Raw genomic sequence first — 228,582 nt, forward strand, 5'->3', positions numbered from 1 at the left:
TGCCCCAGGGGTAGCACACCCGCTCCGGACAGAAAGTCGATGAACACATTGCCGTCCATATCCTCTATGAACGGCCCTTGTGCCCGACGAACGGCTATGGGCAGACGCCGAGGGTAGGAACGGGCGTTGGACTCCCGCGCCTCCTGCCGTTCGAGCAACGCCCGCCCCTTCGGCCCGGGGACCGGCGTGGCTCTGACCACCTCAGTGAGCGGGCGCATGAGCAGTCTCCGTCCGCCACTCCGCGGACCGCTTCCGGAGACTCTCGGCGAGCGTGGTGGCCCTCACGGACAGCAGGCTGAAGGAACCCGCGTCGCCCATGCCGTGCGAAGACTCGCACAGCCCGTTGAGGTACAGCGGCGGCTCGTCGGGGTCGGTGAACGCGAGGGAGTAGTCCTCCTGTACGAACACCGAACCCTGATCGTCGTAGACGAAGCGGTCGGCAAGGTCGTGAAGCAAGGAGGGATACGGCTCCCGGGCTGGGCCCCTGCCCAGATTCTTGAACCCGGTGGCGACGACGACGAAGTCGAAGGTCTCTGCAACGCTCTGCCCCTGGTGAACTTCGCGGACCGTGAGCGTGACCGAGTCCTCGTCGGAGGCCACGGCATCGACGGCCCGGTTCCCCAGGACATGGACCCGCTGTCGTCCGTCCAGCCGCTGTTCGTAGATCAGGCGGTACAGCTCGTGCAAGACGTCGGCGTCCGTCGAGGAGTAGTTGGTCAGGTACAGGTACTCGTTGAGGTACTTCCGGGCCTCGGCCGAGGAGTTGTAGAAGTACTGGGTGAAGTCAGGGAAGAAGACCTCTTCACTGAAGGGGCTCGTGTCCTTGAGCCGGAAGCTGGGCGACCGCAGGTAGGTGACAACTTCGGTCTCGCTGAACCGGCCGGCCAGGTCGAGCGAGATCTCGACCGCGCTCTGGCTCCCGCCGATTACGGCGACTCTGCGCGGTTCACCCTGGCCTGTCAGTCGGTCGAGGGCGAACAGGTAGTCCGATGCGTGGAAGATTCGCGGGGAGAGCTCGCCGGCAAAGGGCTCGGGAATGTACGGGGTACGGCCCGTCCCCAGGATCAGGGTTCGTCCGTGGTATTCCTCTCCCAATTGGCTGGCCACCCGGTAGCGGCGGTCCGGGCCGGTTCCTACGAGACTGACGGACGTGACCTGCTCACCGAGGCCGGCGACATGGCCGAACTGCTGCGTCACCCACGAGATGTACTTCGCGTACTCCTTGCGCAGCGGGAAGGCCGCAGGGACGTTGAGATGCTCCACCAACCTTGCCGACTCATGGAGGTAGTTGAGGAAGCTGTACCTGCTGCGGGGATTGCGCAGGGTGACGAGGTCGCGGGAAGGGTGATTCTGGATGTCCGACCGGTCCAGCAGCATCCCGGCCTGCCACAGCGGATTCGCACGGGCGTCGAGGAACCGCATTGTCAGATCTGGTGCCGTCTCCTCGAGCGCGATGGCCAGGGCCAGGTTTGCCGGCCCAAATCCCACGCCCAGTACGTCATAGGTTTCACTCACGAGCGCCTCCTGAGTAGTCCGAATGGGAGCAGAGGGAACTAGCGTCCTTCTGCGACTCAAGGCATTCCGCTGAATGGAAAGCAGATGAATCGGCCCGACGACGTGGGCCAGGGAGCGAATCCAGCGGTTGCCCGTCATTCACCTGCGGACCGAGTGAAGCATGGGGGCAACCAGCTGAGAAGTGGCTTCCGCCGATGCGCTCATCAGTTCGGCCGATAGCCTCGACAGGTACGTACTTTTGCGTCCGCTATACCTTGGATGGACGACCAGGCTACTGTGCGGTAACGAGGAGACAGGGAGAGCCTCGAGTCGACGAGGCGTGGAGTTCCATCTCCCGGGCGTGGCGCATACAACTCAAGTCGACGCAAATGTACCGAAGTGAATTAGATGATATTGGCGAACTTCACCTCAGGCCACCCAAAACGGGCAGATCGTTTAATTAGATCCCAAGGTGGGGTTCGCGCACTCGTCAAAACCTACCAAGTGATTCCGACATTACATAAAGGTAAACGAATGGGTAACTACTGGCAGCGATCCGCTGCGCCCACTTGCGCTCTCGAAGAATTACTCCAGGTGTGTATATTGAGCTTGAAAGCAGGGATGTGTAGACACCGCAAGCGGTCGCAGTGAGTGACTGGATGCACCCGTTGGATTGGGTCGAATAAATCCCGTCAGGACGCACTCTCGCCGACGGGCTCACTCGTCGACTGCTATCGGTTGTGTACGTGTTGTGTGCGTTCCATGTCCCCAGGAGTCGCGGCCATGCCTGAAAAGTCCACGCTCAGGAATCTCGACCTCAACTTGCTCCAAGTACTGGACGTGCTGCTGAGGGAGGTGAACGTCACGCGGGCCGCGGAACGGCTCGGACTCAGCCAGCCGGCGGTCAGCGGTGCACTGGGGCGGTTGCGGCGGCACTTCAACGACGACCTGCTGATCCGGCTCGGCAACCAATATCACCTCTCCCCTCTGGCGATGGAGCTCTCCAAACGTACGAGCGTCGCTCTCAGGTCCGTAGCGGATGTGTTTTCCCTCTCGTCGGCTTTCGACCCCCTCACGTCAGAACGTGAGTTCGATATCGTGCTGTCTGACTACGCCTCAGCGGTACTCGGGCAGGCCATTTCGATGGAACTCGCGGGGCGAGCGCCGAGAGCGCGCCTACGCTTGAGACAGGTGCCCACGCGGGAAGTGAAAAGCGCGACCGCCTTCTTGCGTACGCTCCATGGTGTGGTTCTTCCGCATGGCCCCGTCACCGGCCTGCCCCACATCAACCTCTACAAGGACACGTGGGTGTGTATGGTCGCCGCGAAGAACAACGAGGTCGGCGACACATTGACCACAGCTCAACTTTCCCGGATGCCGTGGGTGACCGTGCGGGAATGCCCCAAGGCCACCGACATGCTCCCCCGATTGCTGGCGTCACTCGGCGTCGTTGTCCGGGAGCAAGTGCGGGTGGGTTGCTACCGGGAGATGCCACATTTCGTCGCTTCGACGGATCGTGTCGCCTTGTTCCCGGCCCGTTTGGCCGCCAGGACCTCGCCAACGGCCGGAGTGCGTTTTCTGCCCTGCCCGCTGAACGTCGTCCCACTCGTGGAAGCGCTGTGGTGGCACCCCATGTACGAGCAGGATCCGGCCCATCATTGGTTGCGTTCGCTGGTCCACGACGCGGCCCGAACGGTCGTGGAAGATTCGGCAGCGCCGTCGGAGACACCGCCGTGTGCGCAGGCCGGCCCGACTCCGGATGGCGGGAGGTGACAGATGCTTTGGGGGCTGCTCACCGCCACGATCGCAATGAGTTGATACACGGGCTGCGACTGCAGCCCGCCTGGTGCAGACGTCCGCCAGGACCGCCGCCCGTTCACGGTCTCCGTCCGCTTGGGCCCCGCTGCGGACGATGCGCGGGTGGTGACGACGGATCGGAACAGCCCTGGGCGACCTGTGCGGTTCCCCATGCACTCCCTGCGGTCTCGCCACTACTCTTGGCCACACACGTGACGCGTCCGTATTGACCCGAGACACGCCGGGGCACTCCGCTTCCGCACAGGGCGCCGCAGAACGGGACCAAGGATGACGACCCGCGACAAGACGTTGGACGAACTTCCCTATGCGTTCGACGAAAGCGGCAGCGCGCGAGTCGTCATCGACGGCAGGGGTGCCTTCGTTCAGTGGAACGATGGCGCCCAGCGCCTGCTGGGATACCGGCCGGCCGAGGTCCGGGGTCGGTCCGCCACCGAACTGCTGACCGTCGACTGCCACGTCTCGCCCCCCGGACCGGCGGAGAATCGTTGGAGCGGCACACTTCAGCTGCGTCATCGTGACGGGCGGACGCTCTCGATCTGGGCGCTCGCGCATCGGAGGCAGCCTGAGCTCGGCGGCCGCAGCGAGTGGTTCGTGGTGTCCCCGCTCCAGTCGACGCCCCCGCCGCAAGTGGAGGACCCACTGACAGCGGCCGAGCTGCAGCAGGCTCCCTGCGCCACGGCGGTCTACGACGAGAGGCTGCGGCTGCACCGCGTCAACGACGCCATGGCCCGCGTGATCGGTCTCCCGGAGGAACGCATCCGCGGCCTTCGCATCACCGAGATCGGGGGCGGGCCCAGGAGTCTCGATCTCGAACGGCACATGTACCGCGTGCTCGCCACCGGTGAGGGACACGACGTCGAGACCTACCTCCGCACCGGCGGGGAGGTCCGCGAGCATGCCTGGCTGGCGCGGATGGCCCCGCTGACAGACACCGCGGGCCGGATCCGCGGTGTCTGTCTGATGGCCCACGACATCACCAAGCAGTACCTGGCACGTCAGCGCCTCCAGCTGGTCAACGAGGCGAGCGTGAGTATCGGCACCACCCTCGACATCGCGCGAACGGCGCAGGAACTGACCGATGTCTGTGTTCCGGTCCTCGCCGATTTCGTCAGCGTCGATCTGATGGACCCTCCAGAACAAGGTGGCGAGCCGCGCCCGGGCACGCCGTCGCCCCCGCTCACTCTCCGCCGGGCAGCCCATCAGTCCATCACCGCCGGGTGTCCCGAGGCCCTGGTCGAGCCGGACCACACAGACGTCTACCCCGCGTCGTCACCTCAGGCGGCTTCCCTGGTGGCCGGCCGGACGATCGTGGCGGCGGACCCGGCCCGCACTCTCGGCGACTGGCTCGCCTGGGACGCTGCCCGCAGCTCGCGCGTGAAGGAGTTCGGTTTCCACTCCATCATGTCGGTGCCGATCCGGGCCCGGGGAGTCACGCTCGGAGTAGCCGTCTTCACCCGCTACCGGCGTCCCGACCCGTTCACATCGGAGGACGTGCTCCTCGCCGAAGAGGTGACGGCGCGGGCCGCGGTGTGTATCGACAACGCCCGCCGGTTCACCCGCGAACGCGCCACCGCGCTGGCCCTGCAGCGCAGCATGCTGCCGAGAACACTGCCGCGGACGTCCGCGCTGGAGGCGGCCTCACGCTATCTGCCCGCAGCCCGTGCGGGGATCGGCGGCGACTGGTTCGACGTGATTCCGCTGTCCGGAGGGAGGGTGGCCATGGTCGTCGGGGACGTGGTCGGTCATGGGCTCCAGGCATCGGCGACGATGGGCCGGCTCCGCACTGCCGTGCACACCCTCGCCGACGTCGACCTGAGCCCCGACGAACTGCTGACGCACCTCGACGACCTGGTCGTACGGCTGTCCACGGAGACCGACAACGACGGGACCACCGGTGATGTCGGGGCCACCTGTCTGTACGCCGTGTACGACCCGGTGTCCCGCCGCTGCACGCTCGCCCGCGCCGGCCATCCGCCGCCGATCATGGTCCTGCCCGGCGGTACGGCACAACAGATCGACATGCCGTCCGGGCCGCCGCTGGGCCTTGGAGGACTGCCTTTCGAGTCGACGGAGCTGGAACTGCCCGAAGGCACCGTGCTCGCGCTGTACACCGACGGCCTGGTGGACGGCCGCAGCCGAGACCCCGTCGCCGCGCACCGAACGCTGTGCCGGATCCTGACGGAATCCGCAGGTGCCCTCGACAAGGTGTGCGACGACGTTCTCAGCAACCTGCTGCCGTCGCCGGAGGCGCCGGAGGACGACGTGGCCCTGCTCCTCGCCCGTACACACGCACTGCCCGCCTCGCAGGTCGCGGTCTGGGACGTGCCTGCCGACCCGGCACAAGTCAGCGGCGTCCGCAGGGACGTACTGGCGCAACTCGACGCATGGGGCCTCGGTGACATGGCGTTCGTCATGGAGCTGGTCGTGAGCGAACTGGTCACCAACGCGATCCGCTACGGCGCCCCGCCCATCCGACTCCGTCTCCTCCGCAACGCAACGGCGCTGATCTGCGAGGTGTCCGACGCCAACCACACGGCGCCGCATCTGCGGCGGGCACGGACCTTCGACGAGGGCGGACGAGGCCTGCTGCTCGTCGCGCAACTCACCCAGCGGTGGGGTACCCGACACACTGCGGACGGCAAGACGATCTGGGCCGAGTCGACGTTGGTGCAATGAGCTTGGTCGCCCAGGGCGAACTTCTGTCGAGCCCGCCTGTGTGCGTACGCATGGGGCGTACGGCTCACTCGGACGGCCGACGTGGGAGTCGCCCCGGAGTCCGCCCTGGCGAGTGCCGGTTCGGCCCCGGCGTCGGATAGGAACCCGGCGCAGGAGTTGTCATGGGCGCGCGCCAGACGATCGATGCAGTGGGTACGGATCGTCCGTGCGTCGGCAGACAAGAACACCATGGTGGAGTCGTCACTCACGCGCGAAGGCGAAGTACAGGGTTCGGCCGTCGTCGCCCGTCGCGGTGTTCGAACCGCCGCTCAGGCCGAGCGCTGCGGGCGGATCGAACCTGGTGCCGATCGCGGGGACGGCGTCGAGGACTTTGCCTGTCACGGACCGCGTGCACGCCCCTTGCCAACGTCCAGCGAACCGGTTCCGGCTCAGGGGCGTGAGGGCACCCGGACGGCAACTGCGGTCACACTCATTGACGGCTATGCATGCCCATGACACTCTCAGAATGGGAGCGCTCCCACACCCCTGGGACCACAACATCCGGAGCCGCTCATGCCCACGTCAGACTTGTTACGTCACCACAGCAGGCCCCTCGCAGCCGTTCTGCTGACGAGTTCCCTCCTTCTCGGCGGCGTGCTTGCCGCGCCCGCCGCCGAGGCGGCGGGAACGAGCGCCGTGCGCGTCAACCAGGTCGGCTACGTGCCGGACGGCCCCAAGCGCGCCACGGTCGTCACCACGTCGACGCAGTCCCTCACCTGGCAGCTGCGCAACGTCTCCGGCACGGTGGTCGCCTCCGGCTCAACGGTCCCGCGAGGCGCGGACACGTCCTCCGGCCAGTCCGTCCAGGTGGCGGACTTCTCGTCGTACCAGGCAACGGGCTCGGGGTACGTCCTGGCGGTGGACGGCAGCACCAGCGACCCGTTCGACATCCGGGCGAACCTCTATGACGGGCTGCGCTCCGACGCGATGGCCTTCTTCTACCACCAGCGCAGCGGCACGGCCATCGATTCCTCTCTGGTGGGCCCCGCCTATGCCCGCCCCGCCGGACACCTCGGCGTCGCCCCGAACAAGGGCGACACCTCCGTCCCCTGCCAGTCCGGTGTGTGCGACTACACGCGGGACGTCAGGGGCGGTTGGTACGACGCGGGCGACCAGGGCAAGTACGTGGTCAACGGAGGCATCTCCGCGTGGCTGGTCGTCAACTCCTTCGAGCGGGCCAAACGTGCGGGCACGGACGCGGCGCTGGGCGACTCGACCTTGCGCGTCCCTGAGCGAGGCAACGGTGTTCCTGATGTCCTGGACGAGGCACGCTGGGAGCTCGACTTCCTGATGCGCATGCAGGTGCCCGAAGGCAGGCCATACGCCGGGACGGCTTTCCACAAGATCCACGACGCGGCCTGGACCGGCATCCCGACCCGCCCGGAGCAGGACTCCCAGCCACGCGAGTTGCACCGCCCGTCGACGGCGGCGACCCTCAACCTCGCGGCGACCGCCGCCCAGTGCGCCCGTGTCTTCAGGCCGTACGACGCCGCGTTCGCCGACCGCTGTCTGGTCTCCGCACGCCGGGCCTGGACCGCGGGGCAGGCCAACCCGGCCCTCTACGCACCGGACTCGGACAGCACGGGCGGCGGGGCCTACGGCGACACCCAGGTGAGCGACGAGTTCTACTGGGCGGCAGCCGAGCTCTACGCGACGACCGGCGAGAACGCCTACCTCAACGCGGTCACCTCCTCGTCGTGGCACACGTCAGCGACCGCCTTCACCGCCTACGGCTTCGGCTGGGCCGATACTGCCGCGCTCGGCCGGCTCACCCTGGCCACTGTGCCCAACGGGCTGCCCGCCTCCGATCTCGCGCGTGTCCGCTCCTCGGTGATCTCGGCCGCCGACGGTCACCTGTCCAGAATGGCCGGACAGGGTTATGCGGTGCCCATCCCCGCAGACGGGTACTTCTGGGGCTCCAGCAGCGAGGCCGCCGACAACGCGATAGTCATGGCCGTCGCCGGGGAGCTGACCGGTGAGCGGCGCTACCGCACCGGAGCGCTGGAGGCGATGGACTACCTGCTCGGCCGCAACGCCATCGGCCAGTCCTACGTCACCGGCTACGGCGAGCGGTCCTCGCACAACCAGCACCACCGATTCTGGGCACACCAGGCTGACGCCTCGCTGCCCAACCCCCCGGCGGGTTCACTCGCGGGCGGACCCAACAGCGCCCTGCAGGACCCGGTGGCCCAGGAGAGACTGGCCGGGTGCGCGCCCGCCGCGTGCTACATCGACGACATCGGCTCGTACTCCACCAACGAGGTGGCGGTCAACTGGAACGCTCCGCTGGCCTGGCTGGCCGCCTACGCCGCCGAGCGGACCTCCACCGGTGAGCAGCCCACCGCCGCCTGCACGGTGACGTACCAGGTGGACAACGTCTGGAGCGGCGGATTCACCGCGACCGTAAGCGTCAAGAACACCGGCCCGGCAGCCGTCAACGGGTGGCAGCTCACCTGGAGCTACCCGGGCGGCCAGCGCGTCACCAGCGCCTGGAACGCCACCGTCACCCAGAGCGGCGCCGACGTCTCCGCCCTCAACACCGACTGGAACCGTTCGATCGCGCCCGGCTCGACGGCGAGTTTCGGAGTCCAGGGGTCGCTCAGCGGGAGCAATCCCTCCCCGACGGCTTTCGCCCTCAACGGGAGCGCCTGCGACTGACCCGCTGAGGGTGTCTCGGGCAGCGAGGAGGGCGCGCTGCCCAGGACACGGCCCGATGCCGACGTCCCGTACTGCGAACGTCGCTGGTGGACCAGCGAAGGAAATCTCCGCACAGCGGTTCGAGTTGCCCGGCGTCGCGGTTCCGTGGAACAACCAGGAGCGCCGCGAGGTGTGGGCACCTGCTGTGGGGAGGCGACAGGCGAAAGGGAAGTCGTGATCCCGTACCGTCCTTGACTCCCGAGTGCGTTAGGTCTGGGACGCGGGTTGAACGGCCCACGGGCGATCGGCAATCCAAGTCCGCGAGTGATTCCGACAGCGGGTCTCCCTGGGGCAATCTGCGTATCGCCGTTGCCCGCCCGGTACAGCCGTTCACACGGGCGGACACCGATCAGCCCCGCGGGCTACGACGTCCTCATCCGGCGGCCGAAGCCTCCGGGACTGACTGCGACGGCGAGATGACGGAGGAGGTCACCTCGTTGGTGCTCCAGCGCTGCAACCTGCGAGCCCTGTCCTGCGGGACGGGCTCCAGGAGAATGATCGACCCCTCGGTCCGGCGATCCGGCGTCACTGCGACTCCGGGCTCATCGATGAGCGTGAGGAGACCGTCGGTCGCCAGGTCGTACCGCGTATCACTGGAGTTCTCGCCGTCCGGGCCCGCCGAGGTGTCGCACGGGCGCAGTGCGAGGCTGCCCTCCGGCTCGGCGTTCAGGCAGAGCCCTGGATTCGCCTGGCTCCGCAGCGGCTCTCTGTCCGCCAGCCGCCACACCTGGGTCGGCGATCCCCCGCACTTCGCCGTGACCGCCGGCGCGCCCACCACCGCCGTGGGAGCGTCCACGTCGAGGCACAGCCCGGTTCTGACGTTCCGCAGCTGCGTGACCAGACCATCGCCCGCGCCGGGCGCCGGGGCGGTACCCGGCGACAGGCTGGGAGCGGCGGACGATCCGGCAGCGGGGGCGGACGGGTTCCGCGTCGGCCCGGATGCCGGGCCACCTGCCCGCCCTCCGTCGTCACCGGTTCCGCTCAGGACCATCGGGGTTGCCGCGATCACTCCGAGCAGCACCGCACCCAGGGCGACGGGCACCGGCCACCGGCGGCGCGGCCGTAGTGCTCGACCGCCTGCGACTGCCGGCTCGGCCACGACGCTCGCGTGCTCCGGGACGGTCAGCGACTCCGCACGAGCCAAGGCGAAGGCCTGACGGCCGGGCCGGGTCGCGAGGTAGTCCGCCGCACGGAATCCCAGGACGGCCTCGGCCAGGAGTACAGGCAGCCGGTCCGAGCACTGGTCGAGCTGGTCCGCCGCAGCCCCGCAGTAGGCACAGACACCGAGGTGTTGGAGCACCTCCGTCGGCGTCTCACCGGCCCGGGGCCGGGTGTGGACATCGATGAGGCGGTTGTAACGGCGGCAGCGCTCGTCGGGCACAAGGTCGAGGTGGGCCTGCACGCACTCGTCGCGCAGCAGAGTGCGGGCGCGCTCCGGGTTGAGCAGAGAGGCCTCGGTGCCGAGAACCGCCGCCACCGTCTCGATGTCCTCCGTCTCGACCTCGGTGTGCCACAGCAGTGCCTGGGCGCGATCCGGCAGGTTCAGATAGGCGCGCAGGAGCAGATTCTTTTCGTCGGCCTTGCTGGTCGTAGCGGACGTCGGCTGGACCGCGGCACGGGTTGCGCCGTCGGGCAGATCCGGATGGAGGAGGGATCGTCTGTCGTCGGCACTCCATTCACGGGCGGCGTCGAGGACCGCCGTGAGCAGCCGAGGGCGCCACGGAAAGCCGACGCCGCCGTGCGTTGCCGCGCTGCCGTGGGTGTGCCGGAACGCCTGCCCGGCGAGCCGCTTCGCGGCGCCCGGACTCGTCGCGGTGCACAGCGCCGCGTAGTCCAGGACGGCTCTGCCGTGCAGCGCCAGCAGTTCACCGACCGAGGGCGCGGCATCTCCCGCCTCCCGTTCGCCCGGCTTGTTCTGCTCGGAGACGAATTTTTCTCCGGGCTCGGGGGCAAAGTCCTCGCCATTCACCGAGGTGAAGTCCTCTCCCGATGGCATGTGCTCTCCTCCGACCAACAAGGGCTCCGCCGCGGGAGCACCATCCATGAAACCGGTTCCCCTCCCTGATCCGTACCGTCGGCCTATCGGTCCAACAGTCCGTACGTCCCGCGCGCTGACTCGGTTCACCACGACCGGGAAGCATGGTCGAGGATCCTCGGCTACTCGGTCCTGAGGGCGATCAGGACGTTTGGGCCCAGGACCCGGCAGGAGAGCCAGATCACGGCGAGCGCTCTGCCGTCGCCGGCCGTTACCAGGAACAGGGCAATCCACTCCCCGGGCACAGCCATCTCTGGTAAATCCCGCGCGGCAATTCGGCATCACCGCCGCAGGCACCGTTGCGGGGCCGCGCCGTACCGGACGGCGTGGTCTGGCAGCACGCTGCTGAAGGCCGTCAGCAGCCATCAGAGTGGAGGGCCGCCCTCGAGTCCGACGTGGTGCGTACGACGTCGAACATCCCTGGGAGACAACGAGTCCCGGCCCAGCCGCCCGGAGAGCTTGCAGAGGTACTCCCTGTAGTCGCTCACCTCGACGTAGGCCGTGTGACGGCCGGAGCCGACGAACTTGACCCCGCTCGACAGATCGCGCCGATCCTCGTGAGTAAGGCGCTCGAACAGCGCGGCATGTGCCGGCTGGTGGATCTGGTGGTCGAGCCCGACCAGACCTCGCTGCTCGCGGCTGAACGTGTCGAGGTACAGCTGAGGCCGGCCGCCCTTCCAGTGGCAGTAGCCGGCGGTTACATGCACGCGATGTTCGTGCGGTAGCCGGTGGCGAACACGACGAGGTTGCGCTGCGAACGCTGCGCGGAACGCGGTTCGTCATGCCCTCACCTTGCCCTGTCGCGGTGCCGTACCGGAATCCAGCCAGGGCGAGGGACTGCCGACAGCAGGCGGCGGGTGTATTCGTGCCGGGGAGCATCCAGCACCTGAGCGGTGGGACCGGACTCGACGATCCGGCCGTTGTGCATGACGACGCAGTCGTCGCTGATCTGCCGTACGACGCCCAGGTCGTGAGAGACGAACAGATAGGCCACCCCTGTGGCCTCGCGCAGATCACCCAGCAGGTTGAGTACCTGGGCCTGCACGCTGACGTCGAGGGCTGCGACGGCCTCGTCGAGAATGAGCAGCCGGGGTCGGGCGGCCAACGCGCGGGCGATGGCGACGCGCTGCCGCTGGCCGCCGGACAGGGCCCGGGGGAAAGATCGCCCGACGCGGTCGTCGAGGCCGACCTGTTCCAGCAGCTCGCCGACCTTGGTGGCGCCGTCGCCGTGTTGGCCGAGGACTTCCGCGATCGCGGCGGAAGCGGTCTGACGCGGGTCGAGGGAAGAGTTGGGGTCCTGGAAGACCATCTGCACTTCGCGGGCGCGGCGCAGGCGTTCGGCGCGGCCCACGCGGCCTGTGGACCGGCTGGCTCCACAGATCTCGATGGTGCCGTCGGTGGCTTGTTCCAGACCGGCGATGATGCGGGCGCAGGTGGTCTTGCCGGAGCCCGACTGGCCGACGACGGCCAGGGACCCTCCAGGAGAGACGGCGAAGGAGACGTCGTCGACGGCGGTGAGGAGTTCCTCGGTTCCGTTCGCGCCCTTGACGGTGAAGCTCTTGCTCAGGCCGGTGACGGTGAGCAGGTCAGTCATGGTCGGCCATCTCCTTGCGATTCAGGTGGCCACGGAGTTCCTCCGCGCGGTGGCAGGCGACCTGATGACCGTCGAGCGGCCGTGGGGCCGGGGCCTGTTCCTGGCAGAGGGGTTGCGCGTGCGGGCAGCGGGGCGCGAATACGCAGCCGTGTTCGATCTCGTACGCGGTGCTGGGGCGTCCGGGAACGGCGGCGAGGCGGACCCGTGCCGAGGTGCTGGGGCGGGAGGCGAGCAGGGCCGCGGTGTAGGGGTGCAGCGGGTGCTCGCGGAGTGCGGCCGCGATGCCGGTCTCGGCGATGGCTCCGGCGTACATGACCGCGAGCCGGTCGCACACCGCGGCGGCGAGGTCGAGGTCGTGGGTGATGAGGATCATGGCCAGGCCGCGTTCGCGGCGTTGTTCGTCGAGGATGGCCATGACCTCCTCCTGGGTGGTGACGTCGAGTGCGGTCGTGGGTTCGTCGGCGATGATCAGCCGTGGTTCCGCCAGGAGTGCGGCGGCGATCATGACGCGTTGCAGCAGCCCGCCGGAGAGCTGGTGCGGGTACTGGGCGAGGCGTCGCTCCCCGTCGGGGATGCCCACCTCGGCCAGCCGGCTGACCGCCCGGGCCGCGGCTACGCGGCGGCTGGTTCCCTTGCGCAGGCGCAGCCCTTCGGTGAGGAAGTCTCCTACGGTGCGGACGGGGTTGATGTGGGCACGGGGGTCCTGGTGGATCATGGCGATCTCGGAAGCCCGCCAGTCCCGCAGTGCGCGCGGCGACATGCCGTACACGTCCCGGCCGTCGAAGGTGACGGTGCCCCTCGCACGGACGCCCCGCGCGAGGAGCCGCTGCACGGCGCGCACGGTCATGGACTTGCCCGACCCGGACTCGCCGACGATACCGAGTGCCTCTCCCGCACGGACTCGGAAGCCGACGTCGGTGACGATCGGACACACCTCGTGGTCCGTGAGCACATCGACGCTCAGGTGCGCCACTTCGAGCAGTGCCTCGTCGGTTGTCGTGTTCGAAGTGGTCATGTCCGCGCCTCCGCTCGCTGGGCGAGTCGTTCGCCGAGCACATTGACGGCCACCACGGTCAGGACGATCAGGCTGCCGGCGATGAGGGTCTGCTGCGGGGACCCGTTCAGCAGTGAGGCCCGACCCTCGGAGATCATCAGGCCCCACTCGGAGGCGGGAGCCTGGACGCCGAGGCCGATGAAGGAGATGGCGGCGAGATCGACCAGGGCCGAGCCGAAGGCGACGGTCGCCTGGGCCCGGATGATCGGAAGAAGCGACGGCAGCAGATGCCGCACATTGATCCGCCAGGTGGAGAACCCGGCTATCAGACACGCCTCCACATACGGCAGGTGTCGCTGGCGGACCGCTGCCGAGCGCACGACTCTGGCGAGGAACGGGACATACGCCAGACTCAGCGCGGCGACGGGCGCGGCCCAGCCGGTGCCGAACACACCGACCGCGAGCACGGCGAACAGCAGGCTGGGAAAGGCGAGCAGGATGTCGAGCATTCTGCTGACCACGGTGTCCACCCGTCCTCCGTACCAGGCCATGGCCAGAGCGAGCGCGGTTCCGCCGACGGTCGCGACCAGGACGACGAGGGCCGGGCCGAGCAGACTCAGGGCGGCTCCGGACATGGCCCGGCTCAGCAGGTCCCGGCCCAGGGCATCGGTGCCGAGCAGATGGTCGGCGGAGGGGCCCTGGTCGGCGGCCAGGACGTCGGTCTGCCGGGGATCGTGGGGAGCGAGGAGCGGCCCGAGCACGGCGAGCAGCGCCAGAAGGACGCAGAGCGTCAGGGCGATGGTGAGGACGGGGTCGAAACGGCGGCGTGCGGAGCGTGCCGCGGCGGGCGGAGCGGTGAGCGGCGGTGCGGTGACGGTCATCAGCTGGTCCTCCGGTCGCGGATCCTGGGATCGAGGACCCGGTGCAGACTGTCGATCGCCGTGGTGATCAGGACGAACAGCACGACGAGCAGGAGGCTGATGGCGAGCACGACGTTGTAGTCCTTGGTTGCGACGCTGCTGACCAGGAAGGACCCGATGCCGTCGATCCCGAACGCGGTCTCGACGATCACCGAGCCGGCGACCAGTCCGGCGATCAGCGTGCCGGTGACGGTGATGATGGGGAGGGCTGCGTTGCGCAACACGTGTCGGCGGAAGACGACGGCAGGCGGCACGCCCCGCCCCAGTGCGGTTTCCACATGTTCCCGTGACTGCTCCTCGCGCAGTGCGGTCCGGGTGATCTGGGCGACGTAGGCGCTCCAGCCCACCGCGAGTGACACGGCCGGGAGCGTCAGATGCCACGCTCTGTCGCCGAATCCGCTGCCCGCGCCGATCGTGGGGAACCACTCCAGGCGCAGCGCGAAGACGGTGACCAGCGCGGAGGCCGCGACGTAGCTGGGGATCGCGATGCCGAGGCCGCTCAGCCCCGCGGTGACAGGGCCGAGCGGACGGAACACCGCGCCGAGAATGCCCAGGGCAAGGCCGATGATCACGACCAGCAGGCTCGCGTAGCCGACAAGGAAGAGTGTGGTGCCGAGCCGCGCACCGATGAGTTCGGAGACCGGGGACCGGTGCGCGATCGAGAGGCCGAAGTCTCCGTGGAGGCAGTCGGTCAGCCAGTGGACGTAGCGGAGCGGCAGGGGTTCGTCCAGGCCGAGTTCATGGCGCAACGCCGTGCGCTGGGCGTCGGTGGCTCGGGCGCCCAGGACCCGGCCGACCGGGTCGCCGGGCGCCAGGGACAGCGTGGTGAAGACGGCGAAGGACGCGACGAGGACGGTTGCGGCCGGGCCCAGGACCCAGCGCCACAGTCGGCGCCGGGCCCTGGCCGCCCTCGCAGACCTGGGCGGGGATGTGCTCATGGTGGTACCTCCGTGCCGACGGCCGGGGTGGCCGAATCGGTCACTTCCTGCCGATCAGGGCGAGCGACGGCGTGAACAGGTAGGGGAACGAGGTCGTGGCGCCGGTCAGGTCCTTGCCGAGGTAGCTCACCTCGTAGGTGTTGACCAGTGACGTACCGGTGGCGGCCTTCTCCCAAGCGCTCTGGGAGTCGGTCAGCAGCTTGACGCGCTCGGCGGTGTCGAAGGTCTGCCGGGCCTCGGCAACCGCGTCGAAGACCTTCTGGTCCTCGTAGCCGGCCCAGTTGTAGGGCCCGCCGGGTGTGAAGACGAAGCCGAGGTACTCCAGCGGGTCGGGAGCGCCGTTGAAGTTGGCGCTGAGCAGCAGGTCGGTGCCCTTGCGTGCCTCGGAGTCGTAGAGCATCGTCGAGTACTCCAGGGGCTGGGCCTGGTTGATGGCGATCTTGACGCCGATCTGTTCGGCCTGCTGCTGGATGAGCTGGGCGATGCGGGAGAACGTGTCGTCACCGGCCTGGACGGACAGGGTGAGCTTCTGTCCTGTGTACCCGCTGGACTTCACGAGTTCCTTGGCCTTGTCGAGGTCGTAGGCGTTCTCGGTGGTGTAGCGGTCGGACGCCTTCTTCCAGAGTTCCCTGCCGTCGGGGTCCCAGGTCGAGGATGCGAGCAGGGTGTAGTTGGGCTCGGCTGCGCCGTGGTACACGGCCTCGGCCAGAGCCTCACGGTCGATGGCGATCATCAGTGCCCGGCGTAGATCGGTGTTCTTGAGGGGCCCGTCCGCGGTCGCGACGGCGAACTCGAGCGACTGGGGCGACTGCCCGAAGTACACGGAGCCGGCGGAACCGTTCTGGAGGCTGGGAATGACAGAGGCAGGGACCTCGTAGGCGCCGTCGATCTCACCGGACTTCAGGCCCTGGACGAGAGCTGCGGAATCGGTGACGAAGGACAGGATGACCTCGGCCGCGTGGGAGCGGTATTCCTTGTCCCAGTAGTCGTCGTTGCGGGTGAGCCGGATCTCGGAGCCCGGCTTCCAGGAGTCGAGCTTCAGCGGACCGCTGCACATGATCCCGCCGGACGCGGTCCCGAAGGACTTGCCCGCCTTTTTGGTGTAGGACTCCTGGACGACGAGGCCGGCGACCGTGGACAGTTCCTTGAGGAACAGCTCGTCCGGCTCCTTGAACTTCACGGTGACCATGGAGGAGCCGGCGGCGGTGATCGAGGAGACGTTGGCGAAGACGAAGCCGACGACCGCCGTCGGGGCCATGCCGCGGTTGAGGCTGAAGGCGACGTCCTCGGCCGTCACAGGTGTGCCGTCCCAGAAGGTCGCGCCGTCGCGGACGGTGAGGACCACGGTCCTGTCGTCCTTCTGGACCGCGGTGGCCAGGCCGGGCGAGGTGGTGAAGTCGGGGTTGTAGCGCAGCAGGGTGTCGCAGAGGTTGGAGGCGACGAGGGCGGAGCTGTAGTCGACGGCGTTGACCGGGTCGATGGTGGTGGGCTCCCCCTTGGGGAGCGCCCAGGTGAGCTTGTCGATGTCGCCGGTGGCCGCGGCGAGCTGGGCCTGGACCTTGGTCTTCCCGGTGTCTGCCGTGTTCTTGCCGCCGGAGCCGCCGCAGGCGGACAGGGTCAGCAAGGCACAACAGCCTGCCACGAGCACGGTGGTGCGGGGATGGCGCTTCACGTCGTACCTCCGGAGGTGCTTCTCTGAGTCTGAACCTCTTGTGTTTCTTGGCGTGCTCGGACTCTCTGTGTCTCTCGCGCTTCCACGTCGTCGGTGGGCAGCCACAGGACCCACTGATCGGCGGTGAATCCCGGGCGCTCAGCTCCCCTGACTTCCACGGCGATGCGCAGCAGGAGGAGGTGACCTTTCCCCTTGGGCCTGACCTCGGCGACGGAGCCGTGCACCCGGATGGGGACACCGGCCTGGACCGGAGTGACGAAACGAACGCGGTCCAGGCCGTAGTTGACCGCGTACCAGCGGTCGCCCTCGGCGGCGACGAGGTCGTTGGTCAGATGGTCGAGCAGAGCCAGCAGGTGGAAGCCCTCGACGAGGTTCTCCGCGTAGTTGTCGTCGTCGAAGGCGTGGGCGTTCTGGTCGGCGTAGGTGGCGTCGTCGAAGACCGGAAGTTTCTCCCTGCCGACGGTGAACCACGGGCCCTGGAACTCCCGGTCGATGAGGGCGGCGACGTTGTCGAGGGGGACGCAGAGCCGGACGGAGGTGTCGGCCTCGGCGGGTGTCTGTACGGTCGTCACGGACGGGCCTTTCGGTCGGTGTCGAGGACGGGTTCGCCGACGAGCAGGGCATCGACGATGCGAACGCGGCCGGTGCCGTACTCGACGAGGGCCGGGTTGAGGTCGGCCTCGGCGATCAGGCCGGTGAAGTCGTCGGCGAACCAGGACAGTCGGTGCAGCGCGTCGGCGAGCGCGTACGTGTCCGTGGTCGGATGCAGGTTGCGGTAGCCGTTCAGGAGCCGTGCCATCCGGGTTCGGGCGATGCGGTCGTGGGCCTCGGCCGGGGTGAGTGGTGCGAGACCGGAGGCGGTGTCGGCCTCCAGCTCCACCAGCACGCCACCGGAGCCCACGGTGACGACCGCACCGAAGACGGGGTCGCCGACGAAACCGAGCATCGCCTCGTGAGCCCCGCCGACCTGCTCCTGGATCTCGAAGCCTCCGAGGACCGCGTCGGGGCGGGCAGCGGTGACGGAGGCGGTGATGCGCTCCAGTGCGGCACTCAGTTGCCCCGGGCCGGCGATGTCGATGACGACGCCCCCGATGTCGGAGCGGTGCGGGATGTCGGGTGAGGACACCTTGGCGACGACCGGGTAGCGTCCCTCGGCCCACTGCAGGGCCTGCTCGGCACCGGTGACCAGGGCAGCTGCCGCCATTGGCAGCCCGTACGCGGTGAGCAGCCGCCGGCACAGCGCGTCCGGCAGCGGTCCGGCAGCGGAGGCGGTGTGGGAGGCGACCTCGGAACGCAGCTCGGCCAGCGCGTCGGGCCCCGGCAGGCCGTCGGGCCGGCGGGGACGGCGGGGGACGGGCCGGGTGTTGGCGGCGGAGGCGGCCAGGGCGGTGAAGGCGTTACCGATGCCGCGCAGCACGGCCACGCCCGGCCCTGTGAACTCCCTGAATCTCTGGTGCGTGTTGACCGAGGAACTGGCGGCGATGACGACCGGCTTGCCGGCGCGGCTGGCGGCCTTCACGCCCTCGCACAGGTCGGCGGCGTAGTCGAGTTCGGGATCCGTCATGGTGGCGTGGGCTTCCATGACGACCATGACCGCGTCGACGTTCTCGTCCCGGGCAGCGAGTTCGTAGGAAAGGTTGTAGGCGTCGTCGTCCGCGGTCGGGCTGCCCCCGGCGTCGAAGGGGTTGTTGATCGATGCGTCCGGCATCAGTTCGGAGAGCCGGGCCACGGTGGCCGGGGTGAAGGGCTCCAACCGGACGGGATAACGTGCGGCGAGATCGGCGGCCAGGCCCGCCTCGCCTCCGGAGTCCGTGATGACGGCGACGCGGTTGCCCCTGGTGGCGGGCCTTGCGGGAGTGGCCAGGAACTGAAGGGTCACGGCCATTTCGTCGTAGTCGTCGACCAACGGCACGTCCAGCCGCTCGAACAGCGCGGAATACGCGGCGTCCTGCCCGATCAGGGCCCCTGTGTGAGCCATGCTCGCCCGGGAGCCCAGAGCTGTCCGGCCCACCTTGAGGGCGACGACCGGCTTGCCGGCCTCACGCAGGGCTCGTACGCCCTCGGAGAATGCGGCCACATCCTTGATCGACTCCAGCACCACACCGACCACCTCGGTCGCGGAGTCGTACGCGAGCCAGGCCAGGAAGTCGGCCGTGGTCAGTCCGACCTCGTTGCCCGTGGAAATGATCTTCGCGAAGCCGACGTCCTCGGTCGCCCGTGCCAGGAAGGTCGCCGAGCCCGACTGCGAGACGAGGGAGACGCTGCCCCGGCGCTGATCGGTGAGCACACCGTCGTAGAACCACAGCGGGATGCCGTCGGTGACATTGATGACCCCCATGCAGTTGTTTCCGTGCACCGCCATCGAGGAGACGGCGGCGAAGGCGGCGATCTCACTGCTCTGCAGTGCGTCGAGTCCGGCGCTGGGCACCAGGGCGGAGCGGCACCCCGCGGTTTCCAGGGCCTTGAGGGTCTCCAGCACCGCGGCCCCCGGCAGTGACACAAGAGCGGTGTCCGTCCCCGGCGGCAGGGCCGCTATGTCGGGGACGACGGGCAACCCGTCGATCGTGGAGGCCGAGGGATGGACGATGTACAGCCGGTCCTCGGGGAAGCCATGGCGACGCAGGTTCGCGATCGCCTGGTTGCCGCTGGCGGGACGACGGGCGGAGGCGCCGACGACGGCGACGGTCCGAGGCCGCAATAGCGAGCCGATGCCGGTCGAGCTCGTGGGCCGTGCGCTCATACGAAGAGCTCCTGTCACTGCGTCATTCGTTGTATGACGGGCAATGTATAAAGGTCGCTATGCATTAACAAGAGGTTGCGGCCGATAAAAGAACACCCTTTACACAACGGAAACCCGGCAGCCCTCCAGCAGGGCGACCTTCCCGAGGAGGCCTCCATGCCCCGTGTCGTCGACCGCGAGGAGCGGCAACTGCGGATAGCGGAAGCCACCCTGCGGCTCCTGGGCGACAACGGACCGGGAGGCCTGACCCTGCGCCGCCTGGCCGAGGAACTGGGTGGGTCCATCACCCTGATCACGCACTTCTACCGCAACCGCGACGAGTTGCTGGAAGGCGTCCTGACCACGGTCCTGGCAGGCTACGAGGCCGAGCTGGAGCGGCTGGAGCGCGGTGCCGACGCCCACGGCCGCCTGCGGATCCTGCTGGAGTGGCTGCTACCGCTGGACGAGCCGTCCAGGCTGCAGGAGAAAGGACGGATAGTGATGCTCGGGCACCTGGGACCGGATCCCGCCGTCCGCCGATTCGTGGACGCCATGGAGGAACGCATGACCGGCCTGCTGCGGCGCCATCTGGAACCGCTCACACCGGCCCCCGATCTCGCCGGAGCCGTCGATGCCTTGCGGGTCGTCACGAACGGCGTGATCCTGTCGGCGGTGGAGCATCCCGGCGAGTGGCCTGTCGGACGGCAGCTGAAGGTGCTCGATTCCGCTCTGGGCGCTCTCGGGTTGGCGCGTGTCGCAGTTAGAGGCTGAACGCGGTCAGCAGCCGCCGGAGCACCGCGAGCTGGCGCTCCGCGGGCCACTCGTCACGGTGCTCCACCGCGCAGAGCACGATGCCGTTCAGTGTCACGCGCAGCATGTCGACCATCTCCCCCAACTGGTCCGCCTCGACCAGCGGCGCCAGATGTTCACGCAGGTACTCCCGCATCCGGGCGTCCATCGTGTCGAAGAAGGGGTCGATGCTCGGATCATCCTCGCGCTGACCCAGCAGGGCGATACGGCCGCACTCGGAGATCCAGGCCTCCTCGTCGAGCGGCAGCATCCACTCCAGCAGGATGCGCAGCCTGGTGCTGTCGTCGGCGCCCTCCTCCAGGCCCGCGAGTTCGACGTCGTACTCCTCCAGCACTCGCCCGGTTATCGCCTGGAGCAGTTCCGCGCGGGTGGAGTAGAAGTGCGTGACCAGGGTGATCGATCCACCGAGAGCCTTCGCGAGCGATTTGAGGGTCAGGGCTCCCAGGCCGCGTTCCGCGAGGATACGCATCGCCGCGGCGGTGATGTCCCGCCGGCGCTGTTCGTGATCGACATAGCGGGGCAACGCCGCCTCCTTCCCCCCCGGCCCGTCAACCGAGGCTACGGGCGTTCGATGTGCAGCGAATGCTACACAAAGACGCGTACGCACCGCTCGACCGCCCCCGATGTGGACGTGCACCCCTTGGCGTAGTGCATCAAGCGTTGTATTTTGCTCGCTACACAAAGGCTGAGGTACCCGACCCCTCTGGAGATCTCCGGTGAACGACGACGAGCTGTGCTTCACCCCGGCGACCGAGTTGGCCGCCCTGATCAGAGCCCGCCGACTCTCACCGGTCGAGGCAGTCCAGGCCGTACTGGCGCGCATCGAGCGTGTCGGCTCCCCCGTCAACGCCTTCGTCACCATCCTTCCCGAGCAAGCACTGGCCGCGGCTCATCGCGCCGAGCAGCAGATCATGGAACTCCCGGCGGACGAACTCGGCGCTCTGCACGGCGTACCGGTCACGGTGAAGGACCTCACCGACACCGCCGGTGTGCGCACGACCTACGGTTCGGTCCACTACAAGGACCATGTCCCCGACCGCGACGGCATCGGCTGGGCCCGGCTCAAGGCCGCGGGCGCCGTGCTGATCGGCAAGACCACCACCCCCGAGTTCGGCATGGGCGCGGTCACCGACAGCCCACTCACCGGCGTGACCAACAACCCCTGGGACCTCACCCGCACGGTCGGCGGGTCCAGCGGCGGCGCCGGGGCCGCTGTCGCGGCCGGGCTGGGGCCGATCGCCTGGGGCAGCGACGGCGGCGGTTCCATCCGCGTGCCCGCCTCCTGTTGTGGCACCGTGGGGTTGAAGGCGTCCCTGGGCCGCATCCCCGTCACCGGCGAATGGGACGTGTACGGCACCGTCGACATCTCCGGCCCGCTCACCCGTACCGTCGCCGATGCCGCGCTCGCCCTCCAGGTCACCGCGGGCCACGACCAGGACGACCCGCTGTCCCTGCCCGCCTCGACGGTGGACTTCACCCGGTGCTTGGACAGTGCGTCCGTGCGCGGGCTGCGTGTCGCCTACAGCCCGGACCTCGGCCACGGACCGGTCGACCCCGAGGTCCGAACCATCGTGGAAGCGGCGGCACACACCTTCGCCACCACCCTGGGGGCACTCGTGGAAGAGGTCACCGTCGACCTGCCCGATCCGATCCAATACTTCTCCGACTTCTGGTCCCCGCAAGCCCTGGCAGCCCTGGAAGACATGGTCGTCGGCCAGGGCTTCGACCCGGAGCTGTCCAACCCGATCTTCGCCGAGTTCGCCCAGCGAGGACACCGCATGTCGGCCGTGGACTACTACCGCGTCGCCGTGCTCACCCGCGCCCGCATCGCCGCCGGCTTCGCCGCCGTATTCCGCGATCACGACCTGCTGCTCACCCCCACGATGCCCGTCGCAGCGTTCCCTCACCCCGGCCCCGAGGGTGGCCCGGTCGAGATCGACGGCCACCCTGTACGGGAGCCCGTGTACGACTTCCACCGCTTCACAGAGCCTCCCAGCCACGCCGGACTCCCCGCCATCACGCTCCCCTGCGGTTTCACCTCCGACGGCCTGCCTGTCGGTCTGCAGATCATCGGCCCTCATCACGCCGATGACGCTGTCCTGCGGGCGGCGGCCGTCTACGAACAAGCCACTGAATGGCACACTCGACGGCCACCCCTCGGTGCAGTTGCCCCGGGGCACAGCAGCCGCGCCCTGTAAGCCGTCTCCGTACACCCGAGTGTTCCTTCGGGCCATTCCCTGACGGCCTGCTCCTCCCGCCCGACCGGGCGGCAAAGCCGCGTTCCACACAGCGCGGTGTCCTTCGCCTTTCTCGTAGAGCCCGGTTCGGGCTCGTGGCCTCCGGGGCCGGTATGACTCGCTGCCCCTGTCCTTGCCCTCATCGTGGAGGTCACCGAGGAACTGCGACAGAGTGCGGCAGCCTCGGTGTCCCAGCCCGGCCGTGGGCTGAGAGCCGGGGTGGCCGACCGGCTGCGAGCCGCCTTCGCAGTAGCACGGCGCGACCAGGAGGAGCAGCCTGGCCGCCAGTTGGCGTTCTACGAGCTGACCGCGCTGGCCCTTCGTACGCCCGCGCTGCGGGACCTGGCCCGTCGGCAGTACGTGGCGTACCGCGAGACGTCCACCGAGGCTGCTGCGGCCTGGATGGCTGAGGAAGGCGTTTGCCTCCCCGGTGGAAGCCAGGCATTGGGAGAACTCCTCGCTGTGACGATGGACGGAATGATGCTGGCCTGGCTCGCCGACCCCGAGGGCAGCAACCCCGAGCAGGTGTTCGCTCTGCTGGAAACGTTGCTCACGCGAGCGTGCGACGTGCGGCGCCCAGCGGAGGGCGGGGCGACTTCTGCCCATACCTGCTCATCAGAAGACACACCACCCCATCCAGGTCCATTGGACCAGGCTTTCTGAACCGTCGACTTGTTGCTCAGGGAGGCGCTGAGGGAAGAAGTGGTCCGTTGTGGCCGGTGGCCCGGGCTGCGGGGGCGGTTGAGACTGTCAAGCCCTGGGTTTTGTGGAGAGTGAGTTAGCTGGTTTTCTGGAGTGACGCAGGGGGTTCGGCCGCGTAGTAGGCGGTCTCGTGCTCGGCGGGTGTGACATGTCCGAGCTCGCCGTGCAGTCGGCGCTGGTTGAACCAGTCGACGTACTCGGCGACCGCGATCTCGACGTCGTTGATGGACGTCCACGGTCCCTTGTTGCGGATCAGCTCGGCCTTGAACAGGCTGTTGAACGCCTCGGCGAGAGCGTTGTCGTAACTGTCGCCTTGTGAGCCGACGGAGGCCACGGCCGCCTCATCGGCAAGGCGTTCGGTGTAGCGAATGGCACGATATTGAACTCCGCGATCCGAGTGGTGTGTGAGTCCGGCCAGGTCGGCGCCGGTGTGCCGGCGGCGCCAGATCGCCATCTCCAGCGCGTCCAGGGCGAGGTCGGTGTAGAGGCTGGTGGCGACCTGCCGGCCGACGACCATGCGGGAGAACACGTCGATGACGAAGGCGGCGTAGACCCAGCCGGAGAAGGTGCGGATGTAGGTGATATCCGCAACCCACAGCTGGTTGGGGGCAGTTGCGGTGAACTGCCGCTCGACCAGGTCGGCGGGCCGGTCGGTCTCCGGGGCGGGCCGGGTGATGCGCGGGCTCTTGGCCCGGATCACCCCGCGAAGTCCCGCCTGGCGCATGAGGCGTTCGACCGTGCAGCGGGCCACCTCGTGCCCTTCGCGGACCAGGGCGGCATGGACCTTGCGGGCCCCGTAGACGCCGTAGTTGTCGGCGTGGATCTGGCGTATCTCCTCGGTGAGTTTGGCGTCGCGCCGACTTCGGGCCGACGGCGGGCGGGTATGGGCGGCGTAGTAGGTGCTCGGCGCGATCGGCGCGTCCGTCTCGGCGAGGACGTCACAGATCGGCTGGACGCCGAACGTCTCCTTGTACTGGTCGATGTAGGCGACCTTCATCGCAGTGGACGGTCCAGCTCCGCGGCGAAGAAAGCCGAGGCGGACTTCAATATCGCGTTCGCCCGCCGCAGTTCCTTCACCTCCCGCTCCAGCTCCGCGATCCTGGCGGCCTCCGCACTGGTAGTCCCGGGCACGCTGCCGTCGTCGATCTCGGCCCGCTTCACCCACCCGCGCAGGGCCTCAGGGTGCACGTCGAGCTGGTCGGCGATGCGCTTGATCGCACCGGCCCGGCCGACCGGGTCCTTGCGGGCCTCGACAGCCAGACGCGTCGCGCGCTCACGCAGTTCGTCGGGGTACTTACGGGGAGCAGCCATGATCGGCATCCTTCCGAGCCTTGATGATCTCCATCAAACCCGGGGCGGTTCACTGGGAGCCGCGCCGACTACGGCTCCGCCTGTTCACCGCGGCCGGACAGCTCGTGACCACCGGCCGCCGGCGAATCCTCCGCCTGGCCCGGCACTGGCCCTGGACCGGTCACATCACCGCAGCCCTCGACCGGCTCACTCAACTGCCCAGCCCTGGCTGACCAACAGATTCCCCGTCCCTTCGACAGCACCTCAACACCCGGAGCAGTGGAATCCGGCGCCACCCCGCTGGTGAGCTATTGGAGTCGCGCGGCCGACTGCCGAGCAGGTCGAAGACTCTTAGTGGATCTTTTGCTGCTCCAGCCATTTGAAGACCTCGGCCCTCTTGTACAGGACCTTGGCGTTCCTGCCTCGGCCGAGCTTGTAGCCCCTCAAGCCCAGTTTCGATGCCTCCCTATAGACCCAGCTCGTGGACATACTGAGCATCGCGGCGACCTCGGAAGTGTCGATGAGGACAGGCTCGACGGGCTGGCGCCTCCGCGATCGGCTGATCTCGGTGCGGCGTTCGTTGGGGTGCGGCTGCGGTTCCATGGGCAAGGAGGGCTCCTTGAGGCTGGCCGGGGCTGATCGCTGCGGTGGGCCGCGTTCTGCTCTGGCTGGGTTTCGAAGATTCTTGGCACCCGCCCCGTGTCTCCGAAGGGTCACCGGTCGGGCCGTGGCCATGGTCATGAGAATCGTCGGCTTTGCCGACCCGCGATTCGCTGCTAGGTTGCCGCGCTGCGTCGAGCCCTCCGCGATGCCCAGGAGGACCTTCCGCGTGGTCATGGACAGCCATGGAACCGCTGTCAGCTCGTCGGGGTGATCGCGATCACGGATACCCGAGGGGGAGCGCTGCGTGGGCTTGGGAAGTCGTCGCGGTGGGGTCCGGGAGGGCGAGTGGAATCCTCCCGCCACAACCTGATGATGCGTCAGGAAAGTCAGCAAGTGGTCAGCATGAGTCCTGAAAAACCTAGGGAATGCTGCCCGAACATGCGACTCGTTGTAGGGTGAGGAAACGGACCTTGACCTGCAAAAACGCAGGCAGGGAGCCTATGTCCAGGAGTGCCTCCATGATGCGTACAATATTCAAGTCCAAGATCCACCGCGCCACCGTCACCCAGGCCGACCTGCACTACGTCGGCTCCGTGACCATCGACGCCGACCTCCTCGACGCCGCCGATCTGTTGCCCGGTGAGCTCGTGCACATTGTCGACATCACGAACGGTGCCCGGCTGGAGACGTACGTCATCGAGGGCGAGCGGGGGTCCGGTGTCGTCGGGATCAACGGGGCCGCGGCCCACCTCGTCCGTCCCGGAGATCTGGTGATCATCATCAGTTACGCTCAGGTGACCGACGCCGAGGCGCGGGCGCTGCGGCCGAAGGTGGTCCACGTGGACCACGGCAACCGCGTCGTGGCCCTGGGCGCCGATCCGTCCGAGCCGGTGCCGGGCTCGGACCAGGAGCGCAGCCCGCAGGCGGTCACTGTCTGACCGTTCGGTGAGCCGGCGTGTCCGACGATGCGACGACCCGACGAGGAGTGTGGCCATGAGCGACATCGAGATCCGCGACGACCGGACGGCAGGGCGCCTGGAGGCGGTGGCGGCGGGGGAGGTCGTGGGCCACATCGCGTACTTCGTGCTGGCCGCGCGGGGACGCGCGCTGGTCCCGGTCCACACGATCGTCGAGCCGGCGCACGAGGGAAAGGGCATCGCGGGCTCACTGGCCCGCGAGCTGTACCTCATGGCCGCCCGGGAGGGCATCGTCGTGGCCCCCCTCTGCCCGTACGTCGTGAAGTGGGCCGAGCGCCACCCCGACGAGGCCCCGGCGGCGGACCCCCAGCTGATCCGCGCCGCCAAGGAGTGGCTCGCGGCGAACCCCGACCGCTTCTGACGTCCGACAGTCCGACAGTCCGCAGGTTCGACGAGGGGGTCCTCCGCACCGTGCTCGCCCTTCTGCACACCTCCCCCCTGCACGTCCCGGTGTTCGACGCCCTGTGCGACGAGGACCATCAGGGCCTGGAACTCGCCCACTTCGTCCACGAGGACCTGCTGACCAGAGCCCGGGCCGATGGGCCCGACGCCGTGGCCGACGACGTCCGGGCCGTCCTGGAGCGGGCCGTCGCCGACGGCGCCGTCGCCGTGCTCTGCACCTGTTCCTCCATCGGCGGTGTCGCGGAGGCGGCCGCCGCGCGGGTGGGGGTGCCCGTGCTGCGGGTCGACCGTCCGATGGCCGCCGCCGCGGTGGCCGTCGGACCGAGGGTGGTCGTCGTCGCGACCTCGGAGAGCACGTTCGGACCCACGGTGGCCCTCGTCGAGGAGGAGGCGCGCCGCGCCGGACTCCCCGCCGAGGTGCGGAAGCTGTTCGTGGACGGCGCCTGGGCCCTCTTCCAGGCGGGCGACACGGAGGGGTACGTCCGTTCGGTGGCCGCAGCCGTGGACTCGGTCCCCGGCGACAGTACCGACGTGATCATCCTCGCCCAGGCCTCCATGACCCCGGCGCAGCGGCTGACGACGACCGCGGTGCCGGTACTGTCCAGCCCCCGGCCGGGACTGGCGGCGGGCGCGGCGGCGGCACGGGCCGCCGCGGCCGGGTGACGGGCGCCCACCTGGCCGCGCGTGAGTAACGCGGGGGAGTGAGTGGGGGCGCGGGTGCCGGGGTACGCGGGGGAGAAGTCCAGAGCCGACGTACCGACTGGCTGGAGGAGACCGTGACGCACCCGGACCCGCACCCCGTCCCGCCGGGCCCCACCCCCGGCCCCTTCCCGGACCCGATCCCGCCTTCACCGGGCCCCGACCCGAAGCCGACACCCGGTCCGGTACCGGGCCCACCGCCCCCGGCCCCCGACCCCGTACCGCAGCCCCCGGGCCCCGAGCCGGCACCCGCCCCCGAACCGGGCCCGCCACTGTCCTGAACCGGGGGACGGCGGAAACACCAGGTGGGCGGCCGGGAAACCCCGACCGCCCACCGTCATGCCGGGTGCGGGACCGCGCCTCTAAGGGGCGCGGGGAACTGCGCGACCAGCCCTCACGCCCCCGCGGCCAAAGAACCGCCGATCCAAAGAACTGCCGATCCAAAGAGCCGCCGATCCCGCGGAGCGACCCTCAGCCGGTCACCTCGGACCGATCCCCACCCCACAGCGTGTGGAACGAGCCCTCACGGTCCGTACGCCGATAGGTGTGCGCACCGAAGAAGTCCCGCTGCCCCTGCGTGAGCGCCGCAGGCAACCGCTCCGCGCGCAGGGCGTCGTAGTACGCGAGGGCCGCGGCGAAGCCCGGCGTCGGGACACCCTGGCGGGTCGCCGCGACCAGCACCTCGCGCCAGTCGTCCTGCGCCGCCGCGATCTCCTGCGCGAACGTGTCGTCGGACAGCAGGCTCGGCAGGTCCGCCCGAGCGTCGTACGCGGCGCGGATACGGTCCAGGAAGGCCGCCCGGATGATGCAGCCGCCGCGCCAGAGGGCGGAGACGGCACCGAGGTCGATGTCCCAGTCGTACTCCGCGCCGCCCGCCGCGATCTCGTGGAAGCCCTGCGTGTACGACACGATCTTCGACGCGTACAGCGCCTGCTCGACACGGTCGGCGAAGGCCGCAGCCTCCGACTCGCTCAGCGGGGTGGCTGTCGGGCCGGCCAGCCCGCGCGACGCCTCGCGCAGTGCCGCGTGGCCGGAGAGGGAGCGGGCGAAGACGGCCTCGGCGATGCCCGACACGGGGACGCCCAGGTCGAGGGCGATCTGCACGGTCCAGCGGCCGGTGCCCTTCTGCTCGGCCTGGTCCACCACCACGTCCACGAACGGCTTGCCCGTCGCCGCGTCCACGTGCGACAGCACCTCGGCGGTGATCTCGATCAGGTAGGAGTCGAGACGGCCCGTGTTCCAGGTGCGGAAGATGTCGGCGATCTGCGCGGGGGAGTACCCGGCGACATCGCGCAGCAGCTGGTACGCCTCACCGATCAGCTGCATGTCGGCGTACTCGATGCCGTTGTGGACCATCTTCACGAAGTGCCCGGCACCGTCCGGACCCACGTGCGACACACAGGGGGTGCCGTCCTCCGCCTTCGCGGAGATCTTCTCCAGCATCGGACCGAGCGAGTCGTACGACTCGACAGGGCCGCCCGGCATGATGCTCGGGCCGAGCAGCGCGCCCTCCTCGCCGCCCGAGACGCCCATGCCGACGAAGTGGATGCCCTGCTCGCGCAGGTCGCGCTCCCGGCGCCGGGTGTCCGCGAAGTGCGCGTTGCCGCCGTCGATGATCATGTCACCGGGCTCCAGGAGCGGGGCGAACTCCTGGATCACCGCGTCGGTCGGCTCACCGGCCTTCACCATGACGACCAGGCGGCGCGGCCGTTCCAGCGCGGCCACGAACTCCTTGGCGGTGTCGGCCGCGACGAAGTCGCCCTCGGTCCCGAACTCCTCGACCAGAGCGTGCGTACGCGCCGCCGTCCGGTTGTGCAGCGCGACCGTGTAGCCGTTGCGCGCGAAGTTGCGGGCGAGGTTGCGGCCCATCACCGCGAGTCCCGTGACGCCGATCTGGGCTGAGTTGCTCATGCGGATGGCTCCTAGTGGGTCCTGGAAAACGGTGGTGCCGGTAGGTCCTGGAATCGGTGGTGCCGTACGTGCTCGCCAGTATTGCCCTTCGGGCCATCCTGACGTGCCGGTACGCCGACCGCACATCCGGGCTGCCGTTCCTGCGTACGCACATACGCACCAGAACCCCCACCTGCCTCAGCGTTCGCGCAACCGACCCGTATTCCCGGCGACTTCGGTATCCCCTCGGATGTACTTCGGCCGCAAGGAGGCTGATTTGCCGTCTTGTCATGGCCTGTTCGCGGCGCTTACTTTTGCGGCTCCTGGCAACGGTAAGGGGGCTCTTCCATGGCCGTGCGCGGCAAGCATCGCCGGTACCAGCCGAACCGGATCAACCGGGCCTCTCTCACCGTCACCGCCGGCAGCGCGGGCATCGCGCTCCCGCTGGTGGGCGCCGGGGTGGCGGACGCGGCGGATGTGGCGACCTGGAACAAGGTCGCCGCCTGCGAGTCCACGAACGACTGGAACATCAACACCGGCAACGGGTATTACGGCGGGCTCCAGTTCAGCCAGTCCACCTGGGAGGCGTACGGCGGCACGGTCTACGCCGGGCGGGCGGATCTGGCCACCAAGGACCAGCAGATAGCGGTGGCCGAGAAGGTGCTCAAGGCGCAGGGCCCCGGCGCCTGGCCCACCTGCTCGGTCCGCGCCGGCCTCACCCGCGGCGGCGACACCCCCGACATCAACCCCTCGGGCAACTCAGGTAGACCGGCCGACTCGGAACGGAAGTCCCAGCGGACCGTCCGTGACGTGAAGCCGCAGACCACGCCCCAGTCCCAGGCGGGCACCGCCGAGATGTACACCGTCGTGCACGGCGACACCCTCTCCGCCATCGCCGACGACCGCGACGTCCGGGGCGGCTGGCAGCGTCTCTACGCGTCCAACCGCACGACGATCGGCGCCGATCCCGACCTGATCGTCCCCGGCCAGCGGCTGAACCTCCGTACCAAGGCCGCACCCGGTGCCCCCACCACGGACGAGCCCGCCCGCAGGTCCCGGACGGAGAAGGCACCCTCGCGCACCGCGGAGAAGGTCGCCACCAAGGCCCCCCGCACCGCGACCACCACGCTCACCGCACCCGTGGGCGCCGCGACCGGTACGCCGTACCACAAGGCGGGTTCCTCCTGGTCGAAGGGCTATCACACGGGCGTCGACTTCCCGGTGCCCACCGGCACCTCCGTGAAGGCGATCGGCGTGGGCGAGGTCGTCGACGCGGGCTGGGGCGGGTCCTTCGGGTACCAGGTGGTGATCCGGCACGCAGACGGGCGCTACTCGCAGTACGCGCATCTGTCCGCGATCTCCGTACGGGCGGGACAGTCGGTGTCCGTCGGGCAGCGCATCGGGCGCTCCGGTTCCACGGGCAACAGCACGGGCCCGCATCTGCACTTCGAGGTGCGGACGGGGCCCGGCTTCGGCAGCGACATCGACCCGCTGGCCTATCTCAGAGCGGGCGGCGTCAGGATTTGACCCGCATCCGGTGCCGGTCGCGGGCGGATATCGGGATCGGCACGTAGGGGATGCCGTAGAAGGCCCCGTACGGAATGGGCTCCTCGTCCAGCACGTCCAGCACGTCCTGCGCTGTCAGCGGTGCCGGTGTCGGTGCCGCCGCACCTGCCAGGGCGGGCCGGGCGGGCTTCCCGCTCACCGCCGGCGTCTCCGCGTGCTCCTCGTGCCCGGATCCGGCCTGTTCCGGTACCTCGGGTGCCGAACCGACGGGAACAGGGGAAACAGGTGAAGCAGCGGCAGGAAAGGCGGAGGGCGGCGCGTCGGTGTGCGTGGCGTGCTGCAGCCGTTCCGTGGTGAGCAGGATCAGGCCGCCGGCCGCGACCACACCGCAGCTCAGCGCGAGGATGGTGCCCGTGGTGCCGTAGCGGAAGGTTTCGCCGAACATCGTGATGCCGACCGCCGCCGCCACCACGGGGTTCACGACCGTCAGCGTCGCGAGCGGTGCCGTGAGGCCGCCGCCCCGGTAGGCCGCCTGGGAGAGCAGGAGACCGGAGGTGCCGAGCACCGCGATCAACGCCAGTGACGGCACGTCCGCGGTCGTGAGGCCGCCGGACCAGTCCACGGCGACCACCTTCGTGAAGACCGACGACATGCCGAAGGCGATACCGGACGCGATGGCGAGCAGGGTGCTGCGCACCGCCGGGTGCCGGTGGGCCGCGCGGCCCGCGACCATCAGCGCCACCACGGCGGAGCCGGTGACCACGGCCAGCAGCACCCGCTCGGTGGTGCCCAGGGACTGCGCCTCGGACGTGCCGACCAGGGACAGCAGACCCGCGAGTCCCAGCGTGGCCATGATCGCGCCGCGCCAGGCCGCCGCCCCGGCCTTGCGGCGCACGAACAGGGCCGCCATCGGCAGCGCGAACACGATGGTCAGGGCGCCCATCGGCTGGACGACACTCAGCGGCCCGAACGCCAGCGCCACCACGTGCAGCACTCCGCCCAGGCCGTTCAGCGCCACGGCGGCCCACCAGACCGGCCTGCGCATCGGCGCGTAGGACGGGCCGTTTCCACCGGAGTCCGCGACCCGCTCCTGCACGATCGCCCCGCCCGCGTAGGCGACAGCGGAGACGAGCGACAGCAGAATGGACAACGCGAGGGCGCTCATGAGCAACTCCTCTGCGTGCAGCGGGGGCGCGGGGCCCGGCGCGGCGAACGATCGGCTTCCATGGTGACTACCATCCCCCCTCTCGGGCGCCTTCGCGTCGTACCAGAGCATCCATTGGGTCCTACTGCCGATGGAGTACGCCGGGCTCCACGTCCTCCCCAGGGTGGGTGACGCGGGGACGGAGCTGCTGCTCTCGGCTACTGCCCGACCTGGTACTACTGCTTTTCGTGGACCTCGACCCCGATCTTGCGGCGCTCCGACGGCTCGGCGGCTTCTTCGTACTACGCACGGCCGGAGCCCCCGCCGATCCACCGCCGACACTCGCGCAGGCGTACGCACACCGAGGCGAGGAGGTTTACGCGGATTCGACAACTTTTCGCGTTCATATGGTCGCGGACCGTATTCACAGCTCTGAGCTGCGGGTTTCCGCGTCGATCGCCCAACAGGCGCTCGCGGCCCGTCTGTGGTCCATCGCCCTCGGCTGTGCCGTCCTGTACGGCAGCGTCCCCGACCTCGACCCCCGCCTGCTCCACTGGGACCCCGCCGCGAGCACCCCCGACGACCTGTGGCTGGCGGAGTTGCGCCCCCGGGCGGCCGACGCCGCGACGGTCCTGGACCTCGTCGTGCACGGGCATCTGGAGCCCCTCACGGCCGCCCTGCACGCCCGGTACGGCGTCGCCGAGGGCCTGCTGTGGGGGAACGCGGGATCGGCGCTGGCCGGCGCGGCCCGCGAGCTCGACCGCTGGGCGCGCGGGGCCGACGCCGACGCCGGTGCGCGCGCCCGCACCCTCGCCGCCGAACTGTTCACCCACCCCCGCCTCGCCCCGACCGGCACCCTCACCGGCAGCGCCTTCCGGCGGCGCAGTTGCTGCCTCTACTACCGGGTTCCGGGCGGCGGGATCTGCGGTGACTGTTGCTTCACCAGGACCCCATGGTCTTCCCCGGACGCCGCATCTGGGTGACCATGTGGGAACCAACCGCCGAGACAGGGAGTTTTGGGTGCGTGTGGGCCTGCTGACCCGGGAGTACCCGCCGGATGTGTACGGCGGCGCGGGAGTCCATGTCGAGTTTCTGGCCCGGGAGTTGGGCGCCCTCACCGACCTGGAGGTGCACTGCTGGGGCGAGGGCCGCGGAATCGGCGTCATCCGGCACCGGTCCTGGCCGGCGCTGGACGGGAGCAACGACGCGCTGCGCACCTTCTCCACGGACCTCTCCATCGCCGCCGCTCTCGAAGGCCGCGAACTGGTCCATTCCCACACCTGGTACGCGAATCTCGCCGGCCACTTCGCCAAGCTCCTGTACGGCGTCCCGCATGTGATGACCGCGCACTCCCTGGAGCCCCTGCGCCCCTGGAAGGCCGAGCAGCTCGGTGGCGGATACGCCCTGTCGAGCTGGGCGGAGCGCACCGCCATCGAGGCCGCCGACGCCGTGATCGCCGTGTCCGGGGCCATGCGCGAGGACATACTCGCCTGCTACCCGGCTCTCGACCCGTCGACCGTCCATGTCGTCCACAACGGCATCGACACCAGCCTCTACCGCCCGGACCACGGCACGGACGCCCTCACCCGGATCGGCGTCGACCCCGACCGGCCGTACGTCCTGTTCGTCGGCCGCATCACCCGGCAGAAGGGCGTGCCCCATCTGCTGCGCGCGGTACGGGACATCGACCCGGCGGCCCAGGTGGTGCTGTGCGCGGGTGCCCCCGACACGCCGGAGATCGACCGGGAGTTCCGCGAACTCTTCCAGGAGCTGAGTGCCGTACGCGAGGGCGTCTTCTGGATCCCGCAGATGCTGCCGCGCCCGGACGTCATCCAACTCCTCACCCATGCCACCGTGTTCGTCTGCCCTTCGGTGTACGAGCCGCTGGGTATCGTCAACCTGGAGGCGATGGCCTGCGGAACTCCCGTCGTGGCCTCGCGCGTCGGGGGCATCCCGGAGGTGGTGGAGGACGGGACAACCGGGGTACTGGTGTCCCTGGACGACGATCCGGGGATCTTCGAGGCGGACCTCGCGCGAGCCCTGGACTCCGTGATCGGTGATCCGGAGGCCGCGCGGCGGATGGGGGACGCCGGACGGGAGCGCGCGGTGGGGGAGTTCGGCTGGGACGCCGTGGCCAGACGGACGGTAGGACTCTATGAAGAGATCATCAAACAAGGTCAACAGGCTTAGCCCGACCGGCGTGCGGGAAAGCATCGTGCACAACCACGGTGAGGGGAGCGGCGATGCGTCGTGGTGGGCCTTCTGTGCTCGGGATCGTGCTGGCGGGCGGCGAGGGCAAACGTCTGATGCCCTTGACCGCGGACCGCGCGAAACCGGCGGTGACCTTCGGCGGAACGTATCGCCTGGTCGACTTCGTCCTGTCCAACCTGGTCAACGGTGACATCATGCGCATCTGCGTGCTCACGCAGTACAAGTCGCACTCGCTGGACCGGCACATCACCACCACCTGGCGGATGTCCAGTCTGCTCGGCAACTACGTCACCCCCGTCCCCGCCCAGCAGCGGCTGGGCCCGCGCTGGTACCTGGGCAGCGCCGACGCGATCCTCCAGTCCCTCAACCTCGTGCACGACGAGCAACCCGACTACGTCGCGGTGTTCGGCGCCGACCACGTGTACCGCATGGACCCCCGGCAGATGCTCAACCAGCACATCGAGAGCGGTGCCGGGGTCACCGTCGCGGGCATACGGGTGCCGCGCGCCGAGTCGTCGTCCTTCGGTGTGATCAGTCCCGGCTCGGACGGCCAGACCGTGCAGGGCTTCCTGGAGAAGCCCGCCGACCCGCCGGGCCTGCCCGACGACCCCGGATGCGTCTTCGCCTCGATGGGCAACTACATCTTCACCACCAAGGCCCTCATCGAGGCCCTGCAGCGGGATGCGGAGGACGGCGACTCCGTGCACGACATGGGCGGTTCGATACTGCCCGCGCTGACCGACCGGGGCGAGGCCCAGCTGTACGACTTCAGCGAGAACCACGTGCCCGGTGAGACCACCCGCGACCAGGGCTACTGGCGGGACGTCGGCACGCTCGACGCGTACTACGACGCCCACATGGACCTGATCGCCGAGCGGCCCGCCTTCAACCTCTACAACCGCAGCTGGCCCGTCTACACCCACTCCGGCCAGCTGTCGCCCGCCCGCTTCAACGCCGGCGGCATCGCCAGCGAGTCGATCATCAGCGCCGGGTGCCTGATCCGGGGCCAGGTCACGCGCTCCGTGCTCTCGCCCGGCGTCCGGGTCGATCCGGGTGCCGTCGTACAGGGGTCGATCCTGCACGACAACGTGCGCATCGGGCGGGGCGCGATCGTGCGCGGGGCCGTCCTGGACAAGAACGTCGAGGTCCCGCCGGGCGCGACGATCGGCGTCAATCCGGAGCGGGACGCCGACCTGTACACCGTTTCCAAGGGCGGCGTGATCGGCCTCGGGAAGGGCCAGCACGTGTCGTAGGCAGGTACACCCACGCCCGACGGCCCCGGTGAGCCCGTGCTCACCGGGGCCGTCGGCGTGTCCGGGCTCAGGCGAGTGCGCCGAACGGGGTGTTGCCGTACGGCTGCGAGGTGACCGTGCCGGGCGCGGCGCGGATCGGGACGTCCGGCGAGGAACGGATCCGGGACACGGACCCGGGGCCGCGTTCTCCCGGGGGACCACCCCCGGACCCCCGGCCCGCTCCGACACCTGTACCGAGCCGACGGAGGTTCTCCCTGTGAGATGGACGCTGCGCACCGCGGGGGCGGTGACGGCCGCCGCCCTGCTGGCCGGCGCGCTCGCCGCCCCGGCCGCCCACGCACGTGACGAGCGGCTCACCGACCTGGTCAACCCGTTCATCGGCACGGAGAACGAGGGCAACACCTTCCCCGGCGCGACCGTGCCCTTCGGCATGGTGCAGCTGTCGCCCGACACCGGGCACAAGACCGGCTACCGCTACTCCCACACCCGTATCCGGGGCTTCTCCCTCGTCCATCTCTCCGGCGTCGGCTGCCGGATCGGCGGCGACCTGCCGGTCCTGCCCACGACCGGCGACATCACGAGCACCGACTACGCGTCCTACGCCGCCGAGTTCACCCACGACAGCGAGAGCGCGAACCCCGGCCACTACAGGGTGGGCCTGAAGACGGGCATCGACGCCGAACTGACGGCGACCGCCCGTACCGGCGTGCAGCGCTACACCTTCCCGGCGACCACCAAGGCCAACGTGCTGCTCAACGCCGGCCAGTCGCTGCACACCAAGGTGTCGAACCGGGTCGAGATCCTCGACGACCGGACCGTACGCACGACGATCACCGGCTCCGGCTTCTGCCGGGGCACCAAGCCGTACACCGTCCACACGATCACCCGCTTCGACCGGCCCTTCACGGCGTACGGCACCTGGGACGGCACCACGGTCACCGGCGGCTCCCGGACCGGGGGCGACGGCGCCTACGTCCGCTTCGACACGACGGACGGGGACCGGACCGTCGAGGCCACCACGGCCCTGTCGTACGTCGACGCGGAGGGAGCGGCGGGCAACCTGCGCGCCGAGGGCGGGCGTACGTTCGACGAGGTCCGGGAGGCGGCCCGGGCCGCCTGGGAGGCGCGCCTCGACGACGTGGGCGTGACCGGCGGATCGGACACGCTGCGCCGGACCTTCTACTCGTCCCTCTACCGCAGCTTCCTCGCCCCCAACATCGGCAGCGACGCCGACGGCCGCTACACCGGCTGGGACCTGAAGATCCACCGCGCGCAGGACTTCACGTACTACCAGAACTGGTCCCTCTGGGACACCTATCGCACCCAGGCACAGCTTCTGTCGCTGCTGGCGCCCCGTGAGGCCAGGGACATGGCGCTGTCGGTGCTCAGGATCGACGAGGAGGGCGGCTGGCTGCCCAAGTGGGGGTACGGCACGGTCGAGACCAACATCATGACCGGCGACCCGGTCACCCCGTTCCTCACCCACGCCTACCAGCAGGGCCTGCTCCACGGCCACGAGGAGCGGGCCTACCGCGCCCTGCGGAAGAACGCCGACGGCGTGCCGCCCGCCGCCCTGCCGATGCTGGGGCGCGAGGCCAACCGGGAGTACATCGAGAACGGCTTCGCGCCCTATCTCAAGGGCCGTGCCCGCACCAAGCCGGGCGACTCGGACTACCACTGGGGCGCGTCCGTCACCCTCGAATACGCCCTGTCCGACGCGATGCTGGCCCAGATGGCACGCGAGCTGGGCCACGAGGCCGACGCCGCCCGTTACGCGGCCAGGTCGCAGAGCTACCGCGCCGTCCTCGACCCCTCGACCGGCTTCTTCCGGCCACGGGACGGCTCGGGAGCCTTCACCGGCGACCCCGATCCGGCCATCGGCGAGGGCTTCCACGAGGGCACGGCCTGGCAGTACCAATGGCTGGTACCGCAGGACCTGCCCGGCCTGGTGGATCTGCTCGGCGGCAGGCAGGCGGCCAACAACCGGCTCGATGCCTTCTTCGCGTACGACGCGATGAAGGCGGACCCGGCCCGGACGGCCCGCGAGGTGTGGGTGAACGGCCCGTACGCCTACTACAACGCGGACAAGTACAACCCGCAGAACGAGGTCGACCTCACCGCCCCGTACACCTACCTCTCCACCGGGCAGCCCTGGAAGACGACCGAGGTCGTGCACGCGGCGCTGACCCTCTACACGGACGGCCCGACCGGGATGACCGGCAACGACGACATGGGCACCATGTCCGCCTGGCACGTCCTGTCCGCGATCGGGATCTTCCCGGTGCAGCCCGGCTACGACACCTGGGGCCTGTCCACGCCGGTCTTCGACCGGGTCGACCTCACCCTCGACACCCGCTACTACCCGCTCGGCGCGCTCACGGTCACGGCACCGGGTACGTCGGACAGCCGACGGTACGTCCAGTCGGTGACCGTCGACGGGTCGTCGTACAGCCGTACGTATGTGACGAGTGGGATGTTGCGGGGTGCCCGCTCGCTCGACTTCACGGTCGGCCCGGAGCCGTCCGGGTGGGGTACGGGCGCGGATGAGGCGCCGCCCGCCCTGAAATAGCCGTCTCCTGCCTGACGTAAGCTCATAAAACAGTTAAGTCCCACCGCTCCCGCAGCGGTGGGACTTAATCCGTTGTTAACTGAGCGTAGCTTGATCGTACTTGACCGTAATCGCGCACTAGCGATTGACTGCTGGTTCACCCGTCGTCGACGCGAGAGCGATCCCTTGACCTCTGAGACCTCGGACCTGCTCGCCCCCCTCGACCTTGCGTTCTGGCACATCGACTCCGATCTGCACCCCATGCACCTGGGCGCCCTCGGTGTCTTCTCGGCCCACTCACCCACCGCCGGAGCCCACGCGGCCGACCTGCTCGCCGCCCGCGCCGCCGCCGTACCCGGACTGCGCATGCGCATCCGGGACGTCTGGCAGCCCCTGCTCCCGCTGGCCTTCGGGGGCGCCACCCGCGAGACCGCGCCGGACTTCGACCCGCTCGACCACGTCAGGCTGCACGCCCCGACCGCCGACTTCCACGCCGAGGCCGGACGCCTCATGGAACGCTCGCTGGAGCGCGGCCGGCCGCCCTGGGAGGCACACGTCCTGCCCGGCGATGACGGCACCTCCTTCGCCGTGCTGTTCAAGTTCCACCACGCCCTGGCCGACGGCCTGCGCGCACTGACCCTCGCCGCCGGCGTCATGGACCCCCTCGACCTGCCCAAACCGCGCCCGCGCCCCGAACAGCCGGCCACCGGCCTCTTCCCGGACGTGCGCAGGCTGCCCGGACTGGTACGCGGCGCCCTCTCCGACGTGGGCCGCGCCCTGGACATCGGCGCGTCCGTCGCCCGCTCCGGTCTGGACAACCTCAACAACCGCTCGTCGGCCGCGCTCGTCGCCGAACCGACCGGTACCCGCCGCACCGCCGGTGTCGCCGTCGACCTCGACGAGGTCCACGTCGTGCGCAAGTCCGTCGGCGGCACCGTGAACGACGTGCTCATCGCCGTGGTCGCGGGGGCCCTGCGGCGCTGGCTCGACGAGCGCGGCGACGGGAGCGAGGGTGTCGCCCCGCGCGCGCTCATCCCCGTCTCCAAACGGCGTCCGCGCACCGCGCATCCTCAGGGCAACCGGCTCTCCGGGTACCTGATGCGGCTGCCCGTCGACGACCCGGACCCGCTCCGGCGCCTGGCCCGCGTACGGACGGCCATGGACCGCAACAAGGACGCCGGCCCCGGGCGGGGCGCCGGCGCGGTCGCACTGCTCGCCGACCATGTGCCGCCGCTCGGGCACCGGCTCGGCGGACCGCTGGTCAAGCAGGCCGCCCGCCTCTGGTTCGACATCCTCGTCACCAGCGTGCCGCTGCCCAGCCTCGGCCTCCGGCTCGGCGGCAACCCGCTCACCGAGGTCTACCCCTTCGCCCCGCTCGCCCAGGGCCAGTCACTGGCGGTCGCCATCTCGACCTACCGGGGGCAGGTCCACTTCGGGCTCGTCGCGGACGCGGAAGCCGTCCCGGACCTCGACCGGTTCGCCGCCGCGCTGTCCGCGGAGGTGGAGACGCTCGTCGCCGCCTGCGCCCTGTGACCTGCGTCATGATCGTCGCGGGTTTGGTGACTGGGCCCGGGCTTCCGTAAAATCGCCTGTTCGAGAGCGGGCGCGGTCTGAGCGCCGCGACGGCGACCCAGGGAACGGCAGCGCGATGACGGTGACAGAGGACGGCCCGACGGCCGTGGACGGCTCGGGCGACGTGGGCGACGTCTCCTACGGCCCCGGCATCGACCCCGAGCGCATGGCCGTCTGCCTCGCCGTGCTCGAAGAGCTCGACAAACTGGACGTCGACCACCCCGACGCAATCGCCGTGCGCCGCGCCACCGCCGGCGTCTACCGCACGGTCAAGCAGCGCCGCCGGCAGGAGCGCCGGGCCTCCAAGACCGCCCACGACAAGGCGGTCACCGAGTCCACGGCGACCGGCTCCGCCCAGCGCATCGACGACGAGACCGAGGGCATCCTGCCGTCGTCGGTGACCGAGGAGGGGCAGATCGCCGGGATACTCCAGCGCCCGCGCTCCTGCTACACCTGCAAGACCCGCTACGTCGAGGTCGACTACTTCTACCACCAGCTCTGCCAGAACTGCGCCGCCGAGAACCGCTCCCGCCGCGACGCCCGCACCGACCTCACCGGCAAGCGCGCGCTGCTCACCGGCGGCCGGGCCAAGATCGGCATGTACATCGCGCTGCGGCTGCTGCGCGACGGCGCGCACACCACGATCACCACGCGCTTCCCCAAGGACGCCATCCGCCGCTTCAAGGCCATGGACGACTCGGCGGACTGGCTCCACCGCCTGGAGGTCGTCGGCACCGACCTGCGCGACCCCGCACAGGTCGTGGCCCTGGCCGACCGGGTCGCCGAGCAGGGTCCGCTCGACATCCTCATCAACAACGCGACGCAGACCGTACGCCGGCTGCCCTCCGCGTACGCCGCGCTGGTCGAGGCCGAGAGCGCCCCGCTGCCGGCCGGTGAGCTGCCCGCCCACCACGTCATCGGCGCCTTCAACTCCGGTGCGGTCGACGGACTGGCCGCGCTGCCCGTCGGTATCAGCGGCATCGACGCCCAGAAGGTCGCCGACCTCGCCCTGGTCGCGGGCAACGCCAGCATCGCCCGGCACCTCGACGGCACCGCCATCGACGCGGGCGGTCTCGTCCCCGACGTCGTCGACACCAACACCTGGGTGCAGACCATCGAGCAGATCTCCCCGGTGGAGCTCCTCGAAACCCAGCTGTGCAACTACACGGCACCGTTCATCCTGATCAGCAAGCTGCGGCCGGCGATGGCCGGGGCGGCGCGCGCCGCGGTCAGCAAGCGGGCGTATGTCGTCAACGTCTCGGCGATGGAGGGTGTGTTCGGGCGCGGGTACAAGGGTGCGGGCCATCCGAACACGAACGCCGCGAAGGCCGCGATGAACATGGTGACGCGGACCAGCGCGCAGGAGATGTTCCAGGCCGACGGGATCCTGATGACCTCGGTCGACACGGGCTGGATCACCGACGAACGTCCTCACTACGACAAGCTGCGCCTGGCCGACGAGGGGTTCCACGCGCCGCTTGATCTTGTCGACGGGGCGGCTCGTGTGTACGACCCGATCGTGCGGGGCGAGGCGGGGGAGGACCTGTACGGGGTCTTCATGAAGGACTACGCGCCCGGTAAGTGGTAAGCGGGTGGTGGTAGGGCGGCTGCGGGTCGGTGGGGGCTGGTCGCGCCCACGCGGCGGAGCCGCAAATTGACACAGCCCCGCGCCCCTAGGTGGGTCTGTGTTGCCGCATCTGTTCATGGACCGTGTATGTCGTGTTCGTTCGCGCCGGGCGTACCCGGGTTCCGCCGTCCACCAACAAGTCTGTCCCTGTTACCCACTCCGCCGCGTCCGACGCCAGCCACAGCACCGCCCGCGCCACGTCCTCCGGCTCGCCGATCCTGCCTAGGGGCAGCCCGGCGGCTACGGCGTCCTCGCCCTGCTCCCACACGAAGCGGGCCATCTCCGTCCGTACGAGGCCCGGGGAGACCGAGTTGACCCGTACTCTCGGGGCCAGTTCGCCCGCGAGTTGCCGCGTGAGGTGGAGCAGGGCCGCCTTGCTGGTGCCGTAGGCGCCGATGTTGGGGCCGACATGGGTGGCGCCCTCCGTGCAGATGTTGACCACGGTGCCGCCGTGGTCGCGCATCCACGCCTGCCACGCGCACCGCGTCAGCCGCAGCGGAGCCTCGACGTTGACCGTGAACGCCTCGCGCCACGCGTCCGGGTCGGCGTCCATGAGCGGGCCGTAGGGCTGGTTGGTCGCCGCGTTGTTCACAAGGATGTCGAGCCGCCCGAACGTGTCGAGTGTGAACTCGGTCAACGCCGACAGATGTGCGGGGTCGGCGACGCTGCCCGCCAGCCCGACCCCGCCGAGCGTCTCGGCGGCCCGCCGTACCCCCTCCGGGTCACGGGCCGTCACACACACCCTCGCCCCCGCCCGTACGAGCGCCCCGGCGACGGCCAGCCCGATCCCGCGCGTGCCCCCGGTGACCAGGGCGACCCGCCCGTCGAGTCCGTACGGCGACGTCATCCGCGTACCGTCTCATGACGAACCGTCAGTCAACAGCCCCTGTACGTAAGGGGATTCAGTCGACGGCACCCAGCCTTGAGTGCTGCTGCGCGACCAGTTCGAGCAGTGTGCGCCAGTCCTCCAGGACGCCCGCGTCGAACCCCGGGACCCGGCCGGCCTCGTCCGCCTGCCGCAGGGCGAGCGCGTCGGGGTCCATGGACGGGTCCAGGTCCATGGCGTACGGGCTGTCGCGCACGAGGCGGGCGACCCGTTCGCCGAGCAGGTGCCGGACGGCGTCCGCCGCGACCCGGGCGTGCCGGGTCGGGGCACCGGGCACCAGGAGCCGGCCGATGACATGGACCAGACCCGCCACCTGGAGTTCCTTGTCCGCGGGGCGACTTCGGCGCAGCAGGGCGGCCGTCTGGAGGGCGTGCTGGTGCAGATCGACCGGGCCGACCGGGCCGACCGGGCCGACCGGGCCGCCGCCGTGCTCCGGGGTGCCCCGGCAGGCGTGCAGCAGGTCCATCAGTTCCTCGACGCCGCGCAGCTCCATACGTCAGTCCTCCCGAGTCCTGCCGCGGGACCAGCCGTTGCTGTCGGCCAGCAGATCAGGGCCGACTTGCGCGCGGACCAACGGGAGCTGAACTGCCGGACGTGTTCCGGCAATGGCGTACGTGGGTGCGTCCACTGAGCCGTACGGGTGATGCGCAAACAGCGCTCAAGGGCACAAAGAACCGCAGATCATGGCTGAATGAACACTGAGCGACTTGAGTTCTTTACTCCTTGTTTTCACCCCATCGAGCGGGAGCCCGCTCATTTGGTTAATACTGGAGCGGACGGGCAGCACGACCGGGTTCCACCCACACCCATGGTCCGTCACCGGCGCCACCGCGTCCTGACTGCTCTTGACCCAGACCCGAGTGGACGTGGAGCGACCGGCATCGGACCGGTCCCGAATGTCCTGAGGGTTACCCGACACATAAGGAGTGCGCGGTGACACCGGAGAAGACGAATCTCGAACAGGGCCCCGAAGAACGAACGGCGGCCCCCGGCGACCGAAGCGACCGGCTCGGCAGCCTCGACGTGTGGGCCAGGTCGGCCCCGATCCGCCTGGCGGGCTACGAGGACGACCTCGCCGAGCCCCACATCCTGCCCAGCGTCGACTGACGCCACGACAGGACCTGTCGAGAACGCCGTCGGCATGGGCGCGGGACTCACGCCCATGCCGACCGAAGAGACCCGGCACATCGCGGTCAGGCGAGCGGAGCCGTCCGCTGCCAGGGGTGCAGTTCCTCCAACTGCTGGGCCACGTCGAGGAGTACGGCCTCCGAGCCCGGCCGGCCCACCAGTTGCACGGCGCAGGGCGCGCCCGAGGGCAGGGTGCCGAACGGCACCGCCATCGCCGGCCAGCCCGTCAGGTTCCACGGGGGCGTCATCGGCGAGTAGTTCGTGTTGGCGAGGACATTGCGCAGCCAGCCCCGCTCGTGCCAGGCCGCGGCGGCGGGTGAGCGCCGGGCGAGTGCCGGGGTGAGCAGCACGTCGTGCTCGGCGAAGAACGGTTCGAGGCGCCGGCGCAGCTGTTCCTTGTGCCGGCCCCGCTCGACGTAGCCGATGAACCGGCGCCCGACGGCCGCGTGGACCCGGGTGCGCCGGGTCAGCCCGCTCCGGTCGAAGCCCTCCGCGTCCCGTGCCGTGCCCGCCGTCCAGTGGGTGAACGAGGTGACGCCGATCGACAGCGGGTACGGCGGATCGGCGGGCCGCACCTCGTGACCGGCGCCGTCCAGCAGGGCGGCGGCCTCGCGCGCGGCGGAGGTGTACGGCCTGCTGATGACGACGCCGGCGATGGGGCTGCGGACGGAGAGGGCGATCCTGCGACCGGCGTGCGCGTCGGACCGTACGAACGGGGTGTCCGCGAGGACCGACAGCACCAGACGGGCGTCCTCGACCGTCGTCGCCAGCGGACCGTTCTCCGACATGCCGAACCAGTCGCCGTTGCCGATGCCCGCCGGGACGACCCCGAGGCCCGGTTTGATCGTGACGACACCGCAGTTGGCGGCGGGGATGCGCAGTGAGCCCATACCGTCGTTCCCCAGTGCGACGGGCACCATCCCGGCGCCGACGGCCGCCGCGCTGCCGCCCGAGGAACCACCCGCGGTGCGGGTGGTGTCCCACGGGTTGCGGGCCGTGCCGAGAGGGCCCTCCGTGGTGCCCCAGATGCACAGCTCGGGCACATTGGTGACCCCGACCACGATCGCGCCCGCCGCGCGGAGCCGGGCCACGGTGACATGGTCGTGGTCGGCGGGGGTGTCCGGCGTCGCCGTGGAACCGTGCCGGGTCGACTCGCCGCGCACGCCCAGGTTGTCCTTCACCGCGATGGGTACGCCCGCGAGCGGAAGGTCCGCCAGGTCTGCGCGGCCGGCCACCTCGTCCGCCTCGGCCAGCGCCTCCTGGGCCCGCAGCCGGCGGAACGCGCCGACCCTCACGTCCAGCAGTTCGATGCGCGCGAGATGCTCGGCCACGACTTCGCGCGGGGTGACGCGCTTCTCGCGTACGGCGGCGGCGATCTCTGCGGCGGTACGGCCGGCCCAGCTGGTCACGGGGGCTCCTCGGGGTGGATGCAACACATCGTGCAACGCGTGAGGCGATGAGGCTACTCGCGAGTACAGAGGGGAGTCGAGTGTCGTCGAGCTTGGACATTCGGCCCGTGTCTCTTGGACTTTTCTGGCGCCGGGGCGTCTCGTTGCCGTGGCAGAGTCGCTGGTCATCCGATCACTGGCTGAACCGGCCTGGTCCTGGACCCCATTGACAGTCCCTGGGGCGCGCTCAATCATCACACCTCCGATGAATGGGAGCTTCCAGATGAGCAGGTATCCAAGACGTCGGCTTCTGGGTGCGCTGGTGACCCTTCTGCTGCTTGCCGCCCCGGTCCCGGCCGTCGCGCGCACAGCGGCGGCGAGCGTCCCGGTCACCGTGCCGGCCCTCACCGACTGGACCCCGGAGCAGGGGAGTTATCGGTACGGCGGCGCCGCCCGGCTGGTCGCCGACTCCGCGCCCGAGCGCAGGGTCGCGGACACCCTCGCCGACGATCTGCGCGACGCGGGCCACGGCGTCGTCCCCGTGGTGAGCGGTGGTGCACGGGCCGGTGACATCGTTATCGACGTGGCCCCCGGACGGGCCGCACTCGGCGCGGAGGGGTACGAACTCCGGTCGGGCGCCCGGCTGTCGGTGACCGGCGCGACCGAGGCGGGCGCCTTCTACGGCACCCGCACCCTCCTCCAGCTCCTCGCCCAGGGCGACCGGATCCCCGCCGGACGCACGGTCGACGTGCCCCGGTACGCGGAACGGGGCGTCGGCGTGTGCGCCTGCTACATCCACATCTCGACGCCGTGGCTGGAGAACCTCGTACGCGAGATGGCATACCACAAGCTCAACCAGCTGCTCCTGGAACTCAAGGTGAAGAGCGACGCCCACCCGGAGGCCAACACCTGGGGCTACTACACCAAGGACGAGATACGGCGGCTCGTCGCGCTCGGCGACAAGTACCACGTGGAGATCGTCCCGGAGATCAACTCCCCGGGCCACATGGACCCCTGGATCGAGAACCGCCCCGATCTCCAGCTCACCGACTCCGACGGCAACAGGCAGCCCAGCAGGCTCGACATCACGCAGCCCGCCGCCTTCGACTACTACACGAGCCTGATCGACGAGTACGCGCAGGTGTTCACCGGCGGCTCCTGGCACATGGGTGCCGACGAGTACATGCTCGGCTCCGACTTCGCCAAGTACCCGCAGATGCTCCGGTACGCCCGGGAGAAGTACGGGGCGGACGCCACACCCCAGGACGCCTTCATCGACTTCGTCAACCGGATCCGGACCCACCTGGCCGCCAGGGGGAAGCAGCTGCGGATCTGGAACGACGGGCTCACCGGGGCCAACACCGTGCCGGTGGCCGCGGGTACGACGGTCGAGCACTGGCTGAACGTGGCCGTGAAACCGAGCCGACTCCGCGCCCAGGGCTACTCGTTGATGAACGCGGCTTACGCGCTGTACCTCGTCAGGGGCGGTTTCCACAGCGACACCAAGGGCCTGTACGACCAGAGTTGGGATCCGCGCAGCTTCGAGGGCGAGAAACTCGCCTCCAGCCAGGGCATCACCGGCGCGAAGATCAGCCTCTGGCCGGACAACGGGCGCGGCGAGACCGAGAACGAGGTCGCCGTCGACACCGACCCGGCGCTGCGCCATCTCGCCCAGGCCACCTGGGGCGATCCGCATCCCGACGCCACCTACGACCGGTTCACCGCGCGGGCGACCGCCGTCGGGCACGCACCCGGCAGGCGGGACCTGACGCGGGTGCCGGTCGCGGACGGGACGTACACCTTGCGGGCGGGCGCCGCCTCCCTCACCGCCGACGTACGGCGCACACCCGACGGATACGTCACCCTGCGCACCGCGGACGGCTGCCTGGAGGTGCGCGGCGGAAAGCTCACGCTCAACACCCCGCTGCAGCCCGGTGTCGAGATCACCGCACAGACCTGCGATGCCGGAAACACCTTGCAGCGCTGGGAGTTGGAGCAGGTCGCGGGGGGCCTCGCGCTCGTCAACGCGATCACGCGGATGACGGTGCACGTGACCGGCGACGGTCGGCTCACGCAGTACCCGCCGGACCGGCAGCCGCCCGCTGTCTGGCACTTGAACACCCTCCACTGACCACGCTCCGTCGACCGCCATCCACTGACCCGAGGAGCCCGTTCCCCCATGACAGTCTCCAGACGTCTCTTCGTCACGGCAGCCGCCGCGATCGTCGCCTCCAGGGGCACCTCACTCGCCCTGGCCGCTCCGGGCCGGGCCACGGCTCCAGTCGCGGAGGAACCGGCCTTCCGTATCCCTGTCGCCCCCACCGACTCCGCCGAGGTCCTCGTCCGCAAGGCCTCCCAGGTCCGGCCCACCGCACGGCAGATCGCCTGGCAGCGGCTGGAACGGACCGCCTTCCTGCACTTCGGCGTCAACACCTTCACGGGCCTCGAATGGGGCACCGGTGACGAGGACCCGGACGTCTTCCAGCCGACCGGCCTCGACACCGACCAGTGGGCGCGGGCCCTGCGCGACGGCGGCTTCAGGCTCGCCATCCTCACCGTCAAGCACCACGACGGCTTCGTCCTCTACCCCTCCCGGTACACCGACCACTCGGTGGCGTCGAGCAGTTGGCGCGGCGGGCAGGGTGACGTACTGCGTTCCTTCGCCGACTCCATGCGGCGGTACGGGCTGAAGGTCGGTGTGTACATCTCCCCGGCCGACGAGAACCAGTACCTCCACGGCGTCTACGCCAACGGCAGCGCGCGCACCGAACACACCATCCCGAGCCCGGTCGCGAACGACGACCGTCCGGACGGCCCGACGTTCACCCTCCCCGCCACCGACTACGGCGCCCATATGCTCGACCAGCTCCACGAGGTCCTCACCGAGTACGGACCCGTCGACGAGGTCTGGTTCGACGGCGCCCAGGGGCGGATCCCGCCGGACAAGGTCGAGAAGTACGACTGGGACAGCTGGTACACGCTTGTCCGCACGCTCGCCCCGGACGCCACGATCGCCGTCTCCGGCCCCGATGTCCGCTGGGTCGGCAACGAGGGCGGGCTGGCGCGCGAGAACGAGTGGAGCGTCGTACCGGTCACCGAGAAGGACTACGGCAAGACCGACTTCGCGCTCTCGTACGACGCGGCCGACATGGGCGGCCGGGACGCGCTCGTGGCCGCACGTTCCGTCGCCGACCACGTGCAGTGGTGGCCGGCCGAGTGCGATGTGTCGATCCGGGACGGCTGGTTCTACCACGCGGACCAACAGCCCAAGTCGGTCGACCGGTTGACCGAGATCTACTTCGGCTCGGTCGGCCGCAACGCCGTACTCCTCCTCAACGTCCCGCCGGACACCGACGGCCTCCTCGCCGCCGCCGACGTCACCCGGCTGCGGGAGTTCCGGGAGCGCGTCGACCGGGAACTGCCCGCCGACCTGACGGCCGGGGCCGTGGTCACCCGGACTCCGGGTGTCGTCACCGTCGACCTCGGCAGGGAACGCGAGGTGGACCGGGTTCGGCTCGCGGAGGACATCCGGCAGGGACAGCAGGTCGAGGCCTTCGTCGTCGAGGCGTTCGCCGGGGGCCGCTGGACCCGGGTGGCGGGGGCGGGCACGGTCGGCGCGAGCCGGATTCTGCTGCTGGCGGCTCCTGTCCGGGCGCGGCGGTGGCGGGTTCGGGTGACACGGGCCCGCGCGGAGGTGCCGATCGCGGAGTTCGGGCTGTACCGCTCGGCGGTGGGCTGACGGTCGCCGGCGGGCGTCGTACGCGGGTGCGCTCCCGTGCCGCACCCGCCGTACGCCGGTGCCGTGCTCAGACCGGGCGCTCGTCCCCGGTCGAGCGGGCGGGCGGGGACGCGGCCTGGCCCCGCAGCCACTGTTCCACCTCGCCGACGTGGGCCGCGGCTGCCGCCCGGGCCGCCTCCGGGTCGTGGGCGACGAGCGCGCGGTGGATCGCCGCGTGCTCGCGGCGGGTGCGGGTGAAGGCGCCCTCCTCCTGGTAGGCGCGCCAGACGCGGGCGCGGAAGGTGCGGGAGGAGAGGCCCTCCAGGATCGCCGCCATGCTGTCGTTGCCCGCAGCAGCGGTGATTTCGCGATGGAATGCCAGGTCGTGGGCGAGGATTTCCTCGGGATCGTCGGTGGCGTTCATCGCTGTGAGGTGTTTCTCCACCTCCGCGAGCTGCTCCGGGGTTATCCGGGCGGCGGCCAGGGCGGTCGCCGTCGACTCCAGGATGCGCCGTACCTCGAGCAGCTCGGCCAGTCGTGGGCCCCGTGAGAGGTCCGCGACCACACCGAAGGTCTCCAGCAGGTCGCCGGCCTCCAGCTGGGTCACATAGATGCCCGAGCCGTGCCGGGCCTCCAGTACGCCCATCACGGTGAGCGCCCGGATCGCCTCCCGCATCGAGCTGCGCGAGATACCCAGCCGGGCCGCGAGATCGCGCTCGGTGGGCAGCCGCTCGCCCGGTTCCAGTCGGCCCTCGCCGATCAGTGCCTTGATCTGGTCGATGGCGCGCTGCGTCACGGTGCCCTTCTGTGGGGCGGCCTCGCCGTTCCTGGCCGGGATCTCGTCCACGCCGTGTCCTCCTGTCGCCGGGTCCGCCGCAGTCTAACCAGAGGGTTGGTCGGACCACTACAGCCGGAATCTAGGAAAATTTGGCCCGATGGGCTGTTCTTACCTGGAAGTGGTCTGATAAATATGCGGCATCCGCTCGATCACGCTCAACGAGGAGCTACCAAATGCTCGACCGAACAGTGGGGAACCCGAAGAAGCGCGCCAGAGCGCGGAGCCTCGGTGTGGTGGCCCTCGCCGCCTGTACCGGCCTGGTACTCAGCGCCTGCGGCAGCACAAAGGACACCGTCGCCACTGGCGGTGACAGCGACGGAACGGGCAAGGTCGGAGTGATCCTGCCGCTGCTCACCTCCCCGTTCTGGCAGTCGTACAACGACTACGTGCCGAAGATGGCCAAGGCCGAGGGCGTCGACGCGCTGAAGACCGTCAACTCCAACAGCGACCCCTCGCAGCAGATCACCGACATCAACAACCAGCTCAACCAGGGCGTGAAGGGCCTGGTGGTCGCGCCGCTGGACAGCGCCGCCATCGAGGCCGGCCTCGACCAGGCCGAGCGCAAGGGCGTGCCCGTCGTGGCCGTCGACGTGGCGCCCGAGAAGGGCAAGGTCGCCATGGTCGTACGCGCCAACAACGTCGCGTACGGCGAGCAGGCCTGCGAGTATCTCGGCAAGCACATCACCTCGGGCAAGGTCGTCCAGATCATGGGCGATCTCGCGTCGGTGAACGGCCGTGACCGGTCGGAGGCGTTCCGCGCCTGCGTGAAGGAGAAGTTCCCGAAGCTCAAGGTGCTGGAGATCCCGGCCAAGTGGGAGTCGGACACCGCGGCCTCCAAGCTCGACACGCTCCTCAACGCCAACCCGGACCTCAAGGGCATCTACATGCAGGCCGGCGGCGTCTACCTCGCGCCCACGCTGCAGACCCTGAAGTCCAAGGGGATGCTGAAGAAGATGGGCCAGGCCGGCCACATCGCGATCGTCTCGAACGACGGCATCCCGCAGGAGTTCGACGCCATCCGCAAGGGCGAGATCGACGCGACCGTCTCGCAGCCCGCCGACCTCTACGCCAAGTACGGCATGTACTACATCAAGGCGGCGATGGCCGGAAAGACGTTCGAGCCGGGTCCCACCGACCACGACTCCGAGATCGTCAAGCTGCCCAACGGCCTCCTGGAGGACCAGCTGCCCGCGCCCCTGGTCACCAAGGAAAACGTCGACGACCCCGGCCTCTGGGGCAACACGGTCGGATGAGCAGCCAGCAACGGGAAATCCCGGACACCTCTCTCGTTCCGCTTGTCGAGGCCCACGGCATCGCCAAGCGGTACGGTCCGACCACCGCGCTCCAGGACGGTCGACTCACCGTCCTGGCGGGTGAGTCGCACGCCCTCGTCGGCCGCAACGGCGCCGGAAAGTCCACCCTGGTCTCCATCCTCACCGGACTCCAGGCGCCCGACGAGGGCACGGTCCGCTTCGACGGCCAGCCCGCACCCCCGCTCACCGACCGGGACGCCTGGCGCTCCAAGGTGGCCTGCGTCTACCAGAAGCCCACTGTCGTCCCCGAGCTGACGGTCGCCGAGAACCTCTTCATCAACCGGCAGCCGGCCGGGCGCGGCGGAGTCATCAGCTGGCGCCGGCTGCGCGGCGAGGCCGCCGAACTGCTCGACACCTGGGACGTCCACGTCGACCCGGAGGCCCGCACCGCCGACCTCAAGGTCGAGGACCGCCAAATGGTGGAGATCGCACGGGCGTTGAGCTTCGGCGCCCGGTTCATCGTCCTCGACGAGCCGACCGCCCAGCTCGACAGCCGGGAGATCGAGCGGCTCTTCACCCGGATGCGAGCGCTCCAGGACTCCGGCGTCACCTTCCTGTTCATCTCGCACCACCTCCAGGAGGTGTACGAGGTGTGCCAGACGGTGACCGTCCTGCGCGACGCCCGCTGGATCACCACAGCCCCCGTCGCCGACCTCCCGCGCCAGGCCCTGATCGAGGCCATGGCCGGGGAGTCGATCGCCGAACAGGCCGTCACCCTCAGGGGAGTCGAACCGGGACAGCCGGTGCTGCTGGCCGCCGAGGGACTCACCTCGGCGGCGTACGAGAACATCGATCTGACCGTTCGCCGCGGTGAGGTCGTCGGACTTGCCGGGTCCAGCGGCAGCGGCAAGATCGAGCTGGCCGAGTCCTTCGCCGGACTGCACACACCGACCGGCGGAACGGCCCAACTCGACGGCGCGCGGCTGCCGTTCGGGGACGTGCAGGCGGCACTGACCGCGGGTGTCGCCTGTGTGCCGCGCGACCGGCACGAACAGGGGCTGGTCTCCGGCATGACCATCGGCGACAACGCCACCATGAGCGTCCTGCGCAGGCTCGGACGGTACGGATTCGTCTCCGGCGACCGCAAACGAGGTTTCGCCACCGAGCTCATCGAACGCCTCGACATCCACGCCGAGGGCCCCGAACAGCCCGTCTCCGACCTGTCCGGCGGAAACGCGCAGAAGGTCGTCATGGCCCGAGCCCTCGCCTCCGACCCCAGACTGCTCGTCCTCATCAACCCCACCGCGGGCGTCGACGTGAAGTCCAAGCAGTCCCTTCTCGCGCGCGTGGACAGCGCCCGTGAGGACGGCACCGCAGTCCTTGTCGTATCCGACGAACTCGACGACCTGCGCCGCTGCGACCGCGTCCTCGTCCTCTTCCACGGCCGTGTCGTCGCCGAACATCCGGCGGGCTGGCGCGACCACGAGCTGATCGCCTCCATCGAAGGAGTGGACCATGGCTGACACGAAGGCCCCACCGCTCGCCCCCCTGCGGGCCCCGGACTCGCGTTCGGCCAAGACCGTACTGCTCCGCCGAGCCCGTGAACTCGCCCTGGTGCCAGCCCTGTTGCTGCTCATGGTGCTCGGAACGGTGGTCAACGACTCGTTCCTCACCGAACGCAACCTGATCTCGATCCTCGGTGCCTCCGCGGCACTCGCGATGGTCGTGCTGGCCGAGTCGCTCGTCCTCATCACCGGCAAGTTCGACCTCTCCCTGGAGTCGGTCGTCGGCATCGCCCCGGCCATCGGCGCGCTGCTGGTGCTGCCGGTGGCGCAGTCCGGGTGGGGGACCGAGTTCCCCGCAGTACTGGCTCTGTTGGCGATCCTCGTCGTCGGCGGCCTTGTCGGCGCGTTCAACGGCCTTCTGGTCGTCAAGCTCAAGCTCAACGCGTTCATCGTGACGCTCGCGATGCTGATCGTGCTGCGTGGGCTGCTGGTCGGCTCGACCAAGGGCAAGACTCTGTTCGGCATGCCCGACTCCTTCTACTCCCTGGCCACCACCACCTTCCTCAACGTGCCCATGTCCGTGTGGGTGGCCGGGGCCTGCTTCGCCGTCGCCGGCCTCGTCCTCAAGTACCACCGCGTCGGCCGCGCCCTGTACGCGATCGGCGGCAACGCGGACGCGGCCCGGGCCGCCGGTATCCGGGTCGAACGGGTGATGCTCGGCGTGTTCGTCGTCGCCGGTGTCCTCGCCTCCGTCGGCGGGATCATGCAGACCGGGTACGTCGGCGCGATCAGCGCCAACCAGGGCAACAACATGATCTTCACCGTGTTCGCCGCGGCCGTCATCGGCGGCATCAGCCTCGACGGCGGCAAGGGCACGATGTTCGGTGCGCTGACCGGCGTACTCCTGCTGGGTGTTGTGCAGAACCTGCTGACGCTGGCCCAGGTGCCGTCGTTCTGGATCCAGGCCATCTACGGCGGAATCATCCTGGTGGCTCTCATGATCGCCCGCGTGACGACAGGGCGGGCCCAGGACTGATCCCCGCCCCGACCCTCACGTATCCCTGAGGCTCCCCCATCGAGCCCCTGCCACTGACCGAAAGGCGTTCCGTGTCCCCGACCCCCGCCCGCGTTACCGCGGTCGACACCTACGACATCCGGTTTCCCACCTCGCGGGAGCTCGACGGCTCCGACGCGATGAATCCCGACCCCGACTACTCGGCGGCCTATGTCGTGCTGCGTACCGACGCGGCCGACGGGCACGAGGGGCATGGGTTCACCTTCACCATCGGGCGGGGCAACGAGGTCCAGGTCGCCGCGATCGACGCGCTGCGCGGTCATGTCGTCGGCCGGTCCGTCGACGAGCTGTGCGCGAACCCGGGCACCCTGAACCGCGACCTGATCGGCGACAGTCAGCTGCGCTGGCTCGGACCCGAGAAGGGCGTGATGCACATGGCCATCGGCGCGGTCGTCAACGCCGTATGGGATCTCGCCTCGAAACGGGCGGGCCGGCCCCTGTGGCGGCTGCTCGCCGAGGCCGAACCCGAGTGGCTCGTCCAGCAGGTCGACTTCCGCTACCTCACCGACGCGCTCACCCCCGAGGAGGCCCTCGACCTGCTGCGCCGGGGCCGGGAGGGCGCCGCCGAACGCACCGCCGAGCTGCTGGCGAAGGGCTTCCCCGCCTACACCACCTCCGCCGGCTGGCTCGGCTACGACGACGAGAAGCTCACCCGGCTCGCCGCCGAGGCCGTCGCCGACGGCTTCACGCAGATCAAGCTCAAGGTCGGATCGGACCTGGAGGACGACGTACGCCGCTGCCGGGTCGCCCGCAGTGTCGTCGGCCCCGACATCCGTATGGCGATCGACGCCAACCAGCGCTGGGACGTCGACGAGGCGATCCGCTGGACCAAGGCGCTCGCCGAGTTCGACCCCTACTGGATCGAGGAGCCCACCAGCCCCGACGACATCCTCGGTCATGCGGCGATCCGCCGGGCCGTGGCCCCCGTCAAGGTCGCCACCGGCGAGCACGTCCAGAACCGGGTCGTCTTCAAGCAGCTCCTGCAGGCCGACGCCCTCGACATCGTGCAGATCGACGCGGCCCGCGTCGGCGGCGTCAACGAGAACCTCGCCATCCTGCTGCTCGCCGCCAAGTTCGGCGTCCCCGTCTGCCCGCACGCGGGCGGCGTCGGCCTGTGCGAACTCGTCCAGCACCTGTCGATGTTCGACTACGTCGCCCTCGCCGGCACGACCGAGAACCGGGTCATCGAATACGTCGATCATCTGCACGGCCACTTCCTCGACCCCGTGGTGATCAGGCAAGGTCATTACCTGGCACCGACCGCGCCCGGCTTCTCCGCGACCATGCGGCCGGAGTCCATCGCGGAGTTCACGTTCCCCGGCGGCGGCTTCTGGGCTGCCGACCTGGCGAAGGAGAAGGGGCAGGCCGCATGACCGACTTCGAGGGTCTCAGGGCGCTGGTCACAGGCGGCGCGTCCGGCATCGGCCGGGCCACCGCGGAACTGCTGGCGGCGCGCGGTGCGCAGGTCGCGGTCCTCGACCTGGACCCGTCGTCGGTCGAGAAACCGCTGCGCGGCTACCGGGCCGACGTCACCGACGACACGTCCGTACGGGAGGCGGTGGCCGCCGCCGTCAGCGACCTCGGCGGCCTTGACATCGTCGTCAACAACGCCGGGATCGGTGCCCAGGGCACCGTCGAGGACAACGACGACGAGGAATGGCAGCGCGTCTTCGACGTCAACGTGCTCGGCATGGTCCGCACGGCTCGCGCCGCCCTGCCCCACCTGAGGAACTCGGCGCACGCCGCGATAGTGAACACCTGCTCGATCGCGGCCACGGCGGGCCTGCCCCAGCGGGCCCTGTACAGCGCCACCAAGGGCGCCGTGTACTCGCTGACCCTGGCGATGGCCGCCGACCACGTCCGGGAGGGCGTCCGCGTGAACTGCGTCAACCCGGGGACGGTCGACACACCGTGGGTCGGCCGTCTACTCGACTCGGCCACCGACTCCGCCGCCGAGCGTGCCGCGCTGGAGTCCCGCCAGCCCACGGGCCGCCTGGTCTCGGCAGACGAAGTCGCGGGTGCCATCGCCTACTTGGCGAGCCCGCTGTCCGGCGCCACCACCGGCACCTCACTCGCCGTCGACGGCGGTATGCAGGGCCTGCGACTGCGTCCGGCGGCCCGGTGAACACTCCGGACAACACCGCAGCGGGCTCTCGGATGTCAGCGCCCGCGCCGATGCCGGTGCACGCGCTCGGTCGCAGCCGCGTCGAGGTCACCGGCCTGGGCTTCGGCGCCGCCGCCATCGGCAACCTCTTCACCGAGGTCACCGAGGAACAGGCGCACGACGCCGTGTCCGCCGCCTGGGGCGCGGGCATCCGCTACTTCGACACCGCGCCGCACTACGGCATCGGCCTCTCCGAACGCCGCCTGGGGGCAGCCCTGCGCGAGCACCCGCGCTCGGCGTACACGATCTCCACGAAGGTCGGCCGCCGCCTCGAACCCACCGAGGGCCCGGCGGGCGACGACCTCGCCAACGGCTTCGCGGTCCCCGCAACCCACCACCGAGTCTGGGACTTCAGCGCCGACGGCGTACGCCGCACGCTGGAGGCGAGCCTGGAGCGGCTCGGTGTCGACCACGTCGACGTCGTCTACCTCCACGACCCCGACGACCACGCCGAGTCGGCCTTCCGCGAGGCCTACCCGGCGCTGGAGAAACTCCGCTCGGAAGGCGTCGTGCGGGCGATCGGCGCGGGCATGAACCAGGCGGAGATGCTCACCCGCTTCGTCCGGGACACCGACGTCGATGTCGTGCTGTGCGCCGGCCGCTACACACTCCTCGACCAGAGCGCGCTCACCGAACTGCTGCCGGCCGCCGTCGAACGGGGCACGTCCGTCGTGATCGGCGGCGCCTTCAACTCCGGGCTGCTGGCGGACCCGAGGCCCGGGGCGACATACAACTACGCGGCAGCGTCGGGTGAGTTGCTGGACCGCGCCCTGCGCATGAAGTCCGTCGCGGACCGCCACGGAATCACCCTGCGAGCCGCCGCGCTCGCCTTCTGCGCGGCCCATCCGGCCGTCGCCGGCGTCCTCGTCGGAACCCGTACGGCCGCCGAAGTCCGGGACTGCGCCGAGCAGTTCGCCGTAACCGTGCCCGAGGCCTTCTGGCAGGAACTCAGGGACACCGGTCTGCTGTCCACCGAAGAGCCGTCGGAGGAGCCGTCATGAGAGTGGCCCTGCACACCAAGGTCCGCGCCGACCGTGTCGCCGAGTACGACGCCGCCCACCGCGAGGTCCCCGTCGAGCTGACCGACGCGATCCGCGCCGCCGGTGCCACCTCCTGGACGATCTGGCGCAGCGGCACCGACCTCTTCCACGTCCTGGAGTGCGCGGACTACGCCCTCCTCCTGGCCGAGTTGGAGAAACTGCCGGTCAACGTGGCCTGGCAGGCCCGGATGGCCGAACTCCTCGACGTGGTGCACGACTACTCCGCCGAGGGCACGGAGTCGGGCCTGCCGGTGGTCTGGGAGCTGCCGTGACGGTCGTCGACGCGCACCACCATCTGTGGGACCTGTCGGTCCGGGACCAGGACTGGATCGCCGGGGACAGTCCACTGCGCCGGGACTTCACCATGGAGGACCTCCGGCCCGAGGCCCGCGCGGCCGACGTCGACCGCACGATCCTCGTCCAGACGGTCACCGTGCCCGAGGAGACCCCGGAGTTCCTGGCGCTCGCGGCGGAGCACGAGCTGATCGCGGGCGTCGTCGGCTGGACGGACCTGACCCGTACCGACATCGCCGACGAGCTCGCCAGGCTGCGCGCACTGCCCGGCGGCGAGTATCTGAGGGGCATCCGTCACCAGGTCCAGGGCGAGCCGGATCCGGAGTGGCTGCTGCGCGCGGACGTACGCCGTGGACTTGCCGCAGTCGCCGACGCCGGCCTGGTGTACGACCTGGTCGTCCTCCCGCACCAGTTGTCCGCGTGCGTAGGGGCGGCCGAGTCGCTGCCGCAGCTCACCTTCGTCCTGGACCACCTGGGCAAGCCGCCGATCGCCTCCGGCGCGACGGAGCCGTGGGCCTCGGAGCTCCGCTCTCTGGCGGCCCTGCCCAACGCGGTCGGAAAGCTCTCCGGTCTGGTCACCGAGGCGGACCACACCTCCTGGAAGTCCGACGACCTGCGCCCGTACGCGGACACGGTCCTGGACGCCTTCGGTCCGGGCCGGCTGATGTTCGGCTCCGACTGGCCGGTGTGCACACTCGCCGCTTCGTACGGCCAAGTGATCTCCCTGGCCGAGGAGTTGACCGCATCCCTCGACGCGAGCGAACGCGAGCAGGTCTTCACAGGCACGGCGACCCGCGTCTACGGCCTCTGACCCGACCGGGCGAGCCGTGTCGGGGGCATGAACTCCCGTACGTACACCCGCTCCCAGCGTGCACCGGTAGCCCGCAGCTCCCGCCAGGTCGTGTAGCGGTAGCGGAAGAGGCGGGCGCGGACGCAGCGCGGGGGCGCGTCCTGCGGGAACGGGCAGACGCGCAGCAGCCGGAGCGTGTCGCGGTCGTTCTCCAGGAGCCGTTCGACCAGCGCGCCGAACCACGATCCCGCGTACGCGGGCGACAGCGCGGCGAACCACATCATCCAGTCGAGCCGCAGATGGTAGGGCGCGAACTGGCGCGGCCGGCGCCGGGGATCACCCGGCTTGCCCTTGAACTCGTACTCCCGCCAGTCGGAGTCCTCGCGAGGTACGTCGTCGGCGGTGCCCTCGACGATCACCTCGTAGCGGACGCGGCTCACGCTGCCGAAGGCGCCGTAGGTGTTGACCAGATGGAGCGGGTCGAAGGAGCGGTTCATGACCTGGCGGCGCGAGAGCATGTTGCGGACCGGGCGGTAGCTGAGGGCGACCAGTGCCGTGCCGACGGCCAGGACCACGATCTCGTACCAGAGCGGGGCGTCCGGGGAAGGCGTCGGCGCGGTGTCCGGGAGACGTACCGCCGACAGTGCCAGCACGATCGTGATCCAGTTGAGCCAGGCGAAGTTGCCCGACAGAACCAGCCACAGCTGGGTGACGATCATCAGGGACGCGGCGGCCGTCGCCACCGGCTGGGGGGTGAACAGCAGGACGGGGACGGCGAGTTGGGTGAGGTGGTTGGCGGCTGTCTCGATGAGGTGGACCGGCTTGGGGAGATGGTGGAAGTACCAGCTCAGCGGGCCCGGCATCGGCTGGGTCTCGTGGTGGAAGTCGAGGCAGGTCAGTTTCCGCCAGCACGCGTCGCCGCGCATCTTGATCAGGCCGGCGCCGAACTCGACGCGGAACAGGATCCAGCGCAGCAGGAACAGCACCAGGACCGGCGGCGCGACCTCGTCGTTGCCCAGGAACACGGCGAGGAAGCCGACCTCCAGGAGCAGCGACTCCCAGCCGAAGCCGTACCAGGTCTGCCCGACGTTGACGATCGACAGATACATCGCCCACGGCAGCAGCCACAGCAACATCCCGGCCCAGAGCGGGAGTCGAGAGTCCAGCCCCGCCAGCAGCGCCACCGAGACCGCGCAGCCCGACCAGGACCAGACGGCGAAGAAGCGGTCGGAGTAGTGGAGTTGGAACACGCTCGGTGCCTGCCCGAAAGGCACGTGGGCGACCAGACGGGGGACCGGAAGCATGCCCCGCTCACCGATGAGCGCCCGGAACTGGCGGGCCGCGCCCAGGAACGCGACGAGGTAGACGCAGGCCAGGCCCCGCTGGAAGAGCTGTCGGCTCAGCCAGTAGTCGGGTGCGGTGAACCACTCCACGCCGGCCGCTCCTCTCTCCCTCCCCGTTCCCCTTCCCGCCGCCTGCCCTTCCATTGTGACCGTGGGTGACGGTTCTCGGCTTGCGTACGCCGAGTGGGGGACGCAGACAATGGGGAATGCACCGAACCCTGGTCACGGTCTGCGCACTCTCGACGGTCCTGTTCGTCGGCGGCTGGGACGGCGACCCGCCGGGCGAGGAGGCCGTGTCCCCGGACGACGTCGGACTCGGCACGGCCCAGGACGCCTGCAGTGACATCGGCCCCGACCGGGTCCCGGAGATCCCCGACCTCCCCGACGGCGGCGGCCTGATTCCCGACGAGACCACCACCGGGTACGGCTCCTACGTCCCGTACGACCCCTGCGAGGGCTTCGGCGAGTGAGAATCGCCCGGCGAAAGCCGTCGGACAAGTCGAAGAATCAGCCAAATACTGGCAGTGTGGGCGCATGGCTGATCGGGGAGCGAGCGCCCTGTCACTCCCGGACGACTGGCCCGCCCACCCGGACCCGGTTCTGGCGCTCAACCGCATGGGGACGTTCGACTGGGATCTGGACGCAGGCCTGTTCCACATGGACGCCGTGGCGTTCGAGATCTTCGATCTGCGCCCCGACGAGTACGACGGGCACCCCGAGAGCCTGGCCGTGCGGGTGCCCCCGATGGAGGGCCGCCGGCTCGACTCCGTCGTCAGCGAGGCGATGAAGGACGGCAGCGAGAACTACGGCGCGTACTTCCGCGTCCGCCGCCGTGACGGCACCCTGCGCTGGACCCACACCCAGGGCTACATCCGTCGCGACGACACGGGCCGCCCGCGCCGGATCATCGGCCTCGTGCGCGACGCCACGCAGGAGCTGCGGGACAGCCAGGCCCGTAGCGAACAGGCCGCCCAGGACGAGGTCCGGCGCCGCCAGACCAACGTCGTCACGGTCATCACGGCGGCCCTCGCCCACGCCCGCACCGTGGAGGACGTCATCGACGTCCTCACCGACTCCCACGGCGTGCCCCACCTCGGGGCGGCCAGCCTGGTCATGGGCCTGGTGGAGGCCGGCCGTATCCGGCTGGTCGCCGAGGGCCCGGCGGGCGCCTCCGTACCCGGCACCCGCATCACCCGTATCGACGAGCCCTACCCGATGGGCGACGTCGTACGGACCCTCAGCCCGCGTTTCATCGAGTCGCCGGAGGAGTTCGCGGACGGATACCCGATCCTGTGGCCGCACCTCACCGACCTGAAGATCACCTCGGCCGCCTATCTGCCGCTCATCGCGCAGGCCCGGCCGATCGGCGCGATGGGTCTGCTCTACAACGACCGGTACGGATTCTCGGCGGAGGACCGGGCCGTACTCGTCGCGCTCGGCACCAGCATCGCCCAGAGCCTCCAGCGGGCCATGCTCTACGAGCAGGAGAAGGACCTCGCCCAGGGCCTCCAGCAGGCGATGCTGCCCCGCTCCATCCCCGACGTGCCCGGCGCCGACATCGCCGTCCGCTACCGCGCCGCCTCCTCCGGCGGCCAGCTCGGCCGGGACATCGGCGGCGACTGGTACGACGTGATCCCGCTGCCGGGCGGCCGGGTCGGCGCGGTCATCGGTGACGTACAGGGCCACGACACCCACGCGGCGGCCGTCATGGGCCAGCTGCGGATCGTCCTGAAGGCCTACGCGTCCGAGGGGCACCCGCCCGCCACGGTGATGGCCCGTGCCTCCGTCTTCCTCCACGAACTCGACACCGACCGCTTCGCGACCTGCCTGTACGCGGAGGCAGACCTCTCCACCGGGGTGGTCCAGGCGGTCCGCGCCGGTCACCTCGACCCGCTGGTCCGGCGCGCCGACGGCACCTGCCACCGTGTCCGGGTCGACGGTGGGCTGCCGCTCGGCCTCTCCGCCGAGTTCGGGCGCCTCACCTACCCGGTGGCCACCCTCGAACTGGACCCCGGCGAGACCCTGGTGCTGTGCACGGACGGGCTCATCGAGCAGCCCGGCGCCGACCTCGACGACGGGCTGCGGACCCTCCGGGCGCTCATCGCCGCAGGCCCGGAGAGCGTCTGGGAACTCGCCGACTGCCTCATCGAGGTGGCCGACGAGCGAAGCGGGGACGACGACGTGGCCCTGCTGCTCCTGCGCCGCCGGGGACTGGCCGCCGTACAGTCCGCCGGCCGGCTCCAGCAGCATGTCGCGCCCGCCGACCCCGACGCGCTGAGCGAGGCCAGGCACATGATCGGCGCTGCGGTCCGGGCCTGGGGCGCCCGGGAATGCGCCGACGAGGTCGAACTGGTGGCCGACGAGCTGATCACCAACGCCCTGATGCACACCGAGGGCGCGGCGGTCGTCACCCTGCGCGTGCTGAGCGGCACGGAACGACGGCTGCGCGTCGAGGTCGAGGACTCCTCCAGCGCGCTGCCGCGCCGCCGGGAGGCGGGGGAGTCCGGGGTCTCCGGGCGTGGCCTGCTCCTGGTCGACCTCCTCGCGGACGACTGGGGCGTCGAGGCGCGGGGTGGCGGCAAGGTCGTGTGGTGCGAGTTCGCGGTGCCGCCCACGAGCTGAGCGCCGGGGCGCGCGGTGGCACTCTGGACGTATGCCGGAACTTCCCGAGGTCGAAGCGCTCAGGGTCTTCCTGACCGACCGGCTCGTGGGCCATGAGATGGTCCGCGTGCTGCCCGTCGCGATCAGCGTCCTGAAGACGTACGACCCACCGGTCACCGCCCTTGAGGGCCGCGAGGTCACCGCAGTGCACCGGCACGGCAAGTTCCTCGACCTGACGGCGGACGGCGGCCTGCACTTCGTGACCCATCTGGCCCGCGCGGGCTGGCTGCACTGGCGCGACCGCCTCCGCGACGGCCCGCCGAAGCCTGGAAAGGGCCCGCTCGCACTGCGTGTCGCCTTGGAGACGGGCGAGGGCTTCGACCTCACCGAGGCGGGCACCCAGAAGCGGCTCGCGGTGTACGTCGTACACGATCCGCAGGAGGTGCCCGGTGTGGCCCGCCTCGGTCCGGACCCGCTCGCCGACGACTTCGACGAGGCGCGCCTCGCCGGTCTGCTGACGGGGGAGCGGCGACAGCTGAAGGGCGCGCTGCGCGACCAGAGCCTGATCGCGGGGGTGGGGAACGCCTACAGCGACGAGATCCTGCACGTCGCGCGGATGTCCCCGTTCAAGCTGGCCGCCTCACTCACGCCGGAGGAGAACCGGCGGTTGTACGAGGCACTGCGCACGACGCTCACCGAGGCGATCGAGCGCTCCCGGGGCCTTGCGGCCGGACGCCTGAAGGCGGAGAAGAAGAGCGGCCTGCGGGTGCACGGCCGGACCGGCGAGCCCTGCCCGGTCTGCGGGGACACCGTCCGCGAGGTCTCCTTCAGCGACTCCTCGCTCCAGTACTGCCCCACCTGCCAGACGGGCGGCAGACCGCTCGCGGACCGCCGTATGTCACGCCTGCTGAAGTAGGCCGACGGGCAGCCCACGGCAGGCGTCCGTCGGGCTAGGGGGCGTCCAGGGTGACCAGGTGCAGGCCGTCGGTGGTGCGCAGCTCGTACTTGTCGATCTGGTCCGGGTGGAGGGTCGAGGCGCCCATCATCGTGCTCTCACGGGCGTCGTGCTCGGGCACGTTCCAGTTGGTCAGCGTCTCTTCCGTGCCGTCGTCCGCGATGGCGACGAGATGGCAGGCGCGGGGACCGGCGCCGTCCTTGACCTTCAGTTCGATCTGGCTGCCCCAGACCGTGTTCTCACTGGTGACCTGCGCCCAGACGCCGGACCGCTCGTCGGTCGCGGTGACCTGTTGCGTCCGGTCCGCGTCGCCGCTCGCCATGATCGCGATACCGGGCCCGGCCACGGCGAAGACCACCGAGGCGGCCACGGCGTACAACCAGCGCCGACGGCCGGCCCGCTGCCGGTTCGCGACTTCGCCGAGCAACCGGTCCAGAAGCCTGGGACCGGGTTGGGTCATGGGGTGCACGGAGCGCGGCGTGGCCCGCCGGTACAGCAGCAACTGCCGTGTGGCGGGACCGAATTCGGTTACATGGGCCGCGCACTGAGGGCACTCCATGAGGTGGTCCTCGAAGCGGTACGCGTCCGCCTCGTCGAGCACGCCGAGCGCGTATGCGCCGACGTCGCGATGCAGTTCCAGGGACCTCATGCCGAATCCTCGTGCCGATGGTACGGGTGGGGTGGTGTTGCTACCACCGGTACGCACCGGACCGCGGAATCACTCAAGCCCCATACCGAATCGAGACCAAAGGTGTTCGGAGCGGTGGGGACCGCGGATTGGTCGGATTCTAAAAAAGATGGATCGCCAGATGCCCGAGAGGCAGTCCCAGCCGCCAGGCCGGGGTCCACACCTTCGGTCCGTCGTCCTCACCGAGCACGGGCCCGCCTCCCGGTACGGCGTCCAGGTCCGGGGCGAGCAGCTCGGTCTCCTCCAGCCAGCGCCAGGCGGCGGCGGCCAGGTCCAAGTCCGGCGCCGGCGCCCTCGATTCGAGAGCATCGGCCGCCAACCTGGAAATACGTGTCCGGACCCAGTCCTGCCAGGGCTGGTCGTACGCCGTGAGCGAAAGCCACTTCTCCAGTTGAGTGATGACCCGGATGCCCGAGAGTTCACCGCTGGTGTCGGACAGGAAGATGGTGAGTGCCAGCGCGTCCCGACCCGCGCGGAACTCGAAGGACGTGGGCGGCATCAGGTCGCCCGTCCGCAACAGCTCGTCGGCGATGTACTCGGCGTACAACCAGGCCATGGGGACGGTGAGTTCGCCTCCGCCGGTGCCGTCGGTGCTCTCTTGACCTCTGTGCAGCATCCCTTCCTGCCTTCCTCCGGTGCGTGCGCGTCGCCCGACCCCGGGCCTCCGGGACTTCGCCCGGTTCGGACACGGATGAAGACAGCTGATTGCTCAACCATGGTCCTCAGCAAGGCACTTTACCGAGGTTTGACCGGGCCATTGGTTTCACCGCAGGTCGGCCGCATAACCCGGAAGGACTCGGCGCAGGGCGCGCAGTGCGTAGTACGCGCGGGACTTCACCGTACCGGGCGGGATACCCAGTGCCGCGGCGGCCTCCGCCACACTCGCCCCCTGGAAATACACCAGCACCAGGACTTCACGGTGCTCGGGAGTGAGTGTCTTCACAGCCTCTCGCACATCGAGCGTCGCCGCGGACCGTTCCGCGTGATCGGCGCACACCCGCGCGTTCTCCAGGATCGCGTCCCCGACCTCGGCCGGCCGCGCCTGCCGGGCCCGCCGAGCGTCGATGGCGAGCCGCCGACCGACGGTCAGCAGCCACGGCCGTACGGAGTCGAAGGCGTCGGCGCGCAGCGCCTCGGGGTGCTGCCAGGCGCGGACGAGGGTTTCCTGCACCAGGTCCTCGGCGCGCTGCCGGTCGCCGTCGCACAGGCGCAGCAGCAGGGCGAAGAGCGGTCGGCCGTGCTCGCGCTGCAGCGCGGCCAGCTCGTGCTCGGCGGTCGTCGTCCCGTGGGTGATGGTGGTTCCGGCCGTCATGGCCGTATGGCATCGCAGGGTCCCGATTCGGGACAGAGCGTGGACCGGAGTGTGCGGCGGACGGTCGGACCCGTCGACGAACGGTGCGACGAACGGTCCGAACGGTGGGTTCCTCTTCTGAACGGCCGCTTCCCCGTTTGAGGCCGTATGCGGATTCGTACAGATACATATGTACATACGACCGCGACGGAGTGAGTCGATGATCATGCGCAGCCGACCGACGACCAGGGGACTGGCGGTGGCCCTTCTGGTCGCGGCCACCGCCGCCTGCCAGGGCGGACAGCCACCGGGCGCGACCGGACGTCCCGGGGCGCCCCCACCCACCCGCGGCTTCACCCTCCTCGCCTCCGGCGACGTCCTGCCGCACGACTCGGTCATCGCCCGCGCGAACGCCGACGCGGGCGGTACCGGCCACGACTTCCGCCCGATGCTGGCCAGGATCGCCCCCGTCGTTTCCCGCGCCGACCTCGCGCTCTGCCACATGGAGACCGTGTACGGAGCCGACGGCGACTACAGCGGCTACCCGGCCTTCAAGTCCCCGCCCCAGATCGCGCAGGCCCTGGCCGACACCGGCTACGACGGCTGCTCCACCGCCTCCAACCACACCCTGGACGACGGCGCGGGCGGCATCCACCGCACCCTGGACGCCCTCGACCGGGCCGGCGTACGGCACGCGGGATCGGCACGCACGGCGGACGAGGCGGGCGCGGTCACGCTGCTGCGCGCGGGCGGCGCCCAGGTCGCCCACCTCTCCTACACCTATGACACCAACGGTTATCCGCTGCCCGCCGGGCAGCCCTGGGCCGTCAACCTCATCGACGAGAACCGGATCGTCGCCGACGCCCGGGCCGCCCGCCGGGCCGGCGCCGATGTCGTCGCCGTGTCCCTGCACTGGGGCACCGAATGGCAGGACGAGCCCGACGAGACCCAACTGGGCCTGGCAGACCGGCTCACCGCCTCCCGTACCGACGACGGCCGTCCCGACATCGATCTGATCCTCGGCACCCACGCCCACGTCCCGCAGGCCTACGAGAAGGTCAACGGCACCTGGGTGATCTACGGCATGGGCGACCAGATCGCGGGCGCGATGACCAACCACGAGGGCCAGAGCGACCCGCGCGGCAACCAGGGCACCCTCGGCCGCTTCACCTTCGCCCCGCCGGCCCGCGAGGGCGACCGCTGGGAGGTGACCCGCGCCGAGTTCGTGCCCCAGGAGTACGACCTGGACACGGGCCGGGTGGTCCTGCACTCTCCCGGGGGACGGCCCCAGGACCCCCGGCAGGAAGGCATGTCGGTTGCCGTGCGCGACCGTATCCGGGATGTGGTCCTGAGCCGGGGAGCGGGCCAGGACGGCCTGACGATGGGCCGGTAGGACCCGCTACGGGACGACCGTGACCGGCCAGCGGCCCGCCTTCACCAGCCGGACCGCGACCGAACCGATGATCCGGTGGCCCGCCTGCTCGGACGTGCCGACGACCACGGCGTCCGCCTTCAGGTCGTCTGCGGCCTTCACCAGACCCGCGTACGGGTCCCCGCGCAGGGTGTGGAACTCCCACCGGACATCGAATATCCCCTTGACCTGCTCGGTCGACTGCCGGATCTGCCCGATGAGATCCTCCGCGATGCTCTCCGTCGTCTCCGCCACGGGCGCCCCGAACGCGGCGCCCGCCGTCAGCACCGGCTGTACGTAGACCAGCGCGAGCAGCGCGTGCTGGCGCCGGGCCAGCCCCGCGGCGTAGGCGGCGGCACGGAGCGAGGAGTCGGAGCCGTCGACACCGACCACGATGACCTTCGGGCCGTCCGTACCTCGCTCGAACTGATGCTCGCCCCGGGGTGAATGCTGGTGTTCCGTCACGCTGCGAGGCTATCGGGAGCAGGGGGTCCACAGGGCACGCGGGGCGCGCGTGAACAGCACCCTGGCGCCGGGAACCGGCCGTCGTAGGCAGCAGGGAGGCGTGGGCGCGTACTGGTCCCAACGGGTGCTTTCCTGCCGCCGCACCGGTGTCGATGCGGGGCGGCAGGACCGGACCGGGCGACTGATGACTCATGACGAAGGATCAGTTGCTCACACGGCGCCGGGCGTTGATGATCGGCGGAGCCGCCGCCGTGGGAGCGGCCGGTACGGCCGCGCTGCTCACCACCGGCCAGGACACGACCCCGGCCGCCAGGCCCGCCGCCCCCGCCGCGGGCCCCCCGGCACACCGCGCGCTCAAGCCCTCCGCGTACCGCCTCGAACCCCTCACCGGTTACGGCCCGCCGCGCACCGTCGCCCACGGGCGCACCCTGGTCCGCCACGAGCCGCTGCTGCGCGTGTCCGGACGGGGCCGCACGATGGTGCTGACCTTCGACGACGGCCCGGATCCCCGCTACACCCCGGACATCCTGCGGACCCTGCGCGAGCACGATGTCCGCGCGATGTTCTTCGTGTGCGGGGAGATGGCGGTCGACAACAAGGACCTGCTCGCCGAGATGACCGAGGACGGACACGTCGTCGGCAACCACACATGGTCCCACCCGCTGCTCACCCGCCTCTCGCGCTCCGAGATCCGCTCCCAGATGGTTCGCACCAGCGAGGTCGTCGAGGACGCCTGCGGTGAACCGCCCGTCTGGTTCCGCGCGCCCTACGGCGCCTGGAACCGGACCGCCTTCCAACTCGGCGCCGACCTCGGCATGGAGCCGCTCGCCTGGACCGTCGACACCCTCGACTGGATGACCCCCGGCGCCCGCACCATCGCCGACCGGGTCGAGCGCGGCGCCGCCCCGGGTGTCGTGGTGCTCTCCCACGACGCCGGCGGCGACCGCTCGCAGAGCGTCCGGGCGCTGCGCGACTATCTGCCGGAACTGCTGGACTCCGGATACCACATCACCGTACCGACCCGGCATTACACGTAACCGGATTGCCGGGACGGGCTTTCGCCCGCCCGGTCGGGGAACGCTCAGCGAACCTCGACCAGGCGGGCGAACACCACGACATTCCCGTTGTATCCGTTCTGCTTGGAGAAACCGCCCCCGCAGGTGATGACCCGCAATTCCGGGGTGTTCCTGCTGCCGTAGACGCGGTCGCCGGGGAAATTGTTCTTCTCGAAGACCTCGATGCCGTAGATCTCGAAGACGGCGACCTTTCCGTCCTGGCGCTGGACCTCGACGCGATGACCTTTTTTGAGGGCCCCCAGTCCGTAGAACACGGCGGGGCCCTGTTTGTTGTCGACATGCCCGACGACCACCGCGGTGCCCTTCTCGCCGGGGGACACGGCGCCGGTGAACCAGCCGGCCAGGTTCGGGTCCTCCGGCGGCGGGGCGTCCACCCAGCCGGCCGCGTCCAGACCAACCGGCAGCACCGGCGCGTCGACCGAGATCGCCGGGATCCGCACCCGGTCGACCACGGAGTACGGCAGAGCGGCCGGGACATTGGAGAAGGTGCCGCCCGGGAGACGGCTGTCCGCTGCCGCCGCCGACGCGGGCTGTGGCGGACCCACGTCGAACTCTCCCGAACCGTTTCGGATGAGAGCGAGGCCGGTCAGCAGAACAAGCGCTATCACGCCCCACGGAGCGCGCTTCTTCCGCCGCTCCTCTTCTTCCGCCAGCTCGGACCCGTACATTCGCCATCCCCTCTCGACCCGGCCGTCGCCGTGTCAATCGCGCATACGAGAACGCTAAGTGCCCGACGGGAAACCGGCGACGGGGCAGCAGCGAACGGGTGGCGGCTGTGTCGTTCGTGAGCCATCCGGGTCGGCGTCGCAAGTATTTTTTCTGACGGTCCGTGACCTGCGGCAATATCTGATTGTGCGGTCTTGTGTCGGCGTGTCCCTCACCAGGACGGACCATTCCCGAAATGCGGCTGCGCGCATGGCATCTGAGGGTTCGTCTGGGAGGCGTTTTCTCGCCGATCGACCGGGGACGGGTCCCGGGGCGCCTTCCGCGGAGGTTCACATGCGTACTACTCGTGCCCTGGTGGTGTCTGCCGCCACGGCTGCCGCGGTGGGGCTCGCCGCCCCGGCGGCCTCGGCCTGGGACCAGCCGTCCAGCGTCACCGCCGCCCCCAGCGTCATCGCGCCGGGCGGTCAGCTGGTGCTTACGGCCAATGGCTCGGCCTGTGCCATGAAGGACAGCACCATCAGTTCCAACGCCTTCCCGACGACCAAGTTCAAGTCGATGAACGGCAACTCGGCGACGGCGACGGTGACCGTCAATTCGAACGCCACCGCGGGTTCGTACAGTGTCACGACGAATTGTGACAACCAGTCCAGGTCCTTCACCAGCGTGTTCACGGTCATCGGTGGCGTCCGAGGCGGTCTCGGTGGCAGCAGCTCCACCGGGGCCACCCCGACCGACATGGCGATCGGAGGCGGGCTGGTGGCCGCCGCGCTCGTCGGCGGTGGTGTGTTCTGGATGCGCCGCCGGTCCGAGAACCGGATCTGACGCTCACTCCTGCGGAGCGCGGACCGCACGTCGACAGCCCTTCGCCCCGGAACCCGTCAGGGTCCGGGGCGAAGGGCTGTGCTGGTGCCGCCGGTCAGGCGTTGTCGTCGCTCGGGCGACGGCGCGAGAAGTGGTACGCCACCGCCAGCGACCCCGCGATCAGTGCCGCGCCGAGACCGATCTCCTTGAGGTCGAAACCGGCGACGCTGCCTCCTTCACCCGCGTGCACCCCGCGCTGGATGGGCAGGGGGTAGTGCGTCGGGTCGCTGGGGTGTCCGACGGCGATGGTGAGGTCGGTGTGGCCGCTCTCGCCGCCGCATGTGAACGTCACCCGGTACGCGGCCCCCGGCTTGGCGTCCCAGTCGACCTTCGCCGTCGCCGACGAGTGCCCCTTGGGGATGGTGACCGGATCGAAGACACCGGAGGAGACCCGGGTGTCGTCGTTGCAGTTGTCCACGCGCAGGGTGACCTGTCCGCCCGCCGCGATGGTCGAGGGCGCGACACTGAAGCCGAACGAGGTGACGTTGTTGTTCGTGACGGCCGCCTGAGCGGCGGGCGCGGTGCAGGCGAGGGCGGTGACGCCCAGCAGTGCGGCCGAGGCGACGCGTATCGCGTGCATATGAGTCCTCCGGGTCCCCGAGGAGCAGCTGCGGACCTTTTCCGCTCGCGCCGTACCGGTCGCGCCAGAAATGCACCTCGATATCCGAAACGCTAGGAACGCGTGTGCGTACGCGCGATCGGTGTCGTGCGAATGGGGCACGGGTGTGGGCCGCTCAGGGGATCTCGTTGGGCGAGCCGGGGGACACGCGCGCGTGGCGGGTGTCCCCCGTGGATGCGTCCGGTGAGGAACCGTCAGCCGGTCGTCACCGGACCATGTGCGGTCAACGTCAACGGCCCACGCCCGGGAAGAGCGTCAGGAACGGATCCGCCGTGGCCGTGATGCCACGGCTGTAGGGCGCGTCGAAGTCCCAGATCAGGAAGAGCAGAAAGGCGATCAGGGTCGAGAAGAGCCCGGCCAGGATCAGTTCGCGCGGTGTACGGCGGATCTGGAGGGCGAAGATCATGCCGACCGTGATCATGGCCCCCGCGATCAGACCGAACCACACGACGCCGGGCATGGTCGGCCCGGTCGAGTCGGCGCGGGCCGTGCGTGCCTGGTCCGCCGCGGTCACCTGGTCGAGGAGCGGCTGGTAGGCCTGCGCCTGGAAGTCCGTCGTCGGCTCGTAGTCCGTGACGTCGACGCGGATGCGCTGCAACAACTGGTCGCCGCGCTTGGTGACCTGGCCGTTGTCGGCCATCTCCTGCCACTCGGTTTTGACGACGTGTCCGACATAGGCGTTGACGTCGTCCCGAATACGGTCACGGACGTCCGGCGGATACACCCGGACCCGTTCCGAGATCTCGTGCAGCGCGTGGGCCTCGTTGGACACGTGGTCCTGGGCGACGCCGCGCGCCTCCCAGACGCCGGCGATGGCCAGACCCAGCACGATGGCGTACACCACCCCGATCCACATCGTCATGTACTCGATGACGTCCGGGGTGTCGGACGGATCCTCGTCGTCCGGGGCCCTGCGGTCCCGTACGAAGGTGATGAGGATGACGACCGCGCACGCGGCCGCGATCGCGACGGCGAGAACAAGCCATTCCGACAAGGGGATGTCTCCTAGGGGTCAGCGCGGACGCAGTGCGGCGACGGCGATCACGGCGGGCACGGTGACGAGCAGGGTGAACGAGACCAGCGACGGGCCGCTGCGGACGGTCCGTTTGCGGGCGGACACGTGGTACGGCGGATAGCTCACCGGAGCCGGTGAGGCGGTCGGGCCCGGCTTCGAGGTGCGCGTGGGTGTGTGCACGGGGGCGGGTGCGGGAGCCGGGGGCGGCGGACTCGGGGTCGGCCGCGGGGCCGGGGCGGGCGGTGCGACCGGTCGCGGCGGTGCCGGCGTCGGCTTCTGCGGGGGAGTGGGCTCAGGGGTCGGGGTCGGGGTGGGCCTCGGTTTCGGTGGTGGTGGCGGTTCCGGCGTGGGTGTGGGCGTCGGTGGGGGAGTAGGCGTGGGTGTCGGAGTGGGCGTCGGTGTCGGGGTCGGTGTCGGGCAGGGCGGGGGTGGTGTCGGGCTCGGGCACCAGGAGCCGGTGCCGACGACGACGGCCGTGCCGTTTCCGGTGACGGCTGCTCCACCGTTGCCCACGCCGACCGACCAGCCGTCTCCGGCGGCGACCGGGACACCGGTGCCTACCGTGACCGTGGCGCCGTTCCCTGTGACCGTCACCGAGGTGCCGCTGCCCGAGCCGGTCGAGACGGAGACGCATGTCTTCGCGTCGGCCGTGCCGACCGGCACGCCGACGAGCAGCCAGGTCAGTGCCAGCAGTGCCAACAACCGTATGGCGAGGGCGAATCGGGTCCGTGTGGGTCCATACACGACGAAGATCATGTGTGCTGGGTGCTCCCGCGCGCGCGGGAGCGCGAGGAGATTGCCCCGAACGAGTGACATATGTCGTGCAGCGGTTTGGATCACGCGTTCTAGGTGTGGCTGGTGGTCGTCCTCGTGTGCGAGTTGTGGCGGGTGGTCCGGGTGTGGCCACAGGGTTCGGAAAGAATTTTGTGCGGTGGTTGAACGGAGTGACCATCCCCGCCCGTACCTAGGACCGTGCGGCGGCCCAGCAGGGCGTCGCAACACCCTAATGATTACGGGGAGTACGTAATGAAGACCTCCTGGCGGAGCGCCTCACTCGTAGCGTCAGCTGCGGCCGTGCTGGCGCTGACGACGGCGTGCGGTCAGGAAAAGGGCGCCGACACGAGCAGCCAGAACGTCGGCGCGGCGGCACCGGCCGCCGGTGGATACGGTTCTGTGGCCGGCACGGGCACGGCAGGCACGGGTACCGGTACGGACACGGGTACCGACACCGGTACGGAGGCCAACGGCGAGCAGGCCGCCGCCGGTGGCTCGGCCGCTGCCGGTCAGTTGAACGTGGTCACGAACGCGCAGGTCGGCAAGGTGCTGGCCAGCAACAGCGGTCGTACGCTGTACCGCTTCGACCAGGACACGGCCGAACCGCCGAAGTCCAACTGCGACGGCGACTGCGCCACCGCCTGGCCGCCGGTTCCGGCGGACGATGTCACGGCCGGTGCCGGTATCGATGCCGCGCTGCTCGGCGAGGTGACCCGTTCCGACGGCACCAAGCAGCTCACCGTCGGCGGCTGGGCCGCCTACTACTACGCCAAGGACACCGCGCCCGGCGACATCAAGGGCCAGGGTGTGGGCGGCAAGTGGTACGGCCTCGCGCCCGACGGCAAGAAGGCGACGCTCGCCTCGCTGCCCGGCCTGTCCACCCGCAACGACCCCAAGCTCGGGACGATCGTCGTCGACAAGAACGGCATGACGGTCTACCGCTTCCTGAAGGACGAGGCCTGGCCTAAGCCGGTGTCCGCCTGTGTCGGTGCCTGCCTGGACAAGTGGCCGGTCGTCGAGCCGGTCGCCTTCAAGAACACGAAGGGCATCAAGGAGAAGGGCTACATGAACTTCACCCGGCCCGACGGTGCCGAGCAGCAGACGCTCAACTGCTCGCCCATCTACACCTTCATCAACGACAAGAAGGCCGGCGACACCAACGGCCAGGGCGTCGGCGGCACCTGGTACGCCGTGGCACCCGACGGCAAGCTGGTCGGCGCGCCGAACCAGTAACAGCCGAACCGGCGACAGGGGAGACCGACTTCTCCGGGCCTGTTCCCTCCGTCCCGCACAGTCCGTGCGAGCCGGAGGGAACAGGCCGCTTCGGCATGTCCGGAAGTCATCCGTAGGCAGGGCGATTTGCCGGTGAATCGTCCCCGACTCGCCGTATTTCAACGGGGAGTCGGCGGCGACTGCTTCGTAACCCTTGAGAACTCTTTGCAATGCTCCGGATACTTTTCGTAGGGGAGTTCGCGGTACGTCAATTCGGCACGTGCCGCAGGCAGTGACCGGGAACGGATGGTCAATTTCCGTTTAGGCTCGCCCCTTTGGCAGGCGATCAGTAACCTCAGCTCGAACACTGGAGCGCCAACGCCTGCCAACTCCTGGGAGATAGATAGATGGAGCGTCCTGCCTGGGCCCCCCGGGGCATCGACATCTCGGTGCCGAGCGTTTCCCGGATCTACGACTTCTACCTGGGCGGATCGCACAACTTCGAGGTCGACCGGGAAGCGGCCCGCAGGGCCATGGAGTTCATGCCGGGACTTCCGAAGATCATGCAGGCGAACCGCGCGTTCATGCGCCGGGCCGTCCGCTTCGCCGCAGCCGAGGGCATCACCCAGTTCCTCGACATCGGCTCCGGCATTCCCACCTTCGGCAGCGTCCATGAAGTGGCCCGGGAGGTCAGCCCCGAGGCGCGGGTGATGTACGTCGACCACGACCCGGTTGCCGTCGCACACAGCCAGGCGGTCCTGGCCGGGGACGAGCGGGCGGACGTCCTCGCCGCCGATCTGCGCAAGCCCCGGGAGATCCTGGACAGCCCCCAGGTGCGGGCTCTGATCGATCAGAACCGGCCAGTGGCCCTGCTTCTCGTTGCCATACTGCATTTCGTGGAAGACATGGACGACCCGTACACGGCGGTCGCCGAGCTGCGCGACGCGCTCGCTCCCGGCAGCCTGCTCGTCCTGACGCATGCCTCGTACGAGGGAATCCCGCTGCCGCAGGAGCGGGCCGAGGGCGCGGTCGACGTATACAAGGGCATTCGCAATCCGCTGGTCATGCGCTCGCGCGAGGCGATCGCGCGGTTCTTCGAGGGGTACGACATGGTGGAACCGGGACTGGTGCCCATGCCGCAGTGGCGGCCGGAGACGGCGCCGGAGGACGAGGACGCGTACTCCTTCTCCGGATTCGCCGGCGTGGGGCGCAAGGCGTGACCGCCGAGCCGGACGGCCCTCAGGACAGACTCCGCAGGTTCGCGACCATCTGGAGCCGGGCGGTCTACCAGGTGACCTCCACGTCACTCACCCGGGTGGAGTTCGAGGAGCAACTCCTGCCGCTCGCCGGGCGGTTGAGCCAGGCGCTGCTGGCCAGGACGTTCGACGCGGAGGAGGGCCGGGCGGTCGGCGCGGCGCTGGTCTCCGCGCACTGCACCGACCCCGAGGCGCTCAGCCGCTCGCTCGACTGCGTGGACGCCTATCTGGTGCTGTACTGCGGCGAGGACGGCCCCCAGGAGGACCTCCGCGCCCGTTCGGCGAGGCTCCAGCACGCCATGTCCGCCGGATACGCCGCCGCGCTGCGCGACCGGACACTGGCCGAGCAGGAGGCGATCGCATGGGCCGCGCAGACCGCGCGCAGCGCGGTCGCCGAGGCGCTGCACGACAGCGAGGCCCGCTTCCGGGCGGTCTTCGAGGGTGCGGCCATAGGCATCGGCATCGCCGACCTCGACGGCAACATCCTCCAGATCAACGGCGCGCTGCAACGCATGTTCGGCGGCTCGGAGCAGACCGTACGGGGCCGCAATGTCACGGACTGGACCCATCCGGACGACGCCCCGCAGGTCTGGCGGCTGTACGACGAACTCGTCCGCGGCGAGCGTGAGCACTACCACGTCGAGAAGGCGTTCTACCGCCCCGACGGAACGGTCCTGTGGACCAACCTCACGGTCTCCCTGCTGCGCGACGCCGACGGCCGGCCGCAGTACCAACTGGCCCTGATGGAGGACACCACCGAGCGCCGTCTCCTCAACCTCCGGCTGCGGTACGAGGCCACGCACGACGCGCTCACCGGGCTGCCCAACCGCACCCTGTTCTTCGAACGCCTGGAGAAGGCGGTGTCCGCGGGCGAGGGCCAGCGCTTCGGCCTGTGCTATCTCGACCTCGACGGCTTCAAGACCATCAACGACAGCCTCGGCCACGCGGCCGGCGACCGGCTGCTCGTCGAGGTCGCCGACCGGCTGCAGTCCTGTGCGACGGCGCCGGGCGAGATGGTGGCCCGGCTGGGCGGCGACGAGTTCGTGGCGCTGACCACCGGCCCCGACACCGAGCGCGAGGTCGACGAACTCGCCGCCCGCATCATGAACGCGATGATCGCGCCGGTCAGTGTCGACGGCCGTGAGCTGACCGTGCGCGGCAGTATCGGCATCGTCGAGGGACCGGCGGGGGAGCGCGGCCCGGCGGAAGTACTGCGCAGCGCCGACATCACCATGTACCGGGCGAAGTCGGCGGGCGGCAACCGCTTCGAACTGGCCGACCCCGAGGCAGACTTGAGGGCGATCACCCGCCACGGGCTGACCACCGCGCTGCCGGCCGCCCTGGACCGCAGCGAGTTCTTCATCGAGTACCAGCCGCTGGTCCACCTCGGTGACGGCAGCGTCCGCGGCGCGGAGGCACTGGTGCGCTGGCTGCATCCGCAGCACGGTGTCCTCGGCCCGGACCGCTTCATCCCGCTCGCCGAACACACCGGCCTGATCGTCCCGCTCGGCCGCTGGGTCCTGGACCAGTCGGTGCGGCAGGCCCGCGACTGGCAGGAACAGTACGGGGGACACCCGGCCGGGGGCCCGCTGCGCATCAACGTCAACCTGTCCCCGTGCCAGCTCACCCACCCCGGTCTGGTGCAGGACACCGTCGACATCCTGGAACGCGCGGGTCTGGAACCCGAGGCCCTGTGCCTGGAGGTGACGGAGTCGGCGTTGATCGGCGCCGACGACGACCTCCTCAAACCCCTGCGCCGCCTCGCCGAGATGGGCGTGGACATCGCCCTGGACGACTTCGGCACCGGCTACTCGAACCTCGCCAACCTGCGCCGCCTGCCGGTGAGCATCCTCAAGCTCGACCGCTCCTTCACCCAGGGGATGCAGCAGTTCCCGGCGGACCCCGTCGACCTCAAGATCGTCGAGGGAATCGTCTCCCTCGCCCACAGCCTGAACCTCACGGTCACGGTCGAGGGCGTGGAGACGGGCGCCCAGGCCGAACAGCTCCGCATACTGGGCTGCGACACGGCCCAGGGCTGGTACTACGCCCGCCCCGGCCCGCCGGAACGCCTGCACGACCTGGCACTGGTGGACGCGACGGGCTGAGCCGACAACTCGGTTGCGGGGGCGCCGGGGTCACCCGCGATCATGTGCGGGTGACCCAGGAATCAGCTGACGTGAACGAGGCCATCGCGGGCGAACTGCGCCTGATGGACCCCGCCTTCCGTTCCTCCGGCGAGGTCGCCCGCCTGTTCGACCCCGAGTTCGTGGAGGTCGGCGCCTCCGGCCGGCGCTACACGTACGAGGAGACGATCACCGGGCTTCCCGGCAAGCCGGGCAGTTCGACGGACGGCCCGCGCTACGAGCCGTCGGCGATCACGGGCGTGCTCCTGGCCCCCGGCCTGGTGCACCTCACCTTCGAGACGGTCTTCGACGGCCACCGGGCCCGCCGCAGCTCCCTGTGGCGCAAGCGGGACGAGGAAACGGGCTGGCGCATGTACTACCACCAGGGCACCCCGGTGCCGCCGAATCAGACCTGACGGGCAGCGCGCCCTGTAGGGGCGCGGGGAACTGCGCGACCAGCCACGGACGGCCTGAGCTGTGCCCATGACCCGAGCCGCCCCTCCCGCAGCCCGGCGCAGCGCCCCTCACCGCTCCAACAGCATCCGCTGCAACTCCCGTGCCGCCCGAGGCGGAGCCACATCACTCCGGTGGGCCAGGGCGATCGCCCGGAACAACCCCGGCCGGGCCAACGGCGTCACCCGCAGCCCGCGCCCCGACCGGCTCGCCACCATGCGCGGTACGACGGCCACGCCCAGCCCCGCCCGCACGAACCCCAGCACCGCGTCCATCTCACCGCCCTCCACCGCGAAGTCCGGCTCGAACCCGGCGGAGCGGCATGCGGCCACGGTCAGTTCGCGCAGGTCGTAGCCGTGCCGGAACATCACCAGTCGCTCGCCCTCCAGGTCGGCGACGCGGACGGTCCGCCGGCCCCGGCCGGGTGCGGGTGCCTCCGGGGACGACACCACCACCAGGTCCTCGCGCAGGATCTCCACCGTGGTCAGCGCCGGGGACGGGGTCGGCAGCGGGAGGACGACCAGGGCCAGGTCCAGGGCGCCGCGCGCCAGCTCCCGTACGAGGTCGTGCGAGCCGCCCTCCTCGATCAGCAGCCGGATGCCGGGATAGCGGTCGTGGAAGGCGCGCAGCACGTCCGGCAGCAGACCCGTGCACAGGCTCGGCGTCGCCCCCAGCCGGATCCGCCCGGACCGGAGCTGGACCAGTTCCTGCACCTCGTGCCGGGCGGTGTCCGCGTCGGCCAGGATCCGCCGGGCCAGCGGGAGAAGTGCCTCGCCGGCGTCCGTGAGGGTGATGTTGCCGCGTGCCCGCAGGAACAGTTCGGCCCCCAACTCCCGTTCCAGCGACTTGATCTGCTGGGAGAGCGAGGGCTGCGCGACATGGACGAGATCCGCGGCGCGGGTGAAGTGCCGGGTCTCGGCGACCGCCACGAAGTACTGGAGCTGCTGGAACTGCATGCGTCCAGCATAGGCCGTGCATAGGCACTGGCTATGGAAACGAGCCGGACCATGTCTTGGACCGATCGGGGTTCCGCCGCCTAGCGTCTTGGCCATGGCTCTGGCAACGCGGACGGACCGACGGTCGTCCATGGCACGCACGGTGTGGGACAGCTCCGTCGGCAAGAAGACCGTGATGGCCGTGAGCGGTCTGATCATGCTGCTGTACCTCGTCGTCCACATGATCGGCAACCTGAAGATCTTCTTCGGACCGGGCGAGTTCAACCACTACGCCCACTGGCTGCGCACGGTCGGCGAGCCCTTCATGCACTACGAGTGGACGCTCTGGCTCATCCGGATCGTCCTCGTGGCCGCCGTGGTGGCCCACGCCACCTCCGCCTACCAGCTCAGCCGCCGCGACATCCGGGCCCGGCCGAGCAAGTACGTGCACAGGAAGGCGCGGACGAGCTACGCGACGCGCACCATGCGCTGGGGCGGGACCATCCTCGGTCTCTTCATCGTCTGGCACATCCTCGACCTGACCACCGGCACCGTCCACTCGGGCGGCTTCCAGCCGGGCCACCCCTACCAGAACGTCGTCGACACCTTCTCCACCTGGTACGGCAACGTCATCTACATCGTCGCGATGCTCGCCCTCGGCCTGCACATCCGGCACGGATTCTGGAGCGCGGCCCAGACCCTCGGCGCCGGCAGCCGCACCCGCGACCGCGCCCTCAAGACCGTCGCCAACGTACTCGCGCTGCTGCTCACGGCCGGTTTCCTCGCCGTACCCGTGGGCGTCATGACCGGAGTGGTGAGCTGAAATGACCTCTGAATACAGCGAGTTCACGACCGGTGAGCCCCTCGTCGACCACAAGGCGCCCGCCGGGCCGGTGGGCGAACGCTGGGACAGGCGCCGTTTCGAGGCCAGGCTGGTCAACCCCGCCAACCGGCGGGGGCACACCGTCATCGTCGTCGGCACCGGCCTCGCGGGCGGCTCCGCCGGAGCCACGCTCGCCGAACAGGGCTACCACGTCGTCCAGTTCTGCTTCCAGGACTCCCCGCGCCGGGCCCACTCGATCGCCGCCCAGGGCGGCATCAACGCGGCGAAGAACTACCGCAACGACGGCGACTCCGTGCACCGGCTGTTCTACGACACCGTCAAGGGCGGCGACTTCAGGGCGCGCGAGTCCAACGTCCACCGGCTCGCGCAGATCTCCGTCGAGATCATCGACCAGTGCGTCGCCCAGGGCGTTCCCTTCGCCCGCGAGTACGGCGGACTGCTCGACACCCGTTCCTTCGGCGGCGTCCAGGTCTCGCGGACCTTCTACGCCCGCGGCCAGACCGGACAGCAACTGCTGCTCGGCGCCTACCAGGCCCTCAGCCGGCAGATCGCCGCCGGGAACATCGAGATGCACGCCCGCACCGAGATGCTCGACCTGATCGTCGTCGACGGACGGGCCCGGGGGATCGTCGCCCGTGACCTGATCACCGGGGAGATCTCCAGCCACTTCGCGGACGCCGTCGTCCTCGCCTCCGGCGGCTACGGCAACGTGTTCTACCTCTCCACGAACGCCATGAACTCCAACGCCACCGCCGTCTGGCGGGCCCACCGGCGCGGCGCCCTCTTCGCCAACCCCTGCTTCACGCAGATCCATCCGACGTGCATCCCGCGCACCGGCGAGCACCAGTCCAAGCTCACCCTGATGAGCGAGTCGCTGCGCAACGACGGCCGCATCTGGGTGCCCAAGGCCCAGGGGGACCGGCGGCCCGCGAACGAGATCCCCGAGGACGAGCGCGACTACTACCTGGAGCGCATCTACCCCTCCTTCGGCAACCTCGTGCCGCGCGACATCGCCTCCCGCGCCGCCAAGAACGTGTGCGACGAGGGGCGCGGTGTCGGACCCGGCGGACAGGGCGTCTACCTCGACTTCGCCGACGCCATCGCACGGTTGGGCCGCAAGGCCGTCGAGGAGAAGTACGGCAACCTCTTCGACATGTACGCCCGGATCACCGCCGAGGACCCGTACACGGTCCCCATGCGGATCTATCCCGCCGTGCACTACACGATGGGCGGCCTCTGGGTCGACTACGACCTCCAGACCACCGTCCCCGGCCTGTTCGCGATCGGCGAGGCCAACTTCTCCGACCACGGCGCGAACCGGCTCGGCGCCTCCGCGCTGATGCAGGGCCTGGCCGACGGCTACTTCGTCCTCCCGGCCACCATCAACGACTACCTGGCCCGCCACCCCGGCCGCGATCCCGTCGACGCCCAACACCCCGTCGTACAGGAGGTGTTGGCGGAGACCGAGGACCGGCTGAACCTCCTTCTCTCCGTCGACGGCGACCGCACGCCCGACTCCTTCCACCGTGAACTCGGCGAACTGATGTGGGAGTTCTGCGGAATGGCGCGGAGCGACAGCGGCCTGCGCAAGGCACTGGAGCGCATTCCGCAGATCCGCGAGGAGTTCTGGCGGCGGATCAAGGTCCCGGGCACCGGAGAGGAGTTCAACCAGTCGCTGGAGAAGGCGAACCGCGTCGTCGACTACCTCGAACTCGCCGAGCTGATGTGCCTCGACGCCCTGCACCGCGCCGAATCCTGCGGCGGCCACTTCCGCGAGGAGTCCCAGACCCCCGACGGCGAGGCGGAGCGCAGGGACGAGGAGTTCTCGTACGCCGCCGCCTGGGAGTTCACCGGGACGGGCGAGGCCCCGACCCTGCACAAGGAAGACCTCGTCTTCGAGTACGTCCACCCCACCCAGCGGAGCTACGCATGAAGCTCACCCTGCGCGTCTGGCGGCAGCGCAACGCCGACGCCGACGGCGCCATGTCCACGTACGAGGTGGACGGCATCTCGGCCGACATGTCCTTCCTGGAGATGCTCGACACCCTCAACGAGGAGCTCATCCTCAAGGGCGACGACCCGGTCGCCTTCGACCACGACTGCCGCGAGGGCATCTGCGGTGCGTGCTCGCTCGTCATCAACGGCGACGCGCACGGGCCCGAGCGCACCACCACCTGCCAGCTCCACATGCGGTCCTTCGCCGACGGCGACACGATCGACGTCGAGCCGTGGCGCGCCGCCGCCTTCCCGGTGGTGAAGGATCTCGTCGTCGACCGGTCGGCCTTCGACCGGATCATCCAGGCCGGCGGCTACGTCACCGCCCCGACCGGCGCCGCCCCCGAGGCCCACGCCACCCCCGTACCGAAACCGGACGCGGACTTCGCCTTCGAGCACGCCGAGTGCATCGGCTGCGGGGCCTGCGTGGCCGCCTGCCCGAACGGGGCGGCGATGCTCTTCACCTCCGCCAAGGTCAACCACCTGAACGTCCTGCCGCAGGGCGCGCCCGAGCGCGAGACCCGCGTCCTGGACATGGTCGCGCAGATGGACGAGGAGGGGTTCGGCGGCTGCACCCTCGCCGGGGAGTGCGCCACCGCCTGCCCGAAGGGCATCCCCCTCGTCTCCATCACCGGGATGAACAAGGAGTGGCTGCGAGCCGCTCGGAGAGAGGCGAAGCGATAGGGCCGTTGTCGGGTGCGCGTCCCGTCGTGGCTGGTCGCGCCCACCCGGCGGAGCCGTAAATGTCTCAGCCCCGCGCCCCTGTCAGGGCGCTCCAGTGACCGTTCGCCGACAAGGGTGCGGACGGGTGGGACCGGCAGTGGTGCTCATTGCCGGTCCCACCAGGCACCCCTGGCATTCAACAAGCTCACACCCGATCGCTCTTCGAGAGTCACGCGCAGGACAGCCGCAGTCGGAAGAACTGATACGGCCGGACGTAACGGGACCGGCCAGCTCAGCCCCCGCCGTCCCCGGCCCGTGACCAGGAGAGAGCCATGACCGGCGTTTCCACCATCGAACGTCCTCCGCTCCCCGCCACACCCACCCGCTACACCGTCACCCTCGCCCGCGACGAGGACGACGTACGAGCCGCACAGCGGCTGCGCCACGACGTCTTCGCCGGTGAGCTCGGCGCCCTGCTGTCCTCCCCGCAGCCCGGCCTCGACATCGACCCCTTCGACGCGTACTGCGACCACCTGCTGGTCCGTGACACGTTCACCGGCCAGGTCGTCGGCACCTACCGGCTGCTGCCCCCGGAGCGGGCCGCGATCGCCGGACGCCTGTACTCCGAGGGCGAGTTCGACATCTCTCCGCTCGACGCGATCCGCCCCGGCCTGGTCGAGGTCGGCCGCTCCTGCGTCCACCCCGACCACCGGGACGGCGCGGTCATCGGCCTCGTCTGGGCCGGGATCGCCCGCTACATGGTCGACCGGGGCCACGACTGGCTGGCCGGCTGCTGCTCCATCCCGCTCTCCGACGGCGGCACGCTCGCCGCCGGCACCTGGGACCGCGTCCGCGACCGGCACCTGGCTCCGGAGGAGTTCCGGGTACGCCCGCTGCTGCCCTGGTCCGCCGAGGGCGTGGCCCGTCCGGCCGGCCGCACCGAGCTGCCCCCGCTCCTGCGTGGCTACGTCCGCCTGGGCGCCTGGGTCTGCGGGGAGCCCGCCCACGACCCGGACTTCGGGGTCGCCGACCTCTACGTGCTGCTGTCGATGCGCCGGATCAACCAGCGCTATCTGCGGCACTTCCTCTCCCTCGTCCCGGCCTGATGAGCGTCTGGCTGCCCAGCGCGCCCTGCACCCCGAGGACGTGTGTGGAGACGACGGGTTCCGCGACGGCCGCACCCCTGGCCGTGCTGCGGCTGGTGACCGTCCTGGTCGTGCTGCTCGCGGGCATCATGCTGTGCCCGCTCGGCAGGCTGATCCCCGCCGGGTGGGTACGGCGCTGGGCCCGCACCATCGTGCGGGCCGCGGGCGTCCGGCTCCGGGTGACCGGTCCCAGCGCGCCCACCGGAGGCGTGCTGCTGGTCGCCAACCACATCTCGTGGCTGGACATCCCGCTGCTGGCCGCCGTACGGCCGGCGAGGATGCTGGCCAAGGCCGAGATCCGGCGGTGGCCGGTGGCGGGCGCGCTGACCGCGACCAGTGGTGCGCTGTTCATCGAGCGCGACCGGCTGCGGGCACTGCCGCAGACCGTCGCGAGGATCGCCGACGCGCTGCGGGCGGGCACGGCGGTCGTTGCCTTCCCCGAGGGCAGCACCTGGTGCGGCAAGGCGCAGGGCCACTTCCGCCGCGCGGTGTTCCAGGCCGCGCTGGACGCAGGGGTCCCCGTCCAGCCGGTGCACCTGCACTACCGGCTCGCCGGGGGAGCGGCCAGCACGGCGCCCGCCTTCGTCGGCGAGGACTCCCTGCTCACGTCGGTGTGGCGAGTGGTGTCGGCCCGCGGGCTGGTGGCCGAGGTCGAGGTACGGGACGCCATAGCACCGGGGAGCCATCGGGACCGGCGCGCCCTGGCCAGAGCTGCCCAGCCGCCGCTCCTCGGCCCGCACCGGCCCTCGCCGGCCGAGGCACGGCACGCCGATACGCCGGGCAGCCGTCCGGATCGGCTTGCTCCGGCCCGGACGGCTGATGCCGGACGGGCAGTCGGCTCCGCCGCGTAGGCACGCCCTGCGGCGGCCGGTCGCGCAGTTCCCCGCGCCCCCGAAGAATGAGGCCGGCTGTGCCGCCTCTTCTTCGGGGGCGGTCGGCCGGGGGTTCGCCGCTCGACTGAGCCGTTCAGCCCGCCCGAGAGATCCCATGTATGGAATCGCAGTTGATCGTGGTGGGGTGATCTTTCGGGATCAACACCTCTGAGAGCCTGCTGTTTTTTCGTGAATTTGGGTCAATCTCGTCTCAACTGTAGACGCGGCCATGGTCGTTCTCCTATAAATCCATCCGATGTCTTCTGTTGGGTGATGCGGAGCACGGCCGCCATGTCGGCGTTCCGCTCCTAGCGCCCTGTCATCCCCCTCTGACACATGGAGCCGCACCATGTCCTCTGCCTCCCTCAGCAGACGCTCTCTGATGAAGGCCGCCGCCCTTGCCGGTGGAGTCGCCGCCTTCGGGCTGCCGCAGGCTCTGTGGCCCTCCGCCGCCGAGGCGTACACCGTCCCCTCGAAGATGGACTGGTGGTACCAGGCCCGGTTCGGGATGTTCATCCACTACGGGTCGTACTCGCAGCTCGGCCAGGGCGAATGGGCGTTCACCAACTCGCGGTGGAGCAAGGCGAACTACCAGACCCAGGTCACCCAGAACTTCAACCCGAGCCAGTTCAACGCCGCCCAGATCGCCGAGCTGGCCAAGAACGCCGGCATGAAGTACCTCGTGATCACCGCCAAGCACCACGAGGGCTACGCGATGTGGGACTCCAACGTCCCGGGCTTCACCGACGCCACCGGCACCAAGCAGTACAACCTGCACGACTTCGGCGGCGTCCAGACGGACCCGCTCATGCAGCTCAAGTCCGCGTGCGAGAGCCGCGGGATCAAGTTCTGCCTGTACTACTCGATCCTCGACTGGGACCACCCTTCCCAGACCGACCGCCACGACAACGGCCTCACGACGATGTCGTCGCAGGCCGCCCGCACCGCCTACATCAACGACATGAAGGCGCAGCTCCAGGAACTGCTGGACCGATACGACCCGGCCCTGCTGTGGTTCGACGGCGACTGGTTCAACGAGCCTGCCAGCGCCACCCTGGAGCACTGGTGGCTGGAGTCGGACGGCGTCGATCTCTACAACTGGCTGATCGCCCGCAAGCCCGGCCTCATCGTCAATGAACGGGTCAAGCGGGGCCACCGTCTCGGCGACTACGACGTCGCGGAGTTCGGGATACCCGACGAGCCGATGGGCCGGCCGTGGGAGCGGTGCGTCACCATGAACGACGCCTGGGGCTACAACGCGTCGAAGGAGAACTCCTACAGATCCGTCAAGGACATCATCCAGGAGCTCGTGACGGTGGTGTCCCGGGACGGCAACCTCCTGTTGAACATCGGCCCCAAGGGCGACGGTTCGGTCACGGCGGGATCCCAGACCGTCCTGAACGGCCTGGCCTCATGGATGTCGACGTACAGCGACAGCATCCACGGCACCAGCAGCAGTCCGTTCACCACCGAGCCCTCGTGGGGGAGGCTCACCAGGAAGAACGGCAAGCTCTTCGCCCATGTCTTTGCCTGGCCCACGAACGGCCGGCTCCAGATACCGCGGATCGACAACACGATCAGCCGCGTCTATCTGTTGAACAACCCCTCCGCCTCGCTCTCGTACACCGTCACCGACAAGATCAACGTCACCGTGCCGGCCACCGCGCCGAACGCCAACCTCTCGGTGGTGTGCGTCGAGGTCCAGGGCATGCCCACGACGGTTTCACCGAGCGTGTTCCAGAACGTCGACTACCAAGGCACCCGCGCCGCTCTGCAACTGGGCAGCTACACCTCCTCCCAGCTGTCCGCCGCCGGTCTGGGGCCCGCCGCGGCCTCCTCCGTCCTGGTGCCCGACGGCTACCAGGTGACCGGCTACTCCGGCGACAACTTCACCGGCACCGCCTGGACGTTCACCTCGAACAACCCCGACCTCCGGGTGACCGGCAACAACGACGCCATCGCCTCACTGAAGGTGACGTTCAACCCGGCCGGATACTTCCGCCTGGGCAACGTCACGAGCGGTCTGGTGCTGGACAGCGGCGGCAGTTTCACCAGCGGCTCGAACCTGAAGCAGTGGGAGCCGGTGGACAACGCCAACGTCCAGTGGCAGGCGATCGAACTCGGCAACGGCTACTACAGGCTCGTCAACCGCACCAACGGCATGGTCGCCGACGGCTGGGGCGCCACCGCCAACGGCGATCCGGCCCGGCAGGCCGCCTGGAACAGCGGCACCAACCAGCAGTGGCAGATCACCCACCGCGGCCAAGGCCAGTACTCGGTCACCAACCGCACCACCGGACTGGCCCTCGACGGCGGCGGCATGGTCGCCGCAGGGTCCGTGGCCAAGCAGTGGACGTGGCAGCAGCACAACAACCTGCTGTGGACGTTCAAGCCGGTCGGCTGACAGACACTGCCCCTTCCGCATGCCGACGGTCTTCGGCGGTGGGCGCCCACCGGCCGGTAGGTGCCCACCGACAGCGGTTGCGTCCCTGGAGACGGTGTACGACGCCGCCCGTGCCGGCCCGGATCGGTGCGGGCCGCGGCTGCCACGGCCGCGGCCCGCACGATGGGCGCGGAACCGGCGACCCCGGGCACGCCATGGTGTTCGGAGACCCGGTACCGGTGGAAACCGGGTGGCTCCGCCTCCCGGGCCGGTGCGACGGTGTCCCGCAGAGCCCCGGCTTCCGGGACCGGTCGAGCAAGGAGAACCGGGTCGCGGACAGCACCGGACCCGGTCGCCGTGATCGCACCGGATGACCTGGTGGGTTCGGCACAACGGCTCCGGACGGCTCCGGACGGTCTCGGATGTGCCCTGCCGGCGATCTTCCCGCCGCACGCATTCCTCGCGGCCCGCCGGGCACCTGTGCGAGGGTGCAGTACATGTCGACTACACCGGACGGCCGTCCCATACCTCCCGCGCACGCCGACGAACGCGCCATGCTGAGTGCCTGGCTCGACTTCCACCGCGCCACCCTCGCCCTCAAGTGCCAGGGCCTCGACGACCGGCAGTTGCGCCTCGCCTCGGCGGCTCCCTCGGAGATGACGCTGCTCGGGCTCGTCCAGCACCTGGCCGAGGTCGAACGGAACTGGTTCCAGCGGGTGTTCGCGCGCCTCGACGTGCCCCTCGTGTACCCGGAGGGCAAGGGCGACGGTTTCACCCTCGTCCCCGAGCGCGGCCTCGACGAGGCGCTGGCCGTCTGGCGGGCGGAGGTCGCGCGGAGCCGGGAGCTGGTCACCGCCGCCGGCTCACTGGACGAGTCCGGACGCCTGTCGGAGGCGGAGGCGGCTATGGCAGGTACCCAGGGGCTCTCGCTGCGCTGGATCATGGTGCACATGATCGAGGAGTACGCCCGCCACAACGGCCACGCCGACCTCCTGCGCGAACTCGTCGACGGGGCCACGGGTGCCTGAGCCCCGGCAAAGGTCCAACTCAGCCGATCAGTAAGGGGATTCAACGTGTCTGCGCCACGCCTGCGGGCGACTCCACTGCCGGGTATAGGGGTTCAGTACGACCTCGTCACACGTGAGCAACGGCATCTGTCGGTGGTGGCCCACCGGGACGGCGGCCGTACCGTGAACCTCTACCGGGACGACGATCCGGACTCGTGCGCCCAGTCGCTGCGGCTGACCGCGCCCGAGGCGGCCTCGCTGATCGACGCGCTGAGTCCCTCGCACCACAGCTCCAGTCTGCTGTCCACGACACCGCTGGGGCTGGTCGCGGAGCGGGTGGAGGTCGCCGCCGGGTCGCGCTGGAACGGGCGGGTCCTCGGGGAGACACGGATGCGGACGGAGACCGGCGCGTCCGTGGTCGCTGTGCTGCGGCGGGCCGAGGCGATCCCCTCCCCGACGCCCGCCTTCCGGCTGGCCGGCGGTGACGTGATCATCGTGATCGGCACCCGCGAGGGCGTCGACGCCGCCGCGGCGATACTCGGACGGGAGTGACACCGCCATGCACTCCCAGGTTCTGCTGATCGAGTTCGGTGCCATCATCCTCGCGCTCGGGCTGCTCGGCCGGATGGCCGCCCGGCTCAGCTTCTCCCCGATACCCCTCTATCTGCTCGCCGGTCTCGCCTTCGGCGAAGGCGGTCTGCTGCCGCTCGGCGCCAGCGAGGAGTTCATCGCGACCGGCGCCGAAATCGGCGTCATACTGCTGCTGTTGATGCTCGGGCTCGAGTACACGGCCAGCGATCTCGTCTCCAACCTCAAGTCCCACTACCCGGCAGGGCTGGTGGACTTCACCCTGAACGCGCTGCCCGGCGCCGTCGCCGCGCTGCTGCTCGGCTGGGGCCCGGTCGCCGCCGTCGTGCTCGCCGGGGTCACCTGGATCTCGTCCTCCGGTGTCATCGCCAAGGTGCTGGGCGACCTGGGCCGGGTCGGCAACCGCGAAACCCCGGTGATCCTCAGCATCCTGGTCCTGGAGGACCTGGCGATGGCGGTCTATCTGCCGATCGTCACCGCGCTGGTGGCCGGTGTCTCGCTCGCCGCCGGCAGTGTCACCCTGGCGATCGCGCTGGGGGCCGCCGGGCTGGTGCTGTTCGTGGCGGTCCGCTTCGGCCGGGTCATCTCCCGCTTCGTCTCCAGCGACGACCCCGAGAAGCTGCTGCTGGTCGTCCTCGGCCTGACCATTCTCGTCGCGGGCATCGCCCAGGAGCTCCAGGTGTCCGCCGCCGTAGGGGCGTTCCTCGTCGGGATCGCGCTGTCGGGCGAGGTGGCGGAGGGGGCGCACACCCTGCTCAGTCCGCTGAGGGACCTGTTCGCGGCCATCTTCTTCGTCTTCTTCGGGCTGCACACCGACCCGGCCAGTATCCCGCCCGTGCTGCTGCCGGCCCTCGCCCTCGCCGTCGTCACGGCAGGCACGAAGATCACCACCGGCTACTGGGCGGCCCGCCGCGCCGGAATCTCGGTCAAGGGCCGCTGGCGGGCGGGCGGCGCGCTGGTGGCGCGCGGCGAGTTCTCCATCGTCATCGCGGGCCTCGCGGTCACCGCCGGCATCGAGTCCGACCTCGGCCCGCTGGCGACGGCGTACGTTCTGATCCTGGTCGTCGCAGGCCCGCTCACCGCCCGCTGGACCGAGCCCCTGGCAGCCCGGGCCGGCGCGTGGCGAACCCGGCGCGCCCGCTCCGGGACCCCGGCCGAGGCACCGGCGAACGAGACGGTGCAGCCGACGACGGTGGGCGACTGATGGTGCCCCCGGTCGTAGGGGAGGGCGAGCGGGCCGCTCGGCCGACCCGGCGGTACGGACTGTAGGGCGTCCCGCGGCTCACGACGTCTGCGGCGGCAGGGCCCGCACCAACCCCGACTGGTAGGCGATGACGACCAGTTGGGCCCGGTCGCGGGCGCCCAGTTTCGTCATCGCGCGGTGTACGTGGGTACGCACGGTCAGCGGGCTGACGTACAGCTTCGCCGCGATCTCGTCGTTCGAGCCGCCCTCTGCCGCCAGGCACATCACCTCCCGTTCACGGGTGGTGAGCGCCGCGAGCGCCTCCGGGGTCGCCAACTGGGTGCCCGGTGCCGGGGAGTTGAGGAAGCGGGTGATGAGGGTGCGGGTAGCGCCCGGGGAGAGGAGGGATTCGCCGGAGGCCACCGTGCGGATGCCGTCGAGCAGTGCCTCGGCGGTGACGTCCTTGCCGAGGAAGCCGCTGGCGCCGGCCCGCAGCGCCCGGGCCACGTACTCGTCCGTCTCGAACGTCGTCAGGATCAGCACACGCGTCGCGGACAGTTCCGGGTCGGCGCAGACCGCGGCGGTGGCGGCCAGTCCGTCGGTGCCGGGCATCCGGATGTCCATGAGGACCACGTCGGGGAGATGGGCGCGGGTCAGCTCGACCGCCTCGCTGCCGTCGGTGGCCTCGCCGACCACCGTCATGTCGGCCTCGGAGTCGATCAGGATCCGGAAGGTCGCCCGGAGCAGGGCCTGGTCGTCGGCGAGCAGGACACGAATGGTCATGAGGTGCGCTCTTCTTCTTCCGAGGGCTGGGGGTAGAGGGGCAGCGCGGTGGAGACCTCGAATCCGCCCTGCGGGCGATGTCCTGCCTCCAGGTTGCCGCCGACGGACTGGGCGCGCTCCCGCATCCCGATCAGACCGAAACCGTGGGCAGGCACGGGGGCGGCGGGACCTGCGGGGACCGAGGTGGTGGTGGCATTGTTGGTGACCGTGATGGCCAGCCGGTCCGCCGAGTACGCGAGCCGCACACACGCCGCCGCTCCGGCCGCGTGCTTCGTGATGTTGGTGAGAGCCTCCTGCACGATCCGGAACGCCGTCAGGTCCACCCCCGGGGACAACGGGCGTTCCCTGCCCACGGTGGTGAGGGTGACCCCGAGCCCGGCGGAGCGGACCGTGTCCATCAGCTCGGGGAGCCGGGAGAGCCCGGGGGCCGGTTCCAGCGGGGTGTCGACGTCGTCGGCGTGGCGCAGCAGACCGACGGTGGCCTTGAGCTCGCGCAGCGCCGACGAGGTGGTGCCGGTGAGGTCGTTGAGCATCCGGCGGGTCTGCTCGGGGTTGCTGCGCGCGAGATGTGCGGCGGTGGTCGCCTGGGCGTTGGCCAGAGCCAGATGGTGGGCGACGACGTCGTGCAACTCCCGGGCGATGCGCATGCGTTCCTCGGTCACCCGGTGGCGGGCCTCCTCCTCGCGGGTCCGCTCGGCGTGGTCGGCGCGGGCGTGCACGGCGTCCAGGTAGGCACGACGCATGCGTCGCGCGCTGCCGGCGGCGACCGGGACGAGTACATAGGCGATGGGGGCGACCGTCTTGAGGACGAGCGGGTGGTCGACCGGGTCGAGGATCGTGGCCGTGGTCACCAGCACGACGATCACGCCGACGCAGTGGAAGCGGGTCGTCCTGCGGTCGGTGAGAACCGCCAGCCAGTAGATCGCCACCATGGCGGGGGCCAGCATCAGCACGGTGAGCAGATATCCCAGCGCGCTCGCCGTCATCGCACAGGCCGTGGTCACGACGACGGCCGTACGTGGACGGCTGCGGCTCAGCAGCACGCCGGCGCACGCGTTGACGGCGAGGAGCACGGCGGGCCACAGTTCCTCGCGCCGGGTGGCGCCGGGCAGGCTGATCCGGGCGCCGACCAGGAAGAGGACGAACAGCGTCACCACGGTCACCGTGTCGACGACACGTGGATGGTCCGCGATGTAGCGCTCGATGGCGATGTTCATCGGCTCTCTCCGGTCGAAGGGCGTGGATCCATGGTCCACGACGGCGCGGCACGACGTCCGACGAGGGCCGCCCGTGTGTCCAGCACGGGCGGCCCCCAGGGCGTACGGCCGAATGTCAGACCCGGACCGCCTCCCGGTCTGCCGTTCCGTCCGCCCCGTCCTCGGGTGTGGCCGCCCTGTGCGCGAGTGCCTCGCCCTCCACGTCGACCTTGGGAAGCACCTTGTCCAGCCAGTCCGGCATCCACCAGGCGGCCCTGCCGAGCAGGGCCAGTACGGCCGGGACGAACGCCATCCGGACCACGAAGGCGTCGAACAGGACGGCCACGGCCAGTCCGAAGCCGATCATCTTGATGATGGACTCGCCGGCCCCGATGAACCCGGAGAAGACGGCCATCATGATCAGCGCGGCGGCGACGACGACCCGCGCGCTGTACCGGAACCCGGTGACGACCGCCTGCGCGGGCCCGTCCCCGTGGACGTACGCCTCCCGCATCCGGGCGACCAGGAACACCTCGTAGTCCATCGCGAGGCCGAAGACGATGCCCACCAGGAAGATCGGCATCATGCTCATGATCGGACCGGTCGTCTCGACGCCGAGGAGCGAGGCGCCCCAGCCCCACTGGAACACCGCGATCACGGAACCGAGCGCCGCCAGCACCGACAGGAGGAAGCCGAGGGCGGCCTTCACGGGTACGAGGATCGACCGGAAGACCAGCAGGAGCAGCACGATGGCCAGACCCACGACCACGATCAGGTACGGGACCAGCGCGTCCTGCATCTTCTGGGCGACGTCGATGTTCGCGGCCGTGCTGCCGGTGACACTGAACTCCGCGTCCGTGCCGGCCACCGTGGCCGACCGGTCGGACCGGATGGTCTTCACGAGGTCCTGTGTCTTCGTGCTGGTCGGCGCGTCGGCCGGGACCGCGGAGAAGATCGCGGTGTCACCGGCGGGGTTGAAGCGGGCCCGGGAGACGGACACGACCCCCTTCGTGGCGGCGATCCTCTCGGAGATCGTCGCCACCGCGCCCTTGGCGTCGGCAGCACCCTTGGCGTCCACGACGATCGTCAGGGGGCCGTTGAAGCCGGGGCCGAAGGCCGTCGCGAGGTCGTCGTAGGCGCGGCGCTCGGTGGTGGAGGTCGGCTTGGCCTCGTCGCCGGACGTGCCCAGCTGGAGGTCCATCACGGGTATCGCGAGGGCGCCGAGACCGGCCACCGAGGCGATCAGCACCGGGATCGGACGGCGCAGCACGAACCGCGCCCAGCGGCTGCCGCCGTTGGTCTCGTCGGCCTGCTCGATGCGCCCGGTCTTCCGGGCGGAGCGCGAGAGCAGGGCGTTCGGCCAGAACCCGACCAGGGCCGGTACCAGCGTCAGCGCGACGAGCACGCCCACACCGACCGCGCCGGCGGCGGCCAGCCCCATCTTCGTGAGCATCGGCACCCCGACCACCATGAGCCCGGCCAGTGCGATGACGACGGTGAGACCGGCGAAGACGACCGCCGAACCGGCGGTGCCGGTCGCGAGGGCGGCGGCCTCCTGCGGGCCGTGCCCCTTGCCACGCTCCTCCCGGTACCGGGAGACGATGAACACCGCGTAGTCGATACCGCAGGCGAGGCCCAGCATGCTGGCGAGCGTCCCGGTCGTCGAGGACAGACCGAGCGCGCTGCTCAGCGCCAGGATCGACGCCATGCTGACGCCCACACCGATGATCGCGGTCAGCAGCGGCAGCCCGGCGGCGGCCAGCGAACCGAAGGTGACGATCAGGACGAGGGCCGCGATGGCGATACCGATCGCCTCGGCCGCGCCGCCCGCCGAGGGCGTGGTCGCCAGCGCCGTGCCGCCGACCTCGACGGTCAGCCCCGAGCCCCGCGCCTCCTTGACGGCGTCCTCTAGGTGGTTCTTGGTGGCGTCGGTGAGATCGTCGGGCTTCGCCCTGTAGTTGACGGTGGCGTACGCCGTCGAGGCGTCCTCGCTGACCGCCTGCGCCTGGAAGGGGTCGGCGGCGGACGAGACCTGCGAACCGTCGGCCACCTCGCCCACGAACTTCTCGATCGCCGCCCTGTTCTCGGTGGCGGTGACCTTCTCGCCGCCCGGCGCCACGAACACCACCCGGGCGTTCGCGCCGTGCGCGTTGGAACCGGGGAACCGCTGGTCCATCAGGTCGAAGGCCTTCTGGGACTCGATTCCCGGCATCGTGTTGTCGGCGTCGGGCGCGGCGGGCGCCGTCGCGGCACCGGCACCGACGGCGGCGAGCACCGCCAGCCACATCAGGGCGACGTACCAGCGCCGCCGGAAGGCCAGTCGGCCCAGCTTGTACAGGAAGGTGGCCACGAGGGGGAGGTCTCCACATCATCGGATCTCGGGTACCCGACAAGGTTCCCGGGACCGCCCCCCTCCCGTCGTCGTGCACCTGCCGACAATCGCGACTACTGAGAACGCAGTACAGGCGGCCTCACCGCTCGTCCGCACGCAGGACGGGCGGTACCCCTCGGGTAGGGGTACCGCCCGCGACGATCAAGAGACGTACGTCGGTCAGGACACGTACGACGCGCCCTGCGCCGTGCTCACCACCGTGTTGGCCGCCGCCTGCGTGAGAAGCCCCGCCGACACCCAGGCCGTCGTCGTCGACTGCACCCGAGCCACCAGCGCGGCCTTGTTCGCGAAGGGCGCCCCCGCCCAGATCTCGTCGAGCAGCGTGGTGCCGTCGCTCTTCGCCGGGTTGGCGATCCCGGAGGAGACGGTCCCGAACACGACCGTCGGCTCGGCGCGCCGGACATAGGCGTGCGTCGGGTCCTCGGTCCCCTCGGAGAAGGGGGCGAACTCGGTGCCGTTCAGCGTGTAGTGCAGCGGCTTGCCGCTCACCGGGGTGAGGGAGGGCAGCAGGTCGCCGGAGAGCGCGGCGTTGCGGTACAGCCCGACGGACAGGTAGCTCGTGCTCGTACTGCGCGCGACCAGGTTCACCGGCCCGTAGAACAGGGTCTGCAGCGACGGGTCGTCGAGCGCCTTCTCGACCCGCAGCCGGAACGGCACGCTGATCCGTACGACATCCCCGCTCTGCCAGGTCCGCGACACCGCGAAGTAGCTCCCGGCGACCGGAGTCCCGCTCACCGCCTGCCCGTTGACGGTCACCTGGAAGCCGGCCGTCGCCCAGACCGGCACCCGCAGCCGCAGCGCGAAGGCCGCGCTGCCGCCCCCGATCGTGAGCGTGGTGCCCTGCTCCTTCGGGTACTCGGTGGTCTGGGTGACCGTGACGCCCTTCTCGGCCCAGGTCAGGGTGGAGGGGCTGTACAGGTTGACGTACAGGGAGGCGCCGTCGGCCGACTTGAAGTACACCGAGTCCTGGTACTTCGTGGCGCTCTCCATGCCGGTGCCCTCGCAGCAGGTGGTGCCCTGCTTGGGCGTGTAGTCGCGCACATGCCCGGGCATGAGCCCGATGAAGTACGTGACGAGGGGCTTCTCGGCGTCGGCCTTGTCCTGCTTGGAGCCGAGCACCTGGTTGTAGAGGGCCCGCTCGTAGTAGTCCATGTACTTCGGGTCCTGCTCGTGGAAGAACAGCGTCCGGCTCAGCTTGAGCAGGTTGTACGCGCAGCAGGTCTCGGCGTTGGTGTCGCTGATCGTCCCCGCGATCACCCCGCGAGCCTTCCAGAACTCGCCCGTGCTGGTGCCGCCGATCCCGTACATGCGCTGCGGGACGACCATGCCCCAGAAGTTCTTCGCGGCGGTCAGATAGCGGGTCTCGCCCGTCGCGTCGTACAGCCGTACGTACCCGGTGAAGATCGGGATGTGCTGGTTGGCGTGCAGGCCGTTCAGCGTGTCGGTGTTCGCCGCGCACGCGTCGATGAGCGTGTCGAGGTCGAACAGCTTGGCCAGGGCGAGGTGATCGGCCTTCCCGGTGATCGTGTAGAGGTCGACGATGGTCTCGACGATGCCGCCGAACTCACCGCTGGAGAAGATCCCCCACATCCGCTGCAGGGTGGCGTCGGGCAGCTTGGACAGCCGGGAGTACATCCAGTCGCACATCCCGGACGCGAGGTCCAGCGCCCGGGCGTCGTCCGTGGCGAGGTAGGCGTCCAGCAGACCCTTGAGGATCTTGTGCGCCGTGTAGTAGGGCGCCCAGATCTTGGTGTAGTCGGCGCTTGTCGCCGACTCCAGGGCGATGAACTGTGTCTCCGGGTAGGCGGCGAGGAAGCCCTGGTGGCTCGGGCCGCCCCAGGTGCGGCGCAGGGTGGCGGTCAGCCCGCGCCCGGAGGCGTCGCCGAAGGTGCCGCCGGTCGTGGCGGAGAAGTAGTACGAGGCGAGGTTGCCGAGCCCCGCGGTGGACTTCTTGGCCTCGTTGCTCTGCAGCGAGGTGATGTCGGCCGCGGTCAGGGCGCGCGAGTAGACGTTGAACTCGTCGAAGGCGCCCGCGTAGACCGGGTCGCCGGAGTAGTTGGAACGGCCCAGCCAGTTGTTCGTCAGGGTGCCCAGGACGGACGGGTTGACGGTCATCGCGGTGTTCGTCGCGACGGCGGCGCCGTTGACGTAAAGGGTTCCCGTGGTGCCGGAGATGGTCACCGCGAGATGGCTCCACTGGTTCAGCGGCAGCGCGGCGGTGCCGTTGAGGCCCTGTTCGCCGCCGGCACCGTTGGTGGTGATGGCGAAGCGCGGCACCCCGCTGCCGTTGCGGGAGGCCAGGTACATGTACCGGGTGGTGTCGTTGCCGAAGTCGAAGACCCGCTGCCAGTTGGCGTCGTGCGTGGGCTTGACCCAGATCGACAGGGTGATCGCCGCGGCGCCGCCCAGTACGGCCGCCGGGAGGTCCACGTACTGGTAGGAGCCCCGGACGTTCTCGTGGGCGCCGCCCCATTTCCCGGTGACGGTGAGCATGCGCGGGTCGGTGCGCAGCGCCGCGCGCACGTCGGTGAGCGCGCCGACCATGGTCGAGATCTTGTCGGCGTAGGTCTGCTCCCCGGTGCTCGCGTACGCCTGCGACAGCATGCTCAGGAAGTGGCCGGTGTAGTGGCCGCGCAGGTTGCCGTTGGCCTCGCCGTCCAGGCCCTCCCAGCCGCCCGGGGCGACCGCCCCGCCGGTGGAGAGGCCCGCGTTGGCGCGGAACACCTGGAGCAGCCGGTTCACGTCGTAGCCGCGCCCGTGGTCCAGCATCAGCTGGCGCTTGCTCGCGAAGACGCCCGTGCCGAGCGAGACCTCCTTCAGCTCGAAGGGACGCAGCGTCCAGGCGGACGGCGCGGGCAGGGCAGCGGCGGCGGCCCGTCCGGAGGCGGCGTAGGCGAACGCGGGCGCGGCGGCGGCGAGGATCGCGCTCTGGAGCAGAAACCGCCTCGACAGCTGGGGGGTCACATGTGCCTCGTCTCTGAGGTGACTGACGTAGGTGAGCTCTGAAGTCCCTTGATCTGTAAGGGTTTTCACCCGGCGCGCTACTCGGCGTAGTAGGTCGCGTCCTGCTGGTCCAGGGACGTGCTGATCGGCTGGAGCTGGATGAGGCCGTTGTAGTGCCGGATGTAACGGCCCGGGAAGTTGTACGACTCGAAGGACACCCCGGCGGGGTCGGCGAGGCCCGCCCGCCGGGTGAAGGACGCGTCGGCCAGGAAGGTGGCCGTGCCGCTGTTCTTCTCCACCCACAGCTCGTAGTTCTTGTGCCGGAGGTAGTAGCCGGGGAAGTTCGCCGACTCCAGCGAGACGGTTCCGGAGCCGGTCAGCCCGGTGACGATCCGGAACTGCGAGTCGGCGAGGTTGGTGACGTTCGCCTCCAGCTTCGCCCGGTACTCCCAGTGCCGGATGTACCGGTCCGGGTAGTTGAACGACGAGAACCGGACCGGGGTGAGACCGTCGGAGACCGGGATGCCGAAGTTCGGGGTGCCGTCGGCGTTCCAGTACAGCTTCTGGTAACGGGTGCGCCGGTTGGGGTCGTTGAGCGGATCGCCGCTGATGTCCTTGTAGTTGCGGTCGTGGTAGACGAGGACGTCGGACTTGCCGTCCTCGGAGACCGTGAACGTGTTGTGGCCCGGCCCGTACTGCCCGGTCGCGGCGTTGCTCGTGAACACCGGCTGCGGACTCTTCGTCCAGGAGGCCGGGTTGAGCAGGTCGGCGGAGGCGGACGCGGTCAGCAGCCCGAGGCAGTAGTTGGCGTCGGTGGCGCTCGCCGAGAAGGCCATGAAGAGCTTCCCGTTCCGCTGGATGACGGAGGGCCCCTCGTTCACCGTGTGCCCGATGATCTCCCAGGACAGCGTGGGCCGGGAGATCATCGCCGGAGTGCCGCTGATGGTCCAGGGGTTGGACATCTTCGCGAGGTAGATGTTGGTGCCGTCGCCGACGGCCGGGTCGTTCTGCGCCCAGCTCAGATAGCGGGTGCCGTTCACCACGAAGGTCGTCGCGTCCAGCGAGAAGGTGTCCAGCGGCAGTGCGATCCGGCCCTTCTCGGTCCAGGTCCCGGTGATCGGGTTGGCGGAGGAGGACTCCAGGACGTAAGGGCGGATCTTCCAGATGTCGTTGGAGGCGCCGGCCGCGAAGTACACGTACCACTTGCCGTCGATGAAGTGGATCTCCGGAGCCCAGATGTGGGCGCCCATGTCACCGCTGGCGTGCTTGGTCCAGATCGTCGTCTCGGCGGCGGTCGCGAGGCCCTGGAGCGTGGTGGCGCGACGCAGCACGATCCGGTCGTACGCGGGGACCGTGGCGGTGAAGTAGTAGTAGCCGTCGGTGTGCTTGTAGATGTGCGGGTCGGCGCGCTGCTCGGCGATCGGGTTGGTGAAGGTGACGGCCGGGGAGGCCGGGACGGCGGCGAACGCCGGGGTGCCGATGGCGACGGGCACGGTCACGGCGACGACCAGGGCCGTGCAGGCCTTGAGGAGCGTGCGTCGGCTGGTCGAGCTGCAGCGGGGGCGGTCCACGGCGAGTCTCCTTCAGCGGCCTGTTCGCGGGCCGACATTGTTCGGTATATGGAACGGTGTACGGAGGTTCGACCGAAAGATAGGTAGGGGGCGTGAGTGAGTCAATGTTTCCGACAGATTGAATTCCGGTTGATCGCTCACGCCCCCGGACTGCGCCCCGGACTGCGCCTCCGAAGATCGCCTAGTAGCGCACGCCGATGTTCGTTCCGGCGCGCGGGACGAGGAAGCTGGGGGCGGCGGGCAGTGAACCGTCCGCACGGCGCGCGCCCGTGATGGCCGCCGGGTCGGTGCTCAGTACCGAGGCGGCGTTCCAAGTGCCGCCCAGATTCCAGGAGTTGCCTGTCGAGACGGTGGCGGAGCCGACAGCGACCGCACGGCCGTCGGCGACCGACAGGTTGGCGGTGAGGGTGGCGCGTCCCCCGGAGATGTCGAAGTCGAAGCCGGTGCCCGCATTCCCGTACGCGGTACTGTGGTTGACGCTGATCGCACCCGGATTGCCGTTGTCCGTGAAGCCGTGCGCCGCGTTCTTGAACGCGGCGGTGTTGCGCAGGACGTGCCCCGTGGCGGGCGCCGGGGTGCCACCGCCGAGCTTGAAGCCGTTGCCGTCGCCCGCGAAGTCGGGGAAGTTCCAGCGGTTGTAGCCGTTGCCGTACGCGATGGTGTTCTCGATCGTGATCGGCGAGGTGAACTTCCAGGCGTCGAAGCCGTCGTCGACGTTGTTCCACAGCCGCGCGCCCCGCACGACGTTGCCGGTACCGCCGCCCTCCTTGATGGCCAGCCCGTCCGCGCTCTCGCCGTTCTTGCGCGGGTCGCGGTTGCCGTAACTGTCCAGGTCCAGGATCTGGTTGTTGCTGGACGTGCCCTGGAGCTGGAAACCGGACTCGTAGTTGTCGTGCGTGATCAGGCGGGCGAAGACGTTGTTGTTGCAGCCGTCGCAGTAGACGCCGTACGGCCCGTTCACGATCTCCAGTCCCGAGATCCGCCAGTACGAGGCCTCCTGGTGGATGGCACCGCGCTCGCCGCGCGGGATGCTGCCCCCGACCGGTGTGTGGCTGGCGGGCAGCCGCTCCCCGTCGACGACGACCCGCTCGCCCGGGTAGGTGCCCAACGTGATGGGCTGGGACGCGGTGCCGGAGGTGGCGATGGTGATGTTGTCGGTCAGGGCGTAGGTGCCCCCGCGCACGGTGATCGTGTCGCCCGGTTTCGCCAGGTCGACCGCCTTCTGGATGGTCTTCAGAGGGCGCGCGAGCGTGCCCGGCGCCGAGTCGTCGCCGCCTGTCGCCACGACGAGCGTCGTCGCGGCGCTCGCCCCCTCGGCGACGCCCACGAGCATCCCCGCTGTCATTAACGCGGTGCCCAGGACCGCCGTTCCCGTCCGGATCGCTGCGTTGCGCATGTACGGCTCCCGCCTCTGCCTCGGCTGTGTCGCCAAGGAGTGGCCGCCGACGCCGTGGAGGTTGCCGGGTCTGACTAAGGTCAGGGTCTGTGACGCAGAACAGCAGCTCGAACCGGGGCAGACCGCTCGCCGTGTTCGACCTCGACAACACGCTCGCCGACACCGCGCACCGGCAGCGGTTCCTGGAGCGCAGGCCTCGTGACTGGGCGGCCTTCTTCGCCGCCGCACCGCACGACCCGCCGCTCACCGAGGGCGTCGCGCTGGCCCTGGAGAGTGCGCGGGAGTGCGAGGTCGTCTACCTCACCGGCAGGCCCGAACGCTGCCGCCGGGACACGCTCGCCTGGCTCGCCGCGCACGGACTGCCCGAGGGCCGCGTCTGGATGCGGCGCAACGACGACCGCAGGCCCGCCCGCAGCACCAAGCTGGAGACCCTGCGTCGCCTGGCCCGCGACCGCGAGATCCGCGTCCTGGTGGACGACGACGAGCTCGTCTGCCAGGACGCGGAACGGGCCGGCTTCAGCGTCGTACGGGCCCGCTGGACCGCTGAGTCCGGCGCGCTGAAAGAGGCGCAGGAGGGCGAGGGCCGGACCTGAGCAGGCGGCCCGGTACGGCTACTCGCCGTCCTCCAGCCGGAAACCGACCTTCAGACCGACCTGGTAGTGCTCGATCTGCCCGTCCACGATCTGGCCCCTGACCTGCGTGATCTCGAACCAGTCCAGATTGCGCAGGGTCTGTGAGGCCCGGCTGATGCCGTTGCGGACGGCCTGGTCGACGCCTTCGTGCGAGGTGCCGACGATCTCGGTGACCCGATAGGTGTGGTTCGACATGCGGGTGCTCCTCTTCGCTGCACTGGATCTGCTGGCTGTAGTGGATCTTCCTGGCGGCGCTCCACGTTCCACCGTGCCCCATGTGGCGGTGGTTCGCGAGGTGTCGCTAATGGGCAACGCTGAGCGACAGCGCGAAGCGGCCCTGCTGGTCGGTCCACCACCGGGTCGGTTCCAGCCGGGCCGCGTCGAGTTCGTCTGCCACACCCTCCTTCCGGAACTTCGCCGACACCTCCGTACGCATCTCCTCGTCGACCGCGAAGTCGACGGCGAGATCGAGTGCGGGAATCTTCACGGTCTGCGCGGTGCGCGAGCGCAACCGCATCTCGATCCACTCGTTGTGGGAGTCCCACAGCGCCACATGCTCGAAGGCGTCGGGATCGAAGTCGGCCCCGAGCTCGCGGTTGACGACGGTCAGCACGTTCTTGTTGAACTGGGCCGTCACGCCGGCGGCGTCGTCGTACGCCGGGACCAGCACCGACTCGTCCTTGACCAGGTCCGTGCCCAGCAACAGCGCGTCGCCGGGCGACAGCAGGGAACGGACCGAGGACAGGAACGCGGCCCGCTCGGCGGGCAGCAGATTGCCGATCGTGCCGCCCAGGAACGCCAGCAGCCGGGGCCCCGGTGTGCCCGGCAGCGCCAGCCCGTCGGTGAAGTCGGCGATCAGCGCGTGCACGCCGAGCCCCGGCCGCTCGGCGATCAGCGCCTCGCCCGCCTGCCGCAGCGCGCTCTCACTGACGTCGACCGGGACGTACGTCTCCAGCTCCGACAATGCGTCCAGCAGGTGCCGCGTCTTCTCAGACGAGCCGGAACCCAGCTCGACCAGCGTGCGCGCACCGGTCACGGCGGCGATCTCCCCGGCCCGGGCGAGCAGGATCTCCCGCTCGGCCCGGGTCGGGTAGTACTCGGGCAACTCGGTGATCTCGTCGAAGAGCTCGCTGCCGTGGGAGTCGTAGAACCACTTCGGCGGGAGTGTCTTGGGCGTGCGGGTGAGCCCGTGGAGAACGTCGGCACGCAGGGCGGCCTCCGTGGCGTCCTCGGGCAGGGTGCGGGTGACCAGGAACGGACTCACGTACGAAGCTCCTCGGGTGGTACGGATGCCAGGTCGTCGCTCAGGTCCCGGAGCGGGGTGAGCCGTACCCCGGTGCGGCTCGCGATGACGAGGGTGCGGTCGGGTACCTCCTGCCAGCGGGGATCGTCGTCGTACGGTTCGGACGCCACCACCGTGCGGGGGCCCGGCCCGGTCAGGTGGAAGAGGCTGTCGCCCCAGCTGGTCGCGGCGATCGTGGTGCCGTCGGTGAGCAGGAGGTTGAGCCGGGAGCCGGGGGCCGCCGCGTCGACCTCCAGGACGGTGCGGGCCAGTGCCCGCCCCACGTCGTCGCCCGCGTGCAGCCGGTGGAGCACCAGGGCCCACAGGAACGCCGAGTCGGAGCGCGCCTCCATCGACAGCAACTCCTCGCCGGGCAGGCCCTGTACGAGTGGCGCGAGGGACCCCGGCCAGCCCATGACCGCCCCGTTGTGCCCGAACAGCCAGGCACCGGCGGCGAACGGCGCCGCGGCGGCCTCCCCGTCGGCGCCGGCCAGTGTCGCGTCCCGCACTGCGGCGAGCAGCGCGGTGGTCCGTACGACCCGGGCGAGGTCGGCGAAGGACCGGTCCCCCCAGATGGGTCCGGCACGCCGGTAGCGGGCCGGCACCGGATCGTCCTCCGCGTACCAACCGACCCCGAAACCATCGGCGTTGACGGTCCCGTGCCGCTGGTGCCGGGGCGCCCACGACTGCCGGTACAGCCCGTGCGGCGGCTCCGTCACCACACTGCCGATCGCCTCCGGAGGCCCCAGAAAGGCAAGTTGACGGCACATCAGACTGCCTCCGGGGTACGGGCGGTGCGGAACCCGGAGAAGATCTGCCGCCGGATCGGATAGTCCCAGTTGCGGAACGTCCCCCGGCAGGCCACCGCGTCCACGGCGAACGAACCGCCGCGCAGCACCTTGTGATCGGGCCCGAAGAACACCTCCGAGTACTCCTTGTACGGGAACATGCTGAACCCCGGGTACGGCAGGAAGTCGCTCGCCGTCCACTCCCACACGTCACCGATCAACTGCCGTATCCCGAGCGGCGATTCACCGGCCGGATACGAACCGGCGGGCGCCGGACGCAGATGCCGCTGACCGAGGTTGGCGTGCTCGGGGGTGGGGTCGGCGTCGCCCCACGGGTAGCGGGTCGAGCGGTCGGTCGCCGGGTCGTGCCGGGCGGCCTTCTCCCACTCCGTCTCGGTGGGCAGGCGGCGACCGGCCCACCGGGCGTAGGCGTCCGCCTCGTACCAGCAGACGTGCACGACGGGCTCGTCGGGCGGCACCACCTCGGTGACCCCGAACCGCCGCCGCAGCCACTGCCCGCCGTCACGGAACCAGAACAGCGGCGCGTACAGGGAGTGCTGGCGGACATGCGCCCAGCCGTCCGGTGTCCACCAGCGCGGGTCGTCGTAGCCGCCGGCGGCGATGAAGGCCTGGTACGCGGCGTTCGTCACGGGCGTCGTGTCGATGAAGAAGGACGCCACTTCCCGCCGGTGCGCGGGCCGTTCGTTGTCCAGGGCCCATGGCTCGGCGGAGGTGCCCATGGTGAACGGGCCACCGGGGACCAGGACTTCGGCCGGACCGGTGAAGACGGGAGCGGGCTCGGGATCGGGGGCGCTGAGAACCGCCGGCCCCTTCCTGAGCTGATGGGTGATCAGCATCGTCTCGTCGTGCTGCTGTTCGTGCTGGGCGATCATCCCGAAGGCGAACCCGGCCTCGGTCAGCCGCGCACCCGTACCTTCGAACGGAGCGCTCTCCAGCACGTCCAGGGCCCGGCCGCGCACCTCCGCCGCGTACTTACGGGCCTCGGTGGGCGGGAGCAGCGGCAACGTGGGCCGTTCGGCGCGGGAGTGCTCGAAGGCGTCGTACAGGCCGTCGATCTCGGGCCGCATCGCCTCCCGCCCGGCGACCGCACGCAGCAGCCACATCTCCTCCTGGTTCCCGATGTGGGCGAGATCCCACACCAGCGGGGACATCAACGGCGAGTGCTGCGCGGTGAGTTCGGGGTCCTCGACGGAGGTGAGGAGCGCGGTCCGCTCCCGCGCGATGGTGAGCGCGGCGAGCGCGCGCCCCCGGAGTGTCTCCGGATCGAGGGCGGGGTCGGTCATGTGCGGAGATCCTTTCCGTACGAATTCGCGTGCGCACGCCGGTCCGTGTCGCGCAGGCTGTCGAGCAGGTCGTCGGCGGGGCAGCGGCCTCGGACGACATAGCGGTCGAGGTACGCGGCGACGGCGTCGACGACCTCCAGGCTCGCGCCGAGCCGGGGCAGGGCGTCCAGGGCGGCCGAGAAGCAGACGAGGGCCACCTCCTGCAGCTCGGGGTCGGCCAGGCCGTGGCGGGCCGCGTCGGACCACAGCGGATTGTGCGGGGCGGGCAGTGACCGGGTGCGCTCGGCGAGCGGCTTGACCGCCCGGTAGGCCAGCTCGGCGGCCTCGGGGTCGTCGAAGAGCGCGGCCGTGACGGCGAGCGGGACGATCCAGCCGTCGTCGCCGGGCTGGGCGTCGATCATGCGCAGTTCGAGGTGGCCGCGTGGCCGCACCGGCGGGAACAGGGTCGTCAGGTGGTAGTCGAGGTCCTCCCGTGTCGGCGGCCGGGGCGCCCCCGACCGGATCCACTCCCGGAACGTCAGACCGTCCTCCGGCACGTCCCACGGTCCGCTGTCCCGCCGTACGCACATCACCGGGGCGTCGAGCACATGCCGGGCCCAGGCCTGCCGCGGCTCGGCATCCAGTGGCTGGGCCCCTGCTCTCCCGGCGCCGATCTCCATCCACAGCGCCTGCCGGGTGGAACGCCAGCCGGTAGGGCTGCCCACGGCGAGCGGGGAGTTGGCGAAGGCGGCCACGAGGACCGCGCCGAGCTGGTGCGCGAGCCACCAGCGCCGTCCGTGTCCGAGGGGGCCCGGCTCCTCGTCACCGGCGTCGAGGCACACCTGTACGGAGGCCGAGGTGCACATCATGGCGCGGCCGGCCGGGCCCGTGAGGTCGAGGCACCGCTCCAGGGCGTCGTAGCGCGGCTCGTGCAGGAAACGACGGGGCGAGTGCCAGGGATCCTGGCCGATGCCGACGATACCGAGACCGTGCTCGCGCAGTACCGCGCGGACGGCGTCCAGGTCGGCGGAGACGGATCCGACGCACTCCATCAGGGAGTCGGCGGGAGCGGAGCTGAGCTCCAGCTGACCGCCCGGTTCGACGGTGAGCGCCGACCTGAGAGGCAGGGTCCGCAGAGCGGCGTAGGCCGCTTCGAGCCGTTCGGGTGGCACGGGGAGCTGCGGCTGCCGCAGCTCGTGGACGATCCATTCCACCTCGACACCGAGGGTGCGGGGTGGTCCGGTCTTGAAGCAGATCCCCCGGACCAGGGCTTCGACCTCGGCCTCGGAGAGAGCGGTGCGGCGTTTCGTACAGCCGCTTACCGAATCGGACATGTCGGGATCCTCCTGAGATTCCACCATGCCGCCGGCCCGGCTTCGGGTGGGCCGGACAGGCAACGCTCGTCCCACCCAAACCCCTGGCGCCGAATCGCACAAGGGTGCACATGGGCACTTTCAGGACGATGGATCTCCGTTTCCATGGCGTTTGTGAGCCGTTCGCATACCCGGGAAACTCTGTTGCACCGCGTGTCCAGCATCACCCACGATGCCTGTATGAGCACGGCGGGGGAGCGAGTACCAGGCACGGTCATGGCGCACACGGGGGTGGCGCCATGAGTGCCCGCCTGCGCGACCTCGCCCGTGGTACGGAGGAGATCGTCGCGGCCGGTTCCTATCGCGCGTCCGACGGACGTGAGGTGCGACTCGCCGCGGCGATCAAGGCCGCCCGGGCGGGCACCCGCCTCTACGGCCCGGGCCCGCTGGACGTACCCCCGGAGGCCTCGCCACTGGACACGTCCTTCGAGGTCACCGGCGAGAGCAGCCTCGAGGCCGCCCGCCGCCTCCCCGGCCCCGTGGCGGTCCTCAACTTCTCCTCGGCCCGCAACCCGGGCGGCGGCTACCTGAACGGCGCCCAGGCCCAGGAGGAGGCCCTGTGCCGGGCCTCCGCGCTGTACACCTGTCTGACGGGGGTGCGTGAGTTCTACGACCACCATCGCACCCACCGCGACCCGTTCTACACGGACCGTGTCATCCACTCACCCGGGGTGCCGGTCTTCCGCGACGACCGGGGCCGCCTCCTGGACACCCCGTACACGGCGGGCTTCCTGACCTCGGCGGCCCCGAACGCGGGGGTCGTACGACGAACGGCACCCGAGCGGGCGGCGGAGATTCCCCGGGCCCTGGCGTCCCGCGCGGAGCGGGTCCTGGAAGTGGCGGCGTCAGAGGGCTACGGCCGCCTGGTCCTGGGTGCCTGGGGCTGCGGGGTCTTCCAGAACGACCCGACGACGGTGGCGGCCACCTTCAGAGACCTGCTGGTGACCGGCCGTTTCGAGGGCAGATTCGAGAGGGTCGTGTTCGCGATTCTGGACCGCACGAAGAACACAGCAACGCGATCGGCCTTCGAACGTGCCTTCGCGGGAGTGAGCGTCCCCTAGGGCGCGGCCTGTTGGTGGCTTTGAGGGGCGCGGGGAACTGCGCGACCAGCCACACACAACCCGCACGCGCCCCACGACCGAACCCCTCACCGCCAGCCGTACAGCTCCTGCAACCGCCGCACAACGGAGTTGAACCGCATCCGGTCCAACGCACACGCCTCCCGCCGCATCCCGTCCTCGAACAGCCGCAGCACCCGGTCCACGTCGACCCACGAGTCCCGCCCGGTCCGATCCCACGGCCCGCTCCCGATCGGAACCCACTCCCGGTCCCCGTCATGCCGCTTGCTGGACAACTGCACGGCAAGAAACGTCCCGGCGGCCTCGCGGGCCACGACCAGCACGGGCCGGTCCTTGCCCCGCCCGTCGTTCTCCTCGAAAGGCACCCAGGTCCACACGATCTCGCCCGGATCGGGATCCCCGTCGTGGGCGGGCGAGTACTCCGTACGCACCCGCCCGATGTCGCGGGGATCGGCCTCGGTGGTGGCGGAGGGGCCATAGCGCCCCGGAACATCGGCATCGGTGAAGGCAGTCACGGGGCTCACGTTAGAGCCTGAGCCCCGCGACCGCCCGCATCACCCCTCGTCCTTCTCCACCGGCACCTTCTGAACCGTCGGCGCCGCCAGCCCGTTCAGCGCCGAAGTCCCGTTCGGTGTCTGCCCGTTCTGGTTCATGGACGTGAGCAGCTGCCGCGCGAGCCCCAGCCCCGTACCGCCCATGGTGAGTGCCTTGGCGAGCATCTCCGCCATGCCGTCCGCACCGTTGAGCACCACCATGTTGTCCACGCTGCCGAACGCGGACGCACCGGCCTTCACGATCTCCGGCCAGTTCTCGGCGAGTTGCTGGGCGACCACCGCTTCCTGGTTCTCCGCGAGCGCGGCGGCCCGCGCCTTGATGGTCTCCGCCTCCGCGAGACCCTTCGCCCTCGTCGCCTCGGCGGCGGCGAGGCCCTTGGCCTGGGACGCGGCGGCCTCGGCCTCACCCGTGGCCCTGGTCGCCATGGCGGCGGCCGCACCTCGTGCCTTGATCGACTCGGCCTCGGCGTTCGCGGCCGTCTTGACCCGGTTCGCCTCGGCCAGGGCCGCGAGCTCGGTCTCCTTGGCCTTGGCCTGCGCCGCCGAGATACGCGCGTCACGCTCGGCCTCGGCCCGTGCCCGAGTCTCGTAGGCCTGCGCGTCGGCAGGCTTGCGGACGTCCGCCTGGAGCTGCTGCTCCCGGCGCAGGGCGTCGAGTTCGGCGATGCGCGTCTCCTGGACGACGACGTCCTGCCGGGCGGCGGCGTCGGCGAGAGGTCCGGCCTGCCGGGCCTTCGCCGCCGCCTTGTCGCGCTCCGCCTGGTACCCGGCCTGCAGGATCTCGCTGTCCCGGGTGGCCTCCGACATCCGCGCCGCGGCCTTCTGCTCGGCCTCGGTGGCGAGACGGTTCGCTTCCGCCTGCGCGATGCGCGCGTCCCGCTGGACGGCGGCGGCGTGCGGCATGGCGAGGTTCTTGATGTACCCGGTCGGGTCCTCGATCTCGTGGATCTGGAGGGAGTCGACGATCAGGCCGAGCTTCTCCATCTCCGTGCCGCACGCGGCCCGGGTCTGCCCGGTGAGCTTCTCGCGGTCGCGGATCATCTCCTCGACGGTCAACCCGCCGACGATGGACCGCAGATGACCGGCGAACACGTTGTGCACGCGCTCCGCCATCATCTTCTGCTGGTCGAGAAAACGGCGGCCCGCGTTGGCGATCGACACGAAGTCGTCGCCCACCTTGAAGATGACCACGCCCCGCACCTTGAGCGGAATGCCCTGGGTGGTCACACAGTCCACATGCAGTTCGGTCTCGTTCAGGTCGAGCGAGATCTTGCGCACCGCCTGGACCCCGGGCAGCACGAGGGTGCCCCGCCCGGTGACGATACGGAACCCCATGCCTGCTTCAAGGCCTTCGGTCCTGTGCTTGGAACCGGAGATGATGAGTGCCTCGTTGGGTTCAGCGACCCGCCACATCATCTTGAAAATACCGATGAGTGCGAGGACGGCTACTACAGCGACCCCCGCAACGACGCCGACGAACATCGGCATACGCCCCCTTTGCCTGGTGCCCTTTCGGCACCGAACGACGCAAGGGTGCTCCTGCGCGAGGCCTGGGTACAGCCGCTGAGGAATCCTTGTTGCAAGCTTGACGCACACGTGATCGTCCGCAGACCTGCGGACCCCCCGACCGGACGTCCGCCGGGCTCAACTGTCGTACGCGGAGGTGACGTACACGGTGCGTGGCGGCAGGTACTCGACGACCATGACCACCGTCCCCCGCTCGATGCGCTCCTGGGTCGCGGAGGCGTACGCCAGGAAGTGCTCGGCGCCGCCGCGCACCCGGACGATCACCTCGCCGACCAGCCCCGGCCCGATCGTGCCCGTCACCCGCCCCATCAAGCCGACCATCGCCGCGTCGTCCATGGTCACAGCGTACGGGCCCAAGCCCCCTTGTGCCGCCGCCGAGTCGACGACCGGTTCGAGCGGCGGCCGACGGCGTGTTCCCCATAGTGATTTCACAGCTTCGCTACCGCACGGCAACGGCTGACGGAGCGGTGCGGTCCGAGATGTCGAATGCACCGCGTCCGGGCGCAAGTTCACAGGTCCGGAGCGTGTCCGAAGTATTGACGTGCGCACGACCCGGATTTACGGTCTGACCGATTTACCGAACTGCGTTCGCAATGTCGAACGTAGAGAGCCGTCGGTTGGATCACCAAGGAGCCGTACGTGAACACTCCCCGCCCCACGCCCTCCCGTCGTAGCCTGCTGCGTGCGCTGGCCGTCCTGCCCGCCTCGGCGCTCGTCGTGGGCGAACTGCCCGGGCTGCTCGGCACCGCCGCCGCGGCGGCCCCGCCCAGCGGCTCCGCCACGCGCTACACCATCGTGCCGTTCCTCAACAGCAACGACGGCACGGTGAACGTCTACCAGTCCGACGACGCCACGGACTTCCGGCTCGTGCAGTCCTCGGCCTACACCCCGCCGAGCAACCGCATCCGCGACGCGAGCGTCCTCAAGCACACCAACGGCTACTACTACGTCACCTACACCACGCACACCTGGCAGGACACCAGCACGACCATCGGCTTCGCCCGCAGCTCGGACCGCGTCAACTGGACCTTCCTGTACGACTACACGGTCCCGATCACCAACCTGTCCCGCGCGTGGGCACCCGAGTGGTTCGTCGACAGCGACGGCAGCGTGAACATCATCGTGTCCTGCTCGGTCACCAGCGACGAGTGGATCTTCACCCCGTATCTGCTGAAGGCGACCAACTCCGCGCTCACGGCGTGGAGTTCGCCGGTGGCGCTGTCGGGCATCGGATCGAACCACATCGACACGTGCATCGTGAAGATCGGCTCGACCTATCACGCCTTCCCGAAGAACGAGACGACGAAGTACATCGAGTACGCCACCGCCACCAGCCTCGCCGGCCCCTACACCATCTCCAAGACCGGCAACTGGGCCGGCTGGGGCAGTTACCGCGAGGGCCCGTCCGTGATCCAGCTCGACAACGGCGGCTGGCGGATCTTCTTCGACGGCTACGGCGACGGGAAGTACTACTACAGCGACAGCTACGACACGTTCGCCACCTGGACCGCCGCGAAGGCACTGCCCTCGATCTCCGGAACCGCCCGTCACTTCACAGTGGTCAAGGAGACGGTCAGCGGCGGCCCGAGCCTGTCGAAGAACGTCACGCGCTCCTTCCAGTCGGTCAACTACACGACGCGGTACTGGCAGGTGCAGTCCTCGCTGCTCAACCTCCCGGTGGTGAGCAGTTCCAGCACCACCGCGCTCAAGCAGGCGTCCACCTTCACGGTCGTCGCCGGACTGGCCGACGCGAGCGGCTACTCGTTCCGCGACAGCTCCGGCAACTACCTTCGCCACTACGACTACCGCGCCCGTTTCGACGCCAACGACGGCACGTCGACCTTCGCGAAGGACGCCACGTTCATCGCCCGGACGGGCACGGCGTCGGGGTCGGTGCGTTTCGAGTCGTACAACTACCCGGGGTACTTCCTGCGGCACTACAACTACCAGCTGCGGGTGGACGTGACGGACGGCACGGACACCTTCCGCCAGGACAGCTCCTTCCTTCCGGTGACGGCCTGGGCGTAGTCGCCGCCCCGCTAAGTACGCCCCAAATGCCGCATGGTCAGGGCCAGTTGCAGTCTGAGCCGGCCCTGCGGGGTACGGACGGGCCAGCCGAGGAGTGCCTCGGCGTGGCCCAACCGGTCCTGAAGCGTGGAGTGATGGACGCTGACCTCGACGGCGGCAGCACGCAGGCTCGCCGTCGAGGCGACGGCGTGCAGTGTCGTCAGCATCCAGGGCGCGTCCGCGACCGCGGCCTCCAGCGCCCGCACATCGGGCGGCGGCTCCGCCCCCGGCACGACGAGCTCGGCGAGCAGCCCGATACCGCCGAGCTCGTCGGCGTACACGACCCGTGGTCCGGGGGAGTACGGGGTGCCGTCGGCGGTGAAACGGAGCGCGGTGCGGGCGGCGGCCCAGGAGCCCGGCAGTTCGAGCACAGGCACGGCGGGGCCGACCCCGACCCGGCCGGACGGGAGAGCGAGGCCGGCGGATCCGTTGTCGGCGGCGGCCGGCCTGGCACGGGCCGAGTCCTCCGAGGCCGGCAGCCGGCCTTCGACGGGGACCGGCGCGCGCAGGGCTGAGGCGGCGAGGACACGGGGCGGACCGCCCAGCGGGGCGACCGCGTGGGCCGGAGCGGCCGGGTCCAGGCCCAGCCGGCCGGCCGCGTGCAGCCGTATCTGCTCCGGGGCGGTTGCGTCCAGAAGGGTCTCGACGAGCGCCGGGTCGTCGGCGTGGGCCGAGGGCGCGCGACCGCGGGTGCGGTCGAGGACGAGGCGGATGGCAGCCGCCGCCCGTTCCAGGATCACCGCGTCGACGACGTTGGGCGGCCCCGCCCGCTCCAGCCACAGCGCCGGGGCACCGTCCGGCGACAGTGCGGCGGACGGCCAGTCGGGGTCAGGCGGCTGCTCGGTGTCCCGACGGCGTCCGTCGGTCTCGACGCGCAGACGCACCCGCCGTCCGGCGTCCGACAGGCGCGCAGGACACCCGGCCAGCACGGCGGCCCCACGCACCAGCGCCTCGAGGCCGGCCCGGTGCTCGGTCAGCCGGTCGAAGTAGGCGATGACCCGGACGGCGGCGCCGGCATCCGGATCCAGCGCGGTCAGCCGCCCCGCCAGCTCTTTCATGGCCCCATGGTGCCAGGTGCTCCGCAGGTTGTGCGGTTCCTTGGCTGCGGGCCCGGTGGGGGCTGGTCGCGCAGTTCCTCGCGCCCCTGGGGGCTGCGCCCCCCCAGCCCCCGGTCACGTGTCCTGCGGGTTGTTGTCCTGTGTTCTGCTGCGGTCCGGGTGGGGCTGGTCGCGCAGTTCCTCGCGCGCCTGGGGCCGCCCCTGGGGGCCGCGCCCCAGCAGGGGAGGCGCGGCCCCATGCGCCTACTCCGCCAGCAGCCTGCGCAGCCAGTTCACCTGGGCTGCCTGGCAGGCCTGGGAGAGGACGGCCTGGGGGGCGAAGCCGTCGAAGCCGTGGAAGCCGCCCGGCCATACGTGCAGCTCGGCGACACCTCCGGCCTGCCACAGGCTCGTGGCGTAGGCGACGACCTCGTCGCGGAACGTCTCGGCGGAGCCGACGTCGAGGAAGGCCGGGGGCAGCCCGGACAGGTCCGTCGCGCGGGCCGGAGCGGCGTACGGGGAGACGTCCGGGCCGCCGCGCCGTTCGCCGAGCAACGCAGTCCAGCCCGTGTCGTTGGCCGTGCGGTCCCACACGCCGAGGCCCGCCATCTGGTGCGTGGACGCGGTGTCGTTGCGGTCGTCGAGCATCGGGCACATCAGCAGCTGGCCGATGGGCCGCGGACCCTTGCGGTCCCTGAGGAGCAGCGCCAGCGCCGCCGTCAGGCCACCGCCCGCACTGGCGCCCGCGATGACGATCCGCTCGGGGTCGGCGCCGATCTCCTCGGCGTGATCGGCGGTCCACAGGAGTCCGGCGTACACATCGTCGATGGGCGCCGGGTGCGGGTGCTCAGGCGCCAGCCGGTACTCCACGGACACCACGATGGCGCCAAGTTCCCCGGCCCACCGCAGAGCGGCGTCCACGCCGACGCGGTTGTTGCCGATCACCATGCCGCCGCCGTGGACGTGGTAGATCACGGGCAGCGGACCGTCCGTCGCCGGAGCGACCGGGCGGCAGATCAGCAGCGAGATGTCCGGAGCGTTCTCGGGGCCCGGCACGACCCGGTCCTCGACCTCGAAGACCCCGCCCAGCGTCAGGTCCAGGTCCGCCAGCATCGCGAGACCGGGCCCGTTGCGCGTGGCCTCGATCTCGTCCATGGTCAGCTGGGGCGGCACCGCATCCTTGATCATTTCCAGGACGGCGGCGAGTTCCGGGTCGAACGGGGGCGGCGTAAGCGTCATTGCTTCTGCTCCTCATGCTGCGTGCGGCGGATCGTACGGCGATGGTCCGCGCGCCCGTCGGGTTCCGGCAGCCGCCGTACGGCGGGACTTGCCCGCCATCCGGCGGGTAGCCTGGTCGGCCCCGCGTCGCCGCAGGAGAACCCGCACCACTGACCTGGGGATTTTGCCAGGTGATGAATCGTTGTTCACCGCATTGGGGTGGAAATGATCAGGGGTGATGACAACGCTGCCAATGCCCCCCTTCCTCTGGAGTACCTGTGAACGTCTCATTCGCCGTCTGGACGCTGACGGTCGTCGGCCTGTGCGTCCTCGTCGCCGTCGACTTCTTCATCGGCCGCAAACCCCACGACGTGTCCCTGAAGGAGGCCGGCACCTGGACCGTGGTGTGGGTCGTCCTCGCCTGTCTGTTCGGGCTCGGGCTCGCGATCTACGGCGGATCCAAGCCCACCGGTGAGTTCTTCGCCGGGTACATCACCGAGAAGTCGCTGAGCGTCGACAACCTCTTCGTCTTCGTCCTGATCATGGGCAAGTTCGCGGTGCCCTCGCAGTACCAGCAGCGGGTGCTGATGGTCGGCGTCCTGGTCGCCCTGGTGCTGCGAGCCGGGTTCATCGCGGCGGGCGCGGCGATCATCTCCACGTTCTCGTGGGTCTTCTACATCTTCGGCGCCTTCCTCATCTGGACCGCCTGGAAACTGGTCCAGGACGCCAAGAAGGGCTCGCACGAGGAAGAGTACGAGGAGAACAAGCTCCTCAAAATGGCCGAGAAGCGATTCGGCGTCGCGGACCGGTACCACGGCACCAAGCTGTTCATCGTGGAGAACGGCAAGCGGATCATGACGCCGATGATGGTCGTCATGCTCGCGATCGGCTCCACGGACGTGCTGTTCGCGCTCGACTCCATCCCCGCCATCTACGGGCTGACCCAGGACCCGTACATCGTCTTCACCGCCAACGCCTTCGCCCTGATGGGCCTGCGCCAGCTGTACTTCCTCATCGGCGGTCTGCTGAAGAAGCTGGTCCACCTCAGCTACGGCCTGTCGATCATCCTCGGCTTCATCGGTGTGAAACTCGTCCTGCACGCGCTGCACGAGTCCGGCGTCCACGTCCCGGAGATCTCCATCCCCTTCTCGCTCGGCTTCATCGTCCTTGTACTGGCCGTCACGACCGTGACGAGTCTGCGGGCCTCGAAGAAGCAGGAGGAGGCCGAGGCCGCCCAGCCGCAGGCTTGACTTCGCGTGCGCTCCAGGAGCTAGCGTCGCTCGTCGAACACCGCTGGATGCAGGCGAACGGAGACGGACATGCGGCTCGGCGTGCACATCAATCGGTTCAACCACTCCGGGGGTGGCCCCGCGCTCGGCGCCGAGCTGGCGGCGGCCGGTGCCGCTGCCGAGGCGGCGGGCGTCCACCGGCTCACGGTCATGGACCACTACTTCCAGATGGAGTTCAACGGCGGCGCCGAGGACCCCATGCTGGAGGCCTACACGACTCTGGGCTTCCTCGCCGCCCACACCTCCACGGTCCGCCTCGGCGCCCTGGTCACCGGCGTGACGTACCGCCACCCCGGACTGCTCGCCAAGATCGCCACGACGCTCGACGTGCTCTCCGGCGGCAGGGCGACCCTCGGCATCGGGGCGGCCTGGTACGACCGTGAGCACGAGGGGCTCGGGGTGCCGTACCCCGCGACGGCCGAGCGGTTCGAGCGGCTGGAGGAGACCCTGCGGATCTGCCTCCAGATGTGGGACCCGGACACCAACGGGCCCTTCGAGGGCACGCACTACCGGCTCGCCGAGACCCTCTGTGTCCCGGCGCCGGTCAGCTCACCGCGCCCCGAGATCATGATCGGCGGCGGGGGAGAGCGGAAGACCCTGCGCCTGGTCGCCCGGTACGCGGACGCCTGCAACCTGTTCGCGAGCACCCCGGAGGAGGTCGGGCACAAGCTCGACGTCCTGCGCGGCCACTGCGACAGCGTGGGACGCCCGTACGACGACATCACCAGGACGCTTCTCTACATGGGCGACGCGCCCGAGAAGAACGACGTCGACGCCTTCGTCCGGGACATCGAGGGCTACGCGAAGTTCGGCATCGAGACAGTGATGCTGGGGCCGCGCACGGGCGAGCCGGCCGCATGGATCGAGCAGTTCGCGGCCCCGGCGGCGCGGCGCGCGGCAGAGCTGGGCTGAGGCCGGGGGCAAGACGGAGGGCCCAAGACGGAGGGCCCAAGACGGAGGGCCGGAGCCTGTGCGGCTCCGGCCCTCCGTCACAGTTGCGTCGATCAGGCGGCGACGGACGTGGCCTCGCCGTGGATCAGGCCGATGACCTCGGCCAGCTGCCCGGCGACCTCGGCGTCGTCGGAGGGGTGCGTCTCGGCGAAGCGGACCAGCGAACCCGGGATGGCGAGCTTGACGTCGAGAACCTTGGCACCGGCGATGCCGGCGGCCTTGCGGGCCTCGTCCTGCGCCCAGACGCCGCCGAACTGGCCGTAGGCGGTGCCGACCACCGCGAGCGGCTTGTCGGTGAGGGCGCCGGCGCCGTACGGGCGGGACAGCCAGTCGATGGCGTTCTTCAGGACGGCCGGAATCGTGCCGTTGTACTCGGGCGAGAAGAGCAGCAGCGCGTCGGCCGAGTCGGCCGCCTCGCGCAGTGCGACGACGGAGGCCGGGAGGCTGCCTTCCACGTCGATGTCCTCGTTGTAGAACGGGACGTCGGCGAGGCCTTCGAAGAGCACGACCTCCGCGCCCTCCGGGGCGTGCTTGACGGCCGCCTCGGCGAGCTGGCGGTTGGTGGAACCGGCACGAAGGCTGCCGACGAGGCCAAGGATACGAACTGACATGGGGGACTCCACAGAGGGTTGAAACACTGCCGTCACGATCCGGACCGAGGTCCGTTTAAAGTTCTACCAGTGAAACGGACCGTGGTCCAGTTTTCTTCCGAGGCGTTACGCTGGCTTCATGTCCGACTCCCTGCCGCCCTTCCCGGAGCCCCAGTGGCCGGCCGGCGAGCACCTGCTGCTGGAACTGGGTAACGGCATCGGCGCCGATACCGACACCGACACCGATACCGACACCGAGGTCGGAGCCGACGAGCCGTGCCTGCGAGCCGACGCCGCCCGCAACCGCGCCCGCCTCCTGGAGGCCGCCGCACGGCTGGTCGAACAGTTCGGTGCGGCCGGCGTGACGATGGAGGCGGTGGCCGCCGCCGCGCAGGTGGGCAAAGGGACCGTGTTCCGGCGCTTCGGGGACCGCACGGGCCTGCTGATGGCCCTGCTCGACCGCTCCGAGCGGAGCCTGCAGGCCGCCTTCCTGGCCGGCCCGCCGCCGCTCGGACCCGGGGCGCCGCCCGTGGAGCGGCTGCGCGCGTTCGGCGTCGAGGTGCTGCGCCGGACCGTCGACGAACTGGAACTGCAGCTGGCCGCCGAGGGCCAACCGGGCCGCCGCTTCGCATCCGCACCCCGCATGGTCCGGTCCGGTCACGTCGCCATGCTGCTGCGTCAGGCGATTCCGGGCGCCGACTGCGAACTCCTCGCGAAAACGCTGATGGGATATCTGGACCCGGCCCTCATCCATCACTTGACCAAGCAGTGCGGGATGTCGCCGGCGCGGATCGAGGCGGGCTGGATCGATCTCGTCGACCGGATCGCGGGCGGCGCGCCTCCGCGTTGAGCGCGATTTTCGGCCAACTGCGCCGGTCGCACTCCGGCGTGCGGGGGTGGTCAACCCATGGGACCTGTCCGGGACTTGATCCCGGCTGTCCGGAAAGCGCGTTCGGTGCGCGGCGATACGGGGTGGGGTCGTGAAGTGGTCGTACGACAGGCTCGGGACAGCTGGAAATGATCATTCCAAAGCGTTTTGGTAAAGCGCTTTCCTGAAGCGCTTTCGTCAACCGCGTTTGCTATCAGGTCGATTGCGAAGTTCCCCCGGTCAAAACTGTGCCCCGAGCTTCTGCAAAGATGCCGTACGTCATGGTGCAGATACCGAATTCGGCCGCCCCGGCGACGCCCCAGCCGCGCTCCGTGCCCACGAGCGCGGATGTGGCACGCCTGGCCGGCGTCTCGCGCGCAACCGTCTCCTACGTCCTCAACAACACCAGTGCCGTCCGGATCAGCGAACCCACCCGCCGTCGCGTCCACGAGGCCGCGAAGGAACTCGGGTACGTTCCGCACGCGGCGGCCCGCAGCCTGCGGGCCGGACACAGCCGCCTGGTCCTGATGCCCGCGCCGAGCGTGCCCATCGGCCCGCTCTACAGCCAGTTCATCAACGAGCTCCAGTGGGCGCTCAGCCGCCTCGACTACACCGTCGTCCAGTACGCCTCCGTCGGTCTGCGCGGCGACGAGGCCGCCCGGGCCTGGGCCGAACTGCGGCCCGCCGCGGTCCTCGTGCCCGTCGGCGGGATCGGACCGGAGGGTGTGGCCGTTCTCAAGCGCTCCGGCGCCCGGGCCGTCGTCACGCTCGGCACCGAACGCATCGAGGGCGCGCACAGCCTGCTCGTCGACCATGCCGGAGTCGGCCGCGTCGCAGGCGCGCACCTGTACGCCCGTGGCCGCCGCCGGATCGGCGTCGTCGTGCCCGAGGAACACGGACTGAAGGTCTTCTCCAAGCCCCGCCTCGACGGGGTGCGCAGCGCGGTGGAGGGTACGGACGCCTCGGTGACCGTGCTGCCGCTCGCGTACGAGGAGGAGTCCGCCGCCCGCCTCGCCGACCGCTGGCCCGAACTCGGCCTGGACGGCGTGTTCGCGTTCAACGACGAGTACGCGATGCTCCTGATGCGGGCCCTGCAGGACGCGGGCGTCACCGTCCCGGACGACACGGCACTGGTCGGCGCCGACGACCTGCTCCTCGGCCGGCTGCTGCGGCCCAGACTGAGCACGGTGCACATCGAACTCCCGGCCGGTCGGGATCTCGCGGAACTCGTCGACCGCGCCGTGCGCAACCCCGGTGCCGCCCCTGAGGCCCACCACGTCCACGGAGCGATGCTCGTCCACCGCGACTCCAGCTGAACCGGCGTCCGCACGCGGCGACTTGGGCGGCGCGGTTCTCGTACGGCGTGACTAGGATGTTGCACGCTCAACCAGTGGGGATGCCGTCGACCACCGGACGCCGTGTGCTGCTTCGCCGCGCGCCGGATCACCGCATCCCGCCCCGCGGCTGACGAACGGCCGCGAACCACACGGGACTCGCGTTCGCTCCGCGTGTCCCTCCGGTGACTGATCGGAGAGCCGCAATGCCGTTGCTCGACCCCAAGACCTGGCAGTCCCACGCCGCCCGTCCCCTGTCGGGCCCCGAGTACACCGTCACCGAGCCCGCCACCGGCGAGGCGCTCGGCACGGTCGTGCTCGCCACCGGCGAGGACGTCGGACCGGCCGCGCAGGCCGCCCTTACCGCCCAGGCGGCCTGGGCACGCACCCCGCACTTCGTCCGTGCCGGAGTGCTCCGCAAGGCGGGTGACCTGTTCGCCGCGCACGCCGACGAACTGCGCGACTGGATCGTCCGCGAGTCCGGCTCGATACCCGGCAAGGCCGAGTTCGAACTGCACGTCGCCGCCCAGGAGTGCTACGAGGCAGCCGCCCTCGCCTCCCGCCCGGCCGGGCAGGTGCTGGCCTCCGAGGCGCCCCGGCTGTCGTACACACGGCGGGTACCCGTCGGAGTGGTCGGCGTGATCTCGCCGTTCAACGCCCCGCTGATCCTCTCCATCCGCTCCGTCGCCCCGGCCCTGGCGCTCGGCAACGCGGTCGTCCTGAAGCCGGACCCGCGCACGGCGGTCTGCGGCGGGCTGTCGCTGGCCGCGGTCTTCGCCGAGGCCGGCCTGCCCGAGGACCTGCTGCAGGTCCTGCCGGGCGGCCCGGACGCGGGCCAGGCTCTGGTCGCCGACCCGCTGGTGCCCGTCATCTCCTTCACCGGCTCCACAGCGGCCGGACGGGCCGTCGGCGAGGCGGCCGGCCGCCACCTGAAGCGCGCCCACCTCGAACTCGGCGGCAACTCCGCCATGATCGTCCTGGAGGACGCCGACCTCGACGCGGTGATCTCCACCGCCGCCTGGGGCTCCTTCTTCCACCAGGGCCAGATCTGCATGACGACCGGCCGTCACCTCGTCCACCAGTCGTTGTACGGGGAGTACGTGGAGCGGCTCGCCGCCAAGGCCGACTCCCTCGCCGTCGGTGACCCGTACCGCGCCCAGGTGCACCTCGGTCCGATCATCGACGGCTCCCAACTCGCCAAGATCCACGGCTTGGTGGAGTCCAGCACGGCCGCCGGCGCCAAACTGGCGGCGGGTGGCACGCACGAGGACCTCTTCTACCGGCCGACGGTCCTCGCCGGCGTCGACGACGGGACCCCGGCCTACGCGGAGGAGGTCTTCGGTCCGGTCGCCCCCGTACGCCCCTTCTCCACCCTCGACGAGGCCGCCGCCCTCGCCTCGGCGGGCCCCTACGGGCTCTCCCTGGGCATCATCACCCGTGACACCGCGCGTGGCCTCGACCTCGCCGAACGCATCCCGACCGGGATCGTCCACATCAACGACCAGACGGTCAACGACGAGGCCGTGGCCCCCTTCGGCGGGGTCGCCGCGTCCGGCACCGGTGCGAGGTTCGGTGGCGAGGCCAACCTGGAGGCGTTCACGGACGTGCGGTGGACGACCGTACGGGGCGATGTGGCCCCGTACCCCTTCTAAAGGCTCTGCCGGAAGGTCTCCATACAGCCTGCGGTGCGTTGTGGCCGGTCGCGCAGTTCCCCGCGCCCCTGGGGGCTGCGCCCCCTCGGGGGCGCGGGCCCCGGTCGAGTTACTCGCCCTGCTGGGCCTGCTGCTCGGCGACCGACTTGCGGACCTCGTCCATGTCCAGCTTCCGGGCCTGCCCGATGACGTCCGTCAGGGCGGCCTCGGGCAGGGCACCCGGCTGCGCGAACACGGCGACCTGGTCCCGGACGATCATCAGCGTCGGGATCGACTGGATACCGAAGGCCTGCGCCAGCTCCGGCTGCGCCTCGGTGTCGATCTTGCCGAACACCAGGTCGGGGTTGTCCTCGGCGGCCTTCTCGTACACCGGGGCGAACTGACGGCACGGACCGCACCAGGACGCCCAGAAGTCGATCAGCACGAACTCGTTCTCCGTGACCGTCTGGTCGAAGTTCTCCTTGGTGAGCTCCACGGTGCTGCTCATGACCTGATTCCTCTTCCTGCTGTCGGGTCTTTGCCGGTGGCGCTCGCACAACACGGCCCGGCCACCGCGTATTCCGCGCCCATACCCGTGTGGCCACGGGCCACGCCACCTACCAGACTGAGCCCATGACGGAAACGGAAACCAACGTGTACGACGTCGTGGTGCTCGGTGCCGGACCCGTGGGGGAGAACGTGGCCGACCGCACCCGCGCGGCCGGCCTGTCCACCGCGATAGTGGAGAGCGAACTCGTCGGCGGCGAGTGCTCCTACTGGGCCTGCATGCCCAGCAAGGCCCTTCTGCGCCCGGTCATCGCCCGCGCCGACGCCCGACGGGTACCCGGCCTGCGCCACCTCGTCCAGGGCCCCCTGGACGCCGAAGCGGTCCTCGCCCACCGCGACTACGAGACCTCGAACTGGCAGGACGACGGACAGCTCGGCTGGCTGGAGAGCATCGGCGCAGACCTCTACCGGGGCCAGGGACGCCTGGCCGGCCCGCGCACGGTGACCGTGACGGGTGAGGACGGCTCGACGCGGACGCTGACGGCCCGGCACGCGGTCGCGGTGTGCACGGGCACCAGCGCCCAACTGCCCGACCTGCCGGGCCTCGCCGAGGTCGGGCCCTGGACCAGCCGCGAGGCGACCAGCGCCAAGTCGGTGCCCGGCAGTCTGATCGTCGTCGGCGGCGGTGTCGTCGCCGTTGAGATGGCCACGGCCTGGCAGGCACTCGGCTCGCGGGTCACCCTGCTCGTCCGCGGCAAGGGCCTGCTGCCCCGTATGGAACCGTTCGCCGGCGAACTGGTCGCCGAGGCACTGGCGGAGGCGGGCACCGACGTCCGTACCGGTACCTCGGTGCAGTCGGTGACCAGGGAGAACGGCACCGTCGTGGCGGTCACCGGCACCGGCGACCGGATCGAGGCCGACGAGATCCTCTTCGCCACCGGACGCGCCCCGCGCACCGACGACATCGGCCTCGACACGGTCGGCCTGGAGCCGGGCTCCTGGCTGTCGGTCGACGACAGCCTCCGGGTCACCGACAGCGAGTGGCTGTACGCGGTCGGCGACGTCAACCACCGCGCCCTCCTCACCCACCAGGGCAAGTACCAGGCCCGGATCGCGGGCGCCGCCATCGCCGCCCGCGCGGCCGGAGTACCGCTCCTGGAGACCGACCCCTGGGGCGCCCACTCGGCGACAGCCGACCACGGCGCCGTCCCGCAGGTCGTCTTCACCGACCCGGAGGCGGCGTCCGTCGGCCTCTCCCTCGCCGAGGCGGAGCAGGCGGGCCGCCGGGTGCGCGCGGTCGACGTGGAGTTCTCCTCGGTGGCGGGCGCCGGCCTGTACGCCGACGGCTACCGGGGTCGCGCCCGCATGGTCGTCGACCTGGACCGCGAGACCCTGCTCGGCGTGACCTTCGTCGGCCCCGGCGTCGGTGAACTGATCCACTCGGCGACCGTCGCCGTCGCCGGCGAGGTGCCGCTGGGACGGCTGTGGCACGCGGTGCCGTCGTATCCGACGATCAGTGAGGTCTGGCTGCGGCTGCTGGAGGCCTTCCGGGACGGGAAGTAGGAACCGGCGGTCGGCGGGGACGGGCGGTCAGAGGGGGAATCCGAGCTCCTCGGCCGCCTGCGCGGGGGTCGGCTGGGCCCACCGCTCAGCCATGGCGGCGCCGGAGGACAGCGAGCGCAGCTCCGCACGGTCGAGATAGAGCGTGCCGTCCAGATGGTCTGTCTCGTGCTGGACGATCCGGGCCGGCCACCCGGTGAACACCTCGTCCACCGCGTGCCCGTACTCGTCCTGGCACGTGAGCCGCACCGCCGCGGGCCGCGACACCACCGCCTGCCAGCCCGGCACACTCAGACAGCCCTCGAAGAACGCGGCCCGCTCGGCACCCACAGCCTCGTACGACGGATTCACCAGCACCCGGAACGGCAGCGGCACGCGCCCGCGCACCACCCGCACCTCCTCCGGCACCGGCGCCGGGTCCTCGATGACGGCGATCCGCAGCCCCACCCCGACCTGCGGCGCCGCCAGACCGACGCCCGGTGCGGCACGCATGGTCTCGCGCAGCGCCTCGACGAAACGGGCCAGCAGCTCCGGACCGAGCTGCCCGTCGAAGGGCACGGTGCCACGGCGCAGCACCGGGTCGCCGGCGGCGACGATCGGCAACGGGCCGCCGACGGCGAGGAGTCGTTCGACCCGGTCGACAAGGGTGCTCGGGTCATGGGGAGTTGCCATGGCGCCAGGATGCCATGCGCCTCTGACACCCGGCGCCCGCGAATGTGACGTACGCCACTGACGTGGCCGGGAACTCGACGGCCCGGCGGTCCGACTACTGAACCGTCCCCACCGTCGTACCGCCCGGAGTCGTCCCCACCCGGCCGCCACCCCCACAGCCGTCTTGCCCGCTCACACTCCCCAGCCCACCGGAGAGCCCGCCGATGTCCATCGCTCCCACGACCACGACGGACGAATCCCCGGATGCACCGGACTCGTCGAAACCCTCCGCCCCGGTGAAGCCGTCCGCAGCCGCCACGCTCCGTCCGCTCGTCCTGCGGCTGCACTTCTACGCGGGTCTGCTCGTCGCCCCGTTCCTGCTGGTCGCTGCTCTGAGCGGGGCTCTGTACGCGGCCTCCTTCCAGGCCGAGAAGATCATCTACGCGGACGAGTTCACGGTCTCCGCAGGGGACACCAAGCTGCCGATCTCCGAGCAGGTGGCCGCGGCCCGCAAGGCCCATCCCGAGGGCACCGTCGCGGCCGTGCGCCCCTCGCCCGAGGACGACGCCACGACGAGGGTCATGCTGTCCGGCGTCGCCGGTGTCGGCGAGGGACATACGCTCGCCGTGTTCGTCGACCCGTACACCGCCAAGGTGGAGGGCGCGCTCGAACAGTACGGGTCGACGGGCGCGCTGCCCCTGCGTACCTGGCTCAGCGAGTTCCACCGCAATCTGCACCTGGGTGAGAGCGGCCGCCTCTACAGCGAACTCGCCGCGAGCTGGCTGTGGGTGATCGCGGGCGGCGGCCTGGTGCTGTGGTTCGCCCGCCGCCGTACCCAGCGCAAGGTGCGCGGCACCAGCGGACGCCGCCGCACCCTCGGGCTGCACGGCACCGTAGGAGTCTGGGCCTCGGCCGGCTTCATCTTCCTCTCCGCCACCGGCCTGACCTGGTCGACGTACGCGGGCGCCAACATCGACGTCCTGCGCACCTCCCTCGGCCAGTCCACCCCCTCCATCTCGGCGGCGGGCGGCGAGCACACGGGCCATGGCGCGGCGGCCGGCACCGGGAGCACCGGCGAGCACGGTGTCGGCCTCGACAAGGTGCTGGCCGCGGCCCGCGCCGAGGGCCTGAGCGACCCGGTGGAGATAGTCCCGCCCGCGGACGAGTCCTCCGCGTACGTCGTGAAGCAGGTCCAGCGCAGCTGGCCCACCAAGCAGGACGCGGTCGCCGTGGACCCGTCGACCGGCGAGGTCCTCGACGTCCTCCGGTTCGCGGACTACCCGGTGCTCGCGAAGCTGACCCGCTGGGGCATCGACGCGCACACCGGGGTCCTGTTCGGGATCGTCAACCAGCTCGCGCTGATGGCCCTCGCGCTCTCGCTCGTCCTGCTCATCCTGTGGGGCTACCGCATGTGGTGGCAGCGTGGCCGGGCCTCCGCCTTCGGCCGCCCGATCCCGCGCGGCGCCTGGCAGCAGGTGCCCCCGCTGCTCCTCGTGACGCTGATGGCGGGCGTGGCCGTCGTGGGCTACTACGTTCCGCTGCTCGGCATTCCGCTGGCCGCCTTCATCGCCGTCGACGTGGTCCTGGGCGAGATCGACCACCGGCGGGGCGGACGCACGCGCGGGGAGCGGGTCGTCGGCGCGAAGTAGGTACGAGAGACGGCCCGGTTCCCCTCCTGGGCGGGGGCCGGGCCGTCGTGTCCGTCGTACGGGGATCTACTCGAAGTCGCCCGCGAGGGCCGAGGCGAGCTTCATGTGCGGTGCGGCCTCCTCGTGGCGGCCCTGGCGCTGGAGCGTGCGTCCGAGCATCAGCCGGGCGTACTGCTCCACCGGGTCGCGCTCCACGAGGACGCGCAACTCGGCCTCGGCTCGCTGCAGTTGGGCCGAGTGGTAATAGGCACGGGCCAGCAACAGCCGGGGCGCGGTCTGCTCCGGCACCTCCTTGACCAGCCCGTCCAGAACACGCGCCGCGCCGGCGTAGTCCTTGGCGTCGAAGAACAGCCCCGCCCGCTCCCAGCGCTCCGCGGCGGTTCCGTGGTCGTAGTACGTGTACGTCGTGGTCTCCACTCGTGCCTCCTTCGGCAGTGCTAACCGGCCGGAGCGGTTATTCATTCCGCCGCTGATCCGGCCATCGCGGCCAGTTCCCTGTTCGCCCGCTCGTTGATCAGTGACAGCACCCGGCCGGCGGTGACCAGGTCGGCGTCCGGGATGTCGGCGTAGATCCGCGCGGAGATCGGGGCGGTCTCGGCGCTGGTGGCGCGGTACAGCTCGCGTCCCGCGTCCGTCATGGTGAGGAAGGACGTGGACCCGGCTGTCAGCAACCGGCTCTCGACGAGTTCCTCGACGACCGACCGCACGGTTGCCTCGTCGATCTTCAGCGCGTGGACGACGTCACCGACCAGCCGCTCGCGGTCGACGGGCCCGTCGGCGACGGAGACGAGCCCGAGTGTCACCGACTGCTGGAAGGTGGCGCCGTGCCGGGCCAGCACGGTCTCGAGGATCGCCCGCCCGGCGTAGTGGGCGAGCGCTATGACGCGGGGATTCAGGGCGGGAGCGGTGGATGTGGTCATGACTGCTCCTTCTCGGGGTCGGCGTGGAGCGGGGTGTCGAGCAGTAGTGCCAGTTCGCGGGTGAAGTCCCGGGTGCGCTCGCTGTCCAGGCCGCCGAGGGGCTCCAGCAACTGCTGAAGCAGCCGCTGTACGACCTTGATCGCACGCCGGGTGACGTCACTGCCCTCCTCGGTGAGGGCCAGTCGCACCGCTCGGGGGTCCTGTGGGTCCCGGGTGCGTTCGAGCAGACCGGCGGTCTCCAGGGCTCGGGCGAGCTTCGACACGTAGAGCGGTTCGAGGCCGGTGCGGTCGGCGAGCTGCCGCTGGCTGGGGCGCGGACCGGCGCGCCGCATGCCGTGCAGCGAGGCGACCAGTGCGTACTGCGCGTGGGTCAGCCCCAGGGGGGCGACCGCCCGGTCGACGGCCACGCGCCACTTCGTCGACAGACGCCAGACCAGGTAACCGGGTGTCTCACCCTCGGATGTCGAACTCATGGCCGATACCGTACATGGCTACTATATACATGGCTACTAAATTCTCGCGAGGCTCCGAACCGGGCCGTCACGGTCATCTGCTCCGCAGCGGCGGTGGCGGCAGCGCCGGTGACGGTGTCGGTCAGGTGCCGGTGGCGGCTTTCGTCGGCGCTCGGTAGGCGAGGGCGTCGGCGGAGCGCAGGTGATCTCTCAGCCCCTGCTCGGTGCTGCTCACATGCAGCAGAGCGGCGGCCTGGCTGAGGGAGGCGTCACGGGTGGACAACGCCCGGTAGATCGCCTCGTGCTCGGCGAGGGTGCGTCCCGCGGCCTGGGCGTCCACCAGGCCACGCCAGATACGGGCGCGCAGCGTGCGGCCGGAGATGGCCTCCAGAAGGGTGAGCAACGTGTCGTTGCCCGTCGCCGAGACGACGGCCCGGTGGAAGGCCGCGTCGTGGGCATTGAGCCGTTCGACGTCGTCGCGGGCCTCGCGCATGGCGTCGAGATGGCCCTTGACCTCGGCGAGCTGCTCGTCGGAGATCCGGGTGGCGGCCAGCGCGGTGGCCATCGGTTCGAGGAGCCGGCGTACCTCCATGAGGTCCTGCAGGGCGGCCGAGTCCCCCTGGAGCAGTTCCACCGCCCCGCCGAGGCCCTCGAACAGCAACCGGGGCTCCAGGCTGGTCACATACGTGCCGTCGCCTCGGCGGACCTCCAGGATCCGCGCGACGGCGAGGGCCTTGACCGCCTCGCGGGCGAGGTTGCGGGACAGACCGAGCTGGGCGGCCAGTTCCGGTTCCGGCGGGAGCTTCGATCCCGGTGGCAGGGCGCCGGTGCGGATCAGCTCACGGATCTGCTCGATGGCCTTGTCCGTCAGTGACAACGCGAACTCCTTCCATGACCGCTGTCCGCGGGCACGTCCGACCTGATCAGTTCCTGGGCACGAAGATCGTCCCAGAGACCTTCGGGGATGTGCCGACGGCGGAGTTCCACGTACCGTGCCACTTGCTCGGGGCTCCGCATGCCGAGGGTGACGTCGATGATACTGGGACGGCCGTACGGGAAGGCCGTCGCGGCGGCGGGGAGGGCGGTGCCGTGGGCGGTGCGGACGTCCGCGATCGTCCGGGGGCGGGTGATCGGGGCGGCTCCCCGACGCTTCTCGGAGAGGCCCAGGCCCAGGTGCGGTGCCGTGTCGTAGTACCGGATGCCGGCGTCCCGGGCCACGTCGACGGTGCCCGTGATCTTTCGGTGTCGCGCGATGAGGTCTCCTTGGCGGTGAGGGCCGGGGACGCTGGCCGGGCTTCAGCGTCTGACCGCTGCCGAGCCGCCCGCGATGAGCGCTTCGACTTCGGCGAGGGTGGCCATGGAGACGTCGCCGGGCGTGGTCATGGTGAGGGCGCCGTGGGCGGTGCCGTAGGCGAGGGCGTGTTCGAGGGAGGCGCCGGTGAGCAGTCCGTAGATGAGGCCGGCGGCGAAGGCGTCGCCGGAGCCGATGCGGTCCAGGATGTGCAGACCTGGCATCCGCGGCCCCGGGACGAAGCCCGTTTCGGCGGACCACGCGGCCGACGACCAGTCGTTGACCCCGGCGGAGGGTACTTCGCGCAGGGTCGTGGCCAGGACCTTGGCCTGGGGCACGAGGCCGGCCGCGGCGGAGAGCGCGTCGGGTACCTCGTCCGCTGCTGTGTGTGTCGCGCCGGGATGCTCTCCGGTCAGGGCGAGGGCTCCGACGACGACGTCGGCGTGGCCGGCGAGTCGTAGGTCGGTTTCGCGGGCTCGTTGTGGGCCGCCCCGGTCGGCCCAGAGGCTGGGGCGGTAGTTGGGGTCGTAGGAGACGGTGACGCCGTGGCGGCGGGCGGTGGTCATGGCCTCCTCGGCGACGTCGGCGGTGCTGTCGGAGAGGCCGGCGAAGATGCCGCCGGTGTGGAACCAGCGGGGGCCGGTGGCGAAGAGGGTGTCCCAGTCGACGTCTCCCTTCCCGAGTTGCGAGACGGCGGTGTGGGCGCGGTCGCTGACGCCGAGGGCGCCGCGAATGCCGTAGCCGCGCTCGACGAAGTTGAGGCCGTTGCGGGTGGTGCGGCCGATGCCGTCGTCGGGTGTCCAGCGGATGTGGGCGGTGTCGACGCCGCCCTGGAGGATCAGGTCCTCGACGAGCCGGCCCACCGCGTTGTCGGTGAGGGCGGTGGCGATGGCGGTGCGCAGTCCGAAGCAGCGGCGCAGTCCGCGGGCGACGTTGTATTCGCCGCCGCCTTCCCACACCTGGAAGGTGCGTGCGGTGCGGATGCGGCCTTCGCCCGGGTCGAGGCGGAGCATCACCTCGCCGAGTGCGATCACGTCGGTCATGGCGTGCTCCTGTCCACGGCTTCGGCGGTGAGGCGGCGGATGGCCGTGTAGTCGCCGTGGGCGAGATGGGTGCGGGTGGCCATCCAGCTGCCGCCGACGGCGAGCACCGCCGGTTCGGGGAGATAGGCGGTCAGGAGTTCGGCGTCGATACCGCCGGTCGGCACGAAGCGTGCCTGCGGGAAGGGCGCGCTGAGGGCCCGCAGGGTGGCCAGGCCGCCCAGGGCTTCGGCGGGGAACAGCTTCACCGTGTCGAGACCGGCTCGCAGAGCCCGCATCAACTCGGTCGCCGTCGCGATTCCAGGAACGACGGGCACACCCAACTCCCCGCATTTCGCTACGACTTGCTCGTCGTAGCCGGGGGAGACGATGAATCGGGCGCCGGCTGCGACGGCGCGTTCTGCCTGTTCGGGGGTGAGGACGGTGCCTGCGCCGACCGTCAGGCCGCCGTGGGCGGCCATCGTCTTGAGTGCCTGTTCGGCGTCGGGGGTGCGGAAGGTGACTTCGGCACAGGTGGCGCCGCCCGCCGTCAGGGCGTCGGCCAGCGCACCGGCCGTCGCTGCGGACGGGATGGTGAGGACCGGCACGATTCGGGCGCCTGCCAGGAGCGAAGCCAGACCGGTGCCGCTCATCGGCCCAGCCATCCGCCGTCTACGGGCAGGGTGATGCCGTGGACGTAGGTGGCGGCGTCGGAGGCGAGGAAGACGGTGGCGCCCGCGAGGTCGTCGGCGTCGCCCCAGCGGCCGGCGGGGATGCGGTCGAGGATGGCCCGGCTGCGTGCGGGGTCGTCCTGGAGGGCTTGGGTGTTGTCGGTGGCGATGTAACCGGGGGCGACGGCGTTGACGTTGACGCCGTGCGGGGCCCATTCGTTGGCGAGGGCCTTGGTCAGGCCGGTGATGCCGTGCTTGGCCACTGTGTAGCCGGGGACGGTGATGCCGCCCTGGAAGCTGAGCAGCGACGCCGTGAAAATGACCTTGCCCCGGCCTCTGGCCACCATGGCCGCTCCCACCGCGCGGGTGAGGGTGAACTGGGCGTTGAGGTTCACCTGGAGGACCAACTCCCAGTCCGCGTCGGTGTGTTCGGCGGCCGGTGCGCGACGGATGGTGCCCGCGTTGTTCACGAGGATGTCCACGGGCCGTTCCCGCTCCGCGAGGTCGGCGCCCAGAGCCCGTACGGCTTCGGGATCGGCGAGGTCGGCGCGGATGGCTTCGAAGGCGCGGCCGGCGGCGGTGACGTCCTTCTCCACCGCGCTGCCGGACTCCTCCAGGTGGGCGCTGACGCCGATGACGTCCGCGCCGGCTTCGGCGAGTGCGCGCGCCATGGCCCGGCCGATGCCGCGCCGGGCGCCGGTGACGACCGCGAGCCTCCCGGTGAGATCGAACATGGTCATACGGCGGCTCCCTGGGTGTCGTCGGTGCAGTCGATGAGGATCTTCATCACGTCGCCGCCGCCCTCCAGCGCCTCGAACGCCGAGGGCGCCTCGGTGAGCGGGACGACCTTGCTGATCAGCCGGTCGGCGGGGATCGTGCCGTCGGCCACCAGGGTCACGGCCTTCTCGAAGTCGGTGCGGTCGTACAGGCGGGCGCCCACGAGGGTGAGTTCGCGCCAGAAGAAGCGGTGGAGGTTGATCTCACGGGGCCGGGGGTGGATGGCCACCAGGCACAGCCGGCCCCGCACCCCCAGCACCTCCACCGCCGTGTCCACACCGGCCGCGGCGCCGGACACCTCGAACGCGACGTCCGCGCCGGCGTCGCCGGTCCAGTCGCGGACCAGGGCGGGCACGTCGGTGTCGGCCGGGTCCCAGGTGGCCAGTCCCGACTCCTCGGCCAGCAGCCGTCGGTGGGCGCTGAGCTCCACCACCCGGACCTCGGCTCCGGCGGCGCGTGCGACGAGGGCGATGAGGATCCCGACGGGTCCGCCACCGACCACGACGACCTTCTCGCCCTCGGCGACGGCGGCACGGCCGACATCGTGCACGGCGACCGCTGTGGGCTCGACCAGCGCCGCCCGGTCCAGCGGAAGGAATTCGGGCAGCCGGACCAGGGTGGAGGCGGGCACCGTCCAGCGTTGTTGCATGGCACCGGGGGAGTCGATGCCGATGAAGTCGAGGTGCTGGCAGATGTGCTGATGGCCGGCGTTGCAGGCGGGACAGGTGTCGTCCCAGCGCAGCGGCATCACGGTGACCGCGTCCCCGGGCGCCCAGCCCTCCACGCCGGGGCCGACGCGGACCACGCGGCCGGACATCTCATGTCCGAGGACGGCGGGTGTGCGGACCCGGGTGTCCATGTCGCCGTGGAAGATGTGCAGGTCGGTGCCGCAGATACCGACGAAGGCGGGGGCCAGTTCCACTTGGCCGGGTCCGGGCTCGACGGTGTCGACGGGAGAGGTGTCGAGAGCTCGGGCGGCCAGGTAACGCACGGCGAGTGTCATCGCGGGGTCAGGGTCCTTTCAGCGCGGACGCCGATCGTCAGCAGCAGGTTGGCGTAGGTACGGGTGTCGGCGGTGACGAGCGCCAGCGCCAGGTCGGGGGAGCGGGCGGCGTCGTAGAACTGGAAGCGGCCGAGTGTGTCGACCGGGAGGGGAGTCAGACGGGCGCGGTACTCGGCGATGGCCGGCGGTTCCGGTTCGCCCGGGGGCGGCACCATCACATGGGCGGACTCGACGGGTATCGCCCGCAGCAGGACGTCCAGCACGGTGGTGACGTCCAACAGGCCGGGGGCCAGGTTGAGATGGACGGTCCGGGCGCGTTCCCCGGTCGCGGTGCTCGCCGGGTAGTGGCCGTCGGCGAGCAGGACGCGGGCGCCGTGGCCGGCTCCGGCCAGCGCTTCCAGTATTCCGGGGTGCAGCAGGTCGGTCAGGAGCACGATGTGCCCTCCTTCCTCTCAAAGAGGCGTCAGGGAAAGGGAGTTCAGGTGGTAGAAAGCGGTCGCGGTGTCGGCGAGGATCGCCGACGTCTCGGCGGCGGAGCAGCCGACGAGCAGTTCCTCGACGGCGGCGGCCCAGCGGTTCCAGCCGCCCGCGAGGACACAGACCGGCCAGTCGGAACCGAACATCAGCCGGTCGGAGCCGAAGGCGGACAGCAGCACGTCCCACACCGGGCGGATGCCGGCAGTCGTCCAGTTCCGCCGGTCGGCCTCCGTGACCAGGCCCGACACCTTGCAGCGCACCTGAGGGTGCGCGGCCAGCCTCCGCAACTGCCTTTCCCAGTTGCCCAGTTCACCCCGGACGATGGGCGGCTTGCCCGCGTGGTCGAGGACGATCGGCAGATCGGGGAAGCGTTCCGCGAGGTGGACCGCCTGGTCGAACCGGTGGCTGCGGATCAGGACGTCGTACGCCAGTCCGCGCTCGCCCACCGCCCGCAACCCCCTCTCCACGGAAGGCCGTTGCAGCCACGCCGGGTCCGATTCGCCCTGTACGAGGTGGCGCAGGGCGCGGAGGTACGGGCCGCCGGGCCCGGCGAGCAGGTCGTCGAGCGTGTCCCCGGCGGCCGGGGAGGTGAGGTCCACCCAGCCGACGACCGCGCCGATCAGCGGGTCGGCGCCGGCCAGGGCGAGCAGTTCCCGTGTCTCGGACACGGAGGCCACGCACTGGACGACCACCGTGCTCGTCGGCTCCCGTCCGGCGATCGGCCGGGTCGCCGCCGAGCGCAGGTCGGCCGCGCCGAAGGAGCGGCGGACGGGCTCGTGACCGGGCTCGTCCAGCCAGGGCTGCGGTCGGCGGTCCAGGTCCCACAGGTGATGGTGGGCGTCCACCAGACGCCGGCTGTCAGACACGGGAGGCCCAGACCGGCCCGTCCGGATACGTGTACTCCTTGAGGGAGTCCTGGTGCATCTGCGCGCTCAGCCCGGGAAGGGCGGGAGCGAGATAGTGGCCGTCGGTGATGCGCACCGGGTCGACGAAGTGTTCGTGCAGGTGGTCGACGTACTCGATGACGCGGTCCTCAAGGGTGGCGGAGACGGCGATGTAGTCGAACATCGACAGGTGCTGGACCATCTCGCACAGGCCGACCCCGCCGGCGTGCGGGCAGACGGGCACGCCGAACTTCGCGGCGAGCAGCAGGATCGCGATGTTCTCGTTGACGCCGCCGACCCGGGCGGAGTCGATCTGCACGATGTCCACCGCACCGGCCTGGAGCAGCTGCTTGAAGACGACCCGGTTGGCGATGTGCTCGCCGGTGGCGACCTTGATGGGGCTGAGGGCCTTGCGGACGGCGGCGTGGCCGAGGATGTCGTCGGGGGAGGTGGGCTCCTCGATCCAGTACGGGTCGTAGGGGGCCAGTTCGCGCATCCAGTCGATCGCGGGCTGGACGTCCCATCTCTGGTTGGCGTCCACGGCGATGCGAATGCCGTCCCCGACCGCCTCACGGGCGGCGCGCATCCGCCGTACGTCGTCCTCCAGGGAGGCGCCGACCTTCAGCTTGATCTGGGTGAAGCCGTCCGCGACGGCCTCGCGGGCGAGGCGGGCCAGTTTCTCGTCGGAGTAGCCGAGCCAGCCGGGGGTGGTGGTGTAGGCGGGGTAACCGCGCTCCAGCAGCCGGGCGATGCGCTCCTCGCGGCCCGGTTCGGCGCGGCGCAGGATCTCCAGCGCCTCTTCGGGGGTGAGGGCGTCGCTGAGCCAGCGGAAGTCGACCTGGGCGACCAGTTCCTCCGACGGCATCTCGCCGAGGAAGCGCCAGACGGGCTTGCCGGCGCGCTTGGCGGCGAGGTCCCAGGCCGCGTTGACGACCGCGCCGGTCGCCATGTGGATGGCGCCCTTCTCCGGGCCCAGCCAGCGCAGTTGGGGATCGTGCACCAGGGAACGGGAGAACGCGCCGAGGTCGGCGCAGACCTCGGCGACCGACAGGCCCACCACGTGCGGGGCGAGGGCTGCGATGGCCGCGGCCTGGACGTCGTTGCCGCGGCCGGTGGTGAAGGCCAGGGCGTGGCCCTCCAGGCCGTCGGCGGCGTCGGTGCGCAGCACGACGTAGGCGGCGGAGTAGTCGGGTTCGGGGTTCATCGCGTCCGAGCCGTCCAGGTGCTCGGACGTCGGGAAGCGCACGTCGAGCACGTCCAGGGCGATGATGCGGGCAGATGCCGATACGGGGGACTCGGTCGCGGACATGGCAACTCCTAGGGGGCAGGGGCGTGGACCCTGCGGCGATTGGGGAACGACGACGGCGGAGGGCGGGGCCGCGCGGTCACGGTGGATCCGGCGACGGCCGCCCGTTCAGTCCTGGACCTTGCCGCCCGTGATGCGCGAGATCATCAGCGCGACCAGGATGATCAGGCCGTTGAGGGCGCCGATCCACTGCGCGGGCACGCCGCCCAGGGTGAGCACGTTCTGGATCATGAAGAGCAGCAGGATGCCGCTGAAGGCCCCGAACATGGTGCCCTTGCCGCCGTTGAGGCTGATCCCGCCGATGACGGCGGCGGCGAAGACGGTGAAGATGTAGCCGTTGCCCTGAGCGGAGGCCACCGAGGCCAGCCGTCCGGACAGCAGCAGTCCGGCGAGGGCGGCCAGCAGGCTGCCGGTGACCAGGACGATCCACAGCACCCGGTCGGTACGGATCCCGGCCGCCTTCGCGGCGTCGACGTTGCCGCCGATGGCGTACAGGGAGCGGCCGAAGCTGGTCCAGCCGAGGACCACGACGGCCACCGCGAACAGTGCCAGGCAGAGCCAGATGGAGGCGGGCATCCCGAACCACTGTGCCGTGCCCAGGTAGAGCATCGACTCCGGCAGCTGGAAGAAGGTCTGGCCGCCCGAGATGCCGGTCAGGACACCGCGCAGGACGATCAGCATGCCGAGGGTGACGATGAAGCCGTTGAGGCCGAAGCGGATGATCAGCAGCGCGTTGACCACGCCGATCAGCGCGCCCACGGCGAGCGTGACCGGGATCGCCCAGGCGCCGGGAAGGAGCCCCAGTCCGTGTCCCGCGCCGGTCGGCACCACCAGCCAGGCGGCCACACCGGGCGCGAGGCCCATGGTCGATTCCAGGGAGAGGTCCATCTTCTTGACGATCAGGATCATCGTCTGGGCGAGGACCAGCAGCGCGATCTCGGACATGGTCTGCAGTACGTTGATCAGATTGTCGGCCTGAAGGAAGACAGGGCTGACGATCTGGCCGACGATCGCGATCACCACGATGGCGGGGACGAGCGCGAGGTCGCGCAGCCTGGCCACCGGTATCCGGCCGCCGAACAGCGCGGTCCGCCCGGTCCCGGACTCGGTGGCCTTGGGCGCGGGTGTCTCGGCGAGGACGGTTTCAGGCATGGAGGTCCACTCCTTCCATCGCGGCCACGAGGTCGTGGTCGTGCCAGCCGCGGGTGATCTCTGAGGTCACTCGGCCCTGGAACATCACCAGGACCCGGTCGCACATGCGCAGGTCGTCGAGCTCGTCGGAGGCGATGAGCACACCGGTGCCGGTCCGAGCGGTCTCCTCGACCTTGTCGAGGAGGAACTCCTTGGAGCGCACGTCCACACCCGCCGTCGGGTTGATCAGCACCAGCAGCCGAGGGGCGTCGGCCAGGGCGCGGGCCATGACGACCTTCTGCTGGTTGCCCCCGGACAGGGAGGAGACGGGCAGCTCGGGACCGGGTGTCTTGATCGCCAGGTTCTCGATCATGCCCTCGGCGAGCCGGTCCCGGGTGCGGCTGCTGAGGAACCCGTTCCTGCCGATCCGGTGGGGCACGGACAGGGTGGCGTTGTCCGCGATCGACATGTCGGGTACGAAGCCCTGGTGGTGGCGGTCCTGCGGGACGAATCCCGCGCCCGCGGCGAGCGCGGCGGGGACACTGCCCGGCCGGGGACGCTGACCGGCGATGGCGACCTGGCCGCCGTCCGCCGCCCTGAGTCCCACGACGGTCTCGGCGACCTCCGTGCGACCGCTGCCGGCCGCCCCCGCGAGCCCGACCATCTCGCCGGCGCCCACCCGGAAGGTGACGCCGTCGTAGGTGTCGCCGCTCAGTTCGCTGACGCTCAGAGCCGCGGTCGCCTCGGCGGCCAGGGAACCGGCCCGCTCCTCGCGACGGTCGGTCGCTGCCTCGCCGGTCATGGCGGCGACGAGTTCGGTTCGGGGGAGTTCGGTCACCGGCGCGGTCAGGATGTGCCGGGCGTCCCGGAACACCGTCACCATGTCGCAGATCTCGTAGACCTCCTGGAGGTGGTGACTGATGAACAGGAAGGTCACGCCCTGGCGTTGCAGGTCGCGGATGCGGTCGAAGAGCCGGTTGATCGCCGCGCCGTCGAGCTGGGCGGTCGGCTCGTCGAGAATGATGAACCGGGCGCCGAAGGACAACGCGCGGGCGATCTCGACGAACTGCCGCTGCTCCACGTCCAGTTCACCGGCCAGGGTCTGCGGATCCACGTCCACCGACCAGGCCGACAGCAGTTCCCGCGCACGACGCCGCACACCCCGCCAGGTGATGAGCCGGCCCCGGCCGTGCTCGTGCCGGTTCAGGAAGAGGTTCTCGGCGACGGTCAGGGTGGGGATGATCGTCGACTTCTGGTAGACACAGGCCACCCGTCTGCGCCAGGCGTCCCGGTCCGCGGGCCGGGGGGCCGGGACGCCGCCGAAGGCGACCGTGCCCTCGTCCGGGGCCTGAAGCCCGGTGAGGACGGACACCAGGGTCGACTTGCCGGCTCCGTTGCGACCGACGAGTGCATGTGTCTCGCCGGGCCTGATGGTGATCCGGGCGCCGTTGAGCGCCACCGTCGGACCGAATCGTTTGACTATGCCCGTCGCCTCGACGACGGGCGGGCCCGCCGGGGCCCGGCCGTCGTCCGCCGGGGCGGGCGCGGGGGTGACTGCTCGCTCCCCGTCGCTCATCTCAACCGCCTTGTGTCCGTGTGTCATTGGGGCTGTCTGGCAGGGGTTCAGCCGAGGTTGTTGCCCCACAGGGACTTGTCGTCGCTCTTCAGGCTTGCCACGCCGCCGTAGGTACCGCCGTCGGCGGTGACCAGCGGGGCGGAGAGCTGGTCCTCCAGCAGGCCGTCACGGACCTGGATGATGGTGCTGTCGTGGTCCGTCCTGCCGGGCTTGAACGTCTTCCCGTCGATGGCGGCCTTCAGGTAGTACAGGGCGTACTTGGCGTAGAGGTCGGCCGGCTGGGAGACGGTGGCGTCGATCCTGCCCTCGGCGATGGACCTGAGTTCCTCGGGGATGCCGTCGTTGGAGACGACGAACACGTGCTTCTTGTCCGAGGGTTCGACCAGCAGGCCCTTCTGCTTGAGGACCTGGAGGGTGCCGGCCAGGGCGAAACTGGACTGCATGTAGACGCCCTTGATGTCCGGGTTGGCCGTCAGGTCCGTCTGGAGCTTCTGCGCGGCGACGGCACCGTCCCAGTTGGTGGCCTCGCCGAACACCTTGATGTCCGGGTAGTTCTTCTTCATGCAGTCGTTGAACGCCTCGGTGCGGTCACGGCCGTTGATGGAGTCCAGGCCGCCCTGGAGCATGACGACCTTGCCCTTGCCGCCGAGCTTGGTGCCCAGGAACTGGCATGCCTTCTCGCCGTACGCCCGGTTGTCGGCGCGGACCACCATGAAGACCTTGCCGCTGTCGGGGCGGGTGTCGACGGTGACGACCGGGATCTTCTTCGCCTCCAGCTGCGCCAGCGTCGGCGCGATGGCGGCGGTGTCCTGCGGGGCCATCGCCAGGCCCTTGACGCCCTGGCTGATGAACGTCTGCGCGTTGGCGGTCAGCTTGGCGACGTCGTTCTGCGAGTTGGTGGTCTTGAGGGAGAGGCCGAGTTCCTTCGCGTACTCCGGCGTGTACTTGATGTACGAGTTCCAGAAGTCGGTGTCGGAGCGCGGGTAGTCGACGCCGATCAGCGGTGTGCCGTCACTCGACGCGCCGGTGCTGCCGGAGCCGCCGCAGGCGGTCAGCAGAGCCAGCGCGGAGAGGACGGAGGCGGCGGAACAGAGGGCGGTTCTGACTCTCATCGGTACTTCCTCACGCTGGTCCCGTAGCGGGAGATGTTTCGGATGGGCGACAACCGTGTGTCACAGCTCGGAGAGATGGGATGTATATATAGGCGAGCAGTTGAAGGCCTGTCCAGTCTCTCGCGCAATGTGCCCGTTAAATACGGTTTTGCGTGTGAGCTCGGCACTCAAGGTGGCAGGTTCAAGGTCAAATCCATCCCATCAATCGCGAAGGATTCATGAGGCGATTCAGCCATGCCGCGGCGGCGAGACATACCATGTCTTCAGAGTGTTCAAGCATGATGAAATATGAAGAAAGAGACAAAACCCCTGGTCAAGGAGTGCTTTTCATCCCTGCGTAACCGTTGACATGCCCGGGACGCATGGACGACCTTCGTCCGTAACTACCGGCACCGCATCAGGGATGTCCCATGTCGAGTTCGATCAACAGGCGCCACTTCCTCGCGAGCGCCACCTTCGTGGCCGCGGCAACGGTCGCCGACGGCCTGTTCGGCGCTGGTGGCGCGCAGGCGGCACCCAGCACGTACACACCCGACTGGAACTCGGTCGACCAGCACCCGCCGGCTCCGGAGTGGTTCCAGGACGCCAAGTTCGGCATCTACTTCCACTGGGGTGTCTTCAGCGTTCCCGCGTACGACAACGAGTGGTACCCGCGCAGCATGTACTCGGCCGGCAGCAACGCCAACACGCACCACATCGCGACCTACGGACAGCCGTCGGCCTGGCCGTACCACAACTTCATCAACGGAGCGAAGGACCTGGCGGGCAACACCGTCCAGTTCGCCCCGAAGCTGAAGTCGGCGGGCGGCAACTTCGACCCCGACGAGTGGGTGCAGCTGTTCGTCGACGCGGGCGCGAAGTTCGCCGGGCCGGTCGCCGAGCACCACGACGGTTTCTCGATGTGGGACAGCCAGGTCAACGAGTGGAACTCGGTCGCCAAGGGGCCGAAGCTCGACCTGCTGGGCCTGTTCACCACGGCCGTCCGAAGCCGGGGCCTCAAGCTGCTGGTCGCCATGCACCACGCGTACAACTACAACGGCTTCTACGAGTTCGCGCCCGCGCAGACGGACACCAGTCTGAAGAAGCTCTACGGGCAGCTCGGCGCGGCGGCGGAGAACCAGCTCTGGTACGACAAGCTCAAGGAGGTCATCGACCGGGCCGAGCCCGACATCCTCTGGCAGGACTTCAAGCTGGACGCGGTCGACGAGACGCAGCGCCTGAAGTTCCTGTCGTACTACTACAACCGGGCCAACAGCTGGGGCCGTGAGGTCGTCGCCACGTACAAGGACGGCATGAACGGCAAGGGCGAGGTCTTCGACTACGAGCGGGGCGGGCCGGGCGACCTCACCACGCCCTACTGGCTGACCGACGACAGCATCTCCAGCTCCAGCTGGTGCTACACGCAGGGCATCGGCTACTACAGCACCCGGCAGATGCTGCACTCGTTCCTCGACCGGGTCAGCAAGAACGGCAACGTGCTGCTGAACATCGCACCCATGGCCGACGGCACCATCCCCCAGGCCCAGAAGGACATCCTGCTCGGCATCGGTGACTACCTGAAGCGCTTCGGCGAGTCGGTGTACTCGACCCGCGCGTGGAGCGTGTACGGCGAGGGTCCGACGAAGATGGGCGGCGGCTCCTTCACCAACCCGACCGCCGGGACGGCCCAGGACATCCGCTTCACCCGGAACAAGACGAACAACGTCCTGTACGCCACCGTCCTTGGCTGGCCCGGCAGTTCCCTGACGATCACGACCCTCGGCTCGGGCCGGATCAACCTCTCGTCCCTGACATCGGTCGAACTGCTCGACTCGACCGCGGGCAGCTACATCAACCTGCCGACACCCGTGCAGAACGCCTCCGGGCTGACGGTGTCCCTGCCGTCCTCGGCGCCCCACACCGCCAACGCCTACGTCCTGAAGCTCACCTTCTCCGACGCCATTCCCAGCCTGCGGCCGCGGACCGGAGCCGTCGCCTTCGGTGACGTCGACTACTCAGGTACCGGCGCCGTACTCGCCGTCGGCGACTACACCGCGAACCAGCTGCAGCAGGCCGGACTGGGCGCACTCAGCCTCTCCTCGCTCTGGCTGGCCCCCGGCTACCGGCTCGTCGGCTACTCGGGCGACAACTTCACCGGCACCTCGTGGACCTTCACCGCAGACAATCCCGACCTCAGAGTCACGGGCAACAACGACCAGGTCACCTCGCTGAGGGTCCAGTTCAACCCGGCGACGTACTTCAGGATCGGCAACATCACCAACGGCCTCGCGCTGGACGGCGGCGGCAGTACCACCTTCGGGGCCAACCTCAAGCAGTGGACATGGGACGGTTCTCCCAACCTTCAGTGGCAGGCGGTCGACGTCGGCAACGGCTACTACAGGCTGGTCAACCGGACCACCGGAATGGTCGCGGACGGCTGGGGTGCCACGTCCGACGGTGCCGTCGCCCGGCAGGCGGCCTGGAACGGCGGAAACAACCAGCAGTGGACGATCACCCACCGGGGTGCCGGCCAGTACTCGATAGCCAACCGCACCACCGGCCTCGTCCTCGACGGCGGCGGCAACGTGGCCTCGGGCTCCGTCACCAAACAGTGGACGTACGGCAGCAGCACCAACCTGCTGTGGACCTTCACGGCCCAGTAGTCCTCGCCCGACGTCACGAGCCAGGTCAAAAGGACAGCCGGTCCCGGACTTCCGGGACCGGCTGTGACCTGCCGGGCCCGCCAACTCGCGGTCGGCGCGCCCGGTGTGCCGAGGCCCGCAGGCCTCCAGCGGCTTTTCCGCCTAGCCGCGGACGGTGTGGACGTCGAAGCGGTAGGAGCCCGACCCGACCTCGAACACGGCAGCCCCGTTCTCCATCCGGAGGAAGCGGACTCCCTTGGCGGTCTCGGCCGGTCGGCCGCCCTCGGTGACGGCCCGGCGGGGCGCGGACGGCACGTGAACCTCCGCGACGGTGTTGACCGGCACGGTCACCTTCAGGTCGAGAGTGCCGTCGCGGGTGCTCCACTTCGAGGAGAGAAGGCCGTAGACGGTCTTGAGGCTTCCGGAGCCCTCGGTCAGGTCTCCGCCGGGCACCGGTGCGATCCGGGAGCGCTTGTAGCCGGGTTCGAGAGCGGAGAGTCCGCCGATGTTCTGGAACATCCAGTCGCCCACGGCGCCGTAGGCGTAGTGGTTGAAGGAGTTCATGTCGACCGGCCCGAAGTCACCGTTGGGCATGATCGAGTTCCACCGCTCCCACATGGTGGTGGCACCGCTGGCCACCTCGTAGCCCCAGGACGGGTAGTCCTTGTGGAGCAGCATCCTGTAGGCGAGGTCGTCGCGGCCGATCCTGCTCAGGGCGGGCAGCAGCAGTGGTGTGCCGATGAAGCCGGTCCGCAGGTGGTAATCGGTCAGTGCGAGCTTGGCGACGAACTTCGCGCCGACCTTCTCGACCAGTGCCGGGTCGGAGACGAGGTTCATGCCGAGAGCCATGGCGTACCCGGTCTGCGAGTTGCCCTTGACCGTGCCGTCGGCGGCGACGTAGGCCGTGGTGAAGGCGGTGCGGATGTCGGCGGAGAGCTTGCCGTATTCGGACGCCGCCGCGTCGTCGCCGAGGGCCTTGGCCATCTCCGCCATCATGCGGGCGTTCTCGGCGTAGTAGGCCGTGCCCAGGATGCCCTGCTCGGTCGGGTCGTTCAGGTGCAGCCAGTCGTTGGTGAAGAACGTGGTGCGGCCGGGCTCGAGAAGATCCGGTCCGGCGCTGTCGCGCACGAACTGGAAGAACTTCCGCATGGCGGGGTAGTTCTCCCGCAGGATGCGGGTGTCGTCGTACGAGCGCCACACCGAGTACGGCACGGTGATCATCACGTCGGACCAGCCGACGCCGCTGTCGCCGAACTGGCCCTGCGGAGTCGGGACGACCGCGGGCAGGTCACCGTTGGTGTACTGGGAGTTGCGGACGTCCGCCATCCAGTGGGACAGGAACGCCCGGGTGTCGACGAGGTAGTTGGCCGTGGGGGCGAACAGGCTGATGTCTCCGGTCCATCCCAGACGCTCGTCGCGGGCGGGGGTGTCGGTGGGGATGGAGAGGAAGTTGCCCCGCTGGCTCCAGGAGATGTTGCTCACCAGTTGGTCGAGCATGGCGTCCGAGGTTTTCAGCGTGCCGGTGGACGGGAGGTCGGATCCCCACACGACGCCCTTGACGGCGGAGAGCGCGGGAGGCCCGCTCACCCCGGTGATCTCGATGTAGCGGAATCCGTGCTGTGTGAAGGTGGGTTCGTAGGTGACCGTTCCGGCCTTGGCGAAGGTGTAGCGGTCGGTGACCCGGGCGGTGCGGAAGTTGTCGGTGTAGAGGGTGCCGTTCTTGTTGAGCACCTCCGCGTAGCGGATCCGGACGGTCTGGCCGGCGGACCCGGTGAGGGTCAGCCGGGAGACTCCGACCATGTTCTGCCCGAGGTCGTAGACGTAGGTGCCGGTGGTGGGCTCGGTCAGCTCGCGGGCCTTGAGCACCTGGGTCGCACGCACCGGTTCGTCGCTCTGCGGAACCAGGAGGGCGGTCCGGGACTCCACGCTCGCGACGGGCTCCCACGCCGAGTCGTCGAAGCCGGGCCGGCTCCAGCCCGACGGCTTCAGACGGGCGTCGTAGGTCTCGCCGTCCTGCAGGTCGGCCCGGGTGTAGGGGCCTTCAGCCGCTTTCCAGGAACCGTCCGTGGCGATCCACTGGACCGAGCCGTCGGTGTAGGTGATGCGCATCTTCGCCACGAGCGCGGGGGTGTCCCCGTACTGGTGGCTCCAGCCGATGCCGACCTTGCCGGCCCACCAGCCGTTCGCCAGGGACGCGCCGATCGCGTTGTCGCCGCGGGCGAGCAGTTTCGTCGCGTCGTACGTCTGGGACTGGATGCGCTTGTGGTAGTTCGTCCAGCCCGGGGCGAGCTTCTGGTCGCCGACCGGCTTGCCGTTGATCTCCAGCGCGTACACACCGAGCGCCGACGCGTAGACCCGTGCGGAGGCGATCTTCTTGCCGGTCTTGGTCGCGAAGCCCTTGCGCAGCAGTGGCAGCGTCCGGACCGAGGGCTCGGCCAGGGCGTCCGTGGTGCCGGACACCACGAGGGCGGAGCCGACGATCGCACCGCCGGTGAACGGGTTCTGGTCGGCGGCGAAGTCGGTGTCGAGCAGCGTGCCGCCGTCGGCCGCCGTCACCACGGCGTCGTAGACGGTTCCCTGCTCGCCGCAGCATCCGTGGGTACGGAAACCGACGTAGCCCTTGCTGAACGTGGTGTCCGTGAAGGTGTTGACCAGCTTGCCGTCGAGGGTCGTCCTGATCGTGCTGCCCGTCACGTCGAAGCGGACGGTGTGCCGGTCGGCGAGGAGACTCGCGTCGGTGAAGCCGAACGGTGCGAGATCCACCTCCTGCAGCACGCTGTAGTTGCCCTTGACCTGCTTGTGCAGCCTCAGCATCGGGGTCGGGCCCGTGACGTTGAACTGCCACATGTAACCGTTGGTCGTGTCGGAGGCGCGCAGGAACATGCCGAGGGCGGCGCTGTCGATCTTGAACTCGACCGTGGCGACGTAGTCGGTCCACTTGTCCAGCTCACTCGCCGCCTCGGGCCGCGTGATCCACTGGGCGCCGTCCCAGTCGCCGGAGTCCAGCAGACCCGTCTCGAAGTGCGCGGGCACGCTCCACCGGCTCGCGGCGTTCCTGTCGTCCCAGGCCCGCACGCGCCAGTAGTAGCGGGTGCCCGGCTTCAGGGCAGGACCGCCGTACCGGACACCGGTCTGGCGGTCGGACGCGACCTTGCCGGACTTCCACACATCGGCGGACCCCGGTGCGAGTCCGACCTGGATCTCGTACGCCTTCTGCGAGGTCCCCCGCCGGTCCGACGTGGACTGCCAGCCGAAGACGGGGTCCTCACCGCCGATGCCCAGGGGGTTCACCCGGCCGTTGGTGGTCGGAGTCGTCACGGAGATCCCCGCGTCCTGGACCGACGAGGCAGGAGACGCGGACGCGGGCACGACCGCTGTGCCTCCGACCACGGCGAACACGAGAAAACCTCTGAGAAGTACGTACAGCAGCGAGCGTTTACGGAGCATGGCATCCCCATGTGAAGTGTTTGACGCCGTCAGGTGTTCGCGGCCGGTGTCGACGCGAAGCGCGGTGTGCGGTGGGCGGTGTGGAGGTCAGTCCGTGGTGCTGCTCAGCAGGGTCTCCAGGGCGGTGGCGGCGTCGGCGCCGCCGTCCTCGAAGAGGACCCTGTTCAGCAGCGCGGGCAGCTCACGGGCCGGTATGTCCAGGAAGGGCGCGAGCCGCCGGGCCAGTTGTGCGGGGTCGTCACCCAGGCCGTGCCGGGTGAGGGCGTCGGCCGCGCGTCCCCAGAGGCCCGGTTCGTCCATGAGGTCCCGCACGGTGACCACTTCGGACGGTGCCGGGGCGGGGCAGGGATCCTCGATCGTCCAGAAGTGTTTGCCGTGCCTCGCGGTCAGGGCCGGCCAGCCCTCGCCGGGCAGGTGAATGGTGGCCCGTGTTCCCACGGGTACGACGACGTCCAGGCGGAAGCGGCCGTTCTCGCGCCGCCAGCTCACCGATGCCTCGCCGTAGGGGGTGAGGTGTCGGGCGGAGGCGTGGGTGAGGGCCCGGTACGGCAGCGGGCGTACGGTGAACTCCCGGTATCCGGGGGCGGCGGGGGCGAGTCCGGCGACCGTACGGTGCATCCAGTCGGCGACGGCTCCGAGGGCGTAGTGGTTGAAGGACGTCATCTGGCCGGGGTTGACGGTGCCGTCGGGCAGCATGCTGTCCCAGCGTTCCCAGACAGTGGTGGCGCCCATCGTCACGGGATACAACCAGGAGGGGCAGCCCTTCTCCAGCAGCAGGCGGTGGGCGAGATCGGGATGGCCGGCGGCGGTGAGGGCGTCGGTCATCAGCGGGGTGCCGACGAATCCGGTGGCGATGCGGAAGCCGTTCGTGCGGACCAGGTCGGCGAGCCTGTCTCCGGCCACCGCACGATGGTGGGGGGAGGCCAGCAGGTCCCATTGCAGGGCCATGGCGTACGCGGTCGGTGAGTCGCCCAGGATCCGGCCCGCGGGGGTGACGAAGGCACGGGCGAACGCCTCGCGGGTGCGGGCCGCGAGCGTGGAGTACCGTGCCGCGTCCTCGTGGCGGCCCAGTACTTCCGCGGTGCGGGCGACGACGTCCGCGCAGCGGGCCAGGCACGCGGTGGCGACGACGTCGGTGGGAGTGCGGGCGGCGAACGGGTCGTCGGGCGGTGCGGTGGGGTCGAGCCAGTCGCCGAACTGGAAACCGCCCGCCCAGACTCCGTCGGTGGTCAGCGAGGCCGTCTTGTCGACCCAGGCGCGGGCACTGTCGAACTGCCGCCGCAGGATGCCGAGATCGCCGTACCGTTCGTACAGCACCCAGGGGACCACGGGGGCGGCGTCGCCCCAGGCCGCGGCGGTGGGGGCGGTGTCTTCCAGGATGTCGGGGATCACCCAGGGGACCGCGCCGTCGGGGTGCTGGTCGGCGCTGAGGTCGGCGAGCCAGGAGGAGAGGAAGCCGGCGGAGTCGAAGAGGAAGGCGGCGGTGGGGGAGAAGACCTGGATGTCGCCGGTCCAGCCGAGGCGTTCGTCGCGCTGCGGGCAGTCCGTCGGTATGTCGAGGAAGTTGCCGCGCGTGCCACGGACGACGTTCTCGTGGAACTGCTCCAGGTCCGGGTCGGAACAGGAGAACCAGCCGGTCCTGCGCAGATCGCTGCCGACCACCATGGCGTGCAGGTCCTCGACCGCCAGGTCAGGTATGCCGGTGATCTCGGCGTACCGGAAGCCGTGGAAGGTGAGCGAGGGTTCGAGGACGGCCTCGGCGGCTTCCGCCAGCAGATAGGTGTCGATGGCGTCGGCCGTGCGCAGCGGCCTGGTGCACAGTTCCTCGCCCTCCAGGACCTCGGCGTGGCGGACCGTGACCTCCCGGCCGTCCGTGGCGTCACGCACCCGCAACCGGACCCAGCCGACGACGTTCTGCCCGAAGTCGACGAGCGTACGGCCGGACGGCGACTGCCAGACCTTGAGCGCGGGCAGCACCTCGGTGACCCGTACGGGCGGCCCTTCCGGGGCGACGAGTCGCGACAGGTCCGCCTCCTCGTCGGACAGGACGTCCACCGGCCCGGTCGCTTCGCCGGGCGCGATGCGCAGATCGGCGCGCTGCCCCTTGTAGAGGTCGTCGGCGAGCACCCCGGTGTCGCGGGCCCGCCACTGCTCGTCGGTGCCGAAGGTCTCCACCGACCCGTCGGCGTACCGGACTTCCAGCTGGGCCAGCAGGGCGAGCCGGTCGCCGTACAGGGCGCGGGCGCCCCACCAGCCGAGATGGCCCCGGAACCAGCCGTTGCCCAGCAGGACGCAGAGAGTGTTCTCGCCCTCCGTCAGCAGTGCGGTGACGTCATGGGTCTGGTAGCGCAGCCGGTGGCGGTAGCTCGTCCAGCCAGGTGCGAGGACCTCGTCACCGACCCGGACGCCGTTGACGGAGGCGGTGTAGACACCGTGAGCGGTTGCGTAGAGGCGGGCCGAGACCACGCCCGCGCGCAGTGTGACCGTCCGGACGAGTTCGGGGGCCGGCGAGTCCAGGGCGCCGTGATCGCGGGGGGTGACGAACCGGGCGCTCCAGTCGGAGGGGTGCAGCAGTCCCGCCTCCACGGTGGCGGGCGCACTCCATTCGCTCCAGCGCTCTCCGGAGGCCACCCGGACCCGGACGCTCCCCCGGCTCCGCGAGGCCAGAGGGGCGAAATGCCATGGCACCAGAACCTGTTCGGCCGACTCGACCCGCACGGTCGTGGCACCGTCCAGCTCCACCTCGTACGCCGTCTGTCGCCAGGCAGGGTCCTCCGTGCGGACCTGCCAGGACAGGCGGGGCTCCGGGGTGCCGACGCCGAGTGAGTCATCCCGGTGTTCGAACCGGACGGAGACCACCGTGGTGTCGGGTTCCGGACGCTCAAGGCTCATACCGACCTGCGCTCCCTGCATTGTGTGGCACGTTCTACACTTGAAACGACTCAACCCTGAGGTGAAAATGTCCGGCGCGTCAAGAGGCGAGGCACGGGAATTTCCCGGCGGCACTCGGCACAGGTCCGGAACCCGTTCGGCGCGGGTGCGCACGTGAGAGGCGGGGAAGCGGACCGGATCAGGCGCCGGACAGCGGCGCGGTGCTGCCCCGTGTCACCAGGCGTGGCGTGGAGGCCATGACGACTGAGCGGTCGCGCCGTTTCTCGATCCGCTCCAGCAGCAGCCGGGCCGCGGTCTCGCCCATCATGGCGCCCGCCTGGTCGACGCTGGTCAGGCTCACGGGGGTGAGGGCGGCGATGGAGGTGTTGTTGTACCCGGTGAGCGAGAGGTCCTCGGGGATGCGCAGGCCGAGTTCGGCGGCGGCCCGGAAGACGCCGGTCGCGGCGACGTCGGCGCCGGCGAAGATCGCGGTGGGCGGGCGCGTGGAGGTGAGCAGTTCCATGGCGCCGCGGTAGCCGCCCTCGTCCGAGTAGCCCGATTTCACGACCCGGGCCAGGTCGGCCAGGCCGTGCCGGGCCATCGCGTCACGGTAGGCGGCCCGTACGTGGTGCTCGGGCCGCTGTTCCCACTGGCTGTCGCGCACCGTCGGATGCGACACATGGGCGATGTCCCGGTGTCCGAGTGCGACCAGGTGATCGACGATCAGGTCGACGCCGGCCCCGTCCTGGTTGACCACGCGGTCGTACGCCGGTGAGGGGTCGTGGTGTCCGACCACCACCGTCGGCACATCGGCCGCTATGCGCACCACTTCGGCGCGGGCCACGGCGGGCGCGACCAGGATCAGGCCGTCCATCTGGCGGTCCACCATGGCATGGATCAGCTTCGTCTGTTCCTCGGTTTCGGCGGAACTGCTGGAGCCGATGAAGAGCGCGTACTCGGTGCCCCGCAGCGTGGCGTTCACCCCGTCCAGGAGGTCGGCGTAGAAGGCGTTGCGGACGCTCGCCAGCAGCACGCCGATCGTGTAGGTGCGGCCCCGCATGCCCCGGGCGGCGGCGTGCGGGCGGTAACCCAGCTCGGCCATCGCCGCCTGCACGCGCTCACGCATCGCGGGGCTCACCCCGTAGGCGTTGGTCAGCACCTTCGACACGGCGGAGGTCGACACGCCCGCACTGCGCGCGACGTCCGTGATGGTGACTCTCTTCGAGCCGCTTGCCGCTTGCACAGGTGCGCACCTCCGTTGTCATGCACCGCTCTGCCCGTTTTGCGTTTCCGGAACGTTACTCGCGGATGACTTGACGACTCGGGCCCGTTCGCTTCAATCTTTGGGGCAACTGCTTCGTGGAACGTTACACGAAGCAGATCGCATGACCGGGCCCACTGATGGGTGGCTGCGCAGAAACCGGGCCGCCCAGGGTGTCAGATGTGCCGACCGCGACCGGAGGGCCCGGAACCGGAAGTCGCAACCGCGTCGTTGTCGCCCCGCTTTCCCGCACCGGAGTCGTCCGGAGGCGGAAATCCCAGCCCGCCCCCGTTCCCCGTCTCCCCACAGGCCGCCCCCGGGTCGGCCGCGACCCAGTGGAGGTTCTCCATGAACCGACGCGCCGCCTCCGTGACGGCCTCCCTGTGGCCGATGTGTGTGCCAGTAGGGCATGACGGCGGGTGGGTGCTCGTGTTCGCCGCAGGGTCATCAGTCCGTAGCAGCGCTGTCTTGAGGTATCACACCCAACCGGTTGAATCGATTCAGTCGGCGCTTGGAACGAAGGAAAAGCCATGAGGTCAATCACTCGCACCAAGAGAAGAGCCGCAGTCGCGGCAGCCGCTGTGCTGCCGCTCGTGCTCAGCGCCTGCAGCGCGGGCTCGCTCGGCTCGTCCAGTGGGAACGACAGTGCCACGACGTCGATCAAGCTGCTTGTCGACAACGCGCCCGACAACCTGAACGCGGCCAAGCAGCTGGCGAAGGACTTCGAGGCGAAGAACCCGAAGATCAGGGTGAGCGTCGAGACGCGCCCGGGCGGGACCGAGGGCGACAACCTCATCAAGACGCGGCTGCAGACGGACAGCATGTCCGATGTCTTCTCCTACAACACCGGTTCGCTGTTCCAGCAGATCGACCCGACGAAGACACTCACGCCGATCACCCAGGACTCGTATGTGAAGAGCCTGGAGAAGTCCTTCCTCCCGCAGGTCACGGTCGGTGGCCAGACCTACGGTGTGCCTTTCGGCTCGGCTCTGGGCGGCGGTGTCCTCTACAACAAGAAGGTCTACGCCAAGCTCGGTCTGACGGTGCCCAGGACCTGGGCGGACTTCATCGCCAACAGCGAGAAGATCAAGGCCGCCGGTATCGCACCGGTCATCCAGACCTACCAGGACACCTGGACCTCCCAGCTTCTGGTCCTGGGGGACTTCCACAACGTGTCCGCCGCGGAACCCGACTTCGCGGAGAAGTTCACCGCCAACAAGGCGAAGTTCGCGACTGACGCGAACGCGGTGAAGGGCTTCGAGCGCGTGGAGCAGATCCACGACCTGAAGCTGCAGAACTCCGACTACGCGTCGGCCACGCTGGTCAAGGGCCTGCAGATGCTGGCCACCGGCAAGGGCGCCCAGTACCCGATGCTCTCCACCGTCATCGGCGCGATCAAGGCGAGCAACCCGGACGAACTCGACGACATCGGCTTCTTCGCGCTGCCGGGTGAGAACGCCGCGGCCAACGGCCTGACGGCGTGGTTCCCGAACGCCTTCTACGTCCCGAAGAGCACCACGGGAGACAAGCTCTCCGCGGTGAAGAAGTTCCTCGCGTTCGCCGCGAGCCCGGCCGGCTGCACCTCCCAGGCGAAGGCGTCGACACCGACCGGCCCGTACCTGGTCAAGGGCTGCACCCTGCCGTCGGACGTGCCGACGATCACCAAGGACGTCGCCGCGTACTTCACCAGCGGTGCCCAGAGCCCGGCCCTGGAGTTCCTGTCCCCGGTGAAGGGCCCGAGCCTGGAGCAGATCTGCGTGCAGGTGGGCTCCGGTATCACGGGGGCCGAGGACGGCGCTGCCCTGTACGACAAGGACACGAAGAAGCAGGCCCAGCAGCTCGGTCTGCCGGGCTGGTAGGAAGCCACGTCAGTGCCTCCCCGCCTTCGTCAAGGGGAGTAGGAACGCACGTCAGTGCCTCCCCGTGTTCCTCATGGGGTGCGGGGAGGCACCCGAGAGAGGTCGATCGATGACCACAGTTGTACCGAGCGGGCCGAAGCGGGCCGAGGAGCCGAAGGCGGCGGACAGGACGGGCCGGGCGGGCGGGGTGTTGCGGTCCCGGGGGACGCGCAGTTCCTATCCCGGCTGGTTCTATCTGCCCGCGGCGGTCGTCTACGGGGCGTTGTTCCTCGTCCCGACCCTCGCGTCGTTCTACTTCAGCCTGACCCGGTGGACGATCTTCAAGTCGACGTTCATCGGCCTGGACAACTACACCGCGTTCTTCCAGGAACCCGCCCTCGTGAAGGGCTTCGTCAACACGTTCCTCTACGCGGTCGTCACCTCCGGCCTCAAAGTCGTCCTCGGCCTCTTTCTCGGGATCCTCCTGACCAGCCAGATCCGCGCCCGCGGCTACCTGCGCTCGGTGGTCTTCTTTCCCGTCCTGGTCAGCACCGTGGGTGTCGGCATCACCTTCACCGCGTTCATGGACCCCTCCACCGGCGCCATCAACAAGGCCCTGGCCGTGATCGGCATCGACGGCCCGGGATGGCTGACCGAGCCCTCCCTCGCCCTGTTCTCCGTCGCTCTGGTCGACGTGTGGAAAGGCGTCGGCCTGGCCACCGTCATCTACATCGCCGGCATCGTCTCCATCCCCGACGACTACTACGAAGCCGCGAAACTCGACGGCGCCAACACCCGACAACTCCTGCGCAACGTCGTCCTGCCCCTGTCCTGGCCCGCCACCTCCACCGTCATCATCCTGTCCCTCATCGGTGGCCTGCGCTCCTTCGACCTCATCTGGGCCATGACCCGCGGCGGACCCGGCTTCAGCTCCGACGTCGTCGCCTCCGTCATCTACAAGCAGTACCAGGCAGGCTTCTACGGCCTGTCCACCGCCGGGAACGTCATCCTCTTCCTCGTCGTGACCGCGATCGTCGTCCCGCTCTCCCGCTTCCTGGCCCGCAAGGAGGTCCAGCGATGAACAAGTCCACCCGCACCTGGCTGGGCGCCCTCTCGGTCACCGCCAGCATCGTCGTCTTCGTCGTCCCCTTCGCGTTCATCGTCCTGACCGCCGTCAAGGACCCCCAGCAGGCCGCCCGGCTCGACTTCTCCTGGCCCCACCACTTCCAGCTGATCGACAACCTCGTCGAGGTCGTGCGGGCCCGGGACTACATCCTCGTCATCGCGTTCGTCAACAGCGTCATCCTCACCGTCGCCAGCGTGAGCGCGATGGTCGTCCTGGGCGCGATGACCGCTTTCGTGCTGCAGCGCCGCACCACCCGCTGGACCGGCCTGATCAACTTCCTGGTCCTGTCCGGGCTGATCATCCCCCCGGCGGTCGTGCCCACGATCTGGGTCCTGCAGAAGGCCGGGCTGTTCGGCACGCTCCCCGGACTCATCCTCGTGGAGATCGCCTTCGGGCTCTCCTTCTCCATCCTGCTGTTCCGCGCCTTCATCGCCACCATCCCGCGCGAACTCGACGAGGCCGCGATCATCGACGGCGCGTCCCCGCTGCGGCTCTTCTTCCGGATCATCCTCCCCATGCTCCGCTCGGTCGTCGTCACCGTGATCGTCGTCCAGTCCGTCGCCGTCTTCAACGACTTCACCAACCCCCTCTACTTCCTGCCGGGCGAACAGAACGCCACCGTCCAGCTCACCCTCTTCAACTTCCAGAGCCAATACACCACCAGCTACAACCTGCTCTTCATGGACATCCTGCTCATCACCATCCCGCCGCTGATCATGTTCCTCTTCTTCAACCGGCAGATCGTCGCGGGCATGACCGCAGGAGCAGTCAAGGGTTAGCCACACCGCCCGAGTCGTCTTGTCGGCGGCCCCCCGAGCCGGGCCCGGCCGGCCCGCCGACCCCACGTACGTCCCTCAGCGCCGCGATCCAGCACCACTGCTGGTCCCCGGCCTGCGCCCGCGCCTCATCTCCTCCCCGACGGGGCGCGGGCACGGGACGCAGCGCAGCCCCCAACAGTCGCTGTGCACAAGGGGGATGGCCCCCCGACCTCTCTGAACAGCGCCACGAAGGAACCTCCCATGCAGATCCACTCCCACCCCGGGCCACGTCCCGGCACAGCCGCACGACGAGGCCGGTCCGCACTCGCGACCGTTCTGGTGGCATTCCTGACCGTCCTCGGCCTGGTCACCGCCTCGCCCGCCGGAGCGGTCAGCGGTGACACCCGCATGCACGACCCGAGCCTGATCAAGGTGGGCAGCTGTACCTACGGCTTCTCCACCGGGTTCGAGCACGACTCGCTCAACCCGAGCGGCTCCATCACCATCCGCAAGTCGTGCGCGGCCAACGCGGCGTCCGGCTGGACGAAGGTGGGCAACGTCTGGGGGGCGACCCCGTCCTGGATCAAGGCCAAGCTCGGCTCGACGCCACCGAACATCTGGGCACCCGAGATCAAGAACTTCAACGGCAAGTACCACCTGTACTACGCCGGTTCGCTCTGGGGCTCCTCGTACGCCGTCATGGGCGTCGCCACCGCGACCAACATCGAGGGCCCCTGGACCGACCAGGGCATGGTCACCGACGTCAACTACCCCATCGACCCCAACGTCGACTGGGGACCGGACGGCCGGCTGTACATCACCTGGGGCTCCTTCACCGGCCCCGGCACCTACATGCACGTCCTGGACCAGGCCACCGGCAAGCTGTCCACCACCGACCACAACCTCTGGCACCTCGCCGTCGGTATCGAGAACCCCACGATCATCCTCAACGGCGGTTTCTACTACCTCTTCGGCTCCAAGGGCCTGTGCTGCAGCGGGACCAACAGCACCTACTACACGGTGGTCGGACGATCCACCAGCATCACCGGCCCCTACCTGGACCAGAGCGGCAAGAACATGCTCTCGAACGGCGGAACCACCGTCCTCACCGGTGCCCGCCCCAAGGTGGCCGCCGGTGGTGCCGACGCCTTCGACGACGGTGTGTCCCAGTCCCTCGCCTACCACTACTACGACGGCGACAACTCCGGGCGGGAGACCCTCGGCATCCGCAAGGTGAGCTTCGCGGGCGGCTGGCCCGTCTTCGGCGGTCCTGTCGGGGCCGCGAACAACCACCTGTCGAACAAGAACGCCGACAAATGCGCGGACGTCTGGTCCGCGAGTACGGCTGACGGGGCGTCGGTGAACGCCGGGAACTGCAACTCAGGGTCCAACGAGCAGTGGGTCACCACCGCCGTCGGCTCCAACTACCGCCTGGTCAACGTCAACAGCGGCAAGTGCCTGCAGATCGCCGGGGCGTCCACCGCCAACGGCGCGGCGGCCGTCCAGTCGACGTGCACCGGCGCCTCGCACCAGCTGTGGAAGAAGACCGCGGTGATCGGCGGCTACGTCACGTACACCAACGTCAACAGCGGCAAGTGCCTCCAGGTCGCCGGGGCGTCCACCGCCAACGGCGCGCCCCTGGACCAGTCGACCTGCAACACCGGCGCGAACCAGCAGTGGATGATCGTCTGAGGCGAAGCAGTTCCCTCGCGGGACAGGCGAAGAACCCGGGCGGCCGAGACAGGCCTCGGCCGCCCGGACTCGCGCGTCGGCGACGGTTGACGCGTCCTGCCTCGCCGAGGCCGCCGACGTCCGGTACGACGGGTTCGGCGACGAGGTGGGCCGACGGCCTCAACGCCGACGGCGCGACCGTCGTCGCTGGACACGACCACGAGGGCCCGATTCTCGCCGGTCATGTGTGACGCCTGCGCCAGAACCCTGGCGCGGGGCGTCACACATGACCGGCAGCCGTCCGTCCGTCCGTCAGTCCAGCCGCGGGTCGACATGGACCTTGGGCCCCGGCCCGGCTCCGGCCGGACGTTCACCGGCGAGGACGGGACCGGCCTGCTCCAGGCCGACCGTCGCGGCGATGAGCGGCCTGGGGTCGACCGATCCGTCGGCGTACGCGCGGATGGTGGCGTCGAGGCCGGGCGAGGCGGACAGGATGCCCACGGCGGTGACGTCCTTGAGGACGAGGGTGCGGGTGTCGATCCTGCTGGGTTCACCGGCCAGGCCGATGCAGACGATACGGCCACCCGGTTCGACCAACCGGAGGGCCAGGTCCGGGAGATGGGTGGCGTTGGAGGCGTCGACCACGGCGTCGTACGGCAGGTCCGGGACGGTGTCCTCCCGCCAGGCGTGCTCGAAGCCCAGCTCGCGGGCGAAGGCGAGGGAGTTGTCGGTGGCGCCCATCAGGTGGACCTCCGCACCGGCGGCGCGGGCGAACATCGCGACCAGCAGTCCTATGGTTCCCGGGCCCAGGACCAACACCCGGTCCCCGGGGCGCAGTTCGGCCGCGCGGGCGGCGCGCAGGGCGTTGCCGCCGGGCTCGACGAGGGCGCCCAGTACCGCGTCGACGGAGTCGGGCAGGGCGTGCAACGAGGAGGCCGGCACCGCGAGTTGTTCGGCCAGGGCGCCGGCCCGCTCCCCGCGGATGCCGACCTCCTGCCGTTTCTCGCACACGTGCTGGTGGCCTCGTCGGCAGCGGCGGCAGGAGCCGCAGCCGAGCATGGTGTCCCCCATGACCCGGCGGCCCACCCACACGGGGTCGACCCCGGCGCCGACCGCCGTCACACGCCCCGCCCACTCGTGGCCCAGACGCATCGGGTAGGAGGAGTGGCCCTGGTGGAGGTAGGCCATGGCGCCGGTGAAGAACTCCATGTCGGTGCCGCACACGCCGACCCGCTCGACGTCGACGACGACCTCGCCGGGGGCCGCCACCGGGGCGGGGACTTCCTGGACCTCGTACTTCCCGGGAGCCGTGAGGACGAACGCGCGCATGGGGCGGCGGGTGTTCACCGGGGGCCGAGCACGTGCTGGCGCTGGCTGCCGAGGCGGGTGATGCCGAGTTCCATCACGTCGTCCGGCTGGAGATACACGGGCGGGTTGAGGCCCATACCGACGCCGGGAGGGGTGCCGGTGTTGATGAGGTCGCCGGGTTCCAGGACGAGGAACCGGCTGAGGTAGTGCACGATGAAGTACGGGTCGAAGATCATGGTTCTGGTGTTGCCGGTCTGGCGGCGGACACCGTTGACGTCGAGCCACATGTCGAGCGCGAGGACGTCGTCGATCTCGTCGGTGGTGGCCAGCCAGGGGCCCGCCGGGTTGAAGGTCTCGGCGGACTTGCCCTTCGCCCACTGTCCGCCCCGCTCCAGCTGGAAGGCACGCTCACTGACGTCGTTGACGACGACGAAGCCGGCGACGGCGTCGCGGGCTTCGTCCACCGAGTCCAGGTAGCTGGTGCGGCGGCCGATCACGATGCCGAGCTCCACCTCCCAGTCGGTCTTGGTGGACCCGCGCGGGATCCGCACGTCGTCGTTCGGGCCGACCAGGGTGTTGGGCGACTTGGTGAACAGGATCGGCTCGTCCGGCACGGCCATCCCGCTCTCGGCAGCGTGGTCACGGTAGTTGAGGCCGATGCACAGGATCTGGTGCGGTCGGGCGATGGGTGCGCCGATCCGCTCCCCGGCGAAGCGGGACACCTGCCCGGCAGCCGTCCGCTCGGCCACGACAGGGCGGATGCGGTCGAGGCCGCCGGATCCGAAGAACGCCTCGTCGAAGTCCGTGACGGTGTCCGAGAGGTCGACGTATGTCTCGTCGTCGATGCGGGCGACGGGCTTTTCGGCACCCGCGGCACCGATGCGCATGAGGAACACGAGCTCAACTCCAGTGGTGGGGCGGTGGGACAGGGGGATGCCAAGGGCGAACGGGACAGCTGGACCAGGTCGGGAGGGTGGCGCGGCGCCCGTGTCCGCGCTGTCGAGTCGCTCTGCTCACCGGTGCGGCTCTCCCAGGGCCCCGAGCCGAGCGCGGATCTCGTCGACCGCGTCGACCAGGGCACGCAGAGGAGTGCGGTAGGTGAGCGCGCTGACGCTCACGGCGCCGGAGGGCGTGGCCGGCGAGGTGGCGTAGACGGGCACGGCAAGGCAGTTGACCCCGGTCTCGTTCTCCTGGCCGTCGACGGCGTAACCCCGTTCGCGGATGTTCCGCAGCTCACGGTGCAGGTCGGCCCCCGTGCACAGGGTGTGCGGTGTGCGGCGTACCAGGGGCGAGTCACCGATCCATGCTTCGACGTCTCCGAGGGTGCCCAGCCGGTGGGCGAGCAGCAGCTTGCCGACGCCGGTGGCGTGGGCGGGGTTGCGGCCGCCGACCGTCGAGGTCAGCCTGACGGCGCCGGTGGGCGGGTCGACCTTGGCGCGGTAGACGACCTCACGGCCGTCGAGGACCGCGTAGTGCGCCGTCTCGCCGAACCGGTCGGCCAGCGCTTCGAGTACGGGCCTGATGCGGACGTGCTCGGGGCGGTCCTCGTGGTGGGCGAAGGCCATCCGGAGGAACTCGTCGCCGAGCACGTAGCGGCCGTGGGTGTCCTGGTCGGCGAGGCCTGCCCGGCGCAGGGCTCCCAGGGCCCGGTGCACGGTCGGCTTGGGGCTGTCGATCACCCGGGTCAGCTCCTCGAGGCCCACGCCCTCCGGGTATCGGGCGAGCTCCTTGAGGACCGCGAGTACCCGGTCCGAGCCCACGAGTCGGCTGGTGTCGGCACTCGTCGCGCCGTCTTCACCGGGGGCTGTCGATCCGTCGGATGCCTGCGTATGCTTCATGGCGTTCCAAATTTTAGACCGCCGTGTCAATTGTTGGAAGGGGCTCCATGGTGAGGCTCCGGAGCGCACAGTGGTACGCGGGTGACGACCGAAACGCCTATATCCACCGGGCCTGGATGCGCCGGGGCGCACCGGACGACGCCTTCACGGGCCGGCCGCAGATCGCCATCGCCAACACCGCCTCGGACCTGACACCTTGCAACGCGCACCTGAACGAGGTGGCGGCCTCGGTCCGCAACGGCGTCTACGAGGCGGGCGGTATCCCCCTGGACCTGCCCGTGGTGTCGCTGGGCGAGACCCAGGTGAGGCCCACGGCGATGCTCTGGCGGAACATGGCGGCGATGGCCACGGAGGAGATGCTGCGGGCCAACCCGATCGACGGTGTCGTCCTGCTCGGCGGCTGCGACAAGACCATCCCGTCGCTGCTCATGGCCGCCGCCTCGGTGGACCTGCCCGCCGTCGTCGTACCCGGCGGCCCGATGCTCAACGGGACCTTCCGCGGCACACCGCTCGGCTGCGGCACCGACGTGTGGCGGCTGTCGGAGGAGGTGCGGGCCGGCACGCTCTCCCAGGAGCAGTTCACCCGCTCCGAGTCGTCGATGATCCGCAGCCGCGGGCACTGCAACACCATGGGTACCGCCTCGACGATGGCTCTGGTCGCCGAGGCCCTGGGCACTGTCGTCCCGGGTGTGGCCGGTATCCCGGCACCCGACAGCCGGCTATTGGAGGCCGCCCACGGCACCGGCAGGCTGGCGGTCGACATGGTCGCCGCCGACCGCAGGCCGGGCACCTTCCTGACCAAGGCGTCCTTCCACAACGCGATCGTCGCCCTGGCCGCCATCGGCGGATCCACCAACGCGGTCGTGCACCTGCTGGCCATCGCGGGCCGACTCGGGATCGATCTGTCCCTCGACGACTTCGACCGCATCGGCTCCCACGTCCCGGTCCTGGTCGACCTCCAGCCGGCCGGGCGCTTCCTCATGGAGGACTTCCATCGCGCCGGCGGCCTGTCCGCCGTCCTGCGCGAGGTACGCGACCTGCTCGACCCCGACGCCCTGACCGTCACCGGCGAGCCGCTGGTCGACCACCTCGACGATGCGCCGATCTGGGACGCCGAGGTGATCCGTACGCGTGCGAAACCGCTGGTGGCCGAGGGTGGCATCGCCGTCCTGCGCGGCAATCTGGCCCCCCGCGGCGCGCTCATCAAACCGGCCGCCGCCTCCCCGCACCTGCTGCGTCACCGGGGCCGGGCGATCGTCTTCGACTCGATCGAGGACTTCCACGCCCGGATCGACGACCCGGACCTCGACGTGGACGCCGACTCCGTGCTCGTCCTGCGCGGCTGCGGCCCCAAGGGCTATCCGGGCATGCCCGAGGTGTCGAACATGCCGCTGCCGAAGAAGCTGCTGGAACAGGGCGTCCGTGACATGGTCCGCGTCTGCGACGGCCGGATGAGCGGCACCGCCTACGGCACCGTCGTCCTGCACGTGGCCCCGGAAGCGGCGGCCGGCGGCCCCCTCGCACTGGTGCGTACGGGGGATTTCATCAGCCTCGACGTCGAAGCCCGCCGCCTCGAAGTCGACGTACCCGCCGACGAACTCGCCCGCAGGACCCCCACCGAGGCCACCGTCAACGGCTACGCCAATCCCAGGCGCGGCTGGGAACGCCTCTACGTCGACCACGTCCAGCAGGCCGACACCGGCGCCGACCTGGACTTCCTCATCGGCTCCAGCGGCTCCGAAGTGAGCCGTGAATCGCACTGAGCGGCGTATCCGGCGCAGCCGACGGTTCAGTTGCTGATGACAGGCATGGCCTGGTGGTAGCGGTTGTCGGTGAGCTGGGAGACCAGGAAGGCGGCGATGTCCGTGCGGGTCATCGCGGAGCCGACCTTGTCGTGACCCAGGAAGCCGGACCTGATGCGGCCGGTTGCGGGCTTGTCGACCGGATTCGTGATCCGGGCGATGGTGTAGTCGAGCGGTGAGGAGGTGACCGCCTCGGTCATGCCTTGGAGCTCGGTCAGGGCGTTGGGGAAGGCGAGCTTGGCCATGACGGGCAGGACCTTCGGCTTCCAGTGCGGTTTGTCGCGCGGGTCGGTCAGCGAGGGGGTGGCCAGACCGATGAACCGGGTGACGTTCTCGGCCTGCATGGCCTCGACGACGGTGCGGGTGCCGTCCGTGACGGCGGTGCCTTTCACGGAACGCTTCAGCGACGGGCCGAGTGCGCTGATCACCGCGTGCGCGCCTGCCACGGCCTTTCTGACCGCTGCGGTGTCGGAGAGTTGACCGGTGGCCACGGTCGGTTTCCCGTCGGCGAGGGTGAGTTTGGCGGGGGTCCGGACGGAGGCGGTGACGTGGTGTCCGGCGTCCAGCAGTTGCCGGACGACCAGGTGGCCGATGGCGCCGCTGGCGCCGAAGACGGTGATACGCATCAAGGTGCTCCTGCGGTGCGGGGGCGGAGGGCCGTTCACGATGACGGCTGCATGGCCAGGACGGCGCCGGGCTCCCGGTCGAAGTAGCCGACGGGGATGGTGATGCGGCGTCCGGACTTACGGCCGGTGCAGGTCAGCAGCATCAGGAATCTGCTGAGCACGCCGTGCAGGCGCGAGGCGAGCAGAGGGCGGACGAGGCGGTTGGCCGCCCGGAACAACGCGACCGGGGACCCGCTTGCGGCAGGTGATTTCGGCCTGGCACATGAGGTGCTCCTGAGGGGGATGCCGGTGGCGTGGAACGACTGGCCCAGGGCGCGGAGGAACCGGGGTGCCGTGCGGGCCCCCATCGCCACCGGCTCTGCCGGATCGCTCAGACGGTGACCTGCCGGCCGATCTTCTGAGCCCGGGCTCGGGCCTGCTCGTGCGACTCGGCCAGGGACGCCTCGTGGAGCGGGAGGAGGTGGGCGAGGTCCGGGACGACGGTGGCCATGGTCAGTTCGGGGGTGAGCGTGGTGACGTCGAGGCCGAGGGTGTGGGGATCGCCCAGGACGGTCTCCAGCGCGGGCACGAGGTGGTCCTTGCCGTGGTTGGGGGTGCCGGGGCCGTAACCGCCGCCGCGGGCGGAGATCAGCAGGGCCGGGCGGCCGGTCGTCGCTGGTCCGTTGGTGAAGTCCAGGGTGCGGCCCTGGACCATGATCTGGTCGAGCCATGCCTTGAACACCGAGGGCATCGTGTAGTTGTACATCGGCACGGTGAAGAGGTAGGCGCTCGCTCCGAGGAACTCCTCGATGAGTTCGTCCTGGACCGCTGCCGCCGTGGCCTGCTCGGGGGTGTGCTGGGCGGGGTCGGTGAAGCGGGCCGAGACGCCTGCCGCGCTCAGGTGCGGCACGGGCGACGCGGCCAGGTCGCGGTGGACGACCTCGCCCGTCCAGGTGTCCCGGAAGGACCGGGCGACCTGGTGGGAGACCGAGGCGGTGCCGATCGAGGACGAGTCGATGTGCAGCAGGTAGGACATGGTGACCTCTGTGTGTGTCGAAAGGAAGTGGGGGAGAGGGGCTGTGCGGATCGGGGATCAGACGCCGACGGGACGGGTGGCGGGCACCGCGCAGCCGTCCGGCCCGCACACCTCCGCCTCCGTGTCGGCCGGTGACAGGGGGGAGTGGGCCTCGTTCCACACCTGCCGCAGCGCCTGCAGGAGGGCCGCGGTGTCCTGGGCGCCGGGGATGGCGTGACGCCCGTCGATCAGGAGGAACGGCGCGCCGGTGGCGCCCAGACGCCGTGCCTGGAGTCCCTCGTCCCGCACCTGCTGCCGGAATCGGCCGTCGGTCAGGACCTGCCGGGTCCGGACCGGATCCAGCCCCAGCTCGGGGGCCAGCTCGACCAGGGCTTCGACGGTGAAGACCGACCGCCTCTCGCCGTAGTAGGCGCGGAAGACCCGGTCCCATGCCGCACGGTTCTTGCCCTGTGCCGAGGCGTGGGCGAGGAACTCATGCGCCCGCCAGGTGTTGCCGACCATGTTCTCGAGCACGTGGTACGGCGCGAGTCCCTCCTTCGCGGCCAGCGCCTCCACCCGGCGCGGCCCCTCCTCCAGGCGCTCGTCCGACAGGCCGTGGACCCGCTTGAGGGCCTGGCGCACGGTTGCCACTCCCTCGCCCGGCACATCGGCGGTGAGGGGGAACGAGCGGTGGACCAGTTCGACCTCGTCGCGGTGCTCGAACAGGTCGATGGCCTTGTCCAGGCGGTGACTGCCCAGGCCGCACCAAGGGCATGTGATCTCGGACCAGATTTCTACCTTCATGGCTCTGACCTCCAATGCTTACGATTGGTATGTAGCGCCATGATGCGCCAGTATGGGAGGCGTTACAAAAGGAACACCCGTGTCCGTAACCGAGGGAGGATGTCTGTAATGGACGCTGCCGCAGCTCAGGAGAACACCGCCGCGCCGGACACCCTGGTGCTCCCGGAGCCCTGCTCCCGGGTGCCGGTCGAGCACGCGGACTTCATCCGCCAGGTCCTGGACCGGGTCGGGGACAAGTGGACGCTGATGGTGGTCGCCAACCTGTACGGCGGCTTGATGCGCTACAGCGACCTGCAGCGCAGCATCCCCGGGATCTCGCAGCGCATGCTCTCGCGCACTCTGGCCCAGCTCCACCAGGACGGCCTGGTCACCAGGACCGCCTACGCAGAGGTGCCGCCGCGCGTGGAGTACGCCCTCACCCCGCTGGGTGCCAGCCTCAACCACATCGTGGCCTCCCTCATCGAATGGGCGGCCGACCATCACGACGAGATCCGCCGGCACCGGGAGAGCTCCGGCGCGGCCGGCAAGCGCTGACCGGGCAACCGGCAGACGATCGAGCGGACCCCGCTGCGCGAGCGCGGCGGCAACCTCCGCGACGAGGACAAGAGAGATCAGGTCAACAGGCCGACGGCGTCGGCATGGTGCTCCACATCGCCGACGGCGTCGACGTTGTCCACAACGGCCGAGAGCCGGCGGTCTCGGTGAACGGCTGACAGCCGGTCCCGGACGCCCGAGACCGGAGGGTCGGATCGCCCCTGGTCAGCGCACCCTTCCCCGTGGCTTCAGCGGCGTTTCGGGCAGCGACGGAGCGCGGAGAGGATCTCCGTCATAGCCCTTCACCTCGCCGAACCGGGTCCCCGTCGCCCAGTCCTCGCGGGCCTGCACGATCTCTTCCTGGGTCCGGCCCACGAAGTTCCACCACATGATCAGCTCCTCCTCGAACGGCTCACCGCCCAGGAGCATCACGCTCGCGTCGGACGCGGCACGCAACGGGAGTTCGGCGCGGCCGCAGCCGAGGTAGAGCATCGAGCCCGGCAGTACCGGCACCCCGTCGACGTGCACCTCCCCGGACATCGCCAGCACCCCGTACTCGAAGTCGGGTACGAGCGGAAGGCGTACGTCGGCGTCGGCGGCGAGTGTCAGGTCGGCGCCGACGATCGGGGTGTACGTCGTGCCGGGCGAGGCCGCGCCGTCGAGGTCGCCGAGAACCACGGTCGCGGTCACGCCGGGTGCCGTGACCGTGGGCAGGTCGGCGTGGTGTTCGAAGCGGGGGTCGGTGTGGCGGTGGCCGTCCGGCAGGGCGACCCACAGCTGCGCCCCGTGCAGGAACCGCGCGTGGGATCTCGGGCTCTCCTCGGAGTGGCTGATGGCCCGGCCGGAGGTCATGAGGCCCAGTTCGCGCGGGCGGATCGTCTGGAGGCTGCCGGTCGAGTCACGGTGCAGCACCTCGCCCTCGTGCAGCCAGCTCACCGTCTGGAGGCCCATGTGAGGGTGCGGCGGGACCTGCATACCGGGCTCGTCCGCGATGTCGTCCGGCCCGTAGTGGTCGACGAAGGCCCACGCGCCGATCATGCGCCGGCCCAGGTTCGGCAGCAGTCGGCGTACCTCGGTGCCCTCCCCGAGCTTGACGCGCCGGGGACTCAGCAGCTCGCGCACGGGTTCGGCGACGACGAATCCACGGCCGCCACAGACGCTGGGCACGGGCGCGCGGTCAAGGTTGCTCATGGCGCACAACCTAGTCCGGGAGCAAGCCTGCGCGCACGGGAGCGGTGCCTGGGGCCGCTCTCGTGGTGACACTCGCCGCCGTCTCCAAATGACTTTGCGTTCGCCTGGTGAAAGCTAATTCACCTCCGCTACCGTGTCGTGGACCCCCATTGTCAGGCGTTCCTGAGGAGTCCGCGATGAGTACAGGCGAGTTTCCCGAGGTCAGGACGGGCGCAGGAACGGTCCGGGGGCGTCGGGAGAGCGGCCTCGCGGTCTTTCGCGGGATTCCGTTCGCGCAGCCGCCGGTGGGGGAACTGCGGTTCGCGGCGCCGCGGCCGGCCGGACGCTGGGACGGGGTACGGGAGGCCTTCGCGTTCGGGCCGCCTCCTCCGCAGGAGGTGGCGGTGAATCCCGGGGCACCGTTGATCGGGGACGACTGGCTGACCGTCAACGTCTGGACGCCCGACGCGGATCCGGCGGCGCGTCGGCCGGTGATGGTGTGGCTCTACGGCGGTGCCTACAAGCTGGGCTCCGCCGACGACCCGAACTACGACGGCAGCCGTCTCTCCCGCGACGGAGACGTCGTCGTGGTGACCCTCAACTACCGGGTCGGCATGGAGGGGTTCGCCCGGATCGAGGGCGCCCCGGCCAACCGCGGGCTGCTCGACCAGGTCGCCGCCCTGGAGTGGGTGCGCGAGAACGTCGACGGGTTCGGCGGCGACCCGGACCAGGTCACCGTCTTCGGGGAGTCGGCGGGCGCCGGGTCCGTCGCCGCACTGCTGGCCATGCCACGGGCACGAGGACTGTTCCGGCGGGCGATCGCACAGAGCGTGCCCGGCACGTACTTCTCGGACGAACTGGCCGGGGACATCGCCGAGGCGCTGGCCGGCGAACTCGGGCTGCGTCCGACGGTCGCCGACCTGTCCGCCGTGGATCCCCGCAAGCTGCCCGAGGCGGGGGCCGCGCTCGCTCCCCGGATGCGCGAGTACGTGCCGAGATGGGGCGCGGTCGCCCTCACACCCACCCCGTTCTCGCCCGTCGTCGACGGCGACGTCCTGCCCACCGCTCCGTGGGAGGCGCTGACCGGCGGCGCCGCGCGGGACGTGGACCTGATCGTCGGACACACCCGGGACGAGTACCGCCTCTTCCTCATGTTCGGCGGGCTCTTCGGCCGCGTGGACGAGGAGACGGCGGCGACGGTCCTGCGCCTGTTCGGACCGGGAACCGACCCCGAAAAGGCCTACCGTGCCGCGTTCCCGGCCGCCTCGGCGGAGTACCTGTTCGAACTCGTCCAGTCCGACTGGCTGTTCCGTATGCCGTCGCTGTACCTGGCCCACGCCCAGGCGGCCGGCGGCGGCCGGGCTCATGTGTACGAGCTGACCTGGCCCGCCCCGGTCAACGGCGGCGCCCTCGGCGCCTGTCACGGTCTGGACGTGCCGCTGACCTTCGGCAACTACGGCGACAGCGTCGGCGGGCTCGGCGGCATGCTGATCGGACCCACGCCGCCGCCCGGGACCGAGGCACTGTCCGCCCGCTTCCGCACCGCGTGGACCTCCTTCGCGGCTACGGGCGACCCGGGCTGGCCCGCGTACGACGACGAGCGGCGACTCGTCCAACTCCTCGACGCCGAACCGGCCGTGGCCGCCTACCCGGAGGAGGCCTCCCGGCGCCTGTGGGAGCGGCACACCTTCGGCGTGCTGCCCTTGACGACGCCGTGAGGGAGCGGCTTCACCGCGCGGCCAGCAGCCGCAGCACCCGGTCGGAGACCGGCGCGGGCAGGGCACGCAGCGTACGGACCAACGCCGATGTCTGCCAGGGGAAACAGGCCTGCGCCGGTTCCCGCTCCAGGGCGCGTACGACGTACTGCGCCGCGCGCTCCTGACTCACCTGGAAGGGCTTGGGCAGGCCGTCCGCGTCGACCCGGTCCGTCCCCACGAAACCCGGGTGGATCGAGGTGAACCGGATGCCCCTGGGCGCCAGTTCGACACGCGCCGAGTCCAGGAGGGTGCGCACGGCCGCCTTCGCCGCCGAGTACGGGCCCTGGCGTGGGATGCCCATCAGTCCCGCCAGGGAGTTGGTGTGGGCGATCAGGCCGCCGCCCCGCTGCTCGCCCAACTGCCGGATCAGCGGGACCAGATAGTTGACGACGACGTCGTAGTTCAAGGCCATGATCCGGGAGACGTCCGCCGTGCTCACCTTGGCCATGGCCATGTCCGGCCCCTGGCCGGCGTTGAGCAGCGCGACGTCGATGGACCCGAACTCCGCGACGGCCGCCGCCACGACCCCGGCCGCCGCCTCCGGATCCAGGGCGTCGGCGGCGATGTCGAGGCAGGCGCTGCCCGCGGCCCGTACCTCCTGGGCCACGGCGGCCAGTTCGGGGGCGCGCCGGGCCGTGAGGACGAGCCGGTTGCCCGCCGGGGCGAGCCGCCGGGCCACCGCCGCCCCGATACCGGAGGAGGCGCCGACGATCAGGACCGTCCGGCCGGTGATGGTGGTGGCTGGGACGCTCACAGGAAGTGGTGGCCCTCACCGCGGAAGGTGGGCACGGTGTCGACCACCGCGCCGCCGCTGACCAGGTGCAGATCGCCGATGCGCTCGCACAGTTCACCGGCCTTGGCGTGCCGCAGCCACACCCGGTCCCCGATGTTCAGCACGCTCGCGGCTTTGCCCACCAGCGGGGTCTGCACCTCACCGAAGGACTCGGTGGCGGTGACACGCAGCCCGGGCGGCCAGGCCAGCGTGGGCAGTCGGTCCTTTCCGAGCGGCCCGGAAGCCACCCAGCCGCCGCCCAGGAGCGTCGCGATCGAGGACGAGGGACGGCGTACGACGGGCAGTACGAAGTACGCGGCCGGGACGGGCCGGAAGGCCCGGTAGAAGTCGAACAGCCCCGGACCGTACAGGCCGGAGCCCGCCGCGAGTTCGGTGACGGAGTCCTCGCGGGTCGTGGTCTCCAGGCTGCCCGTGCCGCCGCCGTTGACGAACCGCAGCGGTGTCACGGCCCGCACGGCCGCGACCGCGGCTTCCCGGCGGTGGCTCAGCTCCTCGACGGAGGAACGCTGCATCGCCCGGATCACGGCCCGCTTGACGGCGTTGCCGGGCTGGTTGTCGCCCATGCCGGCGACCTGGCCCTCGTACCCCATGATGCCCGTCAGTTCGAAGCCCGGACGGGACACGATCTCGCGCGCGAAGGCCTCGGCCTCCTGCGGGGTGTGCACCGGGGACCTGCGCGGTCCCAGGTGGAGACGGCCGCCCGCGAGGCGGAGGGCCGCGTCCAGTTCCAGACAGACCTGGATACGGGTCTCGCGCGGCCCGGTGGCGGCGTCGATCAGGTCTAGGTGCTCGACGCAGTCCACCATCAGGGTGATCCGGGACGCGAGCCGCTCGTCGGCGGCCAGCCGGCGCAGTGCCGTGCGGTCGGCGGTCGGGTAGCCGACGACGATGTCGTCGAACTCCTCGGCCAGCCACAGGGCTTCGGGCAGGGTGAAGCCGAGGATGCCGTCGAATCCCGGACGGTCCAGAGCGCGCCGGATGAGGGCGCGGGAGCGCAGCGACTTGCTGGCCAGCCGGATCGGCTTGCCGCCGGCACGGCGCTCCAGATCGCGGGCGTTGGCGTCGAAGGCGTCCAGATCGATGACGCCGAAGGGGGGTTCGAGGCCGGCGGTGGCCGCCCGCAGGCTGTCGAAATGGCTTTCGGTCGCGGGAGCCGAACCGGCTCTGGGGGTGGTGGTGTCGACGCTCATCGGTGGGAGTCTCCTTGCTCGGGTACCGCCGTGGACACCGGGACGAGGCCCGTGCTGCGGCGCTTGGCCATGGCTGCCACCTTGGGGATCACGAAGCGCATCAGCCGGGGAAACACACCGGCGACCCGCTGTACGCGTCCGCCGATGGCGGGGTGGACGATTTCGACGGGCTTTTTCGCGATGGCGTCGACGATCACCGAGGCGACCTTCTCGGGGGTGAGCGGCTTCTCGGCGAAGGTGATCACCGCGCTGGGGTCGGCCATCTCCTGCTCCAGCATGGGGGTTCGGGTGCCGGGCGGATGGATGATGCTGAAGGTCACGGGCCCGTCGCGCTCCTCGATGGCCACACTGTGGTGGAAGGCGCGCAGCCCGTGCTTGGTCGCGCCGTAGGTGGTGTAGCCGGGCAGCGGCAGGAACGAACTCATGCTGCACACGGTGACGATGTGCCCGTGGCCCTGGGCGCTCATCCGGGACAGGGCGGCCAGCATGCCGTTGATCGGGCCGAGCAGGTTCACCTCCACCATGTGCCGGTGCTGGGCCGGCGACAACTGGCGTGCGTACCCGGTGTGGATGATCCCCGCGTTGTTGACGAGCACGTCGACCGGGCCGAGTCGGTCCGCCACGGCGTCGAACGTCGCCTCCCACGCGGCCTCGTCGCGGATGTCCAGCTCGAACGCGCGGGCGGCGGAGCCCAGTTGATCGGCGATCCGGGTCGCGCCGGGCAGGTCGATGTCGGTGAGGGCGACCCGGTGGCCCCGGCGCACCGCCTCGCGGGCGGTCGCCGCACCTATGCCGCTCGCGGCGCCGGTGATCAGCACGACGCTCACCGAGGACCCCCGTCATGGGCGCCCGTGTGCGGGGGAGCGGCGCTGTCCGTTCGCTGTCCGTGCATGGGAACTCCCGGGGAAAGAGGCTGAGTTGATGAGGGACGGGCTCAGGTTGGCAGGACGTACGCCTCCAGCCGCGACCCACCGAGGGAGGCCGCCCGCTCCGGGTCGTCGGTCGGTGTGGTGGCCGCGTACAGGGTGTTGCCGTCGGGGCCGGCGACCAGACAGCTCAGCGTCTGCTGGCTGGTGGAGACACGGTCCAGGATCGCGCCGCCGGGTCCGACCCTGACGCACTCGCCGCGCAGTGCGTTGGCGACCCAAGCGGTACCGCCTCGGCCCGGTGCTATGCCGTCGGGGGCGATGGGACTGGCGGAGCGGGCGGCGATCGCCGGGCGGTCGAGGAGGGCGGAGACGCGCCGGGTGACACGGCCCAGCAGCCCGGGATGGTTGAGGGACCTCCACAGGGCCGACGGGATCAGCGGCGCCCAGGGCCGGGGCGGGCCGAAGCGCCCGTCGGGCAGAACGGGGATCGCGGTGAGGCGCATCGCCAGGGTCTCGGCGACCAGCAGAGTGGGCCCCTCGTCCGTACGCTGCTCGTCGTCGAGCAGGAACAGGCCGTTCGGGAACACCAACGGCTCGCTCAGGCCCAGCAGTTCACCCTCGGGGGAGAGACAGGCGAGGGGTGTCCGGGGCGGTCCCGGCGGTACGTACAGCATCGAGTTGGGCTGCCTGCGGACGAAGCCGTGGTAGTCGAAGCCGAAGTTGCCGACGTAGGCGCGGCCCAGCCGGTCGACGAACATGTCGTTGACGGGGCCCCCGGCGATGTCCTTGAGATCGGCGTGCACGACCAGGGAGCCGTCCGGCTCCCGCCGGTACACACAGTGCCCGTCCATCGAGGCGACCAGCATCCGCCCGTCGGGCAGCCAGCCGAGCCCCCCGGCCCGGCCCGGGACCTCCGCCACCGTCTCCGGTTCCCCTCGGGTGTCCCAGCGGTGCACCGTCCCGTGGGCGAGGTCGCAGAACCACAGGGCACCGTCGTGCCAGCGCAACGACTCCAGCACGCCGAATCCGTCCAGAACGACTGTCGCCCTCGGTCGCACCCCTGCCTCCTGAGGCTGCTGAGCGGTCTGGTGGAGCCGGGTGCGCAAGCGCGCCCGGACGGGCGCGGGGAACTGCGCGACCAGCCCCCACCGGCCCGCGGTGGTCGAACCGGACTTCCCGCGGGGCGCTTGGGGCCCGGCGTTCTGTTCACGCTACGGTGGACCAGAACCGAGAAGTAAGTCAAGCGTCCTGGACGAGCGACTTACTATTCTGCGGTCGGATGGTTATCCTGGCGGGCGAACCCACAGGTGAGACCGGTGCGGAGAGGAGAACGCGTGCCCCGCATGGCGGCGAGCGACCGGAGAGCGGAGCTCCTTGAGGCGGCGATCCGGGTGATGGCACGCGACGGCGTGGCCAAGGCCACCACCCGCGCGGTGGTCACCGAGGCGGACATGACCCTCGGGGCCTTCCACTACTGCTTCGAGTCCAGAGCGCAACTGCTCGAACTCGTCACCGAGACCCTCACCGAGCGGTACGTCGCCGAGGTCCGCGGTCTGTTCGCCCCGCACAAGGACATCCGCGACAGCGTCCTCGACAGCCTGCACGCGTTCTGGAAGGGCTTCGAGGCCAACCCCGGCGAGCACCAGATCAGTTACGAGCTCACCCAGTACGCGCTGCGCAACCCCGGCTTCGAGGACGTCGCCGGAAAGCAGTACGAGATCTTCCTGCGGGCTTTCGTGGGCCTGCTCGAACTCGCCGCGGACAACGCCGGAATCGAGTGGACCGAACCCGTGCCGGTGCTCGCGCGGTACGTCCATTCGACGATCGACGGCCTCAACATGACCTGGCTCGTCGACCGCAACACCGCCGACAGCCAGGCCGCGCTGGAGCTGCTCGCCGATCACCTCCTCCTGCACGCCCGGCCGCGGGCCGTCTGAGCCACCACCTGTCCGAGCCGTGAGCTGTCCGAACCACGAACCGCCTGAGCCGTCAGCCGCGAGCCGCTTGAGCTGAGCGAAAGGGTGTTCCCATGGCGTTCGCCGACTACCAGAACGAGATCTATCTGAACGGGCTGGGCGGTGTCCTGCCCGCCTTCCCCATGGAGTTCGCCGAGTTGGCGGACCGGGCCAGGTCCGCGCTGCCGCCGTCCGTCTGGTCCTACGTCGCCGGGGGCGCCGGCGACGAGCACACCCAGCGGGCCAACGTCGCCGCCTTCGCCCGGTGGGGGCTGATCCCGCGCATGTTCGTCGGTGCCGCCAGGCGCGACCTGACGGTCGAGCTGTTCGGCACGACACTCCCGTCGCCGGTGTTCCTCGCCCCGATCGGTGTCATCGGACTGTGCGCCCAGGACGGTCACGGCGACCTGGCAACGGCCCGCGCCGCCGCCCGTACCGGGGTCCCGATGGTCGCCTCCACCCTGTCCGTCGACCCGCTGGAGGACGTGGCCGCCGAACTCGGCGACACCCCCGGCTTCTTCCAGCTCTACACCCCGACCGACCGGAGCATCGCCGAGAGCCTCGTGGACCGTGCCGAGCGGGCCGGGTACCGGGGCATCGTCGTCACCCTCGACACCTGGATCACCGGCTGGCGCCCGAGGGACCTGGCGACCGCCAACTTCCCCCAGTTGCGCGGGCATTGCCTGGCCAACTACACGAGCGACCCGGCCTTCCGGGCCGCGCTCGGCCGCTCGCCCGAGGAGGACCCGCAGTCCGCGATCCTCCACTGGACCCAGATCTTCGGAAACCCGCTCACCTGGGACGACCTGGACTGGCTGCGCTCACTGACCGACCTGCCCCTGATCGTGAAGGGCATCTGCCACCCCGAGGACGCCCGTCGAGCCCGCGACGCGGGAGTGGACGGCATCTACTGCTCCAACCACGGCGGCCGGCAGGCCAACGGCGGCCTCCCCGCCCTGAACGCCCTGCCCGCCGTCGTCGAGGCGGCGGGCGAGCTGCCCGTCCTCTTCGACTCCGGCGTCCGCAGCGGCGCCGACATCGTCAAGGCCCTCTCCCTGGGCGCGACAGCGGTCGGCATCGGCCGCCCCTACGCCTACGGCTGCGCCCTGGGCGGCACGGACGGCATCGTCCACGTCCTGCGCTCCCTGCTCGCCGAGGCCGACCTGATCATGGCCGTGGACGGATACCCGGCCCTCAGGGACCTCGTCCCCGAGGCGCTCCAGGCCGTCTGACCGCCCGGACATCCATTCAACGTTCAACCGATTGGTTGAACGGAGGTTCATCCCGGTGCCCTGCACCCCGCTCCGTACAGCCGACGCGAGGACCCTCTCGCCCGCGTCAGGATCGAACTCCCAGCGCAACTCCCCCCATCGAGAGGCCCGCAGAGTGTCCAGTTTCCTCAGCCGACGACGTGTACTCGCCACCGGAGCCGGAGCCGCCCTGGGCGTCGGCGCGCTCGGCGCCACCGGGACCCCCGCTGCCGCGGCCTCGTCCGCCGGTTCCCGCTCGGCCGGACCCGCCGAGGAGACCCGGACGCTCGACGAGCTGTACCAGGCCGCGCTGGCCGAGGGCGGAAAGCTCGTCATCTACGCGGGCGGTGACGTCGACAGCCAGGGCAACGGCGTACGCGCGGGCTTCGCGGCCCGCTTCCCGGAGATCGACCTCAAGGTCGTCGTGGACTACAGCAAGTACCACGACGTCCGTGTGGACAACCAGTTCGCGACCGACACCCTCGTCCCGGACGTCGTGCAGCTCCAGACCCTCCACGACTTCACCCGCTGGAAGGGGCAGGGCCGCCTGCTGCACTACAAGCCGGCGGGCTTCTCCAAGGTGTACAACGCCCTCAAGGACCCGCAGGGCGCCTGGACCGCCGTCGCGGTGATCGGCTTCAGCTACATGTACAACGTCGCGGCGGTCGGCGCGGACGCCCCGAAGTCCCCGCTCGACCTGATCGACCCGAAGTGGAAGGGCCGGATCGCGTCGTCCTACCCGCACGACGACGACGCCGTCCTCTACCTCTTCAAGCTGTACGTGGACCACTACGGCTGGGACTGGGCCGCCGGGTTCGCCGCCCAGGACGTCCAGTTCGCCCGTGGCAGCCACACTCCCAGGCTGGCCGCCACGAGCGGGCAGAAGGCGCTCGGTGTCGGCGGCGGAGGCTCGCTCGTGGCGCCGTCCACGGCACCCGTCCGGTGGGGTGTCGCCGAGGGGCACCCGTTCATGGCCTGGGGCCAGCGGGCCGCGATCCTCAAGCGGGGCCGGAACACCACGGCCGCCAAGCTGTACCTCAACTGGCAGCTCTCCACCGCCCAGCAGCAGGGGGTCACCAACGGCTGGTCGGTACGGACGGACATCACCCCCGCCGGTGGCCTGAAGCCCGTCTGGGAGTACCCGAACGCGAACCTCGACGGTTTCCCCCGTTTCATGGCCGACCGGGCGCAGGTCGAGCGCTGGAAGCAGACGTTCGCCCTGTACTTCGGTGAGGTGAAGGGGGATCCGACCCCCGGCGTGCTGGGCCTGCGCCCCGGGGCGTAGCCGAGAGGCGGAGGAGCCGGGAGGGACCAGCAGCCTCCTCCCGGCCCCTCCATTTCCTTGCATCTTCACACAACTCATACAAGCGGTCGCTAGACTCGGGGCCCTGTTCGATTGGATCAGTCTGCCCAAGGGGATCTTCCGTGCCCGATCGTGTCCCCGTCCGTACGCCGCCGAGGTTTCGTGCCGGTCGGCTCACGCTGGAACACGTGTCGCATCTGGCGTTCTTCGTCGTCGTGGTGTCCGCGCTGCTGCAACTCACCCGGCTCAACAGCGAGTTGTGCTGGTACATCGCGACGGTCAGCGGGTTGCTCGCGCTCACCTACACGGGCGGGGTGATGCTGTGGGACCGGCTCGGGGCGGTCGGGCGTGCGAGCTGGATTCCGCTGCTCCTCGCACTGTGGGGCCTGCTTCTCTTCCTTGTCCCGGCCACGCTGACCTCCGCCTTCGTGTGGTGTGCCCTGCCGTTGGCGTGCGCCGCGCAGCGCGTCCTGGACCGCCGGTTCGCGACCGCTGCGCTCGCCCTGATCACCCTTGTCCTCGTCACGGCACTGGTCGGGGCCGACGGCCGGTTCCTGATCGACGCGGTGCTGGTGCCCGTGGCGGCCGTCTGGGGCACCGTCGCCCTCTACCGCGCCCAGCAACGGGACGCCGAGGCACGCCGGCGTCTCGTCGAGGAACTGCGCGACACGCGTGACCTCGTCGCCCGGCAGCAGCGCCGGGCGGGGGTGCTGGACGAGCGGACGCGCATCGCCCGCGATCTGCACGACACGCTCGCCCAGGAACTCGCCGGCGGGCTGATGCTGCTCCAGGCCGCCGAGCGCGACTGGGACGACCGCCCCGACGTGGCCCGTACCCGCGTGCGCGCGGTCGCCGACGGCCTGGGCACCAACCTCACCGAGACCCGCCGTATGATCCGGGACCTCACCCCGTCCGCCGTCGCCGAGACCGGCCTCGAAGGCGCGCTGCGCGTGCTGTGCGCCCGCTCCCAGGCCGACGGGACCGCGGCCCGGGTACGGTTCCGGTCGGTCGGCGACCCCCAGCCCGTCCTCGACGAACACGCCGCCACCACCCTGTTCCGGGTCGCGCAGAGCACCCTGGCGAACATCCGTGAACACGCCCACGCGGTGAACGTGCAGGTCACCCTCAGCAGGCAGCAGCTCGACCGGGTGGACCTCGAAGTCAGCGACGACGGTGTCGGGTTCGACCCTGCCGAGGTCCTCGCGCGTACGTCGCAGGGCCCGGGCCGCGGCTTCGGACTGCCCGCGGCGCGGGCCAGGCTGCGCGAGTACGGGGGTGACCTGGACGTCAGCGGCGCGCCGGGCCGGGGCACCCGGATCCGGGCCACGGTCTTGGCGCGGCCCCGGACCCAGCCGGCTGCCGGACCCGTCGCGCCCGTCCCCACGGCTCCCGCCCGATGACCACGGACCCGCCAGGCCCGGCCGAGCCGCTGCGTGTCCTGATCGCGGACGACCACGCCGTCGTACGGGCCGGTCTGCGCGCGCTGCTGGAGGGTGAACCCGGTATCGAGGTGATCGCCGAGGCCGGCAGCGGTGAGGAGGCTGTCGCCCTGATCGCCCGGATGCTGCCCGATGTCGCGCTGATGGACCTCCGCTTCGGGAGTCCTGGGGGCGGGATCGACGGGATCGAGGCGATCCGCCGGCTCGCCGCCGAGGCGCCCGGTGTGGCGGTGGTGATGTTGACCAGCTATGCCGGACGGGCCGACGTGGTGCGGGCGTTGGAGGCGGGAGCCCGGGGCTATGTGCTCAAGGCGGGCGCGCCCGAGGAGTTGTTCCGCGCGGTGCGCGGGGCCGCCGCCGGGGCGCTGGGACTGGCACCGGAGATCGTCGGTGAACTCGTCGGGCAAGTGGTCAGCCCGGAGCAGGAGTTGAGCGGGCGCGAGGTCGAGGTCGTACGGCTGATGGCCGAGGGGCTCAGCAACCGGGCCATCGCCGGGGCGCTGTTCCTCAGTGAGGCGACCGTCAAGACGCATCTCGTGCGTGTCTACCGCAAGCTCAGGGTCGACAACAGGGCGGCGGCGGTCTCGGAGGCCGTGCGCCGGGGCGTACTCGAACTGACCTGACGCGGACGGGGAGCCGTAGAGGCGCCAGGTGTCCTGCGGTCGTCAGCCCCTGGCGGTGAGCCAGTCCTCGTCCGCCCGGACAGCCGTCTCCGGGATGCGTGATCCGTATTCCCGGAACTCGTCGACGCGGGCGAGGACGCTCGCGTGCACCCGGGCGTGCGGAGGCAGCCGACGGCGCCGGTAGGTCAGCAGGGCCCAGACCCAGCCCATCCTGTGCACCTTGCCCAGCGCGTCCTTGAGGTCGACCGTCACTTCGTGCCGGTAGGCCCCGGGCTTCAGCAGAAGGCCCTTGCCGTCCGGGGCCAGGGCGCCGTCCACGACCCACTTGAGGGCGATCGTGGCGAGACGAGGGTCGTCCTCGAAGGTGCCGCCGACGTCCGAGTGGACTCCCGCGAACCACACCTGCTCGACGCTGTCCGGCAGCGTCGGCCGCTCGCCCGAAGTGACCAGGTACTCGCGGTAGGGAGTGCGTTTCTCGTCGATGGAGACCGCGTGCCGGACCCGGAGGGCATTGGGGACCTGGCGGGTGTGCGGCCAGCGCAGGTTCCAGCGCAGGATGCCGGCCGCCTTCACGGAGTCCCAGATGCCCAGGTACTCGACCGGGATACCGGTCCGGGCCTCCACCTCGATGCTGAACGTGCCAGCGAAACGGTGGAGTTGGGCCCAGTCGTCCGCGGTGAAGGTCTTGTTCCTGGCGTAGACCGACACGGCGTACGGGACGAGGTTCTCCAGACCGGGCCGCAGCAGACCGATCGCCTTGAGCATGCCGGTGAGCGCGCGGGCCGTGTACGCGCCCCGGCTGAAGCCGAACACGTAGATGTGGTCGCCCGGTTCGTAGTGCCGCATCAGATACGTGTACGCCTCGGCGAGGTTGACCCTGATCCCGGAGCCGAGGGCGAGCCCGAAGAGTTTCGACAGCCGGCGGCCCACGGGGGTCCAGGCGCCCGCCGCGGAGAACGTGCCGACACCGGGGTCGTAGTACGCGATCTGCCGGGCGGGGTCGGAGAGGTCCAGCATCTCGTAGAGCCGCACGACGTTCGTGTTGCCCTTCGCCCTGAGCTGGTTGCCCGTGCCGTCCAGACAGATGACGAGGTTCTTGGCCATGGCGGGCCTCACCTTCACTGCCGTATGCCAGGACATACAGGGTATTCAGAAATATAATAAGAGAAATGCTGTCAATGGGCATGCTCGGGAGCGGTGGTGTTCCGGAGGATCCATGGCCGGTTCAGTGATCCATCTCGAAGAGGCGGCCGACCCGCCGCGCACCCACGCGCTGGTCGTCGGAGTCGGCAAGTACCCGCACCTCGCCGGCGGCGAGTCACCGGTCGCCGACTCCGACGGGATGCGTCAGCTCAGCTCACCCCCGGTCTCGGCCCGCGCCTTCGCCACCTGGCTGCTCGCCGAGTACAACGACCCCGAACGCCCGCTCGGCAGCGTGGCCCTGCTGCTCAGCGAGGAGCACCCCACACCGTTCACCGACCCCCGTACGCAGACCGACCACGATGTCGACGAGGCCACCATCGACAACCTCGTCGCCGCGGTCGCCGACTGGTACGACCGGGGCGACAGCCACGTCGACAACCGGCTCCTCTTCTACTTCTGCGGACACGGCGTCTCCCAGGGCGAGGACATGGCGCTGCTCGCCGCCGACATCTTCGCCGACCACCACAACCCCCTCAACGGAGCACTGGACTTCGCCGGCCTGATGAACGGGCTCAAGCGCTGCAAGGCCGGCCAGCAGGTGTTCTTCGTCGACGCCTGCCGCTCCAACTCCGATGTCCTGATCGAGAGTTCGGGCACCCGGTTCGCCGGCCGCACCCCGCTCGGCGCCGGCGCGCGCCCGCTGGACCTGCCCCGGCGTTTCCACATCCCGTACTACGCCACCCTGGCAGGCGACCGCTCGCACGCCCGCCCCGGACAGGTCAGCCTGTTCACCGAGGCGCTGCTGAAGAGCCTCGCGGGTGCCGCCAGCGACGATCCCGAGGGCGACTGGCGGGTCAACACCTCCCAACTCCTCACAGCCATCGACCACTTCATGCACCAGCCGCGCTTCGCCGGAGCCGTCTCGGGCGTCCAGGTCCCCTCCGTCGGTGAACTGCCCGTCTTCGTCCTCCACCAACTGCCCGGCACCCCGGTCGTCCCGGTGTACGTCGGCTGCGACCCGGCCGAGGACAACGCCGAGGCCGAGTTCGTGTGCCGGGAGGACGGTCAGGGCGGCCGGGAGCGGCTGCGCCGGCCGCCGGTCGACAACAGCGCGGACGACTCCGAGAACGAGTGGGCCATCGAACTCGGCTTCGGCAACTACGTCTTCGAGGCACATCTCGGCAACGACGAGGTGCGGACCAAGCCGGTCACCGTGCGACCGGTGTTCCGGCGCGTGCAGTTGGGGAAGCCGTCATGAGCACCGGCCTGCGGATCACCGTGACACTGAGCCTCCACGAGTCCGACCTGCCCGACGGGGCGAAGGTCGTCGGCGACATCTACCCGACCGACGGCGCCGGCAGCGCCCACCGGGGCGTCCTCTTCCCCTGCGGGACCACGGCACCGGCCGCCCGCTACGAGGTCGACCCCGGGCACTACCTCGTGTCCGCCACGCTGCCCTCCGGCGTCGTGCTGTCCAAGGACGCCGAGGCGAGCGAGGGCAAGGACACCCACGTGACGCTGTGCACCGCACGCTCGCCCTACGAGTCCCACTCCTGGCAGTACCTCATGGGCAACATCGAGTCGTACGGCGCCTACCACGACGACGAGACGATCCCGGTGCCCCGCTCCCTGGGATCGCGCTCCGGGGTGTGGGCGACGGGCGGGGTGGTGCCGCCGGGCAGCGCGGTCTGGGTCGGCGATCCGAAGCCGGAGGGCTGGCACTTCGCCACCATGCTCGCCCTGACCGACGGCCCCTCGCCGGAACCGATCGCCCTCGACCTGGCCCGCTCCGCGCCGCACACCGTGCCCAGCCTCGACCTGGGCGACGCCGCCGCCCGCCTCTACCGCTTCGGCCCGCAAGGCCCGGTCGACGAACAGGGCACCTCCACCCTTCAAGGGCCCACGGGCCGACGGCAGTTCCTCGTCGTCTCGATGACCGGCGCAGAGTACGTCGTCACCCTCCCCGCGCCCTGGGGGAACGCGCAGATCGAGGTGCTCGTCAACGAACGCCAGAGCCCGACCGGCAGCACCGTATCCGTCACCGTCCGCGACAGCCGGGTGGGGCCCGCTCTCGGCTATATGGCCCGGGGCGCCTTCGACACGGCGGCGGCGCTGGTCAAGGACGCCGAGGAACTGCTCTACGCCAAGATGGAGAACCCCCTCGCCGCGGTGGCCGGCGCCTATGTCCTGGTCGGCAGCGAGCTCACCGAGCGACGGCACCGATGGGACGCCTGGCTCGATCATCTGCGCCGCGAGTGCCCCTGGCTGAGCGACGGATCGCTGCTGTGGGGCATGCGTCATCTGCGCCGCGCCCACACCGAGACCGAACTGCGCGCGGCGCGGGACGCGCTCGTCGAGGCCTTCGACCGCGGCGTGCCGGTCTTCACCCTGGGCCTGAGCCGCCTCATCCACGGCCTCTCCGAGTTCCCCGACGACCCGGAGTGCGTCACCCGCCTCGACCAGGCCCGTCTGCTGTCCTACCGCGTGGACATGCGCGAGCCGTTCGTGATCGTCGGGCTGCGAGGAGTGCCCGAGTAGCGCGAGGGAGACCGCGATGATCCGCTTCACGATGATGCCCGGCGAGGACGGCGACTGCCTGCTCCTGGAATACGGCGACGACACGTTCGTCCGGCGGATCCTGGTCGACGGCGGTCGCGCGGGCACGTATCCGCTGATCAAGCCGGTGCTCGCCGGCCTCGACGGACTGGTCGACCTCCTGGTCGTCACGCATGTCGACCAGGACCACATCCTCGGAGTGCTCGCCCTGCTGGACGATCCGGAACGCTCGGTGGAGATCGGGGACGTGTGGTTCAACGGCTTCGACCACCTGCTCGACACCGAGGGGTTCGGCGCGCAGGACGGCGAGAAGCTCACCAGCGCGCTGCTGGCGCAGAAGGTGCCCTGGAACGACGCCTTCGGCGGACGCGGAGCGGAGGTCGGGCGGCAGCTCGGGTGGTTCGACGACGGTTCCACGATGGAGGTGCTCTCGCCCGACCGGCGACAACTGGAACGGCTGGCCCCGGTGTGGGTGAAGGAGTGTGCCGCCCACGGACTGATCCCGGGCCGGGACCCGGACGAGCCGCCCGCAGTCCCCGGTTTCGAGCACTTCGGCGGTGCCGTGGACGTCGAGCGCCTCGCCGCCACGCCGTTCAAGGCGGACACCTCACCGACGAACGTCACCAGCATCGGACTGCTCTTCGAGTTCGAGGACCGGCGGATCATCCTCACCGGCGACGCGGACGACCGCAGGCTCGTCGACTCGATAAGGCCCCGGGCCGAGGCGGCGGGCGGGCGGCTCCACGTCGACGTCCTGAAGGTCGCCCACCACGGCAGCGGTCACAACCTCTCCAACGATCTCCTGGACCTCCTCGACTGCGACCGCTATCTGATCTCCACGAGCGGTGCCCGGCACGACCACCCCGACGACATCGCCATGTCCCGGATCCTCCAGCACGGCGGAGCCCGCAAGGAGATCGTCTTCAACTACCGGGACCGTGCCGCGCTCTGGGACGTCACCTCCCTCAAGAACCGCTTCGGCTACACGGTGACAGCGCCGGCGCCGGACGCGCAGGACGGCCTGGTGACCTTCGAACTCTGACACCGGGGATCACTCGGATGGCGGCCCCGCCTCGACAGGCGGACGATGGAGGAGAACAAGGGGGCCGACAGCCATGGAGGGGATTGGGAGGCAGCGGACATGCTGGAGATCAAGACGGTCGAGAAGCCGGACGAGCGGCGTGACTTCCCCCGGGGACACCTCGAAGCCGTACACATGACAGGCCTCGACTTCGCCGTGGGAACCTTCGAACCGGGCTGGCGCTGGTCCGAGTCCGTAGGGCCCATCGTCGGCACGAAGAGCTGCGAGATCCACCACAACGGTTACGTCGTCCAGGGCCGAATGCACATCACGATGGACGACGGCGGCGAGGGCGAAGTGGGCCCCGGCGACGTCTTCGTGTGCCCGGCCGGGCACGACGCGTGGGTCGTCGGCGACGAACAGGTCATCGTCTACGACTTCGCGGGAGGCATGGCACAGGAGTACGCGAAGGCACCGGGAAGCTGACCGCCGGTTTCACACGGGGAGCAACCGGCTGATCAGCGCGCCGAGTTGGAGGGCGTTGCGGCACTCGCGCATCTCCACCAGCTCGGCGTACTCGGGCGCCGCGGAGTCGCCCGTGCCCCACTGGGACCGCGCCTCGGGATTCAACCAGTGGACGCGGCGGGCCCGTTCGGCCAGCTGTCGTACCGCGGGCAGATTCGGGTCGCTCATGTTCGTACGGGCGTCACCCAGCACGAACACGGTCGTACGCGGTCCGACCGCGTCGGCGTACCGTTCCGTGAACTCGCCCAGCGCGACGCCGTAGTCACTGCTGCCGTGCCACCCCGTCAGGGTCGCCTCCGCGCGGATGCGGGCGCCCAGCCCCTCGGCGTCGGCGGCGCCGTGCACCAGCAGGCCGGTCACCTCGTCCACACGATTGACGAAGGCGAACACGCGGACCTTGCTGAACTGGTCGTGCAGCGCCTGCACCAGCAGCATCGTGAAGTCGGAGAACCCGGCCACCGAGCCCGACACATCGCACAGCAGCACCAGTTCGGGCCGGGCGGGCCGGCGCCGGCGCAGCACGGGCCGCATCGGCACGCCGCCCGTCGACAGCGAAGCGCGCACCGTGCGGCGCAGGTCGATCGAGCCACGCGCGGCCTTGCGGCGACGAGCCGCCAGCCGGGTGGCCAGCTTGCGCGCGAGCGGCTGAACAGCCCTGCGCAACTCGGCCAGTTGGGTGCGGCCGGCGAGCAGGAAGTCCACCCGGTCGGCGGTCGGCGCCACCGCCCGCCGGGCGATCTCGTCCCGGCCGCGCCGCTCGGCCACCCGGCGCCGCGCCTCCGCGCCGACGAGCCGCCTGAACTCCTCGATGCGCCGCCGGATCTCGTCGTCGAGCAACCGGTCCGCGAACCCGGTCTCCCCGCCGCCCTCCCGGAGGCTCGTCCGCACCCGGGCCAACAGGGTCTGCGGCCGGATCCGGTCCAGCGTCTGGTACGCCGACCAGCCGTCCGACCCCGGCGAGGATCCGTACCCGCCGAATCCGTCGACCGCCTCGGCGGCCAGCCGGGCAAGCAGCGCCCGGTCGTTCGCGGCCAGCGCGGCGGCGAGCCGGTCGCGCAGCTCGTCCCGCTCCGCCTGCTCGGTGCCGGGGGCTCCGACACCCCGGGGAAAGTACAGGTCGAAGACGGGGTCGAACACCGGGCGCTGGTCCGTGCCGTGCAGCAGGGTCGCGGCCAGCCCTTCGCGCAGCAACTCCCGGTCGGCGAAGCCGAGTACGGCCACCGCCCGGGCCGCGTCCACGGTCTCCCCGGTGCCGATCCGTACCCCGTGCGAACGCAGCGCCGCGACGAGCCCTGTCAGCCGTTCGGCGACGTCGGCATCCGAACCGCCTTGGTCCGACCGCGTGTTCACAACGCGTCCAGGTCCAACTTGGCGCTCGCCTTGAGGACATCGTCCTGGTGCTTGAGGAGAACCCCCAGGCTGTCCCGTACGACCGCCTCGTCGAGGCTGTCCGCCCCCAGGGCCAGCAGGGTGCGCGCCCAGTCGATGGTCTCGGAGACCGACGGCACCTTCCGCAGGTCCATCGCGCGCAGCGCGCCCACCACCCGTACCACCGACTCGGCCAGCGCCGCGTCCAGTTCCGGCACCTTCAGCCGTACGATGCGGCGCTCCAACTCGGCTTCAGGGAAGCCGATGTGGAGGAAGAGGCAGCGGCGGCGCAGGGCCTCGGACAGCTCACGGCTGGCGTTGGAGGTGAGGACGACGAAGGGACGGCGGGTCGCGGTGATCGTGCCCAGCTCGGGGACCGTGACCTGGAAGTCGGAGAGCACCTCCAGGAGCAGGCCCTCCACCTCGACGTCCGCCTTGTCGGTCTCGTCGATCAGCAGCACCTTCGGGTTGTCGCCGCGGATGGCGGTCAACAGGGGCCGGGGGAGCAGGAACTCCTCGCTGAAGATGTCCGTGCGCGCCGCGTCCCAGGTCTCGTCGCGGCCCGCGCTGATGCGCAGGAGCTGCTTGGCGTGGTTCCACTCGTACAGCGCCCTGGACTCGTCGACGCCCTCGTAGCACTGGAGGCGGATCAGCTCGGCACCGGCGATCTCGGCGACGGCCTTGGCCAGCTCGGTCTTGCCGACGCCGGCCGGGCCCTCGACCAGGAGCGGTTTGCCGAGGCGGTCGGCCAGGAAGACCGTGGTGGCGACGGCGGGCGAGGCCAGATACCCGGTCTCGGCGAGGCGCGCGGAGACGTCGTCGACGGATGTGAACAACGGGGCCTCCAGCAGGGGCGTGAACGGGTTCCGAGTCACTATCTAAGCGCTTGTTCACCACACCTGTCACGCACGAATCCTCGCGACGGCCCTCCACGGCCGGGGCCGGTCGTCGCGGTGGCCGGCCCCTCGAGCCCGTTCACGCCCGGCCGTCACCGCTCACCAGCACCACCTCCAGGGTGCGTGGACCGTGCACCCCCTCGACCCGGTCGAGTTCGATGTCACTGGTCGCGGACGGCCCGGAGATCCATGTCAACACCCGTGCCGGGTCCAGGAGTTCGAAAGCCTGGGGGACCGAGGAGACGACCTGGTCGGGGACCCGTACGACACAGATGTGGTGATCGGGGACCAGAGTGATCCGGCGGCGCCCCTGGTCAGGACCACCGTCCAGGACGATGGTGCCGGTCTCTGCGATGGCCAGGGCGCACGCGGTGACGACGCTGTCGACCTCGTCCAGGTCGTACACGGTGCTCTCCGCGCGGTCCTCGACCCGGGTGATGTCCGCGGCCGACAGCCACGCGGGCGGGAGCCCGGGGGGCACGACCACCGACGTCGAGCCGTGCGCGGCCAGCATCCCGGCGAGCTGGGCGGGGAGTTCGGCGTCGGTACAGCGGTGCACGATCGCCCGGTAGTCCGCCAGGTTCTCGGCGAGGAGTTCGACGGTCTCCTCGACGCCGAGGTTCCCGTGCTCACGCAGATAGTCGCGGTCGACGGCCTGGTCGTACGGCGTGTCGTCGCGGGGAACGTCGGCGAGGGCCCGGCGCACCCGGCCCAGGATCAGGTCGCGGCTGTTCACTTCGTGGTGTCCTTTCCGCCGTGGGTGCGCTGCCACCAGTCGCGGAACGGCTCCGCCGGCACGGCCGGCAGGTCACGGGTGCCGCTCCAGGCCCTGCCGGGCCCGGGCAGGGTGCGGGGGTGGAAGCGGCGGGTGCGGGAGGCGAGCCGTTGGCCGGTGCGCAGGGCGCCGGGGTGGCCGAACGCCCAGCGGGCGGCGCGCATGGCGGCCCGCTCGGCGGCGTGCCCCTTCGCGGGCTTCAGCACCACCTTGTTGCCCTCCCGGGTGGCCGGTCCGCCCTGGACGACCCGCTCGCGCAGATGCACCAGCACCTCCGGGATGTCGATGGCGACCGGGCACACCTCGTAGCAGGCCCCGCACAGCGAGGAGGCGTACGGGAGCGAGGCGTCGATCTCGCTCGCGGTGCCCCGGAGCTGAGGGCTGAGGATGGCGCCGATCGGGCCGGGATAGACGGAGCCGTAGGCGTGACCGCCGGCCCGCTCGTACACCGGGCACACGTTCAGACAGGCCGAGCAGCGGATACAGCGCAGGGCCTGGCGGCCGACCTCGTCGGCGAGGGTGTCGGTGCGGCCGTTGTCGATCAGGACCAGGTGGAAGGTCTGGGGTCCGTCCCCGTCCGTCGTACCGGTCCAGGTCGACGTGTACGGGTTCATGCGCTCGGCGGTCGAGGAGCGGGGGAGTGTCTGGAGGAAGACCTCCAGGTCCTGCCAGGTCGGCACGATCTTCTCGATGCCGACGACCGAGATGAGCGTCTCGGGCAGGGTCAGGCACATCCGCCCGTTGCCCTCCGACTCGACCACGACCAGGGTGCCGGTCTCGGCGACCATGAAGTTGGCGCCGGAGACTCCCACCTTGGCGCGCAGGAACTTCTCCCGGAGATGCAGCCGTGCCGCCTCGGCCAGTTCGGCGGGTGTGTCGGTGAGGCCCTCGGGGGCCGGGCGGCCCCATTCGCTCATCTCACGGGTGAAGATGTCCCGGATCTCACCCCGGTTGCGGTGGATCGCCGGGACGAGGATGTGCGAAGGCCGGTCCTTGCCCAACTGCACGATCAGCTCGGCGAGATCGGTCTCGTAGGCCGCGATCCCCTCGGCCTCCAGGGCCTCGTTCAGCCCGATCTCCTGCGTGGCCATCGACTTGACCTTGACGACCTCCGACTCGCCGGTCATCCGCACCAGGTCGATGACGATCTGGTTGGCCTCGTCCGCGTCGGCGGCCCAGTGCACGACACCGCCCGCCGCCGTGACCGACTCCTCCAACTGGACGAGATAGCGGTCGAGATGGCGGAGCGTGTGGTCCTTGATCCGCTTGCCCGCCTCGCGCAGCTGAGCCCAGTCGGACATCTCGGCGACGGCTTTCGCCCGTTTGCCGCGGATGGTGTGGGTGGCGTGGCGCAGATTGGCGCGCAGGGTCTTGTTGCTGACCGCCTCGTGGGCCGCCTCGGGAAACGCCGGCATCCCGACGAACGTTCCGCCGCTCATACGCTCGGCTCCTCTTCCGTGCCGGCCAGGATCTCCGCGATGTGCACCGGCCGCATACCGGTGCTCAGCCGGGTCATGGTCCCGCCGATGTGCATGAGACACGAGTTGTCGGCGGCGCACAGCACCTCCGCGCCCGTCGACTCGGCGTTGCGCACCTTGTCGGTGCCCATCGCCGCCGAGACATCGGCGTTCTTCAGCGCGAACGTGCCGCCGAAGCCACAGCACTCGTCGGCCCCGGGCAGCTCGCGCAGCTCAAGACCCTTGACGGCCTGGAGCAGCTTGAACGGCCGGTCGGCCAGCCCCAGGCTGCGCAGCCCGTGGCACGTCGGGTGGTAGGTGACGGTGTGCGGGTAGTAGGCGCCCACGTCCGTCACCCCCAGCACGTCCACCAGGAACTCCGTCAGCTCGTACGTCTTCGGGACCACGGGCGCCAGCGTGACCGCGAGCCCGTCCCCGCGCCCCTCGGCCCGGGCCCGCTCACCCATCCGCGGATACAGCTCCCGCACCATCGCGCCGCATGACCCGGAGGGCGTGACGATCGCCTCGTACCCCGCGAATACATCGGAGAAATGACGGGCGAGAGGCTCGGCCTCGTGCCGGTACCCGGTGTTGTAGTGCGCCTGTCCGCAGCAGGTCTGAGCCATCGGGAAGTCGACCTCGACACCCAGCCTGGTCAGCAGTTTCACCACGGCGCGACCCGTGTCGGGATAGAGCGTGTCGTTGACACAGGTCAGGAACAGGGCGACACGCATCGCGGCTCCTAGTGATCGGTCATCGGATGGGTGCAGAGTACGCGGAGGTCGCGCGATGGGGGAATCCCCGTCTCACCGGGCGTCGGTGAGACGGGCCTCCGCCGCGCGCCACGCCGCCTGGCCGCCGGACGGCTCGTAGCGGGTCAGCGGCTGGGTACGGGCGAGCAGCCGGCGCATGTCCGTACGGTCGCCGACGAGGCCGTGGGCCCTCGCCTGGACGAGGACGTTGCCGAGCGCGGCGGCCTCGGCCGGACCCGCCACCACCGGCAACCCGCAGGCGTCGGCGGTGAGTTGGCACAGCAGCTCGTTGCGCGTCCCACCTCCCACGATGTGCACGGCGTCGACGGAGTGCCCGGCGAGCCGCTGGGCGTCCGCCACCGCCCGCCGATGGGCGAGGGCGAGGGAGTCGAGGATGCAGCGGGTGATCTCGCCCGGAGTCCCGGGCACCGGCTGCCCGGAGGCCCGGCAGGCCTCGGCGATCCGCTCCGGCATCCGCCCGGGCGCCAGAAATGCCGCGTCCCCCGCGTCCACCACGGACCGCAGCCCCGGTGCCTCGCCCGCCGCCCGCAGCAGGTCGCCCAGATCGGGGTTCCCCCAGGCCCGTACGCACTCCTGGAGCAGCCACAGCCCCATGATGTTCCGCAGATAGCGGACCGTGCCGTCGAGCCCCAGCTCATTGGTGAAGTTGGCGGCCCGGCTCTCCTCGGAGAGGACGGGCGCGTCCAGCTCCAGGCCCGCCAGGGACCAGGTGCCGGTGCAGATGTAGGCGAAGCGCTCGTCCACCGCCGGAACGGCGGCCACCGCGGAGGCGGTGTCGTGCGACCCGACCGTGGTCACCGGCACCGGCCCGGTGAGCCCGGTCTCCTCCAGCACCTCGGCCCGCAGCACGCCCGCCGGATCGCCGGGCTGCCGCAGCGGCGCGAACAGCCCGAGATCGATGTCCAGCCTCCGCGCGATGTCATGGGCCCAGTCGCGGGTGCGGGGGTCGATCAGCTGGGTGGTGGAGGCGTTGGTCAGCTCGGTGCCGGCCTCGCCCGTCAGCCAGTACGTCAGCAGGTCCGGGATGAGCAACAGCCGCTTTGCGGCGGCCAGTTGGCGGGTGTCGCGGGCTGCCGCCAGCTGGTAGAGGGTGTTGAAGGGCGCGTACTGCAACCCGGTCGCCGCGTACAGCTCGGCGGCCGGGACGGACGCCCACACCTTCTCCGCGACACCCTCGGTGCGGGTGTCGCGGTAGTGCACCGGGTTGCCCAGCAGGGCACCGTCGGCATCCAGCAGGCCGTAGTCCACGGCCCAGCTGTCGATGCCGACGGAGGACAGTTCTCCACCGCAGTGGGCACCGGCCGCCCGCAACCCGTCGAGGACACCCCCGTACAGCGCGAGAACATCCCAGCGCAGCCCCTCGGGCACCCGCACGGGCCGGTTCACGAACCGGTGCGCCTCGGCCAGCTCCAGCGTGTCGGACCCGACCCGGCCGACCATGACGCGCCCGCTGGACGCGCCGAGGTCGACCGCGGCGTACGACTTGACGGTCCGGCTCATCGCAGGAAGGCGGCGGCGACGCCGGCGTCGACCGGCACGTGCAGCCCGGTGGTGTGCGTGAGCTCGCCACCGGTGAGCGCGAACACGGCGTTGGCGACGTGCGCGGGCAGCACCTCGCGCTTGAGGATGGTCCGCTGGGCGTAGAACTCGCCGAGCTTCTCCTCCTCGATGCCGTACGTGGCCGCACGCTGCGCGCCCCACCCACCGGCGAAGATCCCGGAGCCGCGCACCACACCGTCGGGGTTGATGCCGTTGACCCGGATGCCGTGCTCGCCGAGCTCGGCGGCGAGCAGCCGCACCTGGTGCGCCTGGTCGGCCTTGGTGGCGGAGTAGGCGATGTTGTTCGGTCCGGCGAAGACGGCGTTCTTGGAGGCGATGTAGATGATGTCGCCGCCGAGTTCCTGCGCGATCATCACCCGCGCCGCCTCACGCGAGACGAGGAACGAACCGCGCGCCATGATGTCGTGCTGCAGGTCCCAGTCGCGGGCCGAGGTCTCCAGCAGCGGCTTGGAGATGGAGATCCCCGCGTTGTTGACGACCAGGTCCACACCGCCGAAGGCCAGCGCGGCGGCCTTGAACGCCTCGGCGATCTGCTCCTCGGACGTGACGTCCACGGTGACGGCGACAGCCTTGTCGGACCCGCCGAGCTCCTCCGCCACAGCCTGGGCGTTCTCGGCGTTGAGGTCGGCGACGACGACACAGGCACCCTCGGCGACCAGCCGCTCGGCGATGGCCTTGCCGATGCCGCTGCCCGCGCCGGTGACAAGAGCGACCCGAGTGGCCAGCGCCTTCGGCTTCGGCATCCGCTGGAGCTTCGCCTCCTCCAGCGCCCAGTACTCGATCCGGAACTTCTCCGACTCCTCGATCGGCGCGTACGTCGAGACCGCCTCGGCCCCGTGCATCACGTTGATCGCGTTGACGTAGAACTCGCCGGCCACCCGGGCGGTCTGCTTGTCCTTGCCGAAGCTGAACATGCCCACGCCCGGGATCAGCACGATCGCCGGGTCGGCGCCGCGCATCGCGGGGGAGTCGGGCAGGGCGTTGCGCCCGTAGTAGGCCGCGTACTCCTCGCGGTACTCGGCGTGCAGCTCCTTGAGCCGCGCGATGGCCTCGTCCAGGGGAGCGGCGGCCGGCAGGTCGAGGACGAGCGGCCTGACCTTGGTGCGCAGGAAGTGGTCCGGGCAGGAGGTGCCGAGGGCCGCCAGCCGGGGGTGCTCGGCGCGCGACACGAAGTCCAGCACGACGTCCGAGTCGGTGAAGTGCCCGACCTGCGGCTTGTCCCGCGAGGCGATGGCCCGCACGTACGGTGCGAGCGCGGCGGCCCGCTCACGCCGCTCCTCGGGCGCGAGGGCCGCGTACCCCTCGACCACCGGGCCGAACGGCTCGGCCCTGCCGCGCTCGGCCAGGAACGCCTCGGCGGTACGGATGATGTGCAGCGAGTTCCTCTCGCACTCCTCGGCGGTGTCGCCCCAGGCGGTGATGCCGTGTCCGCCGAGGATGCATCCGATCGCCTGCGGGTTGTCGGCCTTCACGGCGGCGATGTCCAGCCCGAGCTGGAATCCGGGGCGCCGCCACGGCACCCACACCACGCTGTCCCCGAAACACTCGGCGGTCAGCTTCTCCCCGTCGGCTGCGCAGGCCAGCGCGATACCGGAGTCGGGGTGGAGGTGATCCACGTGCGCGGCGTCCACGAGCCCGTGCATCGCGGTGTCGATGGACGGAGCCGCTCCGCCCTTGCCGTGCAGGCAGTAGTCGAACGCGGCGACCATCTCGTCCTCGCGCTCGACGCCCGGATAGACCCCCTTGAGCGCGTGCAGCCGGTCCAGCCGCAGCACGGCCAGCCCACCCTCGGTCAGGGTGCCCAGGTCACCCCCGGACCCCTTGACCCACATCAGCTCGACATCACCACCGGTGACGGGGTCGGTGTCGGTCCCCTTCGCGGACGTGTTCCCACCCGCGTAGTTGGTGTTCCGGGCGTCAGCACCGAGCCGACGGGACCGAGCGATGAGGGCGGCGGCTTCAGGATGGGTAGCCATGCGTGTTCAATCCTTACGTGATGTGTAGCGCCCCGACAGGGGCGCGGGGAACTGCGCGACAAGCCACGACGAACCGGCAGCCTGCGCCAAACCGAACCAGGCGGACGGAGCCCCAGAACCTAGGCTCCCCACCCCGCCTGCTCCCCACCAACCCGCTCCGCAGCGATCTTCGAACCCCACCCGGACCGGGCATACGCGGCGATCGGATCCCCGTCCAGCCCCAGCTCCTCCCGAACCTCCACGAGCAACGGCCGGACATCCGTGTTGTACGCGTCCATCAGCACCGCGTTGGCGGCCAGCACATCCCCGGCACGCTGAGCAGCAGCCAAGGCCACCCCGTCAACAAGGAGTGCCTTGCCCGTCGCCTCCTGAACGTTCATCACCGACCGGATGATCGCCGGAATCTTCGCCTCGATGTTGTGGCACTGGTCCAGCATGAACGCCACCTCGGGAACGAACCCTCCGCCCCGGATCACCTCGTACATGATCCGGAACAGCTGGAACGGGTCCGCCGAGCCGACCATCAGGTCGTCGTCCGCGTAGAACCGCGAGTTGAAGTCGAACGCGCCGAGCTTCCCCTCGCGCAGCAGTGTCGCGACGATGAACTCGATGTTGGTCCCGGGCGCGTGGTGCCCGGTGTCGACCACGACCTGTGCCTTCGGACCGAGCTTGAGGCAGTGCGCGTACGCCGTGCCCCAGTCCGGGACGTCGGTCGCGTAGAAGGCCGGCTCGAAGAACTTGTACTCGAGGAGCATCCGCTGGTCGTCGCCGAGCCGCTCGTACACCGCGGCCAGCGCCTCGGAGAGCCGGTCCTGCCGTTCACGGATGTCGTCCTGGCCGGGGTAGTTCGTCCCGTCGGCGAACCACAGCTTCAGGTCCTTGGACCCGGTGGCGTCCATGATGTCGATGCATTCGAGCAGATGGCCGAGCGCCTTGCGCCGAACCACCGCGTCCGGGTGACAGATGCTGCCGAGCTTGTAGTCGTCGTCCTGGAAGGTGTTCGAGTTGATCGCGCCCAGCTTCAGGCCGCGCTCCTGCGCGTACTTGGCGAGAGCCGCGTAGTCCTCGACCTTGTCCCACGGAATGTGCAGGGCGACGGTCGGCGCGACTCCGGTGAAGGCGTGCACCTGGGCGGCGTCGTCCAGCTTCTCGAAGGGGTTCCGGGGGACACCGGGCTGGGCGAACACCTTGAAACGGGTCCCCGAGTTCCCGTACGCCCATGACGGCGTTTCGATGGCCTGGGCCTTGAGAGCGGCCTTCACCGCGCTGAGCTCGGTCACTTCAGGACTCCTGTGACATCGGGTCGGAACGACTGCTGGTAATCAGCACGCGGAACGACGGTCTGATGAAACGATTCAGAACGGGAAGCTATGAGCCGCCCGAAGGGGTGTCAAGTCCTCTGACCGATTCGGGCCTCCGTGACTTGCCTGTGACCTTCAATTATCGAAAGAATTTCGACACAGACCCATTGACGTGACATGTCTCCCGTGTCTAACGTCCCGGCAACCCAGTTGAAACCTTTCACGACGTCGTGAGGCCAGTCCCACAGGCGTCGTCGAGGAGCCCTCATGACCCACCCGTCCGACCCGGGGCCGGCCCCTGTGCTGGCACTCAAGGACATCTCGAAGTCCTTCGGTGCGGTGCGTGCCCTGCGGGACGTCTCCATGCAGCTGTTTCCCGGCGAAGTGCACGCACTCGCCGGTGAGAACGGCGCCGGTAAGTCCACTCTCATCAAGACGCTCGCCGGGGTGCACCGACCGGACGCCGGCCAGGTGCTGCTCGACGGCGCGCCCGTCGTCTTCCACGGTCCCGGCGACGCCCGCGACGCGGGTATCGCCGTGATCTACCAGGAGCCCACGCTCTTCCCGGACCTCTCGATCGCCGAGAACATCTTCATGGGCCGCCAGCCCCGGCGCGCCCTCGGCCGGATCGACCACAAGGCCACCCACGCGGCGACCGCCGCGCTGATGCGGCGACTCGGCGTCGAACTCGATCCCGACCGCCCCGCCCGCGGCCTGTCCATCGCGGACCAGCAGATCGTCGAGATCGCCAAGGCGCTCTCCTTCGACGCCCGCGTCCTGATCATGGACGAGCCGACCGCGGCCCTCACCGGCAGCGAGGTCGCCCGCCTCTTCGGCGTAGTGCGCACCCTGCGCGAACAGGGCGCCGCCGTGCTGTTCATCTCGCACCGGCTGGAGGAGATCTTCCAGATCTGCCAGCAGGTGACGACCCTCCGTGACGGTGCCTGGATCGCCAGCGAGCCGATCGACGGCATGACCGAGGACGATCTCGTACGCCGGATGGTCGGCCGCGATCTCGACGAGCTCTACCCGAAGCAGGACGTGGAGGCCGGCGAGGTCGCACTCAGCGTGCGCCGCCTGACCCGTGAGGGCGTCTTCACCGACATCTCCTTCGACGTCCGCCACGGCGAGATCGTGGGCCTCGCCGGCCTCGTAGGCGCCGGCCGTACCGAGGTGGCACGCGCCGTCTTCGGCATCGACCGCTGGGACGCGGGCGAGGTCGAGGTGGACGGCACCCTGCTGACGAACGGCGCCCCCTCCACGGCGATGGCCGCCGGGCTCGCCCTCGTCCCCGAGGACCGCCGCGCCCAGGGCCTGGTGATGGACATGTCCATCGAGCGGAACATCGGCCTCACGGGTCTTCGTACGACCGTCAGGGCCGGGCTGATGGACCGGGGCGCCGAGCGCAGCCGCTCCCTCGACTGGGCCGTGAAGCTCCAGGTCAAGTACGCCCGTATCGCCGACACCGTCAACACGCTGTCCGGCGGCAACCAGCAGAAGGTCGTCCTGGCCAAGTGGCTCGCCACCGGCCCGAGGGTGCTGATCGTCGACGAGCCCACCCGGGGCATCGACGTCGGCACCAAGGCCGAGGTGCACCGCCTGCTCAGCGAGCTGGCCGCCGACGGGGTGGCCGTGCTGATGATCTCCTCCGACCTGCCCGAGATCCTCGGTATGGCCGACCGCGTGCTCGTGATGCACGAAGGCCGCCTCGCCGCCGAGATCCCGCGCTCCGAAGCAACCGAGGAAACGGTGATGGCCGCAGCCACCGGGAGGGCCGCCGCATGACGGTGACCGCTCCCAATCCCGCCCCCGCCGCAGAGGTGCCCAAGTCCAGTGGCACCCGGCTGGTGGACCGCGTCTTCAAGATGCGCGAACTCGCCATCCTGGTCGTCTTCCTGGTGATGATCGCCGTCACCCAGGCCGGCAACAGCGAGTTCCTGTCCGAGCAGGGCATCAAGGACCTGCTGCTGAACGCGACGATCCTGGTCCTGGTCGCCACCGGCCAGTCGCTGGTGGTCATCACCCGCAACGTCGACCTGTCGGTCGGCTCGACGCTCGGCATCAGCGCCTTCGCCGCCGGCCTCTACCTCCAGGACGGCGGAAACCCCGTCGTGGCCATCGCCCTGGCCGTCCTCCTGGGCATCGGCTTCGGGCTCCTCAACGGACTGCTCGTCAGCTTCGGCCAGGTACCCGCCCTCGTCGTCACCCTCGGCACGCTCTACATCATCCGCGGCATCGACTCCATCTGGGTCGGCTCCCGGCAGATCACGGCGGCCGACCTCCCGGACGGATTCGTCGACTTCGGCTCCGGCGGCATCACGGCGGTCCCGTACCTCGCGCTGATCGCGCTCGCCGTACTCATCGCCACCGCCTACTACCTCAGGCAGTTCGGCAGCGGCCGTGAGCTGTACGCGCTCGGCTCCAACCCCGAGGCCGCCCGGCTCGCCGGCATCCCCGTGCGCAAGCGGATCCTCACCGCGTACACCTTCTGCGGCGCCCTCGCCGGACTCGCCGGCGCGCTCTATCTCGCGCGGTTCGGCAACGTCGACTCCAGCACGGGCAACGGCTACGAACTCACCGTCGTCAGCGCGGTCGTGGTCGGTGGTGTCGTCTTCACCGGCGGCTCGGGCAGCGTCTACGGGGCCGCGCTCGGCGCCCTGCTGCTGACCTCCATCAACAGCGTGCTGCCCGCCCTCGGCGTCAGCTCGGTGTGGGTCATGGCCATCAACGGCATCCTGCTCATCCTCGCCATCGCGGTCGACCGGATCGTCGCCCTGCGCGTGGCGTCCGCCCTGAAGAAGAGGAACGCCCGCCATGGCTGACTCGTCGCTCGCGCGTGCCGTCCGCGGGGCCTCCTTGAAAAGGTGGGATTCCGCCGTCGGCGTCCTCCTCGTCGTCGTCCTGCTGCTGTCCTTCGGCTTCGTGGACGGGTTCGGCAACGGGCTCAACCTGTCCTTCCTGATCGGCAACACCCTCCCGATCGCGCTCATCGCGCTGCCCATGACCCTCCTCGTCGTCTCCGGCGAGATCGATCTGTCCGTCGCCTCCACCGCGGGACTCTCCGGGGCGGTGATGGGGGCCCTGTGGAACCAGGGCCTGACGATCGAGGTGATCATCCCGATCTGCCTGGTCCTCGGAGTCGTCTGCGGGCTGATCAACGGGCTGCTCGTCACCCGCCTCGGTCTGCCCTCGCTCGCCGTCACCATCGGCACCATGGCCGCCTACCGGGGCATCGCACAGATCGTGCTCGGCTCCGACGCGGTGACCGACTTCCCCACCCAGTACCTGGACTTCGCCGCCGGACGCATCGGGGACACCTTCATCCCGTACGCCCTGCTGCCTTTCCTGGTGCTGCTCGCGATCGCCGTGGTCGTGCTGCACGCCACCCCGTTCGGCCGCTCGCTGTTCGCGATCGGTGCGAACGAGGAGGCGGCCCGCTTCGCCGGCCTCCGGGTCAAGCGGCAGAAGCTGATCCTGTTCGCGGTGACCGGTCTCACCGCCTCCCTCACCGGGATCTTCTGGGCGCTGCACTACGCCAGCGCTCGCTATGACAATGCCACCGGGCTCGAACTGTCCGTCATCGCCGCCGTGTTGCTGGGTGGCATCGACTTCGACGGAGGCAAGGGCACGCTCGGCGGTGCGATTGCGGGAGTCTTCCTGCTCGGTGCGCTGCAGAACGTGATGAGCCTGCAGGATGTCTCGGCCCAGTCGCAGATCGTCGTCACCGGCATTCTGCTCGTGCTGTCCGTGCTTGGACCTCGGGTCGCTCGGCAGGTCTCGCTGGCAAGGGCGTCTCAAAAGCTTACGTAGCAGGCCGTTCGTAAGGTGCCGGTCCGTCGTGGCTGGTCGCGCAGTTCCCCGCGCCCCTGCAAAGGGGCACTCCACTCACCCTCTGTTCTAAGGAACCCTCATGCGCAAGTCATCCGTCCGCCGGGCCTCCGCGGCTCTCGCCGCTGCCACCTCCCTCGCTCTGGCGCTCACCGCCTGTGGTGGCACCACCAAGAACGACGTCAAGGACGAGGGCGCCTCGGCCGCCGCGACCGGCAAGGCCGACCCGAACGCGGCCACCAAGAAGGGCCTGACCGTCGGCTTCCTGCCGAAGCAGGTCAACAACCCGTACTTCACCTCCGCCGACAAGGGCGGCGAGGAGGCGCTGAAGGCGCTGGGCTCCAGCTACAAGGAGGTCGGCCCCAGCAGTGCCACCGACACCTCCGGGCAGGTCTCCTACGTCAACACGCTGACGCAGCAGCAGGTCGACGCGATCGCCGTGTCCGCGCAGGACCCGGGCGCCCTGTGCACCGCGCTCAAGCAGGCCATGAAGAACGACATCAAGGTCGTCACCTACGACTCGGACACCAAGACGGACTGTCGCAACGCCGCCGTCTCGCAGGCCAGCGCCGAGGACCTGGGCCGTACCGAGGTGCAGCTGCTCGCTGAGCAGATCGGCTACAAGGGCGAGATCGCGATCCTGTCCGCCGCCCAGACCGCGACGAACCAGAACATCTGGATCGACTTCATGAAGAAGGAGCTCGCGGACCCGAAGTACAAGGACATCAAGCTGGTCAAGGTCGCGTACGGCAACGACGACGCCCAGCAGTCCTTCCAGCAGACCCAGGGCCTCCTCCAGGAGTACCCGAACCTGAAGGGGATCATCTCCCCGACCACCGTCGGCATCAAGGCCGCCGCCCAGTACCTGTCCGGCTCGAAGTACAAGGGCAAGGTCAAGCTGACCGGCCTCGGCACCCCCAACGACATGCGCAAGTACGTCAAGAACGGCACCGTCGAGGGCTTCGAGCTGTGGGACCCGGCGAAGCTCGGCGCGCTCGCCGCGTACACCGCTGTCGCGCTGGTCTCGGGTCAGATCACCGGCAAGGAGGGCGAGACCTTCAAGGCCGGCGACATGGGCGAGTACACCATCGGCAAGGACGGCGTGATCAGCCTCGGCAAGCCGACCGTGTTCACCAAGGACAACATCGACCAGTTCAACTTCTGATTCCCGGGGGCTGTTGATGCAACGCGTGTGCTTTCTGCTGAAGGTCCGGGCGGACCGCCTCGACGAGTACCGCGAGCGGCACGCCGCCGTGTGGCCCGAGATGCTCGACGCACTCTCGGCCACCGGCTGGCACAACTACTCGCTCTTCCTGCGCGAAGACGGCCTGCTGGTCGGCTACTTGGAGACCGAGGACTTCGCCGCCGCCCAGGCCGGCATGGAAGCCGCAGAGGTCAACGCCCGTTGGCAGGCGGAGATGGCGCCGTTCTTCGAATCGCTGGACGGCGCCCGTCCCGACGAGGCCATGAAGCCCCTCACCGAGGTGTTCCACCTCGCCTGATCACCCCCGCTCCGCTCAACTCCCCTCATTTCGCAAGACAACGGAGTCCCCGAGATGAAAAGACGTACGCTGCTGGGCGCCGCCCTCGCCGGTGCCGTCGTGACCCCCGCCCTCGCCGTCGGCAGCGCCCGCGCCGCCGACCCCGGCCCCTCGGTCACCCAGACCGGCAACACCACGCTCGACTCCCAGGCCGTCTTCTTCGTGTCCTACGACGGGCTGGTCAACAACAACTCGTTCCAGAAGAACGGCCTGCTGACCTACAAGGGCTACCAGTACGCCGTCTGGTACACCGCCGACAAGAACGCCGTCGTCGGCCGCCGTGTCCTCGGCGGCACCACCTGGGCGACGGTCCAGGTCGGGCACACCCTCAAGTCGAGCGACTCGCACAACGTCATCTCCATGGGCGTCTCCAAGGTCGACGGCCGCCTCCACCTCAACATGGACTCGCACAGCGACGGCTTCACCTACGTCAAGTCGGTGGCCGGGCTCATGGACAACCCCTCCGGGCTCAGCTGGATCGCGTCCCGCTTCGGCACACCCCAGTCGACGCTCGACGGACTCGCGCTGACCTCGCAGTTCACCTACCCGCAGTTCGTCTCGACGCCCGACGGCAAGCTCCAGCTCAGCTACCGCGCCGGCATCTCCGGCAACGGGCGCAACGCGATCGCCGAGTACGACGGCACCTCCTGGACCAACCTCGGCGAGTGGTCCAGCTCCACCGGCACGTACACCAGCGAGCACGGCTCGTCGACGGTCCGCAACATGTACCTGCACGGCATCGACTACGACAAGAACGGCCGCCTGCACTCGTTCTTCACCTGGCGCGAGCAGAACGGCGCCGTCATGTGCAACAGCGGCGGCATCACCAACCACGACACCGGTTACGTCTACTCCGACGACCGGGGCCGCACCTGGCGCAACAACGCGGGCACGCTCGTCGGCACCACCGGCGGCTCCGACAAGGTCGCCGTGACCGACAGCGGCCTGGTGGTCGACGCGCTGAACCCGGACCACTCCCTGATGAACCAGGAGAGCCAGTTCACCGACTCGTCCGGGCTGCCGCACGCGATCATCAGCTACGTACCCGGCCGCTTCGGCCAGTGCACCACCAACTACGTCGCCAACCGCACCGCCAACGGCCGCGCCTTCCACCTGCGCAAGAACTCCGCCGGCACCTGGCAGAAGACCGAGATCCCGGTCCCGCTGAACTCCAGCCAGCGCACCAAGCTGGTCCTCGACAAGTACGACAACGCCTACGCGATCTTCCCGTTCGGGCGCATAGCCGGCGCCTCGAAGTCCTCCGGGTACACCGACTGGACGGTGCTGTTCGACGGCAGCGGTCTGAACGCCTTCGGCGAGGTCGTGGTCGACGAGACGCGGATCGCCCAGGACAACGTCCTGTCGGTTCTCTACCAGGTGACGTCGAGCGGTACGACCCCCTCGGCCCTCCATGTCGTCGACTTCCGGCTTCCCTCGTGACCGGAATGATCAGCGGATTAGTCAAGGCCGGGCAGGCGGCTAATGTAAAGGTCTGCCCGGCATCGCTCGTTTCTCTGGAGGTCCCCGCCTGATGGCCCAGCCGGTGGGTATCAAGGACGTCGCACGTGCCGCCGGAGTCTCCGTCGGTACGGTCTCGAACGTCATCAACCGCCCGGACTCGGTCGCCACCGAGACCCGTGCCCGTGTGCTGTCCGCGATCGACCGCCTCGGGTACGTCCGCAGCGAGTCGGCCCGTCAGCTGCGCGCAGGGCGCAGCCGGATCATGGGCCTGCTGGTCCTCGACATGGGGAACCCCTTCTTCGTGGACGTGGCGCGCGGTGCCGAGCGGGCCGCGCGGGACGCCGGGCTCGGCGTGATGGTCTGCAACAGCGCGCAGAGCGCCGGGGAGGAGGCCGACTACCTGTCGCTCTTCGCCGAGCAGCGGGTGCGCGGTGTGCTGCTCACCCCGGCCGACGCGACCGGCCGCAACATCGACGCGTTCCGCCGCCACGGCATCCCGTTCGTCCTCGTCGACCGGGTCGCCGAGGGCACCACCGAGTGCTCGGTGTCCGTGGACGACGTCGCGGGCGGCGCACTGGCCGTACGCCATCTCGTCGACGCCGGACACCGCTCCATCGCGTACGTCAGCGGACCGCCCGGCTTCAACCAGGTGCGCGACCGCCGCACGGGTGCCATGAACGCGCTATCCGAGGCCGGCCTCAGCCCCACGGCGCTGCGCGAGCTGCCCACCGAGCGTCTCGACGTCGCCGCGGGCCGGGACGCGGGCGCCCGTCTTCTGGGCCTCGCCGACCGCCCGACCGCCGTCTTCTGCGCCAACGACCTGCTCGCCCTCGGCGTCCTGCAGGCCATGTACGCGGCCGGGGTCGGCGTCCCGGACGATCTCGCTATCGTCGGCTACGACGACATCGAGTTCGCCGCAGCGGCGGCCGTCCCGCTGACCTCCGTCCGCCAGCCCGCGGTGACCATGGGCGCCCTGGCCGCGGAACTCCTCCTGGAGGAGACCGAGACGGAGGCGGAGTCCGGGTCGAGACGTCACTCCCACCGCAGGGTCGTCCTCCAGCCCGAGCTGGTGGTCCGGCGATCCAGTCTGTCGGCCCGCTGACCTGGCACTGATCCGCGATTCAGTACCGGATCGCGCACGGCAGCATGATCCCGGGGCTCGGCAGCGCCCCGGACATGTGCTGAACTGGGGCGGCCTGGAATCCAACCGTCTCGGGAGCCCCGTTGACCGTCAGCTACCGCCAGCCCGGTGTCGTCCTCACCGACCGCCGTTTCACCGTGCCCCTGGACCACGACGACCCCGGGGGCGAGACCATCGAGCTGTACGCCCGCGAGGTCGTCGCCGGTGACAGGGCGGGCCGGGACGACCTGCCGTGGCTGCTCTATCTCCAGGGCGGTCCGGGCTTCGGGGCGAATCGTTTCGTCGGCCAGGGGGCCTGGCTCGGCCGTGCTCTGGAGGAGTTCCGTGTCCTCCTTCTGGACCAGCGCGGCACCGGCGCCTCCAGCCCCGCCAACCGCCAGACGCTCCCGCTGCGCGGCGGGCCGGCCGAGCAGGCCGTTTACCTGACCCGTTTCCGCGCGGACTCGATCGTCCGGGACTGCGAGGCGATACGCCCCTCGGTCACCGGTGGCGCCCCCTGGACCGTCCTCGGCCAGAGCTTCGGCGGCTTCTGCACGGTGAACTATCTGTCGACGGCGCCCGAGGGCCTGACCGCCGCGCTGATCACCGGCGGCCTCCCCTCCCTCGACGGGCACGCGGACGACGTCTACCGGGCCGCCTATCCCCGTATCGAACGCAAGGTCGCCGCGCACTACGCGCGTTACCCCCAGGACGTCGAACGGGCGCGGCGGATCGCCGAGTACGTGATCGGGCACGAGCCGGTCCTGCCGAACGGCTATCGCCTGACCGCCGAGGCCTTCCAGTCCCTCGGCATCCTCCTGGGCGGCGGCGAGGGCAGCCACCGGCTGCACTACCTCCTGGAGGACGCCTTCGTCCGCACCCCGGGCGGCGCGGCCCTGTCCGACGCCTTCCTGGAGGAGGTCCAGGGCCTTCTGTCGTACGCCGCCCATCCGCTGTACGCCCTCGTCCACGAGGCCATCTACGGCCAGGACGGCCGCCCCACCGACTGGTCCGCCGAGCGGGTGCGCGCCGAGTTCCCGCAGTTCGACGCGGGCAAGTCCCTCGCGGGCGACGGCCCGTTGCTGTTCACCGGCGAGTCCGTCCACCCCTGGATGTTCGACGTCGACCCGGCCCTGCGCCCCCTGCGCGAGACCGCGGATCTCCTCGCCGCCCATACCGACTGGCAGCCCCTGTACGACCGTTCACGCCTCGCCGGCAACGAGGTCCCGGTCGCCGCGGCCGTCTACCACGACGACATGTACGTCGACACGGGCCACGCGCTGGAGACCGCGCGGGCCATCGGAGGGCTGCGGACCTGGGTGACGGACGAGTTCGAGCACGACGGGGTGCGGGCGGGCGGTCCCCGGGTGCTCGACCGGCTGCTCGCCCTGACCCGCGACGAGGTGTGACGGCGACCGGTCGCTCAGGCGGCGACGGCGATTCCGCCGCCGCGCAGCGGGCCCACGGCCCGTCCGTCCGGCAGGAGTTCACCTGTGTCGTCGAAGACGATGGTGCCGTTGCAGAGCAGGTTCCAGCCCTGCTCCGGGTGGGCGGTGACGATGACGGCCGCGTCATGGTCCGGGCTGTCGACGGACGGGCACGGAGGCTGGTGTGTGCACATGGTCTCTCCCGCGTCTCAAGGTTCTGTCTCTGTAATAGCGGAGGTTGTTTTCCTCTGTATGTGGAGACACCGACACGCCGGGAAATTCATCTGTGAGGTCGAGACTCAGACAGTCGCCAACTCCGTGCCGGGGGACCGGCGTTCGAGGTGCAGCCGCAGTCCCTCCGGTATCACCGTCAGCCGTTCCGCCACCCGCAGCCGGTAGTCCGGGTCGGGCTTGAGGTCGTAGCGGCGCAGGAGCAGGCCGAGGACGAGCGTCGCCTCGTGCAGCGCGAACTGGCGGCCGATGCAGGCCCGGGCCCCGGTGCCCCAGGGCTTGAACGCGTGGGCGGGGCGGGCCCGCACGGCCGCCGCGTCGAAACGGTCCGGGTCGAAACGGCTCGCGTCGGCGCCCCAGACGGCCGGGTCGCGGTGCAGCAGCGGAGCGAGGACCAGCGTCCAGGCGCCCTCGCGCATCGGATGTTCGCCGCCGAGCACCGTGTCGTGGCGGGCCTCGCGGGCGAAGCCGGGTGCCGTCGGCCACAGCCGCAGCGACTCGTCGAGCACCCGGCGCACATACCGCAGTTTGGCGACCTGGTCGTAGCCGGGGACGGCCGTCCCGCCCCAGACCCGGTCGACCTCGGCGCGGGCGCGGTCGGCGACCTCGGGGTGCCGGGACAGGTAGTGCAGGGCGAAGGAGAGCGCGCCGGACGTCGTCTCGTGGCCCGCGATGAGGAAGGTCAGAACCTGTCGGCGCACGTTCTCCGGCGCGAGGCGTTCACCGGTCTCCGGGTGGGTCGTGTCGAGCATGCGGTCCAGCAGGTCGCCGGTGCCGCCCCCCGCGCCGTCCGACGCTCGGCGGGCCCGGATCAGCTCGTCGACCGTGCGGTTGAGGTACGCCATGCCCGCCTCGTTGCGGCGGGTGGCCCGGCGCAGCAGCAGCGGGGCGAGCGGGGCGGGGACGATGTTCAGATACTGCGCGTGGTTCAGGGCGCCCACCATCGCCGTCACGAAGGGGTGCGGGCGCTCGCGTTCGAAGGAGCCGAAGTCGTGCCCGAAGCCGGTGCGCGCGATCGTCTCCAGGGTCAGCTTCGTCATGTCGCCGGGCACGTCCACCGCACGGCCCGCCGTCAGTTCCCGGTCCCAGTGGTCCGTGAGCCGCTCGGCCACGGCCAGCATCATCGGGTGGTAGCCCTCCATCGCCTCGCGGCTGAATCCGGGAGCGAGGACGTCGTGCGCCAGCTGCCAGTTGGGCTCGTCGTTGTACGCGGTGAACAGGCCGTCCCCGGCGACCGGACGCAGATTGGCCACCCCGAGGCCCACATGTTTGGCGAAGCGCGACTCGTCCGCCAGATCGGCGGTCAGATCCGCGCCCCACACGAACACGATCTCCTTGCCGAACGCCCTGCGCCGGAAGATCGGCCCCAGGGGCAGCCCGATCCGCATCGAGTCCTGGAGAGGCGTACGGGGGCTGACACCGACCAGGTCGCCGAGCAGCGGGATCCGGTGCGGCGGACGCGGGATCCGGTGCAGCTCCGGCCAGCCCAGCTCGGCACTGCGGAATCCCCTGGACGGAGCGGTCCGGGTCGCCGTCTCGGTCATGACGCCATCTCCCTTGATGCAGCGGCGTGTTGATCCTGTTGTACGTGGATTCAATAGCGGGGTCAGTCTGATCCCGCTGTTGAACCGACGTCAAGTAAAGTGCGGGCATGGCCGCGAAAGAGGGGCAGCGCACACGTCGGCGGTTGAGTACCGGCGAGCGTCGGGAGCAGCTCCTGTCGGTCGGCGCTCGACTGTTCTCGGAGAGTCCGTACGACGACGTGTGGATCGAGCAGGTCGCCGAGATCGCCGAGGTCTCGCGCGGGCTGCTCTACCACTACTTCCCGACCAAGCGGGACTTCTTCGCGGCGGTCGTGGAGCGCGAGAGCGAGCGCATGCTGCGGATGACGGTCGCCGTGCCGGGCGTTCCCGCGCGCCAGCAGCTGGACGCGAACCTCGACGCCTTCCTCGCGTACGTCGAGGAGCACGCGCACGGTTATCGCGCCTTCCATCGCGCCGACGCGTCCGGCGACCAGGCCGTGCGGAAGGTCTATCAGCGGGCGCTGGCCGCGCAGGAGCGGCAGATCCTCGCGGCCCTGGCGGCCGACCCGGAGTTCGGGCGGCTGTCCGACGAGCGGCCCGACCTGCGGCTCGCCGTCCGTGGCTGGCTGGCGTTCACGACCGCCGTGTGCCTGGAGTGGCTGCGCGGCTCGGACCTGTCCCGGCAGCAGGTGCGGGATCTGTGCGCGCGGTCGCTGCTGGGCACCCTCGCGCCCTGACGGCGGTCGGCCACCGGTACGGAATCGCACGGGATCGCGGTAGATGGTTGGCGTACACCCGGATCTTCGATAGGTTAGGCAAGGCTTACCTAAGGAGATCTGGGATGGGTGACAGTCAGACCTGGACGGCCGCGCCCGCCGCGGCGGAGCTCGCGCGTTCGGTGCTCGCGGCGTCGTGGTCCTGCGCGGTGACCGCGGACGGTGGACGCGAGGAGTTCGTCGGCGCGCACACCGTCGGCGAGGACGGACGGGTGGTCCTGGACGTACCGGCGGACAGCACACTGCTCGCCGCCGCCGTCTTCGCCCCGCGCGGCGAGCCGTCGGCCGTGCTGGAGTTCGCCGACGTCTCGCCCGTCCCCGTACGCAACCGGATCCGCGCCCGGCTCTGGATGGCCGGCTGGTTCGCCGTCGAGGGCGAGCAGCTCGCGTTCCGTCCGACGCGCGTGGTGCTGCGCCGGACCTCCGGGGCCACCGTCGTCGACCTGGACGAGTTCGCCGCCGCCGCGCCAGACCCGCTGGCCATGGCCGAGGCAGGGCTGCTGACCCACCTCGCCGACTGCCACGGCGACGCCGTCGAGCGCCTCACCCGCCTGGTCGAGCGGGACAGTCTGCACGGCGCCGTGAAGGTCCAGCCGCTCGCCGTCGACCGGCACGGACTCACCCTGCGCATCGAGCGCGCCCGCACCCACGGCGACGTACGGCTGGCGTTCCACCAGCCCGCCGACACCGTCTCCCAGCTCACCGAGCGCATGCACATCCTGCTCACCCAGGCCGGCGCCGCCTCCTGCCCGCGCGCGCTACAGCGGCAGCGCGCAGACGACGACGGGTGACGCGAACGGCTCGCCCGCGAGCCGCAGTTCACCGCTCGCTCGGTCGACATGGAAGACGCTGACCGTACTCGAGCGCTGGTTCGCCGCGAACAACAGGTTCCCGGACGGCGAGAGGGCGACGTGGCGCGGAAAGTCGCCCGCGACCGGCACCGTGTCGAGGAGCCGGAGCCGGGCACCGCCCGCCTCCACCGCGTACCGCGTCAGACTGTTGTCGCCGCGGTTCGCCAGGTACGCGTACCGCCCGTCCGCGGTCACCACGAACTGGGCCGGGTAACTCGTGCCCTCACCCGTCCCCGTGGACTGCGCCTCCCCGATGTCCAGGCGCCCGGTCGCGGGGGAGTAGCCACAGACCGCGACCGTGTTGTCGACCTCGTCGGCGAGGTACGCGTACCGGCCGCCGGGGTGGAAGGTGAGATGGCGTGGGCCCGCGCCCGGGCGGGTCCGAGCGCGGGAGACCTCGGTGAGCGTGCCGTGCGCGAGGTCGAGACGGTATGTGTAGACCGCGTCCGTGCCCAGATCGACCGCGAGGACATGACCACCGTCGGGGCCGGTGAGGAACTGGTGCGCGTGCGGGCCCTGTTGACCCGGGCCCGGCGCCGGACTGGTGTGGGTGACCAGATCGGTGCGCTCGCCCAGCGCGCCCGAGGCGTCGACGGGGTGCACCGCCACACTGCCGGAGCCGTAGTTGGCGCTGAGCAGCCACCGGCCGCTCGGATGGACGGACAGATGGCACGGCCCCGAGCCGCCGGTGCTCCGGGTGCCGAGCACCCGGTGCCGCCCGTCCTCGCCGCCGAGCCGGATCGCGGTCACGCCGCCGTCCTGGCGCTCGTTCACCGCGTACAGGGTGCGGCCGTCGGGATGCGCGGCGAGGTAGGAGGGGTCGCTTACGCCCGTGAGGGTTCCGGCGCCGGTGACACGGCCCGAGACCGGGTCGTAGGCGGCGAGACCGATGCCGGCGCCGCCGCCCTCGACGGAGGTGTAGGTGCCGAGGAAGAGGGGGCGCGGAGCCGCCGGACGACGGGTGTCCGGCGCGGGCGACGGCGTGCGTGCGGGCGCGTCGGCGGACTCCACCGGTGCGGACGCCATCGCCCGCACCGGGACGGACGCCGTCGCTGCCGTCCCGGCCGCCGCGCCCACGAAACGGCGCCTGCTCCAGCCGCCGCGCATGCCCCGCGCCGGTTCCGTACCACCGCTCATACCTGCACCCCGGGTCTCGGTCGCCTCAGTCGCTCATCGGCAACTCTGACGTGGATCACCCGGCATATGCAAGAAGAGCAATGCGCGTTGCGCATACTGCAACGTCGGCAGGAGGGCGGTGCCTTACCAGTCCCCGTCCTCCACCGGCTTGCCCGTCAGCGGCTTCACCTGACCGGGCGACGGTGCCTGCCAGGGCTCGTGGTCCTCGCCGAGCCAGTCGCCGACCGGCTGCACGGCCGCCAGAGGGTCCGTGGGGGCGAGGTCCTCGGCGTCCTGGTCGAAGTAGTCGAACCAGGGCAGCCCGGCCCGCGTGTAGGCCGCCCGGTCGACGGGCGACGGAGGCGGGGCCTCACCGGTGATGCGGCGCCACTCGGGCGGCGTCACGAGGTGCACGAACACGCGTCCGGCAGGGCGCTCGGACCACGCCGTGAGCGGGCGGTCGTCCCGGTAGACCTCCTGGCGCATGGAACCCCCGACGCCCAGACCCATCGCCGCCCCCGACCGCTGCGGCCCCGCCATGCCGCCGGGCGCCGGCGGGGCGGCCATCGCCATGGGTGCCATCGGCACGGCCCCGCCGTAACCCCCGGTCGAAGCGATCGCCGCCCGCGCCCGCTCCGCCCGCCGCTGCTCCTCCTCGCGCCACTTCGCCAGTTCCGCGTCGGTCAGCGCGAACGACTGGAGCTGTACGCCGCCCGACACCTCCTCGCCGGTGACCTGGCCCTCGACGGTGGCCCCCAGTCCGAGCGGCACCGCCACGAACTGGCGGACCGTGCCCTTGCCCGAGTTGATGCCGTCCAGCCAGGGCTGACGCGGCAGCACCACATAGTTCTGCGGCTTCCTCGACAGCCGGTCGCTCCACGGCTCGCCCGACACCGCGCACACCTTGCCCACACCCACCTGCAACGCGGCGGGCTGGACCGTGCCCCCGAAGCTCAGCCACATCGCCTCGCGCAGATACACCGGCAGCAGCACGCCGCCGCGCGCCCGCCAGGCCTCCGGCACCGTGTCGGCGTAGTCGGCGACCCGGCGGACCGGGAACTCGCCGAGCCCCGGCGGCAGCGGATGCGTGCCGGTCTCCGGCAGCCGGAGGGTGCGGATGAACCGAACGGCCACACCGCCCGGCAGCCTCAGTGTGTTCCCGTCGATCCGCACATCGGAGTCACCCATGCGCAGCCCCCTCAATCCCGGTTGGTGCCAGTCGTCCTGTTCATGTGACTTCGTCACATAGAACGCTGTGACACCGGCTTGCGGTTCCTGCCCGGCACGCGCACGTGCTTGGTGTACTTCCGCAGCCGGGTCACCCAGGGCATCCGCTCCCGCTCCTCACGGGTGCAGCGGTCCAGCTCCTCCAGCAGCCGCCGGGAGCGGTGCTCGGTGTCCAGCTCGTCGAGGATGCGGTTGACCTCGGTCAGGACGGCGCCGTGCAGTTGCCACTGGGCAGCGATCCGACCGTTCTGCTGGATCTCCGCCAGGAGCAGCTGGGCCAGCTTGTCGCGGGTGGCCGTCGCGGCCCGGAGTTCGGTGGCGAGCCGGGTCTCCGCCGACTCGGCGCTGACGCTGACGTCGGTGGTGACGAGGACCGCGAAACTGACCACGGCGTCGGCGATCTCGGCCAGCAGCCGCTCCAGCGCGGCGCCCGTCTCCGGGGCGAACAGCGGGTCGGGGTCGCGTTCCTTGGCCAGGTCGGTGAGGCTGCGGGCGAGGACGCGCAGGACGACCGTGCAGATCTCCAGCGTGTCCAGGCCGGTGCGCAGCACCACCCGGTGCAACAGGCCCTCCCGGACGCGCGGATTGAGCCGCAGGCTGTCCTCGGCCTGTTTCAGGGCCGCGTCCACCTCGACGATGTCGTGGTCGAGCCGGCGGGCCTCGTGCAGACGGGCGGTCGCGTGGTCCACGGGGGTGCGGCCGGCGGCCTCCTCGCCCATGCGCAGCATCAACTGCCGTACCCGGCGCGCCAGCCCCTCGATGGACTCGCCGGCCGCGTCCACCCACACCGGAGGCGCGAACAGCAGGTTGAAGGCGAGCCCGACGACAGCGCCGATCACGGTCTCCAGGACCCGCGACCAGGCCGTGTCGCCGACCCGGGTGACCCCCAGCACCAGCATCGCGCTGATCGCCACCTCGGGCACGAACTCGCTGACCCGCACCAGATGCCCGACGGCCAGCGAGGCCAGGATGATCAGTCCCAGGCTCCACCAGGTCAGGCCCACCAGGACACTGAAGCCGATCGCGATGACGACCCCGGCCACCACGGAGTTCACCCGGCGGATGCCGGTGGTGATGGTGGCGTAGAGGGTGACCTGGACGACGAGGAGCGCGGTCAGCGGGGCGGTGAGCGGCGCGGCCTCGGGACTGAAGCGGAGCGCGACGACGTACGCGATCGTCGCGGCGGCCGTCGACCGCAGGGACTGGACGACCACGGGCTCGCGGTGCTTCCGCACGAACCGGACGACGGAAGCCGTCCACTCACCAGGTACCACTCGCATGCGCGCGCACGCCTCCCTTCCCGCCTCCGGCAAACGGACCGAGCGTACTCACCGGAGTCCCCTGGCGCGCGGGATGCGGAGGGAGGCATTCCTCACGTGATCAGGGATGTTTGCCTCGTTGACCAAAAAATTGTGGATCTTCGGGGCCGCCGGGTGATCTCCTGGTCGGCATGGTGGACGACCCCGATTCCGCGCACGCGCAGGCCCTCCGACATGTCGCCGCCCTCTCCGCCGGCCCGGCCGTGCCCCCCGACCTCAGGGTGACCCTGAACTTCCACCCCGACCGGACGGTCCGCGAACTGCCCCTGCTGCGGGCGCTGGCCCAGGACGGCTTCTACCGCTCGCAGTTCGTGACCGGTACCAGCAACGGCGGGCTCACCGCCCGTCCCGGCGGCGACCGCTGGCGCTGGGAGAGCCGGATGTTCGCCGGGGCGTACGACAGCGCACCCGCCCAACAGCGCCCGGTGTACGGCGCGTTGAACTTCCGTCGCCAAGTCGTGGGCGCCGCACCGAGGTTCGGCTCCTCGCACTTCCGGCTGACCGGGGCCGCACTCGCGCGGGCCACCTTCTGCTACCCGGACAGCGCGGCGGAACCCGTCCACTTCGGGGTCGCCGCCGGTATGTCCCTCGTCGCCCTCGCCGAGGCGGACACCCAGGACGCGCTCGACGACTACATCGAGGCCCAGGTGCACGGCCCCGTCGCGCTCGACCGGGACGTCGAGGCGCTGGTCCTCGACGCGAGCTATCGCGGCACCCCGGTGGAGAAGGCGGCCCGCGCCCTGGCCGTACCGCTCGAATGGCACCCCGGATACCGGCTCACCGTAGGGGAGTTGCGTCACCACGCCGACTACCGGGGACCCGAGTACGTCGAGCTGGGCGCCCGGATCGCCGAGGACGGCCGTCTCGACCCACGGATCATCGGTGACGCGGTGCGCACCGGACGCCATGAACTCCAGCACCTGAAGATGGTCTGGCACTGCCTCGCCCGGTTCGGCGCCCCCGAGGGCGCGGGTACCGCCTTCTCCGCCTGGCTTCCCTAGTGCCCTCGGGTTTGTTCACGGCGGGCGAGTCCGGCCGGCAGCGTGTTCCGTACCCTGTTCCAGTGCCGTACGCACGGTACGGGCGCGGCTGGTCGAGGCAGGGGAGGCACGGACGGTGACCGATTCGTGGGAGCGGGCCAGGCAGGTGCTCGTAACGGCGGGGCTGCCCCCGGACCACCTCGCGGACCGCCGTCCGCTCACCGGCGGGACGTACAACACCGTCGAGGAACTCCGGCTGGCCGACGGCAGCAGCTACGTCCTGAAGATCCCACCGCCGGAAACGGTCCCGGGGCTGCGTCACGAGTCCCGACTGCTCGTATCCGAGGCGGAGTTCTACCGATCCGCCGCCCCGGTCGGCGTCCCGGCGCCGAGTGTCGTGGCGGTCGGGGACGGTCACCTGCTGATGACCGCCTGCCCGGGCGCCCCCTGGGACGACTCCACGACCGGCGCCGAGCAGGAGCTCCTGAGAGGCGAACTGGGCGGCCTGGTGGCACGCCTGCACCAGGTCACCGGGCCCGCCTTCGGCTACCCCTCCGGCGCCCTCGGGCCCCTCGCCCCCGACTGGCGTACGGCCTTCACGGGGATGCTCGACGCCGTGCTCGACGACGCCGTCCGCTACGAGGCATGGCTGCCGGTTCCGGCGGACGAGGTGGCCCGTGCCCTCCGGGACTCGTACGACGCCCTTGACGAGGTCACCGTTCCCCAGCTGGTCCACTTCGATCTCTGGCAGGGGAACATCCTGGTGGACCGTTCGACGGGGGCGCCCCGGATCGGCGGACTCATCGACGGTGAGCGCATGTTCTGGGGCGACCCGGTGGCCGACTTCGTGTCCCTGGCTCTGCTGGGGGACATCAGGGGCGACGAGGCGTTTCTGAGGGGTTACCGGCAGGCGGGAGGACGGGTCGAGTTCGACGAGGCGACCTGCCGGCGGCTCGCCCTGTACCGCGCCTACCTGTACCTGATCATGCTGATCGAGACGGTGCCGCGGGCCGTGGGGGAGGAGCGCGTGCGATGGACGCGGGAGGTGGTGGGGCCAGCGCTGATGGACGCGCTGACGGATCTCCCCGGTTCCACCGTCCGGACGGCGCCGGAGGCAGGGTCCGACCGCGGGAGATGATCGCGCCATGAACGAGATCATCCTGATGTCGGACGCGAAGGTTGCCGCCGTGCCCGTCGAGGAGTGCGGTGAGCGTCTGGTGGAGGTGCGAGGCGCCCTGCTCACCGACGACCGGAAGCAACAGGATTCCGGTGGCGCCCAGTTCCGTCTGCGTCAGGGCGTACTGGACCGGCTGCTCGACGCGCAGGCCCTGCTTCCCGACGGACTGCGGCTGCTGTTCGTCGAGGGCTACCGGCCGCCCGCCCTGCAACGCCGCTACTTCGAGGAGTACTCCGCCGAGCTGCGGGCCCAGCACCCGGACTGGCCCGCCGACCGGCTCCGCTCCGCCGCCAGCCGCTATGTCTCCCCGCCCGAGATCGCCCCGCACAGCGCGGGCGCCGCCGTCGACCTGACCCTCGTCGACGCCGACGGCCACGAACTCGACCTGGGCACCGCCATGAACGCGAACCCCGAGGACAGCGCGGGCGCCTGCTACACCCACGCCGACAACATCGGCGACGAGGCCCGCGCCCACCGGGAGATCCTGGGCAAGGCCCTGAGCGGGGCCGGCCTCGTCAACTACCCCACGGAGTGGTGGCACTGGTCCTACGGCGACCGGTACTGGGCGCTGACGACCGGCGCCCCCACCGCGCTGTACGGCCCCGCGGAACTCGACGCGGGGTCCTCCTGATCACTGGTCCATCGGCTGACGGGGGAAATGGCCCAGTCGGCCCAGTGGCCCGCCGGACAAGTGGCTAGACCGCGAACGCGTCGACGCCGGTCAGACGCGCCGACAGCTCCCACAGCCGGGCCGCCTGCTCGGCGTCGACCGCGTAGTCCCGTACGCCGCTGCTCTGGTCGCCCGGAGTCGCGAGCTCGGCGATGTCGCAGTCCTCGCAGTAGACGCCGCCCGTCGTGGCCAGCTGCGGAGAGGTCGCGGCCCAGACCTGGGTGGCCGCACCCTGCTCGGGTGTCTTGACGCCCGCCAGGTCGGCCAGGTTGCCCTCGGCGTCCCGCCAGCCGCGCTCGATCTGCTCGGCGATCGGGATGTGACGCTGGAGCGGGGTGAAGATGGCACCGGGGTGGAGCGAGAAGGCCCGTACGCCCTTGTCGCGGCCCAGCCTGTCCAGGTGGACGGCGAACAGGACGTTCGCCGTCTTGGCCTGGCCGTACGCCTCCCACTTGTCGTAGTCGCGCTGCCAGTGCACGTCGTCCCAGCGGATGCCGGAGAAGTGGTGGCCGCGCGAGGAGACGGAGACGACACGTGCGCCGCCGGGCTCGATGGCCGGCCACAGCCGGTTGACGAGCGCGAAGTGGCCGAGGTGGTTCGTCGCGAACTGGGCCTCCCAGCCGGGCCCGACCTGGGTCTCGGGGCAGGCCATGATCCCGGCGTTGTCGATCACGATGTCGAGGGTGCGTCCGGAGGCGAGGAAGCGGTCGGCGAAGACGCGCACGCTCTCCAGGTCGCCGAGGTCGAGCGCGTCCACCTCGACGCCCTCGACGTCGGCCAGTGCCTCCCTGGCGGTCTCCGGGCGGCGGGCGGGAACGACGACCCGGGCACCCGCCCTGGTGAGCGCGCGGGTCGTCTCCAGGCCAAGGCCCGAGTAGCCGCCCGTGACGAGGGCGAGCCGCCCGGAGAGGTCGATGCCCGCGAGGACGTCGTCGGCGGTGCTCCGGGCGTCGAAGCCCGAGCCGATCTTGTGCTGTGCGGTGGTCATGCCCGGCACGCTACGAATTGGAGTGCGCTCGAAGTCAAGCCGCGCCGCCGCTCTCCCCGAGGCGCTGCCCGAGGCCCGGCGGCAGCCTGCGCTCCCGGGTCCAGGCCAGCAGGTCGTCCACCGGCCAGGTCGTGACCACCCGTTCGGCCGGTACGCCGCACTCCTCGGCGCGGGCGCAGCCGTGGATCTGCCAGTCCAGCTGGCCGGGCGCGTGTGCGTCGGTGTCGATCGAGAACAGCACGCCCGCCGCCACCGCCTGCCGCAGCAGCCTGCGCGGCGGGTCGAGCCGCTCCGGCCGGCTGTTGATCTCCAGGGCCGTGCCCGTCTCGGCGCAGGCGGCGAACACCGCGTCCGCGTCGAACTCCGACTCGGGCCGCTCACGGCCCCCACCCCGCTTGCCGCGCCCGCCACCGCCACCCCTGGGCTCCGGGCCGACCAGCAGTCGCCCGGTGCAGTGCCCGAGCACGTCGGAGTGCGGATCCCGTACGGCGGCCACCATCCGGCGGGTCATCGAGCGCGCGTCCATGCGCAGCTTGGAGTGCACGGACACCACGACGACGTCGAGCAGGTCCAACAGCTCCGGGTCCTGGTCCAGCGAACCGTCGTCGAGGATGTCGCACTCGATACCGGTGAGCAGCCTGAACGGCGCCCAGGTCGCGTTGAGTTCCCCGACCAGGGCCACCTGCTCGCGCAACCGCTCGGCGGACAGGCCGTGCGCCACCGTGAGTCGCGGTGAGTGATCGGTGAGCACGGCCCACTCGTGCCCGAGCCGCGCGGCAGTGCGGCCCATCTCCTCGACCGGGCTGCCCCCGTCCGACCAGTCGGAATGCAGATGGCAGTCCCCGCGCAGCAGCGCCCGCAGCCGCTCCCCGTCCCGGAGCGGCGGGGTCACCCCCTGTTCACGCTCCAGTTTCTCCAGGTAGCCCGGCACCTGCCCGGCCAGCGCCTCGCGCACCACCTGCGCGGTCTTCGGGCCGATGCCCTTGAGGGACTCCAGGGTGCCGGCGTCGGCCCGCTGCCGTATCTCGTCCGGGGGCAGCGCCATCAGCACGTCGATCGCGGTACGGAACGCGCGTACGCGATACGTGGGTGCCAGGGAGCGCTCCAGCAGGAAGGCGATCCGGTCCAGCGCCTCGACGGGATCCATCGCCATGCCCATCGTCACCTCCGCCTCCAGCGTCGCGCGGGCTCGGCGGGTCCGCACCACGGAGAGGCGGAGGCGACCGTTCCGGAACCGTCCGTGGCCGGTACACGATGGCCGGATCCGCTCTACGCTCGATGCATGACCGAAATAGCGAGCCCTTACATGTCCCATCCGCGGATCATGGTGCTCGGGGTGCAGCCGGGCGTCCCGCCGTTCCGGATCGTGGAGATCGACGGTGAGGTGGCCGGAGCGGCGCGGACGCTCACCGATGTACTGAGAGTCGCCGCCGCGGCCGGTATCACGGTTCATGATCTCGACGATCCGGACACGGTCCGCTGGGTCGGCGGCGACAAGTTCACCTGGTCGAGGTCGAGGTCCAGGTGACCGGCTTCGGTGGCCCGCTGGGCCGCCGCGCTATGCCCGCTGCCGCTTGGGTGCGTGCACCGCGCGGCTGAGCCGGCGGCCGAGGAGCAGGTAACCGATCAGCGCGCCCGTGGTGTTGAGGATGACGTCGTCGATGTCGAAGGCGCGCCCGGTGATCATCGCACCCTGGGCCACCTCGACCATGAGCATGACGAGTGCGGTCAGGAACAGCACCCGGAGAAGTCCCCGTGTCCGCGGCGCCACGATCGGCATCAGGACACCGAAGGGCACACCGAGGAGGACGTTTCCGCCGATCTGCCGGATGGCGTCCCGCATTTCGGGCTGGTCGAGGTAGGCGCGCAGCGAGCGGCCAGGATGGAAGTTGGTGTGGGTCAGCGCCACGGACGCGGGGGACGGCTCAAGGGTCAGCCGGGCCAGGATCACGGCGAACGCCACCATGAACACGAAGGCGCACAGGACCGTCAGCACCCGGGCCAGGAAGGCGAACGGCCGACGCTTCGGCCGGGCCGCCTCGGGCGGCGGTTTCGGGGCGGCCTTCGGGGCCTTCCGGGTCTTCGACGAGAACTTCGACGAGAACTTTGACGACAACTTCGAGGACGACTTCGGCGTGGACCTGGTCGTGGACTTGGACGCGGACCTGGGCGGGATCTCGGGCGGCTTGCTCTCGGCCTTCGTCGGGCGCAGACGTAGCGCGGCGAGGGCGCGTGGAGCTGATCGGGCCATCAAAGTCCTCCGGTCATCAACTGAACAACCCCGTGCGGTGCCAGCTACCCCCGAACAGGACGAGAATGCCGCTCCGGCCTGCCCGGATCCCAGGACCCGGGCAGACCGGCTTCGCTCAGGTCCCGTAGGTCACCTTCACGTCCGTGAAACCGAGGGAGCCGAGCAGGCCCTTGAGCATGGTGGTCGTGTTCTGCTCGGCACGCACGGTCAGTTCGCTCTCCTTCGCCGCGTCGCCGATGTGCCGGGCCGCGAGCTTCTGGACGGCCTGTTCGTCGTTGGGGTTGTCGGAGAAGAGGTCGGTGATCCGGTCGAAGATTCCGCGCTGCTTGGAGACCGCATAGGAGCGGTCGGGGTTCAGCGCGGGCTTTCCGAGTGCCGCGTGCGGCAGCCGGAGCGTCGCTGACGTGCGGTCCTTGTTGACCGTCACGTCGTTCTTCGCGACCTTGCCGAGATCGACATAGGCGTCGACCGTCCCGGCACCCACATAGAGCACACGGGTGCCCTTGATCGCGTCGGGCAGGTACTTGGTGTCCTTCTCCAGGTCCACGACGACCTGGAAGTTGCCGGACGCCGCGTCGTAACGGCTCATGTCCTGGATGGATTCGAGGAGCACGGGTCCTGAACGGTCGTGCGTCTCCTCGCCGAAGATGTCCCCCAGCCCCGGCAGCACCGCCAGCCGGAGCCCGGCCAGCAGCAGCGCGAACACCAGTACCACGCCACTGAGCACCTTGGCCCAGAGGGGCATGCGTCGCACGGCCTTGATGGGCGTCGTCATGGCGACGGACCTCCTTCTTCCTACGTACTGAACCGGATGCCCGCCAAATGCCCTGCCAGACCGTCCTGTTGACGTATCGCAACAATTGAGAGCGGGACTACCGGAGCGCGCGGTCTCCCGAGACGCGCGACCACCACACACCCTCGCCGTGCGTCAGCCCCGGCAACCGCAGTTCGGCCTCGCGCACCCGCCGCGCCGCCAGCTCACCGGTGAGGTGCCAGCCGGTACTGCCAACCGTGGTCCGGCCGAACTCCGCGCCGAGGGACGCGAGCAGACCGGTCACGGGCGCCAGCGCGGTCGCCGGGATCTCCAACTCGAAGGCGTGGTACGGCTCGTACACCCGTGTCCCGGCCCGCTCCAGGGCGCGGCGCAGTACCACCGGCGTGAGCGCCCGGAAGTCCGCGGCGGTGCTGAGCGGCCCGACGAACCCGGAGCGGACAAGGACGACCCGGCAGTCGGTGACCGGCCACTCGTGCGGCCCCGCCAGCAGGCCGGCATGGACGGTGTCCTCGATCGCCTGGTGGAACGCGCGGGGGAGCGCGCCGAGTTCGGTCTCGTACGTGAACACCGCGCCCGAACCGGGCGGTCCCGGCTCGACACGCAGCCCGACCGTCGCGAAGCAGCGGGCGCGGTCGAGCCACGGGTTCTCCTCGGACGCCTCGCCGGTGCCCCTGGGCCGCTCCAGGAACCGGACGCGGCTCGGCTCGAACTCGGCGTCGATGCCGAAGTCCTGGACGAGGGTGGCGGCGAGGACCTCCTTCTGCACCTCGCCGTAGAGCAACAGAGCCGTGCTGCCGTCGGCCGCGGGCCGGGCGTGGGTCAGCGGATCCTGGTCGGCGAGGGTCAGCAGGGCCGAGCGCAGGCGCGCCGACTGCTGAGGGTGCCGGGCCCGGACCAGGGTCTCCAGTGTGGGCGGTGCGAACTGCGGGGCGCGGTCGGTGAGTTCGCCGAGGCGGTCGCCGACGCGGACAGCGCCGAGACCGGTCAGGGCGGCGATGTTCCCGGCGGTGAGCGGGCCTCGGCGGCCGATCACCGCAAGGCCGGTGACCCGGCCGGGGACCTCGCTGGTCCGGCCGTCGGCCTCGCGCCGCAGGAACGTCAGCCGCTGACGCTCCGTCACCTCACCCTCGTACAACCGCAGATACGCCGTCCGCGCCCCGTCGGGTGCGGGGCGTACGGCGAACACCGTGCCGCGTGGGGCCGCGTCCGCGCCGGCCGGGGCGGGCCGGGGGATCAGCCGGGTCAGGGCACCGACGAGTTCGGGTACGCCCTGGCCGCCCAGCGCGGAGCCGAAGAGGAGCGGGTGGAGCGAGCCGTCGGCCGTGCGGGCGGCCAGGGCCTTCTCCAGCTCGTCCGGGGTCGGCGCGGGGCCGTCCACGAGCGCCGCCAGAACGCCCGGGTCGACCTCGGCGATCGCCTCCGCCGTGCCCGTGGCGGTGAGGGGGCGGGGCCGGGTGCGGGCGGCCGGAGTGCCGACGCCGTCGATGTCGGTCAGCGGGACGATGTGCGGGGTCAGACGGCGGCGGACGTCCGTCAGCAGGGCCTCGGACCGGGCACCCGCGCGGTCGATCTTGTTGACGAAGACCAGCGTGGGCAGCCGCAGCCGCCGCAGGGTCCTCATCAGCACGCGCGTCTGCGCCTGGACGCCCTCCACGGCGGAAAGCAGCAGCACCGCGCCGTCCAGGACCTCCAGGGCGCGTTCGACCTCGGCGATGAAGTCGGAGTGCCCGGGGGTGTCGATGAGGTTGACCTGGGTGTCGCCTGCCGTGAACGCGGCGACCGCCGAACGGATGGTGATCCCGCGCTGCCGCTCGATCGCGCCGTCGTCCGTCCGGGTGTCACCGGCGTCGACGCTGCCGAGCCGGTCGATCGCGCCCGAGTCGAACAGCAGCCGCTCGGTGAGACTGGTCTTACCGGCGTCGACGTGGGCCAGGATGCCGATGTTCAGGGTGTGCGGGGTGTGCGGGGTCTGCATGGGTGGTCGAGTCCTCGAGAACGGTGTTCCGGCATGGGCGGAGGGTTCCGAGGAAACGGCGCATTCCGTGCTCCTGAGGTCGGGGGGATTCGGCCGTGGCCATCATGGCGCAGCCCCGGCGGCCGGCCGCAACCGAATATCCCGGCCGGGTGGCGGTCCGGGAAGGTAAGTAGCATGGGCACCGGCCGACCGGAATGATCATGCTAGGAGCAGATCGTGCGAGACATCGCCGTGTTCAGCGGTAGTGCCCACCCCGAACTGGCCGCCGAGGTCTGCGAGCACCTGGGGGTGCCCCTGCGGCCCACCCAGGTCAGCCGGTTCGCCAACGACTGTCTGGAGGTCCAGCTCCAGGCCAACTGCCGCGAGCGGGACGTCTTCCTCATCCAGCCGCTGGTCACGCCGGTCCAGGAACACCTCGTCGAGCTGCTGATGATGTGCGACGCGGCGCGCGGGGCGTCGGCGGGGCGGATCTCGGTCGTCATGCCGCACTACGCGTACGCCCGCTCCGACAAGAAGGACATGCCCCGGATCTCGCTCGGCGGACGCCTGGTCGCGGATCTGCTGGTCGCGGCCGGCGCGAGCCGCGTCCTCGCGATGACCCTGCACTCCCCGCAGGTCCACGGCTTCTTCTCGGTCCCGGTCGACCATCTGCACGCCCTGCGCGAGCTCGCCGAGCACTTCCGCCAGTACGACCTGTCCCGTACGACCGTCGTGTCGCCCGACCTCGGCAACGCCAAGGAGGCCGCGCACTTCGCCCGGCTGATCGGTGCCGAGGTGGCCGCCGGGGCGAAGCAGCGGTTCGCGGACGACCGGGTGCAGATCAGTTCCGTGATCGGCAAGGTCGCCGGACGGGACGTCATCGTGCTGGACGACGAGATCGCCAAGGGCAGCACGGTCCTCGAACTCCTTGAACGACTGCGGGAGTTGGGGCCACGGTCAATCCGGGTCGCCTGCACCCACGGGCTGTTCGCGGCGGGTGCGCTCAAGCGGCTGAGCGAGCAGCCGGACGTCCTGGAGATCGTGTGCACCAACACGGTGCCGATCCCGGAGGAGGAGCGCACCGAGAAACTGAGGGTGCTGTCGATCGCCCCGGCGCTTGCCGAGGCCGTGCGTCGCATTCACAACGGTGAGTCCGTCAGCGCCCTGTTCGACGCACCGGGAACCTGACGTCGGGTGCGGGTCATAACGTGCCGGACGTGGTCTCGGGCAGCCCGAGGGCCGCGTCCAGGGACGCTGCCGGTGGCAGCACCTTGGCCAGGCCGGTGACCTTGAGGACGCGCAGGGTGAGCGGGTGTGTGCAGACCAGGTGGAGGCGACCGCCGTGGGTGAGCACCCGGTGCCGGGCCCGGTACAGCAGGCGCAGTCCCGAGCAGTCGAAGAACTCGACATCCGTCAGGTCGATCACGATCCGGGTGTCGGGATGTCCGGTCGCCGCGTCCAGGTGGGGGATGATCTCGACCGCCGCGGCGATGTCGATCTCACCGTGGAACTCCAGCACGGTGTGACCGCGGTCCTGGTGGACACGCAGATACCGGGTGGGCGGTGGAGGATCCTGCTGCACGACGACATCGCCTCCAACCGGCTGTTGTGGTGGCGGAACAAGCCGGTCACCGGGGGCCGGGGTGACGTCGTGCGAGGAGCGTAGACGTGGTACCGGGCCCAGATGAGCGCAACTGACTGTCCCGCCCTGCAAGTTACCCTCGATAGAGTGAATTTGAGCATGTTCGATTGACATATGTCTTCGAAATTGACGCGTGTCTCGCGCACGTCTTTCCGTGATCAGTGAGGCGGGGTTACGACAGCGCGTGCCAGGCCGTGGAGAGCGACTGCCGGAACTGGTCCGCCTGGTGTGACGTGAGGTCGCGGATCATCCGCTGCTCCAGCTCCCGCACGGGCTCGGAGAAGCGGTCGAGCAACTCGCGGCCGGCGTCGGTCAGCAGGATCAGCAGCTCTCTGCGATTGCGCGGATTGCGCTCGCGGCGCACGAGTCCGCGGTTCTCCAGGGATCGGACGAGATCGGCGATGGACTGCGCGGTGACGAAGGAGTCGCGGGCCAGCTGGGCCGCGGAGAGGCCGTCGTGTCGCTCCAGGACAGTGAGCGATGTGTACTGGAGTGCGGTGATGCCGGCTGGTCTGACCAGCTCGTCCAGATGGGAGCGTACGACGAGCTCCACCTGCTTGACCATGTAGAGCAGTGAGGGGGGCGCCTTGGTGCTGACCATGGATCCAGATTAGAGCATTGACAGGAAACCTGTCTGTAATCAGACTGCGGACCAACAGGAATCCTGTTGATTGAAATCTTGGCGATGAGGCTGAGGAGTGGTGATGACCACCTTCGAGATCGAACCCGGGCGACTGTTCGTCGGAGGGCAGTGGCGCGAGGCGGCGGACGGAGCACGTACCGAGGTGGTCGACCCGTCCCGGGGCACGGTCGTCACGACCGTCGCGGAGGCGTCGGCGGCCGACGTGGACGCGGCCGTACGTGCCGCGCGGGAGGCCTTCGACAGCGGCCCGTGGGCCGCGACGACCGGTCGCGAGCGCGGCCGGATCCTGAACCGGGTCGCCCAGCTGATCCGGGAGAACGCGGACGAGATCGCACAGCTGGAGAGCCTCGATGTGGGCAAGCCGATCAGCCTGTGCCATGCCGTCGACGTGACGAACGCGGCCAACGACTACGAGTACTTCGCCGCCCTCGCCTTCTCCCTCGACGGCGCGACCCGCGAGACGATCCACAACGCACTCGCCTACACCAGGCGCGAGGCCGTCGGCGTCGTCGCCGCGATCACACCGTTCAACTTCCCGCTGATCCTCGCCGGTTCGAAGCTGGGCCCGGCGCTGGCCGCCGGCAACACGGTGGTGCACAAGCCCGCCGACGAGACCCCGCTCAGCGCCCTCTACATGGCGAAGCTCTTCCAGGAGGCGGGTGTCCCGGACGGCGTCGTCAACGTCGTCACCGGCGCCGGCCCGGTCGCGGGCGAGGCGCTGCTCCGCCACCCCGGCGTCGACAAGATCGCCTTCACCGGCTCCACCGCCATCGGCAGGCATGTGGCGAGCGCCGCGGGCGAGGCCCTCAAGCCGGTCACCATGGAGCTGGGCGGCAACGCGGCGCACATCGTCTTCGAGGACGCCGACGTCGAGAAGGCGGTCGGCGCGGTCATCAAGGGCTTCGTCTTCAACACCGGCCAGTTCTGCATGGGCGGCCCACGGCTGCTGGTCGCGCGCCCCGTGTACGAGACCCTGATCGGCATCCTCGCCGACGCGGTGCCCGGCGTCCCGGTCGGCGACCCGCGCCTGCCCGGGACCGTGGTCGGCCCGATGGCGGCGGAGAAGCATCTGCGCAAGGTCGAGGAGTACGTGGCGCTGGCCCGCAAGGAGGGCGCCCGGATCGTCTGCGGTGGTGAGCGGCTCGACCTGGACGGCGGCTACTACTACAGGCCGACAGTGATCGCCGACCTCGCGAACGACTCCCGGGTCGTCCAGGAGGAGATCTTCGGCCCGGTCCTCACCGTCCAGCCCTTCGACTCCGAGGACGAGGCGGTCCAGCTCGCCAACTCCACACCGTACGGACTGGCTTCGGGTGTCCAGACCACCAACCTGGCCCGCGCTCACCGGGTCGCGAACCGGCTCCAGGCAGGCATTGTCTGGATCAACGACTGGGCGATGCTCGACCCGGCGATCCCCTTCGGCGGCGTCAAGGACTCCGGCTTCGGCCGTGAGTACGGCCCCGAAGCGCTCGCCGCGTACACCAAGGTCAAGTCGGTAGTCGTCTCGCTCGACTGAGTGCGCTCCCCGATCCGCCTGCTCGCCCGCTCTCGCCAACTCGTAAGCCCTTGAGCCCGTAAGGGAGTTCACGATGTCCATCACCACCCGCGCCGCGGTCGTCGAGTCCGGCGGTGCGCCGTTCACCCTCGCCGACGTCGAACTGGCCGAGCCCGCGCCCACCGAGGCGCTCGTACGTCTGGTCGCAACAGGTCTGTGTCACACGGACCTCGGGGTGGCGAGCGGCGGACTGCCCTTCCCCCTCCCCGGAGTTCTGGGGCACGAGGGCGCCGGCGTCGTCGAGGCGGTCGGCTCCGCCGTCACCGGGATCGAGCCCGGCGACCACGTCGTCCTGTCCTTCACCTCCTGTGGCGGCTGCCGCAACTGCCGTGACGGGCACCCCGCGTACTGCGTGGCCTGGCTGCCGCTGAACCTCCTCGGGGGCCGGCGGGCCGACGGCACCGCCACGATCAGCCGTGGCGGTACGGAGCTGGGCGGCCACTTCTTCGGCCAGTCCTCGTTCGCCGAGCGGGCGTTGGTCGATCAGCGCAGTCTCGTCAAGGTCGACCCGGACGTACCGCTGGAGTCCATCGCCCCGCTGGGCTGCGGTGTCCAGACGGGTGTCGGCGCCGTCTGGAACGTGCTGAAGCCGGGCCTGGGCAGTACGGTCCTGGTCCTCGGCGCGGGCGCGGTAGGTCTCTCGGCGGTCATGGCGGCGGCGCTCACCCCCGCGACCAGGATCATCGCCGTGGACCGGGTCGGCGAACGACTTGCGCTGGCCGAGGAGTTGGGCGCCACCCACACGATCAACGCGGGTGAGGCGGACCTCGGGGAGGCCGTCGCGAAGATCACCGACGGTCAGGGTGTCGACGGCGTCGTCGAGACCACCGGCAACGTCGCAGTCCTGCGCCAGGGCGTCGACGCGCTCGCCCAGCGGGGCACGCTCGTCGTGGTCGGAGCCCCGCCCTTCGGCACCGAAGTCGCCCTGGACGTCAATGGGATGCTCGGCGGCAAGCGCGTCGTGGGCCTCACCCTCGGTGACGCCGAGACCCAGACGTTCATCCCGGCCCTGGTCGACCTGGTGAAGGCGGGCCGCCTCCCACTGCACCGCCTGATCAGCACCTACCCGTTCGCGGACATCGACCAGGCGGTACGGGACATGAGCGCGGGCAAGACGATCAAGCCGGTACTCACGTTCGGCTCATAGCCCGTCCGGCCCCCACCCCCAGCCCGTCCGGCGTTTGAGGACGAGGCCCCTTCAGGGCCGATGGGGGTCTGGGGGCGCAGCCCCCAGGTACGGGATGGGACGGGTAGGGGCGGCGGGGGCGAAGGAAACCCCTACCGACTCCGATGCAGCGCCACCAGCAACTGCCACACCTGGTGGGCGATCTCGTCCGACGTCGCCTCGATCCTCCCGTGCAGCCAGTCCGCCAGCACCCCGGCGAACGTGGCGGCCACCGCCGAGGCGACGAGCGGAGCGTCCGCCGCACCCGCGAGTTCGCGCTCCGCGAGGCTCCGCGCGCGCAGGTCCCGGTGCAGTACCTGGCCCAGTGGACCCCCGCCGCCCGGACTCAGCAGGGCCCGGTACAGCGCGGTGTGCGGGGTGAGGGCCGCGAAGAACTCCAGCAGCGCGGCCGGGGCGATCACCGGGTCCGGGCGGCCCCGCCAGGCGTGCAGGGCGTCCACGGCCTCCCGTACGACATCGGCGCAGGCATCGACGGCCAGCGCCTCAAGGTCGGGGTAGTGGACGTAGAACGTGGCCCGGCCGACCCCCGCCCGGCGCACCAGCGCGGCGACGCCGATCTCCGCCAGAGGGTGTTCGGCGCACTCCGCGAGGAGGGCCTCGCGGAGCTTCGCCCGGGTGCGGGCGGCCCGCGGGTCCTCGGGCGCGCCGCGCGTCACCGCGCGACGAGGACGGCGGCCAGAGCGATGGCGCCGGGCAGGGCCTGGGCGAACAGGATGCGCCGGTTGGCGGTCGCGGCCCCGTAGACGCCCGCGACGATCACGCAGGCGAGGAAGAAGACCTGCGCGCGGAACCCGGTCGGATCGGCCGCGATCAGCCCCCAGATCAGGCCCGCCGCGAGAAACCCGTTGTAGAGCCCCTGGTTGGCGGCCATCTTGGCCGTCGCACCGGCCATCTCCGCGTCGAACCCGTGGAACTTGCGCCCCGGCGGGCGCTGCCACAGGAACATCTCCATCACCAGGATGTACAGATGCAGCGCGGCCACCAGGCCGACCAGCACGTTCGCGACCGTCTCCATGCTCGGCAATCTCCTACGTCAGGCTTCTGGAAGCATCTTCTTGGACAGGTGTCCATCATGGACAGGCGGCCAGCATACATGGACAGCTGTCCAGTAAGTCGGCCGGGTTGTCAGACCCCGCCGCTAGCGTGCCGACCATGACCGATCACCCGGCCCACATCCCGACGATCACCGTCCGCCGCGCCCGCGCCGACGACATTCCGGGGCTCGTCGCCTCCAGCACCGGCCTCTTCGCCGAGGACGCCGGAACCCGTGATCCGAGCGTCGACGCGGACTGGCCGCGCGAGCACGCCGCCGCGTCCTTCGCTGCGGCGCTGGGCGACCCGGCACGCCTGGTACTGGCGGTCGAGTGCGCCGGCGCGGTGGTCGGCCATCTGACGGGCTCGCTCACCGAACCCACGCCGAGGCAGCCGGTGAGGACCGCCACGCTGGTCAGCCTGTACGTCCGTCCCGCCCACCGGAGTTCGGGGACCGGGGCGCGCCTGGTGGAGGCCTTCGTCCGGTGGGCGCGGGAACAGGGTGCCGAGCACGCCGAGGTGACCGCCTACGCGGCCAACACGGACGCCGTGCGTTTCTACGAGCGCAACGGCTTCGCGGCCCAGGCGGTGACCCTTCGCCTGGGCCTGTAGTCAGACGCCCCCGTCCGCCGCCGCGTACACCCTCTCGCCCCCCACGTAGGTGAGCGCCACCTTCGTCTCCCCGATCCCCTCCGGCGGGCCGGCGTACGGATCGCGGTCCAGGATCGTCAGGTCGGCCAGCGCCCCCACGCGCACGCTGCCCGTGTCGTCCAGGTGGTTGGCGTAGGCCGAGCCCGCGGTGTACGCCGTGAGCGCGTCCGTCAGACCGATGCGTTCGGCGGGGAGGAACACCGGAGAGGTCGGGGATCCCGGTGCCGTGCGGTTGACCGCGACATGGATCGCCTGGAGCGGGTCGGGGCTGCTGACCGGCCAGTCGCTGCCCGCCGCCAGGGTGGCCCCGGAGCGCAGCAGCGCACCGAACGGATACTGCCAAGCGGCCCGTTCGGGGCCGAGGAAGGGGATCGTCAGGTCGTCCATCTGGGGTTCGTGCATGGCCCACAGCGCCTGGATGTTCGCCACCGCCCCGAGCCGGGCGAAGCGCGGCACGTCGTCGGGGTGCACCACCTGGAGGTGGGCCAGATGGGGCCGGGTGTCGCTGGGCCCGTTCGCGGCGCGCGCCGCCTCGACGGCGTCCAGGGCGTCGCGTACGGCCCGGTCTCCCAGCGCGTGGAAGTGGCACTGGAAACCGAGGGCGTCCAACTGCGTGACGTACTTGGGCAGTTCGGTGGCGTCCACAAAGCTCGTGCCCCGGTTGGCCGTGGCACAGCCGCACCGGTCGAGGTACGGGTCGAGCAGCGCGGCCGTGCCCGTCTCGGCGACCCCGTCCAGCATCAGCTTCACGCTGCCCGCCCGGAACCTGCCGGTGCTCAACTCGGCGCGCCGCTCGACGAGTTCGGGGATCTGCTCGGCACCGCGCTCCCGGTCCCACCACAGCGCTCCGACCACCCGCGCGGTCAGTGAACCGTCCCGGGCGGCGGCGAGATAGGTCGCGGAGGGGTCCTCCATGCCGAGGAACGAGCCGACCAGCGCGTCCTGCCACGCCGTGACCCCGAGCGAATGCAGTCGGCGCTGCGCGGACAGCAGGGCCGCCAGCCGCTCCGCGGCCGTGACCGGCGGGGTCAGCCGGCCCACGTACTCCATGGCCCCTTCCTGGAGCATCCCGGTCGGTTCGCCGGAGGCGTCCCGCTCGAAGCGGCCGTCCGCCGGGTCCGGGGTGTCCCGGGTGACGCCCGCGAGTTCGAGCGCGCGGGTGTTGACCCAGGCGCCGTGGTGGTCCCGGTTGGGCAGGTACACCGGCCGGTCCGGGACCACCGCGTCCAGCAACTCCCGGGTGGGTGTGCCCCCTTCGAAGGCCTCCATGGACCAGCCGCCGCCCGTGATCCACTCCCGCTCCGGGTGCGCGAGAGCGTAGGCGCGGACGACGGCCAGCGTGTCCTCGGCGGTCTTCGCGCCGGTCAGATCGCACTGGGTCAGTTCGAGCCCGGCCGGCAGCGGATGGACATGGGCGTCCTGGAAGCCCGGCAGGAGCAGTCGCCCGGCGAGATCGACGACCTCGGTCCCCGGCCCGATCAGATCGCGCACCTCGGCCCGGCCCACGGCGGTGATCCGGCCGCCGGTGACCGCGACGGCCGTCGGATTCCCGGGGGCGAAGACCGGGCCGCCGGTGAAGAGGAGGTCAGCGCGCATGTTCTGTTTCCTTGAGGTGTGGGGGAGGGTGACGGTCGTGGGACGGCTACCGTGCCGACGGCTGCTTCACGGCCAGCAGTTGCGGCGCATCCGCGTCGGTGCCCCGGCCGGTGCTGAAGTACGGGCTCCTGCGCCCCCACTTCGCCCAGGCGGCGGCCAGGAAACCGGACGCGACCATCAGTGACGGTACGAGAAGCAGGAACCAGCCGTTGTCCGGGCTCAGTTCGAGATGGTCGGCGGAGGTGTAGAAGGACCAGCCCAGATAGCCGCCGAGCCCCAGCAGAGTGGCCGCGCTCAACACGGGCAGCACCACCGCCCGTACGCCGTCCCGCCAGTTCTCGCGCAGCAGGCCCCGGAAGCGCGCGGCGGCGGCGAGTGCCGTGAGCGCGTACGACAGGGCGACGACCATGCCGATCGCGTTGACCGCCGCCAGGATCATGTCGGCGAGGCGCGGGATCACCAGGGCGAGTCCGGCGACGGCCGCCGCCAGCGCGCCGATCATCAGTGTGCCGGCCGCCGGGGTGCCGTACCGGGGGCTGACCCGCGACCAGGCAGGGCCGAGCGTACGGTCGCGGCTCATCGCGAACATCGCGCGGGCCGTCGGGATCACCCCGGCCTGCAGCGAGGCCACCGCCGAGAACATCAGCGCGACGAGGGGCAGCGCGGCCAGCGGCTGGTCGGCGAGCCGGTTGCCGAAGAACGCCAGACCCTCGGCGCCATGGCCCGCCAACTCGCCCTCGGACAGCACCCGTTGGAAGGCGACCGAGCCGAGCAGGAACAGCCCGAGCATTGTCACCAGGGTGGTGATCCCGGCCCGCGAGGCCTGTCTCGGGTCCTTCACCTCCTCGTTCACACTGAACGCGGCCTCGAAGCCCCAGTAGCAGAACACCGACAGCAGCATGCCCTGTGCGAGTGCGGACGCCGAGGGGATCTGGAAGGGGTCGAACCAGCTCAGGCTGAAGGGGTGCGGGCCGGCGACGATGCCGTAGCCGCAGAAGCCCAGCAGGACGACGTACTCGAAGACCAGCAGTCCGCCCTGGAGCCGGGCGGCCGTCCTGATGCCGGAGACCGCCGTCAGGGTGACGGCGACCAGGACCAGGATGCCGACGCCGGTCGTCTGGGCGGTCGACCCCGGGTCCAGGGTCAGCCCGGCCACCCGGTGCAGGCCCGCGTCGCCGGCCAGCTGGATCACCGCCGAGCCGGTGACCGCCGTGGTGTACGCGAGGAACACCACCGAGGCCACGATGTTCACCCAGCCGACCATGAAACCGAGCCAGGGACTGAGCGAACGCCCCACCCACACATAGCCGTTGCCCGCGTTCGGCTCCACCCGGTTCAGCCGGGAGTAGGCGCCCGCGATGCCCAGGATCGGCAGGAACGCCAGCAGCATGATGGCGGGCAGATGCAGCCCGACCACCCCGGCCGTGACCCCGAGACCGATGCCGATGCTGGTGGTGGCCGCCGTGCTGGAGGCGGCGATGGCGACGCCGTCCAGCATGCCGAGGGACTTGCGCAGCGCGGGCTGCGTGGGCGACGCGGTCGCCGCGGGTGGGGCAGCTCCGTAGGGCTGGGGATCGGTCATGGCGGTCTCCGCTCACACCTGGGGGCCTCGGACGACCCCGGTGAACGCACATGAAACTGCCCGGGGCCTTAACAGGTCAACGGTGTTGTCATAAGGTGCCCGCACCGGCCCACCGCGCAGAACCGAGTGCGACCGTGAGCGACCGCGCAGGAGGAAACCCGTGAGCGAACGTGTCGTCCCGCCCGACGCCAGGCGGCGCAGGCGTCCCACCAAACACGGAGTCGTCCTGTCCGAGGAACTGATCGTCGAGACGGCGATGCGGCTGCTCGGCGAGCACGGCGCCGAAGCACTCTCCGTGCGCCGCCTCGGCCGCGCCCTCGGAGCCGATCCGAGCGCCCTGTACCGCTACTTCCGTGACACCGACGAGCTGATGCTGGCCATCGCCGACGAGCTGATCGGCCGTACGCTGCGCACCTGGCGGCCCACCGGGGACTGGAGCGCGGACCTGCGGGACCTCGGGCTGCGAATGCACGCCGGAGCGCTCGCCCAGCCGCAGGCGGCGGTGCTCAGCTCCTACCGGGTGACCGGTCGGGCGTACGAGATCCAGGCCGTGGAGACCGTCCTCGGTGTGCTGCGCGGCGCCGGGTTCCCGGACGCCGAGGCGGTTCGGATCTACCACGCCTTCGTCGACCAGGCGCTCGCCTTCGGCGCCCTCGACTCGGCGAACGCGGCGCTGCCGAAGGCGGCCCGTGAGGCGGAGACCGCCGTGTGGCGGGCGACCTACGCCCGGCTGCCCGCCGACACCCACCCGCACATCAACGCGACCGCCCGCCACCTCGTGATGGACATGCGGCACAGCTCCTACCCGGTGGCACTCGACCTCTTCCTGACGGCGGCGGCGACCCGCCTCGCACAACTCACCGCGCCCGACGACGCACGGCCCGTGTGATTCCCGTGTGCGGGGTACCCGCGTAGGAGTGGGCAGCGACGATCCGTCCCGCCCCGGACTCCCGGAGGAAGCATGACCTTGGTGACGGCAGGCGTCGTGGTGCTGGACTGCGCCGAGCCCGAGAAGCTCGCCGCCTTCTACATGGATTTGCTGGAGGCCGAGGAGACGGAGACGACCGTCAACCGGATCGAGATCAGGGGCGCCGGGGGAACCCGGATGGAGTTCCGCCTCGACGCGAACATGACTCCGCCGAGCTGGCCGCGTGCCGAGGCCTCCTTCCAGGTCCACCTCGACTTCCGCGTGAGCGATCTCGACGAGGCGGAACGCAGGGTGGTCGGACTCGGCGGACGCGCGCTGGAGACGAAGGACGCCGGAACGCCGTACGAGGAGCGCGGGTACGCCGACCCGGCCGGTCACTCCTTCACCCTGCGCCAGGTGACGTCGACGGCTCCCGAACAGCGTTGACGGCGGCACCGGACCGGGAGGAGCCGAGCGGCACGCCGGCCGCGGACCGCCGGACGCGCGTGACCGTGCTGGTGGCGCTGGGCGCCAACCTGCTGATCGCCGTCGCCAAGGCGGTGGGCGGCCTCGTCACCGGGTCGCCCGCGCTGCTGTCCGAGGCCGCGCACTCGGTGGCCGACAGCCTCAACGAGGTCTTCCTGCTCGCCGCCCTGCGCCGCAGCCGCCGCCCCGCCGACCGGCGGCACCCCTTCGGCTACGGCAAGGAACGGTTCTTCTGGTCGCTGCTCGCGGCCGTCGGCATCTTCGTCATGGGCGGCTGCTTCTCCTTCTTCCAGGGCGTGGAGGCGCTCAGGAGCGATACGGAGGAGTCCTTCGGCGGCTATGTCGCGGGCCTGGCCGTGCTCGGCGTCGCCCTGCTCGCCGAGGGAGCCTCACTGCTGCGAGCCGTGCACCAGGCGCGCGGGGAGCGGGGGAAGGGCACAGCGGGCGGTACGGGGGCCCTGCGGGACCCCGCCCTGCGTACGGTGATCGCCGAGGACGGCACCGCGGTGCTCGGCGTGACGCTCGCCATCGTGGGCATGGCCCTGCACATGGTCACCGGGCAGGTCGTGTGGGAGGCGTCCGCCTCCATCGCCATCGGGGCGCTGCTCGTCTGCGTCGCCTTCTGGCTGGGCCGGGACGCGCGAGCCCAGCTCATCGGCGAGGCGGCCGACCCGGAGCTGAGCCGCGAGATCCGCGGCCTGCTGGCCGCCCAGCCCGAGATCGACAGTGTGGAGGCGCTGTTCACGATGAAGATGGGGCTCGACTCCACACTCGTGGCCGCCCGGATCGACCTCGTCCCCGGCCTCGACAGCGAGCGGGTCGAGGAGGTCGCCGTACGCATCAAACGCTCGGTCGCCCACGCGGTCCCAGAAGTCGGCGAGATCTTTCTCGACGTGACCGACGCGGCGGCGAAGGAGGCAGCACAAAGCCCCGCCGCGACGGGGGAGCGCGGCGGGGCCTGAGATCCGGGTGCCCGGAGGCGAAAAGTTCATTCCTCCGGGTACCGAATTCGTTCTCGGCCCGGCCGGGATCAGTTCCCGTCGGCCGGTTCGAGGACGAACACGGGTATCTCGCGGTCGGTCTTCTTCTGGTACTCGGCGTACTGCGGGAACGCGGCCACCGCCCGCTCCCACCACACGGCCTTCTCCTCACCCGTCACCTCGCGGGCGACCCTGTCCTGGCGCACGGGTCCGTCCTGGATGTCGACGTGCGGATCGGCGAGGACGTTGTAGTACCAGACCGGGTGCTTGGGGGCGCCACCCAGCGAGGCGACCACCGCGTACAGGCCGTCGTGCTCCACCCGCATGAGCGGCGTCCTGCGGATCTTGCCGCTCCGGGCGCCCCGGGTGGTGAGCAGCACGACCGGCATGCCGGTGTCGAGCAGGGTCGTTCCCTCGGTGCCGCCGGAGCTCTCGTACAGCTCCACCTGCTCACGCACCCACTGTGTCGGACTGGCTTCGTACTCGCCCTCAAGAGGCATGGAGTTCGTCCCATCGTCTTGTCGTGTGACCGTCGTGTACGAGGGGTCAACACAGGGACGGGGCGGATTCATCCGGGGCGTCGCGGCGGCGGCCGGGACATGGGACCGATACGGATCGTCGTCACGTCGGTGCCACCACCATCCGTACCGCCAGCGCGGTGATCACCGCACTGGACGCGAGGGCCGTCACCAGCCTCCCGCGCCGGCCCGTCAGCGCCCGGCCGAGCAGCGCGCCGCCGGAGGCGATCAGCACCTGCCAGCTGGCCGAGGCGAGGAAGGCCGCGAGCACGAACACCCCCTGCTCCCAGGGGGACACGGCGTCCGAGGCCCGGCTGCCGAGCACCAGCGCGGCGAAGTAGATCACGGTGGTGGGGTTGAGCAGCGTGATGCCGAGCAGCAGGAGGAACGCCCGCGGCGGACTCGGCGGTGTCGGGTCGGCCCGTACGTCGAGCCGACCGGCACGGTACCGGCGCAGGGCGACGGTCCCGCCCCGGACCGCGAGAGCGGCCAGCACCAGGGCGGAGGCCCAGCGCAGCGGCACCAGCACCGGCTCCAGGGCACCGGCCAGGGCGGTACCCCCGAGCATGGCCAGCAGGGCGTAGAGACCGTCGGCGGCGGCGACACCGAGCGCCGCGCAGACACCGGTCCTGAGAGACGTACGGGCGGTGAGGGAGACGAGATAGGTCGTGACGGCTCCGACCGGGACGGCGATGCCGTACCCCGCGAGAAGCCCCGCGACGAGCGCGGCCGTCATGACCGGGGAAGCACGGGCCTCCAGGGACGGCCGGGCTGCTGCTGGACCCGCACCGGACGAGCGGTGGCGAGGGACAGCGGCCGGGGGGTTTCGTACGTAGACATGGCGTGATCCTGAGGGCTGGGACCGTGCACCGGCAACTGATTTAGGGTTTCCGGATGACCGAGACGCCCGCACCGGCCCCGAAACCCTTCCTCTACGTCGTCGTCTGCGCCGCCGGAATCGCCTCCGACATCAGCAAGTTGATCACTGCGGCGCAGGAACGGGACTGGGAGGCCGGGGTCATCGCGACGCCCCTGGCCATGGGGTTCTTCGACACGGCCGCCGTCGAGGCGCAGACCGGGCGCCCGATCCGGTCCGCGTGGCGCAGGCCCGGTGATCCACGGCCCTTTCCGGCGCCCGACGCCGTGCTGGTCGCGCCCGCCACCTTCAACACCGTCAACAAATGGGCCGCCGGGATCGCCGACACCCTCGCCCTGGGCACCCTGTGCGAGGCGTGCGGGCTGGGCGTGCCGATCGCCGTACTGCCGTGCGTGGGCGACGCGTTGGCCGCACATCCCGCGTACCGGGCGAGCCTGGAACGGCTGGGCGGGATGGGGGTGCGGTTCGCGGATCCGTACGCCGGAGACGTACAAGAGGGCGGTCGGCGACCGGAGTTCGGGTGGGAACGGGGGCTGGAACTGCTCGCCGCATGGTGATTCACCGCCCGGTGGCGCGTCACACGGCGCCTGGTCACACGGTGATGTCCAGTGGGGCTCCCGTCGGCAGCCAGCGGAACCGGTCCCGGATGTCCTCGGGCGCCTTCGCCAGTTCCGCCTCGATCGACTGCCGGCCCTCCTGGAAGTGCCGCCAGCCCTCGTAGTGCACAGGCAGCGCGACCCGGGGCCTCAAGTCGCCGCACAGGGCCACCGCCTGAGCCGCCGTCATGGTGTAGCGGAGGGGGCCGGTCAGCGGGAAACGGACACCGCCCAGGTGGAGGAGCGCCGTGCCGACGGTCAGACGGCGGGCGACCTCGCGAACGCCGCCGTAGAGGACGGTGTCCCCGGAGATCCACAGCGCGCCGTGCCGCTGCCCCTCCCAGCGCAGGGCGAAGCCCGTCACCTCACCGACGACCGCACGGGAGAGGGGCGGGCCGTGCCGGGCCGGGGTGGCGGTGACCTCGATCGTCGGACGGTCCGGCGCTGTCAGGCGGTATGTCGTCCAGGGGGCGAGGCCTTGCGCGTCGCCGCCGAGCCTGCGCGCCCCGGACGGTGTCGTCAGGACGACGCCCACCCCGGGCAGCAGGGCCCTGCCCGCCCGGTCGAGGTTGTCGCCGTGGTGGTCGTGGGTCAGCAACACGGCGTCCAGCGGCGGGAGTTCGGCGGCCGGCAGGGCCGGACCCGAGGTCTTCACCGACGAGGTGCCCCAGCCGAAGGAGTAGCGCCTGCCTGGCGGGTCGAACGTCGGATCCGTCAGCAGCCGCCAGCCGCCCGCCTCGATCAGCGTGGTCGGGCCGCCGATGTGGGTGATGCGAGCCTCGGTCATTCGGGTTCCCTCCGGGTTGCGGATGCCCGGGGCGGCCGGTGTCCGGCCGCCCCGGGCTCGTTGCGGTCTACCGGGCGTTCCGGACGGCCCACTCCAGGACGTCGTCCGCGATCTCCTCCCAGCCGGGGGCGGCGGGGAGGAGATGCGGCCGGCCCGCGTACTCCTTGATCTCCGTGACCGTCTTCGACCTGTAGTGCTTGGCGTTGGACTGCTGCACCTTGGGCGGCATCAGATGGTCCAGCTCGCCCGAGACGAACAGCAGCGGCGCCCGGTCGTCGTTGTGGTAGTCGACGTACGTGCTCTGGTGGCCGGGGCGAAGGGTGGCCAGGGCGCTGTCGAAGAAGATGCTGCCGGACGCGGGGACCGCGTACCGCTCGTACAGCCGTCGGGACTCGGCCTCCTCGAACGTGTTGGTGAACGCGTAGTGCCACTGCTCGAAGTTCAGGCCGACCGCCCGGTGCCGGTTGGCCGGGTTCTTCAGGACCGGGAAGGCCGCCTTGATCTGGGTCAGCGGCAGCACCGCGACCCCCTCCGTCGGCGCGGAGTTGATCGCGACGCCCGCCGCTCCGTGGCCCCGGTCGAGCAGCAGCTGTACGAAGACGCCGCCCGCCGAGTGGCCGATGAGGATCGGCGGCCTGTCCAGGGAACGGACGACGTTCTCCAGGGTCTCGACGATCTGCGGGACCGTGACCTGCTCGACCGGCGTCGGGTCCGCGTTCAGCGACTCGACCTCCACCTCGAAGCCGGGGTAGGCGGGTGCGATGACGCGGTAGCCGCGCTTCTCGTAGTGGGCGACCCACTGCTCCCAGCTGCGGGGCGTGACCCAGAAGCCGTGGATCAGGACGATGGTGTCCGGTGTGCTCATCATTGCTCCTCAGTCGGTGGCGCGGTAAGCGGCCTTGATCTGGCGGACGACGGCGTCCGGGCGGGACATCATCACGACGTGCGAGGCCCCCTTGACCTCGACGGTCCGGCTGTCGGCCCGCTCGGCCATGAAGCGCTGGACGGCCGGCGGGATGACGTTGTCGGCGGTCGGGATGACGTACCAGGAGGGCAGGGACTTCCAGGCCGGTGTGCCGCTGCCCTGGCTCAGCCCTTCGAGGCTGCCCGGGCGTTGGGTCGCCGCCATGACCTGGGTCGTCCTCCTGGGCAGGTCCTGGGCGAAGACGTCGTGGAACTTCGCCGGGTCGACATAGCCGTCGTGGCCGTCGGGCCCGCCCGGCTGCGGATACGTGCGGACCAGGAGGGCCGTCGGCAGTTTGCTGCCGGGGAACTTGTCGGCCAGGGCCAGCGCGGTCTCGCCCTGGTCGGGCGCGAAGGCGGCGACGTACACCAGCGCCTTGACGTTGGACCGGCCGCGCGCCGCGTTGGTGACGACCTCGCCGCCGTACGAGTGGCCCACCAGGATCACCGGCCCGGGGATGCTCGCCACGACCGAAGAGACGTACGCCGAGTCGCCCGCCAGGTCCCGCAGCGGGTTGGCCGGGGCGATCACCGGGAAACCGGCGTCCTGAAGCGACTTGATGGTGGCGTTCCAGCCCGACGCGTCCGCGAACGCACCGTGGACGAGGACGACGGTCGGCTTGGGAGCGCCCTTCTGGGACGAGGAGGGCGCGGGGGAGGAGTGTGCGACGGCGCCGGTCAGTCCGACGACCAGGGCACAGCTCGCGAGGACCGTGCCCAGGGTGCGGTGGAGTCGCATGCTCACGAAGTTCCTTCCAGGGGTCAGGAGTTGAGGAAGTCGAGGAGATCCGCGTTCAGTTGGTCCCTGTGCGTGTCCGTGATGCCGTGCGGGGCGCCCGGATAGACCTTGAGGGTCGCCGACTTGATACGGGCCGCCGACGCCCTGCCGCCGACGTCGATCGGCACGACCTGGTCGTCGTCGCCGTGCACGACGAGCGTGGGTACGTCGAAGGCGTCCAGGTCGGCGCGGAAGTCGGTGGCCGAGAAGGCGGCGATGCTCTCGTAGGCGTTGCGGTGCCCGGCCTGGAGGCTCTGCCGCCAGAACGCGTCCCGGATACCCTGCGAGACGTGTTCGCCGGGCCGGTTGTGGCCGAAGAACGGCCCGTCGGCGAGATCCCGGTACAGCTGCGAGCGGTCGGCCAGCGAACCGGCCCGGATCCCGTCGAACACCTCGCCCGGCACCCCGCCCGGGTTGTCGTCCGTCTTCAGCATGAACGGCGGTACGGCGGACACCAGCGCGAGCTGTGCGACGCGCCCGGTGCCGTGCCGGCCCACATAGCGGGCGACCTCGCCGCCCCCGGTGGAGAACCCGACGAGGGTCACGTCCCGCAGGTCGAGGGTGTCGATGAGGGTGGCGAGGTCGTCGGCGTAGGTGTTCATCTCGTTGCCGTGCCAGGCCTGGGTGGAGCGGCCGTGGCCGCGCCGGTCGTGTGCGATCGCCCGGAAACCGTGGGTGGCCAGGAACAGCTGCTGCGCCTCCCAGCTGTCCGAGTTCAGCGGCCAGCCGTGGCTCAGGACGACCGGGCGGCCCTGGCCCCAGTCCTTGTAGTAGATCTCAGCGCCGTCCGCTGCGGTGACGTATGGCATGAGGTGTGCTCCCGTCCGTGGGAATCGTCCGACCCCCTGAGCGTCGTCGGGGACCGGCGGGCCCCGTATCCCGTGCGGCGCGTAGTCGTGACCCCGGATCAGAGTTCCGGGGCCCGGGCGAGCTGGCGCCGGGACGTCACATCGAGTTTCCGGAAGATCTTCCGCAGGTGGTAGTCGACGGTGCTCGCGCTGATGAACAGCTGGGCGGCGATCTCGGCGTTGGTCGCGCCGTCCTTCGCG

208 protein-coding genes and 2 pseudogenes (2 of these 210 running past the window's edge) are annotated in these 228,582 nt (G+C 70.3%); 96 read left to right on the plus strand and 114 right to left on the minus strand.

Annotated features, from left to right (window positions below; all coding sequences use genetic code 11):
* Together OHN74_RS38475 and OHN74_RS38480 are read right to left on the minus strand one after the other, a co-directional pair.
* Positions 1-218, minus strand: the 5' end (the start) of a protein-coding gene (locus OHN74_RS38475; RefSeq protein ID WP_327699177.1) for a diaminobutyrate--2-oxoglutarate transaminase family protein. It extends 1,165 nt beyond the left edge of the window; only the first 218 of its 1,383 coding nucleotides appear in the window; the start codon lies at positions 216-218; its stop codon lies beyond the left edge, outside the window.
* Positions 202-1,515 (minus strand): lysine N(6)-hydroxylase/L-ornithine N(5)-oxygenase family protein, encoded by a 1,314-nt coding sequence (locus tag OHN74_RS38480; protein ID WP_327699178.1) that lies wholly within the window; start codon positions 1,513-1,515, stop codon positions 202-204. The genes OHN74_RS38475 and OHN74_RS38480 overlap by 17 nt, the downstream gene beginning before the upstream one ends.
* Before the next feature lie 762 nt (positions 1,516-2,277).
* Between OHN74_RS38480 and OHN74_RS38485 the strand changes: the two genes are divergently transcribed.
* Together OHN74_RS38485 and OHN74_RS38490 are read left to right on the plus strand one after the other, a co-directional pair.
* Complete coding sequence (locus OHN74_RS38485) at positions 2,278-3,267, plus strand: LysR family transcriptional regulator (protein WP_327699179.1); 990 nt, start codon at positions 2,278-2,280, stop codon at positions 3,265-3,267.
* Between the two features lie 312 nt (positions 3,268-3,579).
* Positions 3,580-5,988, plus strand: a complete 2,409-nt coding sequence (locus OHN74_RS38490; protein ID WP_327699180.1) for a SpoIIE family protein phosphatase — start codon at positions 3,580-3,582, stop codon at positions 5,986-5,988.
* Between the two features lie 240 nt (positions 5,989-6,228).
* Here the strand turns inward: OHN74_RS38490 and OHN74_RS38495 are convergent, their stop codons facing one another.
* Complete coding sequence (locus tag OHN74_RS38495; RefSeq protein ID WP_327699181.1) at positions 6,229-6,369, minus strand: hypothetical protein; 141 nt, start codon at positions 6,367-6,369, stop codon at positions 6,229-6,231.
* 171 nt (positions 6,370-6,540) lie between these two features.
* Between OHN74_RS38495 and OHN74_RS38500 the strand changes: the two genes are divergently transcribed.
* Positions 6,541-8,685 carry a glycoside hydrolase family 9 protein gene (locus OHN74_RS38500; protein ID WP_327699182.1) on the plus strand — a complete coding sequence of 715 codons (2,145 nt, stop codon included), beginning with the start codon at positions 6,541-6,543 and terminating at the stop codon, positions 8,683-8,685.
* A gap of 412 nt (positions 8,686-9,097) precedes the next feature.
* Here the strand turns inward: OHN74_RS38500 and OHN74_RS38505 are convergent, their stop codons facing one another.
* The 9 genes from OHN74_RS38505 to OHN74_RS38545 all read right to left on the minus strand — a co-directional run bounded on the left by OHN74_RS38505 (position 9,098) and on the right by OHN74_RS38545 (position 19,617).
* Positions 9,098-10,720, minus strand: coding sequence for an RICIN domain-containing protein (locus OHN74_RS38505; RefSeq protein WP_327699183.1), 1,623 nt, complete (start codon positions 10,718-10,720; stop codon positions 9,098-9,100).
* Between the two features lie 404 nt (positions 10,721-11,124).
* Complete coding sequence (locus OHN74_RS38510) at positions 11,125-11,466, minus strand: hypothetical protein (RefSeq protein WP_327699184.1); 342 nt, start codon at positions 11,464-11,466, stop codon at positions 11,125-11,127.
* Between the two features lie 80 nt (positions 11,467-11,546).
* Entirely contained in the window at positions 11,547-12,353 is an 807-nt protein-coding gene (locus OHN74_RS38515) for an ABC transporter ATP-binding protein (RefSeq protein ID WP_327699185.1), read from the minus strand.
* Complete coding sequence (locus tag OHN74_RS38520) at positions 12,346-13,368, minus strand: ABC transporter ATP-binding protein (RefSeq protein WP_327699186.1); 1,023 nt, start codon at positions 13,366-13,368, stop codon at positions 12,346-12,348. Before OHN74_RS38520 ends, OHN74_RS38515 begins: the two co-directional genes overlap by 8 nt.
* A complete protein-coding gene (locus OHN74_RS38525) occupies positions 13,365-14,228 on the minus strand; it encodes an ABC transporter permease (RefSeq protein ID WP_327699187.1) in 864 nt (287 codons plus the stop codon). The genes OHN74_RS38520 and OHN74_RS38525 overlap by 4 nt, the downstream gene beginning before the upstream one ends.
* Complete coding sequence (locus OHN74_RS38530) at positions 14,228-15,205, minus strand: ABC transporter permease (protein WP_327699188.1); 978 nt, start codon at positions 15,203-15,205, stop codon at positions 14,228-14,230. The genes OHN74_RS38525 and OHN74_RS38530 overlap by 1 nt, the downstream gene beginning before the upstream one ends.
* A gap of 40 nt (positions 15,206-15,245) precedes the next feature.
* Positions 15,246-16,877 (minus strand): ABC transporter substrate-binding protein, encoded by a 1,632-nt coding sequence (locus OHN74_RS38535; protein ID WP_327699189.1) that lies wholly within the window; start codon positions 16,875-16,877, stop codon positions 15,246-15,248.
* Complete coding sequence (locus OHN74_RS38540) at positions 16,874-17,449, minus strand: hypothetical protein (RefSeq protein ID WP_327699190.1); 576 nt, start codon at positions 17,447-17,449, stop codon at positions 16,874-16,876. The genes OHN74_RS38535 and OHN74_RS38540 overlap by 4 nt, the downstream gene beginning before the upstream one ends.
* Entirely contained in the window at positions 17,446-19,617 is a 2,172-nt protein-coding gene (locus OHN74_RS38545; RefSeq protein ID WP_327699191.1) for an acetate--CoA ligase family protein, read from the minus strand. Before OHN74_RS38545 ends, OHN74_RS38540 begins: the two co-directional genes overlap by 4 nt.
* 156 nt (positions 19,618-19,773) lie before the next feature.
* On the opposite strand from OHN74_RS38545, the gene OHN74_RS38550 reads away from it, so the two are divergent.
* A complete protein-coding gene (locus tag OHN74_RS38550) occupies positions 19,774-20,367 on the plus strand; it encodes a TetR/AcrR family transcriptional regulator (RefSeq protein ID WP_327699192.1) in 594 nt (197 codons plus the stop codon).
* Here the strand turns inward: OHN74_RS38550 and OHN74_RS38555 are convergent.
* On the minus strand, positions 20,357-20,929 hold the full coding sequence (locus OHN74_RS38555) for a TetR/AcrR family transcriptional regulator (RefSeq protein ID WP_327699193.1): 573 nt from the start codon (positions 20,927-20,929) through the stop codon (positions 20,357-20,359). The genes OHN74_RS38550 and OHN74_RS38555 overlap by 11 nt on opposite strands.
* A 193-nt stretch (positions 20,930-21,122) precedes the next feature.
* Between OHN74_RS38555 and OHN74_RS38560 the strand changes: the two genes are divergently transcribed.
* Complete coding sequence (locus OHN74_RS38560; RefSeq protein ID WP_327699194.1) at positions 21,123-22,604, plus strand: amidase; 1,482 nt, start codon at positions 21,123-21,125, stop codon at positions 22,602-22,604.
* 183 nt (positions 22,605-22,787) lie between these two features.
* Entirely contained in the window at positions 22,788-23,306 is a 519-nt protein-coding gene (locus tag OHN74_RS38565; protein WP_327699195.1) for a TetR family transcriptional regulator C-terminal domain-containing protein, read from the plus strand.
* Positions 23,307-23,421: 115 nt separating this feature from the next.
* On the opposite strand, the gene OHN74_RS38570 is transcribed toward OHN74_RS38565, so the two are convergent.
* Positions 23,422-24,656 (minus strand): IS3 family transposase gene (locus OHN74_RS38570; protein ID WP_327699196.1). Its coding sequence is split into 2 segments (ribosomal slippage): positions 23,422-24,377 and positions 24,377-24,656, totalling 1,236 coding nucleotides; the frame shifts between segments, so codons are not numbered across the junction.
* Positions 24,657-24,700: 44 nt separating this feature from the next.
* On the opposite strand from OHN74_RS38570, the pseudogene OHN74_RS38575 reads away from it, so the two are divergent.
* Positions 24,701-24,868, plus strand: a pseudogene (locus OHN74_RS38575) (transposase); the annotation flags it as partial.
* A 118-nt stretch (positions 24,869-24,986) separates the two neighbouring features.
* Here the strand turns inward: OHN74_RS38575 and OHN74_RS38580 are convergent.
* Positions 24,987-25,238 carry a helix-turn-helix domain-containing protein gene (locus OHN74_RS38580; RefSeq protein WP_326718969.1) on the minus strand — a complete coding sequence of 84 codons (252 nt, stop codon included), beginning with the start codon at positions 25,236-25,238 and terminating at the stop codon, positions 24,987-24,989.
* A 518-nt stretch (positions 25,239-25,756) separates the two neighbouring features.
* Between OHN74_RS38580 and panD the strand changes: the two genes are divergently transcribed.
* Genes panD through OHN74_RS38595 form a run of 3 tightly spaced genes read left to right on the plus strand, consistent with a single transcriptional unit; the run spans position 25,757 to position 27,280 of the window.
* On the plus strand, positions 25,757-26,176 hold the full coding sequence (gene panD / locus OHN74_RS38585; protein ID WP_327699197.1) for an aspartate 1-decarboxylase: 420 nt from the start codon (positions 25,757-25,759) through the stop codon (positions 26,174-26,176).
* A gap of 55 nt (positions 26,177-26,231) precedes the next feature.
* Positions 26,232-26,576: a GNAT family N-acetyltransferase gene (locus OHN74_RS38590; protein ID WP_327699198.1), complete on the plus strand. Its 345-nt coding sequence runs from the start codon at positions 26,232-26,234 to the stop codon at positions 26,574-26,576.
* 50 nt (positions 26,577-26,626) lie between these two features.
* A complete protein-coding gene (locus OHN74_RS38595; protein WP_327699199.1) occupies positions 26,627-27,280 on the plus strand; it encodes an aspartate/glutamate racemase family protein in 654 nt (217 codons plus the stop codon).
* Positions 27,281-27,787: 507 nt separating this feature from the next.
* Here OHN74_RS38595 and gndA read toward each other — a convergent pair.
* Positions 27,788-29,227, minus strand: a complete 1,440-nt coding sequence (gndA, locus tag OHN74_RS38600; RefSeq protein ID WP_327699200.1) for an NADP-dependent phosphogluconate dehydrogenase — start codon at positions 29,225-29,227, stop codon at positions 27,788-27,790.
* Positions 29,228-29,554: 327 nt separating this feature from the next.
* Here gndA and OHN74_RS38605 point away from each other — a divergent pair, with 327 nt between their 5' ends.
* A complete protein-coding gene (locus OHN74_RS38605; RefSeq protein WP_327699201.1) occupies positions 29,555-30,733 on the plus strand; it encodes a transglycosylase family protein in 1,179 nt (392 codons plus the stop codon).
* On the opposite strand, the gene OHN74_RS38610 is transcribed toward OHN74_RS38605, so the two are convergent.
* Positions 30,723-31,877, minus strand: a complete 1,155-nt coding sequence (locus OHN74_RS38610; protein WP_327699202.1) for a DMT family transporter — start codon at positions 31,875-31,877, stop codon at positions 30,723-30,725. The genes OHN74_RS38605 and OHN74_RS38610 overlap by 11 nt on opposite strands.
* Before the next feature lie 227 nt (positions 31,878-32,104).
* Here OHN74_RS38610 and OHN74_RS38615 point away from each other — a divergent pair, with 227 nt between their 5' ends.
* The 6 genes from OHN74_RS38615 (at position 32,105) to OHN74_RS38640 (ending at position 41,028) form a co-directional block, all read left to right on the plus strand.
* Positions 32,105-32,839 (plus strand): IucA/IucC family C-terminal-domain containing protein, encoded by a 735-nt coding sequence (locus tag OHN74_RS38615; protein WP_327699203.1) that lies wholly within the window; start codon positions 32,105-32,107, stop codon positions 32,837-32,839.
* Positions 32,840-32,876: 37 nt separating this feature from the next.
* Entirely contained in the window at positions 32,877-34,046 is a 1,170-nt protein-coding gene (glgA, locus tag OHN74_RS38620; RefSeq protein ID WP_327699204.1) for a glycogen synthase, read from the plus strand.
* Positions 34,047-34,099: 53 nt separating this feature from the next.
* The gene (gene glgC / locus OHN74_RS38625; RefSeq protein ID WP_327699205.1) at positions 34,100-35,320 is read left to right on the plus strand and encodes a glucose-1-phosphate adenylyltransferase; all 1,221 of its coding nucleotides are present in this window, start codon (positions 34,100-34,102) and stop codon (positions 35,318-35,320) included.
* Between the two features lie 256 nt (positions 35,321-35,576).
* The gene (locus OHN74_RS38630) at positions 35,577-37,889 is read left to right on the plus strand and encodes a GH92 family glycosyl hydrolase (RefSeq protein WP_327699206.1); all 2,313 of its coding nucleotides are present in this window, start codon (positions 35,577-35,579) and stop codon (positions 37,887-37,889) included.
* 165 nt (positions 37,890-38,054) lie between these two features.
* A complete protein-coding gene (locus tag OHN74_RS38635; protein WP_327699207.1) occupies positions 38,055-39,401 on the plus strand; it encodes a wax ester/triacylglycerol synthase family O-acyltransferase in 1,347 nt (448 codons plus the stop codon).
* Between the two features lie 115 nt (positions 39,402-39,516).
* Positions 39,517-41,028 (plus strand): SDR family NAD(P)-dependent oxidoreductase, encoded by a 1,512-nt coding sequence (locus tag OHN74_RS38640; protein ID WP_327699208.1) that lies wholly within the window; start codon positions 39,517-39,519, stop codon positions 41,026-41,028.
* An 85-nt stretch (positions 41,029-41,113) separates the two neighbouring features.
* Here OHN74_RS38640 and OHN74_RS38645 read toward each other — a convergent pair whose 3' ends face one another.
* Together OHN74_RS38645 and OHN74_RS38650 are read right to left on the minus strand one after the other, a co-directional pair.
* Positions 41,114-41,914, minus strand: coding sequence for an SDR family oxidoreductase (locus tag OHN74_RS38645; protein WP_327699209.1), 801 nt, complete (start codon positions 41,912-41,914; stop codon positions 41,114-41,116).
* Positions 41,915-41,969: 55 nt separating this feature from the next.
* Positions 41,970-42,446: a hypothetical protein gene (locus OHN74_RS38650; RefSeq protein ID WP_327699210.1), complete on the minus strand. Its 477-nt coding sequence runs from the start codon at positions 42,444-42,446 to the stop codon at positions 41,970-41,972.
* Positions 42,447-42,886: 440 nt separating this feature from the next.
* Between OHN74_RS38650 and OHN74_RS38655 the strand changes: the two genes are divergently transcribed.
* Positions 42,887-43,060, plus strand: coding sequence for a hypothetical protein (locus tag OHN74_RS38655; protein ID WP_327699211.1), 174 nt, complete (start codon positions 42,887-42,889; stop codon positions 43,058-43,060).
* Between the two features lie 86 nt (positions 43,061-43,146).
* Here OHN74_RS38655 and OHN74_RS38660 read toward each other — a convergent pair whose 3' ends face one another.
* Positions 43,147-44,490, minus strand: a complete 1,344-nt coding sequence (locus OHN74_RS38660) for an amidase (RefSeq protein WP_327699212.1) — start codon at positions 44,488-44,490, stop codon at positions 43,147-43,149.
* A gap of 262 nt (positions 44,491-44,752) precedes the next feature.
* On the opposite strand from OHN74_RS38660, the gene OHN74_RS38665 reads away from it, so the two are divergent.
* Together OHN74_RS38665 and OHN74_RS38670 are read left to right on the plus strand one after the other, a co-directional pair.
* Entirely contained in the window at positions 44,753-46,600 is a 1,848-nt protein-coding gene (locus tag OHN74_RS38665) for a family 20 glycosylhydrolase (protein WP_327699213.1), read from the plus strand.
* 48 nt (positions 46,601-46,648) lie between these two features.
* Positions 46,649-48,208: an alpha-L-fucosidase gene (locus OHN74_RS38670; protein ID WP_327699214.1), complete on the plus strand. Its 1,560-nt coding sequence runs from the start codon at positions 46,649-46,651 to the stop codon at positions 48,206-48,208.
* 67 nt (positions 48,209-48,275) lie between these two features.
* Here OHN74_RS38670 and OHN74_RS38675 read toward each other — a convergent pair whose 3' ends face one another.
* Positions 48,276-49,034, minus strand: a complete 759-nt coding sequence (locus OHN74_RS38675; RefSeq protein ID WP_327699215.1) for a FadR/GntR family transcriptional regulator — start codon at positions 49,032-49,034, stop codon at positions 48,276-48,278.
* A gap of 164 nt (positions 49,035-49,198) precedes the next feature.
* On the opposite strand from OHN74_RS38675, the gene OHN74_RS38680 reads away from it, so the two are divergent.
* From OHN74_RS38680 to OHN74_RS38715, 8 genes are all read left to right on the plus strand, one after another.
* Positions 49,199-50,278, plus strand: coding sequence for a sugar ABC transporter substrate-binding protein (locus tag OHN74_RS38680; protein WP_327699216.1), 1,080 nt, complete (start codon positions 49,199-49,201; stop codon positions 50,276-50,278).
* The gene (locus OHN74_RS38685; protein ID WP_327699217.1) at positions 50,275-51,801 is read left to right on the plus strand and encodes a sugar ABC transporter ATP-binding protein; all 1,527 of its coding nucleotides are present in this window, start codon (positions 50,275-50,277) and stop codon (positions 51,799-51,801) included. The genes OHN74_RS38680 and OHN74_RS38685 overlap by 4 nt, the downstream gene beginning before the upstream one ends.
* The gene (locus tag OHN74_RS38690) at positions 51,794-52,819 is read left to right on the plus strand and encodes an ABC transporter permease (RefSeq protein ID WP_327699218.1); all 1,026 of its coding nucleotides are present in this window, start codon (positions 51,794-51,796) and stop codon (positions 52,817-52,819) included. Before OHN74_RS38685 ends, OHN74_RS38690 begins: the two co-directional genes overlap by 8 nt.
* A gap of 71 nt (positions 52,820-52,890) precedes the next feature.
* The gene (locus tag OHN74_RS38695) at positions 52,891-54,231 is read left to right on the plus strand and encodes an L-fuconate dehydratase (protein WP_327699219.1); all 1,341 of its coding nucleotides are present in this window, start codon (positions 52,891-52,893) and stop codon (positions 54,229-54,231) included.
* Complete coding sequence (locus OHN74_RS38700; protein WP_327699220.1) at positions 54,228-54,983, plus strand: SDR family NAD(P)-dependent oxidoreductase; 756 nt, start codon at positions 54,228-54,230, stop codon at positions 54,981-54,983. Before OHN74_RS38695 ends, OHN74_RS38700 begins: the two co-directional genes overlap by 4 nt.
* A gap of 32 nt (positions 54,984-55,015) precedes the next feature.
* On the plus strand, positions 55,016-56,023 hold the full coding sequence (locus tag OHN74_RS38705; RefSeq protein ID WP_443060513.1) for an aldo/keto reductase: 1,008 nt from the start codon (positions 55,016-55,018) through the stop codon (positions 56,021-56,023).
* Positions 56,020-56,334 (plus strand): L-rhamnose mutarotase, encoded by a 315-nt coding sequence (locus OHN74_RS38710; RefSeq protein WP_164316911.1) that lies wholly within the window; start codon positions 56,020-56,022, stop codon positions 56,332-56,334. Before OHN74_RS38705 ends, OHN74_RS38710 begins: the two co-directional genes overlap by 4 nt.
* Positions 56,331-57,167 (plus strand): amidohydrolase family protein, encoded by an 837-nt coding sequence (locus OHN74_RS38715; protein WP_327699221.1) that lies wholly within the window; start codon positions 56,331-56,333, stop codon positions 57,165-57,167. The genes OHN74_RS38710 and OHN74_RS38715 overlap by 4 nt, the downstream gene beginning before the upstream one ends.
* Here OHN74_RS38715 and OHN74_RS38720 read toward each other — a convergent pair.
* Complete coding sequence (locus tag OHN74_RS38720) at positions 57,155-58,579, minus strand: lipase maturation factor family protein (RefSeq protein WP_327699222.1); 1,425 nt, start codon at positions 58,577-58,579, stop codon at positions 57,155-57,157. The two genes, OHN74_RS38715 and OHN74_RS38720, sit on opposite strands and share 13 nt — an antisense overlap.
* Positions 58,580-58,695: 116 nt before the next feature.
* Between OHN74_RS38720 and OHN74_RS38725 the strand changes: the two genes are divergently transcribed.
* From OHN74_RS38725 to OHN74_RS38735, 3 genes are all read left to right on the plus strand, one after another.
* A complete protein-coding gene (locus tag OHN74_RS38725; protein ID WP_327699223.1) occupies positions 58,696-58,959 on the plus strand; it encodes a hypothetical protein in 264 nt (87 codons plus the stop codon).
* 64 nt (positions 58,960-59,023) lie between these two features.
* Positions 59,024-61,111, plus strand: coding sequence for a SpoIIE family protein phosphatase (locus tag OHN74_RS38730; RefSeq protein WP_327699224.1), 2,088 nt, complete (start codon positions 59,024-59,026; stop codon positions 61,109-61,111).
* 31 nt (positions 61,112-61,142) lie between these two features.
* Positions 61,143-62,006, plus strand: coding sequence for an Fpg/Nei family DNA glycosylase (locus OHN74_RS38735; RefSeq protein WP_327699225.1), 864 nt, complete (start codon positions 61,143-61,145; stop codon positions 62,004-62,006).
* Between the two features lie 34 nt (positions 62,007-62,040).
* Here OHN74_RS38735 and OHN74_RS38740 read toward each other — a convergent pair whose 3' ends face one another.
* From OHN74_RS38740 to OHN74_RS38750, 3 genes are all read right to left on the minus strand, one after another.
* Entirely contained in the window at positions 62,041-62,694 is a 654-nt protein-coding gene (locus OHN74_RS38740; protein WP_327699226.1) for an anti-sigma factor family protein, read from the minus strand.
* A gap of 139 nt (positions 62,695-62,833) precedes the next feature.
* Entirely contained in the window at positions 62,834-63,349 is a 516-nt protein-coding gene (locus OHN74_RS38745) for a hypothetical protein (RefSeq protein WP_327699227.1), read from the minus strand.
* 147 nt (positions 63,350-63,496) lie between these two features.
* A complete protein-coding gene (locus tag OHN74_RS38750; protein ID WP_327699228.1) occupies positions 63,497-64,045 on the minus strand; it encodes a sigma-70 family RNA polymerase sigma factor in 549 nt (182 codons plus the stop codon).
* Positions 64,046-64,244: 199 nt separating this feature from the next.
* Between OHN74_RS38750 and OHN74_RS38755 the strand changes: the two genes are divergently transcribed.
* On the plus strand, positions 64,245-65,417 hold the full coding sequence (locus OHN74_RS38755) for a CapA family protein (protein WP_327699229.1): 1,173 nt from the start codon (positions 64,245-64,247) through the stop codon (positions 65,415-65,417).
* 6 nt (positions 65,418-65,423) lie between these two features.
* Here OHN74_RS38755 and OHN74_RS38760 read toward each other — a convergent pair whose 3' ends face one another.
* Complete coding sequence (locus OHN74_RS38760) at positions 65,424-65,900, minus strand: universal stress protein (protein WP_327699230.1); 477 nt, start codon at positions 65,898-65,900, stop codon at positions 65,424-65,426.
* A 191-nt stretch (positions 65,901-66,091) separates the two neighbouring features.
* On the opposite strand from OHN74_RS38760, the gene OHN74_RS38765 reads away from it, so the two are divergent.
* On the plus strand, positions 66,092-66,937 hold the full coding sequence (locus OHN74_RS38765) for a polysaccharide deacetylase family protein (RefSeq protein WP_327699231.1): 846 nt from the start codon (positions 66,092-66,094) through the stop codon (positions 66,935-66,937).
* Between the two features lie 44 nt (positions 66,938-66,981).
* Here the strand turns inward: OHN74_RS38765 and OHN74_RS38770 are convergent, their stop codons facing one another.
* A complete protein-coding gene (locus OHN74_RS38770) occupies positions 66,982-67,644 on the minus strand; it encodes a class F sortase (protein ID WP_327699232.1) in 663 nt (220 codons plus the stop codon).
* Positions 67,645-67,975: 331 nt separating this feature from the next.
* On the opposite strand from OHN74_RS38770, the gene OHN74_RS38775 reads away from it, so the two are divergent.
* Complete coding sequence (locus OHN74_RS38775; RefSeq protein WP_327699233.1) at positions 67,976-68,464, plus strand: hypothetical protein; 489 nt, start codon at positions 67,976-67,978, stop codon at positions 68,462-68,464.
* Positions 68,465-68,558: 94 nt separating this feature from the next.
* On the opposite strand, the gene OHN74_RS38780 is transcribed toward OHN74_RS38775, so the two are convergent.
* From OHN74_RS38780 to OHN74_RS38795, 4 genes are all read right to left on the minus strand, one after another.
* Complete coding sequence (locus tag OHN74_RS38780; protein WP_327699234.1) at positions 68,559-69,083, minus strand: hypothetical protein; 525 nt, start codon at positions 69,081-69,083, stop codon at positions 68,559-68,561.
* Positions 69,084-69,351: 268 nt separating this feature from the next.
* A complete protein-coding gene (locus tag OHN74_RS38785; RefSeq protein WP_327699235.1) occupies positions 69,352-70,116 on the minus strand; it encodes a bestrophin-like domain in 765 nt (254 codons plus the stop codon).
* Positions 70,117-70,134: 18 nt separating this feature from the next.
* The gene (locus OHN74_RS38790; protein WP_327699236.1) at positions 70,135-70,317 is read right to left on the minus strand and encodes a hypothetical protein; all 183 of its coding nucleotides are present in this window, start codon (positions 70,315-70,317) and stop codon (positions 70,135-70,137) included.
* 112 nt (positions 70,318-70,429) lie between these two features.
* Positions 70,430-70,585, minus strand: coding sequence for a hypothetical protein (locus tag OHN74_RS38795; RefSeq protein ID WP_327699237.1), 156 nt, complete (start codon positions 70,583-70,585; stop codon positions 70,430-70,432).
* Positions 70,586-71,163: 578 nt separating this feature from the next.
* On the opposite strand from OHN74_RS38795, the gene OHN74_RS38800 reads away from it, so the two are divergent.
* The 4 genes from OHN74_RS38800 to OHN74_RS38815 all read left to right on the plus strand — a co-directional run bounded on the left by OHN74_RS38800 (position 71,164) and on the right by OHN74_RS38815 (position 75,918).
* The gene (locus OHN74_RS38800; protein WP_327699238.1) at positions 71,164-72,144 is read left to right on the plus strand and encodes an SCO0930 family lipoprotein; all 981 of its coding nucleotides are present in this window, start codon (positions 71,164-71,166) and stop codon (positions 72,142-72,144) included.
* Positions 72,145-72,530: 386 nt separating this feature from the next.
* Positions 72,531-73,343: an SAM-dependent methyltransferase gene (locus tag OHN74_RS38805; protein ID WP_327699239.1), complete on the plus strand. Its 813-nt coding sequence runs from the start codon at positions 72,531-72,533 to the stop codon at positions 73,341-73,343.
* Positions 73,340-75,484: a putative bifunctional diguanylate cyclase/phosphodiesterase gene (locus OHN74_RS38810; RefSeq protein ID WP_327699240.1), complete on the plus strand. Its 2,145-nt coding sequence runs from the start codon at positions 73,340-73,342 to the stop codon at positions 75,482-75,484. The genes OHN74_RS38805 and OHN74_RS38810 overlap by 4 nt, the downstream gene beginning before the upstream one ends.
* Before the next feature lie 50 nt (positions 75,485-75,534).
* Positions 75,535-75,918 (plus strand): nuclear transport factor 2 family protein, encoded by a 384-nt coding sequence (locus OHN74_RS38815; protein WP_327699241.1) that lies wholly within the window; start codon positions 75,535-75,537, stop codon positions 75,916-75,918.
* Between the two features lie 108 nt (positions 75,919-76,026).
* On the opposite strand, the gene OHN74_RS38820 is transcribed toward OHN74_RS38815, so the two are convergent.
* Positions 76,027-76,911 carry a LysR family transcriptional regulator gene (locus OHN74_RS38820; protein WP_327699242.1) on the minus strand — a complete coding sequence of 295 codons (885 nt, stop codon included), beginning with the start codon at positions 76,909-76,911 and terminating at the stop codon, positions 76,027-76,029.
* A 130-nt stretch (positions 76,912-77,041) separates the two neighbouring features.
* Here OHN74_RS38820 and OHN74_RS38825 point away from each other — a divergent pair, with 130 nt between their 5' ends.
* The 6 genes from OHN74_RS38825 to OHN74_RS38850 all read left to right on the plus strand — a co-directional run bounded on the left by OHN74_RS38825 (position 77,042) and on the right by OHN74_RS38850 (position 84,813).
* Positions 77,042-77,713 carry a succinate dehydrogenase gene (locus tag OHN74_RS38825; RefSeq protein WP_327700418.1) on the plus strand — a complete coding sequence of 224 codons (672 nt, stop codon included), beginning with the start codon at positions 77,042-77,044 and terminating at the stop codon, positions 77,711-77,713.
* A gap of 1 nt (position 77,714) precedes the next feature.
* Positions 77,715-79,667 (plus strand): fumarate reductase/succinate dehydrogenase flavoprotein subunit, encoded by a 1,953-nt coding sequence (locus OHN74_RS38830; protein WP_327699243.1) that lies wholly within the window; start codon positions 77,715-77,717, stop codon positions 79,665-79,667.
* Complete coding sequence (locus OHN74_RS38835; protein WP_327699244.1) at positions 79,664-80,413, plus strand: succinate dehydrogenase/fumarate reductase iron-sulfur subunit; 750 nt, start codon at positions 79,664-79,666, stop codon at positions 80,411-80,413. The genes OHN74_RS38830 and OHN74_RS38835 overlap by 4 nt, the downstream gene beginning before the upstream one ends.
* Positions 80,414-80,724: 311 nt before the next feature.
* Positions 80,725-81,498, plus strand: coding sequence for a GNAT family N-acetyltransferase (locus tag OHN74_RS38840; RefSeq protein ID WP_327699245.1), 774 nt, complete (start codon positions 80,725-80,727; stop codon positions 81,496-81,498).
* Positions 81,498-82,388, plus strand: a complete 891-nt coding sequence (locus OHN74_RS38845; protein ID WP_327699246.1) for a lysophospholipid acyltransferase family protein — start codon at positions 81,498-81,500, stop codon at positions 82,386-82,388. The genes OHN74_RS38840 and OHN74_RS38845 overlap by 1 nt, the downstream gene beginning before the upstream one ends.
* Before the next feature lie 370 nt (positions 82,389-82,758).
* On the plus strand, positions 82,759-84,813 hold the full coding sequence (locus OHN74_RS38850) for an alpha-L-fucosidase (protein ID WP_327699247.1): 2,055 nt from the start codon (positions 82,759-82,761) through the stop codon (positions 84,811-84,813).
* A gap of 97 nt (positions 84,814-84,910) precedes the next feature.
* On the opposite strand, the pseudogene OHN74_RS38855 reads toward OHN74_RS38850, so the two are convergent.
* Positions 84,911-85,135: pseudogene (locus OHN74_RS38855) on the minus strand (LLM class flavin-dependent oxidoreductase); the annotation flags it as partial.
* A gap of 154 nt (positions 85,136-85,289) precedes the next feature.
* On the opposite strand from OHN74_RS38855, the gene OHN74_RS38860 reads away from it, so the two are divergent.
* From OHN74_RS38860 to OHN74_RS38870, 3 genes are read left to right on the plus strand one after another with little or no spacing between them, the layout of a single operon-like run.
* Entirely contained in the window at positions 85,290-85,820 is a 531-nt protein-coding gene (locus OHN74_RS38860) for a DinB family protein (RefSeq protein WP_327699248.1), read from the plus strand.
* A gap of 45 nt (positions 85,821-85,865) precedes the next feature.
* Complete coding sequence (locus OHN74_RS38865; RefSeq protein WP_327699249.1) at positions 85,866-86,351, plus strand: cation:proton antiporter regulatory subunit; 486 nt, start codon at positions 85,866-85,868, stop codon at positions 86,349-86,351.
* 7 nt (positions 86,352-86,358) lie between these two features.
* The gene (locus OHN74_RS38870) at positions 86,359-87,591 is read left to right on the plus strand and encodes a cation:proton antiporter (protein ID WP_327699250.1); all 1,233 of its coding nucleotides are present in this window, start codon (positions 86,359-86,361) and stop codon (positions 87,589-87,591) included.
* Between the two features lie 78 nt (positions 87,592-87,669).
* Here the strand turns inward: OHN74_RS38870 and OHN74_RS38875 are convergent, their stop codons facing one another.
* From OHN74_RS38875 to OHN74_RS38900, 6 genes are all read right to left on the minus strand, one after another.
* Entirely contained in the window at positions 87,670-88,353 is a 684-nt protein-coding gene (locus OHN74_RS38875; protein ID WP_327699251.1) for a response regulator transcription factor, read from the minus strand.
* Complete coding sequence (locus OHN74_RS38880; protein WP_327699252.1) at positions 88,350-89,570, minus strand: sensor histidine kinase; 1,221 nt, start codon at positions 89,568-89,570, stop codon at positions 88,350-88,352. Before OHN74_RS38880 ends, OHN74_RS38875 begins: the two co-directional genes overlap by 4 nt.
* A gap of 115 nt (positions 89,571-89,685) precedes the next feature.
* Positions 89,686-91,899 (minus strand): MMPL family transporter, encoded by a 2,214-nt coding sequence (locus tag OHN74_RS38885; RefSeq protein ID WP_327699253.1) that lies wholly within the window; start codon positions 91,897-91,899, stop codon positions 89,686-89,688.
* A gap of 201 nt (positions 91,900-92,100) precedes the next feature.
* Complete coding sequence (locus OHN74_RS38890) at positions 92,101-94,905, minus strand: beta-L-arabinofuranosidase domain-containing protein (protein WP_327699254.1); 2,805 nt, start codon at positions 94,903-94,905, stop codon at positions 92,101-92,103.
* 77 nt (positions 94,906-94,982) lie between these two features.
* Positions 94,983-96,395 carry a family 43 glycosylhydrolase gene (locus OHN74_RS38895; RefSeq protein ID WP_327700419.1) on the minus strand — a complete coding sequence of 471 codons (1,413 nt, stop codon included), beginning with the start codon at positions 96,393-96,395 and terminating at the stop codon, positions 94,983-94,985.
* A gap of 241 nt (positions 96,396-96,636) precedes the next feature.
* The gene (locus OHN74_RS38900; protein WP_327699255.1) at positions 96,637-97,851 is read right to left on the minus strand and encodes a right-handed parallel beta-helix repeat-containing protein; all 1,215 of its coding nucleotides are present in this window, start codon (positions 97,849-97,851) and stop codon (positions 96,637-96,639) included.
* Between the two features lie 89 nt (positions 97,852-97,940).
* Here OHN74_RS38900 and OHN74_RS38905 point away from each other — a divergent pair, with 89 nt between their 5' ends.
* Entirely contained in the window at positions 97,941-98,444 is a 504-nt protein-coding gene (locus OHN74_RS38905) for a phosphatase domain-containing protein (protein WP_327699256.1), read from the plus strand.
* Between the two features lie 18 nt (positions 98,445-98,462).
* Here the strand turns inward: OHN74_RS38905 and OHN74_RS38910 are convergent, their stop codons facing one another.
* The 5 genes from OHN74_RS38910 to egtA all read right to left on the minus strand — a co-directional run bounded on the left by OHN74_RS38910 (position 98,463) and on the right by egtA (position 103,170).
* Positions 98,463-98,678 carry a dodecin gene (locus OHN74_RS38910; protein WP_053744108.1) on the minus strand — a complete coding sequence of 72 codons (216 nt, stop codon included), beginning with the start codon at positions 98,676-98,678 and terminating at the stop codon, positions 98,463-98,465.
* Positions 98,679-98,784: 106 nt separating this feature from the next.
* Positions 98,785-99,747: an L-histidine N(alpha)-methyltransferase gene (gene egtD / locus OHN74_RS38915; protein ID WP_327699257.1), complete on the minus strand. Its 963-nt coding sequence runs from the start codon at positions 99,745-99,747 to the stop codon at positions 98,785-98,787.
* A complete protein-coding gene (gene egtC, locus OHN74_RS38920; protein WP_327699258.1) occupies positions 99,744-100,535 on the minus strand; it encodes an ergothioneine biosynthesis protein EgtC in 792 nt (263 codons plus the stop codon). Before egtC ends, egtD begins: the two co-directional genes overlap by 4 nt.
* The gene (gene egtB, locus OHN74_RS38925) at positions 100,535-101,857 is read right to left on the minus strand and encodes an ergothioneine biosynthesis protein EgtB (protein ID WP_327699259.1); all 1,323 of its coding nucleotides are present in this window, start codon (positions 101,855-101,857) and stop codon (positions 100,535-100,537) included. Before egtB ends, egtC begins: the two co-directional genes overlap by 1 nt.
* On the minus strand, positions 101,854-103,170 hold the full coding sequence (gene egtA, locus OHN74_RS38930; protein WP_327699260.1) for an ergothioneine biosynthesis glutamate--cysteine ligase EgtA: 1,317 nt from the start codon (positions 103,168-103,170) through the stop codon (positions 101,854-101,856). Before egtA ends, egtB begins: the two co-directional genes overlap by 4 nt.
* 278 nt (positions 103,171-103,448) lie before the next feature.
* Here egtA and OHN74_RS38935 point away from each other — a divergent pair, with 278 nt between their 5' ends.
* On the plus strand, positions 103,449-104,270 hold the full coding sequence (locus OHN74_RS38935) for a TIGR02452 family protein (protein WP_327699261.1): 822 nt from the start codon (positions 103,449-103,451) through the stop codon (positions 104,268-104,270).
* Between the two features lie 86 nt (positions 104,271-104,356).
* Here OHN74_RS38935 and OHN74_RS38940 read toward each other — a convergent pair whose 3' ends face one another.
* From OHN74_RS38940 to OHN74_RS38950, 3 genes are all read right to left on the minus strand, one after another.
* Positions 104,357-104,803 carry a type II toxin-antitoxin system PemK/MazF family toxin gene (locus OHN74_RS38940; protein ID WP_327699262.1) on the minus strand — a complete coding sequence of 149 codons (447 nt, stop codon included), beginning with the start codon at positions 104,801-104,803 and terminating at the stop codon, positions 104,357-104,359.
* A gap of 39 nt (positions 104,804-104,842) precedes the next feature.
* Positions 104,843-106,330, minus strand: coding sequence for a flotillin family protein (locus OHN74_RS38945; protein ID WP_327699263.1), 1,488 nt, complete (start codon positions 106,328-106,330; stop codon positions 104,843-104,845).
* A gap of 156 nt (positions 106,331-106,486) precedes the next feature.
* On the minus strand, positions 106,487-106,705 hold the full coding sequence (locus tag OHN74_RS38950; RefSeq protein ID WP_327699264.1) for a hypothetical protein: 219 nt from the start codon (positions 106,703-106,705) through the stop codon (positions 106,487-106,489).
* 303 nt (positions 106,706-107,008) lie between these two features.
* Between OHN74_RS38950 and OHN74_RS38955 the strand changes: the two genes are divergently transcribed.
* Positions 107,009-108,397 carry a glycoside hydrolase family 43 protein gene (locus tag OHN74_RS38955; RefSeq protein ID WP_327699265.1) on the plus strand — a complete coding sequence of 463 codons (1,389 nt, stop codon included), beginning with the start codon at positions 107,009-107,011 and terminating at the stop codon, positions 108,395-108,397.
* A gap of 11 nt (positions 108,398-108,408) precedes the next feature.
* Here the strand turns inward: OHN74_RS38955 and OHN74_RS38960 are convergent, their stop codons facing one another.
* Together OHN74_RS38960 and OHN74_RS38965 are read right to left on the minus strand one after the other, a co-directional pair.
* Entirely contained in the window at positions 108,409-109,494 is a 1,086-nt protein-coding gene (locus OHN74_RS38960; RefSeq protein WP_327699266.1) for a helix-turn-helix domain-containing protein, read from the minus strand.
* A gap of 243 nt (positions 109,495-109,737) precedes the next feature.
* The gene (locus OHN74_RS38965) at positions 109,738-110,712 is read right to left on the minus strand and encodes an alpha/beta hydrolase (protein WP_327699267.1); all 975 of its coding nucleotides are present in this window, start codon (positions 110,710-110,712) and stop codon (positions 109,738-109,740) included.
* A 257-nt stretch (positions 110,713-110,969) separates the two neighbouring features.
* Here OHN74_RS38965 and OHN74_RS38970 point away from each other — a divergent pair, with 257 nt between their 5' ends.
* Both OHN74_RS38970 and OHN74_RS38975 read left to right on the plus strand, forming a co-directional pair.
* Positions 110,970-111,941: a TerC family protein gene (locus OHN74_RS38970; RefSeq protein ID WP_327699268.1), complete on the plus strand. Its 972-nt coding sequence runs from the start codon at positions 110,970-110,972 to the stop codon at positions 111,939-111,941.
* Between the two features lie 69 nt (positions 111,942-112,010).
* Positions 112,011-112,892 carry an LLM class F420-dependent oxidoreductase gene (locus OHN74_RS38975; RefSeq protein WP_327699269.1) on the plus strand — a complete coding sequence of 294 codons (882 nt, stop codon included), beginning with the start codon at positions 112,011-112,013 and terminating at the stop codon, positions 112,890-112,892.
* A 92-nt stretch (positions 112,893-112,984) separates the two neighbouring features.
* On the opposite strand, the gene OHN74_RS38980 is transcribed toward OHN74_RS38975, so the two are convergent.
* Positions 112,985-113,542, minus strand: a complete 558-nt coding sequence (locus OHN74_RS38980) for an NADPH-dependent FMN reductase (protein WP_327699270.1) — start codon at positions 113,540-113,542, stop codon at positions 112,985-112,987.
* A 118-nt stretch (positions 113,543-113,660) separates the two neighbouring features.
* Here OHN74_RS38980 and OHN74_RS38985 point away from each other — a divergent pair, with 118 nt between their 5' ends.
* From OHN74_RS38985 to OHN74_RS38995, 3 genes are all read left to right on the plus strand, one after another.
* The gene (locus OHN74_RS38985; RefSeq protein ID WP_327699271.1) at positions 113,661-114,371 is read left to right on the plus strand and encodes a TetR/AcrR family transcriptional regulator; all 711 of its coding nucleotides are present in this window, start codon (positions 113,661-113,663) and stop codon (positions 114,369-114,371) included.
* A 287-nt stretch (positions 114,372-114,658) separates the two neighbouring features.
* Positions 114,659-115,705 carry a LacI family DNA-binding transcriptional regulator gene (locus OHN74_RS38990; RefSeq protein WP_327699272.1) on the plus strand — a complete coding sequence of 349 codons (1,047 nt, stop codon included), beginning with the start codon at positions 114,659-114,661 and terminating at the stop codon, positions 115,703-115,705.
* Between the two features lie 224 nt (positions 115,706-115,929).
* Complete coding sequence (locus OHN74_RS38995; protein ID WP_327699273.1) at positions 115,930-117,375, plus strand: aldehyde dehydrogenase family protein; 1,446 nt, start codon at positions 115,930-115,932, stop codon at positions 117,373-117,375.
* A 109-nt stretch (positions 117,376-117,484) separates the two neighbouring features.
* Here OHN74_RS38995 and trxA read toward each other — a convergent pair whose 3' ends face one another.
* Positions 117,485-117,862 carry a thioredoxin gene (trxA, locus tag OHN74_RS39000; RefSeq protein WP_006376459.1) on the minus strand — a complete coding sequence of 126 codons (378 nt, stop codon included), beginning with the start codon at positions 117,860-117,862 and terminating at the stop codon, positions 117,485-117,487.
* Between the two features lie 125 nt (positions 117,863-117,987).
* Between trxA and OHN74_RS39005 the strand changes: the two genes are divergently transcribed.
* Positions 117,988-119,424, plus strand: a complete 1,437-nt coding sequence (locus tag OHN74_RS39005) for a dihydrolipoyl dehydrogenase family protein (protein ID WP_327699274.1) — start codon at positions 117,988-117,990, stop codon at positions 119,422-119,424.
* Between the two features lie 27 nt (positions 119,425-119,451).
* Here OHN74_RS39005 and OHN74_RS39010 read toward each other — a convergent pair whose 3' ends face one another.
* Positions 119,452-120,093 (minus strand): peptide deformylase, encoded by a 642-nt coding sequence (locus tag OHN74_RS39010; RefSeq protein WP_327699275.1) that lies wholly within the window; start codon positions 120,091-120,093, stop codon positions 119,452-119,454.
* Between the two features lie 203 nt (positions 120,094-120,296).
* Between OHN74_RS39010 and OHN74_RS39015 the strand changes: the two genes are divergently transcribed.
* Positions 120,297-121,721, plus strand: a complete 1,425-nt coding sequence (locus OHN74_RS39015; protein ID WP_327699276.1) for a PepSY-associated TM helix domain-containing protein — start codon at positions 120,297-120,299, stop codon at positions 121,719-121,721.
* Between the two features lie 66 nt (positions 121,722-121,787).
* Here the strand turns inward: OHN74_RS39015 and OHN74_RS39020 are convergent, their stop codons facing one another.
* The 15 genes from OHN74_RS39020 to OHN74_RS39090 form a co-directional block, all read right to left on the minus strand.
* Positions 121,788-122,138, minus strand: a complete 351-nt coding sequence (locus OHN74_RS39020; protein ID WP_327699277.1) for a tetratricopeptide repeat protein — start codon at positions 122,136-122,138, stop codon at positions 121,788-121,790.
* A 41-nt stretch (positions 122,139-122,179) separates the two neighbouring features.
* A complete protein-coding gene (locus OHN74_RS39025; RefSeq protein WP_327699278.1) occupies positions 122,180-122,641 on the minus strand; it encodes a MarR family transcriptional regulator in 462 nt (153 codons plus the stop codon).
* The gene (locus OHN74_RS39030; RefSeq protein WP_327699279.1) at positions 122,638-123,114 is read right to left on the minus strand and encodes a MarR family winged helix-turn-helix transcriptional regulator; all 477 of its coding nucleotides are present in this window, start codon (positions 123,112-123,114) and stop codon (positions 122,638-122,640) included. Before OHN74_RS39030 ends, OHN74_RS39025 begins: the two co-directional genes overlap by 4 nt.
* 121 nt (positions 123,115-123,235) lie before the next feature.
* Entirely contained in the window at positions 123,236-123,970 is a 735-nt protein-coding gene (locus OHN74_RS39035; RefSeq protein ID WP_327699280.1) for a FadR/GntR family transcriptional regulator, read from the minus strand.
* Positions 123,961-124,311: a hypothetical protein gene (locus OHN74_RS39040; RefSeq protein ID WP_327699281.1), complete on the minus strand. Its 351-nt coding sequence runs from the start codon at positions 124,309-124,311 to the stop codon at positions 123,961-123,963. Before OHN74_RS39040 ends, OHN74_RS39035 begins: the two co-directional genes overlap by 10 nt.
* Before the next feature lie 78 nt (positions 124,312-124,389).
* Positions 124,390-125,427: a sugar kinase gene (locus OHN74_RS39045; RefSeq protein WP_327699282.1), complete on the minus strand. Its 1,038-nt coding sequence runs from the start codon at positions 125,425-125,427 to the stop codon at positions 124,390-124,392.
* Entirely contained in the window at positions 125,424-126,056 is a 633-nt protein-coding gene (locus tag OHN74_RS39050; protein ID WP_327699283.1) for a bifunctional 4-hydroxy-2-oxoglutarate aldolase/2-dehydro-3-deoxy-phosphogluconate aldolase, read from the minus strand. The genes OHN74_RS39045 and OHN74_RS39050 overlap by 4 nt, the downstream gene beginning before the upstream one ends.
* A complete protein-coding gene (locus tag OHN74_RS39055; protein ID WP_327699284.1) occupies positions 126,053-126,814 on the minus strand; it encodes an SDR family oxidoreductase in 762 nt (253 codons plus the stop codon). The genes OHN74_RS39050 and OHN74_RS39055 overlap by 4 nt, the downstream gene beginning before the upstream one ends.
* Positions 126,811-127,854, minus strand: a complete 1,044-nt coding sequence (locus tag OHN74_RS39060; protein WP_327699285.1) for a zinc-dependent alcohol dehydrogenase — start codon at positions 127,852-127,854, stop codon at positions 126,811-126,813. The genes OHN74_RS39055 and OHN74_RS39060 overlap by 4 nt, the downstream gene beginning before the upstream one ends.
* Positions 127,851-128,288, minus strand: a complete 438-nt coding sequence (locus OHN74_RS39065) for an RbsD/FucU domain-containing protein (protein WP_327699286.1) — start codon at positions 128,286-128,288, stop codon at positions 127,851-127,853. Before OHN74_RS39065 ends, OHN74_RS39060 begins: the two co-directional genes overlap by 4 nt.
* A gap of 18 nt (positions 128,289-128,306) precedes the next feature.
* On the minus strand, positions 128,307-129,197 hold the full coding sequence (locus tag OHN74_RS39070) for an amidohydrolase family protein (protein ID WP_327699287.1): 891 nt from the start codon (positions 129,195-129,197) through the stop codon (positions 128,307-128,309).
* Entirely contained in the window at positions 129,190-130,524 is a 1,335-nt protein-coding gene (locus OHN74_RS39075; RefSeq protein WP_327699288.1) for an L-fuconate dehydratase, read from the minus strand. Before OHN74_RS39075 ends, OHN74_RS39070 begins: the two co-directional genes overlap by 8 nt.
* Positions 130,525-130,629: 105 nt before the next feature.
* Positions 130,630-131,673: an ABC transporter permease gene (locus OHN74_RS39080; protein ID WP_327699289.1), complete on the minus strand. Its 1,044-nt coding sequence runs from the start codon at positions 131,671-131,673 to the stop codon at positions 130,630-130,632.
* Positions 131,666-133,228, minus strand: a complete 1,563-nt coding sequence (locus tag OHN74_RS39085; RefSeq protein WP_327699290.1) for a sugar ABC transporter ATP-binding protein — start codon at positions 133,226-133,228, stop codon at positions 131,666-131,668. The genes OHN74_RS39080 and OHN74_RS39085 overlap by 8 nt, the downstream gene beginning before the upstream one ends.
* Before the next feature lie 47 nt (positions 133,229-133,275).
* A complete protein-coding gene (locus OHN74_RS39090; RefSeq protein ID WP_327699291.1) occupies positions 133,276-134,340 on the minus strand; it encodes a sugar ABC transporter substrate-binding protein in 1,065 nt (354 codons plus the stop codon).
* A gap of 410 nt (positions 134,341-134,750) precedes the next feature.
* Here OHN74_RS39090 and OHN74_RS39095 point away from each other — a divergent pair, with 410 nt between their 5' ends.
* Complete coding sequence (locus tag OHN74_RS39095) at positions 134,751-136,982, plus strand: alpha-L-fucosidase (RefSeq protein ID WP_327699292.1); 2,232 nt, start codon at positions 134,751-134,753, stop codon at positions 136,980-136,982.
* Between the two features lie 141 nt (positions 136,983-137,123).
* Here the strand turns inward: OHN74_RS39095 and OHN74_RS39100 are convergent, their stop codons facing one another.
* The 3 genes from OHN74_RS39100 to OHN74_RS39110 all read right to left on the minus strand — a co-directional run bounded on the left by OHN74_RS39100 (position 137,124) and on the right by OHN74_RS39110 (position 144,522).
* Positions 137,124-140,408 (minus strand): family 78 glycoside hydrolase catalytic domain, encoded by a 3,285-nt coding sequence (locus OHN74_RS39100; RefSeq protein ID WP_327699293.1) that lies wholly within the window; start codon positions 140,406-140,408, stop codon positions 137,124-137,126.
* 87 nt (positions 140,409-140,495) lie between these two features.
* Positions 140,496-143,300, minus strand: a complete 2,805-nt coding sequence (locus OHN74_RS39105) for a glycoside hydrolase family 78 protein (protein ID WP_327699294.1) — start codon at positions 143,298-143,300, stop codon at positions 140,496-140,498.
* 178 nt (positions 143,301-143,478) lie between these two features.
* Positions 143,479-144,522, minus strand: coding sequence for a LacI family DNA-binding transcriptional regulator (locus OHN74_RS39110; RefSeq protein WP_327699295.1), 1,044 nt, complete (start codon positions 144,520-144,522; stop codon positions 143,479-143,481).
* Between the two features lie 548 nt (positions 144,523-145,070).
* Between OHN74_RS39110 and OHN74_RS39115 the strand changes: the two genes are divergently transcribed.
* The 4 genes from OHN74_RS39115 (at position 145,071) to OHN74_RS39130 (ending at position 149,954) form a co-directional block, all read left to right on the plus strand.
* A complete protein-coding gene (locus tag OHN74_RS39115) occupies positions 145,071-146,399 on the plus strand; it encodes an ABC transporter substrate-binding protein (protein WP_327699296.1) in 1,329 nt (442 codons plus the stop codon).
* Positions 146,400-146,508: 109 nt separating this feature from the next.
* Positions 146,509-147,459 (plus strand): carbohydrate ABC transporter permease, encoded by a 951-nt coding sequence (locus OHN74_RS39120; RefSeq protein ID WP_327699297.1) that lies wholly within the window; start codon positions 146,509-146,511, stop codon positions 147,457-147,459.
* Complete coding sequence (locus tag OHN74_RS39125) at positions 147,456-148,283, plus strand: carbohydrate ABC transporter permease (RefSeq protein ID WP_327699298.1); 828 nt, start codon at positions 147,456-147,458, stop codon at positions 148,281-148,283. The genes OHN74_RS39120 and OHN74_RS39125 overlap by 4 nt, the downstream gene beginning before the upstream one ends.
* A gap of 240 nt (positions 148,284-148,523) precedes the next feature.
* On the plus strand, positions 148,524-149,954 hold the full coding sequence (locus OHN74_RS39130) for a family 43 glycosylhydrolase (protein ID WP_327699299.1): 1,431 nt from the start codon (positions 148,524-148,526) through the stop codon (positions 149,952-149,954).
* 291 nt (positions 149,955-150,245) lie between these two features.
* Here the strand turns inward: OHN74_RS39130 and OHN74_RS39135 are convergent, their stop codons facing one another.
* From OHN74_RS39135 to OHN74_RS39145, 3 genes are all read right to left on the minus strand, one after another.
* On the minus strand, positions 150,246-151,262 hold the full coding sequence (locus OHN74_RS39135) for a zinc-dependent alcohol dehydrogenase (protein WP_327699300.1): 1,017 nt from the start codon (positions 151,260-151,262) through the stop codon (positions 150,246-150,248).
* A 14-nt stretch (positions 151,263-151,276) separates the two neighbouring features.
* Positions 151,277-152,137, minus strand: coding sequence for a fumarylacetoacetate hydrolase family protein (locus OHN74_RS39140; RefSeq protein WP_327699301.1), 861 nt, complete (start codon positions 152,135-152,137; stop codon positions 151,277-151,279).
* A gap of 117 nt (positions 152,138-152,254) precedes the next feature.
* Positions 152,255-153,079 carry an IclR family transcriptional regulator gene (locus OHN74_RS39145; RefSeq protein WP_327699302.1) on the minus strand — a complete coding sequence of 275 codons (825 nt, stop codon included), beginning with the start codon at positions 153,077-153,079 and terminating at the stop codon, positions 152,255-152,257.
* A gap of 47 nt (positions 153,080-153,126) precedes the next feature.
* On the opposite strand from OHN74_RS39145, the gene OHN74_RS39150 reads away from it, so the two are divergent.
* The gene (locus OHN74_RS39150) at positions 153,127-154,842 is read left to right on the plus strand and encodes an IlvD/Edd family dehydratase (RefSeq protein WP_327699303.1); all 1,716 of its coding nucleotides are present in this window, start codon (positions 153,127-153,129) and stop codon (positions 154,840-154,842) included.
* A 26-nt stretch (positions 154,843-154,868) separates the two neighbouring features.
* Here OHN74_RS39150 and OHN74_RS39155 read toward each other — a convergent pair whose 3' ends face one another.
* The 4 genes from OHN74_RS39155 to OHN74_RS39170 form a co-directional block, all read right to left on the minus strand.
* Complete coding sequence (locus tag OHN74_RS39155; RefSeq protein ID WP_327699304.1) at positions 154,869-155,507, minus strand: NAD(P)-dependent oxidoreductase; 639 nt, start codon at positions 155,505-155,507, stop codon at positions 154,869-154,871.
* 35 nt (positions 155,508-155,542) lie between these two features.
* On the minus strand, positions 155,543-155,668 hold the full coding sequence (locus OHN74_RS39160) for a hypothetical protein (protein ID WP_327699305.1): 126 nt from the start codon (positions 155,666-155,668) through the stop codon (positions 155,543-155,545).
* 209 nt (positions 155,669-155,877) lie between these two features.
* Positions 155,878-156,522, minus strand: coding sequence for an FMN-dependent NADH-azoreductase (locus tag OHN74_RS39165; RefSeq protein WP_327699306.1), 645 nt, complete (start codon positions 156,520-156,522; stop codon positions 155,878-155,880).
* Positions 156,523-156,579: 57 nt separating this feature from the next.
* On the minus strand, positions 156,580-157,305 hold the full coding sequence (locus OHN74_RS39170; protein WP_327699307.1) for a DsbA family oxidoreductase: 726 nt from the start codon (positions 157,303-157,305) through the stop codon (positions 156,580-156,582).
* Between the two features lie 108 nt (positions 157,306-157,413).
* On the opposite strand from OHN74_RS39170, the gene OHN74_RS39175 reads away from it, so the two are divergent.
* The gene (locus tag OHN74_RS39175) at positions 157,414-157,839 is read left to right on the plus strand and encodes a winged helix-turn-helix transcriptional regulator (protein WP_327699308.1); all 426 of its coding nucleotides are present in this window, start codon (positions 157,414-157,416) and stop codon (positions 157,837-157,839) included.
* Positions 157,840-158,064: 225 nt separating this feature from the next.
* Here OHN74_RS39175 and OHN74_RS39180 read toward each other — a convergent pair whose 3' ends face one another.
* Positions 158,065-159,030, minus strand: a complete 966-nt coding sequence (locus OHN74_RS39180) for a pirin family protein (protein WP_327699309.1) — start codon at positions 159,028-159,030, stop codon at positions 158,065-158,067.
* Positions 159,031-159,206: 176 nt separating this feature from the next.
* Between OHN74_RS39180 and OHN74_RS39185 the strand changes: the two genes are divergently transcribed.
* Positions 159,207-160,727, plus strand: coding sequence for a carboxylesterase/lipase family protein (locus tag OHN74_RS39185; RefSeq protein ID WP_327699310.1), 1,521 nt, complete (start codon positions 159,207-159,209; stop codon positions 160,725-160,727).
* 10 nt (positions 160,728-160,737) lie between these two features.
* Here OHN74_RS39185 and OHN74_RS39190 read toward each other — a convergent pair whose 3' ends face one another.
* The 4 genes from OHN74_RS39190 to OHN74_RS39205 form a co-directional block, all read right to left on the minus strand.
* The gene (locus tag OHN74_RS39190) at positions 160,738-161,520 is read right to left on the minus strand and encodes an SDR family NAD(P)-dependent oxidoreductase (RefSeq protein WP_327699311.1); all 783 of its coding nucleotides are present in this window, start codon (positions 161,518-161,520) and stop codon (positions 160,738-160,740) included.
* Positions 161,517-162,749: an amino acid deaminase/aldolase gene (locus OHN74_RS39195; protein WP_327699312.1), complete on the minus strand. Its 1,233-nt coding sequence runs from the start codon at positions 162,747-162,749 to the stop codon at positions 161,517-161,519. Before OHN74_RS39195 ends, OHN74_RS39190 begins: the two co-directional genes overlap by 4 nt.
* Entirely contained in the window at positions 162,746-163,576 is an 831-nt protein-coding gene (locus OHN74_RS39200) for an SDR family NAD(P)-dependent oxidoreductase (RefSeq protein WP_327699313.1), read from the minus strand. Before OHN74_RS39200 ends, OHN74_RS39195 begins: the two co-directional genes overlap by 4 nt.
* A gap of 107 nt (positions 163,577-163,683) precedes the next feature.
* Positions 163,684-164,676, minus strand: a complete 993-nt coding sequence (locus OHN74_RS39205; RefSeq protein WP_327699314.1) for an SMP-30/gluconolactonase/LRE family protein — start codon at positions 164,674-164,676, stop codon at positions 163,684-163,686.
* A gap of 285 nt (positions 164,677-164,961) precedes the next feature.
* Here OHN74_RS39205 and OHN74_RS39210 point away from each other — a divergent pair, with 285 nt between their 5' ends.
* From OHN74_RS39210 to OHN74_RS39230, 5 genes are all read left to right on the plus strand, one after another.
* Positions 164,962-165,555, plus strand: a complete 594-nt coding sequence (locus OHN74_RS39210) for a TetR/AcrR family transcriptional regulator (protein WP_164413808.1) — start codon at positions 164,962-164,964, stop codon at positions 165,553-165,555.
* A gap of 92 nt (positions 165,556-165,647) precedes the next feature.
* Entirely contained in the window at positions 165,648-166,805 is a 1,158-nt protein-coding gene (locus OHN74_RS39215) for an alpha-hydroxy-acid oxidizing protein (RefSeq protein ID WP_327699315.1), read from the plus strand.
* A gap of 154 nt (positions 166,806-166,959) precedes the next feature.
* A complete protein-coding gene (locus OHN74_RS39220) occupies positions 166,960-168,108 on the plus strand; it encodes an ABC transporter substrate-binding protein (RefSeq protein ID WP_327699316.1) in 1,149 nt (382 codons plus the stop codon).
* Between the two features lie 140 nt (positions 168,109-168,248).
* Entirely contained in the window at positions 168,249-169,526 is a 1,278-nt protein-coding gene (locus tag OHN74_RS39225; protein ID WP_327699317.1) for a sensor histidine kinase, read from the plus strand.
* Complete coding sequence (locus tag OHN74_RS39230) at positions 169,523-170,188, plus strand: response regulator transcription factor (protein ID WP_327699318.1); 666 nt, start codon at positions 169,523-169,525, stop codon at positions 170,186-170,188. Before OHN74_RS39225 ends, OHN74_RS39230 begins: the two co-directional genes overlap by 4 nt.
* Positions 170,189-170,230: 42 nt before the next feature.
* Here the strand turns inward: OHN74_RS39230 and OHN74_RS39235 are convergent, their stop codons facing one another.
* Complete coding sequence (locus OHN74_RS39235; protein ID WP_327699319.1) at positions 170,231-171,292, minus strand: DUF2235 domain-containing protein; 1,062 nt, start codon at positions 171,290-171,292, stop codon at positions 170,231-170,233.
* Positions 171,293-171,404: 112 nt separating this feature from the next.
* Here OHN74_RS39235 and OHN74_RS39240 point away from each other — a divergent pair, with 112 nt between their 5' ends.
* The 4 genes from OHN74_RS39240 to OHN74_RS39255 all read left to right on the plus strand — a co-directional run bounded on the left by OHN74_RS39240 (position 171,405) and on the right by OHN74_RS39255 (position 175,394).
* Positions 171,405-172,589, plus strand: a complete 1,185-nt coding sequence (locus OHN74_RS39240) for a caspase family protein (protein ID WP_327699320.1) — start codon at positions 171,405-171,407, stop codon at positions 172,587-172,589.
* Positions 172,586-173,869: a hypothetical protein gene (locus OHN74_RS39245; protein WP_327699321.1), complete on the plus strand. Its 1,284-nt coding sequence runs from the start codon at positions 172,586-172,588 to the stop codon at positions 173,867-173,869. Before OHN74_RS39240 ends, OHN74_RS39245 begins: the two co-directional genes overlap by 4 nt.
* Before the next feature lie 16 nt (positions 173,870-173,885).
* Positions 173,886-174,929 (plus strand): hypothetical protein, encoded by a 1,044-nt coding sequence (locus OHN74_RS39250; RefSeq protein WP_327699322.1) that lies wholly within the window; start codon positions 173,886-173,888, stop codon positions 174,927-174,929.
* Positions 174,930-175,028: 99 nt separating this feature from the next.
* Positions 175,029-175,394 (plus strand): cupin domain-containing protein, encoded by a 366-nt coding sequence (locus tag OHN74_RS39255; protein ID WP_327700420.1) that lies wholly within the window; start codon positions 175,029-175,031, stop codon positions 175,392-175,394.
* A gap of 9 nt (positions 175,395-175,403) precedes the next feature.
* On the opposite strand, the gene OHN74_RS39260 is transcribed toward OHN74_RS39255, so the two are convergent.
* The 8 genes from OHN74_RS39260 to rhaI all read right to left on the minus strand — a co-directional run bounded on the left by OHN74_RS39260 (position 175,404) and on the right by rhaI (position 185,518).
* Positions 175,404-176,783: a vWA domain-containing protein gene (locus OHN74_RS39260; RefSeq protein ID WP_327699323.1), complete on the minus strand. Its 1,380-nt coding sequence runs from the start codon at positions 176,781-176,783 to the stop codon at positions 175,404-175,406.
* Positions 176,780-177,637, minus strand: coding sequence for an AAA family ATPase (locus OHN74_RS39265; RefSeq protein ID WP_327699324.1), 858 nt, complete (start codon positions 177,635-177,637; stop codon positions 176,780-176,782). Before OHN74_RS39265 ends, OHN74_RS39260 begins: the two co-directional genes overlap by 4 nt.
* 139 nt (positions 177,638-177,776) lie before the next feature.
* Entirely contained in the window at positions 177,777-178,433 is a 657-nt protein-coding gene (locus tag OHN74_RS39270) for a LutC/YkgG family protein (protein ID WP_327699325.1), read from the minus strand.
* Complete coding sequence (locus OHN74_RS39275; RefSeq protein WP_327699326.1) at positions 178,430-179,911, minus strand: lactate utilization protein B; 1,482 nt, start codon at positions 179,909-179,911, stop codon at positions 178,430-178,432. The genes OHN74_RS39270 and OHN74_RS39275 overlap by 4 nt, the downstream gene beginning before the upstream one ends.
* Entirely contained in the window at positions 179,908-180,663 is a 756-nt protein-coding gene (locus tag OHN74_RS39280; protein ID WP_327699327.1) for a (Fe-S)-binding protein, read from the minus strand. Before OHN74_RS39280 ends, OHN74_RS39275 begins: the two co-directional genes overlap by 4 nt.
* Before the next feature lie 72 nt (positions 180,664-180,735).
* The gene (locus OHN74_RS39285) at positions 180,736-182,202 is read right to left on the minus strand and encodes a rhamnulokinase (RefSeq protein WP_327699328.1); all 1,467 of its coding nucleotides are present in this window, start codon (positions 182,200-182,202) and stop codon (positions 180,736-180,738) included.
* Entirely contained in the window at positions 182,199-184,238 is a 2,040-nt protein-coding gene (locus OHN74_RS39290; protein WP_327699329.1) for a bifunctional aldolase/short-chain dehydrogenase, read from the minus strand. Before OHN74_RS39290 ends, OHN74_RS39285 begins: the two co-directional genes overlap by 4 nt.
* A 119-nt stretch (positions 184,239-184,357) precedes the next feature.
* Positions 184,358-185,518, minus strand: a complete 1,161-nt coding sequence (rhaI, locus tag OHN74_RS39295; RefSeq protein ID WP_327699330.1) for an L-rhamnose isomerase — start codon at positions 185,516-185,518, stop codon at positions 184,358-184,360.
* A 288-nt stretch (positions 185,519-185,806) separates the two neighbouring features.
* Between rhaI and OHN74_RS39300 the strand changes: the two genes are divergently transcribed.
* From OHN74_RS39300 to OHN74_RS39335, 8 genes are all read left to right on the plus strand, one after another.
* Entirely contained in the window at positions 185,807-187,324 is a 1,518-nt protein-coding gene (locus tag OHN74_RS39300) for a sugar ABC transporter ATP-binding protein (RefSeq protein ID WP_327699331.1), read from the plus strand.
* Positions 187,321-188,361 (plus strand): ABC transporter permease, encoded by a 1,041-nt coding sequence (locus tag OHN74_RS39305; RefSeq protein WP_327699332.1) that lies wholly within the window; start codon positions 187,321-187,323, stop codon positions 188,359-188,361. The genes OHN74_RS39300 and OHN74_RS39305 overlap by 4 nt, the downstream gene beginning before the upstream one ends.
* A complete protein-coding gene (locus OHN74_RS39310) occupies positions 188,354-189,349 on the plus strand; it encodes an ABC transporter permease (RefSeq protein ID WP_327699333.1) in 996 nt (331 codons plus the stop codon). Before OHN74_RS39305 ends, OHN74_RS39310 begins: the two co-directional genes overlap by 8 nt.
* A 100-nt stretch (positions 189,350-189,449) precedes the next feature.
* The gene (gene rhaS, locus OHN74_RS39315; RefSeq protein WP_327699334.1) at positions 189,450-190,532 is read left to right on the plus strand and encodes a rhamnose ABC transporter substrate-binding protein; all 1,083 of its coding nucleotides are present in this window, start codon (positions 189,450-189,452) and stop codon (positions 190,530-190,532) included.
* 16 nt (positions 190,533-190,548) lie between these two features.
* On the plus strand, positions 190,549-190,869 hold the full coding sequence (locus OHN74_RS39320; protein ID WP_235472834.1) for an L-rhamnose mutarotase: 321 nt from the start codon (positions 190,549-190,551) through the stop codon (positions 190,867-190,869).
* A gap of 54 nt (positions 190,870-190,923) precedes the next feature.
* Complete coding sequence (locus OHN74_RS39325; protein WP_327699335.1) at positions 190,924-192,348, plus strand: BNR repeat-containing protein; 1,425 nt, start codon at positions 190,924-190,926, stop codon at positions 192,346-192,348.
* Positions 192,349-192,439: 91 nt separating this feature from the next.
* Positions 192,440-193,471 carry a LacI family DNA-binding transcriptional regulator gene (locus tag OHN74_RS39330; protein WP_327699336.1) on the plus strand — a complete coding sequence of 344 codons (1,032 nt, stop codon included), beginning with the start codon at positions 192,440-192,442 and terminating at the stop codon, positions 193,469-193,471.
* A 122-nt stretch (positions 193,472-193,593) separates the two neighbouring features.
* Positions 193,594-194,898 (plus strand): alpha/beta fold hydrolase, encoded by a 1,305-nt coding sequence (locus tag OHN74_RS39335; protein WP_327699337.1) that lies wholly within the window; start codon positions 193,594-193,596, stop codon positions 194,896-194,898.
* 14 nt (positions 194,899-194,912) lie between these two features.
* Here the strand turns inward: OHN74_RS39335 and OHN74_RS39340 are convergent, their stop codons facing one another.
* Together OHN74_RS39340 and OHN74_RS39345 are read right to left on the minus strand one after the other, a co-directional pair.
* A complete protein-coding gene (locus OHN74_RS39340) occupies positions 194,913-195,110 on the minus strand; it encodes a DUF5999 family protein (protein WP_327699338.1) in 198 nt (65 codons plus the stop codon).
* Between the two features lie 105 nt (positions 195,111-195,215).
* On the minus strand, positions 195,216-196,691 hold the full coding sequence (locus OHN74_RS39345; RefSeq protein WP_327699339.1) for a cytochrome P450: 1,476 nt from the start codon (positions 196,689-196,691) through the stop codon (positions 195,216-195,218).
* A gap of 107 nt (positions 196,692-196,798) precedes the next feature.
* On the opposite strand from OHN74_RS39345, the gene OHN74_RS39350 reads away from it, so the two are divergent.
* Complete coding sequence (locus OHN74_RS39350) at positions 196,799-197,407, plus strand: TetR/AcrR family transcriptional regulator (RefSeq protein WP_327699340.1); 609 nt, start codon at positions 196,799-196,801, stop codon at positions 197,405-197,407.
* A 104-nt stretch (positions 197,408-197,511) separates the two neighbouring features.
* Positions 197,512-198,237: a DUF2470 domain-containing protein gene (locus OHN74_RS39355; protein ID WP_327699341.1), complete on the plus strand. Its 726-nt coding sequence runs from the start codon at positions 197,512-197,514 to the stop codon at positions 198,235-198,237.
* On the opposite strand, the gene OHN74_RS39360 is transcribed toward OHN74_RS39355, so the two are convergent.
* The 3 genes from OHN74_RS39360 to OHN74_RS39370 all read right to left on the minus strand — a co-directional run bounded on the left by OHN74_RS39360 (position 198,205) and on the right by OHN74_RS39370 (position 201,920).
* On the minus strand, positions 198,205-199,434 hold the full coding sequence (locus tag OHN74_RS39360) for a lactonase family protein (RefSeq protein WP_327699342.1): 1,230 nt from the start codon (positions 199,432-199,434) through the stop codon (positions 198,205-198,207). The two genes, OHN74_RS39355 and OHN74_RS39360, sit on opposite strands and share 33 nt — an antisense overlap.
* Before the next feature lie 123 nt (positions 199,435-199,557).
* Positions 199,558-200,601 (minus strand): hypothetical protein, encoded by a 1,044-nt coding sequence (locus OHN74_RS39365; protein ID WP_327699343.1) that lies wholly within the window; start codon positions 200,599-200,601, stop codon positions 199,558-199,560.
* A 53-nt stretch (positions 200,602-200,654) separates the two neighbouring features.
* Entirely contained in the window at positions 200,655-201,920 is a 1,266-nt protein-coding gene (locus OHN74_RS39370) for an FUSC family protein (RefSeq protein WP_327699344.1), read from the minus strand.
* Positions 201,921-202,090: 170 nt separating this feature from the next.
* Between OHN74_RS39370 and OHN74_RS39375 the strand changes: the two genes are divergently transcribed.
* From OHN74_RS39375 to OHN74_RS39385, 3 genes are all read left to right on the plus strand, one after another.
* A complete protein-coding gene (locus OHN74_RS39375; RefSeq protein WP_327699345.1) occupies positions 202,091-202,960 on the plus strand; it encodes a DUF3626 domain-containing protein in 870 nt (289 codons plus the stop codon).
* Between the two features lie 115 nt (positions 202,961-203,075).
* A complete protein-coding gene (locus OHN74_RS39380) occupies positions 203,076-204,077 on the plus strand; it encodes a phosphotransferase family protein (protein ID WP_327699346.1) in 1,002 nt (333 codons plus the stop codon).
* A gap of 7 nt (positions 204,078-204,084) precedes the next feature.
* Complete coding sequence (locus tag OHN74_RS39385) at positions 204,085-204,747, plus strand: M15 family metallopeptidase (RefSeq protein WP_327699347.1); 663 nt, start codon at positions 204,085-204,087, stop codon at positions 204,745-204,747.
* 64 nt (positions 204,748-204,811) lie between these two features.
* Here OHN74_RS39385 and OHN74_RS39390 read toward each other — a convergent pair whose 3' ends face one another.
* Together OHN74_RS39390 and OHN74_RS39395 are read right to left on the minus strand one after the other, a co-directional pair.
* Positions 204,812-205,774: an SDR family NAD(P)-dependent oxidoreductase gene (locus tag OHN74_RS39390; protein ID WP_327699348.1), complete on the minus strand. Its 963-nt coding sequence runs from the start codon at positions 205,772-205,774 to the stop codon at positions 204,812-204,814.
* Positions 205,775-205,808: 34 nt separating this feature from the next.
* On the minus strand, positions 205,809-206,921 hold the full coding sequence (locus OHN74_RS39395) for a PHP domain-containing protein (RefSeq protein ID WP_327700421.1): 1,113 nt from the start codon (positions 206,919-206,921) through the stop codon (positions 205,809-205,811).
* Positions 206,922-207,056: 135 nt separating this feature from the next.
* Here OHN74_RS39395 and OHN74_RS39400 point away from each other — a divergent pair, with 135 nt between their 5' ends.
* On the plus strand, positions 207,057-207,302 hold the full coding sequence (locus OHN74_RS39400; RefSeq protein WP_327699349.1) for a hypothetical protein: 246 nt from the start codon (positions 207,057-207,059) through the stop codon (positions 207,300-207,302).
* 30 nt (positions 207,303-207,332) lie between these two features.
* Here the strand turns inward: OHN74_RS39400 and OHN74_RS39405 are convergent, their stop codons facing one another.
* From OHN74_RS39405 to otr(A), 3 genes are all read right to left on the minus strand, one after another.
* Positions 207,333-208,025: a VanZ family protein gene (locus tag OHN74_RS39405; RefSeq protein ID WP_327699350.1), complete on the minus strand. Its 693-nt coding sequence runs from the start codon at positions 208,023-208,025 to the stop codon at positions 207,333-207,335.
* 115 nt (positions 208,026-208,140) lie between these two features.
* The gene (locus OHN74_RS39410; protein WP_327699351.1) at positions 208,141-208,800 is read right to left on the minus strand and encodes a DUF4230 domain-containing protein; all 660 of its coding nucleotides are present in this window, start codon (positions 208,798-208,800) and stop codon (positions 208,141-208,143) included.
* A 97-nt stretch (positions 208,801-208,897) separates the two neighbouring features.
* Positions 208,898-210,775 carry a tetracycline resistance ribosomal protection protein Otr(A) gene (gene otr(A), locus OHN74_RS39415; protein WP_327699352.1) on the minus strand — a complete coding sequence of 626 codons (1,878 nt, stop codon included), beginning with the start codon at positions 210,773-210,775 and terminating at the stop codon, positions 208,898-208,900.
* A 216-nt stretch (positions 210,776-210,991) separates the two neighbouring features.
* On the opposite strand from otr(A), the gene OHN74_RS39420 reads away from it, so the two are divergent.
* Positions 210,992-211,942 carry a ribose-phosphate diphosphokinase gene (locus OHN74_RS39420; RefSeq protein ID WP_327699353.1) on the plus strand — a complete coding sequence of 317 codons (951 nt, stop codon included), beginning with the start codon at positions 210,992-210,994 and terminating at the stop codon, positions 211,940-211,942.
* Between the two features lie 13 nt (positions 211,943-211,955).
* Here the strand turns inward: OHN74_RS39420 and OHN74_RS39425 are convergent, their stop codons facing one another.
* Together OHN74_RS39425 and OHN74_RS39430 are read right to left on the minus strand one after the other, a co-directional pair.
* Complete coding sequence (locus tag OHN74_RS39425) at positions 211,956-212,336, minus strand: anti-sigma factor antagonist (RefSeq protein ID WP_327699354.1); 381 nt, start codon at positions 212,334-212,336, stop codon at positions 211,956-211,958.
* Positions 212,337-212,568: 232 nt separating this feature from the next.
* Entirely contained in the window at positions 212,569-212,997 is a 429-nt protein-coding gene (locus OHN74_RS39430) for a MarR family winged helix-turn-helix transcriptional regulator (protein ID WP_327699355.1), read from the minus strand.
* 103 nt (positions 212,998-213,100) lie between these two features.
* Between OHN74_RS39430 and OHN74_RS39435 the strand changes: the two genes are divergently transcribed.
* Both OHN74_RS39435 and OHN74_RS39440 read left to right on the plus strand, forming a co-directional pair.
* A complete protein-coding gene (locus tag OHN74_RS39435) occupies positions 213,101-214,555 on the plus strand; it encodes an aldehyde dehydrogenase family protein (protein WP_327699356.1) in 1,455 nt (484 codons plus the stop codon).
* Between the two features lie 73 nt (positions 214,556-214,628).
* Positions 214,629-215,741 (plus strand): NAD(P)-dependent alcohol dehydrogenase, encoded by a 1,113-nt coding sequence (locus tag OHN74_RS39440; RefSeq protein WP_327699357.1) that lies wholly within the window; start codon positions 214,629-214,631, stop codon positions 215,739-215,741.
* A gap of 131 nt (positions 215,742-215,872) precedes the next feature.
* On the opposite strand, the gene OHN74_RS39445 is transcribed toward OHN74_RS39440, so the two are convergent.
* Together OHN74_RS39445 and OHN74_RS39450 are read right to left on the minus strand one after the other, a co-directional pair.
* Complete coding sequence (locus OHN74_RS39445) at positions 215,873-216,436, minus strand: TetR/AcrR family transcriptional regulator (protein ID WP_327699358.1); 564 nt, start codon at positions 216,434-216,436, stop codon at positions 215,873-215,875.
* A complete protein-coding gene (locus OHN74_RS39450) occupies positions 216,433-216,795 on the minus strand; it encodes a DUF1304 domain-containing protein (RefSeq protein WP_327699359.1) in 363 nt (120 codons plus the stop codon). The genes OHN74_RS39445 and OHN74_RS39450 overlap by 4 nt, the downstream gene beginning before the upstream one ends.
* Positions 216,796-216,932: 137 nt before the next feature.
* Here OHN74_RS39450 and OHN74_RS39455 point away from each other — a divergent pair, with 137 nt between their 5' ends.
* Positions 216,933-217,424, plus strand: a complete 492-nt coding sequence (locus OHN74_RS39455; RefSeq protein WP_327699360.1) for a GNAT family N-acetyltransferase — start codon at positions 216,933-216,935, stop codon at positions 217,422-217,424.
* On the opposite strand, the gene OHN74_RS39460 is transcribed toward OHN74_RS39455, so the two are convergent.
* Both OHN74_RS39460 and OHN74_RS39465 read right to left on the minus strand, forming a co-directional pair.
* Entirely contained in the window at positions 217,425-219,059 is a 1,635-nt protein-coding gene (locus tag OHN74_RS39460) for an amidohydrolase (protein ID WP_327699361.1), read from the minus strand.
* Between the two features lie 46 nt (positions 219,060-219,105).
* Positions 219,106-220,641 (minus strand): APC family permease, encoded by a 1,536-nt coding sequence (locus tag OHN74_RS39465; RefSeq protein WP_327699362.1) that lies wholly within the window; start codon positions 220,639-220,641, stop codon positions 219,106-219,108.
* 160 nt (positions 220,642-220,801) lie between these two features.
* Between OHN74_RS39465 and OHN74_RS39470 the strand changes: the two genes are divergently transcribed.
* The 3 genes from OHN74_RS39470 to OHN74_RS39480 all read left to right on the plus strand — a co-directional run bounded on the left by OHN74_RS39470 (position 220,802) and on the right by OHN74_RS39480 (position 222,996).
* A complete protein-coding gene (locus OHN74_RS39470; protein WP_327699363.1) occupies positions 220,802-221,530 on the plus strand; it encodes a helix-turn-helix domain-containing protein in 729 nt (242 codons plus the stop codon).
* A gap of 72 nt (positions 221,531-221,602) precedes the next feature.
* Entirely contained in the window at positions 221,603-221,995 is a 393-nt protein-coding gene (locus OHN74_RS39475) for a VOC family protein (protein ID WP_327699364.1), read from the plus strand.
* A complete protein-coding gene (locus OHN74_RS39480) occupies positions 221,992-222,996 on the plus strand; it encodes a cation diffusion facilitator family transporter (RefSeq protein ID WP_327699365.1) in 1,005 nt (334 codons plus the stop codon). The genes OHN74_RS39475 and OHN74_RS39480 overlap by 4 nt, the downstream gene beginning before the upstream one ends.
* A 68-nt stretch (positions 222,997-223,064) precedes the next feature.
* Here the strand turns inward: OHN74_RS39480 and OHN74_RS39485 are convergent, their stop codons facing one another.
* Positions 223,065-223,514, minus strand: coding sequence for a nitroreductase family deazaflavin-dependent oxidoreductase (locus OHN74_RS39485; RefSeq protein WP_327699366.1), 450 nt, complete (start codon positions 223,512-223,514; stop codon positions 223,065-223,067).
* Between the two features lie 121 nt (positions 223,515-223,635).
* Positions 223,636-224,268 (minus strand): LysE family transporter, encoded by a 633-nt coding sequence (locus tag OHN74_RS39490; RefSeq protein WP_327699367.1) that lies wholly within the window; start codon positions 224,266-224,268, stop codon positions 223,636-223,638.
* Between the two features lie 158 nt (positions 224,269-224,426).
* On the opposite strand from OHN74_RS39490, the gene OHN74_RS39495 reads away from it, so the two are divergent.
* Positions 224,427-224,966: a flavoprotein gene (locus tag OHN74_RS39495; RefSeq protein WP_327699368.1), complete on the plus strand. Its 540-nt coding sequence runs from the start codon at positions 224,427-224,429 to the stop codon at positions 224,964-224,966.
* Positions 224,967-225,000: 34 nt separating this feature from the next.
* Here the strand turns inward: OHN74_RS39495 and OHN74_RS39500 are convergent, their stop codons facing one another.
* The 5 genes from OHN74_RS39500 to OHN74_RS39520 all read right to left on the minus strand — a co-directional run.
* Entirely contained in the window at positions 225,001-225,792 is a 792-nt protein-coding gene (locus tag OHN74_RS39500; RefSeq protein ID WP_327699369.1) for an MBL fold metallo-hydrolase, read from the minus strand.
* 67 nt (positions 225,793-225,859) lie between these two features.
* A complete protein-coding gene (locus OHN74_RS39505) occupies positions 225,860-226,660 on the minus strand; it encodes an alpha/beta hydrolase (protein WP_327699370.1) in 801 nt (266 codons plus the stop codon).
* 6 nt (positions 226,661-226,666) lie between these two features.
* Positions 226,667-227,494, minus strand: coding sequence for an alpha/beta fold hydrolase (locus OHN74_RS39510; protein WP_327700422.1), 828 nt, complete (start codon positions 227,492-227,494; stop codon positions 226,667-226,669).
* Between the two features lie 23 nt (positions 227,495-227,517).
* On the minus strand, positions 227,518-228,342 hold the full coding sequence (locus OHN74_RS39515) for an alpha/beta fold hydrolase (protein ID WP_327699371.1): 825 nt from the start codon (positions 228,340-228,342) through the stop codon (positions 227,518-227,520).
* Between the two features lie 98 nt (positions 228,343-228,440).
* Positions 228,441-228,582: the 3' portion of a helix-turn-helix transcriptional regulator gene (locus OHN74_RS39520; RefSeq protein WP_327699372.1), read on the minus strand. It continues 2,606 nt past the right edge of the window; the window shows 142 of its 2,748 coding nt (coding positions 2,607-2,748); its start codon lies beyond the right edge, outside the window — the gene reads right to left on this strand; its stop codon occupies positions 228,441-228,443.

This window comes from Streptomyces sp. NBC_00459 (assembly GCF_036013955.1).
Taxonomy (GTDB): Bacteria; Actinomycetota; Actinomycetes; order Streptomycetales; family Streptomycetaceae; genus Streptomyces.

Bases quoted from the DNA above. Each gene is read 5' to 3' on its own strand.
- OHN74_RS38485 (WP_327699179.1), top strand. From the start codon at position 2,278: ATGCCTGAAAAGTCCACGCTCAGGAATCTCGACCTCAACTTGCTCCAA.
- OHN74_RS38490 (WP_327699180.1), top strand. From the start codon at position 3,580: ATGACGACCCGCGACAAGACGTTGGACGAACTTCCCTATGCGTTCGAC.
- OHN74_RS38500 (WP_327699182.1), top strand. From the start codon at position 6,541: ATGCCCACGTCAGACTTGTTACGTCACCACAGCAGGCCCCTCGCAGCC.
- OHN74_RS38505 (WP_327699183.1), bottom strand. From the start codon at position 10,720: ATGCCATCGGGAGAGGACTTCACCTCGGTGAATGGCGAGGACTTTGCC.
- OHN74_RS38515 (WP_327699185.1), bottom strand. From the start codon at position 12,353: ATGACTGACCTGCTCACCGTCACCGGCCTGAGCAAGAGCTTCACCGTC.
- OHN74_RS38520 (WP_327699186.1), bottom strand. From the start codon at position 13,368: ATGACCACTTCGAACACGACAACCGACGAGGCACTGCTCGAAGTGGCG.
- OHN74_RS38525 (WP_327699187.1), bottom strand. From the start codon at position 14,228: ATGACCGTCACCGCACCGCCGCTCACCGCTCCGCCCGCCGCGGCACGC.
- OHN74_RS38530 (WP_327699188.1), bottom strand. From the start codon at position 15,205: ATGAGCACATCCCCGCCCAGGTCTGCGAGGGCGGCCAGGGCCCGGCGC.
- OHN74_RS38545 (WP_327699191.1), bottom strand. From the start codon at position 19,617: ATGAGCGCACGGCCCACGAGCTCGACCGGCATCGGCTCGCTATTGCGG.
- OHN74_RS38550 (WP_327699192.1), top strand. From the start codon at position 19,774: ATGCCCCGTGTCGTCGACCGCGAGGAGCGGCAACTGCGGATAGCGGAA.
- OHN74_RS38580 (WP_326718969.1), bottom strand. From the start codon at position 25,238: ATGGAACCGCAGCCGCACCCCAACGAACGCCGCACCGAGATCAGCCGA.
- panD (WP_327699197.1), top strand. From the start codon at position 25,757: ATGATGCGTACAATATTCAAGTCCAAGATCCACCGCGCCACCGTCACC.
- OHN74_RS38590 (WP_327699198.1), top strand. From the start codon at position 26,232: ATGAGCGACATCGAGATCCGCGACGACCGGACGGCAGGGCGCCTGGAG.
- gndA (WP_327699200.1), bottom strand. From the start codon at position 29,227: ATGAGCAACTCAGCCCAGATCGGCGTCACGGGACTCGCGGTGATGGGC.
- OHN74_RS38605 (WP_327699201.1), top strand. From the start codon at position 29,555: ATGGCCGTGCGCGGCAAGCATCGCCGGTACCAGCCGAACCGGATCAAC.
- OHN74_RS38610 (WP_327699202.1), bottom strand. From the start codon at position 31,877: ATGAGCGCCCTCGCGTTGTCCATTCTGCTGTCGCTCGTCTCCGCTGTC.
- glgC (WP_327699205.1), top strand. From the start codon at position 34,100: ATGCGTCGTGGTGGGCCTTCTGTGCTCGGGATCGTGCTGGCGGGCGGC.
- OHN74_RS38640 (WP_327699208.1), top strand. From the start codon at position 39,517: ATGACGGTGACAGAGGACGGCCCGACGGCCGTGGACGGCTCGGGCGAC.
- OHN74_RS38645 (WP_327699209.1), bottom strand. From the start codon at position 41,914: ATGACGTCGCCGTACGGACTCGACGGGCGGGTCGCCCTGGTCACCGGG.
- OHN74_RS38650 (WP_327699210.1), bottom strand. From the start codon at position 42,446: ATGGAGCTGCGCGGCGTCGAGGAACTGATGGACCTGCTGCACGCCTGC.
- OHN74_RS38665 (WP_327699213.1), top strand. From the start codon at position 44,753: ATGAGCAGGTATCCAAGACGTCGGCTTCTGGGTGCGCTGGTGACCCTT.
- OHN74_RS38670 (WP_327699214.1), top strand. From the start codon at position 46,649: ATGACAGTCTCCAGACGTCTCTTCGTCACGGCAGCCGCCGCGATCGTC.
- OHN74_RS38680 (WP_327699216.1), top strand. From the start codon at position 49,199: ATGCTCGACCGAACAGTGGGGAACCCGAAGAAGCGCGCCAGAGCGCGG.
- OHN74_RS38685 (WP_327699217.1), top strand. From the start codon at position 50,275: ATGAGCAGCCAGCAACGGGAAATCCCGGACACCTCTCTCGTTCCGCTT.
- OHN74_RS38690 (WP_327699218.1), top strand. From the start codon at position 51,794: ATGGCTGACACGAAGGCCCCACCGCTCGCCCCCCTGCGGGCCCCGGAC.
- OHN74_RS38700 (WP_327699220.1), top strand. From the start codon at position 54,228: ATGACCGACTTCGAGGGTCTCAGGGCGCTGGTCACAGGCGGCGCGTCC.
- OHN74_RS38705 (WP_443060513.1), top strand. From the start codon at position 55,016: ATGTCAGCGCCCGCGCCGATGCCGGTGCACGCGCTCGGTCGCAGCCGC.
- OHN74_RS38710 (WP_164316911.1), top strand. From the start codon at position 56,020: ATGAGAGTGGCCCTGCACACCAAGGTCCGCGCCGACCGTGTCGCCGAG.
- OHN74_RS38725 (WP_327699223.1), top strand. From the start codon at position 58,696: ATGCACCGAACCCTGGTCACGGTCTGCGCACTCTCGACGGTCCTGTTC.
- OHN74_RS38730 (WP_327699224.1), top strand. From the start codon at position 59,024: ATGGCTGATCGGGGAGCGAGCGCCCTGTCACTCCCGGACGACTGGCCC.
- OHN74_RS38735 (WP_327699225.1), top strand. From the start codon at position 61,143: ATGCCGGAACTTCCCGAGGTCGAAGCGCTCAGGGTCTTCCTGACCGAC.
- OHN74_RS38740 (WP_327699226.1), bottom strand. From the start codon at position 62,694: ATGAGGTCCCTGGAACTGCATCGCGACGTCGGCGCATACGCGCTCGGC.
- OHN74_RS38745 (WP_327699227.1), bottom strand. From the start codon at position 63,349: ATGCTGCACAGAGGTCAAGAGAGCACCGACGGCACCGGCGGAGGCGAA.
- OHN74_RS38750 (WP_327699228.1), bottom strand. From the start codon at position 64,045: ATGACGGCCGGAACCACCATCACCCACGGGACGACGACCGCCGAGCAC.
- OHN74_RS38755 (WP_327699229.1), top strand. From the start codon at position 64,245: ATGATCATGCGCAGCCGACCGACGACCAGGGGACTGGCGGTGGCCCTT.
- OHN74_RS38765 (WP_327699231.1), top strand. From the start codon at position 66,092: ATGACGAAGGATCAGTTGCTCACACGGCGCCGGGCGTTGATGATCGGC.
- OHN74_RS38770 (WP_327699232.1), bottom strand. From the start codon at position 67,644: ATGTACGGGTCCGAGCTGGCGGAAGAAGAGGAGCGGCGGAAGAAGCGC.
- OHN74_RS38775 (WP_327699233.1), top strand. From the start codon at position 67,976: ATGCGTACTACTCGTGCCCTGGTGGTGTCTGCCGCCACGGCTGCCGCG.
- OHN74_RS38780 (WP_327699234.1), bottom strand. From the start codon at position 69,083: ATGCACGCGATACGCGTCGCCTCGGCCGCACTGCTGGGCGTCACCGCC.
- OHN74_RS38800 (WP_327699238.1), top strand. From the start codon at position 71,164: ATGAAGACCTCCTGGCGGAGCGCCTCACTCGTAGCGTCAGCTGCGGCC.
- OHN74_RS38805 (WP_327699239.1), top strand. From the start codon at position 72,531: ATGGAGCGTCCTGCCTGGGCCCCCCGGGGCATCGACATCTCGGTGCCG.
- OHN74_RS38820 (WP_327699242.1), bottom strand. From the start codon at position 76,911: ATGCAGTTCCAGCAGCTCCAGTACTTCGTGGCGGTCGCCGAGACCCGG.
- OHN74_RS38825 (WP_327700418.1), top strand. From the start codon at position 77,042: ATGGCACGCACGGTGTGGGACAGCTCCGTCGGCAAGAAGACCGTGATG.
- OHN74_RS38830 (WP_327699243.1), top strand. From the start codon at position 77,715: ATGACCTCTGAATACAGCGAGTTCACGACCGGTGAGCCCCTCGTCGAC.
- OHN74_RS38835 (WP_327699244.1), top strand. From the start codon at position 79,664: ATGAAGCTCACCCTGCGCGTCTGGCGGCAGCGCAACGCCGACGCCGAC.
- OHN74_RS38840 (WP_327699245.1), top strand. From the start codon at position 80,725: ATGACCGGCGTTTCCACCATCGAACGTCCTCCGCTCCCCGCCACACCC.
- OHN74_RS38845 (WP_327699246.1), top strand. From the start codon at position 81,498: ATGAGCGTCTGGCTGCCCAGCGCGCCCTGCACCCCGAGGACGTGTGTG.
- OHN74_RS38850 (WP_327699247.1), top strand. From the start codon at position 82,759: ATGTCCTCTGCCTCCCTCAGCAGACGCTCTCTGATGAAGGCCGCCGCC.
- OHN74_RS38860 (WP_327699248.1), top strand. From the start codon at position 85,290: ATGTCGACTACACCGGACGGCCGTCCCATACCTCCCGCGCACGCCGAC.
- OHN74_RS38870 (WP_327699250.1), top strand. From the start codon at position 86,359: ATGCACTCCCAGGTTCTGCTGATCGAGTTCGGTGCCATCATCCTCGCG.
- OHN74_RS38875 (WP_327699251.1), bottom strand. From the start codon at position 88,353: ATGACCATTCGTGTCCTGCTCGCCGACGACCAGGCCCTGCTCCGGGCG.
- OHN74_RS38880 (WP_327699252.1), bottom strand. From the start codon at position 89,570: ATGAACATCGCCATCGAGCGCTACATCGCGGACCATCCACGTGTCGTC.
- OHN74_RS38900 (WP_327699255.1), bottom strand. From the start codon at position 97,851: ATGCGCAACGCAGCGATCCGGACGGGAACGGCGGTCCTGGGCACCGCG.
- OHN74_RS38910 (WP_053744108.1), bottom strand. From the start codon at position 98,678: ATGTCGAACCACACCTATCGGGTCACCGAGATCGTCGGCACCTCGCAC.
- egtC (WP_327699258.1), bottom strand. From the start codon at position 100,535: ATGTGCCGTCAACTTGCCTTTCTGGGGCCTCCGGAGGCGATCGGCAGT.
- egtB (WP_327699259.1), bottom strand. From the start codon at position 101,857: ATGACCGACCCCGCCCTCGATCCGGAGACACTCCGGGGGCGCGCGCTC.
- egtA (WP_327699260.1), bottom strand. From the start codon at position 103,170: ATGTCCGATTCGGTAAGCGGCTGTACGAAACGCCGCACCGCTCTCTCC.
- OHN74_RS38935 (WP_327699261.1), top strand. From the start codon at position 103,449: ATGAGTGCCCGCCTGCGCGACCTCGCCCGTGGTACGGAGGAGATCGTC.
- OHN74_RS38945 (WP_327699263.1), bottom strand. From the start codon at position 106,330: ATGCCGATGTTCGTCGGCGTCGTTGCGGGGGTCGCTGTAGTAGCCGTC.
- OHN74_RS38950 (WP_327699264.1), bottom strand. From the start codon at position 106,705: ATGGACGACGCGGCGATGGTCGGCTTGATGGGGCGGGTGACGGGCACG.
- OHN74_RS38960 (WP_327699266.1), bottom strand. From the start codon at position 109,494: ATGAAAGAGCTGGCGGGGCGGCTGACCGCGCTGGATCCGGATGCCGGC.
- OHN74_RS38965 (WP_327699267.1), bottom strand. From the start codon at position 110,712: ATGACGCTTACGCCGCCCCCGTTCGACCCGGAACTCGCCGCCGTCCTG.
- OHN74_RS38975 (WP_327699269.1), top strand. From the start codon at position 112,011: ATGCGGCTCGGCGTGCACATCAATCGGTTCAACCACTCCGGGGGTGGC.
- OHN74_RS38980 (WP_327699270.1), bottom strand. From the start codon at position 113,542: ATGTCAGTTCGTATCCTTGGCCTCGTCGGCAGCCTTCGTGCCGGTTCC.
- OHN74_RS38985 (WP_327699271.1), top strand. From the start codon at position 113,661: ATGTCCGACTCCCTGCCGCCCTTCCCGGAGCCCCAGTGGCCGGCCGGC.
- OHN74_RS38990 (WP_327699272.1), top strand. From the start codon at position 114,659: ATGCCGTACGTCATGGTGCAGATACCGAATTCGGCCGCCCCGGCGACG.
- OHN74_RS38995 (WP_327699273.1), top strand. From the start codon at position 115,930: ATGCCGTTGCTCGACCCCAAGACCTGGCAGTCCCACGCCGCCCGTCCC.
- trxA (WP_006376459.1), bottom strand. From the start codon at position 117,862: ATGAGCAGCACCGTGGAGCTCACCAAGGAGAACTTCGACCAGACGGTC.
- OHN74_RS39005 (WP_327699274.1), top strand. From the start codon at position 117,988: ATGACGGAAACGGAAACCAACGTGTACGACGTCGTGGTGCTCGGTGCC.
- OHN74_RS39010 (WP_327699275.1), bottom strand. From the start codon at position 120,093: ATGGCAACTCCCCATGACCCGAGCACCCTTGTCGACCGGGTCGAACGA.
- OHN74_RS39015 (WP_327699276.1), top strand. From the start codon at position 120,297: ATGTCCATCGCTCCCACGACCACGACGGACGAATCCCCGGATGCACCG.
- OHN74_RS39025 (WP_327699278.1), bottom strand. From the start codon at position 122,641: ATGACCACATCCACCGCTCCCGCCCTGAATCCCCGCGTCATAGCGCTC.
- OHN74_RS39030 (WP_327699279.1), bottom strand. From the start codon at position 123,114: ATGAGTTCGACATCCGAGGGTGAGACACCCGGTTACCTGGTCTGGCGT.
- OHN74_RS39045 (WP_327699282.1), bottom strand. From the start codon at position 125,427: ATGACCGACGTGATCGCACTCGGCGAGGTGATGCTCCGCCTCGACCCG.
- OHN74_RS39050 (WP_327699283.1), bottom strand. From the start codon at position 126,056: ATGAGCGGCACCGGTCTGGCTTCGCTCCTGGCAGGCGCCCGAATCGTG.
- OHN74_RS39055 (WP_327699284.1), bottom strand. From the start codon at position 126,814: ATGACCATGTTCGATCTCACCGGGAGGCTCGCGGTCGTCACCGGCGCC.
- OHN74_RS39060 (WP_327699285.1), bottom strand. From the start codon at position 127,854: ATGACACTCGCCGTGCGTTACCTGGCCGCCCGAGCTCTCGACACCTCT.
- OHN74_RS39075 (WP_327699288.1), bottom strand. From the start codon at position 130,524: ATGTCCGCGACCGAGTCCCCCGTATCGGCATCTGCCCGCATCATCGCC.
- OHN74_RS39080 (WP_327699289.1), bottom strand. From the start codon at position 131,673: ATGCCTGAAACCGTCCTCGCCGAGACACCCGCGCCCAAGGCCACCGAG.
- OHN74_RS39085 (WP_327699290.1), bottom strand. From the start codon at position 133,228: ATGAGCGACGGGGAGCGAGCAGTCACCCCCGCGCCCGCCCCGGCGGAC.
- OHN74_RS39090 (WP_327699291.1), bottom strand. From the start codon at position 134,340: ATGAGAGTCAGAACCGCCCTCTGTTCCGCCGCCTCCGTCCTCTCCGCG.
- OHN74_RS39095 (WP_327699292.1), top strand. From the start codon at position 134,751: ATGTCGAGTTCGATCAACAGGCGCCACTTCCTCGCGAGCGCCACCTTC.
- OHN74_RS39100 (WP_327699293.1), bottom strand. From the start codon at position 140,408: ATGCTCCGTAAACGCTCGCTGCTGTACGTACTTCTCAGAGGTTTTCTC.
- OHN74_RS39105 (WP_327699294.1), bottom strand. From the start codon at position 143,300: ATGAGCCTTGAGCGTCCGGAACCCGACACCACGGTGGTCTCCGTCCGG.
- OHN74_RS39115 (WP_327699296.1), top strand. From the start codon at position 145,071: ATGAGGTCAATCACTCGCACCAAGAGAAGAGCCGCAGTCGCGGCAGCC.
- OHN74_RS39120 (WP_327699297.1), top strand. From the start codon at position 146,509: ATGACCACAGTTGTACCGAGCGGGCCGAAGCGGGCCGAGGAGCCGAAG.
- OHN74_RS39125 (WP_327699298.1), top strand. From the start codon at position 147,456: ATGAACAAGTCCACCCGCACCTGGCTGGGCGCCCTCTCGGTCACCGCC.
- OHN74_RS39130 (WP_327699299.1), top strand. From the start codon at position 148,524: ATGCAGATCCACTCCCACCCCGGGCCACGTCCCGGCACAGCCGCACGA.
- OHN74_RS39135 (WP_327699300.1), bottom strand. From the start codon at position 151,262: ATGCGCGCGTTCGTCCTCACGGCTCCCGGGAAGTACGAGGTCCAGGAA.
- OHN74_RS39145 (WP_327699302.1), bottom strand. From the start codon at position 153,079: ATGAAGCATACGCAGGCATCCGACGGATCGACAGCCCCCGGTGAAGAC.
- OHN74_RS39150 (WP_327699303.1), top strand. From the start codon at position 153,127: ATGGTGAGGCTCCGGAGCGCACAGTGGTACGCGGGTGACGACCGAAAC.
- OHN74_RS39155 (WP_327699304.1), bottom strand. From the start codon at position 155,507: ATGCGTATCACCGTCTTCGGCGCCAGCGGCGCCATCGGCCACCTGGTC.
- OHN74_RS39165 (WP_327699306.1), bottom strand. From the start codon at position 156,522: ATGTCCTACCTGCTGCACATCGACTCGTCCTCGATCGGCACCGCCTCG.
- OHN74_RS39170 (WP_327699307.1), bottom strand. From the start codon at position 157,305: ATGAAGGTAGAAATCTGGTCCGAGATCACATGCCCTTGGTGCGGCCTG.
- OHN74_RS39175 (WP_327699308.1), top strand. From the start codon at position 157,414: ATGGACGCTGCCGCAGCTCAGGAGAACACCGCCGCGCCGGACACCCTG.
- OHN74_RS39180 (WP_327699309.1), bottom strand. From the start codon at position 159,030: ATGAGCAACCTTGACCGCGCGCCCGTGCCCAGCGTCTGTGGCGGCCGT.
- OHN74_RS39185 (WP_327699310.1), top strand. From the start codon at position 159,207: ATGAGTACAGGCGAGTTTCCCGAGGTCAGGACGGGCGCAGGAACGGTC.
- OHN74_RS39195 (WP_327699312.1), bottom strand. From the start codon at position 162,749: ATGAGCGTCGACACCACCACCCCCAGAGCCGGTTCGGCTCCCGCGACC.
- OHN74_RS39210 (WP_164413808.1), top strand. From the start codon at position 164,962: ATGGCGGCGAGCGACCGGAGAGCGGAGCTCCTTGAGGCGGCGATCCGG.
- OHN74_RS39215 (WP_327699315.1), top strand. From the start codon at position 165,648: ATGGCGTTCGCCGACTACCAGAACGAGATCTATCTGAACGGGCTGGGC.
- OHN74_RS39230 (WP_327699318.1), top strand. From the start codon at position 169,523: ATGACCACGGACCCGCCAGGCCCGGCCGAGCCGCTGCGTGTCCTGATC.
- OHN74_RS39235 (WP_327699319.1), bottom strand. From the start codon at position 171,292: ATGGCCAAGAACCTCGTCATCTGTCTGGACGGCACGGGCAACCAGCTC.
- OHN74_RS39240 (WP_327699320.1), top strand. From the start codon at position 171,405: ATGGCCGGTTCAGTGATCCATCTCGAAGAGGCGGCCGACCCGCCGCGC.
- OHN74_RS39245 (WP_327699321.1), top strand. From the start codon at position 172,586: ATGAGCACCGGCCTGCGGATCACCGTGACACTGAGCCTCCACGAGTCC.
- OHN74_RS39250 (WP_327699322.1), top strand. From the start codon at position 173,886: ATGATCCGCTTCACGATGATGCCCGGCGAGGACGGCGACTGCCTGCTC.
- OHN74_RS39255 (WP_327700420.1), top strand. From the start codon at position 175,029: ATGCTGGAGATCAAGACGGTCGAGAAGCCGGACGAGCGGCGTGACTTC.
- OHN74_RS39275 (WP_327699326.1), bottom strand. From the start codon at position 179,911: ATGAGCGGCGGAACGTTCGTCGGGATGCCGGCGTTTCCCGAGGCGGCC.
- OHN74_RS39280 (WP_327699327.1), bottom strand. From the start codon at position 180,663: ATGCGTGTCGCCCTGTTCCTGACCTGTGTCAACGACACGCTCTATCCC.
- OHN74_RS39285 (WP_327699328.1), bottom strand. From the start codon at position 182,202: ATGAGCCGGACCGTCAAGTCGTACGCCGCGGTCGACCTCGGCGCGTCC.
- OHN74_RS39290 (WP_327699329.1), bottom strand. From the start codon at position 184,238: ATGGCTACCCATCCTGAAGCCGCCGCCCTCATCGCTCGGTCCCGTCGG.
- OHN74_RS39300 (WP_327699331.1), top strand. From the start codon at position 185,807: ATGACCCACCCGTCCGACCCGGGGCCGGCCCCTGTGCTGGCACTCAAG.
- OHN74_RS39305 (WP_327699332.1), top strand. From the start codon at position 187,321: ATGACGGTGACCGCTCCCAATCCCGCCCCCGCCGCAGAGGTGCCCAAG.
- OHN74_RS39310 (WP_327699333.1), top strand. From the start codon at position 188,354: ATGGCTGACTCGTCGCTCGCGCGTGCCGTCCGCGGGGCCTCCTTGAAA.
- rhaS (WP_327699334.1), top strand. From the start codon at position 189,450: ATGCGCAAGTCATCCGTCCGCCGGGCCTCCGCGGCTCTCGCCGCTGCC.
- OHN74_RS39320 (WP_235472834.1), top strand. From the start codon at position 190,549: ATGCAACGCGTGTGCTTTCTGCTGAAGGTCCGGGCGGACCGCCTCGAC.
- OHN74_RS39325 (WP_327699335.1), top strand. From the start codon at position 190,924: ATGAAAAGACGTACGCTGCTGGGCGCCGCCCTCGCCGGTGCCGTCGTG.
- OHN74_RS39330 (WP_327699336.1), top strand. From the start codon at position 192,440: ATGGCCCAGCCGGTGGGTATCAAGGACGTCGCACGTGCCGCCGGAGTC.
- OHN74_RS39340 (WP_327699338.1), bottom strand. From the start codon at position 195,110: ATGTGCACACACCAGCCTCCGTGCCCGTCCGTCGACAGCCCGGACCAT.
- OHN74_RS39345 (WP_327699339.1), bottom strand. From the start codon at position 196,691: ATGACCGAGACGGCGACCCGGACCGCTCCGTCCAGGGGATTCCGCAGT.
- OHN74_RS39350 (WP_327699340.1), top strand. From the start codon at position 196,799: ATGGCCGCGAAAGAGGGGCAGCGCACACGTCGGCGGTTGAGTACCGGC.
- OHN74_RS39355 (WP_327699341.1), top strand. From the start codon at position 197,512: ATGGGTGACAGTCAGACCTGGACGGCCGCGCCCGCCGCGGCGGAGCTC.
- OHN74_RS39360 (WP_327699342.1), bottom strand. From the start codon at position 199,434: ATGAGCGGTGGTACGGAACCGGCGCGGGGCATGCGCGGCGGCTGGAGC.
- OHN74_RS39365 (WP_327699343.1), bottom strand. From the start codon at position 200,601: ATGGGTGACTCCGATGTGCGGATCGACGGGAACACACTGAGGCTGCCG.
- OHN74_RS39370 (WP_327699344.1), bottom strand. From the start codon at position 201,920: ATGCGAGTGGTACCTGGTGAGTGGACGGCTTCCGTCGTCCGGTTCGTG.
- OHN74_RS39375 (WP_327699345.1), top strand. From the start codon at position 202,091: ATGGTGGACGACCCCGATTCCGCGCACGCGCAGGCCCTCCGACATGTC.
- OHN74_RS39385 (WP_327699347.1), top strand. From the start codon at position 204,085: ATGAACGAGATCATCCTGATGTCGGACGCGAAGGTTGCCGCCGTGCCC.
- OHN74_RS39390 (WP_327699348.1), bottom strand. From the start codon at position 205,774: ATGACCACCGCACAGCACAAGATCGGCTCGGGCTTCGACGCCCGGAGC.
- OHN74_RS39395 (WP_327700421.1), bottom strand. From the start codon at position 206,921: ATGGATCCCGTCGAGGCGCTGGACCGGATCGCCTTCCTGCTGGAGCGC.
- OHN74_RS39400 (WP_327699349.1), top strand. From the start codon at position 207,057: ATGACCGAAATAGCGAGCCCTTACATGTCCCATCCGCGGATCATGGTG.
- OHN74_RS39405 (WP_327699350.1), bottom strand. From the start codon at position 208,025: ATGGCCCGATCAGCTCCACGCGCCCTCGCCGCGCTACGTCTGCGCCCG.
- OHN74_RS39410 (WP_327699351.1), bottom strand. From the start codon at position 208,800: ATGACGACGCCCATCAAGGCCGTGCGACGCATGCCCCTCTGGGCCAAG.
- OHN74_RS39430 (WP_327699355.1), bottom strand. From the start codon at position 212,997: ATGGTCAGCACCAAGGCGCCCCCCTCACTGCTCTACATGGTCAAGCAG.
- OHN74_RS39435 (WP_327699356.1), top strand. From the start codon at position 213,101: ATGACCACCTTCGAGATCGAACCCGGGCGACTGTTCGTCGGAGGGCAG.
- OHN74_RS39440 (WP_327699357.1), top strand. From the start codon at position 214,629: ATGTCCATCACCACCCGCGCCGCGGTCGTCGAGTCCGGCGGTGCGCCG.
- OHN74_RS39450 (WP_327699359.1), bottom strand. From the start codon at position 216,795: ATGGAGACGGTCGCGAACGTGCTGGTCGGCCTGGTGGCCGCGCTGCAT.
- OHN74_RS39455 (WP_327699360.1), top strand. From the start codon at position 216,933: ATGACCGATCACCCGGCCCACATCCCGACGATCACCGTCCGCCGCGCC.
- OHN74_RS39460 (WP_327699361.1), bottom strand. From the start codon at position 219,059: ATGCGCGCTGACCTCCTCTTCACCGGCGGCCCGGTCTTCGCCCCCGGG.
- OHN74_RS39465 (WP_327699362.1), bottom strand. From the start codon at position 220,641: ATGACCGATCCCCAGCCCTACGGAGCTGCCCCACCCGCGGCGACCGCG.
- OHN74_RS39475 (WP_327699364.1), top strand. From the start codon at position 221,603: ATGACCTTGGTGACGGCAGGCGTCGTGGTGCTGGACTGCGCCGAGCCC.
- OHN74_RS39485 (WP_327699366.1), bottom strand. From the start codon at position 223,514: ATGCCTCTTGAGGGCGAGTACGAAGCCAGTCCGACACAGTGGGTGCGT.
- OHN74_RS39490 (WP_327699367.1), bottom strand. From the start codon at position 224,268: ATGACGGCCGCGCTCGTCGCGGGGCTTCTCGCGGGGTACGGCATCGCC.
- OHN74_RS39495 (WP_327699368.1), top strand. From the start codon at position 224,427: ATGACCGAGACGCCCGCACCGGCCCCGAAACCCTTCCTCTACGTCGTC.
- OHN74_RS39500 (WP_327699369.1), bottom strand. From the start codon at position 225,792: ATGACCGAGGCTCGCATCACCCACATCGGCGGCCCGACCACGCTGATC.
- OHN74_RS39505 (WP_327699370.1), bottom strand. From the start codon at position 226,660: ATGATGAGCACACCGGACACCATCGTCCTGATCCACGGCTTCTGGGTC.
- OHN74_RS39510 (WP_327700422.1), bottom strand. From the start codon at position 227,494: ATGCGACTCCACCGCACCCTGGGCACGGTCCTCGCGAGCTGTGCCCTG.
- OHN74_RS39515 (WP_327699371.1), bottom strand. From the start codon at position 228,342: ATGCCATACGTCACCGCAGCGGACGGCGCTGAGATCTACTACAAGGAC.